This window comes from Paraburkholderia elongata, assembly GCF_013177735.1.
Taxonomy (GTDB): Bacteria; Pseudomonadota; Gammaproteobacteria; order Burkholderiales; family Burkholderiaceae; genus Paraburkholderia; species Paraburkholderia elongata.
Genome location: NZ_WOEZ01000044.1, coordinates 1 through 200,390, shown reverse-complemented (window position 1 = coordinate 200,390; position 200,390 = coordinate 1). Strand labels below are relative to the sequence as shown.

The window sequence follows — 200,390 nt, the reverse complement described above, 5'->3', positions numbered from 1 at the left end:
AGCCGACCGCGTGCTACCCATGCATTTCATTCGCCATTCGAGGTGTTCGAACGTATGCTCGCAACCGCTTCGATAACATCAGCTTCCGTTCATTAACCCGCTGTTGCGCTTCACTCTTGAAACCGCCCCTCAAAAATATAATCCGTTTCGTCGAGTAATTTCATTTGTGGAGTCAATCGTGTTAACGCGCCTGCCTCGGAAGGTCGTTTTGCCAGCGTTGCTTGCAGGTCTTGTGATAATCGCCGGATGTGCGAGCACTGGGAAAATCGCGCCTCAGGACAAGATCAGCGACCCCGCCTCGCTGGACATCGGCTCGGCTATCCGTGACGCGAACAACGACGCACACTGGCCCGACGCCAGGTGGTGGCAGGCATATAACGACCCGAAGCTGAACCAGTGGATCGACACGGCCAACCAGGGCAGCCCGAGTCTCGCGATCGCTCAGGCGCGCGTGCGCGAAGCTCTATCGAGTGCGGGTGTCGCACGTTCTGCACTTTCGCCGCAAATCAACGGCACCATGTCGATTCAGCACAAGCATCGGCCGGACAACGAGTTCTACGGCCCCGGCCCGCTGAATAACCAGAACACCTGGAACAACACCGGTGCGATCGCCCTCGACTACCATCTCGATCTCTGGGGAAAGGACAAGAATTCCGCGGAACGCGCGCTTGATGTAGCGCATGCAACCGCCGCAGACGCTCGCGCTGCACAGATTGAACTCGACACAAACATCGTGCGGACCTACATCGGGATGTCCCGTGACTATGCCTTACTCGATATCGCCCAATCCACCTTTAGCCAGCAACAGCAAATCCTTGCACTCGCACAACGGCGTTTAGCCGGTGGGATTGGAACTCAACTTGATGTGAGTCAGGCGGAAACGCCTTTGCCTGAGTATGAACGCCAGATTGAAAGCATCCAGGAATCGATCGCACTTGAAAAGAATCAGCTCGCCGCGCTGGCGGGCAAGGGTCCAGGCTCGGGAGAATCCATCGCGCGCCCAGCGCTTGCGCTCGATGGGCCAGACGGCTTGCCTACCGCACTGCGTTTTGAACTCGTCGGCCATCGGCCAGACATAGTCGCGGCGCGCTGGACGGTTGCCGCACAGGCTCGCGGAATCGATGTCGCCAAGGCCAACTTCTATCCGGACACTGATTTGATGGCTTCGCTCGGGGGATATGCGGCGGCGGGCCCACTATTTCAGTTTCTCAAGTCCGCGAGCGGAAGCTGGACCGGCGGACCCGCGATGTCCTTGCCGATCTTTGACGGCGGGCGGCTAAGGTCAGAACTCGGTGCGCAATCTGCCTCATTCGATGTAGCTGTCAGCCAATACAATGAGACGATTGTGGAAGCGTTGAAGGATATTTCGGATAGCGTAATTACGCTACGATCGCTCCAGTCGCAGGATGCCGACACACAGCGCTCGGTTGCGTCCGCCACAAGGAGCTACAACCTGGCCAAGGAAGGCTTTCGTCGGGGCTTGACCGATTACGTGAACGTTCTGGTGGCGCAAACCCAGTTGCTGCAGGCGAGGCAAGGACTGGCGAAGATTCAGGCGGCGCGGCTCGAAGCGCACGCATCCCTGACCGAGGCATTGGGAGGTGGCCTTGACGACCCCACCAACGGGCCCAACGACAGTACGCTTGCACCTTCAAGACACATCAGCCCGCTCAGCAATCTGCCCTTGCCGGGCAAGTCGAAGACCGACTGAAGGAAGGTGATCATGTCTACCACCACATCAAATGTGCAACCGCTTCGTTCACAGTTTTCGGCTGCTCTGAAGGATTGGCTGCTCACCGACGGCAATGCGTGGGTACATATCTTCAAGACCGTACTTGCGGCATTCCTCGCGCTTCTCATCGCCATGCGGCTCGATCTTCCTGCGCCCCCAACGGCGATGACAACGGTCTTTGTGCTGATGCAGCCACAGAGCGGCATGGTACTCGCCAAGAGCTTTTACCGCTTTATCGCGACGATGATCGGCCTGTCGGTCATGTTGGCGATCACCGCTCTCTTCGCCCAGCAGCCCGTCCTGTTTCTTACGGCAACTTCCGTCTGGGTCGGCATCTGCACAACGGGTGCGGCACGCAACCGCAACTTCCGTTCGTACGGTTTCGTCCTTGCCGGCTTTACGGCAGCACTCGTTGGCATTCCGGCGGGACAGCATCCTGATGGAGCGTTTCTTTCAGCGCTCACTCGTGCGGCCGAAGTCACGGTCGGCATAGTCTGTTCAGGCGCAGTCAGCGCGTTGATCCTGCCGGCCTATGCCGGCGAGCAGATTCGAAACACCGCGCGCCGTAGGTACAGTTCATTCGTCGATTACGTTGCAAAGGCATTGCATGGAAAGGCCGACCGCAACCAGACCGAGATGACACATGCGGCCTTCATTCGCGATATCGTCGGACTTGAGGCCGCACGCAGTGTCGCGGTATTCGAGCAACCAGAAATGCGGATGCGAAACGGTCGCCTCTCACGCCTGAATAGCGAATTCATGCGTGCGTCGACCCGCTTCCACGCGCTTCATCAACTGATGAACCGTCTAAGACATAACGGAAACTCACTCACGGTCGAGGTCCTGAATCCCTACTTCAAGGAAGTGGTGACGCTACTGGCCGAATCAGGTCAACCCGTTCTGACGGCCGCAGACGCCTCCATGGCAGCGGAAAGACTCGCGGCATACAAAGCGACGCTTGCCAAACGGATACATGCCACGCGTATTCGACTGCAGACGGATTCTGAAGAAGCGATTCTTGAATTCGATACCGCCGCTGAGCTGCTATATCGGTTTGTCGATGATCTTTACGCATACACGCAAACCTACGCCTCCCTCGCATTACCCCGAGATGAGCGCGAACGTTGGGTAGAAGGCTATGTGCCGAAGACGAACCTTTTCGCCGCAATCATCAGCGGAGCCAGAGCCGCACTCGTCACGCTGGTGTTGAGCGCATTCTGGATTCGCACCGCGTGGCCAAGCGGCGGAACGCCGGTGCTGGTGGCTGCGGCCGTTTGCGCGCTGGCCGCTTCGTCGCCTAACCCCAGACACATGGCATCGCAGATGGCGATCGGTGCAACGCTGGCGGGTTTGGCTGGCGGCGTTGTGACGTTCTATCTGTATCCGAAACTCGACGGTTTCGTTCTTCTGGCTGCTGGACTCGCCCCGTTCCTGATGCTGTTTACGTACCTGAGTACGCGCAAGTCCACGGTGGGCATCGGGGTCGGATACTGCATTTTCTTTTGTTTCCTGGCAGGCCCAAATAACGTGATCCTGTACGACCCGTCGGGCTATATCAACAACGCCATTGCACTGTCGATTGCCGTGTTTGCGGTGTTTGTCGCATTTGCCGTCATCTTTCCGTCTGACTCTGCGTGGATGCACAGATTGCTGATCGCCGAATTGCGCCGGCAGGTTGTGAGTGCATGTTTCGCTCGACTAGCGAGCTTGACCTATCGCTTCGAAAGCGGCGCGCGCGACCTCCTTTCACAAATCAGCGCGATTGCCGGAACACGCGAAGCACGACGCCATGAAGCGATGACGTGGCTATTCGCCGTACTTGAAGTCGGACGCGCCGTTGTCGACATGCGAAGCGAGCTGGAATTGCTTGCATCGAACCCGCTCAATGCACGAACCACCGAGTGGAGGCGAAACGTCTCAAGCGCTTTGCATTCGGTCGCGGCTTTATTCGAACGGCCTCAGGTCGCTCGCTCTACGACGGCGTTGGCCAGGACGGAACGAGCGATTGCCGGTTTGAGGGAAATTTTGAGTCAGTACCGTCCGCCGCGTGCGGAGCGACATCGGCTGCGTCGGATCCTCAGTCATCTTCACTCCATCCGGACCGCCCTTCTCGACCCTGAGTCACCCGTCAGTGCGCGCCAGCTTGACGCATCCATTCATCATAAAGGGGAAAGTCATGCCACGTGATCTCGCCGTTCCCGATGCCTACATACCCACGATTCTGTTGCTCTTCGTGATCGGTGCGCTCATTTCATGGGTCTTTGACCGCGTACTCGCCGCGATCGGACATTATCGTTTCGTGTGGCACCCATCCCTTTTCCGCGCAAGCATGCTGGTATGTATTTGCGGCACGCTGGGCCTATTCGTATATAGATGAATCAAACGATTTAACAGAGAGGCAAACATGTTTCTTCGCAAAACCTTCGGACTGTTGGCTACAGTCGCGATATTCGCGGCGGCGATAATTGTTGGGCGCGTACTCTGGGTTCACTACATGGATGAACCATGGACGAGAGACGGGCGCGTTCGCGCGGATATCGTGACCGTCGCACCAGACGTGTCCGGGGCATTAGTAACGATGCCCGTCAGGGACAACCAGTTCGTCCATAAGGGTGATCTCATCATGGAAATTGACCCGTCACACTACAGGATTGCCGTGCAGCAGGCTCAGGCTACCGTTGACGAACGTAAGACCGAATTGCAAATGCGCAAGGACGATGCAGCCCGCCGGGCCGACATGGATAGCGAAGTGGTTTCCAGGGAAAATCGTGACAATGCCAACCACATCGCGGCCGGCGCTGCCGCGCAACTTGAACAGGCGGAAGCGGAACTCGCGGCGGCCGAACTCAACCTTGATCGCACACGGGTCGTTGCACCCGTCGATGGCTACATTACGAACCTGAATACCCATCGTGGTGACTACGCTGTGGCGGGATCAGCCAAGCTTGCCATCGTCGATAGCAACTCGTTTTGGGTCTATGGATATTTTGAAGAAACGAAGCTGCCCCACGTGCAGCTTGGCGACAAGGCCAGCGTCGTCCTGATGAGTGGCGGGAAAATTCAGGGGCATGTTGAGAGCATCTCGCGCGGCATCTATGACCGCGACAATCCGGAAAGCCGAGAGTTGCTGGCAGACGTCAATCCCACCTTCAACTGGGTACGTCTGGCCCAACGCGTGCCGGTTCGCATCCGTATCGACAAGGTGCCAAGCAATGTCATGCTGTCTGCTGGCACGACCTGCGCGGTCACGTTGACGCTTTCGCCGTAATGCATGCGCACAAAATGAACAAGCGTGCCAGCCAGGCTTGACAAGCCTATCTGTCGGCACGCGAAGCATCGTCACAATCCTGGTGGACATTGGTGCCCGCCGGGACCACTGACATAGGCAAAGTCCTCGCACCCGGTGCCACTGCGGTATCGCGACGCGAGAGCGATTTATCTTTGCGAGATCTCGAATCCGCTGTTCTTCGTACAGGGCGTCTGCGGATAGTAGTCGCGCTTGCAATAATCCGTGTACATCTGCTACTCAGCGCGCGACAATCGATTTTATAATTTTGCAGACGGATATTCGGCTCCCGGTAGCCGCCTCGCATTCTTTCTTCATATTCTTTGCGCAGCAAGCAGCACAGATAGCACGCTAACGAATGGTGAATCCATGGATCCGATCCAGAGTATGCGCGTCTTTTCCCGGGTAGTTGAAGCGGGGAGTTTTACCATCGCCGCCCAAAAGATGAATATCACGACAGCTCAGACATCGAGGTCTGTAGCAGAGCTCGAGGCGCACCTGAGGACGCGTCTTTTGCATAGAACAACGAGAAAAATCGCCCTCACGGAGGCCGGTCAGCGTTATCTTGAGCGATGCCAGCAGATTCTTCAGGATATTGACCAGGCCGAAGGGGAGGCGCGCGACGCGCAGGCCAACCCGATAGGGAGACTGCGCATTCACTCGATGACAAGTTTCGGCATGCGCTATCTGGTACCTTTGATCGCCCGATATGGTGAGAGATATCCGGCGGTGAACATTGACCTTACGCTGCTACAACGCGTTCCGGATCTGCTCGAGGACGGGATCGATGTCTCACTTGTCCTGGCAAAGGACTTGGCAGATTCGAACCATGTCTCGCAGCGGATTGGCGGTTCGTTCAGCGTCGCGTGAGCGTCACCATCCTACCTCAAGCGACGAGGGGTTCCGGTTCACCCAGCAGACCTAAATGAACATACATGCCTCCAATTCGTTACGCCCTTATTTGTATCGGATACGTGGGTGTTCAACGGAGATCATGGTGCGGAAAAGCACCATTTGACGGGCAATACCTTCAGGGTCAATATTCCCGAGGCGTTGGCAGCCGGCGTTGCAGAAGGAATGGGCGTGGGTGTCCTACCAGTCTTCGCCTGTAAGTCGAACGCGCACACGTTCATCGCCGGGCTGATAAACGACGACTCCATCGATCGGGATCCAACGCACGTCGAAGCAAATTCGGTCAACGCATTTCGACCGGCACAGGGCAGCGACCTGACGGCATTCGGCTATCCCGTCCACGACGTCTTCGGTTATGAACACAACGATGCCATGTTCAAACGAGGAGGCGGCGAGGCCTTGGCAGGCTCACTTTATGGCGCGGTCGTATCCGCTCCCACCGAGGAGGTCGAAGCGCGTGCGCAAGGCCGGCAGCGGCGCTGTCGTTCAAGAGGTAGTGCCGCTCGTGCTCACCGCCATTGTCTGCAACGAGCACTGACCCGTTTCGTGCCCTGAGCAACTTCAGGCGCCTGCGCGTTCGATTCGAACGTCTCGCTTTCATCCACGAAGCGTTCATGAAAATCGCCTGCTGCATCGTCTGCTGGCGACAACTTCAACCTTCATTGTGTTAGCGCTTCTTATTACCGCTCCGGTAACAGTAATTTGACGCGTTCGTCGATGACGTCAAAAGGGCGGCCCGATAGACTTTAAGCGCTGGCTGCCGGCAAAGGTGTTTGCGGCGAGCAAATCAACCTTTGGAGGTCGTCGTGAAATCGCTTTTGAACGCCATGGACCACTACACGAAGGAGAGTTTCATGCTTACGCAAAGTGTCGGCTTCACACTGACCCAAGCGCGCAACATGATTACGGCGGAGATGGACGCGGCCCTCAAGGACCTCGACATCACCAGCCAGCAGATGGGCATTGTGCTTTCACTCAATCGCGGCGTCGCGGCGACGGCGTTCGAACTGTCGAAGTTGCTCAGTATCGATACGGGCCTGATGACGAGAATGCTGGACAAGCTGGAAACGAAGGGATTGCTAGAACGTTCGCGCAGCGTCTACGATCGCCGCGTGGTCAATCTGACGCTGACGGAGAAGGGCGAGGCACTCGCGGCCCGGATTCCGGAAATCGCGCCGCAAGTGCTGAACGCCCGGTTGAAGAAATTCACCAAGGCGGAGTTCGCGGAACTACGTCGTCTGCTTCACAAGTTCATCGGCGAATGAGCCGGATCAAGCAGGGCCGTATTTTTTGTCCAATTATCTGATAGGTCACCGCTGAGGTTGAGACGCTGATGTTGACTCCAACATCGACATGCGCACGGGCGGCGGACGATGCGCCTATGCCGAGGCCGGCAAGCAGTGTCATCGCTAACCACCTCTGTCGGCGGAGCCGTTGAGCAGATGAACGGCCAGAGCTGTCCTCTCAACAGACCAGAAGACGAACATGTACAGGCCACATGCCGCGACAAGAAATACGAGCAGCCCGCGTGAGCCGCCTTGTTCCTCGAGACGGAGACCATCTCAAGCCGTTGAGTAGCCATACTACTGCTTCTCTGCCGACTTGCAAGCAACTGCGCAGTATCTGCAATCCGGCTATCCATCGAACCCAAGGAAAGTTGCAAATTGTTCCACCGTCGCGCGTGGCAAGCCAAGCTTGTTTACCACCGAGTTCTCGTCCGCATAGCCCAACGACATTCCACACACGACATCGAAGCCGGGTTCCAGCTTCAGCTTTTGCGCGATGACTGTCTGGTATCGCGCGAACGAAACCTGAGCGCAGGTATCGAGCCCTCGGGCGCGCGCCGCCAACATCAGCGTCTGGAGGAAAATTCCGCAGTCGAGCCAACTGTATTTCTTGAGCCGCGCGTCGATCGTGAAAATGAATCCTACCGGTGCGCCGAAAAAGTCGAAATTGCGTCCTGTTGCGCGAGCTCGAGATGCAACGTCCGCTTTGTCAATTCCGAGCGCCCCGTAGTAACGGGCGCCGAAATCCTCTTGCCATGACCTGCAAACCTCAGGCAAAGGGTTCGGCAGGTGCTGTAACGGCGGGCAGTCATCCGCGACGTGCGCCTGCCCCAAAGCTTCACTGAGTTCCAGTTTCGCCCGACCGTGGAGCACGTGCACGTTCCATGGCTGAGTGTTGGAATTGCTCGGTGCGGTGCGCGCGACATCAAGTATCTCAACGATGTCGTCCTTGGAGACTGCATCAGGTCGGAAAGCACGAATTGCCCGCCGCGAACGAATCACGGTATCGACAATACAAGCATCCAGATGCGATTGGGAGCCGGTCTCCACGGCTTCAAGGATATCTGTGTACATAGTGCCTCGATAGTGGCACAACAAAGCCCCACGCTGCGGTGAAAAGTATGCAACGTCCTTATGAACGACAAGCAACGTCTACGTTTGAGCGTCAGCCGCAATCTCCGGAATCTTACGTCGAGCGGTCAGGCAAAGCGGGCATAGGGAGCCGTCTCAACTGGAGGCTCGCTACGCCCGATACAGGGTGTCGACGGGGGCGCCGGGTCAGAATGAGTGCCGGATACCCACAATCGCCCCGAGCTGTCCCACGCCGGGTGCTGGCGTTGTCCCGCCACCGCCCGCGCTGACCGAGTAGTGCGCCCGGTCGCTATTCCAGAGATACGCGACGTTGCCGTAGACGGCCGTGCGCTTGGAGAGGAAGTACGTAGCGCGCAGGCTAGCCATGGTTGCGCGCGCATCCTGCTGCTGGACGACGACGTGGTACGCCTCGCCGTCGATGGCGAAGGCGGGCGTCACGTAGTACTGCGCGCCGAGGTAGAACAGATTGGAGCGAACGCTGCCGCCGGGTCCGTTCGACTCAACGCGGCGGCCAATCCAGCCACCGCCAACCTTGACGCCGGCGACGTTGATGTAGCCGTTTGCCTGCATGCGTGCGTCCTTGTCGGCACTGGACGTAATCGGGAACGGCGCGATGCCGTTAAAGAAGTTGGCTGCCGCGTTGGTGCCGCCTCGCTGCTCATCATAGGCCGTGGCGACCCCGAAGTACGTGCTGTCGTACTTCAGCATCGCGCTCCATTCACGACACTGGCTTGCATCGCCGGGAACCTGGCCTGCACAGGTGCCCTGCCCCGGCGAGTTGCCGGTGCCCGTGCTATCCCGCCCAAACGAGTACGTCGCACCCACGGTGAAGCCGTAGAACTTGCCCTTGTAGACCACGGAGTTGTCACTACGCGCGTTCGGCAAAAAGGAATCCAGTGACCCGATGCCATAGATGTCCGGCCCGAGAATGTCGGAATCGGACATGGCCCAGTACGTCATCGTGTACTGACGGCCGAAGGTCAGTGAACCCCATGGCCCTTCAAGACCGACCAGCGCCTGGCGCCCAAACAGCCGGCCGCCCTGCCCGGAATCCCCGCCGCGCACATTGAACCCGCTTTCCAGAATAAACGTCGCCTTAAGGCCGCCACCAAGGTCCTCGGAGCCGCGCATCCCCCAGCGGGAAGGCACTTCACCCGTGATGCCTGGCATGCGAATGACGTGGTCCCCGGCTGCGTTCGCATGGGCCACATACTCGACGCCCGTGTCCATGACGCCATAAAGCGTGACGCTACTCTGCGCGAATGCCGCGGTGCTGAACAGCTCTGCAACCACAGCCGCAATCCTGCCGTATTTCATGAAGTCTCCTTACTTACAATTTATTATTTCGGATTACGAACATAACGAACAATTGTGAATCTGTAGCGGCGAGCTTAAGGATGGTCAAAAAAGCCAACAACAGGGAAAACCTCAAGGCGACAGAGCGGCTTGAGGTCGCGAAAGAACGGAGAGGGAATCGGTAAACCCGGATTTTCGCCGGAACGGGTACAAAATTTCGAAACGGCGCTATTGAAAAGAAAAATCTACTGGAACTGGACAGCACTGGCCTTCAACGCGGCGGCTCAAGCCGACAATGAAATGTATTCAATCCGATCTTGAATGACATTAACCGAGGTAGCGATGTCCTCACAGCCAGCGACGTACGCGCGAGCAATATTCGACGTAACTATGCGCATGCAACCTGACCATGTGCTCTTCTTCGAATCGCACCTGAATCTGGACAAGCAGTTCTGATAGTGCCCATATCGCGAGCACTGGCCACGGCCCAACTACCAGCAGTTGGCCCAGCATCGTCCCTCGGATACCAAGATAGACAGGATTGCGTGACACCGAAAAGGGACCCGATGTAACGAGCGCAGTCCGCGTGCTGACATCCACGCCCATCCGCCAGGCCGCGCCCATCGATGCCTGGGACGCCACGACCCACATCAGGGAAATAGCGAGACATGCGACGCCCATCCATCGAATCCACTCGAGTCCGTCAAGGTTGACGATCAACTGCCCGGGCTTTCCCGTGATGCCGTAGACCGCGAGGAAAAGACCATCTATGACGGGTAGCCACAGATAGAAGCACCGCGCGACGAAATCCTGCGCAGAATCACCGCGTGAAAAGGACACGGCGTTGTGTTGCCTGTTTCTTGCAACCAGGATGCGGCCGACGACGGCCGTTGCGCCGAATATGACCGCATGAAAAAGGGGGGAGAAACCGCCAGAGATTGAGGTCAGTAAGTTGCATGGGATCTAATTAGACAAAAGAACTCGCAAGGCTGCGATGCGGAGAATTCCGACTACGTAGAAAAGCGCGGCATATTCTCACAGCTGCTGAAATCGTGCAGTGTCGGCGGCCTCAAATGCTCCCTCATCTCTTACTCAGCCCCGTTTCACCGTGTTCAACGGGAGCGCCACGATTGTGCACGCCATGCATTATTGTGTTGCAACAGATTCCCTTCTATAGCTCGCACGGTTGTGGCATCGTCATATTGCGCAATAACGCATCCGGCATCATCGAACCATCTCCTAATACGTGAGCGCTACGCTCCACATGCCGGATGTGCAGAAACGTTAATCCAAGGAGGAACTGGAATGTCTCAGACCCAATTCACAAGTACCAAAGACGAACTTGTCGCCCGTTGCACCCCCTTTCTGCAAGAGGTCAAAGACATGACCACGAGCGCCGAAGTCGAGCAATGGCTGAATACGAAGTATGGCGTTGAAAGCGAGTTGTACAAGGACCTGTCGCGACTGATTACGCTCGGCGTGAAGGAGGGCTGGGCGGCCGACGTCGAAATCGCCGGCCCGCGTTACCGTCGCGCACGGCTCGTTGTGCCCTGCGTGGAGACGTTCTTCTTCAGCATCACGGCGGTGCTGATGGACAGCACGGACAACACGCAGAACAACCCCGAAGGCAGCTTCCGTGGCGACTACCACTCGCACCCGTATGGCGAGTTCAATATGGTGGTGCCGCTCAATGAAGGCGCTGCGCTCGCAGGTCCGAACGGCTGGTGTTATGGCGGCTGGACGGCACCGGCGCCAGGAAGCCACCACTTTCCGGAAGCCAAGGGCGGCGCTGTCATCGCGCTTTTTTTCCTGCCCGCAGGACGGATTGCATACGACGTCAAACCGCCGCAGCATTGAGGCGCTCAGGCGTACCCGGATGATGACCTCCTCACTGATTCACCGGTGAGGAGGATGCAGCTTCGCGGGCACGCTCTATAAACGAGCCCGTCTGGATTCTGCCCACCTAGTGTGCGAGAGATTCCCCGTCCGCCTCGTCAGCAGCGACCGCGTGCGAGCTGGTCGCCTGCTTGAGCAGCAGCGCCGCGCACGACACCCCGCCTGCGATTGCCACGACCATGAAGATGCCAGGCAGGCTGACCTGTTGTCGGGAAAGCTCAGCGACGAGGAACGAACCCGCAATCCCACCAAAGCGGCCTACGCCCAGCATCCACGCGACGCCCGTGCCCCGCCCTGCTGTCGGATAGTACGCTGCGGCCAGTGAGGGCATCGAGGCCTGCGCCGTATTGACCAGCACGCCGGCGACAAAGACTGCACACACCAGCAGGCCGATGTTGCCGATCGCCTGCCCGATTGCGAAGACGCTGACTGCGCCCAGTGCGTAAGCTGCGGCGACCACGCGGTTCGGATTGAAGCGATCCATCAGCATGCCGCACAGCACCGTACCTGCACCACCAAGCGGGAACACCGCGGAAATCAGCGCGGCGCGTTGCGGGCTCATTCCGGCGTCCTTGAGCAGTACGGGCATCCAGTTTACGAGGCCGTAGAAGATGACGAGGCCCATAAAGTAGCACACCCACAGCAGCACTGACCCGAGGATGTACGAGCGTGACAACACGATTCGAATGCCACCGCTAGCGGGCGCGTGCTTCACGGTTTCCAGCATGACAAACGCCTGTGCAGAGCGGGCGCGATCGCTGATACGAACCAGAACCTTGCGAATTTTTTCAACCGGCTGCTGTTTGGCAACCATGTAGCGAACCGACTCCGGCAACTTGAATGCGAGCATGACGGTCAGCAACAGAGGGACCGCGCCGCCGAAATGCAGAACGCTACGCCAGCCGAACTGCGGAATCATCCATGCAGCAAGGAAGCCACCGAATGCGGCGCCTAGCGGAAAGCCGCAGAACATCAGGTTGACGATGGTCGCGCGGCGTTTGTCCGGGCAGAATTCGCTCATAAGCGTCACTGCATTCGGCATCGCTGCGCCCAGACCCACTCCGGTAACAAAGCGCAGCACGGTCAGTTCCATCAGATTCGACGCATAGCCCGAACCGAGACACGCCAGACCGAACAGCAACACCGAGCCGATCAGAACGAGGCGCCGCCCCCAACGGTCCGATATCGGTCCGGAGAGAAGCGCACCACACGCGAGGCCAAAAAGTGCGGCACTCAGCACCGGTGCCAGCGCGGCTTTGCTCAGGTGCCATTCCGACAGCAGCGAGGGTGCGATGAAGCCAATAGCGGCCGTATCGAATCCGTCCATCAGTACGATGATGAAACACATCGCGAACACCAGCCACTGGTAGCGCGAGAAGGGGTGCTCGTTGATGAGCGTGTGTACGTCGACAGTCCTGGTCTCTTCCATTGCATCCTCACTTATTGGATTGAAACAAATCCGATAGAGCCTGAATCGCAGATTTCATCGGCGGCCAAGCTTAAGAGCACCAATTTCGAGCAACAACCCGGCAAAGTATGGACACCTGACTGGCGACGGAACTCAATGCGACCGACCCATTCGCGCGGAATGCCCGTTTGCATCGAGAAGCCCTATGTTTGCCGACTATTTGACGACGTTGATGCGATCGCGCACGGAGACAGAGGCAAAGTGAATTCTTTGCATAACAATCTTGAAACGCGTGAATCAGCAGGTGCGAACCTGCCGCGCCACATCACCAAGCTGATGCCTGAGCCATTGCAACGCGGGGTCTGCGTCGTTGCGCTCATGCCAGACCACACGGACCGCTGCGTTCGGACAGTCATAGGGCGTCGGGCGCATCTTCAATTCGCCGTACCTCTCCAGTTCGCGCCCAAGCGATGAGGGAACCAGCGCGAGCATGTTGCTGTGCCGAAGGAGCGCGGGCATCGCGAGGGAATGTGCAACGGACATGCGCACGCGTGGCGCCTCACCTTTGTCCGTAAATGCGGCGTTGAGCGCGTCGCGATTGAACATCTCCGATTGCCTCGCGAGACCGCGCTCTACGATAAAGCCACTCACCGCCCCCTCCTCCTCTCCACCCTGTGAGATAGCGACAAGCGGATAAGACAGCAGGTCCTCACGGGTCACCGGTCTCTCGGCGATGGGATGCTCACGATGCAGGAGCAGCACATCCGTCTGCTCCCAGACTGTCATCGACCTGAAGCGTGACGGGATGTCTGCAAATATACCCACCGCGATATCGATGCGGCCGACGTCGATTTGCCCCGCAAGGTCGAGCCGTGTGGAGGGCCGGATGACCAGGTCCACGAGCGGTGCTTCCGTGCTCAATCGCTGGCTGAGTCGTCCGAGTAGCAGGGAAGTGATGTAGTCGTTCGCGGCAACAACGAATTTGCGTTGTGCGCCGCCGGGGTCGAATGCGTCCACGCCCAGGGCGGCCTTGATTTGTTGAAGCGCACCGCGCACCTGCATCGCCATGCCATGCGCACGCACGGTCGGCTCCATCCCTTTTCCCGTGCGCACAAAGAGGTCGTCGCCGAGCACCTGTCGAAGACGCGTCAGTGCGTGACTGATCGCCGACTGACTAAGATGCAGGCGCTTGCCCGCCAATGCAAGGTTGCGGTCTTCGAACACTGCGTCGAACACGCGCAGCAGGTTGAGGTCAATGCGATCTGCAGACATGGGTCTAATCCTTCATTTGGACATCGGCCTGTTGCACGGCGTACCGACGGCAACTGGCTCCGAACGCCTCGAAAAGCAAGCGCGACATTCCATCACTTTCCACCGTTACTTCCGGATGCCACTGCACTCCGAGCGCGAAGTCGTTGCCATCAAGTCGATACGCCTCAATCAGCCCGTCTGGCGCGCGAGCTTCTACAGCCAGTGGCGGCGCAAGTTTGGCCACGCCTTGCCTGTGAAGCGAATTCACACGCACGCGCTGCTCTCCCGTGAGGGCGGCGAGCCTGCCGCCGGCGCACAGGTCTATGTCGTGCTTGTACCGGTAGCGGGTGGGCAAATCCTCGTTGGGGTCTTCAAGGTGGTCCGCAGCGTGCCCCGCCGCATGGATGTCGGTATGGAGCGTGCCGCCAAAGGCCACGTTCATCTCCTGGAAACCACGGCAGATGGCCAGAAACGGCATGCCGCGGGCACCAGCGCCCCGCATCAGTTCCAGCGCAACATGGTCGCGGTCCGGGTCCACCATCATGTCGATATTCAAGGTTCCACCGTAACGCCGGGCCTCGACATTCGAAGCACCGCCTGGAAACAGCAAACCGCTCACGCCGTCGAGATAGCCTTCGAGGCTGTCGATGTCCTGCGTAGCCGGAATCAGAACGGGACTCACAAGCGAGCAGGACATCAGTGCCCGGATGTAGCTGTGCTTTGCGCTGTGCAGGTCGTGCTCGCCCACGATAAAGCGGTCACAGACCAGCCCGACGAGTGGCCGGTGGATTTCACCCGCACTCATCATGCGACTCCCTGTGCGACGGAAACCGGCTGGTTCGCGAGTGCTTTTAGGTCGAAGTCTGGGTCGCTGATCTGCTGCGGCATCGGCTGTGCGCCCCTTGTCAGCAGCTTGCGCGCGAGCATGTGGTCCTGCGGCCGGTTGATGCTGTCGACCGCGATGAGCTTCTCGCCGCGGAAGTAAAAGAGGGAGAATTTGCGGTCATCGACCGAGCCGCGCAGCACGAAGTCGGTGAACCCCGTGTTCACCCCTGCCATCTGCAGTTTCAGGTCGTATTGGTCCGACCAGAACCAGGGCAGCGCGCGGTACGGCTCGGACCGTCCGACGATGGAAGCAGCAGCGGTTTTCGCCATATCGTTTGCGTTTTGCACCGACTCGATACGGCAGCCAGGCGTGCCGGCAGGAGCCCAGTGCGGGACGAACGAAACGCAGTCACCCGCGGCGACAATCGAGGGATCGCTGGTGCGCGCGAACGAGTCGACAGCGACGCCTCCTGCCACTTTCAGCCCGCCGTCCACAGCCAGCTCCACGTTTGGAACAACGCCGATACCGACCACGATGAGGTCGCACGTCAGGTGTGTGCCATCCTCGAGTTCGACGGAGACGACATCGACCGTGCTATGCAGGGCCACTACCTTGCGCCCGAACTCGAACGTGACACCGCGGTCCGTATGCGCGCGCAGCATGAACTCAGACAGCCACGGCGAGGCGACCCGCGCCAGCAGACGTGACTCCGTCTCGACGACGGTCACTTTGAGCCCCTGCTGGCGGAGTGAAGCCGCAGCTTCGAGGCCGATATAGCCGCCACCGATTACGACTGCACTGCGTGCGGTCCGTACTGTTCCAGCCAGCCGCCTCGCGTCGCGCAGGTCGCGCAGATAATGCACCGCATCGTGCGTCGCGCCCGGACAGTCGAGCTTGCGCACGCGTGCACCCATTGTCAGTGCAAGGTGGTCGTACGTGATTCGCGTACCGTCATGCAGTTCGACCTCTTTCCGTTCGCGGTCGATGTAGGTTGCGCGCGTGGATGGCATCCACTGAATCTTTTCCTCGTCGAGGAACGCCTGCGAACGCAGGGGCAGACGGTCCTCCGCATAACTGCCCGTCAGAAACCCTTTGGACAGCGGCGGCCGGTGATATGGCGCGTCGGGCTCATCGCCAAGCAGCACGATGTGTCCGTCGAAACCGAATTCCCTCGCGGACGCGGCAAGCTGAATGCCCGCGTAGGATGCCCCAACAATCACAAGCGTTTGTTTCATGATGTCAGCCCTGCTTCTGCGGAATCTGCACGACCAGCCCACTCGTGGCGGGCGTCATGACGAGCTGGCAGCTCAGCCGGCTCTCGGGACGGCGTTCGGCGGCCACACCATCGAGCAGTTCCAGTTCGGACTCGTCGGGCGAAAGCAACTCCGCTGCCGACGACGCGTCCACGTAGACGTGACAGGTTGCGCACGAAAGGCAACCACCGCACTCGGCATCGATGCCGCGCACGTTGTTGTGAATCGCGGCTTCCATCACACTGGTGCCAGCGGGCACCTCGATTTCCCGGCGCTCACCGTCGCGCAGAATGTAAGTGACGATAGGCATGACATCTCTCCTTTGTCGACCAGAGTTGGCGCTTTAGCGCTTACTCTGGTCCCATGCAATTTATTGCAGCCGATGGGAACACCATCAGAACGTTTCGAAATACTCCCGGTGTTCCCACTCGGTGACTTCCAGGTTGAAGCGGTTGAGCTCTGCTTCCTTGAGCTTGCAGAAATAATCGACGAAGGCACTGCCGAAACCTTCGCGCAAGCAGTCGTCAGCACGCAGCGCATCGATGGCACGCCCAAGCGTGCGCGGCAACGATTCGGCCTGTGTTTCGTAGGGCATATCCGCCGACGGCGGCAGCTCAAGGTTGCGTCGCAGACCGTCCATGCCTGAGAGCACCTGCGAACCGAAGTACAGATACGGGTTCGCTGTCGGCTCGCCGACACGGTTTTCGATACGGCTGGCCGGGTCATTCTGGCCACCGAGCACGCGCAACATCACGCCACGGTTGTCGCGTCCCCAGATGGCGCGGTCCGGTGCATTCGAATACGGCCGGTAGCGCCGGTAACCGTTGATGGTCGGCGTCGACAAGGCCGTCGCGCCCTGGGCATGCGCGAGAAGCCCCGCCAGATACTTCTGACCGGTTGACGAAAGCGGTTCATCGGCACGGGTCGGCATGAACGCGTTCTTCCCATCCGCGGCATGCACAAGCGACTGATGCAGATGCCATCCGCTCGACACCACATTCGGAATCCGCGGCCGGCACATGAAGGTCGCGTGATAGCCGTTGCGCTGGCAAATCTGCTTGACCGCGCTCCGAAACAGAATCATGTCGTCGGCGCTGCGAATGCCCTTCGTGGGGGCAAACGTGAACTCGAACTGGCTCGGACCATACTCGACCTCGAGCGAGCGTACTGGCAGCTCGAGCCCATCGATGTTGCGGCGGAGCAGTTCCATCACATCGTCGACGGCGTCGTAGCGCAACTCCGTCAGATACTGATAACCGTGCGAGAGCAGTTCGACATCGGGTGGCGTACCGGGCTGCCCTGAGTGCTCGGGCTTCATGTTCGGGTTGGTCACTTTGAAGACGTGAAACTCGACTTCAAGGCCGGACACGAACTCGTACCCATGACTGGACAGCTGGTCGAGCGCGCGCTTGAAGAGATGCCGTGTGCCAAACGGCACCGGCCTGCCATTGGCGAAGTAGACGTCGCACAGCACCCAGCCGGTATGCGGCGCCCAGGGCAGGATGCGGAACGTCTCAGGGTCGGCGACCATCAGGATGTCGCACGCGCCCTGCATTTCAGGCATGTCGAAACCGCCGCCGGCAGTGAACACCGGGAACACCGTACGGTGCGATGTGTCTTTGGCGAAGAGCGTGGTCGTGAGCGTCACGCCGCTCCTGAATGCCTTGATAGCCTCGTCGACGACGAGGGTCTTGCCGCGCAGAAGTCCATGCTGGTCGGGAAACGAAAAACGCACCACCCGGACATCACTCTTTTGCAGGCGCTCCAGCAACGCTTTGTACGCAGCGTGCTGGGCGTCTGTCCACAAGCCGTGGGATTCTACGAAAGACATTTTTGATTCGCTCGGCAACAGGACGGCCGCGCGCTCCATTCAGGTTGCGGGGCTGGTCCTCAGGCTTTCGGTGCCGGCCACGGGGCAGCCGTGCGGCGATTGACGTCCGACTCCTTCCAGTACTCATCCCAGCGGTCCGCCGGGCCGATGCCGTCGATAGATGCGGGGCCCATGAGGTGGGCGGCCTGCTGCTCGTCAATCATCATCAGCGTCTTCTCGCCCGCCTTCGTCTTCTCAATTGCGTCGACCAGCAGACGGCGGTACGCGATGATGCCCTTGTCGGTGGTGCCCAGGTGCTCTCGCGTGCGGTCCTGAATAACGCCCTGCGATTCGACGGCCCACTGGTCGTGAACGTTGATGTCAAAGCCCATACCCGTGTACGTCTCGGTCAACTGCTCCTTCAGGTTGAAGCCGTAGTTGTTGCGCTTGTTCTTGCGCGACGTGTAGTCGGGCAGTTCATACAGTTCGAGCCGCTGCTCGCGCATCTGCTGCTTGTTCGTCGGCGCGCTAAAGCTCGTGAAGATGGCGTACCAGTAGCAGTTCTCGTCGTCGACGGGCACGTGCCATTGCGTGATGGTCATCTCCGAGCTCATCGGGATCACAAATGCCTGCGGGAATACGACGTTGGTCACGCGGACATGGGTCTGCTCGTCGTTAAGCGGGCGCTTGGCAATAAGGCGCAGGCCATAATCGGCGGGGCTGACGAGAATCTCAGGCGACTCATATTCGCGCAGTACCTTCGTAATCGGCATATCCGAGTCAGCCGAGGCGCCACGGAACTGCTTGCCGTAGCTCTCGCTTACGTCTTCGTCTTCGAAGAAGCGGTGCAGGAACGATGCGTGAGCCGGGTCAATGCCAACTTCGAGCGCCTGCAGCCAGTTGCATTCAAAGAGCCCCTTGAAAGCGAACGTGTATTCGCCCGGCGCGGCGAAGCAGTCGAAATTCGGGAAAGCAGGCGGCTCGCCCTTTCCGATGTAGGCGAACAGGATGCCGCTGCGCTCCACGATGGGATACGCGCTCTGGCGGACCTTCTTGCACAGCGTGCTGCCGACGGGTTCGCCCGGCGTCGACAGGCAGCTGCCGTTGACGTCGAAGAGCCAGCCGTGAAACGCGCAGCGCAGACCGCCTGCCTCGAGGCGGCCCGCCGCCAGGTCGGCGCCGCGGTGCGGACAGTCACGGTCCAGCATGCCGTAGCGGCCCGCTTCGTCCTTGAATACAACGAAATCCTGCCGCATCAGACGCACGGCGCGCACAGGACGCTCCGCGGGCAGCTCGTCGACCAGCGTCACGGGCTGCCAGTAGTTGCGCAACAGCTCGCCGGCGGGAGTGCCCTTGCCTACGCGGGTTATCAGGTCGTTTTGCTGGGAACTCATCATGGCTTTTCTCCGGTGGGGATGGATGCAGTGCACGAATTTCTGCATGCAATGTGCAACCTGATGAGAACGAAGCATATGTTGAAGAATTCAAATATTCAATTACTGCATACACAAAACACCTTCCACCAATCTTTTTCGACTGTCGCTACCGGCCGTAATTTACGTTTAACAGATTGATTTTCAATACACTTTTCTGCTGAACCAGGATTTTCCCTGAGACCGGCGCTTACGCGACAAGAAGCTTTTCTGCATACATCGTTGAACTTAAAGTTTGTCGCCAACAAACATTGTCCGGAAATCGTAGCAGTCATGGTCTACAATGCGGTACATGCGGAATGCAGTGCGTCTGCGATGATTGTCTGGCCCTGATTTGTGGGCCATTGGAGAGAAAAATGGAGTCCCAGCAAGAGCGTGTACTGGTCTATTTGCGCGACCTGATTCTGAAGGGTGAATTCGCGCCCGGAGAGCGCCTCGCCGAGGTGGCCCTTGCCGAGCGGCTGCAGGCGTCGCGCACGCCGGTTCGGCTCGCGCTCACCACCCTTGAGCAGGAGGGGCTGGTGGAACCCTCTCCGGCGGGCGGATATGTCATGCGCCGCATTACGGCCGCAGAGATTTCGGACGCCATCGCCGTGCGCGGACACCTCGAGGGCATGGCGGCCCGGCTGGTTGCCGAACATGGCGTGCCGCGCCAGCTGTCCAACGCGCTGAACGAATGCCTGCGCACCGGTGACAAACTGCTCGCCAAGTCCGAGCTGACGCTCGACGACTACGCGGTGTACACCGACATGAACAACCGGCTCCACCACCTTATCGTTGAAGGCTCCGGCAACGCAGCGCTCATCCGCGCTATCGAAATGAACAACCGGCTGCCGTTCGCCGCAGCCAGCGCGATGCTGCCGATGCAGTCTGCTATCGAAGAGGGCCGCCAGTGGCTCTTCATGGCGCACCAGCAGCATCACAGTCTCGTTCAGGCGATGGAGCGCGGCGAAGGCGCCCGGGCTCAGGCACTCGCCGCGGAACATGTGCAGATTGCCCAGATGAACCTTACCTATGCGCTGGAAAGCCCGGAGCTTTGCAAGAAGCTTGCGCCGGCGCTGCAGCTGGTTGCGGAAGCGGTCCTGTAAGCACAGGTCCGCCGGCTTCAGTGGCGGGCAAGAAACGCCTGCAGCCATTCCTGCGGGTCAGTGTTATCGGGTGTCGGCAGGCCAGCCAACGTGACGCGGATGAAGTGGAGATAGCCTGACATGCGCTCGAACTTGGCGCGCGCGCCCCGCGACGCCCGCTTGGTCCGCGATGCATCGCGAACGACGCTCACGGCCCGGTCGACCGCTTCGCGCGCAGCCGCTAGATGGGCCGCCGTCGGTGAATCAAACAGGAGCGCAATACCGTCCACCACGCATCGGCACACCCCTTCTGCGTCGTTCCAGCCCTTGGGAAGTGCTGCCAGTCCATTGCGCAGTTCAATCACTGCGTGACCTACATCGAGCACGGTGAACATCCAGCTGGCCGCTGTAGCCTGAAATTCAGGGTCATCCGGAGAAAGCCCTGTGAGCTGATGGGCCAGGTCCCGGGTATGACTCTCCAGCTGGAGTCGCGCGCGCGGCAGGCGGCGGGAACAGGCGACCACCACCTGGTCCAGCAAATCACGCAGAAGCCGCTTGCGCAGCCACGGGCGCGCGGGCGGAAAGATGACCGCACTCGCCACCGTCACGATAGTCATCGATATGACCAGGCCAAGCGCGTCGTTCAGCGCACCCACGACGTTGTAGTTCATCATATTGTCGGGCCCTGCCAGCACGCAGAATGAAATGCAGTAGCCGAGGCCAAAGCCCATCCCACCGGGTCGCGTGGTCATGTAGACGCCGAAAATCAGTGCCGGCGCGAGAACTAAACACAGCAGCACGTAGCCGTCAATGCGCGGGTAGACACCAAAGAGCATCACGATTGCGACGATGGCGGCCACGAGCGTTCCCCGGGCCATCTGCCTGGCCGCGACCGACGGTTGCGGCATGGTGCCCACAAGCGCGCTGTTGACCGCCGTATTAAGCACCGCGCCCGGCCCACTCGTCCAGGCGGTTTCGTACCAGAGCGCAGCACTCAGAAGTAGCGCCGCGGCCGCGCGAAATCCGGACACGGTGGCCGCCTCGAGGTTCGTCTTCGAGACGAAGCGCCCTGTCATCAGCTCCCTTTTGTCTGAATCCGCAGAGAGGGATGAATAGGTTTCCGTGTAGGCGTGCATCTCGACGACAAAACGCTCAAGCAGCTCAGCCGCGATGTCGAATTCAAGGCGTGATGCGTCTGGGAGGTCCACAAACTGCGCGCGCGCAAGACCCAGCCGCGCGTGCAGTACCTCCCTGAATGCCCGCAATTGAGCTTCGGCATGGGCAGCATCAGCCGCGCTGCGAACGGGCTCGTTGTCTGGCTTGACGAGGAGTGGCGGAACGTCTCGCAGACAGCTTTCAATCGCTGCGACAGCCGCAGTGCCTCCCTCCGTGCGGAGTCGGCCAAGCCAGTGATGCAATGCGCGAAAGCGCGTCGATACATTCATGAACTCGGTATTCAGCTGCGCCACCCGGCCGGCGCGCCTGCGTGAGCCCCAGTCTTCGAAGACAGCCACGCTACTGAGCGCCTCGAGGGCTACCACATCGGCGGCAAAGCGCGTGTGAAGATCCCTTGCGTTTTCGGGCTGACTTGCCCCCGCAAAGGTATCCGTAACGAGTTGGGTGAATCGCGTGTAGCGGCCGCGCACGACGTCACGCAGCGTGTCTGCGACGCGTCGGGGAAACACCAGGGAGCTGACCAGGGCCGAGCAGAGAATGCCCATCGACAGCTCTGAGAGTCGTGTCGTGGCGGCGAGAAACACGCCATCCGGGTGCGCCAGCGCCGGAATGCCGATGAGCGCAGTCGTGTAGCCCGAAAGCACGAATCCGTAAGAGCGGAAGTTACGATTCAATGCAGCCCCGAATGTGCAAAACCCAATCCAGATTGCAATTGAAAGCAGGAAAAGTTCGGGCACCTGACCGAATACGGCCGTGATTGCCAAGGTGACGACGGCGCCGACCACTGTGCCCGCGAAGCGATAGAAACTCTTGGCGAGCACCATGCCCGTTTGCGGCTGCATGACAATGAAAACCGTCACCATTGCCGTGCGCGGAGACGGCAGGTCGAGACGCATGGACAGGCCCATGACCAGTAGTGCAGCGGCCACTGTCTTGAATATGTGAAGCCAGCTCAGGCCATCGCCGCGAGCCCAGCCCAGCAGCGCCTCGCGAGCGGCCGCGGCAAGGCCCTCTCCGGAAGGAGGAAGACGGCGCGCATTCATCGGGCAACCCCCACGGCCACCCAGGAAAGACCTATCGTAAGAGGCTTCATTTCGACTGTCTCCGAATCGCTCGAATGCGCTATCGGGCATCCCGGCACCGGGAGCACCTCGTTGAATTTGAAAGCGACGCAGACCCTTCGGCGGCTTTTTTTTATGCAGGCGTGGAAGCCTCAACGTTTCTCGCGGACACCGCGGAGCGCAGTTCTAGACTGACCGGAGATAACGCTCGCTCCATGCTGCAATGACGTTGGCTATGTAAAGTGCGTCTTCTTTTCGTGTAACCAGATGATCGGCGTTGCCCAGGGAGACGAAGCTCTTCGGATGCTTTGCAGCTTTAAAAATGGCGTTGGCGTTCTCGATTCCAACGGTCGTATCACCGGGTGCGTGCATGACCAGAAGAGCTCGCCTCAGCTGCGCGATACTGTCCGTTAGACAGTGTTCTTGTGCGTCGGCGATGAACTGCCGCTTAATTTTGAAGACTCGACCAGCAACATCCACCAGCGCCTCGCCAAGCGCATCGATTTGCGAGAGATGAGCGCCAAACTGGCCCGTGACATGCGCCGGATCGCTGGGCGCCGCAATCGTTACGACCGCACGAATTTCGGGGATGCTTGACGCCGAAGCGAGAACGGCCGCGCCTCCCAGGCTATGGCCGATCATAAGCGTTGGGGCGCGGTACTTGCAGCGCAAAAAATCTGCTGCGGCGATGAGGTCAAGGCTGTTGGAGGAAAAGTTAGTCTCAGAGAAGTCACCTTCGCTTGCTCCGATTCCTGTGAAGTCGAAACGGAGGACTGCTATTCCGTGCGCCGCCAGCCCCTGTGCAATCCGGTTTGCGGCCACGATGTCTTTTCCGCATGTGAAGCAATGCGCGAACAGGGCGTACGCGCGCGGCGGCTGGTCCGGTCTGTCAAGGCGACCGGATAGTTTTTGGCCGGAAGGTCCCGGAAATTCCAGTTTCTCGGTTGACATTCTCGTAACTCCATTTCCTTCTCCGCCAGGCGCCCATCGCGACGGCCGGCGGCCCTCTGGAGCCAAGCCCTCGTTCCGACACCTAAGGTGATTCAAGGGTGTCGCTCGACGCTCACGCGGCTGACACGATGCGGTCAAATCGATCGTTGCGCGAATCCGGAAAGTCAACGAGCGATGCGTTGGCGTCCTGCCGGCCATGGTGGTCGTCTACGGGAGGGGTTTTCACGCTTTGCGGCGATCGACATCAGCCTTTGAGCTTACGGACCGTCTCTGCAAGGGCCGCCCCCACCGCGCGGACCATGGCATCTGCTCGCGCATCACGCAATCGGTGCGTCTTATCGAACGCCTCGTGAGCGAGACCGAGGGAGAACGACTGAGGGATAACCAGCATGCCCAATTTGTCGAGCACTCCACGAATTGCGAGCTGACCACGCGAGCCGCCGAGCGGTCCGGGAGACGCCGATACCACAGCCGCCGCTTTGTTCGCAAAGTGGGCCAGACCAGAGTGACCATCTCCGTTGGGGCGGCCTGTCCAGTCAAGGGCGTTTTTGAGGACTGCACTGTATCCGCCGTTGTAGTCCGGAGACGCTATCAGCAGGGCGTCACTTTCCGCGACCAGATCTTGCAGGGCGGCTGCTTTTTCAGGCAGTCCGGATTTGCCTTCGAGATCGCCGTCGTAGAAAGGCAGCGGATAGTCGCCCAGATGGATATGCGTCACTTGTGCGCCTGACTCGATGGCACCTAGCGCAGCGATATCGAGGAGCTTCTGGTTAAGTGAGTTGCTTCGAGTACTACCAGCGAACGCGAGAATTTTCATGGTCATAAGTCAGTCAAAAATGGTAGTAAAGTATGTTGAATAGACGTCCACATATCCCGGCATGAGTTGGACTATCGCGCTTAGCAACCGCCGCAGAGCGCCGTACCAAACTGCAAGTCCATGAAAATGCGTGGGCTGACGTCTCAGTTGAGTGGAGTTAGTTTGAACAAAAAAATCCAAAAGAAAAATAGTGTCCGGCGGCACGGAGTGTTCGTGGCGGAGCAACAGAGCTTGAGACGATCGTTGTCGATCTTTTCGTCAGCCGCGGCGAACAATAGAGACGAGCAATCAAGCAGAGCAAAGAGACCGCAATCCTCCAACCTTCGAACCGGTTTGAGTTGAGGTCATTAGCGCACTCGCTCAACGCGCTCGCGCAATACCTCCGAGATGAGAGATCCATCATTGCCGGCCTTGAACAGGACACCGGCTGAGTATGTTGAACGGCGGCACAATTGTGAAGCGAAGAGCGTGCAAGGCCACATTGAACTTGCTGCATGAGCGCACTAAGGACACGATTTCCCTCTTGACCTCTTGTTCAATAGACGACGTGCGCGGCAAAGGCTTTGGCTCGGTCCGCACGTGATCCTGAGGACTATTGGCGCGTCTCCGCCCGCATGTGGCTGTACAGGTAGGACCATGGAGCCACACTCCAGTCGACCGCCTCGCTGCTTTAACTGCAGTTCTAAACGATCGGCGTACCGCGTTGGCTACCTATTTGGTTATCGCAATCCGTATGGATCTGAAGGTCACGCCGCATGTGGTGCAGAACCGCTCAGGGCGCCGCTCGGCAGTACCGGATGCCTTGATTGCGAACTGTCGGCCAGTGCCAACTGGTGCGCGGCTTTGGCCAAGACATCAACTAGTGCGTATTTGAGCTGGAACCCGCAGGTCGTGCGCCGACGCAGGGCTGCCAAAGTGAATGAAGATCTGCCCCTATGCTTGCCCTGTTTCGTGCCAATCATCGATGGAGGCCCGGGATTTGTGCTCAAGTGCGCTGATCGCCATCAAAGGATCAATCTTAGCCCTGGGAATAGTTAGTTCGATGCTTGCGGGCGCGCCCTTCTTCGCATCACCGTCGGTACGTTCGATAATGGCATGACATACCCACTGAACGCCAAGCTCATCCGCCACAGCATCGGCAGTCACCCAAAAACCACGATGTTCGAAAGCCACAAACTATCCTGAGACGTTATGAAATATCGGTCCCTCGACGGTCTATCCGGCAGGGACCATGAAAAACCTAACACGGATGCTCAACACCCTGAAGTGAAGCTGCCCGTTGGCATTCTTCGGCCAGATCTGCGTCATCGTTCTGACCGGCACGCTCGGGCGTAATGCGAAACGCCAAAGTCAACATGATGCGACGCACGTCAGTTGAGAAAGCAAAGTCGCAGAGGGTGATGGCCGCGAGAGGGCGTTGACACCGCAAATTAGGCGCCAGTCCTGCTCGGAAGCACGCGTCACACTGACTGGGTTAGCTGTCTGGCGGCTTTGCAGCAGTCGATCCGTGCGCGACTCCATTTGCGCAGGTCTCAAGGCACTTTCGCCCCGCTGTTAGCGCGAATGTAGGAGTACGGCGGGAAGACCGGATGAGGAGTCCAGTGTCGCACCAGCCAGCGCTACGACCCGTCGTGATACGTATTGTCGGGAATGCTGCGCGTGCCGTCACGCGCCATTCAAGCAAATAGTCTTCTCATGAATGGCAATAGTCAGATGCTTTCCGCACGGCATGAGAGCGCTCGGTGAGAGCGTTCTATTTGATGGGGTCAGGCGCTGAGTTGGAGGGTCGCGTGGTTGGCGGTAAGGCCGGGGTACCACCGTTCGAAGTCTTGGCGAAGACGGCCGTCGATGACGCGGATTCGTATCTGAAACAGAAGGTGTGCACTCTCCGTTGACCACCCTACCCGATCGGCGCGCTTTCGCGCAATCACCGCCGGGAGGCAGACCGGTTCCGCGGCAATCTCTCAGCGCTCGCGGTCCCAATAGAAATGACTTGCGCCCCCACCTTGAGCAAGTCCAGATAATCGGCCCACTTCTGCATCATCGCGCGCCGCTCCTTGATGAATTTCGTCCGGTTATAAGCCGCGCCAAGGTTGTCGGGTACCTGTGCCGTCCAGACTGTATTGGGCGTTCCTGACTTGCTTGTCGGTAAGCGGCATTGTGGTATCTCCCGATCGAGATGGCAGAGATTCGGATAGATACCACCAAAAACACCACCAATTACCGCCGGCTGCACATCGATAACCCCAGAACATATCGGAACAAAAAAACCCGCAAAGCCTTTAGCTATCGCGGGTTTCAGGACTTTCTTGGAATCGGGCGGAATACTTCCTGGTGCCGGGGACCGGACTCGAACCGGCAAGCTGTGAAGCGGCGGATTTTAAGTCCGCTATGTTTACCAATTTCATCACCCCGGCAGGGGTAGAACCGCATGTGGACGCGAATTCTACCATTGCCCGGCGAGCGCACCAAACCGGCGCAATCCAGTCGCAGTCCGCCCCCACCCTCGCCCGCCAAGGACAAAAATTGGAGTCATCCGCAAGTCACAAACGTTCCTGATAATCCGCTGACGAAAACGTTTACATGACGAGCGGAAACCATGATCCCAACGATCAAAGATGTCGCCGCCCACGCGGGCTTCTCCATTGCCACTGTCTCACGCGCGATCAACGCGCCGCACACCGTGAACCCGGTCACGCTCGACAAGGTGCGTCAATCCATCGACGCCCTTAACTTCCGCCCCAGCCCGCTAGGTCGGCAGTTGCGCGGCGAGCGCACGCGTCTCATCGGCGTGATCCTGCCGACAATCGCCAACCCCGTGTTCGCCGAATGCCTGCAAGGCATCGACGAGCTCGCCGCGGCGCAAGGCTACCGGCTCATGCTGATGACCACCCAGTACGATGCCGACCGCGAACGTCACGCCATTGAAACGCTGCGTGAACATCGTGTGGAAGGTTTGATCCTGACCGTCGCCGATGCCGACACGCATCCGTTGCTCGACGAGCTCGACCGCGCCGGCCTGCTCTACGTGCTGATGCATAACGACACCGTGCGGCGTCCGTCGGTCTCGGTCGACAACCGCCTCGCCGCGTTCGATGGCGTACGCATGCTGATCGCGCACGGCCATCGCCGCATCCTGATGCTCGCAGGCACGCTCGCCGCCTCGGACCGCGCCCGCCAGCGGCATCTTGGCTACGCACAGGCGATGCGGCAGGCCGGCCTCACCCCTGCGCCCGCGCTCGAAGTCGATTTCAACGCCGATGAACTGTCGCCGTCCGTGCTCGCTCATCTGACCAGCGGTCCGAACCGCCCGACCGCCCTCTTCTGCAGCAACGATCTGCTCGCCATGGTCGTGATGCGCGGCCTGCGCCGTGCGCGTCTGCAGATTCCGCACGACATGTCGATTCTCGGCTTCGACGGACTCGCAATGGGTGAACTGCTGTCGCCGCCGCTGGCAAGCGTCTGCGCGCCGAATCGCGAGATCGGCTGCGCTGCCTGGCGCCGTTTGCTGGCCCGCGTAACCGGCACTTACGAAACATTAGGGGTACCGTCGCTCACGCTGACGTTGCCGCACAGCTTGCGCGAAGGCGCCACCATCGCGGCGATTTCGAACCGCGACGAAACTTCGGCGGCTACCGAGAGGCCGTTTGCATAGCCGCTTGCGTGAGACGTATGCGTGCTCCTGGTCTGTTTGCCCATGCGGTTTTTTTATGAACGGTTTGCACTGATCGTTTGGAAACACCGCTCGGCAACATCCTATTTGTGTCATCTAGTTCGAACCCCGAACCACCCGCTCTCTTCCTCTCCAGGAGACTCGCAGTGATCCGCTCTTCAACACGCTTTGCTTCTTCGATCAAGCCGCTCTGGCGCCGCCTCGCCCGCACCGCGGCCACCGCGCTGTCGGCCGGCATGATCGTCAGCGCCGCGCTCGCAGCCCTCGCGCCGCAAGCGGCCCATGCCGACGAAACCGCGATCTGCTACAACTGCCCGCCCGAATGGGCCGACTGGGCGAGCCAGATCAAAGCGATCCAGCAAAAGACCGGCATCCGCGTGCCGTTCGACAACAAGAACTCCGGCCAATCGATTGCGCAACTGATGGCCGAGCAGAAGAGCCCGGTTGCGGACGTGGTCTATCTCGGCGTGTCGTCGGCGTTCCAGGCGAAGGACAAAGGCGTCATCCAGCCGTACAAGCCCGCGCACTGGGACGACATTCCGGCGAACATGAAGGACCCGCAAGGCTACTGGTTCTCGATCCACTCGGGCACACTGGGCTTTTTCGTCAACAAGGACGCGCTTGAAGGCAAACCGGTCCCGCGTTCGTGGGCCGATCTCCTGAAGCCCGAGTACAAAGGCATGATCGGCTACCTCGATCCGTCGAGCGCGTTTGTCGGCTATGCGGGTGCGGTCGCGGTGAATCAGGCGCTCGGCGGCACACTCGATAACTTCGAGCCGGGTCTCGACTGGTTCCGCAAACTGAAGGCCAACGCGCCGATCGTGCCGAAGCAGACCGCCTATGCACGCGTGATGTCGGGCGAGATCCCGATCTTGCTCGACTACGACTTCGACGCCTACCGCGCGAAGTACAAGGATCACGCCAACGTCGAATTCGTGATCCCGAAGGAAGGCACGATTTCGGTGCCGTACGTGATGAGTCTCGTGAAGGGTGCGCCGCATGAAGCGAACGGCAAGAAGGTGCTCGATTTCGTACTGTCGGACGAAGGCCAGAAACTGTGGGCTGAAGCCTATCTGCGTCCGGTGCGCGCGAATGCAATGAGCCCGGAAACCGCCGCCAAATTCCTGCCCGCAAGCGACTATGCGCGCGCCAAGCCAGTCGACTTCGGCAAAATGGCCGAGAAGCAGTCGAGCTTCGGTGAGCGCTATTTACAGGTGATGCATTGAACGACGTCACGTTCCCGCTGCGCTGGCGCATCGCGTTGATCGCGCCGGCGCTGGCGGTTTTCATCGCGTTCTGGCTGCTGCCGATGGGTGCGCTCGCGCAAATCAGCGGCGACGGCCACGCGTTCGCGACCTATCGCGCGATGCTGACGAATCCACGCTACATGTCGAGCCTCGGCGCGACCGTCGTGTTGTCCGCAGCGGTCACGGCGGCGACGCTGGTGCTCTCGGTGATCGCCGGCTTGCTGCTGGCGCGCCGTGAGTTTCCACTCAAGCGAACGCTGCTCGCGCTGCTGACGTTTCCGTTGGCATTCCCAGGCGTCGTGGTCGGCTTCATGGTGATCATGCTGGCAGGACGCCAGGGTTTGATCGGCGCGTTGTCGTTAAAACTCACTGGCGACCGCTGGGTGTTCGCTTACTCGATGAGCGGCCTCTTTCTCGGCTACCTGTACTTCTCGATTCCCCGCGTGATCGTCACCGTCATGGCGTCGGCGACCAAGCTCGATGCCTCGCTCGAAGAAGCCGCGCGTTCGCTCGGCGCATCGCCGTGGCGTATTACGCGCGACATCGTGTTGCCCGCGTTGTCGCCCGGATTGATCGCGGCAGGCGCGGTATGTTTCGCGACCTCGATGGGCGCCTTCGGCACCGCCTTCACACTGGCCACCGACATCGACGTGTTGCCGATGACCATCTACACCGAGTTCACGCTGAACGCGAACATGGTGACGGCCGCGGGTCTCTCGATCGTGCTCGGCATCGTCACATGGGCCGTGCTGGCGTTCGCTCGCAGCGTGAGCGGCTCAGCTGTCGCGGCAAGCGCATGAGCGGTGTGTCCAAACCCGATGACAAGACGTCGATGAATTCCATCAGTGCTCCCCTTCAGCCGGCTGCCAAGCCGCGCGTGCGGCGGCTCAGGCTACCCACGTCGCGCACGTGGTTGGCAGCCGGTCAGTGGGTCGTTACGCTGCTGCTGTGCGCGTTTCTGATCGTGCCGGTCGTGATGTCGATCATGGCCGGGCTCACCGTCAACTACTTCAAAGGCGTATCGAGCGGACTCACGCTGCGCTGGCTCAGCGAAGTGTGGACGCAGTATCACGGTTCGGTATTTCTCTCGCTCGAAGTGGCCGCGGCGACCTTGCTGATCACGCTGCTGACCGGCGTGCCCGCAGGCTACGTGCTTGCGCGCAGCAAGACGCGGCTTTCGCGCATCATCGAAGAGTTTCTGGTGCTGCCGATCGCCCTGCCCGGCCTCGCTTCCGCGCTTGCGCTGCTGGTGGTCTACGGCGGCTTCACAATGTTTCGCATGAGCGTCGCGTTTATCGTCGTCGGGCACGTGGTGTTTACGTTGCCGTTCATGGTGCGCGCGGTTGCTGCCGTGTGCGCGAGCAGCGATCTGCGCGCGCTCGAAGAAGGCGCGGCGAGCCTCGGCGCGAGCTTCTTTCAACGCTTCGTTACGATCGTGCTGCCGAATGCGCGGCCAGGGATCGTCGCCGGTGCGCTGGCGGTGCTGACGCTTTCGATCGGCGAATTCAACCTGACGTGGATGCTGCACACGCCCGACACCAAGACGCTGCCGGTCGGTCTCGCCGACACCTACGCGTCATTACGCATCGAAATCGGCAGCGCCTACACGATTCTGTTTTTCATCATGACGATGCCGCTGCTCGTCGCGATGCAATGGCTCGGCGTCGATGCGACCGGCCAGCGCAGCGCGGGGAAAAAGCGCATCGCTGCCTCCCGTTCGAAGCCTACCCCGACGTCCACGCCATGAAACTCGACTCCGTCCCCATCACGCTCACGCAATGCGCGAAAACGTTTCGCGGCACGCGTGTGCTCGAACCGCTCGATCTGCACATCGGCGCCGGTGAGACGCTGGTCCTGCTCGGCCCGTCCGGTTGCGGCAAGACCACCACGTTGCGCATGATCGCGGGCCTCGAAACACCTGATGCCGGCGGCCGCATCGCGTTCGGCGATGAAGACGTCACCGCGCTGCCGATCGAAAAACGCCAGGTCGGCATGGTGTTCCAGAGCTACGCGCTATTTCCGAACCTGACCGTGCGCGGCAACATCGGCTACGGACTGAAGATCAAACGGGTGCCGGTTGAAACCGCACGGCAACGCGTCGACGAATTGCTCGCGATGATGCGTCTCACCGCCCACGCGGACAAACCGATCGATCAGCTCTCGGGCGGTCAGCGCCAGCGCGTTGCATTGGCGCGCGCACTCGCCGTGCAACCCCGCGTGCTGCTGCTCGACGAACCGCTCACCGCACTCGACGCGCGTTTGCGCGACACCTTGCGCAGCGAGATGAATACGCTGCTGCGCGAGTTGGGCATCACAACCGTCTACGTGACCCACGATCAGGCCGAAGCAATGGAGCTCGGCGACCGCATCGTCGTGATGAGCGCCGGGCGCATCGAGCAGATCGGTTCGCCGCGCGACATCTACTATCGTCCGGCGAATCGCACGGTCGCGCAATTCATCGGCACGATCAACCGGCTGGCGGGCGTACTGCGCGACGGCCTGCTGACGACGACCGGCGGCGCTGTACCCCTGCCCTCAGGCCCCGCGCACGCAAGCGCGGCACACGAATTTTTCTTTCGCCCTGAAGACGCTTATCTCGCCGATCCGGCCAACGCCCAATTGCGCGGCAACATCGAAAACACGGCGTTTCTCGGCGAGCGCACCCGGCTGACGATCGGCGGCGCCGCACCGGACGCTTTGCTGATCGACGTCGCGGGCCGGGTAGAACTCGCGCGCGGCACGCCGGTTGGGATTTCGATCGCGCAGGACGCGCTGATTGCGCTATCGTAATAAGACAGCGCTGTGTTTTTAGCGCGCCATAAAAGAGGACATTGCCATGCTGCTGGCTCAAATTAGCGACCTGCATATCAAACGGCCCGGCGCGCTGGCTTACCGCCGCGTCGACACCGGCGCCTACCTCGCGCGTACTGTCGCCGCGCTCAATGCGCTGGAGCCGCGCCCCGACGCTGTGATCATGACTGGCGACCTCGTCGATCAGGGCGATCCGGAGCAGTACGAGCACCTCAAAACCCTGCTCGCGCCGCTTGAGATTCCCTACTTCCTGATGGTCGGCAATCACGACGAACGTGTTGCGTTGCGCGCGGCGTTTCCCGATCGCGCCGAATTGCACAGTGGTGGCGAATTCGTGCAATACACGGTCGATGTCGGACCGCTGCGGCTGATCGCGCTCGATTCGATGGTGCCGGGCCAAGGCGCCGGCAATCTGTGCGACTCAAGGCTCGCGTGGCTCGAGGCGCAACTCGATGCGGCACAAGGCAAACCGACGGTGGTCGCGTTGCATCATCCGCCGTTCGTTTGCGGCATCGGGCACATGGATGAATTGCGACTCGACCCCGCTGCCGCCGACAAGCTCGCCGCGTTGATTGCGCGTTATCCGAACGTCGAACGGGTGATCTGCGGCCATGTACATCGGCCGATGTTCGTGCGTTTTGGCGGCACGATTGCGTCGACGGTACCGGCGCCCGCGCACCAGGTCGGGCTCGATCTGAGCGAAGATGGGCCCTCCGCATTTGTGATGGAGCCGCCCGCGTATGCGCTGCATCGCTACGATCCGGCGACGGGCATCGTCACGCACCATGCGTATGTTGATAAAGCCGATGGACCGTATCCGTTTTACGAATCCGAAGGCGAGTTGATCGATTGACGGTGCCGCCTCGCCCATTCAGGCGGCGACGAAAGTTTGCTGTACGCGCCGGGACAGCCTGAAATACGGTATCCCGAGCGCGGCGGCGACGACGGCCTGAACGAAGCCATCGAATGGAATAGTGATGGCGATGCCAATGGTGTGGGTCATGTGGTCGCCGAGCAGGTAGGCGATGGTTCGCATGACGACGATGGCCAACAGCCACGCCTGCGCCTGCACTGGAAAGCTTGCCGATTTGCGCCGCACGAGCAGCGCCAACCAGCCTGCGCCGGCAACGATGAACGACCCGATGATCACGTCACAGCCGACCATCGCGATCACGGTGCGATACCAGCCGTGCGTTTCCGGGCGCACGAATATTGCCAGGAGTTCCCATTCGAGCATGAGCTTGAGCGGATCGCGCAATGCGACTGCGGTAGAAAGGGCCCATGCGGCGAGGCAGGTGAGGACGATGAGCAGCCAGCCGCTGATTCGTCGGGGTTCGGGTTTCGAGCTTGTGTTCATGAAATCGGTCACGTAATGGATCTTATTGCGCGCGCCGATTCTACGAACGAAAACCGAACGACCATCTCATTTTGTCTGCGAGGCGTGCGAGGGCCGCTACGCCACGCTCGTTAGCGCATATTTCGGACCTGTCCCAAGTTCGTGCCACACCTGAGCCACAGCTTGTTCGCTGTCGTTTCGCGTTGACGTCGCCGAGGCGCCGGACGAAGCCTGGGCGACCGTCAGCACGATCTTTCCTGCTCCGGTATGATCGGCACGCTTGAGGACCGTGCATGGGCCGGTCCGTCGATGGTCCCCTCTCATGTCCACATCCGAAGCTTCTACTCCCGCTTCCGCCGACCGGTCTTTGCGCGGCTTGCTGCTTCTGCTCGCGACGATTGCCGGTGTGGCAGTCGCAAACATCTATTACAACCAGCCGCTGCTCGACGATTTCCGGCAGTCGTTTCCGAACGGCGCGTCGTGGGTCGGCGCGGTGCCGGCCGTGACGCAGCTCGGCTACGCGGCCGGGATGCTGTTGTTGGCGCCGCTCGGCGACCGCTTCGATCGACGCCGCCTGATCCTGTTGCAGATCGCCGGCATGTGCATTGCGCTGGTACTGGCGTCCGCGGCGCCGACGCTGTCGGTGCTGATTGTCGCGAGCCTGGCTATCGGCGTGCTCGCCACCATCGCGCAGCAGGCCGTGCCGTTCGCGGCCGAACTCGCGCCTGCATCTGAGCGCGGCCATGCCGTTGGCACGGTGATGAGTGGACTGTTGCTGGGGATCTTGCTGGCACGGACTGCCGCGGGCATTGTCGGCGAGTATTTCGGCTGGCGCGCGGTATTTGGCGCTTCGGTCGTCGCGCTGCTGGTGCTGGCGGTGGTGATCATCATGCGTCTGCCGAAGAGCAAGCCGACGTCGACGTTGCCGTACGGCAAGCTGATGGTCTCGATGTGGCACCTGGTGGTCGAGCATCGCGCGCTGCGTGAAGCCTCGTTGACCGGGGCGGCGATGTTTGCGGCGTTCAGCATTTTCTGGTCGGTGCTGGCGTTATTGCTGGCGGGCGCACCGTTTCATCTTGGGCCGCAGGCCGCCGGCCTGTTCGGGATCGTCGGCGCGGCGGGGGCGATGGCCGCGCCGCTCGCCGGCAAGTTTTCCGACCGACGCGGACCGCAGGCGATTATCACGGTGTCGATTGTGCTGGTGGCGATTTCGTTTGTTGTTTTTGCCTTGTCGGCGAAGAGTATTGCTGGATTGGTGATTGGTGTGGTCATTCTCGATATCGGTGTGCAGGCCGCGCAGATTTCCAATCAATCGCGGATTTACGCGTTGAAGCCTGAAGCGCGGAGTCGCGTGAATACGGTTTATATGGTGGCTTATTTTATTGGCGGTGCCGTTGGGTCTGGGGTCGGCGCTTTGGTTTGGCCGACCTTTGGGTGGGTTGGGGTTAGTGTTGCTGGGGTTGGGTTTGCCGGGCTGGCGGCTTGGAATCATTTGAGGCTTTCTGTTAGGGTTAAAAGTTAGGGGTTTTGCCTTCGCGGCGCTTGTTCGTCTGTATGCCTGCGGCGTTGGCCTTTCCTTGATCTGGATTTTTGGCCTTTCCTTGATTCGTTTGCCTGCTTGGCGCTTGCTGTCTGTTTGCCTGCGGCGTTGGCCTTTCCTTGTTTTCTTATTGGTCTATTAGCGTCGCCCCTGTGCGGGGCGGGCACTTACTTCTCTTTGCCGCCGCAAAGAGAAGTAAGCAAGAGAAAGCGGCTCCAACCGCCAACTCTTAAGCGGGTCCCCCGCACAGTTGCGGTAGTGGTGCATCTGGAATCCGTGCCCTCGCACATTCGGCGTGAGTGACAAAGCGCTCATCAGCTCCCACTCCGCACTGCGTGCGTCGCGGATGGGTTTGCATGGGAAACCAAGGGTTTCGGTCGAGGTCCGTGGGGGCCATCGGCTTCGTCCTGGCGAGGTGCCGAAAAATCTGTTTCGGGAAGCGCCGCTTGGCGCCCCGAGCGGCCGACGAGTCGCGTCAGCGCATGCAGGTGAGAATTCGCACTTCGAATGAAGCGCTGGCCGAATGAAGCGCGACCCATTGCGGAAACGTTGAGGATGCAACAGCGAGCCGCGGCGTCGAGTGAAGTCGGCGCCCAAAACCGAGCCGCTGGTTTTATGAAATACGCTTCGGCGCGCGCAGCGCCGCCGGAAGTATGACTGCCTTGTCACTCGCGCCGAATGTGCGAGGGCACAGATTCCAGATGCACCACTACCCCCTCCAAGCCAGGAGACCCGCTTAAGAATTAGCGGTTGGAGCCGCTTTCTCTTGCTTACTTCTCTTTGCACGGCCGGCAAAGAGAAGTAAGTGCCTGCCCCGCACAGGGGCGACGCTAATAAACCAATAAGAAAACAAGGAAAGGCCAACGCCGTAGGCCAACAGACAAAGCGCAGCGAAGGCAAAAAAATCAAGCAAAGGCCAGCGCCATAGGCAAACAGCTCCGACATGGCTTCAAGCACCAAAATAACCTCTTACAGAGCATTGCGTTTCGCGAATTAGAATTGTCCCTCGGAGAGTTAGACCACTGAGCAGTGTATTGTTCGCGCACAACCAATATTTGCGCGCCCCCCTGCATGCCATACCAACACTTACTCGCCGAACTCGACCTCGGCTTCACTCGCCTGCGCAACCGCGTCGTAATGGGTTCAATGCACACCGGCATGGAAGACCGTTTCTGGAACTACCCGAAACTGGCCGCGTATTTCCGCGAGCGCGCAAGAGGCGGCGTCGGCCTGATCGTCACTGGCGGAATCTCGCCGAACCGGCAAGGCTGGCTGCTCCCCTTCGGCGGCACGCTGAATTCAGTGTTCGATCTGCGCAATCACCGCTTGCTGACCGAAGCCGTGCATGCCGAAGGCGGCAAGATCGCGCTGCAGATCCTGCATGCGGGCCGCTATGGGTACCAACCGTTCGTCGTGTCCGCGTCAGCGCTCAAATCACCAATCTCGAAGTTCAAACCTCGTGCGCTCACCGAAGCCGGCATTGCGCGGACCGTGCGCGACTATGCACGCTGCGCGCGCCTCGCTCAGCGCGCCGGTTACGACGGCATCGAGATCATGGGCAGCGAAGGCTATCTGCTCAACCAGTTCCTGTGCCCGCGCACGAACCAGCGTACCGACCGCTACGGCGGCAGCATCGAGAACCGCATGCGGCTCGCGCGTGAGATTGTCGAGCGCGTGCGCGCAGCATGCGGCGAACGCTTTATCGTGGTGTACCGGCTCTCGCTGATCGATCTGGTCGAAGGCGGCAACACCTGGGAAGAAACCGTGCAGATCGCCCAGGCGCTCGAAGCCGCCGGCGTAACGATGTTCAACACGGGAATCGGCTGGCACGAAGCACGGGTGCCGACCATCGTAACCTCGGTGCCGCGTGCTGCATTCGCCGCGCTGAGCGCGCGGCTGAAGGCTGCGGTCAAGGTGCCGGTGATCGTGTCGAACCGCATCAATACGCCCGAGGTCGCCGAAGAACTGCTCGCTCAGGGCGCGGGTGATCTGGTGTCGATGGCAAGGCCGCTTCTCGCCGACCCCGAGTTCGTGCTGAAGACCGCCGAAGGGCGCGCGCACGAAATCAACACCTGTATCGCCTGTAATCAGGCCTGCCTCGATCACACGTTCAAGAACCAGCGCGCGACTTGCCTCGTGAATCCCCGTGCGGGACGCGAGACCGAGTTGATTTACAAGCCGGTCCCAACCCCGCAGGCAGCGCGTTCGGTTGCGGTAGTCGGCGCGGGTCCGGCGGGACTTTCCGCGGCGACGGTTGCGGCGTCGCGCGGGCATCGCGTGACGCTGTTCGATGCGAGCGCAACCATAGGCGGTCAGTTCAATCTGGCGATGCGCGTGCCGGGCAAGGAAGAATTCAGCGAAACGATCCGCTATTTTCAGAGCCAGTTGCAGCGGCATCGCGTCGACGTGCGGCTCGATACGCGCGTCGATCCGGCGCTGCTCGCGGCAGGCGGTTACGACGACGTGATCGTCGCCACGGGCATCGTGCCGCGCAGCCCGGCGATTGCCGGCATCGACGGGTCTAACGTGCTGTCTTATGTGGACGTATTGCGCGGTGCGCCGGTGGGACGCCGCGTCGCGGTGATCGGCGCGGGCGGGATCGGCTTCGATGTCAGCGAGTTTTTGCTGCATCGTTCCGGCGATCCTCTGCCGATGCCGCGCGATACATGGCTCGACGAATGGGGTGTCGATCTCACGGTGCGAGAACGCGGCGGTTTGAAAGCGCCGTCGCCAGTGCAGCCGTTCCGCGAGATCTGGTTGCTGCAGCGCAAGCCGGGCAAGCTTGGCATGGGGCTCGGCAAGACGTCCGGCTGGGTACATCGCGCGACGCTGGCGAGAAACGGGGTGAAGATGCTCGGCGGCGTGTCGTATCTGGAAATCAGCGAGCGCGGTTTGAAGATTGCGCGCGAAGGTGCCGAAGAATGGCTCGACGTGGACACGATCGTCGTGTGCGCGGGACAGGAATCCTTGCGCAACCTGGTTCCGGAGACGGCGGCACGAACTGCCGGTAGGTCAAACGGCGCGAATGAGGCCAACAGCGCGAACAACGTTAAAGGCTCGAATGGTGCGAACGGTCCGCGCTATCACGTGATCGGCGGCGCAAAGGTGGCAACCGAACTGGATGCGAAACGCGCGATTCGCGAGGGCGCGGAGGTGGCGGCGGCGCTCTGAAGCAGCGAAACGCGGAGACCAAAGACCGTAGAGCGTGCGATGGGCAGCAGACAACAGCCCGCCGCCCCTCCTCAGGCGATACCCTTCTTCCGGTAATCGAACCAGAAAGACAGGCCCACGCTGGCCAAAATCACGATCGTCGCGATCACCGTCGAATGCGTAACCGGCTCGCCGAGCAATACCGCACCAAGCGCCACCGCAACCACCGGATTCACGTACATGCAGCTGCTGGCGATGATCGGGCTCGTATGCCGGATCAGAAAGCCGTACGCGACATAAGCGGTCATCGTCCCGATCAGCATCAGGTAGACGAAGGCCAGCACCGGCAGAAAATGCACTTCCATCATCCGCTCGCCGGACACCAAGGCGACCATCGTCGACATCGCGCCGCCAAGGCCAATCTGCAACGACGTCGATAGAAACAGGTCCGACGGCAGCTTCAGCCGTCCGGCCAGATGCGCGCCGCCTGCCCAGAAAAGCGCACCGCACAGGATCGCCAGGCTCCCGCCCGCCGAGCCCGGCGCGCTGTCGCCGTGGCTCAGAATCGCGATGCCCACCAACCCGAGGCCGACCGCGAACCATTCGCCTCTGCCGATCTTGCGCCCCGCCACCGCCGCGATCACCGTCGCGAACAGCGGCACGGTCGCGACCATCACAGCAGCAGTGCCGGTGCCGACGGTGCGCATGCCGTAGGCCAGCATGCCGCTCGACAAGCCAACCAGCATCGTGCCGACCATACCGGCATTGCGGATTTCACTCGCACTCGGCCAGACCGGATTGCGGCGAGCCGCGAAGATGAAAAGCCCTACCCCGGCAAACAGGTTGCGCAGCCCCGAGAGCAGCAAGGGCGGAAACGAACCGAGCGCGACGTGCACGGCGAGATAGGTCGAGCCCCACACGAGATACACGACGGCGAGCGCGAGCGCGATCTGTCCATTGCGGGACTGCGGCAAACGGATCGGAAAACCACTCGAAAAACGGCTTGGGAGTTGCGGCGACATGCGTTCAGCCCGCCCATGCCGCTCGAGGTGCTGCGCCCCCGCTGAAAACCCGGTGGCGGGATGGCGGACACCGCATCGGCGATGCGGTCTGACGGGCGAGGCTGGCGGACATGTCGGTGGAACGGAAAGACGATAGATGGCCAATGGGGCCACAACGCCGCGGCGGTCGATGCAAATCGATCCACGGCTGACACGCGCCAAACATCTGACGCGACGCCGCATTATGCAGTAAGCGCCCACCGCGTCGCTTGAAAGAATCGTAACTTTTTGGCGTACTTGCAACAAAAAAGCCGGGGACGTCTCCCCGGCTTTTGAGCCGCCCGTGAAACCGGCGCTCTAGCTATGCGATCGGCATAGCCGGCAACGCTTAGTTGCCCATCGCGCCCGACGCTTCGTGCTTCATACCCATCGCGTCGCTGCCCTTTTTCATCGTGTCCTTCTTCATCGTGTCCTTCTTCATGCTGTCCTTCGACATGGTGTCCTTGGACATCGAATCCTTCGACATCGTGTCCTTCGGCATCGATTCGTTGGACATCGCGCCGCTTGCCTGAGCGAACGCGGCGCCGCCGCTGGTCAGGAGAGCGACGGCCATTGCTGCGATTGCGAACTTTTTCATGGGATGACTCCGTTTCGTTATGGATGAATCTGAACCGGCTTCTAACTGATGCCGGGGTACTTCCGAAGCTTCTGCCGCCTGGGGTCGCGCGTACGGCCTGGCACGCGCCGACCCGCGCGCGTCAGGAGCCTCCGAACCAGTTGTAGCCCTGGTCGACCCAATAGCCGCCGGGGAACGTGTTGGTGACGAACATCTCGACGATGTGCTTCGGGTTCTTGTAGCCAAGCTTGGTCGGCATGCGCAGCTTCATCGGGAAGCCGTATTTCGCGGGCAGACGTTCGCCGTCGTATTCAAACGTGAGCAGCGTTTGTGGATGCAGCGCGGTCGGCATGTCGATGCTTTCGTAGTAGTCGTCGGCGCATTTGAAGCCGACGTACTTCGCGCTCGTGTCGGCGCCGATGCGCCGCAGAAAATCGGCAAACGGCGTGCCGCCCCAGCGGCCGATCGCGCTCCACCCTTCCACGCAGATATGCCGCGTGATCTGCTCGGCATGCGGCAGCGCGTACAACTCGGGCAAGGTCCAGACACGCTGACCGGTGACGAGGCCGCTGATTTTCAGCTTGTAGTCGGAGGCGTCGACATCGGGCACGTCCTCGATACCGTAGAACGCGTTGAACGGGAATGGCCGCGTGATCTGCGCTTCGGTGTAAGTCGGCGCGAGTTGCTTCGGGTCGAACAGCGCGGCCTGCGCGCGGTCGTTCAGGCGTGACACTGCTGTCAGGAATGCGTTGACCGAATCGTTGTCGGTCAGCGAGCAGCCCGTCAGCATCGACAGGCCGCCGAGCGTCAGAAGCCGCTTGCCGAACAGGCGCCGCGACGGCATCGCGAGTTCGCGCCGCGCGTCGATCAGGATTGATTCGCGGTCGAGCTTATTGCCAGGCATAGGGGCGAGCTTTCGATCGGATTGTGTATCGGGTCTGGTCATGATTCGATGTCCTTAAGCTTTGCGTATCCGTGAATCAGCCGCTTAGCGTCCACGCAACATCGCCAGCAGCGAGCGTGGCACGAGGGCCACCATCACCAGGTGCACGGCGATGAACGCAGCCATGAGCGACATCGCGCAGAAGTGGACGATGCGTGCGTTGTCGTAGCCGCCCATCAACTCGCGCAACAGCGGAAACTGCACCGATTTCCAGATCGCGAGGCCCGAGAGCACCAGCACGATCAGATCGCAGACGACAAACAGATAAGCGAATTTCTGCACCGCGTTGTAGACGCGCAGATCGGCGTGCGAGAGCTTGCCTGTCAGCGCGGCGATGAAGTCGTGCAGCACGGCGCGCGGCGAGACCGGCAGGAACTTGCGCACGAAGCGCCCGCTGGCCAAGTTCAGCGCGAGATACAGCAGGCCGTTGAAGACGAGCAGCCACATCGCCGCGAAGTGCCATTGCAGCGCGCCGCCGAGCCAGCCGCCGAGCGTGATCGCCGTGGGAAACATAAAACCTTTGAAGATCGGCGACGCGTCATAAATGCGCCAGCCGGACAGCATCATCACGATGGCCGCGAGTGCGTTGAGCCAATGCGTGACGCGCACCCACACCGGGTGAATCGTGCCGCTCTTCGGCGTGACGGGTGGAGCCGTTTTACTGAGAGCATGAGGCGTTGCCATGAGAATCTCCGATGAAATGGGACGCGCTGAGGGGTCGTCGCGCGATCAATTGCAGGCGGCCAGCTCGCCTACTTGCAACACGTCGCCGGTCGCGGCGTTTTCGACAAAAGCGACGACGCCGAAGCGGTCAGCCGGGGCGTTGGCATCGGCATCGTCGATGCGGATATCGCGGCGGATTTGCGCGTTACCGGCTACGAGCGGCACGGGGCCGATCCATTGCCGCACGACGCGTTCGTGATGCAGCGTTGCGCCGCTGTTTTCCCCGGCTCCGACTTGCGAGTTCAACGCGTTCTGGTAGACCGCGACGTAGGCATTCAATGGGCCAGTTGTGTCTGCCGCCTTGCTGGTGAATTGCGCATCGACATTGAAGGCGCCCTTCGTCTGAGGTTTCAGTTCAAGCGCCACGTTCGCCTGCGCCGGTTCGGCGACGACCTTGCCGATGCGGCTCTGGAAGCTGTCGCGTTGCGACCAGCTGCGCAGTTCGCGGCCTGATACGAAGACCTCGGGCGTGTAGATAGTGTGGCCGCCGGCGAGGTCAGTGAGCGTTTGCTGACGTTCGGTAAAGCGATGCTGCGAGAAGCGGTCGGTCCAGCCGAGGCTATTCCAGTAGTCCACGTGCAGGGCCAACGGCACGATGCTTTGGGTTGTGCCGCTGTTTTTCCACTGGCTCAGCCAGTTGTCGGCTGGCGGGCAGCTGCTGCAGCCTTCGCTGCTGTAGAGCTCCACTAGCGCTACGCGGTGGGATGGGCTGTGCGACGCGCATACGACGCCGGCTGCGGTTGCAAGGCCGCTGGCTGAGAGGGTGGTCAGCGCTACGGCCAGCGCGATTGCGCGGGTGACATAGCCGTCGACATACCGATTGGCTTGGCGGGTTCGTGCGGTTTGCATGGCGTGCTCCATCAGGATCTGCACGTTTGTCGAACCTCGAGACCACTTATGACAGCCGGTTCTGATTTTTATTTTTGGTTTGGGATGTCCGCCTACGGTCCCGACCGTTCCATCCTGTTGATGCCCGCGGGGCGCGGTGTGCCTGTACGCTTGCGGGCGAACTGCCCCAAAGCGCCTCGCGGAGGGTGCCTCAGTCGTAACTCACGACAACCGTCACCCGGGTATTCAGCGCGGCATGCTTCGGTGCAAGCGACAACACCCCGCCATCGCGGCCAACCCGGTAGTGCCCATCGCTTGCGGCGCGAAACACACGCCCACTGCTATCGACAAAACGCTCAGCCAACGCATCACCATCACGCGCCGTTGCGCCGTTGTTCACCTGAAGTGCAACATCGGCACCCGTAGCCACGCCTGGCGCAGCGCTAAAGATCAGCGCGACCGCCGAACCCGTCTGCGCGAGCCGCCCGCCGGTAGCATCGACACGTGCGCCGGCCCGGGTCCGAACTGGAGCCGTCGAAATCGTCAGTTGCGGCGCCACGATCGCCCCCGAAAAACTGATCGTTCCACCGCTTGCGGCCATCGCCGGCATCGGCGCCGCAACCAGCGCTGCCATCGCCGCTACCGCGCTGAGTGCCCCAAGCCGCCCTATTCCCGTTTTCATCAGCACATCTCCTCAAGCCGTCTCAAATCGCACCGCGCTCTTGACGCGCCGCCCACCGCTGGTCGCTCGACCGGACAACGGCCGCCCCCCTACAGGCGGAATAACGGCAGCGCCGCGGCGGCCTTGAACGACCCTGTGCGGTATAAACCCGTTGAGACCCGCCGCACCGCGTGTGGACGGCATCTCCCGGTGGCGATTAAAGAGACGCGCCGACCGTGCTAACATTCACCTTTCGTTTGCGTCGATTAAGCTTTCTTTGCGGCGCTCACCCCAACACCTTTCGTTATCTGCCGGCTACCCCGATGCGCTTTCCGTTCTCCAGTGCCCTCACCCGTTTGCGCCCCCGTCGCGCAACCGGTTGCGCGCGCGCGGACATCGCGACGCCTCACGCCGGCCAGCCGTCCCGAACGCTCCCGCTTCTCGCCGCCCGGCGCCCGATCTAACGCAGGTCCCTTCCATTGCCGGGGCCGCGTCGTCGGGCTCCGGGCCGATCTCATCCGCACGCTGTCCCCTTAAATGCAGATCGAATTGGAGAACCCGTCATGAAAAAGACGAAACCCTGTTACCTCACCGAACTCGACGTCGCCCGTCTTGAAAAGCACGCGGCCGCGCCCGGCGCCGACGCCAAATTGCAAGACATGCTCGACGACGTCCTCGAACGCGCCGTGATCGTCGAATCGCGCGACATTCCCGCGAACGTCGTCACAATGAATTCGCAAGCCACGCTGGTCGACGAAGCCAGCGGCGAGCAAATGACCTGGACGGTGGTCTATCCGCCCAACGCGGACTTCACGCAGGGCCGCCTGAACGTGTTTTCGCCGGTCGGCCTTGCGCTGCTCGGCGCCAAACGCGGCGAACGCATCCGCTTCACGCCGCCGAGCGGCACGGAGAAAGTGCTGAAGCTCGAAAAAATCCTGTTCCAGCCCGAAGCTGCCGACGATTTCACGCTGTAAGCGAAGCGTATTCGCGACGCAGCACTGCTGCGCCGCAGCATCCCCGGCAGCCCTATCACAATAAGAATAGTGCGTGGCTGACCGGCGTTATCTCCGATATCTGACTTTTTCAAGACGGGTTGCCAAGCACCGCCCGGGCGGTGTATCGTGTGCGCTGCTAACGCGGGGGTCCTGCGTCGCACGGAGGTAGGAGGTCCGTGTTGCGTGGGTGAGAAATACCCTTTGAACCTGATCTGGATAATGCCAGCGCAGGGAAGCGTACGGATTTCGCACCTGGTCTACCGTTTCATCTCTCGCGAATCCGACAACTTCCATCTGGTCTCCTGCTTAGCGGCCCCACATTGCGACACAGGAGATATGCATGAACGCCAATCCGAAGTTCCTTTCCGCCGACGCCCACGTCGATGCCGCCGCTGTCGCGCCGCTGCCGAATTCCCGCAAGGTCTACGTGACCGGCTCGCGCCCCGATATTCGCGTGCCGATGCGCGAAATTTCTCAGGCCGATACGCCGGATAGCTTCGGTGGCGAGAAGAATCCGCCGGTCTTCGTCTACGATACGTCGGGCCCCTACTCCGATCCGGAAGCCAAAATCGACATCCGCGCCGGTCTGCCCGCGCTGCGTCAAGCCTGGATCGAAGATCGCGGCGACACCGAAGCGCTGACGGGCCTGTCGAGCGACTTCAGCCGCGAACGCGCCGCCGATACCGCGACCGCCGATCTGCGCTTCCAAGGCCTGCACCGCACGCCGCGCCGCGCCGTCGCCGGCAAGAACGTCTCGCAGATGCACTACGCGCGTCGCGGCATCATCACGCCGGAAATGGAATACATCGCGATTCGCGAGAACCAGCAGCGCGCCGCGTATCTGGAAAGCCTGAAGACGAGCGGCCCGAACGGCGAAAAACTCGCCGCGATGATGGGCCGCCAGCACCCGGGCCAGGCGTTCGGTGCGAGCGCATTCGGTCCCGACGGCCTGAAGGAAATCACTGCGGAATTCGTGCGCGAAGAAATCGCCCGCGGCCGCGCGATCATCCCGAACAACATCAACCACCCGGAAAGCGAGCCGATGATCATCGGCCGTAACTTCCTCGTGAAGGTGAATGCGAACATCGGCAACTCGGCGGTGACCTCCTCCATCGGCGAAGAAGTCGACAAGATGACGTGGGCGATCCGCTGGGGCGGCGACACGGTGATGGATCTGTCCACCGGCAAGCACATTCACGAAACGCGCGAGTGGATCATCCGCAACAGCCCGGTGCCGATCGGCACGGTGCCGATCTATCAGGCGCTCGAAAAGGTCAACGGCAAGGCTGAAGACCTGACGTGGGAAATCTTCCGCGACACGCTGATCGAACAGGCCGAACAAGGCGTCGACTACTTCACGATTCACGCGGGCGTGCGTCTGCAATACGTGCCGCTGACGGCCAAGCGCATGACGGGTATCGTCTCGCGCGGCGGCTCGATCATGGCGAAGTGGTGTCTGGCTCACCACAAGGAAAGCTTCCTGTACGAGCACTTCGAAGACATCTGCGAAATCATGAAGGCGTATGACGTGGCCTTCTCGCTCGGCGACGGCCTGCGTCCCGGCTCGATCTACGATGCGAACGACGAAGCGCAACTCGGCGAATTGAAGACGCTCGGCGAACTCACGCAGATCGCGTGGAAGCACGATGTGCAGACGATGATCGAAGGCCCGGGCCACGTGCCGATGCAGCTGATCAAGGAAAACATGGACCTGCAACTGGAATGGTGTGACGAAGCACCGTTCTACACGCTGGGACCGTTGACGACCGATATCGCTCCGGGCTACGACCACATCACGTCGGGCATCGGCGCTGCGATGATCGGCTGGTTCGGCACGGCGATGCTCTGCTACGTCACGCCGAAGGAACACCTTGGGCTGCCGAACAAGGACGACGTCAAGACCGGCATCATCACGTACAAGCTCGCCGCGCACGCCGCCGATCTGGCGAAGGGTCACCCGGGCGCGCAGGTGCGTGACAATGCGTTGTCGAAGGCGCGTTTCGAATTCCGTTGGGAAGACCAGTTCAATCTCGGTCTCGACCCGGACAAGGCACGCGAATTCCACGACGAAACGCTGCCGAAGGATTCGGCTAAGGTCGCGCACTTCTGTTCGATGTGCGGCCCGCACTTCTGCTCGATGAAGATCACCCAGGACGTGCGCGAATTCGCCGCCCAACAAGGCGTCTCCGACGACGAAGCGCTGAAGAAAGGCATGGAAGTGAAGTCGATCGAATTCATGAAGAAGGGCGCTGAGATTTATCAGCGGCAATAAGGGTCGCAAACGCGGGCGCATGAATAAGCGCCCGCTGTTCGAGCCTTCTGCATCACGGTATTGCAGCATCGAAGCCCGCCACTGGCGGGCTTTTGCGTTTCTGCGCGGGCGGGCACGCCACATGCTGACTCATGCTGGCTGAAGGGAAACATTTGATTACGAAACCGACAGTTTGCTGACAAGCGCACACATCTGGATACGGGCTGCGGCGATAAGATCAAATGTAAGGACGGGGGTGACCTGTCCATTTCCACACAACCATTTCCAGACACAATGAACGGAGTCAGCATCATGAAATCGATTCGTCAACTAGGTGCGCTCGCGGCGATCGTCGCGGTTGTCGCCAGTCTTTCCGCGTGTGACGGCATGACCACGCGGCAACGCGATACGGCAATCGGCGCGGGTGTGGGCGGCGCCGCAGGCGCACTGCTCGGCGGCAATGCACTGTCGACGCTCGGTGGTGCGGCGGCAGGCGGCATCGTCGGCAATCAGGTCGGCAAGTAAGTGCTAGCGACCACAAAATGCTTTGCAATGACGTGAAATAAGCCGTTACGGTTTTGCAATCCTGCCGGCGCGACGGGGGCGTAAGCTCAAGCCATTACGCCCCAATGGCGGCGTCCGATTCAAACAGGAGCGCGTCATGAAGTCCCGCGTCATCAACACGGCTAGCACGATCAGCCAGCGGCTGCCGCACCGCTTCCCACGCATTTCACACACGGGGCTTGCGCTCGCCGGCGCAGTCTGCGTGTTGACGTTGTCCGGTTGCTATTACCCCTACGGTTACTATCCTGGCGGCTACTATCCGTATTACGCCACGGTCCCCGCGGGCGCGACGCAACAGGACATGCAGGTCGGACCGCCCGATTCGCAGGCAGCGCAGCAGGCACAACAGCAATCTTCAGCGCAGCGGGCCCAGAACACCCAGCCGTACCCGCCCACTTATGCAGTTGCGGCTCCCCCGCCCGTCTACGTTGCTCCCGCCTATCCCGTCTACTATCCGCCGCCTGTGTATCCGGCTTATTACGGGTATCCCGGCTGGTACGGCCCGTCGGTCTCGATCGGCTTCGGTTTTGGCGGCTATTGGGGCGGCGGCCATGGCGGCCATGGCGGCTGGGGAGGCCACGGTCACTGGCACTGAGTCTCACAACTGAATCTCGCTGACCTGCTTTGACGATCCAGTGCCCGCAGATGCCGGGCACTGGGCCGACTTATGCCGCACAACGTGCGCACCCCGCGTGTTGCCCGAGAATCGGCATGCCCGCCAGCACCCACCATGCCGCGCCGGACTGCCCTCACGCTCGTCATGCCGCGACGATTTCGGCACTCAAGACGCGGCGTGCCCTTGTCTCCTTCGCCCGTACTTTCCCTTCTTGACGCGCCCCAATCTGGCCCTATGCTTGGGAAAGCCACACGCAGTACTTGTTTAAATAAGCGGCCCGGCACGTCTTCGACGCGCCGCCGACGCCCATCCGTCCTGCCAGAACGACGCGCCCCGTAGTGCGTGGTCCCGCGTCGAATCAAACAACAACGAAGGAGACGTGATGTTTCACCAACTGCTAACTCCCGTCGGCAACTCGCTATTGCTGTCGTTTTTCGTCGCCGCCTTACCGATCATTGTCGTGTTGCTGTTACTCGGCTGGGCGCGCCGGCCTGCCTGGCAAGCGTCGCTCGCGGGGCTGATCGTCGGGCTGATCGTGGCGATCTTCGTCTGGCAGTTCCCGGTCGGACTCGCGGCCGCTTCGGTCGCCAACGGCGCGGTGTTCGCCTGCTGGCCGGTGATGTGGATCGTGTTCACCGCGCTCCTGCTCTACAACATCTCGCAGCGCTCGGGTCGCTTCGCGGCCTTCCGCATGTGGATGATCGATAACCTGCCGAACGACCGCCGCGTCGTGCTGGTCGTGATCGGTTTTTCTTTTGGCGCGCTATTCGAAGGGATTTCCGGCTTCGGCACGCCAGTCGCGATCACCAGTTCGCTGTTAATCCTGCTCGGTTTCCCCACGCTCGAAGCGCTCACCTTTACGCTGATCTTCAATACCGCGCCGGTCGCGTTCGGCGCGCTGGGCGTGCCGATCACGGTACTCGGCGCGGTCACGCACCTGCCGGCCGACTCGCTCGCCAAGATGGTCGGACGGCAGTTGCCGTTTTTCGCCTTGCTGCTGCCGTTCTATGTAATCGGCGTGTATGCGGGCTTTCGCAACATGCTGCGCGTGTGGCCGGTACTGCTGGTGTCGGGCGCAAGCTTCTCGCTGACTCAGTTCGTGACGGCGAATTACGTCAATTACAGCTTGACCGACGTGTTGTCGTCGCTGGTCTCGCTGATTCTGACGATCGCGTTCCTGCGTGTATGGAAGCCCGCCGCCGATCCAAAGTTCGCGATCAACATCGATCGCGTGGGCGAGGTGCGCGGCAAGATCAGCGGCGGCCAGGGCTGGTATCCATGGATCATCGTCTCGGCGGTGGTGATCATCTGGACCGTCGCCAAAATCTTCGTGATCGGCGACGTCAAGCTGCCGTGGCCGGGCCTCGACAAGGCTGTGTTCATCACTCTGTACAACACGCCGTACGGCGCAGTGTGGGACTTCCAACCGCTTGCCACCGGCACGGCGATTCTGGTGGCCGCCATCATCACGTCGCTCGTGACGGGTCTGGGGATCAGCGAATTTGGCAAGGCCATCGTCGACACGTGGGTCCAGACGCGCATCGCCATTCTGACGGTGGCCACCATCGTCGCGCTCGCCTATCTGATGAACTACTCGGGGCTCACCTACACGCTCGGGCTCGGCGTCGCGTCGGTCGGACCGTTCTTTCCGCTGGTGTCGGCGTTCCTCGGCTGGGTCGCGGTGTTCCTGTCCGGCAGCGACACCTCGGGCAACGCGCTGTTTGGCAACCTGCAGGTGGTGGCGGCCCATCAGCTGAACCTGAACCCGATCCTGATGGCGGCGACCAATTCGTCGGGCGGCGTGATGGGCAAGATGATCTCGCCGCAAAACATCTCAACCGGCGTGGCGACGACCGACCTCAAAGGCAAGGAAGGCGTGGTGTTCGCCAAGACCTTCAAGCATTCGATTCTGTTGACGGTGATCCTCGGCGTGCTGGTGTGGGTGCAACAGAACTTCCTGCAAGGGATGATTCCGCACTGAGGTGTTGCTGTCAAAGGCGCCACGGCTGGTGCGCTGCCGCAAAATAATTCACACTCTATGGGCGCGTACCCCGCCGGGCCAGCAACCGTTTTGTCGACACGCAAGTCTCATCGCAATTTCTCTCACATCAGCGTGAGAATTGCTCGTTTTGCAGCCAGCTCGACTGCGCTTACGATGACGACAGTCGGACGCCCTTCATCTCCCGAATCTTGCCGTTTCACTCCAAACTGAAACGTTTCGCGCGATCACGCTGCTAGGATGGGCATGCGTCTCGACTCAACCGCGCGCGGCGCCACGACAATGAATGCCAAAAACCTGTTGCAGTTGCTGATCTTGGCCGCCCTATGGGGCGCCTCGTTTCTATTTATCCGCGTCGGCGTGGCCGACTTCGGCGTTGCGCCGCTGATGGCGTTGCGTGTCGGCATCGGCGCGCTCTTCCTTGCGGTCGTGCTAGTCGCGCGGCGGCCGCTGCGCCAGTCCGCGACGATCCTGCGCACGCGCGCCTTTCCGCTACTGGTGGTCGGCATTCTGAATTCGGCGGCGCCGTTCTGCCTGTTCGCGTATGCCGAGCTGACGCTGTCGGCGGGCGTGACGTCTGTGATCAACGCGACCACGCCGCTGTGGGGCGCACTCGTCGGCTTTCTATGGCTGCGCGACCGCCTGAGCGCCCTGCGCACAGTCGGTCTCGTAATCGGCTTCCTCGGAGTCCTGATGCTGGTGTGGGATCAGATCGCCGCCCCGAACGGCGCGGCCGCCACGCCGTTGAGCACCGCGCTCGCGGCGGCCGCCGCGCTCGGCGCCACGCTGCTTTACGGCATCGCAGCCAATTACGCGAAGCGCCACCTGACCGGCGTCGACGCCTTGACCGTCGCGACCGGCACAATGACCGGCGCCACCATCGTGCTGCTGCCGCTCGCCGCAATCTACTGGCCGGCTGCGCCGATCTCGCTGCACGCGTGGGGCGCGGTCATCGCGCTGGGTGTTGCGTGTACCGGCGTCGCCTATATGCTGTTCTTCCATCTGATCGCGGTGGTCGGGCCGGCACGCGCAATTACGGTGACCTTCGTGATTCCGATCTTCGGCATTCTGTGGGGTGCGTTGTTTCTCGGCGAAACCGTGTCGCCCGGCATGCTGGAAGGCTGCGGCGTGATTCTCGTCGGCACCGCACTTGCCACCGGCGTGGTCAAACGCCTGCCGTGGGTCGGACCGCGCCGCGCCGACACCTGAAAACCGCCTCGCGCGATACGTTCCGAGCACCCAAAAAAATAGCCCGCACTCCTTTGGAGTGCGGGCGAAACCGTCGCCCTACGAGGATAGGCGACGGGGCCACCGAGGCCGCGCGCCACGCGCGCAGGCCATCATCGGGCTAAGCACCGGTTCGTTCGCCGGTGCTGAAATGGTCTGGGAATCGCCGATCGGAAACTCGCCGCAAACTCACGTCGGATGTTACGAATCCGGCCCCATGAGCCTTTAAAAGCAGCTTGCGTGCCAGCTATAGAAATTCACAAGAAATTGATCGCAAGCTATTGATTTTTATTGTCATTTTTTGCGACGAAGGGATGTTGACAGGGTTCGCGGAAGGGGTGTTGCGAGTTACGTCACCGGGGTAACGTCACGTTACATGCGGCCGCACAGGGGCGGCCGCGCGTTCCGCTTCATGCGTTTGAAGCGAGTCGAACATCACGGCACCGGCCATTTCGTGCGTTGCGAAGCCGTATGCCTGACTCGCAGACCCGTTGGCCACCGCGTCTCGCGCGGCGCGAGAGCCGCGCCGCATACGAGCGCCAGGACGAGCAAGCTCGCGGCCCACATCCAGTAAGGAATCACGTCGAACATAGCCATCTCCCGTTGAGCGCCGGTTCATACCGGTGTTTCAGACGGAAAGCAAGACGCGTGCGCGCCATGACGGCGGTCTAACCGCTTGCGGTGCGGGGGATAAAACGTGGACATAAAAAAACCCGCCCGGGCTGCGCTCCGGGCGGGTTTTCAGACAGCGTTCGCTGCTTGCTACACCTTCGTTCAGTGCAACTGGTCGACCATCAGACCCATGATCTGCTTGGCCTGCGGGCTCTGATCGATAGCGCCCTTGTCGTCGACCACGGCAACACGGGTCTGGTCAGGCGTGACCGCGCGGACGTTCACGAGATACTGTTTGGCGACCTTTTCCTTCTTGCCGTGGAACACCTGGCTCCAGAAGCCCTGCTCCGCCGACGTCATATCCTTCGGATCGACATAGCGCACGAAGTACAAACCGCGGCTCGCATCCCGATCGTCGACGGTGAAGTTGCTGCGGTCGAGCGCGAGGCCCACGCGCAGCCACGCACGGTCATACGGCTCGCCGAGCGTCAGTTCGGTGGAGGAGGCCTGTGCCGACGTGCTGTTCGCCGAGTCATCCGGCATCGGCGCTTGCGCCGACAGCGCGACATTTTGCGCCGCCGTGGCCGCAGCCGCCGACTTCGCACCCGCCGTAGCCGCGTTCGGCGCCGTTTGCGCACCCGCCGGCGAGAGCTCGGCGCTGGCCGTATCGCCCGACTTCGTGCGCGAATCGGCCAGCGCCAGCGCTGCCATCAACCGCTTCAGGTATTCCTGTTCGAGACCCGGATCGTTCGGCTTGGGTTCCCACTTGGTCGATTCGTTGTTCGTGCCGGTGATCGCCTCACGCATGCCCTTCTGGCTGATGAACACATAGGTGCCGCCGCTCGGTGCCGTTTCGAGACGCGTACGGTACTTGTTGCGCTCGGAACTCACATAGCTGTTGCCCATTGCCTTGGACAGCGTGTCGCGGATCAGGCCGTCGTTGATCTGGGCGTGCGTTTCGTTCCAGTCCGTTTCCATCACGCCCTTGTCGCGCTGGTCGACCACCAGCAGGAAGCCCTGCTCCTGCCAGAAGCGGCGGATTTGCGCCCATGCCTGGTCGGGCGCCTTGTTGTCGATCACGAGCCAGCTTTCCGTACCGTCGCGCTGGATGTGCATGCCGGTCACCTGCGGCACCACCGTCAGGGTGTTGGCGGCCGGTGCTTGCGCCTGGACCTGCTTGAGCGTGGACAGCGAGGTTTCGCCGCCTTGCGGGGGCAACGAACGCTGATCGGCCGTCTCGTCGATCATGTTCGGCGGTACGGCAAGTGACACTTGCTTGGATTTCGAGTCGCTTTTGTAGTTGATTTGGGTCGGCGACGAGGTGCCGCAGCCGGCGACCAGACCGCCTGCCATCAGCATTACTGCAAACCGCTTGGTAAGACGAAGATCAGTCATGTTCGGGGAATCCTTCCGCTACGCCACGGCAAGTTTCCGTGGATCAACCCAACATTTTACCGATCCCGGCGAGACATGTGCAAAAACCGGGGTTTGCCCATGAATTGAGCAGCGCGTGGCGGGCAAAACACGAGCCGCGGCGAAGGGCCTGGATCCCGATAAATCGCTGCACGGCGCGAGCTTCCCTTGGCAGAAAAGCGCCTCGCTTCACGTCAGCAATCATCTCCCTCAGCGGCAAATTTAACACTTCACAACATTTCCTAAGCGTCCGTCAGGCCTGCCCCACCTCATTGTCAGATCCTTGTTTTAAAAGACACTTTCCACCCTCGTCACACGCTATTTTCGAGATTGCCTGAAGCGCCGCGCGCCGCTCCTGACAACGATTAGGAAACCCGAGTGTTATCTTGAATTGGACATCTCAATAAAGCTCTAGAGTTCCAACAGCGAGACAGGTTGCCATGCCAAATCCTTGTTTTTCACCGGCCATTGCCGTCGCAGCTATCATGGCTGCCGTGCTGTGTGCCAGCCCCGACGCACATGCCGAATTGGGCGGCACGATGCCCAGCCAGGCGGATTCGACGCTCGCGGCGCCCCAAACCCTGCTGAACGGCGCCTTACGCCTGCGCACGCTGACCGATGCGGGCAATACCACCATCAACGAATACGCGACCAATACCGGCCAGATCATCGCGTACACGTGGCAGGGCCCGACCATGCCGGATCTGCGCGCGCTGCTGGGGAAGTACGCCGACTCCTACCGGACAGGCGCCGCCGCGTCGGCGCCGGACGGCAATCTGCACGCCTCGCGGGTGGTTCGTCCGGACGTGATCGTGGAATCCGGCGGCCCGATGCGCGGCTATGTGGGCCGCGCGTGGCTACCCGCGGCCCTGCCGCCCGGCGTCACGGCTAGCGATTTCCGCTGAATTTCCGCTGACATCGCGCGCACGCTATCAAGAAAACGCATCGACGATCGATCGCCGACAACACCATGACTATCTCTTCTCATCTCCGTGTCCTGCTTCTCGTCTGCGTGGCGCTCGCCGGTTGCGGTGGCGGCGGCAGTGGCGGCTCCACCGGCTCTTCACAGGCAGGCTCACCCAGCCCGGCCAGCAGTCCAACTGCCGCCACTCCGTCAGGCGCCAGCGCGCCGTCCGGGGGCACCGCGTCCAACGTGGCCACCTCCGTGCCGCAATCGACCACCCCGAACGTTCAGCCGATCGCCGTGACTACCGCACCGGGTCTGACGCGCAACATGCTGACGACCAGCGTCACCGTCTGCCAGCCCGGCACCAGCAACTGCGCGACGATCAACAATATTCAGGTCGACACCGGCTCGCATGGCCTGCGGATTCTCGCGTCCGCGCTGCCGGCCAGCCTCTCGCTCGCGGCGGTGAGTTCAGGCAGCGGCGTGACCGGCGAGTGCGCGGTATTCGGCGACGGGTATGCGTGGGGTGCGGTGCGTAACGCGGACGTGCGGATGGCCGGCCAACTGGCCGCCTCGATTCCCATCCAGCTGATCGCCGACCCCACGCTGCCCAATGTGCCCACCGACTGCGCCGGCTCCGGCCCATCGATGCTGACCGTCGCGACCCTGCGCGCCAACGGCATTCTCGGCGTCGGCCTGTTCGCAGCGGACTGCGGCAGCGGTTGTGTCAATGCCGCTCTGCCCCGTTGGTATTACAGCTGCGACGCCAGCGGCGCCTGCCTCGCGAGTACGCAAGCGCTTGCGCAACAGGTCACCAATCCAGTCAGCCAATTCGCGCTCGACAACAACGGCGTGGTGATCGACCTGCCGGCAATCGCCGACGCGGGCGCGGCCAGCGTCTCAGGCTCGCTGATCTTCGGCATCGGCACTCAGGCGAACAACACGCTTGGCGGCGCAAGTGTGGTCAAGGCGAATCCGCAGACGGGGTATGTGGTCACCAGCAGCGCCGGCCAGACTTATGCAACGAGCTACGTGGACAGCGGCTCGAACGGTCTGTTCTTCAACAGCAGCCAATTCCCGCAATGCGGTTACTGGTACTGTCCGAGCTCGACGCAAACGGCGAGCGCCTCGATCGTGGGTACCAATGGCGCGTCGAACTCGGTGTCGTTTGCGATCGGCAATTCGCGCACGCTGTTCGCGTCGTCGAATAATGCCTTCGACAATCTGGCCGGCATTGCCAGCAACAGCTTCGGCTGGGGCCTGCCGTTCTTTTTCGGACGGCGGGTCTATACGGCGATCGCGTCGCGCGCCACCTCGGCCGGGCCGGGTCCGTATTACGCGTTCTGAGTGCTCAATGTCGGGGATCCGCCTTGGGGCAAGACAGCAGCGTTGGGCGGGTTCGATGGAGCGCCTGAGCAGACTTCCCCCTATCAAGTATCAAACTCCCGCGCCGAAACAGAAGAAAACCTACAGGTCTATCTGATTTTCCCACACGGAAATTTCCCAAATTCCCATCCCAGACTAATTTGATATGCCCTGATTGATATGCCCTGACTGCAATAATCGTCGTTTCCGGCTAACGTCATCTCGATATCGTTAGTCCTGCATACCTAACAAAAGTCAAACGATGGAAGTCACCTTTTCGCTCGACCATTTCGAGCAACTCGTCTACACGCGGCAGCATACACAAGCCACCCTCCAGCTTATCGCCGCGCTAGCACTCCTTCAGCAGAAACGCGGCGAGCTGGACGCAAGTTTCCAGGCTTCGGGCATGACCGGCCTGTCTGCCGAAGAGCAACGCCAGCGTTTCTGCACGCGCCTGGCAAGTGCGGTGTCTACGTTGTTCGCCGACCCGGATTTCCGACCGCCCACCGAGTGCTTCAGATTGTTTCTCACGCTGCACGAATGGATCGGCGAGTTGTTCTCGGCCACGGCGTTAGGCAATGCGGACCACGTCATCCGCTACCTGAATCCCCGCGGCCCGGCGGATACACAATTTTTGCCCGGCGACAGCTTCATCGAGAAGCTATGCGTGCTCTATTCGACCGAGTCCGAACTTGAAGTCGACCTCGCCGCGCTCTGGGCGTACGACAAAACCATCGCGGCCTGTCTCGCCCTCGTTTTGCTGGCACCGGTCTTCAAGGGCTCGCCAAGCGCGCATCTCAAGCGTGAGGCGCTGCTGGAGTGGCTGCCCGGCAAGCTGCAGAAAATCGACGACCTCGACGATCTGCCCACGGCCGTGCTGCACAACGCCTATATGTTCTGCAGCTATGCCGATACGCCGCGGCGGCATGCGATCAAGCAGGACATCAATGTGCTGGTGCGCCGCAAGCTCGCGCAATTCGGCCTGACCGACCTGCCCGCGCCAAAGCGCGCGCCTGCCAAAGGCAAACCGCGGCGCGGCAAAAAGCCCTTGATGATGGTCGTGCTCGAGTGGTTCAGCGGCGCCCATTCGATCTACCGCACGCATTCGCGTACGCTCGAAGCCGCGCGCGAACATTTCGAAGTGGTGGGCTTCGGCTTCGGTTACGCGCTCGACGAAATGGGGCGGAACGTCTTCGACCGCTTCATCGAACTCGAGCAGCCGGACTATATCGGCGAGTGCCTGAAGACAATTCGCGATTTTGCTGAGGCCGAACAGCCGGACGTGCTGTACATGCCGAGCGTCGGCATGTTCGTGCTGACGGTGTTCATGTCCAACCTGCGCGTCGCGCCGCTGCAGATCGCAGCGCTCGGCCATCCCGCCACCACGCACTCCGACAAGATCGACTACATCAGCGTCGAAGAAGATTATGTCGGCGACCCAGCCTGCTTCAGCGAACGACTGATGAAGCTGCCGAAAGACGGCCAGCCCTATCGCCCGTCCGTCGCGCTGCCTGACATCGTCGCGCAGATTCCGCCGCCGCGTGAGACGCTGCAGATCGTCGTCACCGCCAGCGCGATGAAACTCAATCCTGGTTTTCTCGATGCATGCCGCGCAATCGGCGAGCGTGCCGCGACATCCGTTGAGTTTCACTTCATGAGCGGTGTGCCGTCAGGTCTGCCGTTCGACCGTCTGCGCGACGTCATCGCGCGAGCGGTGCCGGGCGCCGTTGTTCACGACTTCCATGGCTACCCCGCGTATCTGGCGCGCGTCAATCAATCCGACCTGTTCCTCAGCCCGTTTCCGTTTGGCAACACCAACGGTATCGTCGACGCATTGACGCTCGGCTTGCCCGGCGTATGCAAACGCGGACCGGAAGTGTTCGAGCGGATCGACGGCGCGTTGTTCGAGCGCGTGGGCATGCAGTCGTGGACCACGACGGACAGTGTCGAGGCTTATATCACCGCGGCCGTGCGCATGATCGACCAGCACGACGAGCGCAGGGCGCTGCGGCAGCGCCTGATCGATACGGAGGCGGTGCAGCGCTGCTTCGAAGGGCGGCCGCAGGCGTTCGGCGAAAGCGTGCTTGAACTGATGTGATGCACGAAAACAAAAGCCGCCTCGCGAACGAGGCGGCTTGAGGTTTGTCTTGCGTTAGCCGGATCATGCCGTGTTCGTTGGGCACGGCATGAGGTACCCGGGGGCGCTAGCCGGCGGCAACAGGCGCAACGGAAATTGCTACTCGGTGGCTTCGCCGGCTTCATCGACCGGTTTGGCGAGCTTTGCCGGCGCCAACCAGCTGAATACGCTCAGCGCCGAGCCGTGGAACGTGCACTCGGCGGCAGCCGCTGTGGTGGTCTTCTTCGGCTTGGCCGATTTGAGCGAAGTTGCGTCGACGCCCGACCCAGCGAGGCTCGCCGAAGCGGCCATAGCACCCGAAGCCCCTTCGGCCGTCACACCTGACGCAGCCGCAGCGTCCGAAGCCGAGGAAGCCACCGACACCGCGGATGCCGCGCGCACGCCCGAAGCCGAGCGCGGCGCCTTCGCCACCTGCGCGGCGGAAGCTGCCGCAGATGCCGCCGATGCAGCTGCAACCTCCGACGCTGTCACCACGTGCTCGATCGAGCCTTCGACGACCACCCGCGAACCGTCAATACCGGCGCCCGTATGAGCGATCTTCAGCGTATCCGGCGACGACGTTTCAGCCAGCTTGCTTCGCATCAACTGCTCGCATGCATCCGAGTTCTTGTAGACGGCCGTGCAGGCCGCCAGCAGCGTGGCGGCGGTCGTGACGCAGGCGATAGAGAGAATCCGAATCTTCATTGATGTTCCGTTTTTCAAGCCGTCGGCAATTGTAGCTTACGGGCTGACGGATCGGCATCGTGCGCTGACCGACGCCACCGGGACGCAGCAAATACCGCAGGCGCATATCGTTATGCGGATTGGCGATTTCTTTCCAGGCGGATCGCGCCCGATAATGGGTGCCATGAACACCCACCCCACTCCCCAAGCCCGCGCGCTGCGTTCCACGCTCGCGGCGCTGAGCGCGGCGCTGCTGCTGGCCGCCTGCGCCGCCCCGACGGCGTCGACCTCTCCCACGGCGGCCGATTCTGCCGCGCTCGATGCCGCAATTTCCGGGCCCCAGCGCAGCGACAAGGCCCGCGCACGCGATGTCTACCGCCATCCGAAAGAAACGCTGCAATTCTTTGGCGTGGCGTCGTCGCAAACCGTGCTGGAGATCGCGCCGGGTGGTGGCTGGTACACGGAAATACTCGCGCTCTATCTGCATGACCACGGGACGCTGTACGAGGCGCAATACGAGAGTCCGGACGCCGCGTCGGCGGCGGAGGAGCAGGCTGGCCGGGCGTCATTCGCGCGCAAACTGGTGGCCACGCCGGCTGTCTATGGCAATGTGGTGGTCGGCACGCTGCGAGCGGGCCGCTTCAGTGGCTTTCCGGCCGATGGCAGCGTCGACCAGGTGCTGACCTTCCGCAACATCCACAACTGGATCAAGGACGGCGAGATCGACGCGAACCTGCGCGCCTTCTACGCGGCGCTTAAACCGGGCGGCATCCTCGGTGTCGAGGAACATCGCGCGGCGCCGGGCACGTCCCTGCAGCAGACCATCGACACCGGCTATGTGACCGAAGCCTATGTCATCGAACACGCGCGCGCGGCAGGTTTCGAATTGGCGGGCCAAAGCGAGGTGAACAGCAATCCGCGCGACACGAAAAATTATCCGAACGGCGTGTGGTCGCTGCCGCCCACGTATGAAGGCCACGAAGTCGATCGGGCGAAATACGCAGCGATCGGCGAATCGGACCGCATGACGTTGCGTTTCGTGAAACCTAGATGACGGCCATGACCAGCTCGGGTTCCAGCGCGCCCCGGCAGCGCTAAGCCCCGCCAGTCGGCGCGTTCTTCACCGCACCGCGCTTGACGCGGTCCCAATAATATGTTCCTATTACGCACTATGTACCGCGCCCAGACCATCCTATCGCTACTACTAGCCCGCTCTACCGGGCTAGGTCTGCTGCTGCGCGCTTCCGTCTGAAACACCCGAAGCACCGCTCAATTCCCCAGTAACCGACCCAGCCCCGGTTTTCGACCGGCGGCCATGCTTTGTCTTTTCGTCGTCCGGTCGACACCAGGTTGATCGATCCCAAGGATGATGAAAATGTTGAAGAACCCTGCTACCAAGTATCGCTCGTTCAAGCCCATCAATTTGACGGACCGCCAGTGGCCGTCACGTGTCATCACGCGCGCGCCGATCTGGATGAGTACCGACCTGCGCGACGGCAATCAAGCGTTGTTCGAGCCGATGAACGCGCAACGCAAGATGCGCATGTTCAAGACGCTGGTGCAGATCGGCTTCAAGGAAATTGAAGTCGCATTTCCTTCTGCCTCGCAAACCGATTTCAATTTCGTACGCGAGTTGATCGAAGGCGGCCATATCCCCGACGACGTCACGATCGAAGTGTTGACGCAAGCCCGCGACGACCTGATCGAACGCACCTTCGAATCCTTGCGTGGCGTGCCGCGCGCCATCGTCCACCTGTACAACGCCACCGCGCCGGAATTCCGTCGCATCGTGTTCGGCCTCGAAAAAAGTGGCGTGAAAGAACTCGCGCAAAACGCCGCGCGTACGATGAAGCGTCTCGCCGATGCCGCGCCGGAAACGCATTTCACCCTGCAATACAGCCCGGAAGTGTTCAGCGGCACCGAACTCGAATTCGCCAAGGAAGTGTGCGACGCCGTGTTCGATATCTGGCAACCGACGCCCGACCATAAAGCGATCGTGAACCTGCCCGCTACTGTGGAAATGGCTACGCCGAATGTTTACGCGGACCAGATCGAATGGATGCATCGCAATCTCGCGCGTCGCGATTCGTTGATCGTTTCAGTGCATCCGCATAACGATCGGGGCACTGCGGTGGCCGCGGCGGAACTGGCGGTGATGGCGGGAGCGGATCGTGTCGAAGGGTGTTTGTTCGGCAATGGCGAACGCACCGGCAACGTCGATCTCGTGACGCTTGCGTTGAATTTGTACACGCAGGGTGTCGATCCTGAACTCGACTTTTCGAATATCAATGAAGTCGCGCGTACCGCAGAGGAATGCACGCAGTTGCCGGTGCATCCGCGTCATCCGTATGTCGGTGATCTCGTGTTCACCGCGTTCTCCGGTTCGCATCAGGATGCGATCAAGAAGGGTTTTGCTGTGCAGAAGCCGGATGCTATCTGGGAAGTGCCGTATATGCCGATCGATCCGAGCGATCTCGGGCGGACTTATGATTCAGTTATTCGTGTGAATAGTCAGTCTGGTAAGGGCGGGATTGCTTATTTGCTCGAGCAGGGTTATGGGGTGGTCTTGCCGCGGCGCTTGCAAGTTGATTTTAGTTCTGCTGTGCAGCGGTTTACTGACTCTAGTGGTCAGGAAGTTACGCCCTCGCAGATCTGGGAATTGTTCCAGCAGGAGTATGTGCACAGTGCTGCGCCGATTCACTATGTTGGACATAGTCTGTCTGAGCGCGATGGGCGTGAACATATCAAGCTCACTGTCGAGATTGATGGCTCGCGGCGCGTGCTGAACGGTGAAGGGAATGGGCCGCTTGATGCGTTGATGCATGCGATCGGGGTGCCGGTGCGGATTCAGCATTATGAAGAGCGGGCTTTGACTCAAGGGGCTGATGCTCGCGCTGTGGCTGTTGCCGAGATGGCTGGGGCTGATGTCGCCGGGAGTGCGTTTGGGGTTGGGATTGATGCCAATCTGGTGACGGCTTCTATTCGGGCTGTGATCAGCGGCGTTAATCGCGCTTATGCGCGGGTTAATGTTGACGCGCAGGGGCGGTTTTTTGAAGTTGCGTTGAGCGATGACGCGGAGAGTGTGGCTGTATGAGGTCTTTGGCCTCTTCCTGATTTGTTAGCGGTTTATTAGCGTCGCCCCTGTGCGGGGCGGCACTCACTTTCTTTGCCGCCGCAAAGAAAGATAAGCAAAGAAAGCGGCTTCACACCGCTAATTCTTAAGCGGGTCCCCTGGCTTGGAGCAGGTAGTGGTGCATCTGGAATCTGTGTTCTCGCACATTCGGCGTGAGTGACAAAGGTGTCATACCTCCCGACTCGCACTGCGTGCTCGTCGGAAGAGTCTGCTAGCAAACCAGTGGTCTATTTTTTGTCTGTCGTTTATTTTTTTGCGGGGCGCTTCCGCGCCCCTCTTCTTTTTCGCTGCGCCGCTGGCTGTCGACAGACCGGTTTTTGTTCCCGTCTTATCTTCTCTCAGGTCAGCCCTGCTCTGTCCATGCATCCGGCAAGCTGTGTGTCAGCGTCGATACGAAGCGCTCTGTTTCCGGTTCGCGTGGTTGCATGAAAATGTCGCGCGATGGGCCCGCCTCGACCACCACGCCGTTGTTCAGAAACACCACGTCTCGCGCAATCGTCGCGGCAAGACGCAAATCATGTGTCGCCATCAACATCGTCATGCCCTCCGTAGCAAGCTGCTTGAGGACGTCCACCACCTCCGCAGCCAGTCCGGGATCCAGTGCCGAAGTGGGCTCGTCGCATAACAACACTTCCGGCGACGGCGCCAGCGCCCGCGCAATCGCTACGCGTTGCTGCTGGCCGCCGGAAAGCGTCGCGGGCCATGCGTCGGCTTTGTGTGCGATGCCGACTTTCTCAAGTAATTCGTCTGCACGTACGCGCGCTCTTTCCTTGTCCCACTTCAGTACGGTCAGCAAGCCTTCCATGACGTTCTGCCGCACCGTCAAATGCGGAAACAACTGGAAATTCTGGAACACCATGCCGGTGCGGCGGCGAATCGTCAGCACCTCCTCGCGCGGTGGCTTGTGATCGCGGCTGAATTCGAGGCGCTGGTCGCCAACTTCAAGTGATCCGGCCTCCGGGATTTCCAGCAGATTCACGCAACGCAAAAGCGTACTCTTGCCGCTGCCGGACGGGCCAATCAGCGCAGTGACGTTGCCCGGCGCGAGTTGCAGGTCCACCGAACTCAACACCCGATTCTCGCCGAAGTACTTGTCGATTTTTTCCAGTCGAATCATCAGTTGCTCGCATGGAAAAGTGCGTGACGGCCGAACTTGCGCTCGAGCCGGACTTGCGCCGACGACAATACCGAACTGAACACGAGATAAACCAGTGCCGCCTCGGTGTACAGAATCAAAGGTTCATACGTCACCGACGCGATCCGCTGTGCCGCCTGGAACACCTCGGGCACCGTCAGTACCGCGGCGAGCGATGTGTCCTTCACCAACGCAATGAACGAGTTCGAGAGCGGCGGCAGCGCAACACGCGCCGCTTGCGGCAGGATCGCGCGGCGCAGCGCCTGTTCACGCGTCATGCCCATCGAGTACGCCGCTTCCCATTGCCCCTTCGGAATCGACTCGATCACGCCGCGTATCACCTCCGAGTTATACGCGCCGACATTCAGCGAAAACCCAATGATCGCCGCCGTCAGCGGGTCGAGCACGATGCCCACGTTCGGTAGTCCGTAGAAAATCACAAACAGTTGCACCAGCAACGGCGAGCCGCGAAACAGCCACACGTAGAAGCGCACGCACGCTACCGCCCACCGCGGGCCGAATAGCCTGACCAGCGCAACAATAAACGCCACGACAATCCCAATGGCGAACGATGCCAATGTGAGCGGAACGGTAAATACAAGCCCCGCATACAGGAGGGGCCACAGCGACTGCGCCATCAGATGCAACCATGCTGGCATGATTCAGACTCGCACGTGACGCTTATTGGGAAACGTCTTTACCAAAGTACTTCTGCGAGATCTTCAAGTACGTGCCGTCTTTCCTCATGTCGGCGAGCGCCTTGTTGATCGCCGCCTGCAACTCGGGACTGCCCTTGCGGATCAGCACCGCGGACTTGTCGCTGCTGTCCGCCGACGTATCGAGCGCGGCGATCTTCACCTTCGCGTCCGGCTTGTGCTTCTTGAAGTCGAGGAACGACAGCGAATCGTTGACGGTCGCATCGACGCGGCCCGCAGTCAACAGGTCGACCGATTCGTTGAAGCCCTGCACGGGAATCACCTCCGCACCATGCGCGGCCGCGATCTTGCCGAAGTTGCTGGTCAGCGTATTCGCAGACTTCTTGCCCTTCAGGTCGTCGAACGTCTTGATCGAATTGTCGTCCGAACGCACGATCAGCGCCGCATGCGAAGTGATGTACGGGTCCGAGAAATCGTATTTCGCCTTGCGCGCGTCGGTGACGGCGACTTCATTGATCACCGCGTCGTAGCGGTTCACATCGAGACCGGCAATCAGGCCGTCCCATTTACCTTCGACGAATTGCGGCTTGACGCCCAGCCGTTGCGCGATGGCTGTGCCGATGTCGACGTCGAAGCCGGTCAGCTTGCCGGATTCATCGTGGTACGTGAACGGTGCGTAGGTGCCTTCGGTGCCGATCTTGAACACGCCCGCGGACTTGATCTGCGCGAGCTCGTCAGCAGCGAAGGCCGGGCTCAGGGTCACCGCTTGCAGCAGCGCGATCAGCAGAATGGAACGAATCGACTTCATCAGGTGGCTCCGTAAAGTTTGCTACGTCAGTTGCATGGTTTGTGTGCGGCATTCCGCCAGCGGTCGGGCCCGGCAGAGTGGGCGGACTGTAGCAAACGGTCTGCGTTTTTACAAAGGATCAGGTTTCCGATCAATATGCGCTTGCGTGCTAAGCGGACAGCCAAGGTGGTTCATACAACGTTGAATTCGCCCCTACAGCAGATAGGGCAGACGCGGCATGCATCGCACCACGGAACACGTGCCGGGCGCCATCAGGGAAAACGCGGGAGGGGTATCGCCACGGCGAATGCGCGGCGTTGAAAAATAGTCGGCGCGGGCGGCACTGCAAGGCCGCCCGTCAGATTGCAAACAGCTTACCGCTCTACCGGATGCGGCTCCTTGCGCTTGTTGGCCACCCGGATCGCATCGAAGTAAGCGGGATTCGGCGGACGCTTCAGATAACGCCCTGCGCCACGCACCGCCCGCAGTTCGCCATCGGTCCATGCCAGCGCGCCGCGCGTGAGAGTATGCATCGCCACGCCCTGCACCGTCATCCCTTCGAACACGTTGAAGTCGACCTTCTGATGATGCGTCTTCACCGAAATCATTTTACTTGCCTGCGGATCCCACACGACCAGGTCGGCATCCGCGCCCACCTGTACTGCACCTTTACGCGGATACAGGTTGAAAATCTGCGCGGCGTTGGTCGAGGTAATGCGTACGAATTCGTTCGGCGTGAGACGCCCGGAATTCACACCGTGATGCCAAAGCACGGCCATACGATCTTCGACGCCGCCGCAGCCGTTCGGGATCTTCGTAAAGTCCTCGCGACCCATGGCCTTCTGCGATGCGCAGAACACGCAGTGGTCGGTCGCGGTTGTGTGCAATTGGCCCGCTTGCAGGCCCCGCCACAATGCCTCGCGATGCTCCGCGGAACGGAACGGCGGGCTCATCACATGCGCTGCGGCGCGGGTCCAGTCGGGATCGCGATACACCGCTTCGTCGATCACCAGATGGCCCGGCAGTACTTCGCCGAACACGCGAAGGCCCTCGCTGCGGGCACGCGCAATCGCGTCCACCGCATCTTTCGCTGACACGTGGACGATATACACCGGCACGCCCAGCACCTGTGCAATGCGGATCGCGCGATTGGCAGCCTCGCCCTCCACTTCCGGCGGCCGCGACAGCGGATGCGCCTCCGGACCCGTAAAGCCTTTTGCAAGCAACTGACGCTGCAACTGAAACACCAGTTCACCGTTTTCCGCATGCACGGTAGGCAGCGCGCCGAGTTCGAGCGAACGCGAGAAGCTGTTCACCAGCACTTCGTCATCGGCCATGATCGCGTTCTTGTAGGCCATGAAGTGCTTGAAACTCGACACGCCGTGTTCGTGCACCAGCGTGCCCATGTCGCGATAGACGGAATCGTCCCACCACGTCACCGCAACGTGAAAGCCATAGTCTGCCGAAGCCTTTTCAGCCCAACCGCGCCACGCCTGGAACGCCTCCATCAACGATTGCTTCGGACTCGGAATCACGAAGTCGATGATGCTGGTCGTACCTCCGGATAAACCCGCGGCCGTACCGGTATAGAAATCGTCGCTGGCTGTTGTGCCCATGAACGGCAATTCCATGTGCGTATGCGGATCGATGCCGCCGGGCATCACATACTGCCCGCCCGCATCCACGATCGTGGCGCCCGCCGGCGCTGCCAGGTCCGCGCCGATCTGCAGGATCGTGCCGCCGTCCTGCGGGTCCGCACACAACACGTCCGCACGATACGTGTTCTCCGCGTCGATAATCGTGCCGCCGCGAATCAGGGTCGTCATGGTGCCGCCTCCTTATGAACTGCTGGTTTCGGTGCTACGTACTTCGTTCGCTTCGTGCGTGGCTCATGCACACTCAGGCACTCGCCACACGCGCACTCGGTCCCTTGCTCAGCTTCATCCACGCGCTATATACGATCGACGCCAACGCGAGTCCGACAAACCAGGCATAGGTATAGAGTGTGTTGAAAATCGCCGGCACATTCGGGAACGATGCCGGAAACGCGGTATGCAAAAAGCCGGGCAGATTCGGTAGCACGCCGATCACGAGCGCCACCACCGCGCCGATATTCCAGCCGCCGGTGTAGCTGTACTCGCCATGCTCGTCGAACAGTTCACGCGGGTCGAGCCGTGTGCCGCGAATCAGGAAGTAGTCGACCATCAGAATGCCCGCCACCGGACCGAGCAAAGCCGAGTAGCCGACCAGCCACGTGAAAATATAGCCCTGCGTGGTGGCGAGAATCTTCCACGGCATCATCACAATGGCGATGGTCGCGGTAATCATGCCGCCGACTCGATACGAAATACCCTTCGGCCAAAGGCTCGAAAAGTCATAAGCCGGGCCGACGAGATTCGCCGCCAGATTGCAGCACATCGTATCCAGCGTCAGGATGATCAACGCAAGGCCGACGCCGATGCCGGTCATGCGGCTCGTCAGGTCGATCGGGTCCCAGATCGCCTTGCCGTAGATCACCACGGTCGCCGACGTCACCACCACCGAGATGACCGAGAGCAGCGCCATCGGAATCGGCAAGCCCACTGACTGGCCGATGATCTGATCGCGCTGCGTTTTCGCAAAGCGGGTGAAGTCGGGAATATTCAGCGCGAGCGTCGCCCAGAAACCCACCATGGCCGTGAGGCCGGGCCAGAAGGTCGCCCAGAACATGCCCTCCTTCTTGCCGCCAGTCACGAATTGCGACGGTGCCGACAGCATCGAGCCGAGTCCGCCCGCCTTCGAGGTGGCCCACCACACCAGCGCGATACACATCACGATCTTGATCGGCGCGGACCAGCTTTCGAGCCAGCGAATCGAATCGGTGCCGTGCACAATGAAGTAAATCTGCAGCGCCCAGAACACGAGGAAACACGCGAGCTGCGCGAGCGAGATGTCCAGGAACGGCAAGGCCGCGCCGTGCAGCGCGTTACCGGTCAGAATGTTCAGCAGCGTGTAGATCGCGCTGCCGCCAAGCCATGTCTGAATACCGTACCAGCCGCACGCGACGATTGCCCGCAGCATCGCCGGCAGTTTCGCACCTTGCGTGCCGAAGGAGGAACGCACCAGCACCGCATACGGAATACCGTGCTTCGCGCCCGCATGCCCGATCAGCAGCATCGGCACCAGCACGATCAGATTGCCGAGCAGCACGGTCGCCACCGCCTGCCACGGCGACATGCCCTCCTCCGTCAAACCGGCCGCGAGCATGTATGACGCGATGTTCATCACCATCCCGACCCAGAGCGCGGCAAAGTGATACCACCTCCACGTGCGCTGGGCGACGCCGGTCGGCGCAAGGTCATCGTTGTAAAGACTGCTGCCCTGCGCGCCGGCCGCAAACTGCGGATCGACGGGTTGCGCTGTTTGCTTCATCGAAAGATCTCCACTGATCGTTGAGGCCCGCGCGGCTTCTGGCGGCGCGTCAGGGCCCTGGGGAAAACTATAGGTTCAGTACAAGCGCTTCGTTTCCTTTCCTACAGGTAGCTCATGTTTCAGGCTGCTTTTGCTGCATGTGCGTGCGCGTGTGCATGCTCGGCGGTTTCAACTGCGTCCGACGTGCCGTTCTCACCGGCATCCACCCGCGCGGGGTTGTTCGGATGCGTGGTCCAGTTCGCGTACTCGCCACTGTCCACACGCTCCATCGTGATGCACTGCTCGACCGGGCACACATGCATGCACAGATTACAGCCGACACATTCGGAGTCCATCACTTCAAAATGCCGGACGCCATCTTTTTCTTTCATAATCGCCTGGTGAGCGGTGTCTTCGCACGCGATATGGCAGAGGCCGCACTGGATGCACTTGTCCTGATCGATGCGTGCCTTGATGTCGTATTTGAGGTTCAGGTACTTCCAGTCGGTGACGTTCGGCACGGCGCGACCTCGAAAATCGTCTAGCGTCGCGTAGCCTTTTTCGTCCATCCAGTTCGAAAGGCCATCGGCAAGATCGGAGACGATACGGAATCCGTAGTGCATCGCCGCCGTGCAGACCTGCACGCTGCCCGCACCAAGCACCATGAATTCGGCCGCATCGCGCCACGTCGAAATGCCGCCGATGCCGGAAATCGGCAGATTCGGTGTTTCCACGTCGCGCGCAATTTCAGCCACCATGTTCAGCGCGATCGGCTTGACCGCCGGACCGCAATAGCCGCCGTGCGTGCCTTTGCCGTCGACCATCGGCAATGGCGACATCGCGTCGAGATCCACCGCGACGATCGAGTTGATGGTATTGATCAGCGACACGCCGTCCGCGCCGCCCTTATAGGCAGCACGCGAACCGAGGCGGATGTCGCTGATATTCGGCGTAAGTTTGACGAGGCACGGCAGCTTCGTGCCTTCCTTGACCCAGCGCGTGACCATTTCGATGTACTCGGGCACCTGGCCCACCGCCGCGCCCATGCCACGCTCGCTCATGCCATGCGGGCAGCCGAAATTCAGTTCGACCGCATCTGCGCCGGTGTCTTCGACGAGCGGCAAAATCCATTTCCAGTCGCGCTCGTTGCACGGCACCATCAGCGAAACGATCATCGCGCGGTCCGGCCAGTCGCGTTTGACTTGCGTGATTTCTTTAAGGTTGATGTCGAGCGGACGGTCGGTGATCAGTTCGATGTTGTTCAGGCCAGCGATGCGCTGGCCGTTCCATTGCACTGCGCCATAACGCGAGCTGACGTTCACTACATGCGGGTCGAGGCCCAATGTCTTCCACACGACCCCGCCCCAGCCCGCTTCGAACGCGCGGTTCACGTTATAGGCTTTGTCGGTCGGCGGCGCAGAGGCGAGCCAGAAGGGATTCGGCGACGTAATGCCGGCAATCGTACAGCGCAGATCGGCCATGTTCGGCTCCTTGGGGACTGCTGTTTTATCTTGGTTTGATGCGTGGCTTAAGCGGCTTTATGCGGTCTTACGCGGCTTTAACCGCTGTGCGGGCGAACTGCGCGTCAATCGCGGCAGCGGCGATCTTGCCGTCCTGCACCGCTTGTACCGTCAGTTCGATCCCATCCGTCGCCGCGCAATCGCCACCTGCCCACACGCCTGGCAGCGAGGTTTGTCCGTTTGCATCGACCGCGATACGGCTGCCATCCAGCGTCAACAGTTCGCGCTCGATTCCGACCGGCACCAGCGTCTGCCCGATTGCCTTGAGCACCATGTCGGCCTCGACCACGAAGCGCTCCTGAGTGCCATCGCTTGATGTGCGTTCGAATTCGACACCTGTGACCACGCCGCCTTCTCCAATCAAACGCACCGGCGTTGCGTGCGTGACGAGCGTGACGCCGTTGGTCTGCGCGAAATCGCGCTCAGCCCACGTTGCGCTCATCGACTCGACGCCGCGTCGATACACCATCGTCACCGACGTCGCGCCAAGTTTGTGGCTTTGCACAGCGGCGTCCACTGCCGTATTGCCGCCACCGATCACGACGACCCGGCGGCCCACCGGCACCGTGCCGAAGTCGCTCGCGGTGCGCACCTGTTCGATGAAATCCACTGCGTTCATCACGCCGCTCAGGTCCTCGCCTTCCATCGCCAATGCGCGCACGCCCGTGAGACCGATCGCGAGGAAGACCGCATCGTATTGCTTCCGCAGCGCGTCGAGATCCACGTCACGTCCAAGCGCGATGCCGTGCCGGATCTCGATGCCGCCGATCGAGCACAGCCACGCCACTTCGCGCTGCGCAAAATCGTCGACGGTTTTATAGGCAGCGATGCCGTATTCGTTCAGACCGCCCGCTTTTTCGTGGGCGTCATAAATGGTCACGTTGTGGCCGGCCAATGCAAGCCGATGCGCACACGCAAGTCCGGCCGGTCCGGCACCGACCACAGCGACATGCCGCCCCGTTTCAGCAGCTCGCTTGAACAGCGCTTCGCCGCGCGTCATCGCCCAATCGGTCGCATGACGTTGCAACGCGCCGATCGCCACCGGCTTCGCATCCTGATGGTTGCGCACGCAAGCACCTTCGCAAAGAATCTCGGTCGGGCAAACGCGCGCGCACATGCCGCCCATCGGATTCGCCGACAGAATGTCGACGGCCGCGCCCTTCAGATTGCCGTTGCTGATCTTGCGAATGAAACTGGGAATGTCGATCTGCGTCGGACACGCGTTCACGCACGGCGCGTCGTAACAGTAATGACAACGGCTCGCTGCCGCGGCCGCGGCACTCGCGTCGAGCAACGGCGCGATATCGGAGAACTCGCACGAGAGTTGATCGGCCGATAGGCGCTGAGCCGCAATATCGCCGGTTTGCTTGATGGCCATACACGTTCCTTCTTCAATGTGAGGACGTAGCCGGTCCCGCCGGCTACGCTGAAGCGGAGCCGGGGCGGCATGTTTTATGGGCACTACGGTGAGGCTGGTGAATCAACCGCAACCACAACCACAACCACAACCACAACCGCTACCGCTAAAGCGTTATGAAACCGGCTCGCACGCTCGTCCGAGCATGGCGTGCAACAAGACGTTAGCGCCCGCTTCGATCCATTCGAAGGTGGCGTCCTCGATCTCGTTGTGACTGATTCCGTCGACGCACGGCACGAACACCATTGAAGTCGGCGCGACCTGCGACAGATAGCAGGCGTCGTGTCCCGCACCGGACACCATGTTGCGATGCGAATAGCCGAAGCGTTCGGCCGCGGCGCGCACGGACTTCACGCAGGCTTCGTCGAAAGCGACTGGCGCGTAGTAAAAGATCTGCTCAAGTTCGGTTTCCAGACCGATACCGCTCGTGATTTTCGCCACGCCCTCGCGCAACGCGGCATCCATCTTCGCAAGCACGGCGTCATCCGGATGACGGAAGTCGACGGTAAAGAACACGCGACCCGGAATCACATTGCGCGAGTTCGGATAGACCTGCATCATGCCGACCGTCGCGCAGCCGAACGGCGCGTGATCCAGCCCGATGCGATTGACCAGATCGACTACGCGCGCGGCCCCGAGCAAAGCATCGCGACGGCGCGGCATCGGCGTCGGACCCGCATGCGCCTCTTGCCCCGTCAGTGTGATTTCGTACCAGCGCTGACCTTGCGCATCGGTCACCACGCCAATGGTTTTTTGCTCGGCTTCGAGAATCGGCCCTTGTTCGATGTGCAATTCGAACGCGGCATGCAAGGGGCGGCCACCGCACGGAAGATCGCCCGCATAGCCGATGCGTTTGAGTTCCTCGCCGATAGTCTTGCCGTCCACGTCCTTGCGCGAGAGGCCGTAGTCCAGCGTGAAAACGCCGGCGAACACACCCGATGCAACCATTGCCGGTGCGAAGCGCGAGCCTTCCTCGTTGGTCCAGATCACCACTTCAACCGGATGCTCGGTCTCGATGCCGTGATCGTTCAGACTACGGATCACTTCGAGTCCGCCGAGCACGCCGTAGATGCCGTCGAAACGACCGCCGGTCGGCTGCGAATCCGCGTGCGAGCCAGTCATGACCGGCAACGCATCGGGGTTGCGCCCGGCGCGGCGCATGAACACATTGCCCATCTGATCGACACTGACCGTGCAACCCGCTTCCTTCGCCCAACTGACGATCAGGTCGCGCCCCTGTTTATCGAGGTCGGTCAGCGCCAGCCGGCAGACGCCGCCTTTGGGCGTCGCGCCGATCTTCGCCATCGTCATCAGGCTGTCCCACAGCCGCTTACCGTCGACCCTGATCGACGTTGCGGGTTCTGCGTGCTTCAGCGCTTCGGATACCGCGTTCATTCGTCTCGCTCCTTTCGGTGAATCGACATGAAACTGGTGCAGGGGCGGCGGGTTTTGGGGCATAGCCGCACGGCGGCGGTGCACACTCGATGCCTTCGATTGCCTCTTCATCAGAGGGCAAACCCTGGGGCATCGCCCGCTATCTCAATCCTGTCCAGTTGGACAGGTTGTAGACGATTAAGCCCGCCAAATCAATCCCTTTCGTACGGTGGGAAACATAGCGAGAAGCGTGCCATTGCACTGCAGCACGCATTTTTCGACGGCCTCGAATGCGCGTGTCCATCCGCGCTCAAACGACTAGAATGAAGCGCGACGCGGCACACATGCCGATGAAGGCCAACATGAGAGACAACAACGTGGCTGCCGACATCACGGAAAACGACGAGACACAGGACGAAACTCGCGCACCTTTGCGGCGGCGCAAGGCGCACATTCGCGAGTCGAATGAAGCGCATTTATTGGCGTGCGCCGAAGCGGTTTTCGCAGAACGTGGCCTCGACGGAACCAGTACGGCGATGATCGCGGAACGCGCAGGCTTACCGAAAGCTAACCTGCATTACTACTTCCCGACAAAACTCGCGTTGTACCGGCGTGTGCTGGAAGACCTGTTCGAAGACTGGCACCGCGCGGCGGATACGTTCGAATGCAGCGACGATCCGGTCGAGGCGATAGGCGGATACGTACGCGCGAAAATGGAGTTGTCACGCCGCAGGCCATTAGGCTCGAAGGTGTGGGCGAGCGAGATCATCCACGGCGCGGAGCATATGGAGGACATTCTCACGGGGCGCGTGAAGCCATGGCTGGACAGCCGGGTGAAGGTCATCGACGATTGGATCGCGCGCGGGCTGCTGGCGCCGGTGAATGCACAAACGCTGATGTACATGATCTGGGCGACTACGCAGCATTACGCCGACTTTGACGCGCAGATTCGCGCGCTTAAAGGCAAGCGCGCGCTGACGCAGAAAGCGTTTGAAGCGACGACGGAGGAAGTCGTGCAGTTGGTGATTCGGGCGTGTGGGGCGGTGTCGCCGGCGCAGGGGAAAGCGAAAGGATCAGCAGACCAATGACTGCATCTAAGTGGTCATTTTGGAGTACAATAATGACTATAGGCAACTGACTATAGGAGCTATTGTGCAAGGCAATCTGGTATCGAAGTCCGAATTCAAGGCCAAGGCGCTCGAATTGTTCCGGCAAGTGGAGGCGTCCGGCGAAAGCTTGATCGTCACTGACCATGGCAAGCCGGCGCTTGAAGTGCGGCCCTATCGCGGTGTAGAACGCAGTCCGCTCGACGTGCTACGCGGCTCGGTCGTGCGTTACGACAATCCCACCGCTCCCATCGGAGAAGACGACTGGGAGGCGACGCAGTGATCGTCCTGGACACCCATACTCTGGTCTGGTGGGTCACCGGCGATCCGACGTTAAGCAAGAAAGCAAAGACTGCCATCGCGCACGAAATGGCCGGCGGGGAAATCATCGTGTCGGCTATTTCCGCATGGGAAATAGCCATGCTGGTGGAGCGAGAAAGGCTCCTACTCTCGATGGATGTCAGCAGTTGGCTCGCTACTGTCTCGGCCATCGAAGCGGTACGCTTTGTACCTGTCGATGTAGAAATCGCAACGAAGTCCGTCGATCTTCCAGGTGAGTTCCATAAGGACCCCGCCGACAGGATGATCGTCGCGACCGCACGCAAGTTTGCCGTACCGCTAGTGACAAAGGACGAAAAGATTCGCGCGTATCCGCACGTTAAAACGGTCTGGTAAGAGCCGCACGGCCCGCAAACATGCGGGCCCACTCCCGGCCGGAAGCTAATCGATCAATACGTCTCCAGATGCAGCCGCCCTTCCCGCTTCAACTTCATCCATAACGCTTCCCAATCGAGCTGGTGCTGTTCGCCGATTTCCTTGAGCGCCTGCAGCACGCCGTCTTCCATACCCTTCAAGCCGCACACGTAGATATGCGTGTTGTCGTCCTTGAGCATGTGCGCGACGTCGCCCGCGCGCTCGCGCATCGCGTCCTGCACGTAGCGCTTGGCCTGCCCCGGCGTGCGCGAAAACGCCAGATTCGTGTCGATGAAATCCTTGGGCAGATTCGTCAGCGGCCCGAAGTACGGCAACTCTTCTTTCGTACGCGCGCCGAAGAACAACATCAGCTTGCCGGTCGCGCCTTTCAGACGACGCCGCCTGCGATACTCGGTCATCGCGCGCATCGGCGCTGAGCCGGTGCCCGTGCAAATCATCAGCAGATGCGAGTTCGGATGATTCGGCATCAGAAAGGTGCCGCCGAACGGGCCGATCACGCTCACTACGTCGCCCTTCTTCAGATCGCACAGATAATTCGAGCAGATCCCATCGAGCGCGTCGCCGTGCTGCTGGGAAACGCGCTTCACGGTGAGAGAGACGTTGTTATATCCGGGCCGTTCGCCGTCGCGCGGGCTCGCGATCGAATACTGCCGTGCGTGATGCGTGCGGCCGTCCGCGGTCGCTCCCGGCGGCAGGATGCCGATCGACTGGCCCTCCAGCACAGGAAAAGGCATCGAACCGAAATCGAGCACGATGTGATGGATGTCGCTATCGGTCGAGCCGTCGGTGAGCCGGTAGTTGCCGACCACCGTCGCGGTAGTTGGCGCCTTGTGCGTGTAGAGATTCACGTACGGTTTCGCAGCTGACCACGGTGGCACGACCGACCCGCGCACGATATCGACTTCAATACCGCTCGCGTCTGCCGGCGCATCGCCTGACGATCCTGCCGCGGCATCTTCCGGCGCCGGCACGGCCATCGTGTTCTGCTCGGGCAGCACGTCCCATTTGAACTGTTCGTCGATGGAATACGCATCGGCTTTCAGCACGGTGCGCCAGTTATCGATCGCGCCGGTCGGACACGGCGGCACGCATGCCATGCAGCCGTTGCAGACATCCGCCTTGACCACATAATTGTTCTCGTCGTGCGTGATCGCATCGACCGGGCAAGTCTCTTCGCAGGTATTGCAGCGAATGCAGATTTCCGGATCGATCAGATGCTGCCTGAGAACTTCGATCGATACTGGGCCGTTCATGACTTCCTCCACCCTATATTCGTGCGAATACGACGCCGCACGCCACACGTTTTTAATCGCCGTACTCAGTTAAAGCGCACGTATTCGAAATCGACCGGTTGACGGTTCACGCCCATTGCCGGCGGCGCAATCCAGTTCGCGAACTTGCCGGGCTCGGTGACGCGGCCCATCAACGAAGAGACATACGCGCGATCTTCCGGCGTGGCGAGCCACTTCGCTTCATTGGCGGCCCATTCGGTCTCGCTGATCACGCGGCCATCCGGCGACACACGGGTACCGGCAAACGTGCCGATCTGCCGGTTGAACGCTTTATGCGGTACCGTCATGCGGAAATCGATGCCGGCCTTTTCGAGCACCTTGTTCCAGCGGCCGACGCCTGCCACCGAATCTTTAATGTAGTCGTCGCGCAGCACTTCATTCATGGCGTTGAGCATCGGCACTTCGCGCTCGACCAGTTTGCCGTCCTGCACGTCGAGCAGCTTGTAGCTTTGTCCGTTCAATTGATGATCGTCGTCGCGCTTGTTCTCTTCATAGCGACCCTTCAGGCCCGAGCTATAGAACGTAGCCGCATTCGATGAATGATCGGCGCCGAACAGATCGATCGTCACCGAGTAATGGAAGTTCAGATAACGCTGGATGGTCGGCAGATCGATCACGCCGGCCGCGCGAATCTTCGCGACGTCGTCCGTGCCCAGTTCATTCATCACTTGCGCAGTGCGCTGAATCACACGCGACACGCCCGATTCGCCGACGAACATGTGATGCGCTTCTTCGGTCAGCATGAATTTCGTGGTGCGCGCAAGCGGATCGAAACCCGACTCGGCAAGTGCCGACAACTGGAACTTGCCGTCGCGGTCGGTAAAGTACGTGAACATGTAGAACGCGAGCCAGTCCGGCGTTTTCTCATTGAAGGCGCCGAGAATGCGCGGATTGTCTTCGTCGCCCGAACGGCGGCCGAGCAATGCTTCGGCTTCCTCGCGACCGTCGCGGCCAAAGTAGCGATGTAGCAGATACACCATCGCCCACAGGTGACGGCCTTCTTCCACGTTCACCTGAAACAGGTTGCGCATGTCGTACATCGACGGTGCGGTCAAACCCAGATGCCGTTGCTGCTCGACCGAAGCCGGTTCTGTATCGCCTTGCGTGACGATGATGCGGCGCAGATTCGCACGATGCTCGCCGGGCACGTCCTGCCACGCAGCCTCTCCCTTGTGCTCGCCGAAATGAATCTTGCGATCCTGCTCGCCGGGCGTGAGAAAAATGCCCCAGCGATAGTCCGGCATCTTCACGTGATCGAAATGCGCCCAACCGCCCGCGTCGACGCTCACCGCCGTGCGCAGATACACGTCATAGCCATGCGAGCCTTCCGGGCCCATATCGCCCCACCACGACAGAAAATTCGGCTGCCACTGTTCGAGTGCGCGTTGCAATGCGCGGTCGTCGGCGAGATTGACGTTGTTCGGAATCTTTTCGCTGTAGTTGATCGTTGACATGGTCGGTTCCTTGGTCGGAATACAGAGCTTGCGGATGAGAGGCGCGTATCAGGCAGGTGGCGCTGCGTTCAGTTACATTGCGTCGCGTCGAAAAGAATCAAACGCGCGAGACGTCGAATTGCGCCTTGCTGCCCTTGCCGTACACCTTGAGCGCGCCCTTCTCGCCCACTGCGTTCGGCCGGTTGAAGATCCAGTTCTGCCATACGGTGAGACGCCCGAAAATACGCGTCTCCATCGTTTCCGGGCCGTTGAAGCGCAGATTCGCTTCCAGACCGGTCAATGCATCCGGCGACATCGCCGCGCGTTCTTCGAGCGCGATGCGGATTTCGTCGGCCCAATCGATATCGTCGGGCGACGCAGTCACGAGGCCAAGACGCTCGGCTTCAACAGGCTTGATCGCCTGGCCGATCTTCGAACGCACCGCGTCGAGCGGTTCGACTTCTTCATAGAAGCGGCGAGCGAGGCGCGATTGATGCGTGACCATCGGATAGAGACCGAAGTTGACTTCCGACAGCGTAATCGCCGGTTCTTCGTCTTCGTTGCTCGGCAGTGCCGCCATATAGCTGCGGTCGGCCGCGAACGCGAGTTCCGCGAAAGTGCCTGCAAAGCACGAGCCCGGTTCGATCAGCGCGAACAGCGAACGCGACGACACGTCGATACGCGCCAGCGTGCGGCGCAACATGCCGATGGTCTCGCGCACGAACCAGTGGTCCTTGTGCTGCAACAGCGTAGCGTCGATGGCGAGCAGGTTACGGGCATCGCCTTCGGTCTTGAAGACCCAGGTGCCGATCTCGAGCTCGTTGGTGCGCATCGACAGGATCGCGTCGTCGAGTTCGCGGGCGAACTGCAGCGGCCACCAGCTCGTGCCGGCGGCAACGATCGCGTCGATATCGGTGGGTTCTCCGGCTTGTGGAGCTTTCGCGGTGAAGGTTGCGATGCGCTTCGCACGATCGATCGTAATGTCGAGCGTTTTATAAGTCAGGCCGTCTTCGCGGTCGGTGCGTCCGATCCGCGTGAGCACCACGCCTTGCGCGTCCGACGGACGATCGCTTTGTTCGGCGAGTTCGAGCGCGCGTGCCTGGATCGTTTGGTCGAACTGATTCGGCTTCACGACTTCATCCACGAGACGCCATGCTTTCGCCCGTTCACCGCGAATGCCTTCAACCACCGTACAGAAGATGTCCGCGCGATCGTGACGCACCTTGCGTTTATCGGTGACGCGCGTCAGGCCGCCCGTGCCCGGCAGCACGCCCAGCAGTGGCACCTCCGGCAGCGACACCGACGACGAGCGGTCATCCACCAGATAGATTTCGTCGCAAGCAAGCGCGAGTTCATAACCGCCACCGGCACACGCACCGTTCACGGCAGCGAGAAACTTCAGACCTGAATGACGCGACGAGTCTTCGAGACCGTTGCGCGTTTCGTTGGTGAACTTGCAGAAGTTGACCTTCCACGCATGCGTGGACAGACCCAGCATGAAGATGTTCGCGCCCGAGCAGAACACGCGGTCCTTCAGGCTCGTCAGCACCACCGTTTTGACTTCGGGATGCTCGAAGCGGATGCGCTGTATCGCGTCGTGCAGTTCGATATCGACGCCGAGGTCGTATGAATTCAGCTTCAGCTTGTAGCCGTCACGGATGCCGCCGTCCTCGGCGATGTCGATGCCGAGGGTCGCGACGGGACCGTTGAAACTCAGCTTCCAATGCTTGTACTGCGAGGGATCGGTGCGGTAGTCGACTGGCGCGATTGCGGTTTCTGCTGCGGACATGGGGCGTCTCCTGACTGGACGATGCAAAACTTGTTTTTTGAACAATAGTGCATCGTCAACCCCATGTAAAGCACTTTAATGCATGTTTTCTAGTAAACCCTGGAACCGCACTACATGTCAGCTCACCCGTGCGTCGTCCGGCGATTCGGCCGCGAGCCTTGCAGCAAGCCGGTCACGCAGCTGCAAGTAGGCGTCGGCCAAGGTTTTTTCGCTGGTATCGAAGATCATGTCGGCACGGCCGTACAGTTCGCCACGCCCCGCCAGGATGCGCTTGAGGTCATCCATCGCTTCTTTATTGCCGGACATCGGCCGCAGGTCGCCTTGCGCGACGACGCGGCGCATATGCTCTTCCGGCGTGGCTTGCAGCCATACGGTGAAGCAGTGCGACAGCAGCGCGTTAAAGGTGCCCGACTCCGACACCAGCCCGCCCGGCGACGCGATCACCGCACGCTCGTGTTCCTGAATCACCGCCTCGAGCGCCCGGTGTTCATAACGCCGGTACGCGCTTGCACCATAGAGGGAATGAATCTCCGACGGCGGGCAGCCGGCGAGTTGCTCGATCACGCGCGTGAGTTCGACGAACGGCACCTTGCGCTCCTGCGCCAGCATCCGCCCAAAGGTCGACTTGCCGGCCCCGCGCAAGCCGATCAGCGCGATCCGGTCCTTGCGATGCGGGTCGCGCGGCGCTTGCGCGAACATCTCGGCAAGCGCCACGCGGGCGCGCTGCAACGCCGCCTGGTCGCGCCCTTGCAGCAGTTCGCGGATCAGCAGCCATTCGGCGGAAGCGGTGGTTTCGTCACCGATCACTTCGGCCAGCGGGCAGTTCAGCGTCGCCGCGATCTGCCGCAGCACGAGCACCGACGCATTACCCACGCCGGATTCCAGATTCGCCAGATGACGCTCCGACAAGCCGGTTTCGGTCGCCAGCGTCTTGCGCGTCATGCCGCGGCGTGCGCGCAGCAGGCGCACGCGCTCACCCATTGCCGTCAGAAAAGGATCGCGCTCTTCGCGCTCGCCGCCGCGGTCCGTTCCGCGGTCAGCCCCGCTGTCGGCCCCGCGGTTGGCCCGACCCGCGCGGCTTGCCTCCTCATCGGCAGGATCGTCCAGCGGCGCTGAAGAGTAATTTGAATTCATGTTTAACTACCTCTTGACTGCGTTACATGTACTATAGTGCTTGACATGGTCATAGTGAACGGTTAATTTTCGCCAAATATTGATCCAATAACAAACGCTGTCGAGGTTTTTCGGCAGCGTCACGGAGACGGCGCAACAACACGCATGAATTAAGGTGCACGCGCTGATCTGGAGGCTTGCATGTCCCCACATGACTTCCAACGCCTGATTGCGGGCGTGACAGAGCAACTCGCCGGCCGGCCGCTCGACGGCACGCTGGCCGCGTGGCTCAACGACACTTATCCCGCGGATGGTGCGACCTTTCGCGATCTGGCGGATGCCTGCCGCATCGGCGTGACCGAAGGCTGGCTGTGCAACCGCGAAGGCGGCGGCATTCGCTATGGTCGGATCTTCAAGGCATTGCCGGATACCCACGGCTTTTCCGTCGACGTAGTCGATATGAAGGATATTGCCGGTCCGCATCACGTTCACCCGAACGGCGAAATCGATCTGATCATGCCGCTCACCGACGGCGCCACCTTCGACGGTCATCCGGCCGGCTGGTGTGTGTACGGCCCCGGCAGCGCGCATCGTCCGACCGTCGCGAATGGGCAGGCGCTGGTGCTGTATCTGCTGCCGCAAGGCGCGATCGAATTCACCCCTACCCCACCTTCCGCCTGAGACTCGCCATGACCGAACTATTGAAAAACTACGTTGCAGGCCAGTGGGTCGCGGGCGGCGGTGAAGGCGTGACGCTGACCGATCCGGTCACCGGTGAAGCGCTCGTGCGCGTGTCGAGCCAGGGCCTGGATCTCACCCAGACATTTGGCTTCGCTCGAGAAGAAGGCGGCACCGCTTTGCGTGCGCTGACCTATGCGCAACGCGCCGTCCGTCTTGCCGAGATCGTCAAACTGCTACAAGCGAGGCGCGACGACTACTATGCGATCGCGACCGCGAACTCGGGCACCACGCGCAATGATTCGGCGGTCGACATCGACGGTGGAATCTTCACGCTGTCGTACTACGCGAAACTCGGCGCGACGCTCGGCGACGTGCATGCGCTGCGCGACGGCAACGTCGCATCGTTGAGTAAAGACCAATCGTTCAGCGTGCAGCACGTACTCACACCGACACGCGGTGTCGCGCTCTTCATCAACGCGTTCAATTTCCCGTCGTGGGGCTTGTGGGAGAAAGCAGCGCCCGCCTTGCTATCCGGCGTGCCCGTCATCATCAAGCCCGCCACGGCGACGGCATGGCTCACGCAACGCATGGTTGCCGATGTGGTCGACTCAGGCATTCTGCCGCCCGGCGCGTTATCCGTCATCTGCGGCAGTTCTGCGGGTCTGCTCGATCAGATTCAGGCATTTGACGTGGTGTCGTTCACCGGCTCCGCGCAAACCGCCGCAACATTGCGCGCGCATCCGGCTTTCGTCGAACGCGGCGCGCGTCTGAATGTCGAAGCCGACAGTCTCAACAGCGCAATTCTCTGTGCCGATGCGACACCCGATACGCCCGCTTTTGAACTGTTCATCAAGGAGGTGGTGCGGGAAATGACCGTGAAGTCCGGTCAGAAATGCACGGCGATCCGGCGCGCATTCGTGCCGGAAGCATCGCTCGAAGCGGTGCTGGATGCACTCAAAGCCAAGCTCGCGAAAATAACCGTCGGCAATCCGCGCAACGAGGCCGTGCGGATGGGTTCGCTCGTGAACCGCGAGCAGTACGAGAACGTGCTGGCCGGCATCGCCGCGTTGCGCGAGGAAGCCGTGCTCGCGTACGACGGCTCGGCCGTACCGCTTATCGATGCGGACACAACGATTGCGGCTTGCGTTGCGCCGCATCTGTTCGTGAACAACGATCCCGATAGCGCAACGCTGCTGCACGACGTCGAAGTGTTTGGACCGGTGGCAACCGTGGCGCCGTATCGCGTCGCCGCTCCAGCAAACGGCACCCTTCCCGAAGCGCACGCAATCGCACTCGCGCGATGCGGCCAAGGCTCGCTCGTCGCGTCGATCTATTCGAACGACGACGCGCATCTCGGCAAGCTCGCACTGGAACTCGCCGATTCGCATGGACGTGTTCACGCGATCTCGCCTTCAGTCCAGCAGAGCCAAACCGGCCACGGCAACGTGATGCCGATGTCGCTGCATGGTGGACCAGGCCGCGCAGGTGGCGGAGAAGAACTCGGCGGCCTGCGTGCCCTGGGTTTCTATCACAGGCGCTCGGCCGTTCAGGCATCGAGCGCTGCAATCGACGCGTTGACGCAAACCACGCATTTGCCCGCAGCGTAGCGGCACGAGACAAGCATCGAGCGGATCATGAGCACATAACCGCCGGACCGCCCCCACCCGATGGAGGAGACATATGGAAGCCCTGCTGGAACCGGCTGCGAGTCAGCCCGCAGCGAAGGTCGAACCGCCGCCCGCGGTATTTAATTTCGCGGCCTACCTGTTTCGACTGAATGAATCGCGCGCGGCCAAGACCGCTTATATCGACGACACCGGCACCACCACTTACGGCGAACTCGAAGATCGGGCCCGGCGCTTCGCGAGCGCATTGCGCACACTCGGCGTTCATCCGGAAGAACGCGTGCTGCTGGTGATGCACGACACTGTGGAACTGCCGATTGCCTTTCTCGGTGCGCTCTATGCGGGCGTCGTGCCGGTCGTCGCGAACACGCTGCTCACCGCTGCCGACTACGTGTACATGCTGACGCACAGCCACGCGCGCGCGGTGATCGCCTCGGGCGCATTGCTACCGAATGTCACTCAGGCGATGGATACTGCCGAACACGACGGATGCCAGTTGATCGTCTCGCAGCCACTCGAAAGCGACGAAAGCGAGCCTTTAACCGCGCCGCGACTCAACGATCTGATCAACGTGGCCACACCGGCTATCAAAGCATGCACGACCGGTTGCGACGATATCGCGTTCTGGCTGTATTCGTCGGGTTCGACCGGCAAACCGAAAGGCACGGTCCACACACACGCGAATCTGTACTGGACTGCCGAGTTGTACGCGAAGCCGATTCTCGGCATCGTCGAAAGCGATGTGGTTTTCTCGGCGGCCAAATTGTTCTTTGCGTATGGTCTGGGTAATGGTCTGACGTTCCCACTTTCGGTGGGCGCCACGGCCGTATTGATGGCCGAGCGTCCCACCGCCGACGCCATTTTCACGCGCCTCGTGCGGCATCGCCCAACCATTTTCTACGGCGTGCCGACGCTCTACGCGGGCATGCTCGTCTCGCCCAACCTGCCACCACGCGCCGACGTCGCAATGCGCATATGCACGTCGGCGGGCGAAGCGCTGCCGCGCGAAATTGGCGAGCGCTTTACAGCGCACTTCGGCTGCGAGATTCTTGACGGTATCGGCTCGACCGAGATGCTGCATATCTTCCTGTCGAATCGCGCGGGCGAGGTCGAATACGGCACCACGGGGCGCCCCGTACGCGGCTATGAAGTCGAGCTGCGTGACGAAGCCGGTCATGCGGTGCCCGACGACGAAGTCGGTGATCTGTATATCAAAGGACCGAGCGCGGCGCTCATGTACTGGAGCAATCGCGAGAAATCGCGCGCGACGTTCCTCGGCGAGTGGATCCGCAGCGGAGACAAATATCGCCGTCTCACGAACGGCTGCTACGTGTATGCGGGCCGCAGCGACGACATGCTGAAAGTGAGCGGTCAGTACGTCTCGCCCGTCGAAGTGGAAATGGTCCTGGTGCAGCACGAAGCGGTGCTGGAAGCCGCGGTGGTTGGCATCGATCACGGCGGCCTCGTCAAGACCCGCGCGTTCGTGGTGTTGAAGCGTGAATTCGCGCCGTCTGAGATACTCGCGGATGAGCTGAAGGCTTTCGTCAAGGATCGGCTCGCGCCGCATAAGTATCCGCGCGACATCCTGTTCGTCGACGATTTGCCGAAAACCGCTACCGGCAAGATTCAACGCTTCAAACTGCGCGAACAGTCATAAGGTGAGCCATGCAGAACCCCGTAAACACGGCCTTTGTTAGCGACTTCGCGGAACTGCCCGCCACGACATCGCATGGGCAGTTGCGCATCGAATATCGTTGGCTGAATGAAGTGGCGGGCAATGCACCGATCGCCGTATTCCTGCATGAAGGACTCGGATCGATTGCGATGTGGCGCGATTGGCCACAAGCCTTGTGCGAACGTCTCGGCATGCGTGGCCTCGTCTATTCGCGGCCCGGTTATGGACTGTCCACACCGCGTGCGCACGACGTCAAATGGCCGGTCGATTTCATGACAGCACAAGCGCGCGATATCCTTCCCGCTCTGTTCGACGCACTCGATATCGGCATGCAGGAGCGCAAGCGCATGTGGGTTATCGGCCATAGCGACGGCGGCTCGATCACGCTGCTCTACGCAGCAATGCATCCAGATGAATTGGCCGGCGCGGTCGCAATCGCACCACATGTATTCGTCGAAGATATCTCGGTGGAAAGCATCGCGCAGACCAAGCAGCTCTATGAGACCACGGATCTGCGCAGCAAACTCAGCCGCTATCATGCCGACGTCGATTCCGCGTTCTATGGCTGGAACGATATCTGGTTAAATCCGGCGTTCAGGGAATGGCGCATCGTCGATGAACTGGCCACCATCAAGCAACCTCTGCTTGCACTGCAAGGCCACGACGACAACTACGGCACCATGGCTCAGATCGATGCTATCGGCGAGCACGTGCCGCATGCGCAATTGGTCAAACTCGACGCGTGTGGGCACTCGCCGCATCGCGATGCGCCGGATGCGTTGAACGAGGCGATTGCTGCGTTCATCTCTCGGCAGCGTTGAACGTCGTCAAGGCCACCCTCTCCCACTTACGCGCCCAGGTTATCGCGCCTTCCATAGCCGGCAGATCGCAGCAATAGTCGCGCGAATGGACGCGCAATGCAAAATCGCGGCGCGTCCTCAAGACACGCCGCGACAAAGCCTCCCCGCTCAAATCACGATCGAAAGCCCCAACGTCAACACCAGCGCCGTCACCGAAATAATCGTTTCGCAGACGGTCCACGTTTTGAAGGTTTGCGGCACGGTCATGCCGAAGTACTCCTTCACCAGCCAGAAGCCTCCGTCGTTCACGTGCGACAGGATCAGCGAACCCGCACCGGTGGCCAGCACCAGCAACTCGGGCCGCACACCACCCACCGTGCCCGCCGCCGCTGCAGCGATCGGCGCGATGATGCCGGCCGCCGTCGCCATCGCTACCGTCGCCGAACCGGTTGCCACGCGAATCAACGCCGCCACCAGCCACGCGAGAATCAACAGAGGCACATGCGCGCCCGTCGCGACATCGACGATCGCCTTCGACGCGCCGCTATCGATCAGAATGCGCCCGAAGCCCGCGCCCGCTCCCACCACCAGCGTGATACTCGCAGTCGGTGCAAGACACTCGTTGGTGAACTTGAGGATCTGCTCGCGGTTAAAGCCACGCGACTTGCCGAACGTGCAGAAGCTCAACAGCACGGCCAGCAACAAAGCCATGTCCGGATGGCCAATCAGGCGCAGCGCGTTATTCAGCGACGTTTTGGCCGGCACGATCACATCGGCCCAACTGCCGACCAGCATCAACAGCACCGGCAAGAGCACCGTCAGCAACGTGATGCCGAAGCCCGGCAATTCCTGATGCGAGCGCTGCGCATCCTGTTCAATGAATTGCTGCGCCATCGGATTGAAACCGTCGAGCACGACAAAGCGCGCGATCAGCTTGGAGAACAGCGGACCAGCAACGGCCGCAGTAGGAATGCCGACAATCAACGCGTAGAAAATCGTATGACCGATATCCGCGTTATACGCAGTGACTGCGAGCAACGCAGCCGGGTGTGGCGGAATCAGACCGTGCACGACAGACAAACCCGCCACCATCGGAATGCCGACACGAATCATCGACGTACCGGTCCGCTGAGCGACGTTGAACGCGATCGGAATCAGCAGCACGAAACCGACTTCAAAAAACACCGGCAAGCCGACGAGGAACGCGATGCACATCATCGCCCAATGCACGTTCTTCGGCCCGAACAGGTCGATCAGCGTACGCGCGATACGTTCCGCACCGCCCGACTCGGCCATCATCTTGCCGAGCATCGTACCGAGGCCGACCACGATGGCAATGTGGCCGAGCGTGCCGCCCACGCCGGTTTCGAACGACTTGAGAATCGACGTCGCCGGCATGCCGACGGCGAGCGCCAACGCCACCGACACCATCATCAACGTGATAAACGGATTCATCTTGAAGCGCGCGATCAACACGACCAGCGCGATGATGGCGATCAATGCATAGACGAGTAACAGACTTCCTTGAACGGTCGCCATAGGTGCTCCTGAAGGGAAAGATCCGCGCCGCGGTTTCCGTTGAGCGGAATGTTGTATGAGCAGCGGCGCGGGCGGCGTACTTAGAACTTGTGGCGGATGCCGGCGACGGTCACGAACTGGCCGTTGTTGCTCGACGGATTCGAAATGCCTTCGACCCATGCGTGCGAACCGGATGCATGCTGGTAGATACCGTTCAGGTAGAGGTCGGTGGTCTTCGACAGGAAGTACTCGCCGCCCAGGCTCAACTGGTTGTAGTGAGCACTGGTGGCCGTGGTGCCGCTGGTGTTCTGCGTCGTGTAGATGTAGCCGAGCGCGAGCAGCGTAGCCGGCGTAAGTTGATACTTCACGCTGGCTTCATAGTTGGCAAAGCGCAGGCTGCCGCCGCTGAACAACTGGAATTGCGAGTTCGTGTACAGCAGCAGGACGGTTGCCGGGCCGAACACGTACGAACCGCCTGCGCCCCACACCTGGTTGCGCTTCACGCCGCTGATGATCGACGAGCTGGTGCTGTAGTAGTTGTCAGACGGCGCCGCGCCAGTGGTGTTGGTAGCCGGCTGATTGACCAGCGAATAGGCCGCGTCAAGGTGCAGCGGACCGTTCACGTAATCCGCGCCGACGCTCCATGCGCGATTGTTGGCGAACGCGCCCGCGGTGTTCGAGAACGCGTACATCGCATTTGCGGTGAGCCCTGCATACGTCGGCGTGGTGTACTTGACCGCGTTGTCGGTGCGGTACGTGTTGTTGATATCGTCGTTGTCGTAGATCGCGTTGCCGTACTGGCTCATTGCGCCGACGCCATTGATCTGCATGTTCGACAGATAGTCCTGCACGCTGTTGTACTGACGGCCGAGCGTGATCGTGCCCGCCTTGTTGTTTGAAAGCGCAACCCATGCGCTGCGGCCGAACATGCGGCCGCCCTGACCGGATGCACCACTCTCCAGGCTGAAGCCGTTTTCGAGCTTGAACAGGACCTTGTTGCCGCCGCCCAGATCTTCGCTGCCGAGCAGGCCCCAGCGCGAACCCTGCACATTGCCTTGCGTCGCCTGATACGCCTTCTCACCCTTCTGGTTATTGGTGAAGGTAAAGCCGGCATCGGCGATGCCGTATAGCGTCACGCTGCTTTGCGCGTGGGCGGCCTGCGCGGCGAGTCCGGCGGCCGCGAACGCGATGGCCGTACGAAGAATCTGCTTGTGCTTCATGGTTTCCTCAAGTCGAAAGAGAGACAAACGCCGGTTACACGGTTATGTTCCGGCGATATAAGTAGTACTAAGCGGGCAAGTCAAAGCGGCACCGGAACGGAGTCCGGTGCTAGGGTCAAACAACGGTCATCGATGAATCGATATGAACCGGGAGAGAATCAATCAGGCCAATTCCGGCGCGCGGCAATGCGGCGCGCGTCGCGCTGGTAGAACGGCGTTACGACGGGTTCGGGCGACTGTCGCGCGCGCTCGAGTTCGGCCGTGAGCCGTGCCAGTACGATCTGTTCTTCGCCCGGATGCAGATTGCACGGGTCGAGGAAAAAGAAATGCAGTTCCGCTTCATGATCGCGCACGATCACCGGCGCTTCGCCTTCGGGCGGCCGCGCGAGCGCATCGGCGAGATCCCACGCAGTGATGCGAGCCTGCCTGGGATCGATATGCAGTTTCAGACGGTCAAGCGGATTGCCGGTCGGGTCGGCGTCGATCTCCGCCCATACGCCGTCGCAACGATTCAAGGTTTCGCGCCACAGCGTGAGGTGGCCGCGTTCACGGGCGCGAACCGCGACATGGTCGCGCTGCTGCCATTGTTCGAACGCGGCGATCGCGCCAACAATGCCTTCCTTGCCGACTTTCATGCCGCGGCCAATGCCGCCATTCTGGAAATACGCGGCACGTACCAGCGCTTTCTTACCCGCGACAATGCCGGCGGTCAGCCCGCCGAGAAATTTGTGCGCCGAGTAGAGCACGAGATCGGCGCCGGCTGCGATAAAGCGTTTGAGGTCATATTCGGAAGCCGCATCGACGATCACCGGCACGCCCTTCGCATGCGCGACCGCAATGAATTCTTCGAGCGGGATCATGCCGAATTGCACCGTATGATGCGAAACCACGTAAAGCGCCGCGGCGGTGCGTTCGGTGATGGCAGTATTCAGTTGGTAGCCGTGCGCTTCGGTCGCCGCGCCCACGGGCACGACGCGCGCACCGGACAACCGGATCGCCTGGTCCACCGGGGCGCCATAATTGACGAGGTGGCCGGTTTGAATCACGACTTCGTTGCGCTGCATGGCGCTCGTGTCGGGTAGCCGTTCGATCAGGCCGTGGTCGTCGCCCGTCATGGTGGCGGCGATGGAAAGCGTGATCGCCGCCGAGCACGACGCGGTGATATACCCGGTTTCGCTGCCGCACGCTTGGGCAATCGCCGCCGAAGCGCGGCGTTGCAGATCGTCGATCTCGACGAATTGCGGCAGCACTTGCGCCACCGCGTCGATCACCGGTGCGCTAACACTGGACGCGCCCAGACTCGTCATCGTGCCCGAAGCATTGATGACAGGGCGTAAGCCAAAGCGAGAGCGAATGTCCATGAAGCGCCTCCAACCTCGTATTTCTTAATTATGGAATATATGTTGTAATTGCGGATCAGTCTAGCATACAATCACCCTGCGTCAACTGGACAAAAACATCCCACGTCAGAGGAGCACGATGGCTCGCACGTCCCGACCTTCCGCGTCCGAAGCAGTACCCGCCGCGGCATCTGCCGGCGCCGAAACCCAGGCAAAAAGTCGGGAGGAAGGCGCCGCGCCACGCACACGCACCAGCGCGATCGATCGCGCTGTGCAGATTCTCGACGCGCTCCAGCAAGCGAACCGTCCCGCCACCGCGTATGAAGTCGCGCGCATGGTCGGCGCGCCGCTGTCCACCGTGTATTCGATCATCAACGATCTGGTCGAAAAGAACCTGTTGGCGCGGCGTATGGATGGCACGATCTGGCTCGGCTCGCGTCTGTATGGATACGGTTTGACGTACGCGAGCTCGCTCGACTACCTCGCGGTCGCTCATGAAGAAATGCAGCGGCTCTCGGCGGAAGTCGAAGAGACCGTGCAGGTCTGCGGACTCGAAGACGGCATGATGGTCGTGCAGCAAATGGCTGAAGGCCCCGGGCACTTTCGTGTGACCTCGCGAGTCGGCAGCCGCGTGCCGCTCAACTGGACCGCGTCCGGCCGTTTGCTCGTCGGGCACCTGCCGGATGCCGAACGGGTCGCGTTCTTCGCGCAGCACGCGCAAAGCTCGCCGACCGGTCGCGCGGAAACTCGGCCGCAAGTGCTCGCGCAGATCGCCCGCGAAGCGTTGGAGGCGCGGCTGTCGATTCAGATCGGCGAATCGGATGCGTCCGTGGCGTGCCTCGCGGCGCCCGTGCTCGATAACACCGGCGCGTGCGTCTTCACGATTTCGATCGTGATGCCCGAGGCGAAAGCCGTGCTCGGCACCGAGCGTTTCGCCCAAGCCGTACAGGCGGTGGCCGCCCGTATCGAAGCGCGCCTCGGCTGGCGGCATCGCGACCAGGAGCCGGCGGCGTGACGCCGCCTTAAGTCCAAAGCCCAGAGCACATTGTCCGAAGCACGAAACCTGAAGTCCCCCCGGCGCGCGCAACGCTGACTCCTTAAAGACCGCTCACCATCACTTCCCCATCGATGAACTGCTACGACCGGCTGCACACGCGCGGCCTCAAGCTCCCGAAAGTGCCGACGCCGATCGGCAATTTCATGCACTGCACACGCGAGGGGAATCTGCTGTTTCTGTCCGGCCAGGGTCCGCTCGACGAAACCGGCTCGCTGATGACCGGCAAGGTCGGCGCCACCGTCAGCGCGGACGAAGCGTACTGGCACGCGCAAATGGTCGGCCTGAATCTGCTCGCCGTACTGCATAACGAACTGGGCGATTTGCGGCGCGTGAAGCGCGTCGTCAAGCTGCTGGGTATGGTCAACGCGGCGCCGGATTTTACTGAGCACCCGCGCGTGATCAACGGCTGCTCGGATCTGTTGGTCGATGTATTCGGCGATGCCGGTCGGCATTCGCGCTCGGCGGTCGGTGTGGGTTCCCTGCCGGGCAATATTACCGTCGAGATCGAGGCCATCGTCGCGATCCAGGATTGACGGCCGCCCAATTCTCAACAAATACCCAAATTTCCACATCTTCACAAAAGTTACACAGGTAAGCGACTATTCTTGCGCATCGCTCACCTGGGCACATGGATGCCCTGGCGCATCTTCCCCGTGCCGGAGACATTGCCATGTCTGTTGTGTCGAAGCCGTCCATTGCCTTCTATCGCAAACGTTTGGCGAGCGCACTGGCCGCCGTGTCGCTCTGCATGCTGCTCGGCGCTTGCGGCAACGACGATGACAAAACCCCCGACACGCGCGCGGTTAGTTCTACCGCAAGTGCCGCCGGCGACAGCAACACCGCCGCGGTTCTGTCGGCGAATCCGTCCTCCGTTGCACCCGCGCCCGCCGCAGTCACGATTCAAACCCCTGCACTACCTGCATCAAGCGCCGACCCGGCATTGTCTGCCGCCGCGTCGACGCCGCTCGCCACACCTGTCATTCACACCGTCGACTGAGTTTCGCGCGTCACGCTTCGCGCGGGCGAGGCTCGCGTGTTGCGTGCATCGTTCCTTCACCGAAGATCGAAAGCCAATACCATGACCTCAAAAAATCGCCGTGATTTTCTACGCTCCGCCGCGCATGCAGCCGGTTCCGCCACCGCGTTGAGCATGCTGCCGCTGGGCATTCGCAACGCACTCGCCATTCCCGCCAACAACAAGACCGGCACGATCCGCGACGTCGAACACATCGTCGTGCTGATGCAGGAAAACCGCTCGTTCGACCACTACTTCGGCACGCTCAAGGGCGTACGCGGTTTCGGCGACACGCGCGCGATCAACCTGCCCAACGGCAAGCCGGTCTGGTACCAGCCGCTCGCCGCGGATGTCGGCTATGTGTTGCCGTTCCGCCCCACCGCGCCGAACCTCGGCCTGCAATTCCTGCAAGACCTCGCGCATGACTGGACCAGCACGCACGCGGCATGGAACGGCGGCCGCTACGATCAATGGGTGCCGTCCAAGGGCACCACGACGATGGCCTACCTCACGCGCGACGACATTCCGTTTCACTATCAACTCGCCGACGCCTTCACGATCTGCGACGCGTACCACTGCTCGCTGATGGGCCCGACCGACCCGAACCGTTACTACATGTGGAGCGGCTGGGTCGGCAACGACGGCAACGGCGGCGGCCCGGTGATCGACAACTCGGAGCTCGGCTACGGCTGGTCCACCTATCCGGAAGTGCTGCAGAACGCCGGCATCACCTGGAAGATCTATCAGGACATCGGTACAGGACTCAACGCAAGCGGCTCGTGGGGCTGGACGCAGAACGCGTACATCGGCAACTACGGCGACAACTCGCTGCTCTACTTCAACCAGTACCGCAACGCGCAGCCGGGCAACCCGCTGTACGACAACGCCCGCACGGGCACGAACGCGGCCAACGGCGACGGCTACTTCGACATCCTCAAGCGCGACGTGCAGAACAATGCCCTGCCGCAGGTCTCGTGGATCGTCGCGCCGGAAGCGTATTCCGAGCACCCGAACTGGCCGTCGAACTACGGTGCGTGGTACATCGATCAGGTCTTGCAGATTCTCACGTCCAATCCCGAGGTGTGGAGCAAGACCGTGCTGCTGATCAATTACGACGAGAACGATGGCTTCTTCGATCACATGGCGCCGCCGTTCGCGCCGGCGTCGAGCGCAAACGGTTTGTCGACCGTCGACACCAGCAATGAAAACTATCCGGGCAATGGCAAAACGCCGGCGGGTCCGTACGGACTCGGCCCGCGGGTGCCGATGCTGGTGGTTTCGCCGTGGTCGAAAGGCGGCTATGTGTGCTCGGAACTGTTCGACCATACGTCAGTGATCCGCTTTATCGAAAAGCGCTTCGGCCAGCAGCACAATCTCGGCGAATCGAACATTACGCCGTGGCGCCGCGCGGTGTGCGGCGATCTGATGTCGGCGTTCAACTTCAGCACCCCGAACGACGCATTCCCGACGCTGCCAAGCACGAGCGGCTACGTGCCGCCCGATCAGAATCGGCATCCGGACTATGTGCCGCTGCCGCCGCTCCTGCAGGCCGTACCGAAGCAGGAACCCGGCGCACGCCCGGCTCGCGCGCTGCCGTACGAACTGTTCGTGCGCGTCCACGGTGAAGGCTCGGCGAACAAGCTGACGATGCGTTTCGTCAATTCGGGCCGCACGGGCGCCGTGTTTCTCGTCTATGCCGCGAATGGTCTCGCTGCGCCGCTTACGTATACGGTTGAAGCCGGCAAGCGGCTGCAGGATCAGTTGCCGTTGAATGTCGACGGCACCTACGATTACACGGTCTACGGCCCGAACGGTTTCCTGCGCCGCTTCGCGGGCAAGCCGGTCGCGAGAAGCTGGTGGAACGGCTCCGACATCGCGCGGCCGGAAGTCGCCGAAGGCTATGACGTCGCCAACGGCAACCTGCAATTGCGGCTGGAAAACGTGGGCAGCGCGCACTGCCAGTTCACTATCGTCAATGCCTATGACGCGAACAACGTGGTCAAGCATTCGGTGCGCGGCGGGGATACCGAACAGCTGTATCTCGATCTGCGCAACGCCTATGGCTGGTACGACCTGGCGATTACCGTCGACACGGACCCGTCGTTCGCGCGACGCTTCGCCGGACACGTGGAAACCGGCAAGAGCAGCATGAGCGATCCGGCACTGGGGAGCTGAGTTTCAATTCAGTCCGTACCAAAAGAAGCGGCCGCTGCGATAAAAAAGCAGCGGCCGTTTTTTCATGCATTCGCGTCAAGGCGCATAAGCCATAGGCTCAAGCTGCCACAGCCGCCCTCACCGACGCACGCTCGTGCACCTTCTCACGAATCGCCTGCACGACAAACTCCGCATCTCGCGCGACGCCTGAGAAGCGTCCCGAACCCCATGTATGCAGCCACGGCAGGCCGACAAAATACAAACCGTCGATGGGTGTGATGCCGCGGGTATGTGCCGGATAACCACGCCCATTGAAAACCGGCGCGTCGAGCCAGCTAAAGTCCGGCGTGAAGCCGATGCACCAGACAATTGCAGAAATGCCGCTAGTGTGAAGATCGAGCGTCGTACGTTCATCGGCCGGCCGCCAGACGGGTTCGTAGACCTCACCCGCTGGCGCGTCGATGCCATGCTTGTCAATGAAGCGGTCGATGCTCGCGTTGATCCGGTTATACGTATCGTCCGCGGCGTCGAGATTGGCGGCAAGTGTCGGCTCAAAATGGAATTGTCCGTCGCGCAGATCGTCGAGCCTACCGTACAGCTCCATGCCTTCGGCGGCGAACTTGCGCAGGTCGATGTCGCGGCCGCCATCGCGCCCGGTCACATAGTGATTGGTGTTGTCGCGCACGCCTTCGCGCAACGGATGCTTTTCGACCGGCATGTCGTAGTACTGCATGTCGGCGAGCCAATCGACCACGTCGCGCCCCCGGTAGAAACGCGCACAGCGTGGCGCCTCGCCGACCGCGAGGACCACCCTGCGCCCGGCCAGATGCAAGTCCTCCGCGATCTGAGCGCCTGATTGCCCCGTGCCGACCACCATGATCGCGCCTTCGGGCAAGGCCTGGGGATTCCGATACGCCGACGATTGCAATTGCACGATGCTTGCGGGCAAACGCTCGGCAAGACGCGGCACGATCGGCGTGTGATACCCCCCAGAGGCGACCACCACCTGATCCGCGGTCAAATCGCCTTGCGTGGTCGCAATCGTATAGACGCCATCGTCGCGCTGCTTCACGCGTTTGACTTCCGTATGCTCGATCACCGGCGCATCGACATGCGCGATGAAACCGTCGAGATAATCGATGATCTCGCCCTTCCTCATGAACCCGTGCGGGTCGTCGCCAAGGTACGGGTAGCCGGGCAATGCGCACTGCCAGTTCGGCGTCACGAGGCAGAACGCGTCCCAGCGTTGCTGGCGCCACGTATGCGTCACCGTGTTCTTTTCCACAACCAGATGGTCGATGCCCGCCTGCTTTAGGTAATAGCTGACCGACAGACCCGCCTGCCCGCCGCCGACGACGAGCACACTGTAATGCCCGTCAGCACGTGCGTGATGTGCTGGATTCGACATGATGCTTCCTCTGCAAAATAAGCGCCTAGCTGAATTCGATAACCTTGACGGTCGCCTCTGGGTGATCGCGAAAGCGCTCGGCGTCGCGTTCGATCTGCGCGAGCTGATCCATGGCCGCGGAGCAGGCAAAGCCGTACTTCTTGCGCACGCGCTCCGACGCAATATCTAGCGCCTGCCGCGAACGTTCCACGAAATCGTCCAGCGCATACGCCTCGCCAGGTTTGAAAAAATCGCCAATGACGAGCGACGGCGAATAACAGTTCGCTTCATCGCCATCAGGCCATTGAATCCGAAAGTGCATGACAGGCATCGCAAATCCTCAATCGATCAATGAATGGCCAACGCGCGGGTTGCAAGCAATTGGCTGTATACGTCGACGTGACGCCGCGCGGGTTGACCGAATGCGTCAGCAACGCGATACGCAGCGTGTTCATCGCGGACCGTCCTTCGCCACCATGAACGGTTCGCGATCGAAATCCCACAACACCGCAGCCTCATCGTGCTGACGCAATACCACTTCGGACGTCGCATCGACCGAACCGATCACGGCGCATGCGAGCGAACGCGAATCGAACTGGGCCTGCACTGCGTCCACCTGCTCTTCCCGAACCGATAGCAGATAACCGAAGCTCGGAAATGCGGTGACCCAACGCTCCAACGAAACGCCAGCAGGCTTCGGAATACGATCGAGATCGATCCGTGCCCCCACCCGCGAGCACTCGAGCAACATCAGCGCCGTGCCGAGTGTGCCGGCCATGCTGATGTCTTTCGCCGCGTCGCACAGGCCAGTTTCCGCTAACTGCGCAAGCAGTTCGAGATCTGCTCTCAAACGGTCAGGCGGCGCATCCACCGAGGCATTCCAGAACGGATACGGTTCCTCGAAGCGGCCGCGCAAATCGACGGCCATCATCAACCGGTCACCGGGTTTCGCATTGAAACTCGACAGCAGCGCTTTCGCGCGCCCCACAATCGACACTGCCAGTTGCGCCGCATCACTGCGCGTATTCGTATGACCGCCTACGATCGGCACGCCATAAGCGACGGAAGCCGCCGCCATGCCTGCGAGCACGTCCTCTGCCGCGCCGATTCCTCGACTCCATAACGCATCGACCACCGCCAGCGGCCGTCCACCCATCGCGCAGATATCGCTGACGTTGACCATCACGCTGCTGTAGCCGGCGAACCATGGCATCGCGCTCACGAAATCGCTGACCATGCCTTCGATTGCGAACAGCAGGTAGCCATCGCCATCGGCAATGGCCGCGCAGTCGTCGCCAAGCGCGACGGCCTGCGCGAGATCGCGCGTGCCGCCAGGCAGACGCCGTGCGAGCGAGCCGACCACATCGACGATATCCGTCTTGTGCCGAAATCCGCGACTCTCGCGCAAGCTCGCAACGAGATCGGCCACGCTCATGCCGCGCTCCGTGCAGAAGCCAGGCCGTGCGGTTGCGTGTGAGTTACGAAGCCGCCATACGGCGTCACACACGGCGGATACCAGTCCAGTTGGGACTGCATCAGATGATGCGGTCGCCCCAACAACATTTCTTCGGCGAGCACATCCCAATGCATCGCGCGGAAAAGCGGCACGTTCTGGCTCTGCACATGCGCGAGGAAAGTCTCGCAGCCGAGCGCATGGGCGCTGCTCACCGCGAGACGAATTAGCGTCGCGCCGATCTTGCCGTGGCGGCGAAATGCGGCATGCACGGCCAGGCGCGAACCGAACCACACGTTGCCCTCGTCGCGATGAATCCGCACCGTACCGACCACCTGCTCCGGCATGCCGGCCACACAGCTCACTGCAACGAGTTGCTGCGCGTGGCTGTCGATATCGTCTCGATCGTCTCCGACGAAAATGCCCTGCTCGATGCAAAACACCGCGCGCCGCAGCCTGTACGCTCCGTCGGCCTCCCAATCGAGCGTCGTCCACTTGATGCGGAATTCGCTCGGCGCATAGGGCGCAAACCCCACTTCGCCATCCAGCGCTTCGCCTGCAATCGCTTCGCCGAACATGATCACTCCTCGTACGATGACAGCGACGAACACGCGCCGCATTTGCCACAACCCGCCTTGATATCGATGGAGCGCATCGCGGCAGCATTCAGCATTGCACCGAGCGGTTGCAGAACCGACTTCATGAATTCAGGCGTGGGCGCCGGATGATCTTCGAGCGGCGTACCGCTGATGGGCACGAAGGGCACGACGAACGGATAGACGCCGAGTTCGATCAATTCGCGCGACGTCGCCAGAATCGCCTCCGCACTATCGCCGAGACCGGCGAGTATGTACGTACTCACCTGGCCGCGCCCAAACACGGCAACCGCCGCTTTGAAGGCCGCCATGTAGCGCGCCAGCGGCACACTCGCTTTGCCCGGCATGATGCGTTCCCGCAATGCAGGCGTCACCACTTCGAGATGCATGCCGAGCGTATCGATGCCGCTCGCTTTCATGCGCGCGAACCAGTGGTCGTCGTCGGGCGGCTCGCATTGCGCCTGGATCGGCAGATCGACCGCCGCTTTGATGGCGAATGCGCTTTCGCACAGAATCTGCGCGCCGCGATCGGATGTGGGCGGCGTGCCGGTGGTCAGCACCATATGCTTGACGCCGTCGAGCAACACGGCTGCGCGCGCCACTTCGGCCAATTGCTCCGGCGTTTTGCGCGCAATCGTGCGGCCTGCCGCGAGCGACTGCCCAATCGCGCAGAACTTGCAACTCTTGCGACGGCTCTCGTAGCGGATGCAGGTTTGCAGCACCGTCGTGGCCAGCACGTCCGCACTGTGCAACGCGGCAATGTGCGAGTAAGGCACACCGTCGAGCGTCTGCATGCCGTAAAAGCGCGGTGCTTTGGGAAAGCTGATATTGGCAATCGGAATCGTGCCGCGCAGCAACGCGCTCGATCCATTTGCATTCGGCGTCTGCGCGACGAACGGCGAGTGCCATGCGGTGCTCGTATGCACCGGCACCATGATCGTCACGCCGTCGACCGTGACCGCCTTGTGGTCCGAGGGCCCCGCGCCGCCACGCCGGCTCGCGGCGCCCGCATCCGGAGACACGAGCCGCAAGCCGGCCGACTGCAATTCAGTCATCAATTGCCGGCTCGCTGCCGACAGTGTCTCGCTGGAGTTCATCGCACCATCCCTCGTTTGAATTAAAGCCGGTGCTCGAAGCACTGGACCAGGCCGGCATCGGCGCGACGGTTTCCGCCGGCCGCCGGTTGATCGCAAGACTGAGCAATTCAGGCCGCGCGTAGTGGCCGACCGAATCCATCATGCGTTTGCGCTTGGTGATCAGGCTCATGTCGAGACCGGCAATCACCATGCCCTCGCCCTCACGCAGCGGTTGGGCCAGATGCTGTCCTTCAGGCGACACGATTGCGGTATTGCAGCCGCCGCGCAGCGCCTTCTGCAAATTCGTATCGGACGTAACGGACGCAATCTGCGCTTCGCTCAGCCAGCCCGTTGCATTGACCACGAAACAGCCCGACTCCAGCGCGTGATGCCGGATCGTCACCTCGATCTGCTCGGCGAAGACCGGCCCCACCAGCGAGCCGGGAAACTGGCTGCAATGAATCTCTTCGTGCTGCGTCATCAATGCATAGCGCGCGAGCGGGTTGTAATGCTCCCAGCAGGCGAGCGCACCGACGCGCGCCACCGCCGTTTGCGCGACTTTCAAACCGGCCGCGTCGCCCTGCCCCCAGATCATCCGTTCATGAAACGTCGGCGTGATCTTGCGGCGCTTGAGCAGCAGTTGGCCGTCCACGTCGAAGATCAACTGCGTGTTGTAGAGGCTGCCGTGATCGCGCTCGTTGACGCCGAGCACCACCACCATCCGATGCAAACGCGCCCGTTCGGCCACCGCTTGCGTCACCGGGCCCGGCACGATCACGGCTTCCTCATAGAGCTTCATGTGATCGGCGCCGGAAGCAACCGGCGGACGCACGAAAGAAAAGTATGGGTAGTACGGCACGAAGGTCTCTGGGAACACGATCAGCTGCACGCCTTCACGCGCCGCTTTCTCAATGGCCTCGCATACCTTCTCGAGGGTGCCGCCGCTGCGTTCGAAGTCCGGTGAGATCTGGACTGCGGCCGCACGCACGATGCGTTTGTCGGACATAGTGGTCACCCGCCTCTCGTCAAACCGTCCACGTGTGGATGATCAGCGCGTTGTCCTTGCGATGAAGCAGCTGGATATCAAGCACGTCGAGCGGACTGATCGGGCGAATGCCTTCGATCAGCGATGCCTCGCCGTGCCCGTACAAGGCTTGCAAGGCGAAGCGGCAGGCGTACACCTTGCCGCCCTCTTCCATGAACTTCATCAGTTGCTTGTTGAAATTCAGATGGCCGGGGAACGCTTCGTCGCCGAGCGTTGGAAAGCCGCGTTGCAGACCGAGCGTGACACCTGGTCCATAAAGCAGTACCGACGTTTCGAAGCCTTTGCGTTGCAAACGCGTGGCCTGCAACATATTGACGAAGCCGATCGAACCTTCGAACGCGACCGTGTGAAAAGTGACGAGCGCCTTCTCGCCAGGTTCGGCCTTCACGTCTTCAAAGACTTTCTCTTCGTAGTCGACAAGGTAGTCACCTTTCTGATGCAACGGTTTGTTGACGGCTGGCATGACACTCTCCGATCAGGTTTGCTAATTAAAAGATGGCGCGTTCAATGTGTGCGCGCTTCTCTTAACGCAACGGCCGTGCCATTGATCGGCTACGCAAATGCGATCAATCAGCAATCAATTCGGCCTCGATTCGACATGCGACGCGAAAATTTCTTTGGCGCGAAGGTTGCATACAGCCGAGGCGTCGCGAGCAACCGCCCTCAACCCCGCGATATCGCACCAGCCGGGTGCGGTTTGCCGATAAGGACGTGTCGGCGTGGTGCACTCATTCACCACGGACGATCAATCCGATCATTGATCGCATTCAAATCCGATCAATGCTCACCACCTCCATCCGAAGCCCAACGCAATGAGCAGCCCGACACATCACTGGATCAAACGCCTCGCCGACATCCGCAAGCCGGCCTACCTCGCGATTCCCGATCTGATCGAAGAAGATCTCGCCACCGGCCGCCTGCGTCCGCGCGACCGCTTGCCGGGACTGCGCGATCTGGCCGAAGCACTCGCGCTGAACTACACGACGGTGGCACGCGCGTATGCGGAAGCGCGCAAACGCGGCCTGCTCGATTCGCGCGCCGGCAGCGGCACCTTCGTGCGCGGCCGCACAGCGACCTTGCCGCTGACCGGCGGCAGCAGCATCGAGATGTCGATGAACACGCCACCCGAGCCGCCCGACTACGCTGCTCGTCTGCGCGATTCGGCGGCCCGCCTGATGAGCGACAGCGATCCCTATCAGTTGCTGCGTTATCAAGACTTCGGCGGCTCCGCCGCCGACAAGGACGCGGGCGCCGAATGGCTGAAGCGGCGCGTACCGAATTGCGCCGCGCAGAACGTGCTGGTGTGCCCCGGCATCCATAGCGCGCTGGTGGCGCTCGTCTCGCAGTTGGCGCGGCCCGGCGGCACGATCTGTCTCGACGCGCTGGCTTACCCCGGCATCAAGGCGATTGCCGCGCAACTCGGCGTGCGTCTGCAAGCCCTGCCGCGCGACGACGAAGGCCCGCTCGCCCACGCATTCGAAGCGCTCTGCAAGACCGACAAGCCGAGCGCGTTCTATTGCAATCCGACGCTGCAAAACCCGAGCACGCTGACGCTCACGCACAAACGGCGCGAGGCGCTCGCCGACGTCGCGTTGCGCTACAGCGTCCCGATCATCGAAGACGATGCGTACGCGATGTTGCCGCAAAGTGCGCCCGATGCGCTCGCGAGCCTCGCGCCCGAACTGACTTACTACGTGACGGGTTTATCGAAGAGCCTCGGTGCGGGTCTGCGGGTCGCGCATCTGCACGCGCCGACTGCCAGACAAACACAACGTCTCGCCGGCGCATTGCGCGCGACGACGGTGATGGCGAGTCCGTTCACGGTCACGCTTGCGACACAATGGATCGTCGACGGCACCGCGCTCGATATGCTCAACGCAATCCGCAATGAATCACGCGCACGCCAGGCGATTGCATCGCGCATGCTCGAAGCGTGGCCTTACGAAGCGCATCCGGACGGCTTTCATCTGTGGTTGCCGGTGCCGGTGGAAAGCGGCTGGAGTACTTCCGAACTCGCATTGCAACTGCGCAACCAGGGCATCGCCGCGGTTGCGGGGGCGGCGTTTTCCACCGACGGCAATCCGCCGAACGCAATGCGCGTGTGCCTCGGTGGCTCAAAGACGCGCGACGAATGCGAAGAGGCGCTGCGCATCGTGGGCGAGACGCTCGATCACCCACATCATCTGCATTCTCCGGTGATGTGAAATCATCCGCCTGCATCGGTACATAGCGTCACATAGCGTCATACCCACCATTATCGTCATACGAATACGGCGCCCCGCAACCATTGCCAAGGCGCTGTTTCGGCATCCATTGAAAACCCCGCATCGCGCGAGAAAGTGTGTAGCATCGCGGCGCGCCGCCACAAGCGGCGTTGCCGGCCGCCGTCAGAAACTGAAAGCATTACCCGCTCAAGTCCCCACTGCCCAGGCCGTATACCGCGTATGAGGCCCCCGCCTCACCGACAACGGTTCACTGCTTACTCCGAAAGACTCCCGACATGTTCTCCTCCATTCGCGCGCGCATCGTCGCCCTGTGCGTCGCCATCGTTGTGGTCGCGCTCGCTGCTAACGCTGTTCTCAACTATGTCGTCGCCAACTCGTATAACGCCGATGCAATCGAAAGCAGTTTGAACGCTGTCGAAAGCGGTCGTGCAGACGGTATCGAAGACTGGATCGCCTCCAATAGTCAGATGATCAACTCGCTGCAGGACGCCGTGCTACAACCCGATCCGTCCGCCGCGTTGAAGCAGATCGCCGCGGCCGGCAAGTTCACCAACGTGTACGTCGGCTACGCGGACAAGACGGCGAAGTTCTCCGATCCGACCGGCATCCCGCCTGACTACGATCCGACCGGCCGCCCCTGGTACAAGCAGGCCGCCGCAGCCGGCAAACCGGTGGTGACGCCGCCGTATGTGGACGTGGGCACGGGCAAGCTGGTGGTCGCATTCGCCGCGCCCGTGGTGCGCGATGGCGCGGTGAAAGGCGTGGTGTCCGGCGACGTCGCGATGGACAGTGTGATTGCCAACGTCAAGGCGATTCATCCGACACCCGCGAGCTTCGGCATGTTGATCGACGCGAGCGGCCATATCGTCGCGCACCCGGACGCCAAGCTAACCTTGAAGCCGGCGTCGGACCTCGCACCTGCTCTCATCGGCGACAAGCTCGCCGCGCTCTTCAGCACCGAGCACCCTGTCGAAGTCGACGTAAACGGCAGCACGAAGCTGCTGCGCGCCGAGGCCATTCCCGGCACCGACTGGTACGCGGTCGTCGCGCTCGACAAATCGGAAGCGACCGCGGGCATGCGATCGCTGTTGACCGCCTCGGTCATCGCCTTGATCGTGATTGCCGCTATTGCCGCCGCAATCGTGGCCGCGGTCACCGCCGTGTCGTTCCAGCGTCTCTCGAAAGTACGCGACGCGATGGACGCGATCGGCTCGGGCGAAGGCGATCTGACACAACGTCTGCCGGCCGCCGGCAACGACGAAGTCGCGCAGATCGCGCGCTCGTTCAATACCTTCATCGACAAACTCAGCCACGTGATGCGCCAGATTCGCGACGCCAGCGAATCGGTGCGCGTGGCCGCGAATGAAATCGCCGCGGGTAACGTCGATCTGTCGGGCCGCACCGAATCCGCTGCGGCCAGCCTGCAACAGACCGCTGCGTCGATGGAAGAAATCACCTCGACGGTCACGCAGTCGGCCAGCGCCGCGAAGCAGGCCGACGATACCGCCGTGTCCGCATCGCAGGTCGCTTCGCGTGGCGGCGTGGTGATCTCCGACGTGATTACGACGATGGGCGAGATCGAACAGGCGTCGGTGAAGATCTCCGACATCATCGGCGTGATCGACGGCATTGCGTTCCAGACCAACATCCTCGCGTTGAACGCGGCGGTTGAAGCGGCGCGTGCCGGCGAACAGGGCCGCGGTTTCGCGGTGGTGGCCGGCGAGGTGCGCAGCCTCGCGCAACGCAGCGCGCAGGCCGCGAAGGAAATCAAGGCGCTGATCGAAGCGACCGTGGCGAGCGTGACCTCCGGCTCGGGCCAGGTCCGCCAGGCCGGTGAGACGATGACGGAGATCGTCAACAACGTCGCCAACGTGACAACCATCATTTCCGAAATCACCCAGGCAGCCAACGAGCAAACGCGCGGGATTCAGGAAGTCAACCGCGCGGTCAGCCAACTGGATGAAATGGTTCAGCAGAACGCCGCACTGGTCGAGGAATCCACGGCGGCGGCCGCCGCGTTGCAAAGCCAGGCCGTGAGTCTTGCCACTGCCGTCACGCAATTCAAGCTGGACTAAGGTACGCCAAAGGAAATCGCAGTGACGTTCTATAGAAATCTGAAGATCGCTGTTAAGTTGGCGCTGCTCGGCGCGGTGCTGCTTGCCGCGACGATGGTGGTGGGTCTGGAAGGCTGGCACGCACTGTCGAATACCCATGCGTTGCAAATCCAGTCCGCGCAAACGCTCAGCCAGTATGCGCAAGCTGCCGACACGGCACGCGTCGCGCAGGTCGAATTCAAGAAGCAGGTTCAGGAATGGAAAGACCTGCTGCTGCGCGGGGCTGATCCGGCTGCGTTCGCCAAGTACCGTGACGCCTTCAGCAAAGAAAGCGGCACGACGCACTCTGCCTTGCTGCGACTGAAGGATCAACTGAGTGCATTGGGCGCTAACGTCGACGGTGTCGACAAGGCGCTCGCCACGCACGCCTCGCTGCAGGACAGCTACCTCGGCGCGCTCAGCCACTATGACGCGGCCGATCCGAATACGGCACACGTTGTCGACGGTTTGGTCAAAGGTATCGACCGCGCGCCGACCGCCGCTATCGACGGTATTGTCGCCGCGGTGATGCAGCAGGCGCAAGACTCCAACGTGCGCACGGGCGATGCCGCAGAACGCGCGTACACGCTCGCCTGCGTGCTGCTTCTATCGGTCGTGATCTGCTCGCTGGGCGTGGGCACGTTCGCAATCTGGTTCCTGAGCCATAGCATCACAGTGCCGGTCAGGCAATCGGTCGGTGTCGCGCAAGCGGTTGCGGCAGGCGATCTGCGCGCCGACGTCGCCGTGGTGAGCCGCGACGAAACCGGCCAGTTGCTGGTCGCGCTCAACGAAATGAATCAGCGCTTGCGGCATATCGTCAGCGAGATTCGTGAAGGCGCGAACACGATTTCGTCAGCGACGCAGGAGATCGCCGCGGGCAACCTCGATCTGTCGGCACGCACCGAACAACAGGCCGCGTCGCTCGAAGAAACCGCCGCCTCGATGCAGCATTTCACCGACTCGGTTCAGCGCAACGCCAGCAACGCACGCGAGGCCACCACGCTCGCGCAAACCGCGGCGCAAGCGGCACGCGACGGCGGCGTCGTGATGACCGATGCGGTGCGCACAATGGGCCAGATCGACGCGGCGTCCAAGCGTATCGTCGATATCATCGCGGTGGTCGAAGCGATTGCCGCGCAGACCAATATTCTGGCGCTCAACGCGGCTGTTGAAGCGGCGCGTGCCGGCACGCAAGGGCGCGGCTTCGCGGTGGTCGCGAGCGAAGTGCGCAGTCTGGCTCAACGCTCGGCCGATGCCGCGCATGAGATCAAGGCGCTGATTCACGAGTCGGTCGCCACGATCGACGCCGGCACGCAGTTGATCAACCATGCAAGCAATACGATGGACGGCGTGGTGCAAAGCGCGGGCAGCGTGACGCGCATCGTCGAGGCGATCGCGACGGCCAGCGTCGATCAGGCAGCGGGCATTGCGGAAGTGAACGATGCGGTCACGCAGATGGATCAGGTGACGCAGAGCAACGCGGCTTTGGTCGAGCAGGCGGCTGCGGCTGCCGATGCGGTGCAGAGCAAGGCATCGGGTTTGGTGCAAAGTGTGAGTTTCTTTCGGATCGGTGCGGCGGCGTCTTAAGAGCCGAAATCGAGGCCGCCGATCAATACCACCGGCTCGGCCTGGGTGTGCGAGAGAAAATCCAGTTCGCGTACGTGGCGCCAGGCTTGGAGCTTGCGCGGCAATGCAGCCAGATAGCTGGTGAAGCGCGCTGGGCCTTCTGTGCCCATTAGACGTTCGATTTCGTCGCTGTCCCAGGTGAGGAACAGATTCAAGGGGTATGGGTAGTGGCCCAGGCCTTCGAGCGGTGCTGCGTGGATCCGTACGCGGGTGGGGTGGCCGTGGCCGCCGTAAGGCAGTACTTCGGTGTGGACAGTGGTGGCGAAGCATGCGGCGATTGCCTCGGCGATGCGGGGCGCAAACTGGTCATCGAAACGGGCGGCACTCTCTGGGCTCATCTATGTCTCCGACGTTTTTCGCAACGAGCGAAGCATCGTAGCATGCGGGACTGGCCGCGTTCGCTGATGAGGCGGGGTGTGTGTATACCGTTCGGCAGGATTCTGTGCATCTTGCGCGAGTTGCGAATCCTTGATCTGGATTTCTTGGCCTTTCCTTGAATTCTTATTGGTTTATTAGCGTCGCCCCTGTGCGGGGCAGGCACTTACTTTCTTTGCCGCCGCAAAGAAAGTAAGCAAAGAAAGCGGCTTCCCACCGCTAATTCTTAAGCGGGTCCCCCGCGCAGTTGCGGTAGTGGTACATCTGGAATCCGTGCCCTCGCACATTCGACGTTAGTGACAAAGGATTCATCAGCTCCCACTCCGCACTGCGTGCGTCGCGGATGGGTTTGCCACGGAAACCAGCGGGGTGGGTCAGCACGGTGGGCACGGGCGGTCGCCGTCACCGGCATAGTCGGCACGAGCGAATGCAAGGCGTGCGTGCTCACCCCGCGCGTTTGTTTCGTTGCGCGCGATTTGCGCGCCAGCGAATCAAGAAGCTGATCAGTACGGCGAAGCCCGCGGTGGCCGCGTAGCCGGCGAGGCGAATGGCTTCCTCGCCCGGAAGACGCGAGACCAACACAATGACAATGGCGATTGCAAGCAGAGCGAGAAATGCGATTGTCCATTTCATTTCCGTCTCCCCTGAAGTTTGATGTGCTACCAGGCGCACGGCTATCTCGCCGTTTTGTTAAGCATACCCGTGAGTGAGGCAACGGTGCTGGTGCTGCTTTCTTCTGCACGCCAACGCGGTGAGTCCATCCTTGCTCCGTTCCCCTGCCGCGCACAGACCATCAGCGCGCCGAAGAAAAATTGCTTCATTGCAGCTCAAGCTGCGACCCCTCTTCCACTTCCGCGCGCCTGTTCCAGAATGAACTCGATAAAACTCGCCGCCGCCCGCGTGTGATGGCGATTCGGCATATAGAGCATGTACATATTCGTACCGAAGATGCTTAAGCGCCATTCATCGAGCGCCGTCACCACATCCCCACGACGTAGGTCGTCCTGCACCACGTAATCGGGCACCAGACCGACGCCCAGGCCGGCCAGCACCGCCTGGCGCAAGAACAGAAAGTTCTCGGAAATAATCGTCGGCTCCAGCAGCACTTCGTGGCGCTCGTCGCGCAGATAAGCCGCCAAGCGCAACTGCCTGCCGACCACCGCCGACGTAATCAACGGTGCCGTGCGCAGATCATCGAGCCGCACTGGCATACCACGGTTTTCGGCAAACTCCGGCGAAGCGCAGGCAACGTATCGCACCGGCCCCATGTCGCGCGCGACGAGATTCTGCGGCGGTTCGGACATCACCCGCACCGCAATGTCGACCTCGTCGCGCATCAGATCCTCAACGCGATTCTCGAACATCACATCCAGCACGATGCCCGGGTAAAGACGCTTGAACGCGATCAGCCAATCTGACATCACCAGCTGCCCGTAGCCGCTCGGCACACTCAATCTCACCCGCCCCTGCAAGCTCTGCCCAAGCGTGGTGACCGACTCGCGCGCGGCCAGCAGCGCGTTCTGGATCGTGCGGCCATGCTCGTATAACTGCAGACCGATTTCGGTCGGCTCGACCCGGCGCGTGGTGCGCCTCACCAGTTGCAGCCCGATCGAGCGCTCCAGCTGGTTCAAGTGGTAACTCACGTTCGCACGGCTCATTTTCAGCCGGCGCGCGGCTTCGCTCAGGTTGCCCGCATCAAGGATATCAACCAGCAGGGTCAGCGAATTGACGTCCATAACATGGCCTTTGTCAAAATAATTTTGACAGTCTGTCAATGGACTATGCAATTGTCAATAAACCTTGACCAACCGACAATCGGAGAATTCGCCAGACCCGATGTGCCTTGATCTGCCCCGATTTGGCCCGGTAACAAACAGTCAGGAGACGACACGATGACCCTCACCCCTTCCGCCGACGTTGTCATGCGCGAATTGCGCGGCAAAGTCCTGCTAGTCACGATCGACCACGCGCCAGTCAACGCCTTGTCCGCCGACGTGCGGCGCGGCCTGCTCGCCGCCATTGAAGCCGCGGATGCCGACAAGGCCGTCGAAGCGGTGCTGATCGTAGGCGCGGGGCGAAACTTCATCGCGGGTGCGGACATTCGCGAGTTCGGCAAGCCGCCGGTGCCGCCGTCGCTGCCGGACGTGTGTGACCGCATCGAGGCGTGTGCGAAGCCGGTGGTGGCGGCCATTCACGGCGCCGCGCTCGGTGGCGGTCTGGAAGTGGCCCTCGCGGCGCACTACCGGCTCGCGGTGGATGGCGCGAAGCTCGGTTTGCCCGAAGTGCAACTCGGCCTGCTGCCGGGCGCAGGCGGCACGCAGCGTACGCCGCGCCTGATCGGCGCGCAGGCCGCCCTCGACCTGATCCTGAGCGGCCGCCACGCCGGCGCGAAAGAAGCGCTCGCGCTCGGCCTCATCGACCGGCTCGGCAGCAGCGACGATATCCTCGCTGAAGGACTCGCCTATGTGCACGAACTGCTGGCCGCTCACGCGCCCGTGCGGCGCGCTCGCGATGCCGCAGCGCTGAGCGACCGCGCCGCGAGCCTCGCCGCCGTCGCCGCGGCTCGCGCGGAAACGGCGAAGAAATCGCGCGGTCTGTTCTCCCCGCTCAAAATCGTCGATGCCGTAGAAGCCGCCGTAGAACAGCCTTTTGAAGACGGCCTGCGGCTCGAACGCAAACTGTTCCTGGAATGCATCGACAGCCCGCAGCGTGCCGGGTTGATTCACGCGTTCTTTGCCGAACGCGAAGTGCTCAAAGCGCCCGAAACACGCAGTGCAAAACCACGCGCGCTGAACAAGATCGGCGTGGTGGGCGGCGGCACGATGGGCGCGGGTATCGCCGTCGCGGTGCTCGATGCAGGCTTGCCGGTGACGATGATCGAACGCGACGACGCGTCGCTCGCACGCGGCCGCGCGCACATCGAAAAAGTCTACGACGGCCTGATCGCCAAAGGCCGCATGAGTGCGCAGAAGAAAGCCGACGTGATGACGCGCTGGCATGGCAGCACCTCGTACGACGCACTCGCCGACGCCGATCTGGTGATCGAAGCCGTATTTGAAGACCTGTCGGTGAAAAAGGCCGTGTTCGCCGAACTCGATCGTGTCTGCAAAGCCGGCGCGGTGCTGGCCACCAACACGTCGTATCTCGACATCGACGCGATTGCGGCCAGCATTTCACGCCCCGCGGACGTGATCGGCCTGCACTTCTTCTCCCCCGCCAACATCATGAAGCTGCTGGAAGTGGTGGTGCCGAAGCAGGTCAGCGCGGACGTGGTCGCCACTGCGTTCGAACTCGCGAAGAAGCTGCGCAAAACGCCGGTGCGTGCCGGCGTGTGCGACGGTTTCATCGGCAATCGCGTGCTGGCGGTGTATCGCAGCGCGGCGGACGCGATGATGGAAGACGGCGCGTCGCCCTATCAGATCGATGCGGCAGTGCGTGCGTTCGGCTTCCCGATGGGTCCATTCCAGGTGGTCGATCTGGCGGGCGGCGACATTGGCTGGGCGACGCGCAAGCGGCGCGCCGCCACGCGAAACCCCGAAGCACGCTACGTGCAGATCGCCGACCGTCTTTGCGAACGCGGCTGGTTCGGCCAGAAGACCGGCTGTGGTTTTTATCTGTACCCCGAAGGTTCGCGCACCGGCACGCCGGACCCCAAGGTCGAGGCCATCATCGAAGCCGAGCGTGAACGCGCCGGTGTCACGCCACGCACTTTCACCGACGAAGAAATCATGCGCCGCTACATGGCCGCGATGATCAACGAAGGCGCCAACGTCGTGCATGAAGGCATCGCACTTCGGCCGCTCGATGTCGACGTGACCTTCCTCTATGGCTACGGCTTTCCGCGTTATCGCGGCGGTCCGATGAAATACGCCGATACGGTGGGCCTCGCCACGGTTCTCGCGGACATCCGCGAGTTCGCCAAAGAAGACCCGCTGTTCTGGCAAGCGTCGCCGCTGCTGGTCGAACTGGTTGAGCGCGGTGCCGATTTCGCGAGCCTCAATCAGTCAGCTTGAGACGGCACGTCATTTGGAGCATTCTCGGCCGATGGCGGCCTGATCGCCCGTCGGTCCACCGGTTCGCTGACCCATTGAATATCGAGGAAAGAACCCGCTATGGATCTGAACTTCACACCTGAAGAAGAGGCTTTTCGCACCGAGGTGCAGCGTTTTTTGCGCGACAAGCTCCCGCAGCGTCTCGCCGACAAAGTACACGGCGGCCGCCGCCTCACGCGCGACGACATGGCCGAGTGGCACGCGATTCTCAACGCGCAAGGCTGGCTCGCCAATCATTGGCCGACTGAGTACGGCGGCCCGGGCTGGAACGCTGTGCAGAAATTTATCTTCGAGAATGAATGCGCATTGGCGGGCGCACCGCGTGTCGTGCCGTTCGGCGTCAACATGCTCGGCCCGGTGCTAATCAAATACGGCAACGAGGCGCAAAAACACCACTGGTTACCGCGCATTCTCGATGGCTCGGACTGGTGGTGCCAAGGCTACTCGGAACCGGGCGCGGGCTCGGACCTCGCCTCGGTCAAGACCACCGCGGTACGCGGCAGCGACGCGCAAGGCGAGCACTACATCGTCAACGGCCAGAAGACGTGGACCACGCTCGGCCACTACGCGAACATGATCTTCTGCCTCGTGCGCAGCGCCACCGACGTGCGCAAGCAGGAAGGCATCAGCTTCCTGCTGATCGACATGAATACGCCAGGCGTCGAAGTGCGCCCGATCATCACGCTCGATGGCGAGCACGAAGTCAACGAAGTGTTTTTCACGGACGTACGCGTGCCCGTCGAGAACATCGTGGGCGAAGAGAACAAGGGCTGGACCTACGCCAAATACCTGCTCACGTATGAACGCACCAATATCGCGGGCGTCGGCTTCTCGGTGGCCGCGTTTAATCGGCTGCGCAAGATCGCCGCGAAACAGCAGCGCAACGGCCGGCCACTGGCGGATGATCCTTCGTTTGCCGCACGCATGGCGCGCGTCGAGATCGATCTGGAGAACATGAAGACCACCAACCTGCGCGTGATCGCGGCGGTGGCCGGCGGCGGCGTGCCGGGCGCAGAGAGTTCGATGCTGAAGATTCGCGGCACTGAGATCCGCCAGGAAATCTCCTCGCTCACACGCCGCGCGATGGGGCCGTATGCGCAGCCGTTCGTCGAGGAAGCCTTGTACGATGGTTTCGAAGGCACACCAGTCGGCCCCGACGAAGCGGCGAGCGCCGCCTCGCTTTACTTCAACAACCGCAAGCTGTCGATCTTCGGCGGCTCCAACGAAATCCAGAAGAACATCATTTCCAAAATGATCCTGGGACTGTAAGGGGCACACGCCATGAATTTTCAGCATACCGAAGACCGCCGCATGCTGGCGGATACGCTCAACCGTTTTGTCACTGAGCAATACGGCTTCGAAACGCGCGACCGGATTGCACGCTCGGCGGAAGGCTTCAGCGCCGACCTTTGGAATCGATTCGCAGAACTCGGCATTATCGGCGCGTTGTTCGACGAAACGGAGGGTGGCTTTGGCGGCGGCGGCTTCGATATCGCGGTCGTCTTCGAGAGTCTGGGTCGCGGGCTCGTGGTCGAGCCGTTTCTCGATACGCTAGTCGTCGGCCAGGCGATCACGCGTGGCGGCAATGAAACGCAAAAGGCTGCGCTTGCCGATTTGATCGACGGATCCCGGATCGTTGCGCTCGCGCACGGCGAGCCGGAAGGCCACTACGAACTATCACGCGTGACGACTCGCGCAGAACGCAACGGCGGCGAGTGGAAGCTGAATGGCGCGAAAGCGGTCGTTCAGCAAGGCGAGAACGCTTCGCTCTTTCTCGTCTCCGCGCGCACGGACGGTGCCGACGATGAAGAAGCCGGCATCACGCTCTTTCTCGTGCCTCGCGACGCCGCGGGTGTCAGCGTGCGCGGCTATCGCAAGATCGACGGCGGCCGCGCGGCCGAGGTCTCATTCGACAACGTCACACTGGCCGACGACGCATTGCTCGGCACGGCCGGCGAAGGTTTTGCGACGCTCGAATACGCGATCAGTTGCGGCGTGCTTGCCTTGTGCTCCGAAGCGGTCGGCGCGATGGACGTCGCGAAAGACTACACGCTTGAATACTTGCGCACACGCAAGCAGTTCGGCGTGCCGATCGGCAGCTTCCAGGCATTGCAACATCGGATGGCAGACCTGCTGCTTGAGATCGAGCAGGCGCGATCGGCGGTGATCAACGCGGCTGCCGCGCTTGGGGCTGAGCGCACCGTGCGGGAACGGGCGGTTTCGGCGGCGAAATACAGTATTGGCAGGATTGGGGCACTAGTCGCCGAGGAATGTATTCAGTTGCATGGCGGTATCGGCATGACGTGGGAGTTGCCGCTGGCTCACTATGCGAAGCGGCTCGTGATGATCGACCATCAACTGGGGGATGAGGATCATCACCTCGAGCGGTATATCGCGCTCGGCAGAGGTTGAAACCTGGTTTCCAGCCTTTCTCCGAATCAGCGCCGCTATGGCGGTTTGCCAGCGGCGCTGCCCTCGCCCGTTTCAACATCCGGTTCGGCGGCTCTGGGCGAAGAAGACGATCACCTCGGCGTGTTCAAGACAGTCTTCCGTCCTTCTTCCTTGACGTCACATCTCGTGGGTGCGCAGCCAGTCGGCGTACTCCGCAATCGCGCGCTCCATGGAATATCTCGGCGCATAGCCAAGTTCGTGGCCGATGCGCGAAATGTCCATGTAGAAGTTGCCCATGCTCACCTCGCGGCCCGGACCGACCTCCGACGGCTGCGCCGCGGGTCGCAGCCGGATCTCGAAGCCGGGAATCGCCTTCTCCACGGCGCGCGCAATCTCCCCATAGCTCGTTGCACGTCCGCTCCCGAGGTTGTAGATATGGTGCTGCAATGTCGGCGCTCGAACAATGAGGCCCATGCCGTATGCGATATCTTTCACGTACGTCTGGTCGTAACCGTCGCTCTCCACAGGCACCCCGCCGCCCTTTGAAAAATCAGGCGTGGCTCCAGAAAGGCCCGCCTTGATGAGGCGACTGGGCAGGTTGAGGAACGTGCGATAGGCGGGTCCGAACATGCCGCTGCATCGCACGGTCACGATGTTCAGACCTTCCTGGCGCCGGTACAAATTGGCGACGACCTCGAGCGTCTTTTTGGCCCACGACTGCACGATGAAGTTGTCGTCGTCTTCCTGCAGGGGCACCGGCATGTCCTCCTTCAAAGGCATGCATTCGGGGCCAAGCCCCCAATAGGCATCCGACGAACTGGTGAGCACGACCCGCTCGACGCCGTTCAGCTTCGCTGCCTCGAGCAGGTTCAGCTCCGCAGTGACACGCGCTCGTACTTCAGCCGAAGGCGCCAGCAGCTTTGGCGCATATCCCGAAGTGTCGACGACGACCTTGGGTTTGTACTTCGCCACCACGCCCATCACCGCGTAGGGGTCCGTAAGATCGAGATACTCGACGAACGCCTGCTTGCGCTCAACGGCGTCCGCCATGAGCAGCGGTGCGTGTCGCCGCATGCCTGTGACGACCACACGCTCGCCGTTCTCGATAAGATCGAGGGCCGTGTGCTGTCCGAGCATACCGGTGCCGCCGAATACGATGATCATAGCTACCACTCTTCCTATAGATTGGGTTACCGCCGCGAGTCGAACGGCGACATGTCGACGAAAGGACGCGCTTCGAACTCCTGCGGGCGACGGTTCGAGCGCAGAAGACGCGACTTCATCGATAGAATCAACATGCGGGTCAAGCGGAGACGCCAAGAAGGCGGTCCATCAGCCGCGGGTTGCCGAGTAGTTCGCTACTCAACCCGCTGTGCACGACGCTGCCGTGATCGATCACGGCGCAGCGCTCCGAGTGGGCAAGTGCGAGGTCGAACTTCTGCTCGACCAGCACGATCGTCATATCGCTTTGGAGCTGCATACGATCGATGGCAGTGAGCATCTCCTGCACGATCAGAGGGGCGAGCCCTTCAACAGGCTCGTCGAGCAGGAGCAGTGACGGGTTGGTCATCAGGGCCCGTCCGAGCGCGAGCATTTGCTGTTCGCCGCCGGAAAGCTGGTTGCCGTAGTTGCGTCGACGCTCCTCGAGCCGGGGAAACAGGCTGTAGACGCGCTCAGTGTCCCACGTACCCTCGCGGTGCACGACGGTCAGGTTTTCCTCGACGGTCAGCGATGAAAAAATCTCTCGCTGCTGCGGCACCCAAGCGATGCCGTGGCGATTGCGCAGATGCGCAGGCAGGCCGTCGATGCGCTTGCCATCGAACCAGATCTCGCCCGCATGGTGTGTCGTGAGGCCGATAATCGATTCGATCAGCGTGGTCTTGCCGACGCCGTTGCGGCCGATCACGACCAGCGTTTCCCCACGGTGCACCGAGAGGTCCAGGTCGTGCAGCACGCGGGCGGGCCCATAACCTGCGCACAGCCCGCGCAACTCAAGTAGCGCCCGCTTCGATGCCGCGGGCTCGTACCTCTCCATGCCGGGCGCGCTCGCATTCGCACTCGCGCTGGCGCCTGTCGCGGCATCGGGCGAGACGGTCATATCCTTAGCTTCCAAGGTAAGCTTTCCTCACGCGTTCATCCGCACGCACTTCGTCGGGCGTTCCCTGAGCGATCATGTCGCCACCTGCGAACACCGAAACGCGATCGGCATAACGAAACACAAGGTGCATGTCGTGCTCGATGAAGAGGACCGTCGTCTCGCCCGCCAGGTTCGACAACTGGTCGAAGAGTGCCACGCCCTGAGCAGTGGACAAACCGGCGGCCGGTTCGTCGAGCAACAGCACGCGCGGCCGCATGGCGAAGGCGAGCACAACCTCGAGCACGCGCTGCTCACCGTACGACAGCGTCTGAGTAGGGGTGAGCGCGGCGTCAAGCAGGCCGAAGCGATTGAGTAGCGCAGACGCTTCATCGATCTGGCTCGTCATGCGGCTGACAGGACGCCACGATGGGCGCGCGAGTCCTTGGCGTTGACACAGCGCCAGCACCACGGACTCCAAAGGGTTCAGTGCGGGGAACAGTGTATTGATCTGAAACGTACGCACGAGACCGTACCGCACGCGCTGATGCGGCGTGGTATCCGTTACGTCGCGGCCGTCGAGCAGTAGATGCCCCGCCGTTGGCTTGAGCAAGCCTGTCACCAGGTTCACGAAAGTGCTCTTACCCGCGCCGTTCGGCCCGATGATCGCGTGGCGCTCGCCGCGCCGCATCGAAAAATTCAGCCGGTCGAAGATTTTCAGCCCGCCGAACGCCATCTTCAGGTCTCTCGTCTGCAGCACAATATCGGCGCTCATGCCCGCCTCCCTCGCAATTGCTCCACACGGCCGACAAGCGTGGGAAGCACGCCCTTGCGGAACGTCGCTACGATCAGCACCAGCAACAGCCCGATCCAGAAGTACCAGTAGATCGGGTTGAACGCCGATAGCAGGTCGCGCAGCAAGATGAACACCGTCGCACCGATGAAGCCGCCGTACAGGATGCCGGTACCGCCTATCACAAGCATCACCAGCACGTCGGCCGAACGCGTAAACGCCAACGCTTCGGGCGACACGAACTGGCCGGCCTGGGTTAGCAGCGCACCCGCAATCCCAGCTAGCATGGCCGACAGGCCGAATACGACGGTGACGTCGTGCTCGATCGGCGTGCCCAACATGATCATCCGGCGCGGGTTCTCTCGCGCGCCGAGCAGGGACAGTCCGAAGGATGATTTCACGAGGGCGCGTACCCCCAGGAAGCACAGCAGCACAACGAAGAATATGTACAGGTAGGCGGTGCGGCCGATCATGTCGAAGCGGAACAGGCCGAGTACGGGGGCGATCTCGATGCCTTGCAACCCGTCATCCCCGCCGGTGAGGCCCGTGGAGCGATCCACGAAGTCGAACAGGATCATGTTGAGGCCGAGCGTGACCATCAGCAGGCCGACGCCATGCAACTTGCGCACGATGCGACCGGTCACGAGCCCCGTAAGCCCCGCTGTCAAGCCCGCTATCAACAAGCCACTGATCGGCTCGGTCCAGCCGTGCTGGCCGAGAAGGCCGGCCGTATACGCGCCGATCCCGAAGAAGGCCGCGTGACCGAGCGACGGGATGCCCCGGTAGCCGAGCAGCAGATCCAGCGAGAGCGCAAATAGGCCCCAGGCCAGGATCTGCGACAGCAGCACCAGGTTGCAGCCCGGAATAAAGAAAAGGCCGAGCCAGGCGGCCCAGAATACGAGTTCCCAACGGCTCACGCGGGAGCGCGACCGGAAGTAGCCAGCGATGTCAGGACGAGTCATGTTAGACCTTCTTGCCGAGCAGGCCCTGCGGTCGCCACAACATGACGAGCACCGTCAGGACATAGATGGACAGGCCGGCGGCCTCGGGCAGGTAGTACTTGCCCACGACGTCGGCCACGCCGATAAGCACCGCTGCGAGCAGCGTGCCGAAGATGTTGCCCGTGCCGCCAACCGAGACGACGATCAGCACGTAGACCAGATAGCGCAGCGGGAAGTTGGGATCCAGGCTCAGCAGGTTCGCCGATAACGCGCCGCCGAGGCCAGCCAACCCGCCACCCAACGCAAAGGTCAACGAGAAGACCGCCCCAGTGTTCATTCCGCAACCGGATGCGGCGCGGCGGTTGTCGACGCATGCCCGCACCTTGGCGCCGAACCGTGTGCTCTCGATCCCCAGCACCATTGCCATCGCGATGAGCACGCCCGCGACAATCAGGAAGATGCGGTAGCGCTCGAGGTCGAGCCCGAACACGTGCGCTTGCCCACTGAGCCAGGCCGGCACCGAGACCGGCCGGAATGATGGCCCCCAGATGAAGGCCACCGACGAGATCGACATAAAGACCAGGCCGAGCGTCAGTAGTACCTGGGTTAGATCGTCGGCCTCGTAGAAGTGGCGCAACACCAGCCACTCCAGAACCGCGGAAAACGCTCCGACGGCAACGAATGCGAGTGGCAGGCTCGCCAGGAATGGAATGCCCAGCACATTCATCGCGCTGACCATCACGTAGCCGCCGAGCATCGAGAAGCTGACCTGAGCCAGATTCATGAACTGCATCATCCCCATCGTGACGGACAGGCCGACGGCCATGACGAACAGCAGTGCACCGTAAGATAGCCCGTTGAACAGCAGGGTCACAATAGTCGTCATAGCTGCTCTCGAGTTTGGAGTGGTCGTTGTCTCATCGCTACCGATCACTTCGCCGATACGTCCTTGAAGGTCTCGATTTCGACGTTCTGCAACGCCCCGTCGCGCTTATCGACACGGCGGATATACACGTTCTGCGTGACGTCGCCGGAGACCCTGTCGATGGCGAGAGGTCCGCGCGGACTCTCGATCGAGCGGCCCTTCACGAAGGCCATGAATTTGTCGGCGTCGAACGGGGCATTCTTCTGCGCGGCCATGCCGTCGTAAATCAGCCTCATGGCGTCCCACACGGCGACGCTTCCAGTTGTGACGCGCGGCGTCTTGCCAAACTCGGCTACGTAATCGGTCACGAACTGCTTGTTGGGTGCGGAGTCGTGCGCCGTGGAATAGACCCCTGCGGTCACGAGGCCGACGCTTGCATCACCCGCCGCATCGATGACGCTCTCGTCGCTCATGTCTCCCGTCCCGAGCAACTTGATGTTGCGGCTCTTGAGGCCGGAGTCGGCGTAGGCCTTGAGGAACTGCGGCACCAATTCGCCGATCGGGAAGAAAGCGAACACAGCGTCGGGTTGCGCATCCTTGATGCGCTGCATGTAGCTGGAGAATTCCGGGCTGCGCAGCGGCACGCGCGCCGTGCCGGCAACCCGTCCGCCGAGATCGGTGAACGTCCTGGTGAAGGTAGTCTCCGTGTCGTGGCCCGGTGCAAAGTCCGCGACCACGATAAACGGGTTCTTCACGCCGTTCTCATGTGCCCACTGCGCTATCGGCCGCACGGACTGCGGGATAGAGAAGAAGGTCCGCACGTAGTACGGCGAGCGCGCGACGATACCCTGCGTCGCGGCGCCGGTAATGAACGTCGGAACCTTACCTTCCGTGACAAGCGGCGCGACCGCCAGCACGTTCGGGGTGAAGTCCGGCCCAATGAGGACGTTGATCTTGTCGCGCACGATGAGTTCCTGCACAAGGCGCTTGACCACTTCCGGGTTCGGGCCGGTCGTGTCGCGCTTGACGAACTCGATCTTCTTTCCGCCGGCCGTCGTGCCGTTCTTCTGCTGGAACAGCTTGATGACGTTGTCCGCGACCTGCCCCGTCATCCCGGATGCGCCCGAGTAGGTGAAAAGCAGGCCAATCTTGACGGTCTCTTGCGCTCGGGCCGGGCTCATGAAGGCGAGGCCCGAGGCGGCCGCACAGGCGAGCATGGCGAGCGCGAAACGAAAGCTGCGACGCATGGATGTCTCCGTTGGAGCAAGAAAGAGAGGCAATCTGATTAGAGGTCGAGCTTCGGCTGACCATTTAGAACTGGTGGCGAATACCCACCATCGCACCCGATTGATTCACCCCGGGCAATGGCGAGGAGGCGGGTGGGATCACGCCGCCGTCAATCGTGAACGCTGCATTGCGCTGGTTGAACACACGCCCTGCGGTGACGTATACAGAAGTGCGCTTGGACAATAAGTACGTCGCGCGCGCTGCGAACAGGGAGGCTCCCGCGGAACTCCCGCCGTTCACCGATATATGTCCGAACTGGGCGTCAAGGGCGATTTGTGGCAGGACGAAATAGGTCCCGCCAAGCCACCAGTAGTTGCTGACCGCGTCGAAAAGGGTCGGCGTCTGCGCCCCGTGATTGATTCGGTGGAGAAATCCCGCACCGATAGTCGAGGTACCAAACTTCACGTAGCCGTCGATGACGGCACGTGTATCAGTTTGCGAGCTACGCGGCAGGGGCGAGCCGACGCCGCCACCACCGTAGTTGCGGTCGAAGGCCGTCGCGATGCCCCATGTCGCCGCTTCATATTTCACCATGGCAGATATCGACTTGCAGGCCCGCCAGTCCGTCGGCGACTGCCCGGCACATCCTCCGGCCTCCGCGGGATCCACCCCGTCACGCCCCAACGAATACGTTGCACCCACGGTCAGCCCCGACGACGTGAAGGAGTAGGCGACGGCGTTGTCGAGTCGCGGTTGAGCCAGGTACGGGTCCAGATCACCGGCGGCATAGACATTCGGCCCCATCGTGTCACCCGGCAAGGCCCAATAGATCTGAGAGTATTGCCGGCCCAGGGATAACGTCCCCCACCGCCCTGCAAGCCCGACATAGGCCTGCCTGCCGAATAAACGACCACCCTGATTCAGCGCGCCCGTTGACGGGGCGAAGCCCGACTCCAATACAAAAATCGCGCTAAGACCACCACCCAGATCCTCCTTGCCACGGATACCCCACCTTGAGGGTATCGATCCCGTGAGCGACGGCACACGCACCACGCTGGACTTTTGACGACCGACGTTTGTCACGTACTCAACGCCGGTATCGATAATCCCATACAAGGTGACAGAGCTCTGTGCCTGGGATACTCCCGGCGCACATACCGCAAGAAACGCGAGTCCTCCCCCAATCATCCGACGCCACGAAAAGCCACCCCCCGTCCGACTCAACTGTGAACCCATCATCTGTCTCCGTTTGGTTATGTGCTTCCGTGGAAGATAATTTTTGATCATCTTCCATGTCAAACTATTTGCTGTCGGGAGTTACCCGAACCCGGCGCTTCACAGGTTCGTGATCGTCATATCCGGCAAACCTTTCGGCCGAAAATTCGCCGCCTTTTTTTGAAATTTTCATATGTATAGGCGTTTGCCCTATCTCGACATTCACCACGCAATTAAATATCTTCCTAGGAAGATCAGATAGACCAGCGTGATCAACTGAGCAGGAGTGCGTTGACAAATGAAAGATTTGGAAGAGCAACAGACAATTGACGGCCGCGGTACCGCGCCATCGCCGAGCCCAGCAGTAGCGTCATCAATGGTCGAGTCAACGCAACATGCGAGGGGGAAGGATCGTGTAATCCCTGGCTTCGCCTGGCACGACGACTATGCACTTGGCCATCAGACGATGGACGAAACCCACCATGAGTTTGTCGCATGTGTACACGCGCTTCTGACTACGGACGACAACAATCTTGAGAACGCGCTCGAAGCGTTTGCCGAACATGCGCACCGCCATTTTGACGACGAAGACGCCTCGATGCGCGAGACAGCCTATGGTTCAGCGGGTTGCCATATCGACGAGCATGCGGCCGTGCTCCGGTCGCTCGACGAAGTACGCGTCATGCTGGCTGATGGACGAACCGAGGTTGTCCGCTCTTTTGCCAGAGCGCTGATGGACTGGTTTCCGGAGCATGTGCGCGTGATGGACCAAGGTTTGGCGCGCTGGCTAGTGCAACGCCAGTTGGGCGCCTCGCCAGTAGTCATCCGGCGTCGACTTCACATCGCCGCGTGACACGCAATCCTCTTTATGCCTACATCCCCATGGAAGATAAATCGATCCCAATGAACACCTTGCTGCAAGTCAAAGTCTCCGCCAAGATTTGGCTGGCGGACGACATTGCCGGCTACGAGCTCTCGCCGTTGTCGGATGGTGAACTGCCCGCCTTCGAAGCAGGTTCGCACATCGACCTGCACGTGCCTCAGGGTCCCGTGCGTCAGTACTCCTTGTATGACTTGCCGGGCGAATACCCGTGCTACCGGATCGGCGTGCTGCGTGACCCTCAATCACGCGGCGGCTCGGTGAAACTTCTCGAGGACGTGCATGCGGGAGACACGCTCACGATCAGCGCCCCGCGCAACCACTTTACCCTGCACAACGGTCAAAAAGACCGTTCGATTCTGTTCGCGGGCGGCATCGGCATCACGCCAATCCTCTGCATGGCACAGCAACTGGCGCGCGAGCACCGCACATTCGAGATGCACTATTGCGGGCGCACGTTGTCGCGCATGGCTTTCGTCGACCGCCTGCAACAAGCGCAATTTGACGACGAGTCGCGCGTGCACGTGCACGTCGACGACGGCGCCCCTGGCCAGCAACTCGATGCCCGCTCCGCGATCGGTTCGCCATCACCCGACAAGCATCTGTACGTGTGTGGACCCACCGGCTTCATGGACCACATCCTGCAGACTGCGCGCGAACTCGGTTGGGACGAGGGGCACCTGCACCGCGAATATTTCGCGGCAGCGTCAGTCGATTCTTCGGATGACGAACGGTTCGAAATCGAGATCGGCAGCAGTGGCCGGGTCATCGAGGTTCACGCGGATCAAAGTGCCGCGCACGCTTTGCTCGACGCCGGGTTCAACCTGCCGCTGTCCTGCGAGCAGGGTGTCTGTGGCACCTGCATGACGAAGGTGCTGGCCGGCGTACCCGACCATCGAGACCTTTATCTGACGGACGAAGAGCGGGCACGTAACGACAGCTTCATGCCGTGCTGCTCGCGCGCGAAAACTTCCCGGCTGGTGCTCGATCTCTGAGCCGGCCGGTCACCCACTGCCAAACATCGTAGCGAGGGATCAACATGTTGACCAAGCAAGATAACGAACTAATGTGCCGTACTGGCACAGGTACGGCCATGGGCGATGCAATGCGCCGTTTCTGGTTGCCCGTGATCCAGTCGTCGGACATGCCGCAGGCGAATGGCGAACCGCAGACAATTGACCTGCTGGGTGAGCGGTTTGTCGTGTGGCGCGACCAGCAGGGTCGGCCCGGTCTCTATGCAGAGGGTTGCCTGCACCGGGGTGCTTCAATGCAATTGGCCCGCGCGGAGGGCGATGGGCTGCGCTGCATCTATCACGGCTGGAAGTTTGCGGTGGATGGGACTGTCCTCGAGACCCCAAACGTCGAGGACCCGAAATTCAAGGAGCGCATCAAGGGTCGAACCTACCCAGTGCAGGAGGTGGGTGGCATCGTCTGGGGTTATCTGGGTCCAAAGGGTAAAGAGCCGCCCTTCCCGCACTGGGCCTTTATGGACCAGCCAGACTCGAACCGTATCAATGCCTGCGCAGTTGTCAACGCCAATTTTGTTCAGGTGATCGAAGGTCTTGTCGATTCATCGCATTTGACCGTCCTTCATAGTTCCGCACTGGCCAGGACTAACGACTCCAATCTCGACTATGCGAAGAAGACTTCGCACATGCAGTTCGACGCGGCCCCCAAGATCGAAGCAGACGAGACGGACTTCGGCTTCCACTATGTGGCCATCCGCCAAACCGGCGACAAGCGTATCGCTCGAGTAACGTCGTTCATCGCTCCCTGCTTCATCGCTAACGCGAACGGGGATGTCTGGCTTGCGATCGTGCCGGTGAGCGACGAGCGCTGCAACCTGTATCACGTGTGGTGGGATGCCGAAAAGCTCGTTGGCGAAGAGCCGTTGCGCAGTGAGCAACTCACGTTCGTGGGCCTGGATGAGCCGACGCTGCGCAAGTACGGGATGACGGCCGACACCTGTGACTCTTCGGCGGCAATGTCCGTTGCCAATGGCTACCGCCAGGACCGCGGGCAGCAGCGGAACGGTCATTTCACCGGTTTTGACGGCATCACGCAGGAAGACGCCGCATGCAGCGTGTCGAGCGGCGCGATTCGCGACCGATCGCAGGAGATGCTATCCACTGCCGACCTCGCGATCAGTCGTCTTCAGCGCTGCTTGCTGGCATATGCCCGGGCGGCTCGTGACCAGCAGGAGATAGCCGCGCTGCGAGCGGACGCCGGCAGCGCCATTGGCGTGTCGGGTGAGATCGGCATCGACGAGGACTGGCGCACCCTGGTTCCGCACCATCGGATCGTGTCGACCCATGCTGCACGTGCAGAGCGCAGCCAATAACGAAAGTCAGGAAAGGAGCTTTATATGTTGAGCCACGAAGACAACGAGATTCTCTGCCGTGTGGGTCCGGGTACGCCGGGGGGCACCTTGATGCGACGTTTCTGGCACCCAGTGTGCACCTCAGCCCAGTTGCCGCATCCGGACTGCCCGCCACTCCGTGTCCGTCTGCTCGGCGAGAACTATGTCGCATTCCGGGACACCGAGGGCAAGGTAGGCTTTCTGGAAGAGCTGTGCATGCATCGCGGCGCGTCGCTCGCACTTGGACGGGTCGAAGAAGGCGGCATCCGGTGCCTCTATCACGGCTGGAAATTCAGCGTTTCCGGTGCCGTATTGGAAACGCCGAACCACGCCGATCCGAAGTACGCGACACGAATGAAGGCACCGGCCTTTCCAGCGCGCGAGGAAGGCGGCATCGTCTGGGCTTACGTCGGCCCGCTCGAGTTGCTTCCGGCGTTTTCGCGCTACGCCTTCATGGACTCTGCACCGAACAATCGCGTCGTGCTGCGCATCAACGTCGCCTGCAACTATCTGCAGTTGGTCGAAGGCGGAGAGGATAGTTCTCATGTCGGCGTACTGCACACCAACATGGCGCGCCCCGGCTGGAAAGACGACGAATTCACACCCAACCCTGACGTAGTCAATCCCGCTGCGCTTGCATCCAATGACCTGGAACCGGCTCTGAAAATCGAAGATACGGCCTTCGGTTTCCACTATGTCGCTCTGCGCAAGACCGAGGACCCGAGAGTCCGCAACGCACGCGTGGTCCCATTTATCGTCCCGTACGGCCGCATCATCCCTGCCCCGGCGTTTCAGTTCACCGTCCTCGAGGTCCCCGAAGATGACACGCACACAAGCACCTACATCGTCGTCCACGGCGACGCCCCGGTGACTGAAGATAAGATCATCGAGTTGCTCGGGTTGAACGACCCCAAGTACTATGACCGCAAGAATTGCACGTTCACGGCCAGCTGGATGGACACGTTCGGCCAGAACCGCGAGCTGATGAAGGAAAACTGGACCGGATTGCGCGGCGTCGAGGTGGAGGACGCAACGATCGGGCTGTCTCAGGGCCCCCTTTACGATCGATCGCGCGAGCACCTGGTGCCCGCCGACCAGGCTGTCGTGCGCGTGCGCCGTGTGCTCCTGGATTCGATCAAGCGCGTGATGGAGAACCGGCAACCGCCAGCGCTCGGCCTTGACCTCCGGGGCGTGAGCGCCTGCGACCGGCAACTCGAAGACGGTACAGCCTGGCAAGACCTGCTGCCAGCACATCGCCAGGCAGTGACAGCCTGAGGAGGCTACTCCCGTGACCCACAACACCCATAACGATGTTCCGGACTACTTGTCCTTGTTACGACTCGACGGCCGCGGTTTTGTGGTGCTTGGCGCTGGCCAGGGCATCGGCGAGCAAACCGTTCACGCACTCGCGCAGGCGGGTGCTCGCGTGCTCTGCGTCGACCGCGACGAGGCGCTCGCCCGGAACATTGCAGACGCCGTGGCCGGGATACCGTGCGTGGCGGACGCAACATCTCGCGACGACATGCAGCGCGTGTTCGACACCGCGCGCCAGCACTTCGGCCGCATCCATGGCGTCGTCGACATCATCGGTGTTGCGGGAGTCAAGCCGCTAGCTGCCGTCGACGATGCGTCGTGGGACCAGCAATTCGATATTGTCGTGCGCCATGCTTACCTCGCGATTCAGATTGGCGGCGAAATGATGAAGGCCGATGGTGGCGGCACCTTTGCGTTTGTCGGCTCGCTCGCCGGCGATCGCGCTGTGCCGAACGAGGTTGCCTACGCGGCCTCGAAGGCGGCATTGCATCACCTCGTGCGCTGCGCGGGTGCCGAGTATGCCCCCCACAAAGTGCGCATCAATGCGGTATCTCCGGGGTTCGTCCGCACGCCGCGACTGAATCAGCGCCTGGACGAAGCGACGTGGACGAAAGTCGGTCACGCGATTCCGATTGGACGGGCCGCCACGCCGGCAGAAATCGCCGGCCACCTGTTATTCCTTGCCTCCGACCTGAGCGCCCATATGGCGGGTGAAATCATCACTGTCGATGGCGGCCTCAGCGTCCTTGCCGCCATTCCCCCCATTACGTTCGCTCCCTCAACGACCCCGACTCCCTGAAATCGACGATGTCTTCTTCCGCTCAAGACCACATCCACCCGTCGCTTCGAGCTATCGCTGCAAATGCCGCAACGAAACCGAGCATGGCAGAGGTGAGCCCCGAGGAGGCGCGCGCAGGCATCTCCGCACGCACTGCCGCACGGGCGCCGGCCCCCCGTATCGACAAGGTTTTCGATCTCGTCATTCCGGGTCTCGACGCCGGAATCCCCGTACGCATCTGCCGTCCGAAAGGCGCCATAGGGGTCACGATGGCCTTTCACGGCGGGGGATGGCTGATGGGTAGTCGCGACAGCTTCGACGCGGTATGCCGACAATTTCGCACGTATGCACTGGATCACGGTGTGACGCCCACAACCTGGAAGCTCTCGCCGTTCCTCGCCGGCCAGATAGCCGACACCTTGCGCAACGCGGTGCAAGCGGTATAGCGACGCTCCTGATCTTTGACGCGTCGTCGGAAATTCTACGTACAATTGTGCACGGCCGTATTGAGCCGGTCCCACTACAATTGGCCGGGAGTGAACATACTTCCAGGGAAGTCATCGAGATGAGCATCGCCGCCGCAAAGCGACCCGCGTCTACCCGAACCCGCAAGAATGCGGTAGTGGAGCAGTCAGTGCCCGCCAGGAAATCGAATCTTCCTGGTAGCAGCCTCATTGAGTTCATCACGCTGCAGTGGCAACGTGAACACAGCGAACTCGATCTCTCCAACTTCCTTCTCGCGATCTATTTCATGCGACTCGGCACGCTCGTAGAACAGGCGTTCGACAAAATGTGCCAGAGCCTATGGGGTATTAGCGGGTCGGACATGCGTGTGCTGCTGGCACTACGCCGCAGCGGTCACCCATACGCAAAGCGCCCGACAGACTTGTATCGAGCGCTACTCGTTACCTCGGGCGCAATTACCAAAAAGATCGACCGTCTCGCGAGCCTCGGCATGGTGGAACGTCAGCCTGACCCAAGTCACGGCGGCGGATTCATCGTCCATCTGACCAAGAAAGGCCTGGACATCGTTGATAAGGCGATAGTCAAGCTTGCGAAAGAGTCGTCGATCGCGCCTGCGATTGCACACTTTTCAGACGCGGAACGAGCTGCTGGCAATGAGTTTTGTCTGCGGACACTGGCATTGATGGAGGAATTGGTACTACCGAGCCTTGAAGGGCCTGACGATACTTCGTCGAAGTCTCGAGCCAAAGGCAGCCAGCGCTCACGAGCCAACCACGGATAATCGCACTCGTCTCTGCACACTGACAATCACCTGTACACGGTGTGCCAGCGGGGCAAAATCCGCCCCAAAACGAAAAAGGCCTTACAAGCATTGCTTGTAAGGCCTTGATTTCTTTGGTCGGGGCGAGAGGATTTGAACCTCCGACCACCTGCACCCCATAAAGGTATTCCATCGTCCCATCGCATCTCGAAGCATCCTGCTCATTGCCCCAAAAACCCCTCCACGTAAGGCTATAATGGTATTGCGCATCCGGTCTCATACCTAATTCATCCTGTTGTAACTCCGATTTTTGTCGGGGTCAACGTCGGGGTCAAAGAACATGGCGAAGCTTACCGTCAAGCAGTTGCAGGCGCTCAAACCAGCGGACATCGGCAAGGTGCTTCGTGACGGAGACGGGCTATGGGGCAAGGTGCGCAAAGCCGGTGACGGCGTGAGCGCGAGTTTTTGGTATCAATACCGCGTGGGCACCAAACGGCGCGAAATTGCATGCGGTACGTGGCCCGCCACGCCGCTAACGGAAATTCGAGAAGCGCGCAACAAGGCCCGCGACCTTGTTCGCCAGGGTCTCGACCCAATCGAGCAGCGCGAAGCTGACAAGCGCGAACGTGAAGCCGCAGAAGCCACGCGCAAGGCTGAGCAAGCAAAACAAGACGCTCGACTGACGGTACGCGCGCTATTCGCACAGTGGGCAGTGTCCGACCTCGGGGGGCGCAAGGACGGCGGCAAGGAAACCATACGCGGACTCGAAAAGGACGTGCTGCCCGCCATCGGCGAGCGCTATGCCGACGACATCAGGCGCGCTGACTTGATGAAAATCCTCGACGCCGTGAAAGCGCGTGGTGCGCCGAGACTGGCGAATCGACTGCTGGCCGAACTACGGCAAATGCTCGGTTACGCGCTCGTGCGCGAGATCGTCGCCGTTGACCCCACGAGCGGCATCGAGAAAAAGCATGTCGGGGGTCCAAATGAAGAACGGGAACGTACACTGTCCGATAAGGAACTGCGTGCCCTCCCCGCTGCGCTCAAAGCCGCCGATCTACTCGATAGCACGCAGCACGCCGTCATGGCGCTACTGGCAACCAATGCGCGAGTCGGCGAACTCATCAAAGCCCGTAAAGCCGATATCGACCTGAGCGCCGCGACGTGGCGCATCCCGGCCTCGAACGCGAAGAACGACGACACACACGTGATCCACCTGTCGCCTTTCGCGCTGATGAATATGCGGGCATTGATGGAACTATCAAGCAACAAGGTATGGCTCATGCCTTCATCGAAGGGAGACAACCATATCGACGTGAAGTCCATCACGAAACAGATCAGCGACCGACAACTGCGGTTTTATGACCGCGCCGCGCATTCGAAACGTACGACCCAGCACGCGAACGCACTCGTGCTCGGCGATGAGAAGTGGACCCCGCACGACCTACGGCGTACGGCGGCAACCCTTATGCAAGCAGTTGGCGTGCAGCCCGCCGTAATCGAAGCCTGCCTGAACCACCGCGAGCAGAACCGGATGGCGCGGGTGTATCAGCGGCATGACTACGGCCCGGAAAAGCGCGAGGCATGGGCGCGGCTTGGCGAGAGGTTGAGCGCATTGACGACCGACAACGTCATTGTGCTGCCGATGTCCGCATCTGCTAGTTGACCCTGCGGTTGCATCCTGCGCGAAGATATTTTATAGTGATCTCACATGTTGGCTCGCTGACATGTCTCACCGATAGTTTGGTCACGACGCCCGTGTTTCTCTTGGTCATCCTCGCCGGATGCAAGAAGGCGGTTCGGTCCGGACCGTTAGCGCATACGGAACCTTCGGCCCTCGCTAGATGTGCGTTTGGCAAACGCGAAGGTTCCGGCGCTGCTCACCCTATTGCGAGTTATCGCCGGTTGAATTAACCGACCGGCGCGGCCTTTGCGCGCGCCTCATGTAGAGGATGCGTGATGACTGTCACCTTCTCCAAATCCACCGCCACCTCGGCATCTGTCGCAGTTGCGACTACTTCCAAGTTGAAGAAGCGCGTCAACGGCCACCAGAAACCGAAAACGCCACCTTCGCTCGACATTCCTGATGCACGAATTCGCGTCGCGCATTTCCTTATGCTGTTGGGTGAACTGAGCGCGAGTGCGTTCTACGCTCGACTACGTATTGGCCGCGTGCCCAAGCCTTGTGGGTACGATCCACGCCCGTATTGGCGTGCCGAAATCGTACGCGAGTTCTTGCAAATCAAGTAGTCCGCTGCAACCGAATTGCAACGTTCAATTGGATGCAGTCCCTTGCTCAAGACTTAGTCAAGAAGGAACCCGGCCCGCGTCCCTGCTCTGGCTCGCACGACGGCCTCAGTCGTCCGGCGCGGCTCCGAGGTTTAATGAACCAAGGTGGGTTAAAGAAATCATGCTATATCAAGAGCTTATCAAGGAATTCCAAGTATCAGAAGACGTATTCGTCGGCATTGATAAGGTCGTGCTTTCACCGAAATGTGCTGACTGCAAACAAGGCTTCGCTATGATGCTCGGTGTCCGGGACAGCCTGAAAGCCATAGAGGGCCCAGATCTGCGCATAAAGCATCATCAGAAAAGCAGCGGCGCGATCTGGGTGGCTCGTTTGCGCAACGCAGACAAGAAGCGCATTCTGACTCTGGTGGTTGGCGTATATGGCGGCCACCCCTATGTTCATCTGGTGTTTAACCCGAGCAAACTGAACGCGGATGACTGGTTTTGGGTTGAACTATGCGTGTTCTCTTGTTTTGATCAATCACTCAATTGGCTCTTTCAAAACGCTATCGTTAAAAAGATTGAACTGTATATTGACCTCATCGGCGTCGACATCCACGGCGTCATACCGGTCACGTCGCGAAAGATCTTCCGTAAAAACTACGCGGGCAAGACTTCTGTGACGATCTATCTCGGAACGCGGACCAACAGGTTTTCGCTCGCCGTGTACGACAAGCGGCAACACCTCCTCGATACAACTAAGACAACGATCCCTCACGCCCTGACGCGCGTGGAGGCACGCTTGATCCTCGAGTCGATGACTCTGCGAGATTTAGCGGAGGGCAAGTTGAAAGACCCGCTGACCGGATCCGTGTTCATTCTCTCGCCTAAGGCGCTGGAGGATTTCTGCCTCGTCTACAAGGGAAAAGGACTGTACGAGCAAATCGAGCAAGAAGGCACGCTGGCCGGGTTCAACCTTCCCGCCCGAAAGCATATGGTTGAGGCTTTGCCATCGCGTTGCATCTCGCAATGGAAGTCACACGATGCCTGGCCGATTTTGCTGAAAATGTTCAGGCATTTTTTTCCGGACTTGGGCGGACTGCCGTATAACTTCTAACCCGGCATCCCGTGAGCGACACTGAACGCGCGCTTATGCGCGGTCTCCTACCGAACGCACCTCGACTGTCCCGGCAGCGTTGCACTTGATTGCAAAAGCGCGGTTACGCGACACTGCAGAGTTGCAAGCGTCATTACCGTCACCTGGCTTGTTCAGAGGCTTTTCATCCGGTAGGGTGAAGTGACCCGCAATCAACAAATGGCCAGCCGTGTTAGTAAGCGAACCGATCAGTACGCAACGGTCGGAAGGCAACGATGAGGAACCGGCGAAGCTTTGCAATCAAGTGCACAACTCCGAAATGGTGATACCAGATGACGACGGCGAAGCAGGCGGCAGCCAACCAGCAAAACGCTCAGAAGAGCACTGGACCGTTGACACCCCAAGGCAAAACTAATGCGAGTAGCAATGCCCTGAAGCATGGAGTTCTGAGCGCGCGGCTGTTTCTCGATGACGAAAACCCGGAAGAGTTCCAGCTTCTGCTCGATGGATTGCAGGCGTCGTTGCGACCGAGCGGTAGCCTTGAACTCGTGCTCGTCGAGCGCATCGCTGTAACGATGTGGCGACAGCAACGTCTGATCCGCGCGGAAACGGCCGGTATTGAACTCGCCCGTCGTCTAGATGCGAAAAGCAATCGCCGTCAAATCGAGAACGCCATGGGCATTGTGTATCCCAAGCAGATCGAAGACGGCGATCTTGAGCCACCGCCTGACGACGACGGGCTCGACGCTGAATATCTCGAATACTGCGAAATGATAGTCCGCGAATACCACCACCTCGACCGGAAGGTACTTGAGGCCAATGACATCACGCATTTCGAGCAAGTGGCCCCTACAATGTATGCGGCGTTGCGCGAGGAAGCCGACGAGGCCAACGTCAGCGTGACAGAGTATGTGCAGACCCTCAAACGGGACCTGCTGGGCTGGGTCAACAAGACAGTCGATTCCTGCTGCTTCGAGATGGAGCACGTGCGTCGACGCACTGCTATCGCCGAGGTGGCAGACTTCGTGCGCTCCCGCCAGTCGGCGCCGATCAATCATGAGCTACTCTGCAAGTACCAGACTGCGTTGGACGGTGAACTGTACCGAGCAATTCGGGCGCTGCGGGATGCACAGGAATGGCGCCTCAAGACGCTCGACGACAGCGGCGCGATCGCGACATAGAGTGACGTGTCGGATGGAAATGGGTTCGTTTTGGAAGGCTGGCGATCGGCAACGAGGGCACGCGACGCCCTGCGGTCTTTGCAATCAAAGTGCACGACTACAAGGCTGGCGCAAGGCCGCCCGTACCGCACCAGATTTCAAGTCAATTTCTCGTGATCACTTAAGACTGGCGATCGGCCTTTTCGCCTGAGAAGGCTCCTTCGCGTACCATATGAGTATTCGCGCGCATGTTGCCTCGACGTTTTCCGGCCGACGTGTGGCTGGGTTTGCGGGTATGTTTTGCCCTTGGGCGCAAGGACAATACATCCAGCACGGCTAACAGTGACAGCGCCACAATGCCCAGAAAAATCACCGTGCCGACGACGTTTAGCAAGTTCATCTGCCGTTCCCTCAAATGGCAACACGACCTGTGTCTGCCTGATTCGCATCCGGCCGATGGCCCATCAGCACGGCGAAGCCCAGGCATCTGGCCACCAGATAGAGCACTATCTTGGCACCGCGGTTAGCTTCCACGCGCTGGGACGCAATTGGGTCATAGCTCATGTCATTCCCCAGTGTGTGCAATTGATTGCCAAGTCGTGCTCAGTAATAGCGGCACCACTCGCGACCCCAGCGGTCGTACCAGCAGTACTGGCGCGACTCCTGTGCTGCAGCGGCGGCGCCCAGTACAGCGAGGCCGGTGCCCAGCACGGCTGCGCCGAACGCATTCGCTTTCTGTGCGTTATTGGCCGACTCAGCTTGGGCGGCGTTCGCCGACGTGTAATAAACGTTCAATTCCGCGTTGCAGTTGTCGCCCCACGTGTCCGGGTGCGCCCGTCTGCACTGCTCGAAGGTTTCCCTGTCCTGCTGCGCTTGTTGTTGCATTTGCGTACTACACCCCGCGAGCAGTCCAGCCAGTAATCCAACGGCTACAGATCGTTTCATCACGTCCCCCAATTTTGTTTTCATGGCGGCGTTTTGTTGTCTGTGCACCAACCGCCTACGGATCATGGTTCGCGCGGCACGAGCGGGTTCGTTGCGCTTATGGTCGAACGCGACGATAGAAACGGATTGCTGAGCCGCCTGGACGGCGGTCGGAGTGTGTGTCTGGACAAGTCTTCCCCGGTTCGCGTATCGTTTCTCTGCTACCCGTGCTGCTGTTTTGAATTTGCTCGGAGCGGCAACTTAACGGTCTGCGCGGTGCCTGCGCAAATGGCGCGCCTCGCAATCAGATGCACGTCCTCACAGGATCCGGCTCTCATCTGGCGATTCTGCTGCTCCGCGCAGCGCTGCTCCGTCCGGCGCCGTGAACCGTGTCTCCGGGGCGTCGTCCTTGCAAGCTCGAAGCATTGCTGCGACCAGCACACCGAGACACGCGCCAAAGGATCCCCCAACTACAAAGCCAAGTAAGAATTCCATCGTTTCCCCCGTTGCAATTGATTGCAGGATAGAAACCAACCGTTCATTCGCTGCCGGCGAGGCGCGCGCGCTCGAAATAACGCACCCTGCACAGCACTATCCTGATACCCCGAGCGCACCACATCATCCTCGCCAATGTCGACCGCGATCACGCCGCGCTGATAGCGCTCGCGGTTGCAGCCTTTCAATCGTCACGCGTGACGCGAAGGACTAAGTGGCAAGGATCATGTTGAGGACGCGGCACGTATGTTCGTTTCCCGTCCTGCCGGAAATGCGAATGACGCGTTGCCGACCTGGTGACGCGCTCATCCAGAGCGTCATCGAACGGGTTTGTTGCGTCTGTGGTCGAACGCGGCGATAAGAAACGGATTGCTGAGTCGCCATGACGGCGGTCGGCGTGTATGGACATGGTTTCCCCCGGTTCGCGTATTGCCTGTTTACTGCTTGTGCTGCTGGATTGGATTTGCTCGATGCAGTGTCTTGATGGTCTGTAACATGCCGACGCAAATAACAGGCCACCCCTGACTTCCCAAGGCGAGCATTTGAGGCAGGGGCGGGGGCGGTTTTTCCAAAGCGCCATGTCGGCACAAACGGTTTCAATCCTGTAACGCTCCTGAGCGAAAGCGGCGTACCAAACCGGTCGACTTCGACGCTCTGGCAGTCCCGGCTTTTGTTGCTGCGGGCGGGTGAGAGCGGTGTTCATCCGCATCAAGGACGCGAGCGCCGAAAACGTCGCAAAAATGAGAACAAGGTGCGCTGCCGCGAGCGCTGATTTCCCGATGTGGCTCTGGCGATTGCAATCAATTGCAAGGGCGCGGGTATTCGCGAGATGGACGCCGCGTTGCGGATTTGCTATATGTGAATGGGTCGATGTGGCCGCAACAGAAAGAACACGCACGGGGAAACGATGAACTACGACATCATCGGCGACATTCACGGGCAGGCTGAAAAGCTGCGCGCGCTGTTGCAGCGACTCGGCTACCGGGAGCAGTCCGGCCAAAGCGGGGCGATGTCGACTCGCAGTTTGCGGTGGCGGAGGCGTATCGCACCGGCAAAGGCGTCGACGAAGACTTGGACCAAGCGCTGTACTGGTATCACGCTGCGGCTAAGCAGGGATCATTCCCCTCTGCCCTCCCGACGTTCCTGCAATCAGGTGCAACGCTGCATGCTCGAACACCCATTCGCCAGCCCCGCCGACACCGCTCGCATAGACGAGCTGGCCCGTGTCGTTCGCAAGTGCGGTGATCGCGTCGAGTTGATCTCCCGGCAGGGCAATTCGTTTGCCGCGTCCTTCCCCGACATTATCGCGCCCATCGAACGGGTGCCCGGTGACTTCGTCTGATGCTCGCCAAACGACTCGATGCACCATATCAAAGAGGTCGGTCGCGCGATTGGTTGAAGATTAAGTATTCTGGATACGGCAGAAAGGCAGCGTTGGGGATTGGGGTTCGTTGGGGGCGGCAATAATGCAAAAATTTGGTGCTTCTACCAATCCGCAGACTCAGGTGGCTCATCTTTATGTGCTTCGCCGAACATAAAGAAGTTTTTACTTGAGCGACGATAGACTGCCGTTTGACCCATCGGCAGCGCACATTCGGGGCTGGCGCACACTCTGCGGGGCGCTTCTAGAGTCGCACGGGATCGTTCCGCACAATAAACCCAAATCTCGGTCGTGCACGAAGTGAATACCAACTTGAACGAGGTGACCAAATGAAGATTCAATCTGTCCTAGTGCTCGCGATTGGCGTCTTACTGTCGGGCTGCGCGACTAAGCATTACGGAAGAGAGGGTGAATTGACTCAATATGAGAAATCCACAATGAACTGCAGGGAAATCGCTCTTGAGTCAGCGAAAGTGGACGGATTTGTCCGGCATGTCGACGATGAGAGTCAGTTCAACGGACGCTCAATTCTCTCTTTCCTGGGTGATTTCGGTATCGGTAACGTCCTCGAAAAAGATGCCGCACTGGATAGCGCTCAGACGCGGCAAACAGAACTTTGGGCTATAAGTACACAACGTGGATGTGGCATCAGGACGACCACTAGTTCAACTGAATAAAAAAAGACCCCGCCTGAGCGCTAGCCGTTCCGTTAAGGAGTTGCTAAGGCCAAGTCGGTGGCTCATTGATAGCCCCTCCGGCTTCCGGCTGCAAGGGGGGCTTTGTTCATGGTCCGCCGTGTTCCCCGCGGCCGGTCGGAGGCGCGGCGGGGGCGCCCGATACGAAGTACAGGATATCTTTTTCCGCGACCGGACCACAGGCAGGGGGCGCCAGAAGATCAACATCGAACTGTTCTACGCGATCGTGGACGCCTTGGTGGACTATGACTGTCAGGTCAGGCTAGTGCCGAAACCTCTCACCATTATCTTGAAGTGCGCCGACATCTGGCATATGCACAGATCTGCACGGGGCGCCCAGCCTTCAACGGCGTTTGCATCAGAACTCTGCACTTGAGTGCAACGGGGCTAGCAGGACGGTTTGCAATGACGCAAACGAGCGGAGGCGGAGCGAGAGCGCATCCCAAGTAACCTACGAAGCCGGTGTTCGTCCTAATAGGTAAGCACGCGTGCTCCTGTTATCTTATAAGTGAAGCCATAAAGCAAAGTTTAATACTCACCGGCTATGGGCTACGCCATCATCGGCGATGTACACGGTCAATCGAATAAGTTACAACGCCCGTCCTGTTTGTGGAGCGGCGAGTCGGTGTTGCCGCCAGCAAATTTAAGTCGTCGCAGTAACGGAGGTCTCATGTCGGCCAAATTTAACGACAAGATCAGGAAGGCGAAGCACGGTGATGCGCAAGCGCAATTTCAGGTTGCTGAAGCATATCGCGCAGGCAATGGCGTCGCTGAAGATTTCACCCAAGCGTTGTACTGGTATCGCGCTGCGGCTGAGCAGGGCAACATTAGCGCACAGAACAACCTCGGGACGATGCTTCAGAGGGGCATCGGTACCGAGAAAAATCCCAAGATGGCCACTTACTGGTATCGGCAAGCCGCCGAGCAGGGGGAAATGGTTGCCCAGTTCAACCTGGCCATGCGCTACGCGCGTGGGGACGGCGTTGAGCAGAACGATACCGACGCGGCGCATTGGTTTGCCAGATCAGCGGAGCAAGGCTACGTCGAAGCAATCGGCGAACTAGGGACGATGTATCGCTTTGGTCGAGGGGTACCGAAGGACATCGTTGCAGCGGCTCGCTATCACACGGAAGCGGCCATGGCCGGCGATGTTACGTCGATCGGCAACTTGTTGGGCTATCAGTCTGAAATTGAAGACGCTGCCGTTAAAGGGAGCGCCGTTGCTGCGCTGTGCCTCGCCAAGATGTATGCGAAAGGCGTTCCCGTCGAGAAAGACTTGACGAAGGCCCGGATCTGGCTCAGAACAGCTAGAAGAAGCCTTCGATCCGATGACCTCATTGATAACTGGGATCAAGTGGCACTGATGGAACGCGCGATGACGACTTTATGTCCCACCGACGAGCCGCTAAACAGCGACACTCAGGCCAATGCGTCAAGCCCACGCGATGTCGTCCTCGACCCACGCAAATTCGAAGACGACATTCTCGTCGAGAGCGAAGAGTGGACCGATGACGATGTCTTTGAAAACATTTATGACTTCGGGCTCGCGCTCGAATCTGACCACCCCGACTATCAGAAATGGTGTGATTGGCTCGCGAAAAACCACCCTGACGGCAAGGGGTGATCGACCGACGGGCCTGCGGCGAGGCGTGCAATCAATTGCAGATTCCGGCGGCTCAACGGAACGCGATTACCAGAAACGTTATCCGCAGTACTCGACGCTACGAAAGTGGGCTCAAGATCAGACCGGCCAAAGCCGAGGCACAGCAACGTGAGCGAGGGCCAGCAACAAAGAGCCGCCGGTTTTGCACACGATTGCAAACGTAGTCTAACGAAGGGCGTCAATACTGGTGAAGCAACTTTAACGCAGCTAGCCTGTTGTGAGCCGGAGGCTCTCGCACTCGGAGCAGTTCAGAACACAAAAGGCGGCAAATGACCCCTAAGGCGGCATTGCTACATTGACTTGTAGCAGCAGCAACCCTCCTTTTTGCGGACGCCGAATGGACAAGATATTGGCAACTGAGGAATTAGAAAGGCCGGCAGAAACGACTGAGACCACGCCACCAAGCCGACCCGCCCGGAACCGTGGAAAGGCCCGCATCCTGCCCCCTTCCGTCAAAGAGCCCGACTATGTGCCGCCCGACTTCAGCGGCAGTCGGCGAACCCGGATCGGCTCGAGCTTCATCGAGCAGTTCGTCGCGGGGCACGATGCGAGCGACGTACTGCGCGAGCTCGTTCAGAACGAATATGATGGCGGCGGCGAGACGCTGACGCTCACCTTTGGGAGCCGCTCGCTTGAGGTAGCCGGCACGGGCCGAAACATCGACCGCAACGGATGGGAACGGCTCTCGGTGATCGTCGGCACCGGCAATGTGATGGGCAGCCGGCAAGCAGAGATGGTGGCGCCGAAAGAAAACGGCATTGGTTCGAAGAATTTTGGCCTGCGTTCGCTCTTTCGCTTTGGCGATGAAATCCACGTGCGTTCTGGCGGGCAGGTCGCGCTGCTCGATCTTCAGACCCAGGAAACGGGACGCGAGCGGGACCCGGCCTGGCTGGGTGAAAAGGGTGTTCGCGTCCACGTGCCTTATCGGCAGGAATCGACTGAGAGGCTAGAGGCCTTCACCCTCGAACGCGAGGAGCATGCCATCGAATTGATGGCGGCGAGAATGCCGGACACACTGGTCAAGCTGGCGCTCAGCGGCAAGAAGCGCGGCCTGCGCGAGGTCAACATTCGCTCGATCCGTACTGGCCGGATGCTGCGCTGGAGGCAGGACGCGAAGCCCAAACGCTGCCGTGCCGCCGGCGTCAGTATGGTGGTGCGGATCGGGAGGCTCATCGACGGTAATGGCAGGGGCGTGCCGTTCCAAGAGGAGGAATTCTCGCGATCGATCGAGATCCCGGCCGAGCATGCAGGACGTCCTTTTCCGGCGTATTACAAGCTCCCTGGCGGCAGGTTGAAGATAGCGGTCTCCGTCCCGATCGCGCGCCAGCGGATCGATCTCGGCCAGCATGGTCACTTCTACTATCCACTGAAGGCGCGGTCGTCGCTCACCGGTTGCGCCGTTGGCGTCAGTGCGCCGTTCGAACTCAATACCGATCGCAGCGGGATCACCGACCTCGTCTGGAACGACTGGCTCATTGATCAGGCCGTCGAGCTGACGATCGATCTGCTCAAGGCCGACTGGTTCGGCCGGTATGGTGCGGACGCCTTCAAGGCCCTGGTTGGCAACGGCACCGCCAGTCCGGATCGTTTTTTCAGCAAAATCGCCGAACGGCTTGCAAAGGACACTTGCTGGCCTACGAGAGAAAAGGCCAAGCTCGCCCGTGCGAGCGAGATCGTGCTCCCCGTGGAAGCGGAGTATTCGGGGTTCCTCGGCGCTGAGCGCTATCTCGATCCAGCGCTTGCCGGCGACAAAGCGTTGTGCGATCTGGTCGCGCGTTGCGGCGCCAAGCGATTCACTATTTCGTCGTTGGTCCGGCTGCGATGCGCGGGCAAGGACGCGGATAATCTCGAGACCAAGGTCGGCGACGACGCCAATTTCTACTTCACGAACTACAGCGGCACCCTCGCCGGGATCGACATCCAGAAGCGCCAAGCCGCAGCGTTGTCGGCCTATCCGCGGCAATTGACTAAGCAGCATAGGGCTGATCTCGGAAATACGACGTCGACTCTGAGCGCATCCGGCGAGCTCATGCCCGCGGTCCAGCTCATGGTCGTTGGTCCCGATCTCTGGGTCGACTGCCCCGAGCCGGAGGCTAACAGGCTCCATCCGGAGCTCGTTCCCTACAGATCGATTTCAAGCCATTGCCGGACATTCAACGAGGAACAGTGGCTGATCGATGCTGCTCAGCGCGCCGCCACGGCCGCTCCCGATGATCGGGAACGCGAAACCCTCTACCGAAAGCTCCTGACTCGCGAGGCGCCGATCAGCCGGCCCGCTCTATCAGCGCTACGCAACAATCCAGTGGTCAGGAACCAGCGTGGCCAGTGGGTCGCCCCGGCCGCCATGGTGCATCTCAAGAAACCCCTCGCCCGCCTGCTTGACCATGCGATCGACGCTCCGTCGAAGGAGATGCTGAACGCGCCCGGTTTGATGGCACGCTTGCGGATCCGCGACTCGCTGAACGGCTCGGATCTCGTCCGCTACGCCCGCGCCCTGGCCGAGCGACCAGAGATGGCGGAGCGGTTTGCAAAACTGCTCACTGAGAATCCCAAGTTGCTGCACCCCGCGATCGTCGAGGAACTACGGGCGATCCCCTGCCTTAAAGCGCGGTCGGGCCAGCTTGTTGCCCCGGCCACGCTGCATCTCGATACAGCAACCAATCGGTTGTGCATTGGGGACAATGACCGGATTGTCGGCGGGACCAACGATCTCCTCTACCGTAAGCTGAAACTCAAGGTCGCGCCCGATTCCGAGACCCTCCTCGATCTCATCAAGTGCCGTCGGGCAGAGGGCCGCGCGCCTAATCGGCCAGATCTGCTCTATCCCACGCTCGTGGAGGCGATCAGGAGCGAGCGTCGCGCCAAGTCCGAGATTGCCAAGATGCCGATCTGCTGGGTGGAAGACGGCTACTATGCGCCCTCGGAGATCCTCGTCGGACCTCGGACGGCGGCACCGTTAGCCGAGGTGATCCCGCTTTACCTTTATTCCGATGAAGTCGGCCGCGCCTATCAGGACCTTGGCGCGCCGGCTCAATCGAACGATGGCCATTGGGCGCTCTTCTTCCGGCACGTGGGGACTGATTGGGCCAAGGACACGCCACTCGACACCCGTCGCCGGCACATTCTCCTCGAGGCCTACAGCGCGCGCGCAAGGTTTGGGCTGCCGCAGAAGCTCGAGGATGTTCGCTGCTTACTCGACGATCGATCGCGGCTCTTCACGCTTGGCGAATTGCGTGCCGGAAAGCTCGTCGAGCCCGACTTTCAGGCGCTCGAAAAGGCGCTTCGCAACGCCAATAGTGAGATTGGGGTTATCGAACGGTCGGAGCAGGCTCGCACATTTTTCGTAGGTCTCCGCATCCGCCCACTGTCTGCGATCGCAGGCACGAGTGAGCCGGTGCTCGGTCTCTTGGATCGACCGCCATTCTGGTACAAGCCCAAGCATAGCGAGCGGGTGCTCGCCATGCTGCGCCGGTCACTTTTTGCGCGTGCGCTGTATGAGGTCGCCTACCGGAACCGGCATGGCCATCCCGGCTTCGAGCCTTCGGAGCCGGCAAGGATCGAAGCGCGCCTTGCCGCCGTCCGCGAAATTGCCTTCTTCCAAAGTATGGAGCGGCGATACAGCGTGGGTGGCGCGGTCGTTCTCGTGCCCGCAGAGGTCGCCGTCAGCGGAGAACGGATCGGCGTCATTCCGCCGAAGACCAAGAACAGCTTCCTACTGCTGCTTGCTGAAGCGCTTGCTGAGATCGCGGGAGCGACCAGCGTTGCGACGATGCGCAGCATCGCCAACGCCTTCCTTCCGCTTCTCCTCTGCGGCACCCATGAAGAGCTCACGGAATATCTCGATCGGATGGGCATTCCTCATGGTCGCCGATGTGCGGCCGACGAAGAAGACGGCATCGATCTCGACAACGATGACGATAGTGACGATGACCCTGAGGAACTTGCGTTGCGCCAAGTCTTCGACAATCTCGACACGGACGGCTCGACGAACGCGGAGGCGGTCGGCCCCGTCGCTCCGGCGGCGCCGCTCTCAATCAATCCACCGCCACAGCCGCCGCCTGCGCCAGCGACTCGGCCTTTCGAACTGCCAAATCTCGATGATGTCTCGCTGACCGTTGCATCGAACAAGGGCACAGAGATCGAGCCACGCGGCCCGTCGGGCCGCGGCGGGGGCGGATCGTCCAGTGCCTGGCTTCCACCGACCCCCGCCGAAATCGAGCGCGCTAGCCTCTTGGGTCGGCGCGGCGAAGAGCTAGTCTATCGTATGGAGCTACAGAAGGTGCGCGATATGGGCCATGTCGAGCCCGAACGCTACGTCATTTGGACATCACGTGACGAACTAGGTGCCGACCACGACATCCGCTCGATCGACGCGCATGGGCGACCGCGTTGGATCGAAGTAAAGTCGACTACGGGCGTCGATGGCCGGTTTGACTGGCCGCGCAAGGAGTTCGAGAAGGCGTTACGCGAGCGCGATCGCTACGAATTGTGGCGCGTCTATCGCGTCGCCGACACCGCACCAGTCGCAAAGTGCTTCCCCAATCCGGCGCGCATGCTTGGCACGCGCCAGATTACCCTCGAGCTCGGCATGTTACGCGCCAACATCGAGAAGCTAGACTGAGGCTCTCAAGATGAGATACGAATAGGCGTTTCGGTAGCCTCCGGGTTCCGACTGGAATCGGGTAGCTGGCTCCCTAAAATACACATCACGGGCTAAGCCTAGTCCGACTTCTGCTCGCTTTCTCTACCGTGGTGCCAGTCCCACCAATCTTAGCCAACGACTGCTACGAGGTTCACTCCCGCCGCTCACGCAGCTTCTATTGTGTTGCATCGACCGGTTGAATCCGCAGCCGAATTCGGCCGAAGATCGATGCAGAGGCGCGGCGCCTCAGTTCGCGAGACGCCTGCGGAATTTCAGGTGGTCCATGACAGATCCCCCTGCTCCATTGAGTTAAGCACGACTGCGGGGCGAGGGGTTTTTAGTACAGGGGTACTGAAAATGAAAGGCTAATTTTAGTACTCTTTGATGGACCCATCGGTCCGATGGGTGCGTAATCGGTCGTTTTGGGACACACGCCCGACGCCGAGCCTTATCGGCACGAACTAACGGGTGCGTCATGACGAAAAAGAGGAACAAAAACGACGCCCAGTGCCTGCAAGAAGCCGCGGAGCACCTATTCCATTAATTTGTCGGCTATGTCCTTATGCGCATCCTGCCTGAGGACGCCGGGGACGCGGCGCGCAGGCTGTACGAAAAGGCATGGAGTGACCCAACGGCCAACGCCGACCTATGCGCGGAAGAATTCGAAGAGCGTTTGCGTGCCTTGTTGCGCGCTCATCTGAGCGGCAAAACCATCAAGGCGTAACTCGTGCAATCAATTGCAAGTGCCAACCATGAGCCGAGTCTTTGCGTACTGCCGCGTCAGCACGACCGGCCAACACCCAGAAAACCAGATCCGCGAGATCAAAGCCGCAGGCTTCGAACTGACAGTCAAGCGCACGATCACCGCGCACATTAGCGGCAGCGTGCCCGCCAAAGAGCGGCCAGGCTTTCAAAAGCTATTGGACCGCATTGAAGACGGTGACGTACCCTCGAATGCTTGGCACGGGAAACTCCGCTGTTAGCAATTCATTGAGCCGCACGGGCCGAAGCGTGAATTTTGGGTAGGAAGCTGCTGTATCGAGAACACCGGCCGAGGGCCGGTTTGTGCAATTGATTGCAAGGCTTTCGCCCCGCCGGCTCCGGCGCGCGAAGATCGGTGGCGTTTGCAATCAAGTGCACGGAATCCGCCTTTGTAACGTCGGCCGCTGTTGCCGGTCGGACACGGACACGCGACGTCTCCGACGAGACCTTTGCCTTGCCAATTGTTGAGCAGCCCGGACCGTCGTGAATGGGGGAGCGCCAAACGGCCAGGGTCATGAAGGGCCGATTTCGGAATTTCGCCGAGACCGTTCTTCGACCCAAAGCGGAAGTTGCATGCTTAGGACAGCAGACGTTCAGCAACGTTTGGATTCATCGACCTGTGCTGCTTTCCGCACAGGTCCAGTGGAATGACGAGTAAGCAATCACAGTACAACGAAGTGCTGAACCTTGTCTTTTGACCCCGCGAAATGGTCGACCTTTCCGATTTTTAGCTTCGTGGATGCGCCATTTGTTATGGTATCGACAAGTGACTTCTCATGGGCCGCGAAGTAACCGTGAAATCGCCTCATATCCCTCCCAAAAATCTTCGCGAGAGGAACCTCGTCGCCAGAGGTAAAGCTAGAGAGGCTTTTCTCCAAAAGCGTTGTGAACTGTTCGAAGGTTCGGACAATTGTTTCAAGTCGCCTATCAGCCTCTCCATCAAGAATGTAGATATTCACAAGGAGATGGTCGATTATTCGGAGGGCTATCAGCAGATTTCTGGCGTCTGCCTTTTTAATTTCGTGAGCTGAGTCATTGCCAAGGAAGCGGATAGCATGCAAACGCTCGGAGTCTTTCTGGGAAATCAATCCGCCCCTGGCGAGGGCATCAATTCGTTTGTCCAACGTCCTGCCGGTGATGCCGCGGTCATTGCAGATCGCTTCAATTGTGGCGCGCAGGCCAATGCCAGCAAGAATATTTGAATTGTCCTTGATCGCTTTAATCGACTGGGTGTAAATCTCGCGAACAGTATCGGGCAAGTCCCAAACATCTTCTAGTTCACGATGCCCCTTGAGAATACTTGGAAAGCAAGTAATATCTTCCGGGACATCCCACTCGTTGTCGTCGATGGGATATGCGCTCTCGTAATCACGAACAACCCTCCGAAAGCTGACGGCATGGCAACCGCAGCATTGGACAATCTGATAAATCGTATCCATTCGGTATTCGTATTCTGATTCAACATGGTATTGAACAACCGAGTGCCACGTGTCCCTATCGCATGAGGCGCATGAATGATAGACCTGCTTCTTCTTTTCCTCGGTGACAGTCATAAAGAGATACCCTTTCGATTACTAGCAATTATTTAACCGACCCCACCGGTCAGCATATTGATAATCTGAAAACACGCCGATTTGCAGTAACCATCTGACTCATCGTGGAGTGGTCACGGAGGCAGGTTGCCCGCATACGCAATGATAGTACGGGCCGAGGAGTATAAAGCAGCTGACAGCAAGAACGCTTTGACGAATGGCTGCTATGGAGGCGAAACCTAAAAGTCCGGTTCTGGCCGGCTTTTGCCTGACGTAGGCTTCAGTAGTCGGCCTGCGCGACGTTTGCAATTGATTGCACAGGCTCCAGGGTCCCCGGCCTGGCGCCCTCGACGGATCGAGGGCTTTGCAATCAAGTGCACGGGAACGATGCCTCCTCGCCTCCCCGGATTGCGGCGGAGCGTTGGCTCATGGAGGAACAAGCCAGTGAAGCCGCTTCCGAAGTTCTGAAGAATACTGCCCGCTGTGTTTCAGTTCTGAGACGATCGCTAAATGTTGTGCAATCAATTGCAAACGCGCGGCCATACGGTGGATTCTCGTGAGACCTGCAACGTCTGTGTGTTCGACGGAACGAATAGACCAGTACGCTTCTGTTATCTTTAACTGGGTAGCCACGCAGTAAGAATTTTAAAAACGGGCGGGCCATGGACTACGACATCATCGGGGGCGTGCACGGTCATGCGGACAAGCTGACTGCACTGCTGACGGAGCTTGGCTACTGTAGGCGGATGGGCACGTGGCGTCACCCACGTCGGACGGCGGTCTGCGTCGGCGACTTCATCGACCGCGGCCCGCACCAACTCGACACGATCGATATCGTCCGCCCCATGGTTGATGCTGGCAGCGCGCTGGCGGTGATGGGGAACCACGAATTCAATGCAATCGCGTGGTACCTACGAGATCCCGACCAGGACGACGAATACCTGCGTCCCAGACAGGGCAAGGTGGGCGAAGAAAACCGCAACCAGCATGCGGCGTTCCTCGCCGAGAGTCGAGCACAAGCCCGCCCTTCATGGCGAGATTATCGACTGGCTTCTCTCACTACCGCTGTGGCTCGAATTGCCCGAACTGCAGTTGATTCACGCCTGCTGGCATCCGAGCTATGTCGCGGCGCTTGAAGCCTGCTTGAGGCCAAGGCACTTGCTGGACGACGCAATGATGGTCAAAGTCAGTCGCAAGAGTACGATTGAATACCGCGTGATCGAGACGCTCTTGAAGGGCGTGGAGGTCCGGCTTCCCTCGGGCTGTTCGTTCGTCGACAAGTCGGGCATTACGCGTCACGAGGCGCGCACGCGCTGGTGGGACGGCGCGGCAACAACCTATCGGCAGGCAGCGCTCGTACCCCCTGAGACGAAAGCCCAACTCCCCAATACCGAGATACCGGAGGATGCGAGGATCGGCTATACCGAAGACAAACCGGTATTCGTTGGTCACTACTGGATGACCGGTAGCCCCGACATACAGTCCCCTACGGTCGCGTGCGTCGACTACAGCGCCGGTAAGGATGGTCCGCTTGTGGCCTATCGTTGGAGCGGCGAGTCGGTGTTGTCCTCACACAATTTTGTTTTGTCCCAGTAGTCGAGGTGTCTATGTCGCCGAAACTTGAAGTGGAGATCAGCAAGGCAAAAAAGGGGGATCCCAAGGCACAGTTCGCTGTCGCTGAAGCGTATCGCACCGGCAAAGGCGTCGATGAAGACTTTGCCGAAGCTCTGTACTGGTATCGCGCTGCGGCTGAGCAGGGCAACATTAGCGCCCAAAACAACCTCGGCACGATGTTTCAGAGAGGAATCGGCACCGAGAAAAATTCCAAAATGGCGGCCTACTGGTATCGGCAATCCGCCTCGGAAGGGCCGAAGCGAAATACCGCGACCGCGTGCATTCGTAGACAATGCTAAAGCGTCGAAACGGCGATCCAAATGCAAGCAAAACTTGACCCTCATGTCATCGGCAATGTCGGACTGTATTACTGCTGCTACCGACTATCGTTGCTTGGCTGGAACGTGATGCCAACAACGCGCAACGCACGTGGCGTTGACATCATTGCGTACAACGCTTCCGGATCGACGTTCATCAGGGTTCAGCTTAAGGCCCTGAGTAAGCGAAGCGCCGTTCCGCTCGGATCATCGCTCAACAAAATAGCAGGGGATTTCTGGGTCATCGTTAATAACGTCGTCACGGAGCCAAGCGCATTTGTCCTTTTGCCATCGGAAGTAAAGCAGCGTGCTGGTTGCAACGAGAAAGACGGACAGGTTTCGTACTGGCTGGACCCGCCCCGCTACGATCAGGAGGCGTTTCGAGACGCATGGCACCGCATTGGCTCGGGGCAAGCCTGAGGACGAAGCGGTACGCCACCCCGATGTTTGCCGAACAAGCAGCCAAGCAATTGCGTCGCGGATTCTGCAATTGATTGCAAGAGGTATGAGACGGGCGCGCGTTAGGTTACTGCTTGGCTACCGCGGGCCGCTCATCTCGCGGATAATTCTGGCAATTCTCGCTCTGGCTCACCGTTGGCGATGCTCTGCATAGAAGGATGGAAGCACGTGGGGACGGCAATGAGCTGCGAGCGCAACAAACCTGGATTGGTTGAGGCTTCATGTGTTGAATTGGGCGTATTTTCCTCGGGCCGACAAGCCGGCGGCGTTAGCCATCGCGGTCGTGCAGGCATTTGAGGCCAAGTATTCCTTGATATCGTCGGCGATGCATACGCTGTCAAGTAATGCAGTACTTGCACAGGTAGGGCCCTCGCTTGCGGAGCTTGGATTTGCCGTCGAAGTAGGAAAGAGGCGCGCCGAAAAAATCCGAGTCCCTGTTCTCTATGGGAACAACGGTAAGGTTGCGAAGGCTTTTGAAGCTGACGCGCACCATATCGACGGTCGATTCGTGGTGGAGGTGGAAGCAGGACGAGCAGTCATAAACAACCAATTTCTCAAGGACTTGTTTCAGGCATGCATGATGGACGAGGTCGACTACTTGGCAATCGCGGTGCGAAACATCTACGAGTCGGCCGGCAGCAAGAATCCCGACTTCGATCGCGTAGTTACTTTTTTTGAAACGCTCTATGCGAGCAACAGAATGAGGCTTCCACTTAAGGGAATATTGGTCATCGGCTACTGAGCTATCGTGTAGCAGCGCACGGGCGTAAAATGAGCGCCTAGAGCGCGTAGCAGAGCAGCGCGCAGGGGAGCGCACCATGACCGGCAGAACATTCAGCCACGTGTACCACCGACCGTCCACGCCAGACCCCGCGTCCGACCCCGAGAAGGTGGCGATCACCGTGGCTGTTCAGCAGGCGTTGCAGGCCATCCACGCGGCCCACCGCACGATCCAGCAGATCAGGCCATCAGATGAGCACGTGCGGGCACTACAGGCGCTGCGGGAGGCCCAAAAGCCGTTGGAGCACATCCTGGGCAGCCTGCAGCAGCACCACCCGCACCCTGGCAGCTAGTTGTGCGCACCGAGGCCATCGGGGAACTCGGAACGATGTACCGGTTTGGGCGAGGGGTACCGCAGGACATCGCGGCGGCTGCCTGCTATCACACAACAGCAGCCCGGAATGGAGACGTCATGTCGATTGGTAACTTGCTCGGTTATCACGGAGAGATTGAAAGCGCAGCCTTGAATGGTAACGCCGTTGCGGCGCTGTGCCTAGCCGAGATGTACGGAACGGGGTGCCCGTCGAGAAGGATTTGGCGAAGGCCCGCGTATGGTTAGAGAGAGCGCAAGCTAGTTCTGAATTCGATGACGACTATATGCGGTACCAGTTGACATTGGTGGAACGGGAGTTGGGGCTAACTTCTGAAGTGAGCAAGAAATTCGACAAGTATGGACTGGACCCGGACAAGTTCGACAACGACTTTCCGCACCGCCCTGAACCGGACGATCCGTCCGAAGACTTCGAGGACATTTACGAATCGGGGGTGGCGGTGCCACCGCACTCCGCGTACTACGACCAGTGGGTCGAGTGGCTAAAAAAGAATCATCCCGCTGGCGGCGGGGTATGAGGGTAGTCCAAGCGGGTTCGCTTGCTGCACTCGCCGTGTCAATGATTCTGGGGATCGCGAGTTGTACCGAGAACATCGATACGCCGCCGATCGTATCGGCAACCGGGTATCGAAATGGGCGGCCTGTCCCGCTGGAGCAGAAGCAGATTCTCGCTCTGTCGCGCTGGATCGACGCGCATCGTACGGGTTGGAAAGCGTTGATGGAAACGCCTCCTCTACCATCCGTCGGCGTCGAGGTGAATTATGCGGATGGCCGGGACGGTTCATTCGAGGTTTGGCTAAACCCGCGAGGCGGCGACGGGGTTGTCTATCACTACATTTATGATCACGCTCCGGGGGCGAAGGTTGTGGCTCCCGTAAAGCAACACTTGTCTGCACAGGACGTACGAGCGTTTCGCGCGATTGCGAACGAGGAGGCGCCAGCCACGCGTTAATTTCCGAAGCGATTTAGCGCGAACGCCATGCGATGTCCGTGCCACATTTGCACGAAGCACATCGCCGTTCGCCTTTGGCAATTGATTGCACGGACTGCACGGACCTCTTTCGCTATTGGCGTACCCACTGTCAAAGTTGAGACAGTCAAAGTTGAGACGGAAATTGCAGGGCCGTGTACCGAAACGAGAGCAACCATGACAACCGAAGATCGCGCAGGAAGTGAAGCCGGGCAAAAACCGGCCCCCTCGGACGGAGACCACTCGCCGGTGGATCCCGCAGTGGAGGCTTTTGCAATACTTTGGCGTGCCGCATCAAGACGCGTTAGAAAGTCGGGTAAGCCGGCAGCTTCGCCTTCAGCGTCGGATGGCGCGAATAACGTCCTAAGGTTGCCCACGGCAAGCGTAAATACGGTAGCGGACTCGCGCTCGAACCAGACGCCCGCGACTATCAGCGATGGTGTGCCTGGCTCTTGAGGAGCCCTCCTGGTGACATGGTGACGTGATCGCCCACGGAGCGCGGCGGGAACGGCCATTCTGCAATCAATTGCAGAAAAAAGTCGGATGAAAGGCAAAGGCGGACGACCAGGAGATCAGAACGAGACAAGCTCGTCTCGCCAGGAAAAACGACCTAACGGCACCCGCTGATCAGGAGCCTCGACATGCAAGATTCCTTCCACAGAACACCTTCGGACGCGATCAAGCGCAGCCGGTTTCGTGGTTGCCTGCTCGGTGGCGCAGTCGGTGATGCGCTCGGCGCTCCAGTCGAATTTATGAACCTCGCTGACATCCGGCGGAGTTTCGGCCCCGGTGGCATTTGCGACTATGCGGTGGCTCACGGGCGGGTTGGCGCCATCACCGACGACACACAGATGACGCTATTTACGGCCGAAGGGCTGCTGCGCGCCCATGTACGTGCTGCCCTGCATGGTGACGGCCCCATGTTCGGGAAGGCCACCGCACAGGCCTACTTGCGATGGCTTCGCACTCAGGGCGTCAAACCGAAAATCGCTGAACCTTCCGGCGAGTCAGGCTGGCTTCTCGAGCAGCGTGAGCTGTTCAGCCGCCGCGCTCCCGGCAACACCTGCCTCGCTGCGCTTCGAGCACTGACCAGTTACGCCGATCGGGCGTGCAACGCCAGCAAAGGCTGCGGCGGCGTGATGCGCGTGGCGCCCGTCGGCATGTTCGTCGCAAACTGGATCAATGATGCAGAAGACCAGGATGACCGGATCGGTCAGGCGTTCGCCGTCGCCACGGATATCGCGGCGATCACGCACGGCCACCCCACGGGGCAGCTCACCGCGGGGGCTTTCGCAGTGGTCATCGCGTTGTTGCTTGTGGGCTTGCCGCTGCCCGATGCGATCGACCGCGCTAAGACCGAACTTCGAAAGCATGACCGGTACGAGGAAACGCTCGCTGCCATCGAAAACGCGGAGCAGCGCGCCGCCGACCGCCCTGGCCAAACCCATGTTCTGCAGGAACTCGGCGAAGGGTGGGTGGCTGAGGAGGCGCTCGCCATCAGCCTGTACTGCGCCCTGTCGGCACCTGACTTCGAGTCAGGCGTTGTGTTGGCGGTCAATCACGGTGGCGACAGCGACTCAACGGGGGCGATCACGGGGAATATGCTTGGAGCCATGATGGGGGTCGATGTGATCCCGGAACGGTGGCGCGTGACGCTCGAGCTCGCCGATGCGATCGGTGCGATGGCCGACGACCTCGCTACGGTTCGAGAATGGCGCATCAATCATTCCCGCGGCTCGGCGGAACGCGATTTCTACCATGAACGCTATCCGCCGTGCTCGACAACGAGGGAGCCAAATGCAACTACAGATAAAACTTGACCCCCAGGTCACGGGAAACGTTGGGCTGTACTACTGCTGCTACCGGCTGTCGTTGCTTGGCTGGAACGTGATGCCAACGGCGCGCAACGCCCGCGGCGTCGATATCATCGCGTATAACGCCTCCGGATCGAAGTTTATCGGGGTTCAGGTTAAGGCCCTGAGTAAACGGAACGCAGTCCCGCTCGGAACAACGCTCGACAAAATAGCAGGGGATTTCTGGATCATCGTTAATAACGTCGTTACCGATCCCAATGCATTTGTCCTTTTGCCCTCCGAGGTAAAGAAGCATGCCGGATGTAACAAGAAAGACGGCAAAGTTTCATACTGGTTGGACCCGCCCCGCTATGATCAGGAGCCTTTTCGAGACGCATGGCATCGGATTGGCTCGGGGCATGCCTAATGAGGAAACGGTGCGCCACGCTGAAGTTTGCCGAACAAGCAGCCAAGCAATTGCGCCTCGGATTCTGCAATTGATTGCAAGAGACATCAGACGGACTTACCCGCCAATGGGTTTTCGGATGCTTGGTGTGGCGGGGATGCTGCTGGACAACGTGGCAAGCTTTGCTTCTGCTATGTCGACCACTGGACGGCATTGCCGCAGTACTCCGCTCATTCAGGCGCACATTTCATGATGTCCGGCGCACAGAAGTTCGGCGTGCCAGTGGCATCATTATCGTTAAGCAGTGACGTTTTGCGGGGCGGCGGAGGGAACCGCACACGCACTTGCTGGATTGATGCAGCGTACCGGAACCGCGAATATCACGGAAGTAACAGAGTGGGCATGGGCAGCCCTTTTGACAGCAGCTAATCGCCCCAGCAGCCAAGGCCGCCTAGCAAGGCCTTCCCGGGTTTCGGCCCCGCTGCTCGATATAATTGCACTCATGACCTACAGGTGCGCAATGAAAGCAGAGCAGACCTTTGTCCCCAAGAGCGACCTCAATTACCGCGCATGGCTTGCAGCTAATCCGGGCGGCTTCGTTCTTAACCGTTACAGCAGTGAAAATTCTTCGTCGTACCTGGTCCTGCATCGGGCGTCGTGCGATTACGTTACCAAGCTGAAGGGCACCGCCACCGAAGGCGGTCATACCGAGCATAACTACCTGAAGGTCTGCTCACCTGAGATTGCGCCGCTCGCGGCCTACGCGAGCGAGCATTCGACGAAACACGGCAAGCCGGGCCAGTCGTTCACGAAGCTCTGCACGCGCTGCAATCCGGCTGGCGACGACCAATAGAGCGCCCATTGGCGGCAACGTTTTGACGAGCCGCTCGAACTCGATCTCCGCACCAGCGCCCGAGTTCGGGCCTAGCCATCCCCTCCGCTTGGCCAGCCTCCCACACCCGTTTTGCTTCTTCGGCAACCGCATTCACTTCGTATTCGGTTAGGTCCGAAAAGCGTGCAGTTCGGAACCCGCGCGCACCAGCCAGCAAGTCGACCGCAATCAGCAACAGCATCCCGACAACAGCCGGGTCGGCGGGACGGCAGTATTCGAGTTCCGTCATGCGCTCATGCCCGCCGTGACGCGCGATCATGCTTGTGATGCCCGTATGAGCGTTTCGAAGCTTCCAAGGATCGTCGTCGCGGCGGCGCGCGCCGGTTCGGACTTTGTCATCACGGACCTCTTTTGTCGGAAGGTATCCACACAGGCCGTTAACCGACACCAAACGGGGCGAATGGCCGAAACGCATTGAGTTTCAGCTATGTGTCCCTGTCGAGCAAGCGACGCTTCCTGGTCGCGTACTGCCCAAGGCCTCGGACGCATGTCGACCCAGAGTGTGTGGAAACTCCATTTTTGCTGCTAAGCGGGCGATTGCCGGTCAGGTCGATCGAGTTTGATAAGGCGGGTTTGCACTAACCGAACATCGCGAGCACAACAAAGCCCCTCAGGGCTTTAGCTTCTAACCATCTTCATGGCCTTCATCGTACCTGCAACGCCAAGTATGTTCATGACCCGCTTCAGGTTGTAGGCCAACACCTGAAGGCTCATCTCTGTACTCACTCGCCCGAGCGTCCTGGTCAGGAAGTGTGCAGGACCCATCCAGTGCTTGAGCGTACCGAAGACATGCTCGACAGTACTTCGGCGGATGGTCATTGCATCGGGCTTCCGGTCGAGACGGCGCTGCATCGCTTCCAGTGTGTTCTCGTGCTCCCATCGTCGGATGCGACGATAGTCGCTGGGTGAACATCGTTCCTTGAGATGGCAACGCGGGCAGGCGCTGGGCCAGTAAACCCGCAGGTTCATGTCATGCTCGACGGTCGTGAATCGAAGGATGGCTCGCTCGCCAGCAGGGCATCGATACACATCGCTTTTTGCCACGTAGACAAAGTCGGCCTTGGTGAACAGACCTTTCTTCCGCGATGCGGAGGTGAGCGGCTTGGGAACGTACGCGCTGATGTCGTTCAGATCGCATGCCCGTATCTCCGGGCCGCTGAAGTAACCCCGATCAGCAACAACCTTCAGCTTCGGCTTGCCCATCGCGTCCTTCGCAGCCAGCGCCATTCTGCTGAGTTGGCCGTGATCGTTTCCAACGTTAGTTACCTCGTGCTCAACGATCAGGTGATGCTTCGTGTCTACGGCGGCCTGAACGTTGTAGCCCACTATGCCGGAGCCTCTTCCGCTTGTTGCCATGGAGCGTGCGTCGGGATCCGTCATCGACAGCTGTTTGTCCGGTTGTTTTTCTAACTGCTTCCTGATCTGTGCGAGCTCACGCATCTGCTGGCGCAAGCGGGCGATCTTCTCGTACAGGCGAACGGTCTTCACATCGAAACCTGTTGGACTGGTCCGGTCTGCGGTCTCAATCAGGTCAAGATAGCGCTGCACGCTTTCCTCGATCTGCTGCTGACGCTTGTCGATCTTGCTCGCCGTGTAGTTCCTGTCGCGGCTGTTTGACGCCTTGAACTTGCTACCGTCGATGGCCACCATGTCACTGGATAGCAGCTTCAGCCCGCGACACAGTTCGACGAAACGCCGGCATACGTTGCGAATGGCTGCGCCGCTGTCACGGCGAAAGTCGGCGATCGTCTTGAAGTCCGGAGCGAGACGTCCCGTTAGCCACATCAGCTCGACGTTGCGCTGACATTCACGCTCGAGACGCCGGCTCGAAGGAATCCGGTTCAGGTAGCCGTAGATATAGATCTTGAGCATCACGCCTGGGTGATAGGACGGGCGGCCCGTGATCGCTGGCGTGGTACCGTTGAAACCAAGATCCGCAAGGTCCAACTCGTCGACGAAGGCGTCTATGACCCTGACCGGGTTGTCCTGTCCGATGTAGTCATCGATACATTCGGGAAGTAGTGCGACCTGCTTGCGGTCATCGCCTTCAACGAATCGCTTCATGAGTCACCCAGGCTCAGTGCGTTGATTCAGTTTAGGCGATCAATGCGTTTTCACACACTCTGGACCCTTTACGGACGGCCGACGCGCTTTTGCTGTAGCGGCCGGTTCCGTGGCATTTAAGCCGTTGGCTGGCCTGTGGTCGCTTATGGAACGCTTTTCGGCTGCGCTCAAAAGACGGAGAGCTTAACCAACATCGCGATTGATTCGGCCGACGAATTGCCGTTCAGATATTCGTCCTTCACGCGGTTGTAGAGCTGCATCTTGCGCGCATAAGGCAGCTTCTCCACATCGACACCCACCTCGCGGATCAAGATCATCCGAACGTCGTGCCAGAGCGAGTTCACCTTCATCATGTTGCCCGCAACGTGCGCCAAGTCTCTGAACAGTCCCATCCCGTTTCTCCTCGTCGGTGAATGGCTACTTAGTCGGCGGCTTCCGCCTTACGGCTGAATAGCTAGATACCCTTCTGTATAAAAACACGTCATCGTTCACCGACCTTTTTCGAAGCGACAAGCCATCGCTATCAAGGCCAATAAAGTTCGTTGCATGCTATTGCGATTTGCTGTGCTCCAAAGTTGCTACGCACATCTTTGGCATAGCGCATTAGGCAGTCCGGAGCATGGGGAACGGAGAAGAGCCCCCCAACCTTGTCTTTTGGGGCTATAGGAGGGGCGTTGGGAAATTCGCGCCAGCACGCCTGCGCGACTGAGGCTGCGATGGGATCGTTCTGAGCACCGGGCATCTTGTCCAAGATACATTCAAAATAGTTTGATGGTCCGAGCAAACCGGCGATGGCCTGAGAGAACTGGGCACCAAGTATTAGCGCAAGAAGCACGGACAAGGTAGCATGCCCCGTTCGTTTCATAGTTACCCTCATGTTCGTATCCTGATCCTCAAGCCTAGGCGGCAGCATCGGCGCTGGTATTCCGGTCAGCGGTCGACGATTTTGCGCACGAGCCGACCCTCCTTAACCCATTGCCCCAGGCTCATCGGCTCTGCCAGGATGGTCACGGTGAGCCCATGCTTGCGCTTGAAGTGCCCCGCATTAACCTCCACATCCCGCGCGTCCATCGAGTGGAACATGGGATTGCGGATGGGCATCCACGGTTCGTCTTTCCAGAAAATGCCTATCTCCTTAATCGCGATGGAGAGCATGTTGAGTTGCGCCACCCTGTCGAGCGCATCAAACTCGTCCGCCAGTTGATCATCGTCCATTCTCTGGAACGACATACCTCGGCGCATCACCTTCTGCAGGGACTGAAGCACTTGCTGGCGCTTGTCAGCGCTGCCCAAGGTCTTCAGGACAAGTTCCGCCAAATGGGCGTTTTGGGCGACCGAGTGACCCTCGCCGCCTGTCATCATGTTCTTTAGAAAAGACATTGCAACCCCCGATTGTTCCGTTGAGATAGTTTGATTCTTTTGATTACTTCCCAATCGTGACGCGAAGGCAGGATATCAAGCCTCGCGCCGATTCTATGTGGCCTGTGCCGCAGACGGGGCAATCGCGTAAGTGACCTGCCAGTGACTGGTGGACGCACGAGTGTTCATCGTCTGTTCAGAGCCGACGTTCGAATGTCTGCGATCCGAGTCCGGTCATCGACAGCAATTGGCCGTGTGCTGCCCCAACTCGGCAACGAATGAGGGCGACTCTGAGCACTCGATAGCTCGCTTTTCCGTCGCGCGCTGTTTCGCGCGCGCGTACAGAGCAAATGCAGTTCCTGATAATTCAGGAAACCATCATCCAGTAAAACGCTTATGGCCGATATTGCCTCAACTATCTGCACCGCGCTGCAGTCGCGGCTGGTACGGCAAGCGCGTCATCCTAGCTTTGCCCCCAGATTACGAAGATGTTCGAAATGTGCGGTCTCGAACGGAGCATTGGCCAGCTTGAGTATGTAGTTAGCGCGACGTGACTGCAGTAATGCGATGCGGTGGCGCTTCTGCACGTTGACCCACGTTTGCGGCTTAGGAGGCAGCTTGGCGACCGCGCAATGCATTCTGCCTTTGGGGAAGTATTCTGCATGATGGCAGAGGCGGAAAAATGAAGCGTGTTGCCATCGTCTACGCGCTCGCGGGCTAATTTGCATAAGCGGTAACTTAGCACTTCGCAGTAGGGCGAACGTTAGTGTCGAATGTTAAATCCGGTTCTACGGAGTGCCGCGGATTGTAGTCAATCGAAAAAGTGTACGGGGTGTCAGATGCTCGACGGCGCTGTGAGCGCTGGCGACGAAAAAAAAATAGAGACGAAGGGAACAACATCATGGCCGAGAAATTCGTCGCCATAGACTTTGAAACCGCAAACGCCAGTCTTGCCAGCATTTGTCAGGTAGGGGCGGTTACGTTTGAGGATGGGAGAGTCGTTGACAGGTGGGGATCGTTAATCAATCCGCAGGACGACTTCGACTGGGTTAATGTCGATATTCACGGGATCGACGCAACTACGGTCAAAGACGCGCCCACATTCCAACAAATCTACGCTGCGATGGTGGATCGCCTGCGAGATCAGGTCGTGGTTAGTCATACTTCATTTGACCGAACTGCGCTGTTCCAGGCCATCGCAAAGCACAACCTCACTGGTGTTTCCTGCCGATGGCTTGATTCGGCTCGCGTTGTCCGCCGCGCATGGTCGCAATGGTCGCGCTCGGGGTATGGGCTAACTAATGTGTGCGGTGCCTTGGGGATACGCTTCACGGCCCACGATGCCGTCGAGGACGCGCGAGCCGCAGGGGAAGTTCTTCTCCAAGCAATTAACACAACAGGCATTGGACTTGACGCCTGGATGACTCTTGTTCAGAAACCAATCAATTTCAATTCCCGAAAACCAATCGGTTCCACCTTCTCAAATCAAATTGCGATTGAGGGTAATCCCGACGGTGCGCTTGTTGGGGAAGAAATTGTATTCACAGGTACGCTAGCATTGGCGCGGTGCGAGGCCGCAGTGCTTGCCGCCAAGGCTGGGTGCCAAGTTGCTACGAGCGTAAGAAGGACAACAACACTTCTCGTCGTTGGTGACCTTGATATTCGGCAACTAGCCGGACACGAGAAAAGTATCAAACAGAGAAAAGCAGAAGAACTAATAGCAAAAGGGCATCCGATTCGAATCCTGACGGAAACTGACTTCCTTCGTATCGTCGATCTCGCGCATTAATCAACATACCCTTCGATCGGAGTTCTCATCATCATGCTGGCTGACCCTCCTGACGTACCTACTGTTCGATGCTTGTTGGAGAACAGAGACCTGAAAATCGTCCTGGATTCTCCGAATAATGACTATCGCATCGAATACTCCACGAAATCCTTCAAAGATCACCTTACCGGTCAGTCACGACAAACCCGGACTTATCGACTCCTCGATCTCGTAAAGGGCGGAATCATCTCTGAGCCGTGGGATGCGTACGATCTCGACAAGCAAGCGATGCTGGTAGCAGATCTGATCAGGTTCAGCCGGTACCGCCTGACGAACGTATTCTGCGGTTGGGAGATCACATGTCCAGTATGTGGGCACATCATGCACGGCAAGATCTGGAAATCTCCCCCCAGAAAGTGTACGGCTCAAAGTCCGCGAAGGTGCCGTGCTCCAATCGATGAAAAAAGCATTACCGAAGTTAAGTTCAGAGTAGTTGCGCAGGAGTTCCTGGGCATCGGTGAACTGGACGACACCCCAAAACAGATGCAACTCGTTGACGTGAGTTCACATCGCGTGGACCGACAAGGTTAGATGCGGCATGGCGCAACTTGGTGAATAGGACGGAGCCTTCCTCGCGGAACTGCCGACCTCCTAGGCTGGTGAGGGCAAAGCGTATCCGATACCGTCCTCGACGCATACGAGGAGGAAGCGGAGTAGTCTCCTAGGTCGCCGCCGCTGCCGCAACGTTGCCGACCGGCACTCCGTCGGCGAGTAACTTTGGCGCTGATGTGGTCCCACAGAGGCACGCTTCCGAAGTGCCGCGGCGAACGCCTTGCGCGCCAATCAGCGTCCCGTTCCCGTCCTTTGCGATTGCAGTAATGAACGGCGGCGAACCGACGAACTCCTGTCCGCCGACGTGGGGCGAATGCCCGATGTCGGAAGTCAAACAGTCGATTGACCGTCCCCTCGGTCGTGAACACGGACGTCGGCAATTGGCCGATCGATGTCTCATGCAAACGGCATGGGCTTCACGAATCTCACACGGTCGCGGTCGGCGGCACACGACCCCGAGCCGCCGTTCGACCCAGCGCGCCTCCGATGGCTGCGTCCGAGATACAACGGCCATTCAGTCGGTCAAATTGACTATCGTGGTCGGCGGAAGCAGCCGTTCGGCATACTTAGTCCGCTTACGGGATATTCAATGGAACCCAAGGCGATTTCGTTTCTTCAAGTTTTCGCGAGCCGGATCTCAATTGGCAAGCGTTCGAACTCGAAACCGCCGGATTGAATCGAAACGGTCCAGACCCCTTCGCGGTCAATTGGAAAATTGATGAGAAGGCCAAACGTGGGGCGTGAAACTGCACGCGAGTTACCGCTAAAGACGGTGAACGTTTGCTCCGAAACCACCCTACCATCAGAACCAAATATTGTCGCCGCGAACTTGAACATCGTATTTGCTGCAGCGTTGCCTATCGATAGCGTCCCGAATAGCGGAAAGGTCCACTCGTTAGGTAGAAAGCGTTTTCACTGTTCGGCGCAGTGACGAGGGGTACACGCTCTTCGATACTCAATCCGAACTCGGAAATGCCTTGATACTTGAGCGGGTTGTTCGTCATCAGCTTCATCTTTGTCACCCCCAGATCTAGAAGGATCTGAGCACCGACGGCGTAGTCCCGCGTATCTACTTGCAGACCAAGTTTCAGATTCGCCTGAACGGTATCGAGGCCCTCGTCTTGCAAGGCATAGGCTCGCAGTTTCTCGGTCAACCCGATGCCGCGCCCTTCGTGTCCCTTGAGGTAGACGACGACACCGCGGCCCTCCGCTGCGATTTGCTCCGTCGCCAGGTCAAGTTGTGCCCGACAATCGCATCGGATCGACCCGAAGACTTCTCCGGTCAGACATTCCGAATGAACACGCACGAGAGGAGCCTCGCGGCCCGCCAAGTCGCCCATGACAAGTGCTGCATGTTCTTCCCCCGAAATGGTTTCTCTGTACCCGTATACCGTAAACACGCCATATCGGGTGGGCAAACGCGCCGTCGACATGCGCTCGACGATGCGCTCCCGTCTGCGACGATACGCAATGAGATCCTTGATCGTGATAATGGGCAGCGAGTGCATGTGCGCGAACTCCATCAATTGCGGCAACCGCGCCATGGTTCCATCGTCGTTGACGATCTCGGCCAGCAAGCCGCCCGGTGCTATCCCCGCGAGTCGCGTGAGGTCAACCCCCGCTTCTGTATGTCCCGCACGTCGCAATACGCCTCCCCGAGCTGCCCGCAACGGAAAAATGTGCCCCGGCCGACTAAAATCGCCGGCGATGGCCTTTTCGTCGACGAGCGCCCTGACAGTGATGGCCCGGTCGGCCGCTGAAATTCCGGTCGTTGTGCCAATGCGGTAGTCCGTGCTCACCGTGAATGCGGTACTCATTGAATCGCTATTGCTCGCCACCATCAACGGAAGCGAAAGCGCGTCCAAACGTTCTCCCGGCAGCGACACGCAAAGCACTCCGCTCGTGTAACGCACCATGAAGGCAAGGTCCGCCTCTGTGGCAGCCTGCGCGGCCATAATCAGATCGCCTTCGTTCTCACGGTTTTCGTCATCCACGACAACGACCATCCGGCCCGCCGCGATTGCGGCAATTGCAGTTTCGATTGAATCCGTCTTCACTTCCTTTTCTCCTCCATACCCGAACTTGTACGCGCACCGCGCTCTCGATGAGGTGGCGCGCCGATTGCCGTCCCGATGCCGATAAAGAACGCTGGCGACTGCGCCTTTGCGGCCTTGTTGTTCCGACGCACGTCTATACGCTGTTCTCATGCAACTCGCGGCGCAGCATGGCTACCACGATCGTCAACCCACCGATAGGCATGAGCACCAATCCGAGCGATATGTGCTGAAGCACGGGAGACCTGCTGCACGGGATGCGATAGCTAATGACGCCGGCAATCATCGTTGGGCCTCACATCCTGGGCTGTTCGACGAACCGGTTCTGCCCTCCGCTTCGGTCAGTTCCGGGCGCGTGGCAACGATTGGGGCCGTGATCAGTACCGCCTCAGCAAAGCGACGCAACGCCTGCAACGAGCCGTACACGCTCCGGTATTCCTGCGTGCCAATACGGCCATCAAGCGTGACCTGCATCCCCGACGCAATGGCTATTTTCAGAATGTCCATCGGGCACCTCCTCCTAAATGTGGGCAGCCTCGGCAAATCGCGTCGAGCTCTCAAGCTGCGCCCCGCGGTGGCGTGGCATCGATTCCGGTCGCCAGGCCACAATGCCTGCTGTTGTCCTTTAAAGCCCGCTTAATCCAAAGTGAGCGTCGGTCTCTTGGGCGCGGGAGGAAAGACGCTCCACGAGCCATCTTCGTGGCGGAAAAAGAAGATTTTTAACGCGCCGCCCGTCCGCGTTGCCTCGAAGCAGACATAGCGGCATGAAGACGACTCTGCGCACGGGGATCGCGTAAGCCGATAGGCGCTTCCCGCCGCGAGAACAAACCATTTGTCGATGAGCCAACGCAACGACTGTCCGCCCGCACTCATTTCTGCCTCCTGATGCCCATTCTCGGGATCGCTCGCTGGCCTGTCCTCGTCGTCGACCGAGCCCTGTACCTACGACACATACGTCAATGTGTCGCTTGACTAAATATTAGTGGTTGCTCGACTAATACGCAATCAAAGATTGCCGGGGGGAAACCCGCCGTCAAGTGTGCTAATTCGGCATCTCATGTAGGCATCTGGTTACATAGCGGGTTTGGGTGACTACTATTTGTGAGTCATCTGACTTATACTTTCGGCAGTGCGGCCGTAGGCCGAAATCCACCAGAAGCGATCCCGCATCAATGAGCTGCGATGAAAGATCTGAAATTAACATCTGACGAAATCCGAGGGGCTCATCCCGCTCCTGAGCCCAAACGTCGCGGCAATCGCACCACTCGCGTCCCCGAAATTCTGGAGGTGGCGATCAGCGTATTTGCCACAGAAGGCTACGTCGGCTTCACGCAACGCCGCATTGCGAACGACGCAGGGATTCGACTGAGAACGCTTCAGCATTACTTCGGCACGCGTGAGGAGCTATTGAGAAGCGCCATCCAGGAACTGGCTCGCCGCTACATCGCTGAGTACCGGGAGTTGGCAAAAGACAATGCTCGATCGCCTGACGAGCGCCTCGAGCGCCTCGTCGATCAGGTATTCGATCTGCTAACAGGCCCCGAGCGATACGCGGGTGCCTTCGCGCTTCATTGCTGGAGCCTGGCCGAGCATGAGCCTTTCGTGAACGAGTTGATGGCCAAGAACCAAAGCGAACTCATCGACATGTTTTCGGGCCTTATTGCAAAGCTCAACCCGTCGCTTCCATCCGGTGAATGTACGTTGCGCGCAGAGCTCATCGTCTCGCACCTGCATGGCCTTGTCGTCTTCATCCGCCGGCGCGGCGACAATGAGACCGATTGGGATGCCTTAAGAGTCGCTACAAAGGCAGTTTGGAAAGCGTTGAGCAGAGCCCCTCAGTAAGAGCGGATACATGCGCGGTGTTGCGGCGGACTGGCGGGACCGCCCAAAGGATTGCCGCCAACGCGATGTGGTGACACGAGCGGCCCTGGAAACGAACTGTTTACAGCGGGCCGATCATGCCGGGAAACGATTGTGCATCGGGCAGTTTGCGCGCGCCGCCTCTTCTGCTTGTTGTCTTATACAACTCGGCAGCCGCCATATTGAACCCCTGCTCTGAAAATATCGCAGCCAGTTTCTCGGCAACCTTTTGCATCGTGAGCAGATACTTGTGAATCCCGGCCTTACGGGTAAAAAGGTCGCCCGGGATGATCAGACCAAGAGACGCATAGACGTTGTTGCTGTCTTTAACAGGAACGCCCAGAGCCCACAGGTTGTGCTGCATGCGCTCTCCATATCCTCGATCGTTGACCGCGTATCCTTGAGCGCGGATCTTTGCCAGGAGAGCCTTCAGCTTGGACGGCTCACGAGCGAGTTCAGTGTCCGTGCCAGGTATTTCCGCAAGCGACGCGATGATTCGATCCTGTTCGGCATCGTTGCAATACGCCAGATATGCCCGGCCAAGACACGTCATTAGCATCGGCGCACGGAACCCGCTGGGACGATTGAGCTGCAGGACACCATCCTCGTTACTGGAATGGATCGTGATCATTGAGTCGCCATCATGAATTGTCAGGACCGAAGGCCAGCCGACGGCACGATGGAACTGAGAGTGGACGGGACCCGCGGACTCGGCTATTCGTTGGGGAAGATTGAAGCCGCAGCTCAACTGCATGGTTCGAGCGCTGGGAAAGTAGACCGACTCCTTCGAGTCCTTGACAACGTAGCCAGCGTGAATCAGCGTTTCGAGCATCCGTATGACCGTTGCTTTGTCCAGGCCCGTTTGAGCGCGAACCTCTGCAACCTTGGCTCGTTGCAGTCTGTTCACAACTGTCAGGACCGCCAACCCCCGTTCGAGAGCGATCACTGGATTGAAAGAAGTCACTATTTACTCCGAGTCGGATCAGATCAGCACACCGGGTAACTCAAGTCCACCCGATTTTACATCCTACGTTCGCTGGGCTTTGATCCGGTCTTGCCGTACCGAACCGGTGAAGCAAACTCGAGCGACGAACGACGACGATTGTCGTTATAAAACGCTTTGACGTATCCGAACAAGTGGTGTTGACCCGGTTTAGCGGACACCGACATCAAAGCTCGGCGACGAGCTCCGGTACCAACGTGAACAGATCCCCGACAAGTCCATAGTCGGCCACGCTGAAAATCGGTGCTTCAGGATCCTTATTGATCGCGACGATTACCTTCGAGTCCTTCATCCCCGCGAGGTGCTGAATCGCCCCCGAGATCCCGACTGCCACATACAGCTGCGGTGCCACGATCTTGCCCGTCTGGCCCACCTGATAGTCGTTCGGCACAAAGCCCGCATCCACCGCTGCGCGCGAGGCACCGAGCGCCGCGCCGAGCTTGTCCGCCAAGGGCTCGAGCACGAGCGCGAAGTTCTCGCCGCTGCCGAGGCCCCGACCGCCCGACACGATCGTTTGCGCGCCCCTGAGCTCGGGACGATCAAGCTTCGTTACTTCCCGGCTCACGAACTGCGAGACGCCACGGTCGGCCGCCACTTCGATCTTCTCGATCGCTGCACTGTCGCCCTCTGCCAACACCGCATCGAAGGCCGTCGCCCGGACCGTCATCACTCTGATCGCATCGCTCGACTGCACCGTCGCGATCGCATTGCCTGCGTAGATCGGGCGCTCGAACGTGTCCGCGGAAACCACCGCGGTGATGTCACTGATCTGCGCCACGTCGAGCTTCGCCGCGATGCGCGGCGCGATGTTTTTGCCGTAGGCAGTAGCAGGCACGAGAATGTGCGAATAGTTCTTCGACATGTTCAGCACTGTCGCCTCGACGTTTTCCGCAAGACCGGCCTCGAGCTGTGGTGCGTCCGCGAGTAGGACCTTCACGACGCCTGCAATTTTCGCCGCGGCTTGCGCCGCGCTCTCAGCGTGGTGACCTGCCACCAGCACGTGAATATCCTGCGTCACAAAACTCACGATAAGCGCTGCTGCCGCCACCGTGTTGCGCGTCGCGTCCTTGATCGACGTGTTGTCGTGTTCGGCAATTACCAGAATTGTCATGTCCGTTGTCTCCTTACAGCACTTTGGCTTCGGTGTTCAGTTTCTCGACGAGTGCTTTTACGTCCTGCACCATCACGCCGGCGGAGCGCTTGCGCGGCTCCGTGATCTTCAGCGTCTTCAGCCGCGGCGTGACCTCCACGCCAAGGTCCTCAGGCTTCACCGTTTCCAACGGCTTCTTCTTCGCCTTCATCATATTGGGCAGCGTCACATAACGCGGCTCGTTCAAGCGCAGGTCGGTGGTCACCACGGCCGGCAGCGTCACCGTGAGCGTCTCGGCACCGCCGTCCACTTCGCGCGACACGGTCGCCTTGCTATCGGCAATCACAAGCTTCGACGCGAACGTCGCCTGCGGCAGATTCGCGAGCGCGGCAAGCATCTGGCCGGTCTGGTTCGAATCGTCGTCGATGGCCTGCTTGCCGAGGATGATCAGCTGCGGCTGTTCCTTGTCGACCAGCGCCTTCAGCAGCTTGGCCACCGCCAGCGGCTGCAGCTCTTCGCCCGACTCGATCAGGATCGCGCGGTCCGCGCCGATCGCAAGCGCCATACGCAGCGTCTCTTGCGCTTGCGCAACGCCTGCCGACACTGCGATTACCTCCGTCACCAAGCCCGCTTCCTTCAGACGCACCGCTTCTTCCACCGCGATCTCGTCAAAAGGATTCATGGACATCTTTACATTCGCAACGTCGACACCCGTGCCGTCCGACTTCACTCGAACTTTCACGTTGTAGTCGACCACTCTCTTGACTGAAACGATGACTTTTGCCATGGATATATGTGATGGTGGTTGCTATCCTCGCCAGCTGACGCGAACTCCGCTCAGGTGGCCCCGTTCGCCGTTGAGCTCGTCAGGTCGACGATACTCGGCACGGCCGATGACCAATGCTCTAGCGCGTACGTGCCGACTATCTCGTCCCAGTAAGACTCGGACCCAAACTGCAAGCGCTGAGAATGCAGAGCGCGCGTATAGAGCTGCAGATCGTATTCAGCCGTAATTCCCATTGCACCTGTCAGCGCGTGGGCGGTATTCGCGACAAGCGGCGCGGCGCGACTCGCTCGCGCTTTCGCAATCGCACGACGTAAGAAAGTCTCCGATGCACAGCCGCTCTGCACGGCGATCTGCGCGGCCGCTACGTGCTCGGCCATCACGCTCAGGTTATGCTGAACCACCTGAAATTTTCCGATCGACCGCCCGAACTGCTGACGATCGTTCACGTAACCAATCATCATCTCGAGTACGCGGGTCATGGCGCCGACCATGAACGCTGCAGTGACCAGCGCACCGAGTTCGAGCAGGACGCCCGTGTTCGGCTCCTTGCCCGCGCATGCAGCGCCCAAATGTTTCCCGACTCCCGCAGGGAATACAACTGTCGCGTCAAGTCCGCCCCACTCAGTGCGCGGATGGACCGTCGCGTCACCGATGTCGATAAGCCTAAGTCCGTCGCTCATCTCGACAAGAACCGATTCGCAAGCGAGACCAAACGGGACAAATGCGGCATTAGAGGCTGAACCATCTAGTACGGCAAATGCAATCGGACCGCGGGGGCGCGCCATCGAAGCATCGGCGAGCAGCCGGCGAGCGATCATCGTGTGCGCAGCGGGCACTGGCATCGCATGACAGCCGAACGCAAATAGCACGCCTGCACACTCATCGAGTGAGAGGCCCGATCCACCGGCCGACTCCGGCACCAGCGCATCGAGAAAGCCCAGCTCGTCCAACGCCCGCCATAAGTCGCGTCGAGCGTTATCCGCGCCAGCGCCTAGCATTTCGCGCACCAATGCCGGCGTGCACCGCTCTTCGAGTACCGGCTCAATAGAGGCGGTCAGCATGTCATCCATCCGTCTCTCCTTTCAGCGCAGTCCAAGGCCGCGCGCAATCATGCCGCGTAGAATTTCACGGGTGCCCCCGCGCAGCGAATACGAAGGGGCGATCTTCGTCACGTAAGCTAGCGTGTCGGCGAGGCTGCAGTCAGCGATACCCCGCAGCGGGCGCGTGCCGAGCAGATCGCCAATGACTGTCGGTACCGATTGTTCAAAGCTCGTGCCGAGGTCCTTCACAAGAGCGGCTTCGGTTGCCGGACTCTCGCCTTTCGCGAGCCGACCGGTGATCGACAGCGACAGCTCACGCAATGTGGCAAGTTCCGCGATCAGCGCACCGAGCGCACTACGCTCACTCCGTGAGACGTCTTGGCCCGCACGCTTTGCGGCCTGTAATGCAAGCAGCCATTCCTCGAGCAAGACGACGCTCGAATAGATTCGCTCCGGACCGCTTCGCTCGAATGCCAGCTCGGCGGCGACCTGCTCCCAGCCGGCGCCTTCCATGCCAATCAGCGCCTCGTGACCCAGATCGACGTCATCGAACGTGACTTCGGAAAAGTGCCGGTCTCCCGCAATGTCCTCGATAGGAGCGATACTGACTCCCGGTAACGAAAGGTCCACGATGACTTGCGACAGGCCGCGCTGCCGATCCTCCGGAATGCCCGAAGTGCGAGCCAACGCGATCATGTAATGCGACTTGTCTGCATTGGTCGTCCAGATCTTTCGCCCGGTGAGGCGCCATCCATTCGCAGTTTGCACAGCGCGCGTGCGAATGCTCGCAAGGTCCGAGCCCGCATTGGGCTCGCTCATGCCAATGCAAAAAAAGGCTTGCGCAGCGCAGATTTTCGGCAAATAAAACGCTTTCTGCTCGAGAGTGCCGTATCGCGCAATCAGAGGCCCACTCTGGCGGTCCGCTATCCAATGCGCCGAAACTGGCGCACCGACTGCCAGCAATTCCTCGACGAGCACGAAACGTGCAAATGGACTTCGTCCACCGCCGCCATAAGCTTTGGGCAAGGTCAACCCAATCCAGCCCTGCTCCGCCATTGCCCGGCTGAAACCGGCATCGAATCCCAGCCACGACCGCGCGCGCGTCGCAGGCGCAAGCGCTCCGAGTGTGTCATGTAGGAAGCTTCGCACTGGCGCGCGCAGCGCTTCATCCTCGGCGGGAATGTGGGTGAGAGAAAATCGATCGATCATCTTGCAACGCCCGTGTGCATGAATGTCAAAGCCATCGAATCGCCATGCGTTCGTACTGTCATTGCGGCTGACCCGCCTGCAAGCGCTTCACGCTGTAGCTCAGAACCAATTCGTCGCGCTGGTTGAACACTTCGACGCGGCTCGTCACAACAGCCCGATTGTTCTTTGACGTGGGGTTCACCTCTTCAACTTCCACGACGCCGAAAATCGTATCGTTGACCTCCACCGGCCCATGCGTCTTCAGCGAAAACTCGAGCAACGCAAGGCCGGTTCCCTGCACCATCGTCTGAAACAGCAGGCCTTCGATCAATCCGCTAGTCAATGCGGCAGGCACGGGTCTTCCACGCATCGCGCCGTGCTCGTACTGGGCATCGATGAAGATCGCCTCAAGCATGCCCGTTGCCGAGATGAAGTTCACGAGGTCGCTCTCGGTCACCGTTCGCCGATAAGTGCGAAAGCGATCTCCCGCCTGAATCTCCTGCCAATAAAAACCACGGCCAAGCTGCTGTGCATCTCGCGCATGGGCCATATCGTCTCCAAAGTTGTCAAATAGTTTGCGACGCCGACAGGCAGTCGCAACCATCGTCGTAGCCGTACGGAAAGGAGCACAAGAGAAAAGCTCCGCAAACCAAGGGCCGCAAGTCTCGAGTGGTAATCCTGTGACGCGACCAGGCGGCCCTTCCTCCGTCACTAACCGGAGTCACAGTTCAAGGACGAGCTGCTTCTTGTCGCGTCGACGAAGATTCACCAGCTCGATATATTCTCTGCGGTACGCGAGCTTCTCGTCATCGACCTCCACCACATTGGTCGTCCCCTCGCCGGGGTCCTTGCGTGTCACATTCACGAACGTGCAGCCACCGCTCAAGACATAAGCGCCATGCCACACGCCTCGGTCGATGTGTGCAACATCGCCCTCTGTCAACACAAAGGCGCCAACGCGGCTGTAATCGAATTCCATCTTCTCGACATCGCCAGTCAAATCGGAGGGGGCTGGCGCATACACCATGATCATCGAGCCCTTGAGCACGATGAAACTCTGCGTGTAAGTGCCGTGGATCGCCATCTGATCCAGTGTCTGCCTGACACTGCTGTTGTGCTCCAGCGTGTTGATTTCCATTGCCACCGCGCCATGTCCGGCATCGACCTGTGGAAATATCGGATGGTCACGATCCAGCACGTCCCCGTAAGGCTTCATTCCTTCCCGCGTCAGGGGCTGAACTTTTACTCGCACGATCTCTACGTTGTCTTCCATCTCGTCACCCCAAGTCAGTTTATTTTGTATAACTGAGCGGCATTGGACCACAGCACCCTGGCCCTGTCCGACTCCGAAATCTCGGCGAATGACGATTCAACCTGCTTCTGAACGTCAGGCCACGAAGAGGTTCCGAGCGGGAACTTCGTTGTCCATAGCAACGAGTCAGGGCCAAGGTGTTCCGCCACATGCTTCAGGTTCACGCGGTCGTACCAACCCACGACAAAGCAGTTGCTACGGAAGAGATCCGACGGCTTGGCCTTATAGCTGTAGCGCTCATCGAGGCGCCACATGCCGAAGCCATAGTCGCCGCCTTCAATGGTGAACGACGTCAGTCCCATTGCACTTTCGGCGAACACCACCTTCAGCCCGGGGAAGCGCTCGAAAACCTTCGAAATGACAAAGTTGGACAGCATCGCCGCACCTGTCACCGGGCGGGCGATTGCACGGAACGCAGCCGCCACCGCCGGAGCGTAGCCACTGTACGGCGTCAGCTCCATCGAGGGCACAATGCCGGAGTGGAAGCACACGGGAACGCCGAGTTCCTCACATGCCTTCCAGACAGCGTCGTAACCCGCGTCGTTGATATGAGGCGCGCCTTTGCGGACCTGGTCCGGAATTCCGGGAAGAATCACGCCCCTGTGGCCTTTCTCGACCGAACGGATGAGCTCGCTGCGCATGGCCTCGAATGAGGACAACGGCAGGATGCATTGCGGGATGAACTTCGGGTTGGCCCCCCACTCGTCGATGAGCCAGTCGTTGTAGGCTTGAACGCAGGCCAGTTCGAGCTCCGGGTCCTCGATTCTTCCGAACGTCTCGCCGCCGATGCCAGCGACGGAGGGATAGAGCACGGCATATCCAACACCCTGCGCCTCCATCGACGCTGCGCGTTCCGTGACGTTGGTGACAACGGACGGCACGTCGCGCCATTTTGTCGGTTCGTCCGAGCGATCGGGCATGCACGCGGCTGCCGAACCCGATCCGACAAGCGGGACCTCCACGCCGTCAATCATCCACACCTCAGTCCCGTCGTCCTTGGTGCGAATATGCGGTATCCGATCGCCCCACTGAGCCTTGGACATCCGCGCCGTCCATACGTCCGGCGCTTCGATCACGTGTTCGTTTATACTGATGATTTGAAAAGACATTATCCCCACCTCCTCCACAAGCATTCAATGTCGAATACGCAGAAACCCGTCTACCGGGTCTCTTCTTCCTTATAGAGATCCAATACATTCTTGTAGAGAACGCGGTCACGGATCTCTTTCGGAATGTCCCTAAACGATCGGTCGATAACCTGCTGGGAAATCGGAAACGTCGACGGGTTGTGCGGGAAGTCCGACTGCCACATGAGATGCGACTTGTCGATCTGTACCGCCTTCACGCCTTCAGCCTCGAACCAGGACGAAAGGTGAACCTGCTCTTTTAGTCGTTCGCTAGGCCGATTCTTGATACCGTGCTTCCAGAGCGAACGGCGCTCCCATTCGTGATCCAACGATTCGAGGGTGTAGTTGAACCAACCAATGCCAGATTCCGCGAGGACCCACTTGAGCTTTGGGAAACGATCGAGCACGCCGCTGAAAACGAGATTCGGCATGAACTGCGAAAGGGCCGACCACGAAGAAGGCGCCGTTGCCACCCAGGCTTGTGGGCGCGCATAACCTTTCCACATCGACGTGCCAAATGAAAGGGCGGCATTCGCGTGCCAGTGAACCGGCATGTCCAATTCCTGGCACGTCTCCCAGAATGGCCACCAATGCGGATCGGCGAACGCCGGCAACTTGTAGTTCAAGTTGTCATTGTCGATTCCCCAGCTGGAGCTCGCGCTCCACCCACGCGTCTTGCCGACCACCTCGCCCGGTTCGGCTACGATGAGAATGCCTTTGTAGCCCATCTTCGCCACGCGGCGGACCTCAGCGATGGTCACGTCGAGACCGCCCAGATAAGGTGTGAGCGCCAGGGGGATGAAGTTCTTGCTGACCTGGTACCAGTCTTCGTACATGGCATCGTTGTAGGCCTGGACACAAGCCAACTCGAACTCCGCGTCACCCTGAAAGAACGTAGCGTTCTGGATCGGTGGATTCGGGTAGAGAACCTCGCCGTCGATTCCATCGGTGGCCAGTACCTTGAGACGCTCAATCGGATCATAGATGGCCTTCGGTACCTCTTCCCAGCGCTGCGGGAACGTCGCGCGCATGGGATCGTTCATATAAGCCGCGCAGTTCGACACGCCGCGCTTCTCAACGATCATCCCGTTGACACGCCAGCGCTCGACCACCCGATCGACCGGGTCTGACATGTGTGCCTTATCGCTCGTCTCGACGAGTTGCGGAATCCGGTCGCCGAACTTGACCTTCGACATACGCTGAGTGAAGGCATCTTTATGTATCTGCCCGTGAGAGTCGGAACTAATCACACCATACTTGATTTTCATCTCACTCCACCTCCAAAACACTTTTTGATTAAAGACATCGCTATTCGAATGACGTCAATCAGACATCTCTTAACGCAAAACAGCTATTGCTTTCAACATTCTTTCTCTCCTCTGATAAAAATAAGCGTAATTAGTATTCCTTTTTTATTAAGTCATTCTCGTACAGCAACGAGCAGATCGCGACGCTTCTAGGAGCGTCGTTGAATGTCGGCCCGCACTATCTGCCCTTGAATACCGGCGCCCGGCGTTGCCGAAAAGCCGCCACGCCTTCCTGATAATCCTCAGTCGCACCCACCGCCCTTTGCGCCTGACGCTCTGCGGCGAGTTGCTCCTCGAAGCAACGCTCTGCCCCGTCCCAGTACAGCCGACGCGTGATTGCGAATGAGCGTGTGGGTCCGGTCGCAATCGAAACGGCAACACGCCGCACTTGAGCGATCAGCTCATCGTCTTCGTATACGCGGTTGACGATGCCCCACTCGAACGCCTGAGCGGCAGACAAACGCTCGCCGAGCAGCGACATCTCCATGGCCCGAGCCCGGCCGATTACCCGCGGCAGCATCCAGGTGGCACCACCATCCGGAATCAAGCCAACGTTGCGGAACCCGTGAAGAAAGAAAGAGCTGCTTGCGGCCAATACCAAGTCACCCATCAAGGCGAGACTGGCTCCGAAGCCGACCGCGGCTCCGTTGACAGCCGTAATGAACGGCACTGTCAAGCCGCGCAGGCGCAGGATCAACGGATTGTGCGTTGCCTCGAGCGTATAACCTGCGTCGGCCGGCCCGGTGTTTTCGCTATCACCGGGACGAAGGCTCCCACCCGAACAGAATGCGTTGCCCGATCCGCTCATGACGATGCAGCGAACGCCGGAGTCCGGCGCCTCGAAAGCATCGAGCGCGGCCATGATTTCGCGCACCATTGCAGGCGTTGCCGCGTTTTTGAGAACGGGATTGTTGAGCGTGATCGTTCCCACGCCATCGTGCCCAGCAACGATGATCTGTTCGAATTTCGCCGTGATCGCGTTCATACGTAAATAGACCTATCGGCCAGTGGGAATCTTGTTGAACGGAATGCCTTTATCGGCCCTCACATCGGGAGGCAGACCCAGAACTCGTTCAGCAATAATGCCGCGCAGGATTTCGTCCGTTCCCCCCTCGATGCGGGTGCCAGCCGAACGCAGCAGCATGGCTTGAAAGCGTCCGTCAGCCGGTGCCTGCTCGCCCTGCTGCACACCTAGTTCACTCTGAAGATCGATCGCGAACATCGCAATCTCCTGCATCGTCGTGCCGGCGACCAGCTTGCCGATGGACCCCTCCGGACCGGGAGCCTGTCCCTTGCAGAGTGCGGAAATGCTGCGCGACGCGGTGTGCCTCAGACCGCTCGTGCGAACCGCCCAGTTCGCGAGCTTCGAGCGTACCCATGGATCGTCAATTGCCCTCCCCCCACCACTGCATTCCGCCATGCAGCAGTATGAGAACAGCTCCTTGAAACCCGTGGGCATGCCCCCGTTGCCCACGGTGAGACGTTCGTTCATGAGCGTGGTCAACGCCACCCTCCAGCCATGTCCGACAGGCCCCAGCCGCTGACTGTCCGGAATGAAGACGTCGGTCAGGAACACCTCGTTGAATCCGGATTGCCCCGTGATCTGTTTGATGGGCTGGTAGGAAAGCCCCGGCGTATCGGCCCCCAGGAAGAACATCGTCAACCCTTCGTGCTTGGGCACCGAAGAATCGGTTCTGGCGAGCAGAATGGCGTGGTCGGCATAGTGCAGATGGCTGGTCCAGACCTTCTGCCCGTTGATCAGCCAACCGCCCTCGCGCCGCTCGGCCCGCGTGATCAACCCCGCGAGGTCCGAACCGGCCGCCGGTTCCGAAAACAGCTGGCACCAGATTTCCTCACCGGAGGCGAGCTTGGGCAGGAATCGCCGCTTCTGCTCTTCGGTGGCCCAGGAGATGAGCGTAGGCGCACAGATACCCTGCCCGGTCATGACTATCTTGTTCAGCAAGCCGTAGACGCCCTCCTCCTCCTGCCAGATCACTTGCTCGATCGGGGTCGCGTCGCGTCCGCCGTATTCGCGAGGCCAATGAATGCACGCCCAGCCGGCAGCCTGTTTTTTTCTCTGCCACGCTTTCGACGCCGCAATCATTTCGGGCGACTCGAGGATGGCATCACCGTAGCTCGCCGATTTCAGGACTTCATACAGTTCTCGCGGCGCGTGCTCGGCAAGCCATGCACGTGCTTGGGCCCGAAATTCTGCCTGCTCGGGGGAATCTACAAAATCCATGGCGACTCCTTTGGATACGGTGGCGTTGTCATCCTGCGAACCGGGCGGCGCTCGCAAAGGAAGGCTTCTCTCCCTTTAGGAACGCTTCGACGGCTGCCTTGTGATCGGCCGTCTGATTGGACAGCGCCTCATACGAAAGCGCGGCATCCAGCGAGGCCGACAAGGCTTGTCGCAGGCCGATATTGATGACCGCCTTGCTCCATGCCACAGCGCGCGTGGGACCGGTGGCCAATTTTTTGACCAAAGAGGCAACGCACACATCGAGTTCGTCCGCTGGAACCGCGGCAGTGATAAGACCAATCGCTTCCGCTTTCCCGGCTTCGATGAAGTCGCCGGTCAACAGATACTTCTTTGCCCGCATATGGCCAACGAAGTAAGACCAAAGGGTCGCCCCGCCATCTCCCGTCACCAGACCGACACGCACATGGGGATCAGCGAGCCGAGCGCGATCATCGGCGATGACGAAGTCGCAAGCCAAAGCGAGCGTACAGCCCATTCCAACCGCGTCGCCGTTCAGACGGCAGACGATGGGCTTTTCGCAATCGATGATGCTGTAGAGCATCCGCTTCGCATTGACCAATCCTTCGTGGAACTGTTGCGGATCGCGAATCTGTTCCAGCATCCAGTTCCAGTCGCCTCCCGCGGAGAACGCCCGGCCCGCACCAGTCAAGACGACTACGTCCACCTCGGCGTCCATCGATGCTTTGATGAACACCGTCGATAGCTCCGTCAAGGCCTGACGATTGATTGCATTCAGAGCGTCCGGGCGATTCAACGTGACATGCAAAACGTTGCCACGGCGCACGACTTCCAGCGCTTCGTATTTCGTGTAGTTCATGCAAGACCTGCGCTATGTACAGATACGATCATCATGGTTCGCAAGAAGACGGTCCTAGCCGACATACTTCATTTCGGCGCACCGCTTCAAAAACTTCCAGCTTGAATCAACCTTGACATACTCGTCGGTGTAGACGACAGCACTTATCCAGGAATAATCCTTCGAGTTGCGCAATTCGACGTAAGACCGGCCGCTGGCGCGCCCCTCGTCGAGCAATTCCACGAGGTGGTTATGGCCAAAGGGGCGTGGGCTCATCTTTGAGATGCCAGCCTTATAGAAGGCGCGCAGCTGCTCGTGACCACAGACGTCCTGCCTAGCCAGGGGGCCATTGAGGACATCGATACTGCCGTGCTCTATAAAAAGACCGACAATCGTTTCGATGTCGTCCCTCCACACCGCGTCGTAATAACAGACGACGAGATCTCGAATCGCTTCGCGATCAAGCATTTCCCGCGTCGCTTGATATGTATCAGTCATTGCTTGTCTCCTAACTTCTTATCTGCCAGTCGAGTACGCTTTCCTCAATTCGCGCTTCAGCACCTTTCCTGAGGCGTTGCGCGGGAGCGAAGCGACAAATTCGATGGATCGAGGGGCCTTGTAGCGAGCGAGGCGTGCACGTACGAACTCGATGAGGCCCTCGGGCGACGCGGTTGCATCCGTGTTGAGCACCACAACGGCCTTGGGAGATTCGCCCCAGCGCTGATCGGGCACGCCGAATACTGCAACCTCCCGCACGGCCGGATGGGCGCTCAATACGGCTTCGACCTCTGCCGGATAGATGTTCTCGCCCCCGGAAACGATCATGTCCTTCAGGCGATCGCAGATATACAGATAGCCGTCAGAGTCGATACGACCCAGGTCGCCGGTATGAAACCAGCCGTCGCGCAAACACTGCGCGGTGGCGTCCGGCAGGCTCCAATAACCGGGCGTAACCTGCGCGGACCGGCAAACCACTTCCCCGATCGAACCTTCAGGTAGTGTGGCGCCCTGCGGATCGACGATCCTGATCTCGACGCCTTCCACGGGGCGCCCCGCCGACTTCAACCGTTCGCCGATTTCCTCTTCGTGGTCGCGCGGCGCAAGATACGTCAAGGACCCGGCGACTTCTGTCATGCCGTAACCTTGCGCGATGCCGCAACCGAACTCTTGGCGCGCGCGCCGGATCAGTTCCAGTGGTGCGGGCGACGCACCATAGATGATCAGCTCGAGAGACGACAGATCGACTTCGGTCATCGCAGGATCGTCGAGCATCATGCGCATCATCACGGCAGCCAGCTGCGCCTTCGTGGCGCGGTGTATCTGGATGAGCCGCAGGGCCTCGTCAGGGACGAATTCGCGCATCAGGACCCCGGGCACACCGAGCCACAGACCCATCATTCCCCAGATGCTCGCCCCGATGTGGTACTGCGGCATGGTGACCAACAGGACGTCGCGAGTGTGCCAAGGGCCCCAGGCGGCGGCCGCGCTCCCTAGCGCAGCGACGATATTGGCGTGGGTCAACAACACGCCCTTCGGTGTACCAGTGGTTCCGGATGTGTACATTTGAACCGACACAGCATCGCCGGCGACGGGCCGATGCGGATCCCGGTCATTCTGAGGACGCCGCCACACCTCGTACCCTTGAGCTGCATCGATGACGATGCATTTCTTGACCGTCTTGGCGGACGCCGCGATCTGACGGAAAACGGGCTCCAATTCAGACGAGACGAATAGAACTTCCACCCCCGCGTCATCGAGAACGAACAGGATCTCTCTCGCGCTGAGCCGGTAATTAATCGGCACCAGAACAGCCTCGGCACGCTCGGCACCAACGAGCAGCTCATAGAAAACCGGCGTGTTCTTGGAAAGAATCGCAATCCTTCCCTCGCGAGCCACGCCTTCTTTCCGCAACCCATTGGCCACCTGGTTGGCACGACTATCCAGCTGTCGGCTTGTTACAGAGACGTCACCCGCCCAGACCAGAACGAGGTCCGGCCGAGTCGCCGCCCACTTCCTCACTTTATCGCTCAGCGTTTCCACGTTTAACTCGTGATCCGTTTGCGCGCCGCCGTCTACGATGTCGGCTCGGTTTCGCCGATCATGTTGGTGGCGCATAGATGGTCGTGGTCGTTGTCAGGGAGACGATCTTGAATCGATCGCTCGGCAGAGGACCAAACACGCAGTGCCGCTATTGCCAGCTGTGCAGTTCCGGCAATACGGACTTGGCAAAGAGCTCCATGTTCTTACGCGCTACGCCCTTGGGCATGCCGCCATAACTCACCTCGATCGTCAGGGCGAAGTCACCGATCTCCTTTTTGCGCTGCTCGAGCTTTTCGAGGATCTGGGTCGGTGTCCCCCAAGTGTTGACGTCCACGAAAGCTTTTGCGGCAGCGTCATATCCAACCTGCCGGAGGACTTCGGCGTCCTTCGCGTACTTGCCATAAACTTTCTTGTCGAAATGTTCGCCGGCGAATTCGTAGTGGACCAGGATGGTCTTGTAGTAGTTCGCGATGTACTCACGGGCCAATTCTTCGGCTCGCTCGGCGCTTTCATCACAAAACACAAAGTCGACGCAAATCGGTGCGGGCGCTGGACGGTCCCACTTCTCGGCATACCCCTTTCGATAGAAATCGAAGTGTGGCGCCATCTCGGCCCAAGGCTTCTGCGCAAACGACAACATGGTCGAGCCGGTGTCGATGGCCAGCGGAATCGACTCCGGGGACATCGCTACGCAATATCGGCGATCCTTGAAACTATTCAACGGCCCCGGGCGCACCTCTGTACGCATCTGCTTGTAGTAAGGACCCTCGCCTTCGACGATTCCCGTCTCCAACCCTTCGAGGATCATGTGTGCGGCCTCTTCAAAGCGGTCGCGAGCCTCCGACATCGGAATACCGAAAGTCTCATATTCGCGGCGCGCCAGCCCTCGCCCCATGCCGAACCGGGCGCGCCCCCCGCTCAAATGATCCAGAAGAATCATTTTCTCGACGACCCGCAGTGGGTTGTTCCAAGGAAGAATCACTGCGCCGGTCATCAACTTGATGGTCGACGTCTTGGCTGCCACGTAACTCAAAATCTGCATGTTGTCCGGAGCCATCCCGTAGTTCGAAAAATGATGTTCGACTACCGCGACCGAATCGAACCCGAGCTTCTCAGCACTGACGAGGATGTCCATATCCGTCTCATAGAGCTCGGTGTCCGTCATCCGATTCTCGAAGTTCTGAAGAACGCAAAGAATTCCGACTTCCATAATTTCTACACCTCATGATTTTTGACTTTGCCGCAGCGCTGGTATCGGCGCCTTCACCTGTTTGTTTCTTTGGATAGTTCGAGCGCGATTACAACCGCGTTATGAACCGCTCCAATTCCAATGGCCTGACAGGCGCTTTTGCCACAGCCGTGCCGATGTAGAGAAACGCCACAACGTGGTCATCCTCGGACAAGCCGATCGCCTTTTTCACGGATGGGTCGTACGCGACGTCGCCGGTTTTCCACATGCCCGCATAGCCGAGAGCATGAGCCGCCAGCCAAATGTTTTGGGCACAAGCGCCTGCCGCAAGTATTTGTTCAATTTCGGGAACTTTGCTTTGCCGGTCGACGCGAGCCGCCACAACGATAATCATGGGCGCGCGTCGAGCTTTCGCACGTTCTGATTCCAGGCTTTCGTCGGTTGCATCAGCGAAGTTGCGTTTGCGCAGCTCCGCCATGGCGTTGCCAAGCGTCTCGCGAGCGGCACCTTCGATAATGACGAAACGCCATGGAGTCAGGCGCCCATGGTCCGGTGCACGAATCCCCGACCGCAGAATGAGCGACAAATCATCCTCGCTTGGGCCAGGCGAATCCAACCTCGCCGCCGAAACGCGTGTTTGAATGGCATCGATAGCCTCCATCGATCTCCTCCAGTTCATAGTCGAAACGTTTTTAGAATCCATCGCTGAAAACACGCAATCGAACTGCCGTGCAGATCGTCACACCTGAGCCAACAATGCGCGATGCCGGTATCGACAATGAAAGCTGGCGGCGCGCAACGCCTTGGAAATAAACCAGTCACTGTAGTCGGTTGCGTTAGGCCCAAACGTACTATGGTCACACGCGCATATCAAGCGCTTTGAACCACCGGTTCATTGTATGAACCCGTTAAATTTGGTTCACCAGATGAAATTAATCTGGACATAAATTTGTCCGACATATCGGGCAATAGATTTATAGGTCCGAGATAATAGGCCAACGCGCCTACGTACCCGACTGACCGCTCAACCGCAGCATCACCTCTGACAGAGGCAGGGCAACGCTATGTGGCAGGTGCATGCAACGACGGGCTTTGGCCCCCTACCAGGTACCGGCCATCATGCGCTATCAGGCGACTTCAACATGAACCGCTAAGCCGCTTCGAGCGTCCGAGCAAAGAGGGCTTGAATTCGATGCCATACGATGTCGGCCGCAGCCGCATCATAAACATCGGATCGACTGGGCATCATGAATCCGTGAAATGCTCCGGGATGCCATTCGAGTTGATATTTGATGCGGCGCGCATCCAGCCCTCGCTCGAGTGCCGCCATATCTTCTCGCGTGGCCATCTGATCGTTGTCCGCAATGCCGAAGTAAAGCTCAGCCTGCACGTGGTCGAGTGCGAGGTGCGGTTTGGGCTGATCCTTGACCCATCCGGGGTGAACGGAAGCGCCGGCGGCAACGTGCGGACCAAGAGCCTCGGCGAGGACGAGTGCGAACCTGCCGCCCATGCAGTAGCCGTATATGCCGATCTTTTTGAGCGATGCAGCATTGTCCCGCTGCGCAAGCTCGAGCACTGCCGTGGCGTCGCTCACTGCACGTTCGTCAGTCAATGCTTTGACCGCACCCATGATCACCTTCATGCCCTCTTCATCGGTGGAAAGCGGAGTCTTGAGGCCGAATCGATAGAAGAGATCCGGCGACAGGACGTAATAGCCCCACGAAGCCACGCGGCGCGCATGCTCGCGCAACTCTTCGCGCATGCCTAATGCGTCCATGATTTGAACCACTACCGGAAATGGCCCATCACCGTCCGGGCGGACTATGAACACGTCCATAATTCCTTCTTCGGTATCCAGCTTTTCCTCTCGTTCGATCATTCGGTTTGCCTCGAGTGAAAAAAGAGAATCGTCCGTCCCGGTGGTGGCTGGATGCCGACCAATCCGAGGCATTTTCCGCGATGCCGCGCGAGGGAGCATTGGCAGTGCGCCTTCCGACCGAGCTGTGGACAGTGGACAGTTCGATCGCACAGGCCAACAATGTGACGTGGGTACGCTGTCAGCACCGACATATAAAAAAGTCGCCGCATAACGTCTTCAGAGACCTGTTCCTATAGTCCCTCGCGTTAAACTCCAACGTACTATCGCGAATGGCAAACGGCAAGTTCGATGAATCGATGTTTCATTGGATGAATCGGTTTACTAAATGAACCAAAAAAGGGATGAGCCTGCACAGAAGACGGCACGTACCGCCGGAGACCGCTTTCGCCATTAGGGCATTCCGCCGTTTGCACGCAAAGGGGATTAGCCTATAGAGGGGCAGGCCTCATGCGTCGAGTACACTGATCAATAGGACTCGGACGATTCGTCCAGGATCCGTGATGACAGGGCACGGGTCGTGCGGATTTTTACTCGGGGGATCTGACGTTGGACACGCTGCAAACGATGCGAATATTCGTCCGTGTCGCCGAAGAGGGTAGCTTTACCGGCGCCGCGCAACGCATGGAAATCACGCTTCCCCAGGCATCGCGCGCAGTTGCCTACCTGGAAACGCATCTACGTACCCGGCTGCTCAACCGCAGCACCCGAAGCATCGCCCTGACAGAGGCAGGGCACCGCTATTTGCAGCGTTGCCAAGAAATTCTCGCCTATATCGACCAGGCGGAGGCCGAAGCAGCCGACGCACGAGTGCGACCAACTGGTCGTTTGCGCGTGCATGCAACGACGGGCTTTGGCCAGACTTACCTGGTACCGGCCGCTATGCGTTATCAGGAACGGTATCCTTCTGTATCGGTCGATCTTACGTTGTCACAGCATGTGCCCGACGTCATCGACGAGGGGTATGATGTCACCCTGCAAATCAGCACCGCCGAGTTACCCGACTCGGGACTCGTTTCGCATCGGCTTGGGAGCGTGCACAGTGTGTTGTGTGCATCGCCAGCCTATCTACGCGAACAGGGACAACCGGACAGTGTCGCCGGACTTGCGGGCCACTCGTGCCTACAGCTTGTCACCTCTCTTTTTCCGCGCGATCGCTGGCATTTGGACGGACCCGATGGCCGGGAAACGTTCGAGCTTCCGCCAACGACCTTTCAGGTTAACATTGCCGACGCGCTCGGTGCGGTGCTGCGGGAGGGCAAAGGGATCGGCGCGCTGCCCATGACATCGGCGGTACCCGCGCTGCGTAGCGGCTCGTTGGTGCGTGTACTACCGGGATATCAACTTCAGAAGCTGACGGTCTACGTCCTGTATCCCTCGCGGCAATACCTCGATGCCAAGATCTGGACATTTGTCGAGTTCTTGCGAGAAGTCGTGCCGCAGGCGCTGGTTGCCGACCAGGCAGCGTTAAATTATTAGGCTGTCTTGGTCAACTCCGCGTCGACGGCAGCAAGCAGACGCGAATCTTCCGCCGTTACGTCTGGCGAGAAGCGACCGACTACTTCGCCGTTGCGCCCGATAAGAAATTTCTCGAAGTTCCACAGCACATCCGCCTGATTCGTGGGATGCACGCCATACCCTTTGAGCCTCTCCCGGAATGACCCCTCTCCGGTCGCCCACGGCTGCGCCTGGACCAACTGCGCATACAGCGGATGCTGGTCTTCGCCAAGCACGGAAATTTTTGAAAAGAGCGAAAAGTGCACGTCGTAGCTTGTGGCACAAAAAGATGCGATCTCGTCATCAGTGCCCGGCTCCTGGCCTTTGAAGTTGTTGGCAGGGAATCCGAGTACTTCAAGACCGTGTGCGCGTTTGTCCTGATACAGTTTCTCCAGGCCGCTGTATTGCGGGGTAAGGCCGCACTTGGAGGCGACGTTGACCACCAGCAATACCTTGCCTCGGTAGGCGGCAAGACTCGTCGCCTGACCATCGATTGATTTCAGCGCAATATCGTATAGCGCTTGTGCCATCGAGCTTCTCCTTGAACAACGGCGGGTCGGCTGCGTAAAACGCTGGCCCGCCGGTAGATTGAAGGATTCCTGAACTGCTCACATCCCCGCATGCCGAAGCCGACTGTGCGCCGTCTCCGTGCATTCCACCCAGTATCAGCAAGTGCGCCTCAGATGTTCGAGGCTTCAGGTTGTCAGGCTCTGCCGCTCGCCTCGTTCTGCAGCCCGCCTTACAGCCTCGATGAGACGGGCGTTGCGAACCGCGTGTTCAAAACCGGGAGTGTTGTAGGTGCCCTCACGAATATCGCGGACGAGATGAGCGTAGACCGTTCGCACATTGATCGCGGCACCCATGAACCCACCGGAGACCGCGGCCTGCTCGGGCGCCTCGAATGCGACGTTCGACCTGAGCTCGAGATCTCCAGCCTGGAAGCCGTAGGGGTGGTTGCTAGTCAGGCTGAGCCATCCCTCCGATCCCTTGATCTCGAAGCTGAAGCGGGCATCCTCCGGCGCTGCGCCACCGTGAATGTGCGCCGTAATGACGGCGCCAGAACGCGTCTTTCCTAGAACGTCGACGTGATCGGCAGTTTCACGCATACGCTCCTCGCCGGTGTCTGTCAGTTTGACAGCGGGCCACACGATTCCCGTCCGGGCGTCTACCTCGATGATCTGCCCAAGGAGCGCTTCCACCGCATCGAGTGTATGCCCCCCGGTGATGGTAAGCAGATTGGCCCCAGACGATGCTCTGTTGAAAAGATCGTGCGTGGAAGGCATTTCCGGTCCGAAACCCACGGTAGTCGAGACAACTCTCGCGTTGAGCGGCCGACCAATTTTTCCCGAGGAAAGTAACTGAGCCGCGCGCCGCACTGATGGATTTAACTGGCCCTGCAACCCGATCGCCGTATGCTGCGAACGTACCGCACGCGCCATCTCTTCAGCCTCCGAGACGGTGCGTCCAAGCGGTGCCTCGCAGTAGACCGCTTTGCCCGCGTCCAACGCCGCCAGAACGAGGTCGCGATGTGCGGGCACATTCACGGCGACCGTCACGACATCGATCCGGTCATCGCGGATCATTGCGTAGGGATCGGAAAACCAGCGGTCGGCACCAAAAGCTTCAGCCGCTTGCCGCGCGCTTTGCTCATTGCGCGTCGCCACAGCCGCAAGCCTTGCGCCAGGCAGCCCTTTAATCGCCGGAACGTGCGACACTTTCGCCCAACTTACGTCGGCGTTGGCTCCGACGATTCCGACGCGAATTTCTTTTTGAGTCATGGCTACAACCTATGTATAAGAGAATGGGTTCGTTCTTTTCCGTGCCCGTTGTGACAGAAAGAAGTAGACGTGTGCCGGGGGAGATTCGCTCGCAGGCTAGACCGCATTCAGCTGGGAGAAAGACGAATCACCTGTCGTCCCGTTGAACTTGGGAGCATGGAACCCGACATGAGGCGCTGATCGCTAGTCGAATCCGATCACGATCTTGCCCATATGTTGACCGCTTTGCAGGCGGCGCAGCGCGTCGGGCAGCTGCTGAAACCTGTAACGGTTGTCGATCACCGGCCGGAGCTTGTGGAATGCGACGGCACGGTTCATCGCCTCCAAATCCTGGCGACTGCCAGCCCTGACCTGAGTGACGTCCACTTGATGCGTTAAAGCCAGCAAAGAACCGCTGTTGATCCGACCGCTCAGCAGGCCAACCAGCGCGAGCAGGCCCCCTGCCCGCGTCGATGCCAGCGATTGGTCCACGGTCTTTTCGCCGCCAACCTCGACCGTAAGGTCCACGCCCACGCCGTCGGTGAGCTTTCTTACGGCGGCGCTCCATTCAGGGACCTCGCGGTAGTCGACCGTCTCATCGGCACCCATGGTCTTTAGGCGAGCACAACGTTCCGGGCTGGACGACGTGATGATGACTCGTGCGCCGAACAGCTTGGCAAACTGAAGAGCAAACACCGAGACGCCACCGCCACCCTGCAGCAGAACAGTCATGCCCGGCAGCAGCGGCGCAGCACCGCACAGCGCGCGCCACGCAGTCACACCCGCCAATGGCAGCGTCGCACCTTCCTCAAAGCTCAGATGCTGCGGCAGAGGCACCGCCTCGTGCTGATCGACGATCAATTGCTCGCGCATTACGCCGTGGACCGCACCGCCTCGCCCCGCACTTGCAGGAGAAGCTTGCCATGGGCCACCGATCCAGTCCGGGTTAAAGGTAAGTGCCACACGATCGCCGGGCTTCACGCGCCAAACGTCAGGCCCGATTTCGATTACCTCGCCGGCTCCATCAGAGCAGGGGATCAGGTCCCGCTTTGACGGAAGTGCGCCGGACAACAGGAGAAGATCGCGGTAGTTGAGCGATGCGGCGCGGATGCTCACTCGAATCTGTCCAGGCCCAAGTGCGCCGGGTGCGGGCACATCATCGATCGACAGTGAATCCGGACCATTCAAACCATGTGCGACGAACGCTTTCATTGATGATTAAGCCTCCCAGGACATCCCGACAGCGGCGTAAGCAACGTTGGGGTGCACCGTTCGATGTGATTTGTAGGCCGTACCTCTTCGAGCGGCTATCAGGGAGACTCGGCAACTCTTGCAGCGCAGCTGCAGGTGTGGGCAATCTGGGCTGTCTTTGGACTTCGCCGAGCGTCTCGAAATCGTCTCAGAATCAGGAGGCATGCCTCGCGTTTCAGGATGTCTTTGAACAAGCCGTCAATGTAGCCGCGAGCAAACCGGATTAAAATAGCTAGAACTTGCATTTGGTATTAAGCGACACTTAACAATGCTTCCGAAAGAAGTTGCCGCGTTGACGGCGTTCGTACAGGTCGCAGAACTGCACAGCTTCCGCGCTGCGGCTGCGCGGCTGGGCGTCACACCTTCTGCGCTCAGCCAAACCATGCGCCAACTGGAAGAGCGATTGGGTGTGCGCCTCCTCAACCGCACAACGCGCAGCGTATCGCTGACGGATGCAGGAATTCGACTGTTCGGTCAGCTCCAATCGGCATTTGACCAGATCGGCGGTGCACTGGAAGACTTGAACCGGCAGCGCGAGCGGCCCGTCGGCACGCTCAGGATCCATGCCACTCAGGCGGCGGCCGCACTCGTTGTCGCACCAGTTTGGGAGCGCTTCCTCTCCACCTATCCCGACGTACACCTCGAGCTGCGCGTGGATCAAGCGCCAGCAGATATTGTGGCGATGGGGTTTGATGCGATGATTGGCTGCAAGGAACACCTTGCTACAGACATGGTGGCCGTGCGCGCGACGGGGCCGATGAAGATTGCGGTCGTGGCCGCGCCAGCCTATCTCGCGGACCACGGGCACCCACGTACTCCTGCAGACCTCGCGAATCACAGGTGTATTCGTTACCGGCTTGCGCCAGACCAGCCCCTGTACGAGTGGTCGTTCATTCGGGACGGACAGCTTCAACGCGTGCCGGTTGGAAGCCACGTGATTCTCAATGGCTCGGAGTTGGCAGTTCGCGCTGCCATCGACGGGCTCGGAATAACTTATACCGTCGAGGCGAAAGTGCAGGCGTTCCTGCGCTCACGGCAATTAGTGAGGGTACTGGAGGAATTTTCACCTTCATCCGAGGGATTTTTGATCGGGTATCCGAGTCGCCGGCAAATGTCCGCAGCGCTGCGCAAATTCATCGATATGGTCCTGGACACCCACCGCTCGCCCGGAACGGCAGTCACCAACCCGCTTCAGGAGGCATCAGGTCGATAAGCGCATTGCAGGCTTATCGATCTCTCACTGCACCGCTCCGCCCTCACCGCGGCCCGAAAGCCGCGAAGCAATAAACTCGAGCACCGCGCGACGGGCCGCGGCGTCGGCCTCGAGCACGTCGTCAATGCTTTCCGCGCTGCGGTTCGGCATCGCCTCGAGAACCGCGCCGACTGTCAGCGCGATGTCGGTGAAGCGAATGCGCCGCGCAAGGAACGCATCGACGGCCACTTCGTTTGCCGCGTTCAATGCAGCGCTCGCAATACCACCCATGGCGAGCGCCTGCATCGCAAGAGCAAGACAGGGAAAGCGCTCGTAATCCGGCTTTTCAAACGAGAGCGACGCGACCTGCGCGAGGTCGAGTTGCGTGGCACCCGACTCGACGCGCTCGGGAAAAGCGAGGGCATGCGCGATCGGCGTGCGCATGTCGGGATTGCCGAGTTGCGCAAGCACTGAGCCGTCCGCATAGGACACAAGCGAATGGATCACGCTTTGCGGATGGATGAGGACGGCGATGCGCTCGCTCGGCAAGCCGAACAACCAATGCGCCTCGATGACCTCGAGCCCTTTGTTCATCATCGTTGCCGAATCGACGGAAATCTTGCGGCCCATGACCCAAGTCGGGTGCTTGCATGCCTCTTCGGGTGTCACATCCACGAGGGTCGCCGGATCACGCGTGCGGAACGGCCCTCCCGAAGCGGTGAGGATGATTTTCGACACGCCACCGTGCAGCGATGCCTCGCCCGGCGGAGCGTCGCCCGGCGAAACTTCACGCGGCAAGCACTGGAAAATCGCGTTGTGCTCGCTGTCGACAGGAAGAAGCGTCGCGCCGCTATCGCGCACCGCATTCATGAAGATGGCGCCCGACATGACGAGCGCCTCCTTGTTCGCGAGCAGAATGCGCTTGCCCGCGCGCGCCGCCGCGAGCGTCGGTGCGAGACCTGCCGCACCAACGATCGCCGCAACTACGGTGTCACATCCAGCGCCCTTCGACACGTCCACCAGCGCCTCTGGACCGTAGGCGACTTGCGTCGCCGAACCGGCTGCGCGCAATTGCGTCTCGACGCTTGCCGCCGTATCGCCATCGCCGACTACCGCCACGTCAGGCCGAAACTTCAAGCATTGCGCAACGAGCTTCTCAGAGTTTCGATGGGCCGCGAGCGCATACACCGCGAAGCGATCTGGATGGCGGGCGACGACGTCAAGCGTGCTATCGCCTATCGATCCCGTCGAACCGAGGAGCGTCAACCGTTTTTTTGTTTTCATTCCGAGGACCCACCATGACAGCAACAAGGTCGCCCACTACGCCTTCTGAGGTCTCTGGGCGCTGATTCATGGGCGCGAGCTTATCTTTTCCGAATATGCTGCCCCATACACGTTGCGCCCATGTCGGCTCCTCACGCGTCTGCCAGTGGCACCGCAGGATCGGCTAATCTGCCGACGCCAGGTACGCGCCCCTCGGTAATCAGTCTCTTGCCAACTACAAAATCCTTCGCAGAGTTCACCGAGTTGACCGCAACGATCCTGCCTTCGCGCAAGTAGAAAGCGGCAAAGCGATTGTTCCCCGGGTCACCGCGGACGACGACCTGGTCGTCCGGCTGCGACAGGCCAGCGATCTGTAGCTTGATGTCGTACTGATCGGACCAAAACCACGGCAATTCGTGAAAGGGTTTGGGCCGGCCCAGGATTGCACTGGCCGCCGCGCGCGCCTGACCCACCGCCGCCGGCACCGATTCGAGCCGCAGCCGCTTTCCGATCACATCGTTGGGGTGGTTCGTTGCGTCGCCGATGGCAAAGATCGCAGGGTCGCTGGTTCGGCCGCAATCGTCGACGACGATGCCGTTCTCGACTGCCAGTCCTGCCGCGGCCGCGAGCTCCGCATTGGGGATGGAGCCAATCCCGACCACCACCACGTCCGCCAGAATTTCTGTCCCGTCAGTGAGGCGTACGGACTTCACCGAGCCTTCGCCAGTGAAGCCTTCCAGCACGGTGTCGAGGAGCACGTCGACACCGGCGGCCCGATGCACCTGGCAATAGAACTCGGCGATCTCGGCTCCGGCGACGCGAGCGAGCAGTCGCTTTTGCGTTTCGATGACCGTCACTCTGCAGCCGAGCTCGGTGGCGCTGGCCGCGACTTCAAGCCCCACGTAGCCGCCCCCGATGATCGCCAATCGCTTACCGGGACCCAGCCGCCCGGCGATTGCCTGCGAATCTGCAAGACTGCGCAGGTAAAAGACACCGTCCAGGTCGGCACCTGGCGCAGTCAGCCGCCGCGCTCGAGCACCAGTAGCCATCACCAGTTTGTCGTACGTGAGACGCTCTCCGGTCGACAGCCTTACGGTACGAGCCTTGCGATCGACCTCACTAACGCTCGTGCCGAGCCTAAGGTCAATTTTATTGTCGACATAGAACTGTTCGCGCTTGAGGAAGGTTCGCTCGAGCTCCACGCTACCGCTCAGAAGACCCTTGGATGTCGAAGGGCGATCATAAGGTCGATGGATTTCGTCGCCGATCATGATCAGATTGCCACCGAACTCGCCCGCGCGCAGGGAGTCCACCAATTGTGCACCGCCATGCCCGGCGCCGATCACGATGATTGTTTCAGGCATCCCTGGAGTTCCACACTGTTCTCTCAACCCGATCCCCCGGCGATCAGGCCGGAATGGATCGGAACGATTGGATGGGTTCCTCCGTCAGGCCACCGCACGTTGGCCTGGACGGAAAAACAGAACGAACACTGGCCCGACAAAGGCGAGCGCAATACCGACCACAACGAGTGCTTTGGGAAGTTCGAAAGAACGCCGCAACAGTGAAACGACCAGTGGATTGCCGATTGTCGCCAACATGATCGCGCCGTTCATCAGCCCGACTGCGCGGTTACGCATGTCGGGCGGCGTAGCATCGAGAACGATTGCCGAAATGACGGGAATGTAGAGGCCATAACCGATTCCGCCGATGATGTAACCGACTACTATCAAGCCGATGTCACCAGCACGTATCCCGGTTAAAGCGATCCCGATTCCCATGGTCAGACTCGAGACCAGGATCAATGTCGAATGATGGAGGCGTTTGCGCAGCGCCGCATAGGCGGCCGATGCCAATGCGCCCGTAACGATCGTCACAACAAGGATCAGCCCTCGAGCGAAGGAACTGGCTACGCCAGCGCCACTTAGAAGAAATGGCCCTTGCAGCGCCGGCACTGCCGCGCCAAACGCGAGAAGAAAGCTCAGCAGGTATAACGGCCAGAGCCGGACCTGATTCGAGCCCACGCTCGCGTGACTTTGACGAACCGAACGGGTTCCACTCTGGTCCCGGGTTGCAAGATAAGCCGCGGCAAGAGTCAGTGCGCCGATAAAATAAAAAACTGACGGCGCTCGCCAGTTGATATGGTCCACGAGCCAGCCGCCCGACACCAGCATCAGTATGTTGTAGATCAGAACGACGGCGTGGGCGTATCCCAGGATGCGGTTACGCTCGGTGCCCAGATACCACTCGGCGGTAAGCGCGGTGCACATGGTCGCGGCAGCGGCCCCACAGAGTCCCAGCAATAGTCGCGCGACAATCAGAACAGGAAGGTTGGGGGCCACGAGGCAAATCGCGCCCGCCGCTACGTAAGCAAGCAATGCTGTCAGCAGACACCGACGGATGCCGATGATGTCCGCGATCCATCCGCCAAGTGGCGCTCCGATCAACATGGCAAGCACCGGCAGTGCCAACACCATCTGGGCGACAAACGCTCCGTTACCGACTTCTTTGAACTGGCGCGCCATTTCGGGGAGAGCCGAAACCATCGCAAAAGGGACGGTGATGACGAGAGCCAATCCTGAAAGCGCGACGATGCTCCTTGCCGCCCGGATCGTCGACGATTCCGCGCCAGCAGCCGCTTCATATGACGTACCCATTGCTATGCTCCTCCATGCGATTTTCATCAGTTGTATCGTTCGCCACTTTCCGGAAGAACCTGGAAGTCTGGCAGTGTCTCTTAGACTTATCGTGACGATGAACGGCGACCACGGTGCTTACGCGTCGCAACATCGAGTTTGATGCCGCTAGCGCGGGCTGCAGCACCGTGTACTACCGAGGAGCCAGGTCGACGCGTCGCCATATCGGCTGACCAGCCAGGGATCAATATTGCGTCTCGGGAATGAAGATCCGAATTCCGTCGAGCGCCTCGTTCATGGAGATCTGGCAGCTAAGCCGGCTCCCCGATCGACGCGGCGACGCCGTTGCGTCCAGGAGCTCATTTTCGATATCTCCAACCGGCGGGAGTTTGCCGAACCACTCTTCGTCGACGTAGACGTGACATGTCGCGCATGAGAGATTGCCGCCACATTCCCCGTCAATCCCGTCCACTCCTATACCCCGGGCGCCCTCCATAAGGGTCGAACCTGCATCGACCTCGACGTTTTGCGCTTTGCCGTTGTAGTGTATGAATTTAACTGTCGGCATTCAATTGGTCCTCTTTTGGAGTCGTCAAACTGGAAACCTGGCGATAGTCGCCACCGGAGCCCGATCATCGACAATCTTCACTGTTGATGCGCATTGCACCCCCACACACCGAGAAGTTCGTCTCGCGTATTGCAGGCGGGTTTGGGCTCGGGATTGGGTGTACGGCTGAAGCGCGGTGCCGGGGCCGGATGCACTACGCCGTCGATCAAACGCAGCGTGTCCCGATCCTGCACTTGAGGGTGGGACGGCGCCTCATCCATCGACAGAATGCTTGCGACGCAGGCGTCGGTTCCCTCGAATATGGCCGACCATTCGGCACGCGTGCGCGATGCGAAGATCGTAGCAAGGCGAGCTCGCGGCGCCGGATCACCGGCCGAGGCATGCACCAGCGTATCCACCTCATCGCCAAGGCCAAGTCTTTCCAACAGAATGCGGCGGAACTCGGGCTCCAGCGGGCCGACGGAGACCCAGCCATCCTGGCAGCGGTACACGGTGTAATACCAGCAGCTGCCGTCGAGCAAATTGCCAGCCCGCTCCGCTGCCCAGCCACCCACTGATTTCACGCCATAGAGAGGCGCCATCAACATGGCAGCGCCGTCGACCATCGCCGCGTCGACGACCTGCCCTTGTCCCGACCGGCTTGATTCCAGTAGCGCGCTCACGATGCCGAGGGCGAGCAAAAGACCGCCGCCGCCATAGTCACCGACGAGATTGAGCGGCGGCACGGGCCCCGACTCCGCGGTTCCCATCGAATGCAGCGCACCGCTGATGGCGATGTAGTTGATGTCGTGGCCAGCCGTTTGGGCGAGTGGTCCGGAGCGCCCCCAACCCGTAACGCGCCCATAAACTAAGCGCGAGTTGCGAGCGAAGCAGGCATCGGGCCCTAGTCCGAGCCGCTCCATGACGCCGGGACGAAAACCTTCGATGAGGGCATCCGCCTGTGCAACAAGTGCGAGCACCTGGTCGCGCCCAGCCTCCGACTTCAGATCGGCGGTAATGGACCCCGCCCGCCCCCTGTCGAGCACGGGATTCAAGCGACGCTGCGCGGCCGCTGGACGTCTGATCCGGAGCACATTGGCGCCCATGTCCGCGAGGACCATCGCCGTGAAAGGCCCTGGGCCAATGCTCTCGATCTCCAGCACACGGATCCCCGACAGCGGCCCGTTTGCGCCTTGCATCTGCTGCCCCTCTTGCGCCATGCCACTCGCTCCCTGTGTCGACGCACGCTTGTCGTCGGATTGAAGGACTTCGCTGTGCGTTGCACGCCGTCTACGACTCAAACGTCGAATGACCGGATCAGTGCAGAGCGGCTTGCTTTTGCGCCGCGGCATTAGCGAACAACTGCCTGGGGTTGGAGACCAGAATGGTCTCGACGTCCTCGTCAGTGAGCCCCATTTCCTTCAGCCGCGGAATGATCGACTTGAAAATGTGGGTGATTCCCCAATTCGGCGCGATCTGCTCGAGATTCACCCCGAAACGTCCCAACAGGCAAACCGGATAGTCCTGCGAGATGACAACGTGTTCGCGCAACCCAGCCGCGACGAGCTGCATCAGGTTCTTCATGCGAGCATCGTCGGGAAGCAGAAAGTCCAGGCCGAAACGATCGAGACCGACAAACGCACCGCGCCGGGCAAGCGACGCCTGGTACCCGTGATCGTCCCGATCGCCGGAATGGCCAACGACCATGCAGTTGGCGTGTCCATGACAGGATTCGACGATGTCGATCTGATCATGTCCGTGGCTCGCCAACTGCGTGTGAGAAATGATTGGCGCACCCGTGAGCAGCGACGCCTGCGTGGCGACGGAAATCATCTTGCGCTCGTACTCGGTCGGCTCACCATGGGTGGCAATCTTGATGACGCCGGCCTTGATGCCCGTGTCCCCGATACCCTCTGTGATTTCCTTGACGTACAGCTCGAGGATGTCCTCAGCCGGCATCGTTCGGAACGTATAGGGCATCCCTTCGAACTCGTTGTAGACACCCGTTGCGCAGACGATGTTGATTCCGCTGCGCTGTGCGACTTCGGCAATGAACTCCGCGTCGCGACCGATATCCATCGGACAAGGGTCGATCATGGAATTGCAGCCGTATCCATGAAGCTCCTGAATGCGATCCACAGCCCGGGACATCGCCTCGCCGCGGATAAATTTCGGTGCCTTGAGATCCATACTCCATCCCGGCATGCCGACGAGCACATGCTCATGGATCAATGTCTTTCCCAGGGCCGACACCTCAACGGTGCCATCCGTCAACTGCACTTTCGTGTCCATGCGGGTCCTCCTTCAATGGCTCAATTTGGGGCTAAAGGCGTTCCACAATCGTGACGTTTGCCATGCCTCCACCCTCGCACATGGTTTGCAGACCGTACCGTCCGTTTCTCGCCTGCAAGGCGTGGATGAGGGTTGTCATCAGCTTGCAACCGGATGCTCCCAAGGGGTGTCCTAAGGCGAGCGCCCCTCCGTTCACGTTCATCTTCGAAAGATCGGCGCCGACCTTCCTGGCCCAAGCGAGCGGAATCGGCGCGAACGCTTCGTTGACTTCGTACAGGTCGATGTCTTCGATCGACATCCGGGCCTTGCGCAAGGCCGCTTGGGTCGCCGCGATAGGAACGTCGAGCATGACCACCGGATCGCCGCCCAACACCGACATGTGATGCACGCGAGCCAGAGGTGTCAGGCCTGTTTTCTTCAGCCCCGCCTCATTGACGATAAGCAACGCCGCGGCGCCATCGCAAAGCTGACTGGCATGCGCCGCACTCAGGATCCCACCCTCCGAGATCGGCTTCACACTCGCAATCGCCTCCAGTGAGGCGTCATAGCGAATTCCCTCGTCCCGGTCATGCAGGAACTCCTTTCCAGATTCCGGATCTCGCACCGGTACGGCTACGATCTCCTTTGCGAACTGCCCGCTTGTGGTCGCGTAAGCGGCCCGGCGATGGCTCAGAAGCGCAAATTCGTCGAACTCTGGCTTGCTCAGTTCATACATGGGAATCATGCGTGCGGCCCCATCGAACTGGCTGAATTTGATGCCCGGATATCTGGCTTGGCATCGTGGCCCCTGGTAATGGCCGAAGCCATGCTCGGATGGGAAGTGCGCAGCCAATCCCATCGGCGAGCGCGTCATGCTCTCGACCCCGCCCGCCAACACCACATCCATCACACCACTTTTCACGGCCTGGGCAGCAAAATGCAGCGCCTGCTGCGACGACCCGCAGGCACGATCCACCGTAGTGCCAGGAATGGTGTGGGGAAGAGACGAAGCCAGAACCGACTGCCGACCGATATTCGAAGCCTGTTCGCCCGCCTGAGTCACACATCCGAAAACGACATCCTCGATCACAGCAGGATCAATGCCGCTGCGCTCGAGAAGCGCATCGATGACGAATCCGCCGAGATCGGCGGGATGCCAGTGCTTGAGACGGCCCCCTTTCTTGCCGCCAGCCGTCCTCACTGCGGCCACGATGTACGCTTCGTTCATTTCGTTTCACTCCTGAATAGAAGACAGTTCGCCATTCGCTCAAGCAAGCGCGCCACCGTGAAGACGATGTCCGGCGAACTCGACGACTTGGCGCCCCACAGTGGCGAGTTGGTCCGCGACAGAATCGTCAAGACAGACTCCGTCCTTGAAAGGGCTTTTGCTCGTGTTGACCGTGCAGCCAAAAGGCGTAGGCCAGCCGCGCAGTGCATGCACGATCGATCGCAGCGCCACCAAAGTAGTGCCCGTCGCTTGCCACCCATATGCCGTGACGATCAACCCTACTGGCAGTCCGTGCAGATAGGGGCGCGCGTCCTTCGATGTCAATTCCAGATAGTCGATCGCGTTTTTGACGAGTCCCGAAATGGAGCCGTGGTAGCCCGGGCTCGCGAGAATGATCCCGTCGGCTTCGCGCACAGCCGCGATCAGACGCTGCGCCTGGGTGCAACTGTTTTCCGCCACGGTCAAGAAGTGCGGCAACGCCACCAACTCCCGGTGACCGAATCGCTCGATACGCGCGCCTGCGGCAGCGGCAGCGGCAGCATCCAAAGCGACGTCGAGAGCCTGCTCGGTAGAGGAGACTGCTTGTGCGGTGCCGCCGATCCCGACGATCAAAGGCCCACCAGAGGAAGAATCACGCATGATCGTCACGCTTACCGGAAGAAATATTGTTGAAGGGGATGCCCTTGTCGGCACGGAATTCCTGCGGCAGGCCCAAGACGCGCTCCGCTATCACGTTTCTCAAGATCTCGTCCGTGCCGCCTTCAATACGCGTCCCCGCCGAGCGCAGGAGCATGGCCTGAAAGCGGCCGGTATCAAGGGCCTCGGAACCGTCGAGCAAGCCGTGCTGCGCCTGCAGATCGATGGCAAAGGTGGCGATGTCCTGCATCGTTGCGCCAGCAACCAGCTTGCCGATCGAGTTTTCGGGTCCCGGCGCAATACCTTTTGAAAGGGCCGACATGCTGCGCGCGGCGGTGTGACGCAGTCCGCTTTCGCGAACGGCCCAGGTGGCGAGTTTCGAGCGAACCGACCGGTCATCTGTCGCCATGCCCGATCCGATCCGGTATGACATGCAGAACTGAATCAACTCAGGCAAGCCGGTCGACATGCCTGCGCCGATCGACAGACGCTCGTTCATCAGCGTGGTAAGCGAAACTGTCCAGCCTTGTCCGGGTGCGCCTAATCTTTGCTCATCCGGGACGCGAACCTCGTCGAAAAAAACTTCGCTGAAGCCGGATCCACCGTTGATCTGCTTGATGGGGCGGAACTCGACGCCTGGTGAGCGCATGTCGATAAAGAACATGGTCAAGCCGGCGTGCTTGGGTACGCTCGGGTCGGTCCGAGTCAACAATATTGCGAAATCGGCCACGTGTGCGCGACTGGTCCAGACTTTCTGACCATTGACAACCCAATGATCGCCCTGTCTTTCCGCACGGGTCCGCAGACCGGCGAGATCCGATCCGGCAGCGGGCTCGGAGAACAGTTGGCACCAGACTTCATCGCCACTGGCCATGGGCGGGAGATAGCGCCGTTTCTGTTGCTCGGTGGCCCATGCCATCAACGTAGGGCCGCACATCCCCAAACCAATTCCGAACAGTCGCGAGAGTCGCGAGTAAACGCCCTCTTCCTGTTGCCAGATGATGCGCTCGATCGGGCTCGCCGAACGGCCCCCGTATTCCTTTGACCAATGCAGGCACGACCATCCCGCATCGCGCTTGCGTCGCTGCCACGCCTTGGACGCAGCCACGACGTCCGCGCTCTTAAGCTTGAGGTCGCCAAACGGCGCCCCCTTCAGTTCCTCTTCCAGATGATGCGGCGCATTGTCGTCGAGCCACTGCCGCGCTTCGGCGCGAAAGCGCGCCTCTTCAGGACTGTCCTGGAAATTCATTGCACCGCTCCTAAACCACGCCCGACGTTTTGATGCACTCGATCAAGCGATCCTCCCAGTACATCGGGCCGCGCAGATTGACCGCCAGCAGGTTGGAACGGCGGTAGTACAGATGGCAGTCACTCTCCCACGTGAAGCCCATACCGCCATGTACCTGGATGTTGTTCTTCGCGCAGTGCCGGAACGCCTGCGTCGCGCTTACACGCGCGGATGCAGCCGCCTGGGGTAACTCAGCCGAATCGACCGACAGCGCCCAGGCGGCGTAGTACGCGTTGGAGCGCGCCAACGTCGCAGAGACATACATGTCGGCCATCATGTGCTTGAGCGCCTGAAACGAACCGATCTGGCGGCCGAAAGCGCGGCGTTCGAGCGAGTAGTCGCGCGCCATTTCAAGAGCGCGGTCGGCACCTCCGACCTGCTCGAAGGCAAACAACACCGCCGCCCGGTCGAAAACGCTTTCGATCTTTGATGAATCTCCCGTCCCCAGAGGCTCGACCGGCGTCTCGTCAAAGCTCAAGCGCCCCTGCCCCCGGGTCGGGTCAATCGTGGAAACCGCCTCGCGACTGGCTCCCGCAGCGGCCAGGTCTGCGATAAAAAGCTGCGGGTGGTCGTCGTCACCTCGTGCGGAGACGATCGCAAAATCGGCAATCATCCCGTCCGGCACCGGAATCTTCACACCTGAGAGCTTTCCTTTGGATACCTTCGCGTGAACCTTCTGGTCACCAGCGTCGCTGACTTCGGTCAGCGCCACCGTTCCCACCGCTTCGCCACTTGCTATCAGGGGTAGCCACCGCTCCTTCTGAGCTTCGCTGCCGGACGCCAACAAAAACTCGGCAGCCAGGTAAACCGACGAGGAGAACGGCACCGGCGCCAGTGAGCGGCCCAATTCCTCTGCGACGACGCAGAGCTCCAGGTAACCCAGTCCCAAGCCACCGTACTCCTCCGGAATCGCCGTCGCGGTGAAACCCAGTTCGATCAATCCCGCCCAGAGTGCCGGGTCATGGGTATGTCCTGCATCCAATACCGCTCGAACGACGTCACGTGAACTGGTCTTCTCGAGAAAACGCCGGACGTGATCTTTCAATTGCTTCTGGTCGTCTGAGAAATCGAAATCCATCTTGTCTCCCGCAGCCAACTTTCGGTTTGGCCCCCGTCGAGTGACGTGGGGTTCGTATGCAGCCAAGACTATCCCAATTATTTTGGTTCGGCAAGCCAAATTGTATGGCACCGAATAGTATTGACAACCGAACTATCACGTGTGACCATGAAGACTCGAAACCGGACAACAGAAAGAGGACTAGCGTCATGTCGAAACTTTGCGAAGGTCGTGTCGTTATCGTCACAGGAGCAGGCCGTGGTATCGGCCGCGAATACGCGTTGATGCTCGCCGCCCACGGTGCAAAGGTCGTCGTGAATGATCTCGGCGGCGCTCTCGACGGCGTCGGGGCGGACGCGACTCCCGCCCAACAGGTTGTGAACGGGATTCGAGCGGCGGGCGGCGAAGCAGTGGTGGACGGCAACGACGTCAGCGACTGGAACGGCGCAAAAGCCCTCATTGGCAAAGCTGTCGAAAGCTTCGGCAGATTGGATGTTCTCGTCAACAACGCCGGCATTCTGCGTGACCGTATGATCACGAATATGGAAGAGGCTGAGTGGGATGCAGTGATGAAGGTCCATCTGAAAGGGACGTTTGCACCAACCCGTCACGCTGCTGCCTATTGGCGCGAGGAGAGCAAGCGGCTAGGCGCTCCGCTCGACGCTCGTGTCATCAACACCAGTTCCGTGTCAGGCATCTACGGCAACATTGGCCAGGCGAACTATGGCTCCGCCAAGGCCGGGATCGCCACGTTCACGATCATCGCATCGCGCGAACTTCGCCGTTACGGCGTCACCGTCAATGCGATCGCACCCGTCGCCAATACGCGCCTCACCGAAAACCTTCGCGAATACACAGAGGAAGAGAAGCGGCGCCGCGACCCACGCTGGATTGCGCCTGTCGTGACGTGGCTCGCGAGCGCTGAATCCTCCGGCGTCAGCGGACGCGTCATCGAATCCGGCAATGGAATCATGGCAGTCGCCGAGGGGTGGCACCGCGGCCCGACGGTCGACCAGATGGAAGATCCCGCTGCCATCGGGCCCGTGTTGATCGACCTGATTGAGCGCGCCAGAAAGAATGCCGGCATCAACGGCGCCGATCTGGACTGAGTCCCCCGTAGGGCAGCATGCCGACCATCGATAACTGACCGTCGAGACCTCCATGGCCGTGACCATTGAACAGTTGCAGGCGATTCGCGCAGAAGCGGCGCGCTTCTCGTACTCCGACCGCGAAAGCTTCCTGTACGCCTTATCGGTAGGGTTTGGGCGAGACCCGCTGAACCCCGGCGAACTGCCGTACGTTTGCGAAAACGAAGACGCCATACGCACCGTTCCGACCATGGCGACAGTACTGACGCAGTTTTCGGCGCTACGCGAAAGTGGCATCGATTACTCGAAGGTCCTGCACGCGGAACAGAGGCTTAAGGTATTTCGGCCCCTGCCTGCGGCGGCCACTATCGTGGCCGATTATGGGGTTACGGCGGTCGTCGATAAAGGACCGGAGAAGGGAGCGCTGATCTTCGTCGAGACCCGCGTACGAAACGCCGATGACGGTCAGCCGCTCTATACGGCCGGCGCCACGATAATGGCCCGCGGCGATGGCGGGATCGGCAGCGTAGGGGATGCACCGGATGTGCTCCCTTCCCCTCCGGCTCGCGCACCCGACCAGGTGGTTTCGTTCCAGACGCTGCCCGGTCAGGCACTGCTCTATCGTCTCAACGGTGACCGGAACCCGTTGCACTCCAATCCCGCGATGGCCTTGCGTGGCGGATTCAGTCAGCCGATTCTCCATGGCCTGTGTACTTACGGCGTCGCCTGCAAGACGATCATCGCGTCGATTTGCGGCTACGATCACGCTCGCATCGAGCAGTTCGACGTGCGCTTCACGTCGCCCGTCTACCCTGGCGAGCAGCTCGACATCGATATCTGGAATGAAGGCACGAGTGTCATGTTCCGCTGCCGCGCGCCGGCACGGAACGTGATCGCGCTGAACAACGGCGTTTGCACATTTCGCGCGTTCGCGTGACGACGGCTTCCTTTTAAGCTCTTACGGATACCCGATGAGTAAAAGTACCCCAAAGCCGTCTTTATCAGACGCGCAGTTTGCGCCGGTTCGCGCAATCACGGCAATCGTGCGCGAATTCGACAAGATTGCGCGAGACACTCCGGTCAGCATCACGCAGTATCGCTTGATGCTGTATCTGAAAGATGGTCCCCGCAGCGCCGGAGAGGTCGCAGCCACCAGCCTGGTGAGCAAGGCCACGATTTCCGGTCACATTGCCTCGCTTCGCGAGAATGAATGGATCAGCGCGGAGATCGAAGCCCATGATCGACGGGTGACGAGATTATTGCTGACCGAAACAGGCCGCGAGGCGCTGGCGGATTTCGAACGGCTGCTGCTCAACTGCCTGAAATCTTTCATATCGGAAGACGACCGCGCGCGCGTGCTCTCAGACCTGACCCACCTTTATACGTCGCTTTCCGCAATACGTGAAACCTGATACGCCGATTTTGAATCGCCCTCGTATCGCTTCGTCCCACCCTCCGACCTCGACAAGTGAGTTCGCCATGCTCAAGACGCCTGCCCCTCCGGACGCCACAAAGCAAACCAAACCGATTGTGCCGTACCTGAAGCTCGGTGAAACAGATGCCCCCTACCTCGAGGGCTTGCGCTGTTCCTCCTGCAATGCCGTTTTTATCGGCGCGCGCGACAGGTGCAGCCAATGCTTCTGCGACGACCTGACTCCGTTTCAACTGTCCGACACCGGGCGGCTGTACAACTGGACCATCGTATATCGCAACTTTCCTGGCATACGGGTTCCGTTCATATCCGCTGTTGTCGATCTCGACGGCGGCGGGACCGTAAAGGGCAATCTGGTGGACATCGAGCCCGATCCGGGCATGGTCAAGTTCGATATGCCGGTGAAGCTGGTGTATCGACCTGTGGATGAGACCGACGCCGAGGGCAACCTGTATGTCAGTTACTTCTTCGTTCCCGCTCAATCAACTGGGAGTTAAAGCTCATGACGGACGTCTGCATCGTTGGTTCTGACATGACCCGCTTCGGCCGCTACCCGGAGCAGAATGTTCCAAGCATAGGTGCTCAGGGCGCGCTACTCGCACTCAAAGACGCGGGGCTGTCCATCAAGGACATTCAGGCCTTGTACTGCGGCAATCAGCTCGAAGCCAAGGCGATGTCAGGGCAACGCATTTTGCACCTGATCGGCCAGACCGGAATTCCGGTTGTCAACTGCGCGAATGCCTGCGCAACCGGGGCCACCGCGCTGCGTGAAGGTTGGATCGCAATCAAGGCTGGGCTCTATGACCTGGTGCTTTGCGTAGGCGTCGAGCAAATGGGGCGAGGACTGCTGGGAGGCACAGCCGCGCCGAACGGAATCCCCGTGGAGGGATTGTTGGGATCCGGCACCATGCCGGCCGTATTTGCAAAGGTGGGCATGGAGCACGCGAGAAAGTACGGCACCACCTTCGAGCAGTTTGCGAAGGTGTCGGTGAAGAACCACTTCCACTCGCAGTTCAATCCCAAGGCTATGTATCAGAAGCCCGCCGCGCTCGAAGAAGTCATGGGTGCCGAAATGATTTCGTATCCAAACACGAAGCTGATGTGCTCCGTCAACGTCGATGGCGCCGCAGCCGTGGTACTCGCTTCGGCGAAGAAGGCGCGGGAACTGGGCCTGCGCTCGCGAGCCATCACGATCCGTGCCTCTACCTTGACGAGCGATCCTTATTCGGAACGCGATCTGGTCATGCACGACTTCAATGCCTGCACGAGGCTCGCCGCGCGCCACGCCTATGAAGAGGCTGCGCTGGGACCGGAAGACATCGATATGGTGGAACTGCACGACTGCTTCGCGACCGCCGAGATTGTCCACTACGAAAATCTGGGACTCGCAAAAGAAGGAGAAGGTGCGACGCTCATCGAGACCAAGGCTACCTATAACGGCGGCAGAATTCCGGTCAATGTCTCCGGTGGGCTTCTTTCGAAGGGCCACCCTCTCGGCGCCACAGGCATTGCGAACATCTGTGAGGTAGTCAGTCACCTCCGCGGAGAGGCCGGCAGCCGACAAGTGCAAGGGGCCCGTATTGGCCTCACGCATGTCGTCGGTATTGGAAGCGCGGCCTCGGTGCATATCCTCGAACGCGCCTATCCTTGAGCGCGTCCTGGCATGGCGAAACCATTTCTACCGGAGATTGCCTTGGAAACTGGGCTGCCTGTTGAAACGAGAGACCTTCGGAAAGCACTGGACGAAGCCGACATCGTTCCGCTCCTCATGGTTCTGGTGCAGTTCACCGGCGACATTGACCTGATGGAGCGGTGTGCGCCGTACATCCATGGACCCTTCGACGCGCAACAGAAGATTCCGCAGCCGTTGCGGCAGGAAATCGTCGACAAGCTGATTCGCCTGTTCGATCGGCGCCCGCACATCTCCGAAGGGGCAATGCACGAACCAGACGATGCCTTGCTTCTACGCATGATGAGCGTCGCGGTTGGACAGTCCGTGCCAGCCATCTACACGCAGATGATGCGTGAGGACTTGCGCTTCGATGGTCGCGATCCGGCCGCGATTCAATGGTCGACTCGAGCCTCTGACGATCAACGACAGCGATTTCGCGTCGCCATCATCGGAGCTGGAGTATCAGGTGTGCTGGCCGCGATCCGGCTGCATCAGGCCGGCATCCCGTTCGCGCTGTTCGAGAAGAACGAGGACGTTGGTGGCACCTGGTTGGAAAACCGCTATCCCGGCTGCGGCTGTGACACACCCAACCACTTCTACTCCTACTCGTTCGATCTGCACGCGGGATGGTCCGAGTACTACTCGAAACGCGACGAATTGTGGGCCTACGTACGTCGCTGCGTCGACAAATATGGCATCGCGTCGGACATTCGCTTCGCGACTCGCGTGATTTCCGCCCACTATGATGAGCCGAGCCACGTCTGGCAAGTCCGCTCGCAGAAAGGAAATCAGTTCGGCACTGAAACGTTCAGCGCCATCATCTCGGCAGTCGGGCAGTTGAATCTCCCCAGCATTCCGAAGATCCCCGGTGCGGAGTCATTCGCGGGACCTTCGTTTCATACCGCGCGGTGGCCGGAGGGTCTTTCCGTTGCGGGCAAGCGCGTGGCCATCATCGGTACCGGGGCGAGCGCCATGCAGGTCGGGCCGGCAATCGCGTCTCAGGTCGAGCGCCTTTCGATCTTTCAGCGCTCCCCGCAATGGATGATTCCGAACCGGAACTACCACCGCACGGTGACACCGAACGTCCAGTGGTTGCTCGAAAAACTCCCTTTCTATAGCCGCTGGTATCGCTTCCTGCTGATGTGGGGGTTTGGCGACAACCTGCATCAGCATCTTCAGGTTGATCCGGAGTGGCCAAATCCGACTGTGTCGACGAATGCCAAGAATCATGAGTTCCGCGCATTCGCTATGCGTCACATCGAGAAGGAGGTAGGGGACGATCCGGAGTTGCTCAAAAAGGTAATGCCAAAATACCCGATCTTCGGAAAGCGCCTGTTGATGGACAATCACTGGTACAAGATGCTGAGGCGGGAAAATGTCGACCTCATCGACACGCCCATCAAGGAAATTGAAGCCGATGGAGTCGTTACATCCGACGGCGTTCGGCACTCGGCCGATGTGATTGTCTACGCGACCGGGTTCCAGGCTCAACGCATGCTTGCCGGAATCGACATCGTGGGACTGGGCGGAGAACATCTGCGAGACCGCTGGGGCGACGACGATCCGCGCGCCTATCTGGGAATGACCGTGCCGGGTTTTCCGAATTTGTTCGTCCTCTACGGTCCAAACACCAATCTGGCTCACGGCGGGAGTGCCATCTTCAACTCAGAGTGCCAGGTTCGATACGTGATGCGATCGATCCAGTACCTGATCGAGAACGGCTTGTCGGCCATGGACGTTCGCCGCGACGTCCACGACGAATACAACCAACGCGTCGATGAGGCCACATCTCGCACCGTATGGGCGCTTCCCGGAATCAGCAACTGGTACAAGAATCGATCGGGACGTATCACGCAGAACTCCCCTTGGACCATGTGCGAGTATTGGCACATGACAAAGGAGATGAATCCTGTGGATTACGCATTCGCGCTGGCAGATTTGTGCCAGCAGACGTAAGCGCGGCACATCGGTAGCTTTTAAAAGGACACGCTTACGATGGGTCGGCTTTGCACCGCTCTCCAAGTGGTCGGGACTCTGAGACCGAATACCACCGTGTACGTACCCGGCATGACGGGTGAGAGCCTGAGCTTTCTGCGCGCATTGCAGGCCTCTCCCGAGCGGGCCGAAGACGTTCGCTTCGTCGGCGTTCATTTCCCGAGCGTCAACCGCAGCGACTATCTCGGGATTCATCCGCGAGCCCGGCAGCGAGCTTACTTCATGAGTCCACTGTCAAGGGACGGAATAGCGCAAGGCCGTGTAGAGATCGTGCCGCTAGACTACCCGGGCGCGTTCCGTGACCTTCAGGCAACCGATATTGATCTGGCTGTATTGCAAGTCTCGCCGCCCGACGAGCGGGGAATGTGCAGCACCGGAATCTGCTGCGATTTTCATCCCGCCGTCTGGGCAAGTGCACGGCGGCGCATATTGCATATCAACCCCGCCCTGCCCCGCACCCGCTCCAGCTTTTCCGTCCCATTCGCCGAATGCGACGGCGCGTTCGAGGAGCAATCGGAACTGGTGACTTTCGATTCAGGGATTGTCGATGACACGATGATGCAGCATGCGCGCCTGGTGGCGTCGCAGATCCGTGACGGCGACGTTCTTGAGTTTGGCATAGGCAAACTGCAAGCTGCTGTGCTAGCCGCGCTTCGCAACCATCGGAGACTACGCGTCTGGTCAGGCATGGCGTCGGAACCTATCGTGCAACTGCTTGATAGCGGCACCATTTCGGGTCGCGACAGCATCGAGATCGGTGTAGCACTTGGAAGTTCGTCGTTCTACGATCGCGTTGGCAGGGACGAGGCTTTCTATTTCCGGCCGGTCAGCGAAACGCACGATGTTCGCCGGATGATGGACATCGAGAATTTCTGTGCGATCAACTCGGCTGTAGAGGTCGACCTGTTTGGCCAGATCAACGCTGATATGGCTGGCGGGCGGCTCATTGCCGGCGTTGGTGGATTGCCCGCGTTTGCCTCCGCCGGCATTCTGGCGCCTCGGGGTCGCTCCATCATTGCGCTGCCCGCTACGACAGCAGATGGCAAGGCCAGCCGGATCGTCGCTCATTTGGGTAACGAGAGCCTCTGCGCGATTCCCCGACATGGCGCCGATCGGGTCATCACTGAATACGGTATAGCCTCACTCAAAGGGCTGTCCGTGCACGCTCGTGCCGAGGCCCTGATCTCGATTTCGGCCCCGCGTTTTCGCAATGAACTTGCGCAGGCGTGGGCTGGAATCGCGGCACGCCTGATCACATCCGGGCAAGTTTAAAGCCGGGATATCCGCTCTGCGCTATCTCGTCGCAGATCTTCCGGTAAGTCGGTCCGCCACCGATATAGGTCAGCGCTCGGCGCGTTACCCTGCCATCCGGATGACGCTTGACTTTGACCCACCAGGCATCATCGCTTGCCGTGAGCAGCGTCTTTTCGAAGTCGGCGTAAATCTCCGCAGTCCACTTTTCCTGCGCATCCTCATTGGCCTCCACGAAGTTCAGTTTGCGTTTGCGCAGGTAATCCAGCATCTCGCAAAGCCACTCGACTTGCAGATTTCCGCAAACGCCAACGTTGCAGAAGGTGGCTCCGTTATGTGGCCCAGCGAGGGTAAACAGATTCGGGAATCCAGAGACTTGCAGTCCCAAATAGGTGACTGGGCCGACATCCCAAACATCGGCCAGTCTGACGCCCTGTTTCCCCTTGAAATCAATGCGCTCGATTGCGCCGGTAACTCCTACGAAGCCGGTCGCATAAATAATCATGTCGAGATCGTAGTGGGCGGACCCGGTCTTCAGTCCGGTTGGCGTAACCCTCTCAATCGCGTCTTCCTTGACGTCTACCAAATGTACGTTTTTTCTGTTGTATGCCTCGTAGTAGTTGGTCTCCATCGGAATGCGCTTACTTCCAAATGGATGCTTCGGAATAAGCTTCTCGGCAACCGTGGGGTCTTTCACACGCTGCCGTATCTTCCTCGCCACGAATTTGGAAACGAAATCATTTGTCTCGCGGCAGGTGATGATGTCGCGATAGTTGCCAAGCCAAATACCATACCCGGGAGTCGAATAGAGCTTTTCGAGGAAAGCTTCACGGTCTTCGGGTGCATCCTGCACGCCATCACGGTCGACAGGCGAGTAGATGAAACCGAACGGCGTGGTCTTTACGTGCGCCAGCAACGCCTTCCGCGTCCCACGAATCTCCTCCATCTCTTCCTTCGAGAGCGGTGAGTTTCGCAAAGGGGTACACCAGTTGGGCGATCTCTGGAAGACGAACAATTCTTGTGCCGTTTTGGCAATCTCGGGGATCAACTGCACACCGGTAGCGCCCGTCCCGATCACACCAACGCGCTTTCCTTCGTAGCTGAAACGCGCTCCTCCTACCCCGCCATCGGGATCGGCAGGCCAACGAGAGGTATGGAACGAGACCCCATTGAAAGCGCCCATTCCTTCGAATTCAGGCAATCTCGTCGCCGATAGCAAGCCGACGGCGGTTACGAGGTATGTGCAGGTCGCAGCACTCCCGTCATCCAGTTGCACCGTCCATACATTGCGAGCATCGTCGTAAGTCGCGCCGACAACGCCAGTGCTGAACTGGATGTTCTTGCGGACGTCCATCTTGTCGGCGGCAGCGCGAACGTATCGCAGCAGCTCTTCCTGCCCGGCAAATCGCTCGCTCCACGACCAGTCCGGGACTATGTCATTCAAAAAGAAATAGGCATAGGTGAAGCTCTCCGTATCGAGCCGGCACCCTGGATAACGGTTCCAATACCATGTGCCTCCGACATCACTGCCCTTTTCGTATCCTCTTACCGAAAATCCCATGGCGGTTTCAAGAGTGAAGCGCAACAGCGGGTTAATGAACGGAAGCTGATGTTATCGAAGCGGTTGCGAGCATACGTTCGAACACCTCGAATGGCGAATGAAATGCATGGGTAGCACGCGGTCGGCT

General features: G+C 60.2%; 177 protein-coding genes, 1 tRNA gene, 2 pseudogenes and 1 riboswitch. Of the genes and pseudogenes, 84 read left to right on the top strand and 96 right to left on the bottom strand.

From position 1 onward, the window contains the following. The first annotated feature begins 178 nt into the window (after positions 1–178). The 7 genes and pseudogenes from GNZ13_RS10425 to GNZ13_RS10395 all read left to right on the top strand — a co-directional run bounded on the left by GNZ13_RS10425 (position 179) and on the right by GNZ13_RS10395 (position 7,195). On the top strand, positions 179–1,711 hold the full coding sequence (locus tag GNZ13_RS10425) for an efflux transporter outer membrane subunit (protein ID WP_172163183.1): 1,533 nt from the start codon (positions 179–181) through the stop codon (positions 1,709–1,711). A gap of 12 nt (positions 1,712–1,723) precedes the next feature. Continuing rightward, entirely contained in the window at positions 1,724–3,919 is a 2,196-nt protein-coding gene (locus tag GNZ13_RS10420) for an FUSC family protein (protein WP_172163180.1), read from the top strand. Beyond that, complete coding sequence (locus GNZ13_RS10415; protein WP_172163177.1) at positions 3,909–4,109, top strand: DUF1656 domain-containing protein; 201 nt, start codon at positions 3,909–3,911, stop codon at positions 4,107–4,109. The genes GNZ13_RS10420 and GNZ13_RS10415 overlap by 11 nt, the downstream gene beginning before the upstream one ends. Positions 4,110–4,136: 27 nt before the next feature. Further along, the gene (locus GNZ13_RS10410; RefSeq protein ID WP_172163174.1) at positions 4,137–5,000 is read left to right on the top strand and encodes an efflux RND transporter periplasmic adaptor subunit; all 864 of its coding nucleotides are present in this window, start codon (positions 4,137–4,139) and stop codon (positions 4,998–5,000) included. Positions 5,001–5,387: 387 nt separating this feature from the next. Beyond that, positions 5,388–6,134: pseudogene (locus tag GNZ13_RS10405) on the top strand (LysR family transcriptional regulator); the annotation flags it as partial. A gap of 347 nt (positions 6,135–6,481) precedes the next feature. Further along, positions 6,482–6,601 (top strand): annotated as a pseudogene (locus tag GNZ13_RS10400) (IS5/IS1182 family transposase); the annotation flags it as partial. A 156-nt stretch (positions 6,602–6,757) separates the two neighbouring features. Next, on the top strand, positions 6,758–7,195 hold the full coding sequence (locus GNZ13_RS10395; RefSeq protein WP_172163210.1) for a MarR family winged helix-turn-helix transcriptional regulator: 438 nt from the start codon (positions 6,758–6,760) through the stop codon (positions 7,193–7,195). 369 nt (positions 7,196–7,564) lie between these two features. Here GNZ13_RS10395 and GNZ13_RS10390 read toward each other — a convergent pair whose 3' ends face one another. The 3 genes from GNZ13_RS10390 to GNZ13_RS53800 all read right to left on the bottom strand — a co-directional run bounded on the left by GNZ13_RS10390 (position 7,565) and on the right by GNZ13_RS53800 (position 10,444). Next, positions 7,565–8,290, bottom strand: a complete 726-nt coding sequence (locus GNZ13_RS10390) for a nitroreductase (protein WP_172163171.1) — start codon at positions 8,288–8,290, stop codon at positions 7,565–7,567. A gap of 204 nt (positions 8,291–8,494) precedes the next feature. Then, positions 8,495–9,625 (bottom strand): porin, encoded by a 1,131-nt coding sequence (locus GNZ13_RS10385; RefSeq protein ID WP_172163168.1) that lies wholly within the window; start codon positions 9,623–9,625, stop codon positions 8,495–8,497. Positions 9,626–9,952: 327 nt separating this feature from the next. Next, positions 9,953–10,444: a methyltransferase family protein gene (locus GNZ13_RS53800; RefSeq protein WP_328807207.1), complete on the bottom strand. Its 492-nt coding sequence runs from the start codon at positions 10,442–10,444 to the stop codon at positions 9,953–9,955. Between the two features lie 465 nt (positions 10,445–10,909). On the opposite strand from GNZ13_RS53800, the gene GNZ13_RS10375 reads away from it, so the two are divergent. Further along, positions 10,910–11,461: a 4-hydroxylaminobenzoate lyase gene (locus GNZ13_RS10375; protein WP_172163165.1), complete on the top strand. Its 552-nt coding sequence runs from the start codon at positions 10,910–10,912 to the stop codon at positions 11,459–11,461. Between the two features lie 106 nt (positions 11,462–11,567). Here the strand turns inward: GNZ13_RS10375 and GNZ13_RS10370 are convergent, their stop codons facing one another. From GNZ13_RS10370 to GNZ13_RS10340, 7 genes are all read right to left on the bottom strand, one after another. Next, on the bottom strand, positions 11,568–12,929 hold the full coding sequence (locus tag GNZ13_RS10370) for an MFS transporter (protein ID WP_172163162.1): 1,362 nt from the start codon (positions 12,927–12,929) through the stop codon (positions 11,568–11,570). 276 nt (positions 12,930–13,205) lie between these two features. Continuing rightward, positions 13,206–14,180: a LysR substrate-binding domain-containing protein gene (locus GNZ13_RS10365; protein ID WP_172163159.1), complete on the bottom strand. Its 975-nt coding sequence runs from the start codon at positions 14,178–14,180 to the stop codon at positions 13,206–13,208. 4 nt (positions 14,181–14,184) lie between these two features. Next, positions 14,185–14,964 carry a gamma-glutamyl-gamma-aminobutyrate hydrolase family protein gene (locus tag GNZ13_RS10360; RefSeq protein ID WP_172163156.1) on the bottom strand — a complete coding sequence of 260 codons (780 nt, stop codon included), beginning with the start codon at positions 14,962–14,964 and terminating at the stop codon, positions 14,185–14,187. Next, on the bottom strand, positions 14,964–16,220 hold the full coding sequence (locus tag GNZ13_RS10355) for an NAD(P)/FAD-dependent oxidoreductase (protein WP_172163153.1): 1,257 nt from the start codon (positions 16,218–16,220) through the stop codon (positions 14,964–14,966). The genes GNZ13_RS10360 and GNZ13_RS10355 overlap by 1 nt, the downstream gene beginning before the upstream one ends. 4 nt (positions 16,221–16,224) lie before the next feature. Then, positions 16,225–16,548: a 2Fe-2S iron-sulfur cluster-binding protein gene (locus GNZ13_RS10350; RefSeq protein ID WP_172163150.1), complete on the bottom strand. Its 324-nt coding sequence runs from the start codon at positions 16,546–16,548 to the stop codon at positions 16,225–16,227. Positions 16,549–16,632: 84 nt separating this feature from the next. Continuing rightward, entirely contained in the window at positions 16,633–18,069 is a 1,437-nt protein-coding gene (locus GNZ13_RS10345) for a glutamine synthetase family protein (protein ID WP_172163147.1), read from the bottom strand. 59 nt (positions 18,070–18,128) lie between these two features. Further along, on the bottom strand, positions 18,129–19,445 hold the full coding sequence (locus tag GNZ13_RS10340) for an aromatic ring-hydroxylating dioxygenase subunit alpha (protein ID WP_172163144.1): 1,317 nt from the start codon (positions 19,443–19,445) through the stop codon (positions 18,129–18,131). Positions 19,446–19,837: 392 nt separating this feature from the next. On the opposite strand from GNZ13_RS10340, the gene GNZ13_RS10335 reads away from it, so the two are divergent. Further along, on the top strand, positions 19,838–20,569 hold the full coding sequence (locus tag GNZ13_RS10335; protein ID WP_172163141.1) for a GntR family transcriptional regulator: 732 nt from the start codon (positions 19,838–19,840) through the stop codon (positions 20,567–20,569). A 17-nt stretch (positions 20,570–20,586) separates the two neighbouring features. Here GNZ13_RS10335 and GNZ13_RS10330 read toward each other — a convergent pair whose 3' ends face one another. The 5 genes from GNZ13_RS10330 to GNZ13_RS10310 form a co-directional block, all read right to left on the bottom strand. Beyond that, complete coding sequence (locus GNZ13_RS10330; protein WP_172163139.1) at positions 20,587–22,767, bottom strand: FUSC family protein; 2,181 nt, start codon at positions 22,765–22,767, stop codon at positions 20,587–20,589. Between the two features lie 204 nt (positions 22,768–22,971). Next, positions 22,972–23,736 (bottom strand): alpha/beta hydrolase family protein, encoded by a 765-nt coding sequence (locus GNZ13_RS10325; RefSeq protein ID WP_172163136.1) that lies wholly within the window; start codon positions 23,734–23,736, stop codon positions 22,972–22,974. A gap of 244 nt (positions 23,737–23,980) precedes the next feature. Next, positions 23,981–24,553, bottom strand: coding sequence for an NADPH-dependent FMN reductase (locus GNZ13_RS10320; protein ID WP_236001923.1), 573 nt, complete (start codon positions 24,551–24,553; stop codon positions 23,981–23,983). 933 nt (positions 24,554–25,486) lie between these two features. Then, a complete protein-coding gene (locus tag GNZ13_RS10315; RefSeq protein WP_172163130.1) occupies positions 25,487–25,726 on the bottom strand; it encodes a hypothetical protein in 240 nt (79 codons plus the stop codon). A 1,159-nt stretch (positions 25,727–26,885) separates the two neighbouring features. Then, positions 26,886–26,970 (bottom strand) — tRNA-Leu (locus GNZ13_RS10310). Positions 26,971–27,152: 182 nt separating this feature from the next. Here GNZ13_RS10310 and GNZ13_RS10305 point away from each other — a divergent pair. The 6 genes from GNZ13_RS10305 to GNZ13_RS10280 all read left to right on the top strand — a co-directional run bounded on the left by GNZ13_RS10305 (position 27,153) and on the right by GNZ13_RS10280 (position 33,137). Further along, complete coding sequence (locus GNZ13_RS10305; RefSeq protein ID WP_172163127.1) at positions 27,153–28,208, top strand: LacI family DNA-binding transcriptional regulator; 1,056 nt, start codon at positions 27,153–27,155, stop codon at positions 28,206–28,208. 164 nt (positions 28,209–28,372) lie between these two features. Continuing rightward, on the top strand, positions 28,373–29,452 hold the full coding sequence (locus tag GNZ13_RS10300) for an ABC transporter substrate-binding protein (RefSeq protein WP_172163124.1): 1,080 nt from the start codon (positions 28,373–28,375) through the stop codon (positions 29,450–29,452). Then, positions 29,449–30,273, top strand: a complete 825-nt coding sequence (locus tag GNZ13_RS10295; protein WP_074282840.1) for an ABC transporter permease — start codon at positions 29,449–29,451, stop codon at positions 30,271–30,273. The genes GNZ13_RS10300 and GNZ13_RS10295 overlap by 4 nt, the downstream gene beginning before the upstream one ends. A gap of 32 nt (positions 30,274–30,305) precedes the next feature. Continuing rightward, on the top strand, positions 30,306–31,220 hold the full coding sequence (locus tag GNZ13_RS10290) for an ABC transporter permease (RefSeq protein ID WP_172163207.1): 915 nt from the start codon (positions 30,306–30,308) through the stop codon (positions 31,218–31,220). Continuing rightward, the gene (locus tag GNZ13_RS10285) at positions 31,217–32,263 is read left to right on the top strand and encodes an ABC transporter ATP-binding protein (RefSeq protein ID WP_172163121.1); all 1,047 of its coding nucleotides are present in this window, start codon (positions 31,217–31,219) and stop codon (positions 32,261–32,263) included. The genes GNZ13_RS10290 and GNZ13_RS10285 overlap by 4 nt, the downstream gene beginning before the upstream one ends. A 46-nt stretch (positions 32,264–32,309) precedes the next feature. Continuing rightward, entirely contained in the window at positions 32,310–33,137 is an 828-nt protein-coding gene (locus tag GNZ13_RS10280) for a phosphodiesterase (RefSeq protein ID WP_172163118.1), read from the top strand. 18 nt (positions 33,138–33,155) lie between these two features. On the opposite strand, the gene GNZ13_RS10275 is transcribed toward GNZ13_RS10280, so the two are convergent. Continuing rightward, a complete protein-coding gene (locus tag GNZ13_RS10275; RefSeq protein WP_172163115.1) occupies positions 33,156–33,641 on the bottom strand; it encodes a DUF2569 domain-containing protein in 486 nt (161 codons plus the stop codon). A 301-nt stretch (positions 33,642–33,942) separates the two neighbouring features. On the opposite strand from GNZ13_RS10275, the gene GNZ13_RS10270 reads away from it, so the two are divergent. Together GNZ13_RS10270 and GNZ13_RS10265 are read left to right on the top strand one after the other, a co-directional pair. Further along, positions 33,943–35,142 (top strand): MFS transporter, encoded by a 1,200-nt coding sequence (locus tag GNZ13_RS10270; RefSeq protein ID WP_172163113.1) that lies wholly within the window; start codon positions 33,943–33,945, stop codon positions 35,140–35,142. 1,089 nt (positions 35,143–36,231) lie between these two features. Next, positions 36,232–38,331 carry an NADPH-dependent 2,4-dienoyl-CoA reductase gene (locus GNZ13_RS10265; protein ID WP_172163111.1) on the top strand — a complete coding sequence of 700 codons (2,100 nt, stop codon included), beginning with the start codon at positions 36,232–36,234 and terminating at the stop codon, positions 38,329–38,331. Positions 38,332–38,402: 71 nt separating this feature from the next. Here GNZ13_RS10265 and GNZ13_RS10260 read toward each other — a convergent pair whose 3' ends face one another. The 6 genes from GNZ13_RS10260 to GNZ13_RS10235 all read right to left on the bottom strand — a co-directional run bounded on the left by GNZ13_RS10260 (position 38,403) and on the right by GNZ13_RS10235 (position 43,103). Continuing rightward, positions 38,403–39,332: an EamA family transporter gene (locus GNZ13_RS10260; protein ID WP_172163109.1), complete on the bottom strand. Its 930-nt coding sequence runs from the start codon at positions 39,330–39,332 to the stop codon at positions 38,403–38,405. A 367-nt stretch (positions 39,333–39,699) separates the two neighbouring features. Continuing rightward, positions 39,700–39,948, bottom strand: a complete 249-nt coding sequence (locus GNZ13_RS10255; protein WP_172163107.1) for a pentapeptide MXKDX repeat protein — start codon at positions 39,946–39,948, stop codon at positions 39,700–39,702. A 121-nt stretch (positions 39,949–40,069) separates the two neighbouring features. After that, a complete protein-coding gene (locus GNZ13_RS10250) occupies positions 40,070–40,873 on the bottom strand; it encodes a molybdopterin-dependent oxidoreductase (RefSeq protein ID WP_236001922.1) in 804 nt (267 codons plus the stop codon). Positions 40,874–40,915: 42 nt separating this feature from the next. Continuing rightward, a complete protein-coding gene (locus GNZ13_RS10245; RefSeq protein ID WP_172163105.1) occupies positions 40,916–41,554 on the bottom strand; it encodes a cytochrome b/b6 domain-containing protein in 639 nt (212 codons plus the stop codon). 45 nt (positions 41,555–41,599) lie between these two features. Then, positions 41,600–42,442, bottom strand: coding sequence for a DUF1223 domain-containing protein (locus GNZ13_RS10240; RefSeq protein ID WP_172163103.1), 843 nt, complete (start codon positions 42,440–42,442; stop codon positions 41,600–41,602). Between the two features lie 190 nt (positions 42,443–42,632). Continuing rightward, complete coding sequence (locus GNZ13_RS10235) at positions 42,633–43,103, bottom strand: hypothetical protein (protein ID WP_172163101.1); 471 nt, start codon at positions 43,101–43,103, stop codon at positions 42,633–42,635. Between the two features lie 542 nt (positions 43,104–43,645). On the opposite strand from GNZ13_RS10235, the gene GNZ13_RS10230 reads away from it, so the two are divergent. The 6 genes from GNZ13_RS10230 to GNZ13_RS10205 all read left to right on the top strand — a co-directional run bounded on the left by GNZ13_RS10230 (position 43,646) and on the right by GNZ13_RS10205 (position 50,716). After that, on the top strand, positions 43,646–44,056 hold the full coding sequence (locus GNZ13_RS10230) for a GreA/GreB family elongation factor (protein WP_172163098.1): 411 nt from the start codon (positions 43,646–43,648) through the stop codon (positions 44,054–44,056). Positions 44,057–44,210: 154 nt separating this feature from the next. Further along, positions 44,211–44,329, top strand: a riboswitch (TPP riboswitch). A gap of 88 nt (positions 44,330–44,417) precedes the next feature. Next, positions 44,418–46,349, top strand: coding sequence for a phosphomethylpyrimidine synthase ThiC (thiC, locus tag GNZ13_RS10225; protein ID WP_172163094.1), 1,932 nt, complete (start codon positions 44,418–44,420; stop codon positions 46,347–46,349). A 291-nt stretch (positions 46,350–46,640) separates the two neighbouring features. Next, positions 46,641–46,853, top strand: coding sequence for a glycine zipper 2TM domain-containing protein (locus GNZ13_RS10220; protein WP_172163091.1), 213 nt, complete (start codon positions 46,641–46,643; stop codon positions 46,851–46,853). Positions 46,854–46,989: 136 nt separating this feature from the next. Then, a complete protein-coding gene (locus tag GNZ13_RS10215; protein ID WP_172163088.1) occupies positions 46,990–47,487 on the top strand; it encodes a hypothetical protein in 498 nt (165 codons plus the stop codon). A 403-nt stretch (positions 47,488–47,890) separates the two neighbouring features. Then, on the top strand, positions 47,891–49,489 hold the full coding sequence (locus tag GNZ13_RS10210) for an L-lactate permease (protein WP_172163085.1): 1,599 nt from the start codon (positions 47,891–47,893) through the stop codon (positions 49,487–49,489). Between the two features lie 300 nt (positions 49,490–49,789). Beyond that, entirely contained in the window at positions 49,790–50,716 is a 927-nt protein-coding gene (locus tag GNZ13_RS10205) for a DMT family transporter (RefSeq protein WP_236001921.1), read from the top strand. Between the two features lie 453 nt (positions 50,717–51,169). On the opposite strand, the gene GNZ13_RS10200 is transcribed toward GNZ13_RS10205, so the two are convergent. Both GNZ13_RS10200 and bamC read right to left on the bottom strand, forming a co-directional pair. Next, positions 51,170–51,325 (bottom strand): hypothetical protein, encoded by a 156-nt coding sequence (locus tag GNZ13_RS10200; protein WP_172163079.1) that lies wholly within the window; start codon positions 51,323–51,325, stop codon positions 51,170–51,172. A gap of 183 nt (positions 51,326–51,508) precedes the next feature. After that, positions 51,509–52,741, bottom strand: coding sequence for an outer membrane protein assembly factor BamC (gene bamC / locus GNZ13_RS10195; protein ID WP_172163076.1), 1,233 nt, complete (start codon positions 52,739–52,741; stop codon positions 51,509–51,511). 458 nt (positions 52,742–53,199) lie between these two features. On the opposite strand from bamC, the gene GNZ13_RS10190 reads away from it, so the two are divergent. From GNZ13_RS10190 to GNZ13_RS10180, 3 genes are all read left to right on the top strand, one after another. Then, the gene (locus GNZ13_RS10190) at positions 53,200–53,664 is read left to right on the top strand and encodes a DUF2844 domain-containing protein (protein ID WP_172163073.1); all 465 of its coding nucleotides are present in this window, start codon (positions 53,200–53,202) and stop codon (positions 53,662–53,664) included. Positions 53,665–53,729: 65 nt separating this feature from the next. Beyond that, positions 53,730–55,013, top strand: a complete 1,284-nt coding sequence (locus tag GNZ13_RS10185; protein WP_172163070.1) for a DUF3443 domain-containing protein — start codon at positions 53,730–53,732, stop codon at positions 55,011–55,013. A gap of 280 nt (positions 55,014–55,293) precedes the next feature. Further along, positions 55,294–57,129, top strand: coding sequence for a glycosyl transferase family 1 (locus GNZ13_RS10180; RefSeq protein WP_172163067.1), 1,836 nt, complete (start codon positions 55,294–55,296; stop codon positions 57,127–57,129). Between the two features lie 138 nt (positions 57,130–57,267). Here the strand turns inward: GNZ13_RS10180 and GNZ13_RS10175 are convergent, their stop codons facing one another. Next, positions 57,268–57,852, bottom strand: a complete 585-nt coding sequence (locus GNZ13_RS10175; protein ID WP_172163064.1) for a hypothetical protein — start codon at positions 57,850–57,852, stop codon at positions 57,268–57,270. A gap of 154 nt (positions 57,853–58,006) precedes the next feature. Here GNZ13_RS10175 and GNZ13_RS10170 point away from each other — a divergent pair, with 154 nt between their 5' ends. Continuing rightward, a complete protein-coding gene (locus tag GNZ13_RS10170) occupies positions 58,007–58,885 on the top strand; it encodes a class I SAM-dependent methyltransferase (RefSeq protein ID WP_172163061.1) in 879 nt (292 codons plus the stop codon). A 321-nt stretch (positions 58,886–59,206) separates the two neighbouring features. Then, positions 59,207–60,925 carry a 2-isopropylmalate synthase gene (gene leuA, locus GNZ13_RS10165; protein WP_172163058.1) on the top strand — a complete coding sequence of 573 codons (1,719 nt, stop codon included), beginning with the start codon at positions 59,207–59,209 and terminating at the stop codon, positions 60,923–60,925. A gap of 382 nt (positions 60,926–61,307) precedes the next feature. Here the strand turns inward: leuA and GNZ13_RS10160 are convergent, their stop codons facing one another. The 8 genes from GNZ13_RS10160 to GNZ13_RS10125 form a co-directional block, all read right to left on the bottom strand. Continuing rightward, positions 61,308–62,081 (bottom strand): amino acid ABC transporter ATP-binding protein, encoded by a 774-nt coding sequence (locus GNZ13_RS10160; RefSeq protein WP_172163055.1) that lies wholly within the window; start codon positions 62,079–62,081, stop codon positions 61,308–61,310. After that, positions 62,081–62,758, bottom strand: a complete 678-nt coding sequence (locus GNZ13_RS10155; RefSeq protein ID WP_172163052.1) for an amino acid ABC transporter permease — start codon at positions 62,756–62,758, stop codon at positions 62,081–62,083. The genes GNZ13_RS10160 and GNZ13_RS10155 overlap by 1 nt, the downstream gene beginning before the upstream one ends. A 22-nt stretch (positions 62,759–62,780) precedes the next feature. Then, the gene (locus tag GNZ13_RS10150; protein WP_172163049.1) at positions 62,781–63,563 is read right to left on the bottom strand and encodes an amino acid ABC transporter substrate-binding protein; all 783 of its coding nucleotides are present in this window, start codon (positions 63,561–63,563) and stop codon (positions 62,781–62,783) included. 353 nt (positions 63,564–63,916) lie between these two features. Continuing rightward, positions 63,917–65,368, bottom strand: a complete 1,452-nt coding sequence (gene hydA / locus GNZ13_RS10145; protein WP_172163046.1) for a dihydropyrimidinase — start codon at positions 65,366–65,368, stop codon at positions 63,917–63,919. Positions 65,369–65,441: 73 nt separating this feature from the next. Beyond that, complete coding sequence (locus GNZ13_RS10140) at positions 65,442–66,953, bottom strand: NCS1 family nucleobase:cation symporter-1 (RefSeq protein WP_172163043.1); 1,512 nt, start codon at positions 66,951–66,953, stop codon at positions 65,442–65,444. Between the two features lie 119 nt (positions 66,954–67,072). Further along, a complete protein-coding gene (preA, locus tag GNZ13_RS10135) occupies positions 67,073–68,413 on the bottom strand; it encodes an NAD-dependent dihydropyrimidine dehydrogenase subunit PreA (protein WP_172163040.1) in 1,341 nt (446 codons plus the stop codon). A 67-nt stretch (positions 68,414–68,480) separates the two neighbouring features. Next, positions 68,481–69,830, bottom strand: a complete 1,350-nt coding sequence (locus GNZ13_RS10130) for an NAD(P)-dependent oxidoreductase (protein ID WP_172163037.1) — start codon at positions 69,828–69,830, stop codon at positions 68,481–68,483. 153 nt (positions 69,831–69,983) lie between these two features. Next, positions 69,984–71,264, bottom strand: coding sequence for a Zn-dependent hydrolase (locus GNZ13_RS10125; protein WP_172163034.1), 1,281 nt, complete (start codon positions 71,262–71,264; stop codon positions 69,984–69,986). Positions 71,265–71,566: 302 nt separating this feature from the next. Here GNZ13_RS10125 and GNZ13_RS10120 point away from each other — a divergent pair, with 302 nt between their 5' ends. The 3 genes from GNZ13_RS10120 to GNZ13_RS10110 all read left to right on the top strand — a co-directional run bounded on the left by GNZ13_RS10120 (position 71,567) and on the right by GNZ13_RS10110 (position 73,024). Continuing rightward, on the top strand, positions 71,567–72,331 hold the full coding sequence (locus GNZ13_RS10120; protein ID WP_172163031.1) for a TetR/AcrR family transcriptional regulator: 765 nt from the start codon (positions 71,567–71,569) through the stop codon (positions 72,329–72,331). 64 nt (positions 72,332–72,395) lie between these two features. Continuing rightward, a complete protein-coding gene (locus tag GNZ13_RS10115) occupies positions 72,396–72,632 on the top strand; it encodes a type II toxin-antitoxin system Phd/YefM family antitoxin (RefSeq protein WP_172163028.1) in 237 nt (78 codons plus the stop codon). After that, positions 72,629–73,024 carry a type II toxin-antitoxin system VapC family toxin gene (locus GNZ13_RS10110; protein WP_172163025.1) on the top strand — a complete coding sequence of 132 codons (396 nt, stop codon included), beginning with the start codon at positions 72,629–72,631 and terminating at the stop codon, positions 73,022–73,024. The genes GNZ13_RS10115 and GNZ13_RS10110 overlap by 4 nt, the downstream gene beginning before the upstream one ends. Positions 73,025–73,077: 53 nt before the next feature. Here GNZ13_RS10110 and boxA read toward each other — a convergent pair whose 3' ends face one another. From boxA to GNZ13_RS10090, 4 genes are all read right to left on the bottom strand, one after another. After that, on the bottom strand, positions 73,078–74,316 hold the full coding sequence (gene boxA, locus GNZ13_RS10105) for a benzoyl-CoA 2,3-epoxidase subunit BoxA (RefSeq protein WP_172163022.1): 1,239 nt from the start codon (positions 74,314–74,316) through the stop codon (positions 73,078–73,080). A gap of 65 nt (positions 74,317–74,381) precedes the next feature. Next, positions 74,382–75,809 carry a benzoyl-CoA 2,3-epoxidase subunit BoxB gene (gene boxB, locus GNZ13_RS10100; protein WP_172163019.1) on the bottom strand — a complete coding sequence of 476 codons (1,428 nt, stop codon included), beginning with the start codon at positions 75,807–75,809 and terminating at the stop codon, positions 74,382–74,384. 97 nt (positions 75,810–75,906) lie between these two features. Next, complete coding sequence (gene boxC / locus GNZ13_RS10095) at positions 75,907–77,577, bottom strand: 2,3-epoxybenzoyl-CoA dihydrolase (protein ID WP_172163016.1); 1,671 nt, start codon at positions 77,575–77,577, stop codon at positions 75,907–75,909. A 117-nt stretch (positions 77,578–77,694) separates the two neighbouring features. Continuing rightward, on the bottom strand, positions 77,695–78,711 hold the full coding sequence (locus GNZ13_RS10090; protein WP_172163013.1) for a helix-turn-helix transcriptional regulator: 1,017 nt from the start codon (positions 78,709–78,711) through the stop codon (positions 77,695–77,697). Between the two features lie 180 nt (positions 78,712–78,891). Between GNZ13_RS10090 and GNZ13_RS10085 the strand changes: the two genes are divergently transcribed. The 4 genes from GNZ13_RS10085 (at position 78,892) to GNZ13_RS10070 (ending at position 83,492) form a co-directional block, all read left to right on the top strand. Then, complete coding sequence (locus GNZ13_RS10085) at positions 78,892–79,371, top strand: DUF4863 family protein (protein ID WP_172163010.1); 480 nt, start codon at positions 78,892–78,894, stop codon at positions 79,369–79,371. Between the two features lie 8 nt (positions 79,372–79,379). Beyond that, entirely contained in the window at positions 79,380–80,978 is a 1,599-nt protein-coding gene (locus tag GNZ13_RS10080; RefSeq protein ID WP_172163007.1) for a 3,4-dehydroadipyl-CoA semialdehyde dehydrogenase, read from the top strand. Between the two features lie 73 nt (positions 80,979–81,051). Next, on the top strand, positions 81,052–82,653 hold the full coding sequence (locus tag GNZ13_RS10075) for a benzoate-CoA ligase family protein (protein ID WP_172163004.1): 1,602 nt from the start codon (positions 81,052–81,054) through the stop codon (positions 82,651–82,653). An 8-nt stretch (positions 82,654–82,661) separates the two neighbouring features. Further along, positions 82,662–83,492, top strand: a complete 831-nt coding sequence (locus GNZ13_RS10070; RefSeq protein WP_172163001.1) for an alpha/beta fold hydrolase — start codon at positions 82,662–82,664, stop codon at positions 83,490–83,492. Between the two features lie 147 nt (positions 83,493–83,639). Here the strand turns inward: GNZ13_RS10070 and GNZ13_RS10065 are convergent, their stop codons facing one another. The 3 genes from GNZ13_RS10065 to GNZ13_RS10055 form a co-directional block, all read right to left on the bottom strand. Further along, complete coding sequence (locus GNZ13_RS10065) at positions 83,640–85,010, bottom strand: GntT/GntP/DsdX family permease (RefSeq protein ID WP_172162998.1); 1,371 nt, start codon at positions 85,008–85,010, stop codon at positions 83,640–83,642. An 80-nt stretch (positions 85,011–85,090) separates the two neighbouring features. Continuing rightward, on the bottom strand, positions 85,091–86,209 hold the full coding sequence (locus tag GNZ13_RS10060) for a porin (RefSeq protein ID WP_172162995.1): 1,119 nt from the start codon (positions 86,207–86,209) through the stop codon (positions 85,091–85,093). Between the two features lie 158 nt (positions 86,210–86,367). Then, positions 86,368–87,570 carry an aminotransferase class V-fold PLP-dependent enzyme gene (locus GNZ13_RS10055; RefSeq protein WP_172162992.1) on the bottom strand — a complete coding sequence of 401 codons (1,203 nt, stop codon included), beginning with the start codon at positions 87,568–87,570 and terminating at the stop codon, positions 86,368–86,370. Positions 87,571–87,688: 118 nt separating this feature from the next. Here GNZ13_RS10055 and GNZ13_RS10050 point away from each other — a divergent pair, with 118 nt between their 5' ends. The 4 genes from GNZ13_RS10050 to GNZ13_RS10035 all read left to right on the top strand — a co-directional run bounded on the left by GNZ13_RS10050 (position 87,689) and on the right by GNZ13_RS10035 (position 91,796). Then, positions 87,689–88,564 carry an IclR family transcriptional regulator gene (locus GNZ13_RS10050; RefSeq protein WP_172162989.1) on the top strand — a complete coding sequence of 292 codons (876 nt, stop codon included), beginning with the start codon at positions 87,689–87,691 and terminating at the stop codon, positions 88,562–88,564. Positions 88,565–88,677: 113 nt separating this feature from the next. After that, entirely contained in the window at positions 88,678–89,139 is a 462-nt protein-coding gene (locus GNZ13_RS10045; RefSeq protein ID WP_172162986.1) for a RidA family protein, read from the top strand. Between the two features lie 137 nt (positions 89,140–89,276). Beyond that, a complete protein-coding gene (locus tag GNZ13_RS10040; protein WP_172162983.1) occupies positions 89,277–89,603 on the top strand; it encodes a hypothetical protein in 327 nt (108 codons plus the stop codon). Between the two features lie 81 nt (positions 89,604–89,684). Beyond that, positions 89,685–91,796, top strand: coding sequence for a phosphocholine-specific phospholipase C (locus tag GNZ13_RS10035; RefSeq protein WP_172162980.1), 2,112 nt, complete (start codon positions 89,685–89,687; stop codon positions 91,794–91,796). Positions 91,797–91,893: 97 nt separating this feature from the next. On the opposite strand, the gene GNZ13_RS10030 is transcribed toward GNZ13_RS10035, so the two are convergent. The 7 genes from GNZ13_RS10030 to GNZ13_RS10000 all read right to left on the bottom strand — a co-directional run bounded on the left by GNZ13_RS10030 (position 91,894) and on the right by GNZ13_RS10000 (position 97,795). Further along, positions 91,894–93,183: an MSMEG_0569 family flavin-dependent oxidoreductase gene (locus GNZ13_RS10030; RefSeq protein WP_172162977.1), complete on the bottom strand. Its 1,290-nt coding sequence runs from the start codon at positions 93,181–93,183 to the stop codon at positions 91,894–91,896. 25 nt (positions 93,184–93,208) lie between these two features. Further along, positions 93,209–93,493, bottom strand: a complete 285-nt coding sequence (locus GNZ13_RS10025) for an MSMEG_0570 family nitrogen starvation response protein (RefSeq protein WP_172162974.1) — start codon at positions 93,491–93,493, stop codon at positions 93,209–93,211. Positions 93,494–93,613: 120 nt separating this feature from the next. Beyond that, positions 93,614–94,597, bottom strand: a complete 984-nt coding sequence (locus GNZ13_RS10020; RefSeq protein WP_172162971.1) for a sll0787 family AIR synthase-like protein — start codon at positions 94,595–94,597, stop codon at positions 93,614–93,616. After that, positions 94,594–95,193 (bottom strand): MSMEG_0567/Sll0786 family nitrogen starvation N-acetyltransferase, encoded by a 600-nt coding sequence (locus GNZ13_RS10015; protein WP_172162968.1) that lies wholly within the window; start codon positions 95,191–95,193, stop codon positions 94,594–94,596. Before GNZ13_RS10015 ends, GNZ13_RS10020 begins: the two co-directional genes overlap by 4 nt. 2 nt (positions 95,194–95,195) lie before the next feature. Next, positions 95,196–96,266: an MSMEG_0568 family radical SAM protein gene (locus GNZ13_RS10010; RefSeq protein WP_172163201.1), complete on the bottom strand. Its 1,071-nt coding sequence runs from the start codon at positions 96,264–96,266 to the stop codon at positions 95,196–95,198. Further along, entirely contained in the window at positions 96,259–97,293 is a 1,035-nt protein-coding gene (locus tag GNZ13_RS10005; protein ID WP_172162965.1) for a Nit6803 family nitrilase, read from the bottom strand. Before GNZ13_RS10005 ends, GNZ13_RS10010 begins: the two co-directional genes overlap by 8 nt. A gap of 19 nt (positions 97,294–97,312) precedes the next feature. Further along, entirely contained in the window at positions 97,313–97,795 is a 483-nt protein-coding gene (locus GNZ13_RS10000; protein ID WP_172162962.1) for an MSMEG_0572/Sll0783 family nitrogen starvation response protein, read from the bottom strand. Between the two features lie 349 nt (positions 97,796–98,144). Between GNZ13_RS10000 and GNZ13_RS09995 the strand changes: the two genes are divergently transcribed. The 3 genes from GNZ13_RS09995 (at position 98,145) to GNZ13_RS09985 (ending at position 103,237) form a co-directional block, all read left to right on the top strand. After that, a complete protein-coding gene (locus GNZ13_RS09995; protein ID WP_172162959.1) occupies positions 98,145–99,536 on the top strand; it encodes an aminotransferase-like domain-containing protein in 1,392 nt (463 codons plus the stop codon). 296 nt (positions 99,537–99,832) lie between these two features. Beyond that, the gene (locus GNZ13_RS09990) at positions 99,833–101,632 is read left to right on the top strand and encodes a methyl-accepting chemotaxis protein (RefSeq protein WP_172162956.1); all 1,800 of its coding nucleotides are present in this window, start codon (positions 99,833–99,835) and stop codon (positions 101,630–101,632) included. 21 nt (positions 101,633–101,653) lie between these two features. After that, positions 101,654–103,237 (top strand): methyl-accepting chemotaxis protein, encoded by a 1,584-nt coding sequence (locus GNZ13_RS09985; RefSeq protein ID WP_172162953.1) that lies wholly within the window; start codon positions 101,654–101,656, stop codon positions 103,235–103,237. On the opposite strand, the gene GNZ13_RS09980 is transcribed toward GNZ13_RS09985, so the two are convergent. From GNZ13_RS09980 to GNZ13_RS09970, 3 genes are all read right to left on the bottom strand, one after another. Continuing rightward, positions 103,234–103,614, bottom strand: a complete 381-nt coding sequence (locus GNZ13_RS09980; RefSeq protein WP_172162950.1) for a DUF5594 family protein — start codon at positions 103,612–103,614, stop codon at positions 103,234–103,236. The genes GNZ13_RS09985 and GNZ13_RS09980 overlap by 4 nt on opposite strands. Positions 103,615–104,095: 481 nt before the next feature. Continuing rightward, a complete protein-coding gene (locus tag GNZ13_RS09975) occupies positions 104,096–104,284 on the bottom strand; it encodes a hypothetical protein (RefSeq protein ID WP_172162947.1) in 189 nt (62 codons plus the stop codon). A gap of 194 nt (positions 104,285–104,478) precedes the next feature. Continuing rightward, the gene (locus tag GNZ13_RS09970) at positions 104,479–105,387 is read right to left on the bottom strand and encodes a LysR family transcriptional regulator (protein WP_172162944.1); all 909 of its coding nucleotides are present in this window, start codon (positions 105,385–105,387) and stop codon (positions 104,479–104,481) included. A gap of 156 nt (positions 105,388–105,543) precedes the next feature. Here GNZ13_RS09970 and GNZ13_RS09965 point away from each other — a divergent pair, with 156 nt between their 5' ends. The 3 genes from GNZ13_RS09965 (at position 105,544) to GNZ13_RS09955 (ending at position 110,115) form a co-directional block, all read left to right on the top strand. Further along, on the top strand, positions 105,544–107,664 hold the full coding sequence (locus GNZ13_RS09965; RefSeq protein WP_172162941.1) for a 3-hydroxyacyl-CoA dehydrogenase NAD-binding domain-containing protein: 2,121 nt from the start codon (positions 105,544–105,546) through the stop codon (positions 107,662–107,664). Positions 107,665–107,763: 99 nt separating this feature from the next. Further along, positions 107,764–108,972 (top strand): acyl-CoA dehydrogenase family protein, encoded by a 1,209-nt coding sequence (locus GNZ13_RS09960; protein WP_172162938.1) that lies wholly within the window; start codon positions 107,764–107,766, stop codon positions 108,970–108,972. A 12-nt stretch (positions 108,973–108,984) separates the two neighbouring features. Beyond that, positions 108,985–110,115, top strand: a complete 1,131-nt coding sequence (locus GNZ13_RS09955) for an acyl-CoA dehydrogenase family protein (protein ID WP_172162935.1) — start codon at positions 108,985–108,987, stop codon at positions 110,113–110,115. A 156-nt stretch (positions 110,116–110,271) separates the two neighbouring features. Here GNZ13_RS09955 and GNZ13_RS09950 read toward each other — a convergent pair whose 3' ends face one another. From GNZ13_RS09950 to GNZ13_RS09920, 7 genes are all read right to left on the bottom strand, one after another. Beyond that, positions 110,272–111,258 (bottom strand): NAD-dependent epimerase/dehydratase family protein, encoded by a 987-nt coding sequence (locus tag GNZ13_RS09950; protein ID WP_172162932.1) that lies wholly within the window; start codon positions 111,256–111,258, stop codon positions 110,272–110,274. 139 nt (positions 111,259–111,397) lie between these two features. Further along, positions 111,398–112,129, bottom strand: a complete 732-nt coding sequence (locus GNZ13_RS09945) for an ABC transporter ATP-binding protein (RefSeq protein WP_172163198.1) — start codon at positions 112,127–112,129, stop codon at positions 111,398–111,400. A 67-nt stretch (positions 112,130–112,196) separates the two neighbouring features. Then, complete coding sequence (locus GNZ13_RS09940) at positions 112,197–112,943, bottom strand: ABC transporter ATP-binding protein (protein ID WP_172162929.1); 747 nt, start codon at positions 112,941–112,943, stop codon at positions 112,197–112,199. After that, positions 112,940–113,923 carry a branched-chain amino acid ABC transporter permease gene (locus GNZ13_RS09935; protein ID WP_172162926.1) on the bottom strand — a complete coding sequence of 328 codons (984 nt, stop codon included), beginning with the start codon at positions 113,921–113,923 and terminating at the stop codon, positions 112,940–112,942. Before GNZ13_RS09935 ends, GNZ13_RS09940 begins: the two co-directional genes overlap by 4 nt. A 1-nt stretch (position 113,924) precedes the next feature. Next, complete coding sequence (locus tag GNZ13_RS09930; RefSeq protein WP_172162923.1) at positions 113,925–114,788, bottom strand: branched-chain amino acid ABC transporter permease; 864 nt, start codon at positions 114,786–114,788, stop codon at positions 113,925–113,927. A gap of 44 nt (positions 114,789–114,832) precedes the next feature. Beyond that, complete coding sequence (locus GNZ13_RS09925) at positions 114,833–116,014, bottom strand: ABC transporter substrate-binding protein (protein WP_172162920.1); 1,182 nt, start codon at positions 116,012–116,014, stop codon at positions 114,833–114,835. A gap of 64 nt (positions 116,015–116,078) precedes the next feature. Continuing rightward, positions 116,079–117,182 (bottom strand): porin, encoded by a 1,104-nt coding sequence (locus GNZ13_RS09920; protein WP_236001929.1) that lies wholly within the window; start codon positions 117,180–117,182, stop codon positions 116,079–116,081. A gap of 325 nt (positions 117,183–117,507) precedes the next feature. On the opposite strand from GNZ13_RS09920, the gene GNZ13_RS09915 reads away from it, so the two are divergent. The 11 genes from GNZ13_RS09915 to GNZ13_RS09865 all read left to right on the top strand — a co-directional run bounded on the left by GNZ13_RS09915 (position 117,508) and on the right by GNZ13_RS09865 (position 128,271). Beyond that, complete coding sequence (locus tag GNZ13_RS09915) at positions 117,508–118,062, top strand: bacteriohemerythrin (protein WP_236001920.1); 555 nt, start codon at positions 117,508–117,510, stop codon at positions 118,060–118,062. A gap of 50 nt (positions 118,063–118,112) precedes the next feature. Further along, complete coding sequence (locus GNZ13_RS09910) at positions 118,113–119,084, top strand: PDR/VanB family oxidoreductase (protein ID WP_216674781.1); 972 nt, start codon at positions 118,113–118,115, stop codon at positions 119,082–119,084. Positions 119,085–119,128: 44 nt separating this feature from the next. Continuing rightward, the gene (locus GNZ13_RS09905; RefSeq protein ID WP_172162914.1) at positions 119,129–120,430 is read left to right on the top strand and encodes a Rieske 2Fe-2S domain-containing protein; all 1,302 of its coding nucleotides are present in this window, start codon (positions 119,129–119,131) and stop codon (positions 120,428–120,430) included. Positions 120,431–120,454: 24 nt separating this feature from the next. Further along, complete coding sequence (locus GNZ13_RS09900) at positions 120,455–121,723, top strand: Rieske 2Fe-2S domain-containing protein (RefSeq protein WP_172162911.1); 1,269 nt, start codon at positions 120,455–120,457, stop codon at positions 121,721–121,723. Positions 121,724–121,736: 13 nt separating this feature from the next. After that, the gene (locus GNZ13_RS09895; protein ID WP_172162908.1) at positions 121,737–122,561 is read left to right on the top strand and encodes an SDR family NAD(P)-dependent oxidoreductase; all 825 of its coding nucleotides are present in this window, start codon (positions 121,737–121,739) and stop codon (positions 122,559–122,561) included. 83 nt (positions 122,562–122,644) lie between these two features. Next, on the top strand, positions 122,645–122,986 hold the full coding sequence (locus tag GNZ13_RS09890; RefSeq protein WP_216674780.1) for an alpha/beta hydrolase family protein: 342 nt from the start codon (positions 122,645–122,647) through the stop codon (positions 122,984–122,986). Positions 122,987–123,105: 119 nt separating this feature from the next. After that, positions 123,106–123,786: a MarR family winged helix-turn-helix transcriptional regulator gene (locus GNZ13_RS09885; protein WP_172162905.1), complete on the top strand. Its 681-nt coding sequence runs from the start codon at positions 123,106–123,108 to the stop codon at positions 123,784–123,786. Between the two features lie 319 nt (positions 123,787–124,105). Then, positions 124,106–125,431 carry a tyrosine-type recombinase/integrase gene (locus GNZ13_RS09880; protein ID WP_172162902.1) on the top strand — a complete coding sequence of 442 codons (1,326 nt, stop codon included), beginning with the start codon at positions 124,106–124,108 and terminating at the stop codon, positions 125,429–125,431. Between the two features lie 293 nt (positions 125,432–125,724). Continuing rightward, positions 125,725–126,015 carry a hypothetical protein gene (locus tag GNZ13_RS09875; RefSeq protein WP_172162899.1) on the top strand — a complete coding sequence of 97 codons (291 nt, stop codon included), beginning with the start codon at positions 125,725–125,727 and terminating at the stop codon, positions 126,013–126,015. Positions 126,016–126,175: 160 nt separating this feature from the next. Continuing rightward, positions 126,176–127,111, top strand: coding sequence for a hypothetical protein (locus tag GNZ13_RS09870; protein WP_172162896.1), 936 nt, complete (start codon positions 126,176–126,178; stop codon positions 127,109–127,111). A gap of 311 nt (positions 127,112–127,422) precedes the next feature. Further along, a complete protein-coding gene (locus GNZ13_RS09865) occupies positions 127,423–128,271 on the top strand; it encodes a hypothetical protein (RefSeq protein ID WP_172162894.1) in 849 nt (282 codons plus the stop codon). A 160-nt stretch (positions 128,272–128,431) separates the two neighbouring features. On the opposite strand, the gene GNZ13_RS09860 is transcribed toward GNZ13_RS09865, so the two are convergent. Together GNZ13_RS09860 and GNZ13_RS09855 are read right to left on the bottom strand one after the other, a co-directional pair. After that, positions 128,432–128,650 (bottom strand): hypothetical protein, encoded by a 219-nt coding sequence (locus tag GNZ13_RS09860; RefSeq protein WP_172162891.1) that lies wholly within the window; start codon positions 128,648–128,650, stop codon positions 128,432–128,434. Positions 128,651–128,853: 203 nt separating this feature from the next. Then, a complete protein-coding gene (locus tag GNZ13_RS09855) occupies positions 128,854–129,195 on the bottom strand; it encodes a hypothetical protein (protein ID WP_172162888.1) in 342 nt (113 codons plus the stop codon). A gap of 1,381 nt (positions 129,196–130,576) precedes the next feature. Here GNZ13_RS09855 and GNZ13_RS54620 point away from each other — a divergent pair. The 6 genes from GNZ13_RS54620 to GNZ13_RS09825 all read left to right on the top strand — a co-directional run bounded on the left by GNZ13_RS54620 (position 130,577) and on the right by GNZ13_RS09825 (position 139,033). Beyond that, positions 130,577–131,011, top strand: a complete 435-nt coding sequence (locus tag GNZ13_RS54620; protein WP_328807205.1) for a hypothetical protein — start codon at positions 130,577–130,579, stop codon at positions 131,009–131,011. A gap of 368 nt (positions 131,012–131,379) precedes the next feature. Further along, positions 131,380–131,727 carry a hypothetical protein gene (locus GNZ13_RS09845; RefSeq protein WP_172162882.1) on the top strand — a complete coding sequence of 116 codons (348 nt, stop codon included), beginning with the start codon at positions 131,380–131,382 and terminating at the stop codon, positions 131,725–131,727. Positions 131,728–132,415: 688 nt separating this feature from the next. Further along, positions 132,416–133,369 carry a tetratricopeptide repeat protein gene (locus GNZ13_RS09840; RefSeq protein ID WP_172162879.1) on the top strand — a complete coding sequence of 318 codons (954 nt, stop codon included), beginning with the start codon at positions 132,416–132,418 and terminating at the stop codon, positions 133,367–133,369. A gap of 376 nt (positions 133,370–133,745) precedes the next feature. Further along, on the top strand, positions 133,746–138,029 hold the full coding sequence (locus tag GNZ13_RS09835) for a DUF3883 domain-containing protein (protein ID WP_172162876.1): 4,284 nt from the start codon (positions 133,746–133,748) through the stop codon (positions 138,027–138,029). A 583-nt stretch (positions 138,030–138,612) separates the two neighbouring features. Then, positions 138,613–138,774 (top strand): hypothetical protein, encoded by a 162-nt coding sequence (locus GNZ13_RS09830; protein ID WP_172162873.1) that lies wholly within the window; start codon positions 138,613–138,615, stop codon positions 138,772–138,774. Between the two features lie 28 nt (positions 138,775–138,802). Beyond that, on the top strand, positions 138,803–139,033 hold the full coding sequence (locus tag GNZ13_RS09825) for a recombinase family protein (protein ID WP_172162870.1): 231 nt from the start codon (positions 138,803–138,805) through the stop codon (positions 139,031–139,033). A 441-nt stretch (positions 139,034–139,474) separates the two neighbouring features. On the opposite strand, the gene GNZ13_RS09820 is transcribed toward GNZ13_RS09825, so the two are convergent. Beyond that, a complete protein-coding gene (locus GNZ13_RS09820; RefSeq protein ID WP_172162867.1) occupies positions 139,475–140,251 on the bottom strand; it encodes a DUF4145 domain-containing protein in 777 nt (258 codons plus the stop codon). Between the two features lie 755 nt (positions 140,252–141,006). Between GNZ13_RS09820 and GNZ13_RS52155 the strand changes: the two genes are divergently transcribed. The 11 genes from GNZ13_RS52155 (at position 141,007) to GNZ13_RS09770 (ending at position 147,867) form a co-directional block, all read left to right on the top strand. Further along, positions 141,007–141,480: a metallophosphoesterase gene (locus GNZ13_RS52155; protein WP_236001915.1), complete on the top strand. Its 474-nt coding sequence runs from the start codon at positions 141,007–141,009 to the stop codon at positions 141,478–141,480. A gap of 37 nt (positions 141,481–141,517) precedes the next feature. After that, on the top strand, positions 141,518–141,940 hold the full coding sequence (locus GNZ13_RS52150; RefSeq protein WP_236001913.1) for a metallophosphoesterase family protein: 423 nt from the start codon (positions 141,518–141,520) through the stop codon (positions 141,938–141,940). An 11-nt stretch (positions 141,941–141,951) separates the two neighbouring features. Continuing rightward, entirely contained in the window at positions 141,952–142,257 is a 306-nt protein-coding gene (locus GNZ13_RS09810; protein WP_172162864.1) for a tetratricopeptide repeat protein, read from the top strand. 21 nt (positions 142,258–142,278) lie between these two features. Then, positions 142,279–142,695 (top strand): hypothetical protein, encoded by a 417-nt coding sequence (locus GNZ13_RS09805; protein WP_172162861.1) that lies wholly within the window; start codon positions 142,279–142,281, stop codon positions 142,693–142,695. A 262-nt stretch (positions 142,696–142,957) separates the two neighbouring features. After that, positions 142,958–143,476, top strand: a complete 519-nt coding sequence (locus tag GNZ13_RS09800; RefSeq protein WP_172162858.1) for a hypothetical protein — start codon at positions 142,958–142,960, stop codon at positions 143,474–143,476. A gap of 76 nt (positions 143,477–143,552) precedes the next feature. Then, complete coding sequence (locus tag GNZ13_RS09795) at positions 143,553–143,807, top strand: hypothetical protein (protein WP_172162855.1); 255 nt, start codon at positions 143,553–143,555, stop codon at positions 143,805–143,807. A gap of 337 nt (positions 143,808–144,144) precedes the next feature. Next, positions 144,145–144,363, top strand: a complete 219-nt coding sequence (locus GNZ13_RS09790) for a hypothetical protein (RefSeq protein ID WP_172162852.1) — start codon at positions 144,145–144,147, stop codon at positions 144,361–144,363. Then, a complete protein-coding gene (locus GNZ13_RS09785) occupies positions 144,360–144,797 on the top strand; it encodes a hypothetical protein (protein ID WP_172162849.1) in 438 nt (145 codons plus the stop codon). The genes GNZ13_RS09790 and GNZ13_RS09785 overlap by 4 nt, the downstream gene beginning before the upstream one ends. 659 nt (positions 144,798–145,456) lie before the next feature. Next, positions 145,457–146,635 carry an ADP-ribosylglycohydrolase family protein gene (locus GNZ13_RS09780; protein WP_172162846.1) on the top strand — a complete coding sequence of 393 codons (1,179 nt, stop codon included), beginning with the start codon at positions 145,457–145,459 and terminating at the stop codon, positions 146,633–146,635. Next, a complete protein-coding gene (locus GNZ13_RS09775) occupies positions 146,613–147,035 on the top strand; it encodes a hypothetical protein (RefSeq protein WP_216674779.1) in 423 nt (140 codons plus the stop codon). Before GNZ13_RS09780 ends, GNZ13_RS09775 begins: the two co-directional genes overlap by 23 nt. Positions 147,036–147,534: 499 nt before the next feature. Further along, positions 147,535–147,867 (top strand): hypothetical protein, encoded by a 333-nt coding sequence (locus GNZ13_RS09770; RefSeq protein WP_172162843.1) that lies wholly within the window; start codon positions 147,535–147,537, stop codon positions 147,865–147,867. Between the two features lie 657 nt (positions 147,868–148,524). Here GNZ13_RS09770 and GNZ13_RS09765 read toward each other — a convergent pair. From GNZ13_RS09765 to GNZ13_RS09755, 3 genes are all read right to left on the bottom strand, one after another. Beyond that, positions 148,525–149,970 carry an IS1182 family transposase gene (locus GNZ13_RS09765; protein ID WP_172162840.1) on the bottom strand — a complete coding sequence of 482 codons (1,446 nt, stop codon included), beginning with the start codon at positions 149,968–149,970 and terminating at the stop codon, positions 148,525–148,527. Positions 149,971–150,137: 167 nt separating this feature from the next. Beyond that, positions 150,138–150,362: a hypothetical protein gene (locus GNZ13_RS09760; protein ID WP_172162837.1), complete on the bottom strand. Its 225-nt coding sequence runs from the start codon at positions 150,360–150,362 to the stop codon at positions 150,138–150,140. 538 nt (positions 150,363–150,900) lie between these two features. After that, the gene (locus tag GNZ13_RS09755) at positions 150,901–151,350 is read right to left on the bottom strand and encodes a hypothetical protein (RefSeq protein ID WP_172162834.1); all 450 of its coding nucleotides are present in this window, start codon (positions 151,348–151,350) and stop codon (positions 150,901–150,903) included. A gap of 880 nt (positions 151,351–152,230) precedes the next feature. Between GNZ13_RS09755 and GNZ13_RS09750 the strand changes: the two genes are divergently transcribed. Beyond that, complete coding sequence (locus GNZ13_RS09750) at positions 152,231–153,118, top strand: exonuclease domain-containing protein (protein ID WP_172162831.1); 888 nt, start codon at positions 152,231–152,233, stop codon at positions 153,116–153,118. A 1,448-nt stretch (positions 153,119–154,566) separates the two neighbouring features. Here the strand turns inward: GNZ13_RS09750 and GNZ13_RS09745 are convergent. After that, a complete protein-coding gene (locus GNZ13_RS09745; protein WP_407945618.1) occupies positions 154,567–155,766 on the bottom strand; it encodes a bifunctional 3,4-dihydroxy-2-butanone-4-phosphate synthase/GTP cyclohydrolase II in 1,200 nt (399 codons plus the stop codon). 279 nt (positions 155,767–156,045) lie between these two features. Further along, entirely contained in the window at positions 156,046–156,270 is a 225-nt protein-coding gene (locus tag GNZ13_RS09740; RefSeq protein ID WP_172162713.1) for a hypothetical protein, read from the bottom strand. Positions 156,271–156,945: 675 nt separating this feature from the next. Here GNZ13_RS09740 and GNZ13_RS09735 point away from each other — a divergent pair. Continuing rightward, positions 156,946–157,605 (top strand): TetR/AcrR family transcriptional regulator, encoded by a 660-nt coding sequence (locus GNZ13_RS09735; RefSeq protein ID WP_172162825.1) that lies wholly within the window; start codon positions 156,946–156,948, stop codon positions 157,603–157,605. Positions 157,606–157,705: 100 nt separating this feature from the next. Here GNZ13_RS09735 and GNZ13_RS53790 read toward each other — a convergent pair whose 3' ends face one another. From GNZ13_RS53790 to GNZ13_RS09650, 17 genes are all read right to left on the bottom strand, one after another. Next, positions 157,706–158,587, bottom strand: coding sequence for an IclR family transcriptional regulator domain-containing protein (locus tag GNZ13_RS53790; protein ID WP_172162822.1), 882 nt, complete (start codon positions 158,585–158,587; stop codon positions 157,706–157,708). A 205-nt stretch (positions 158,588–158,792) separates the two neighbouring features. Further along, the gene (locus GNZ13_RS09725; protein WP_172162819.1) at positions 158,793–159,737 is read right to left on the bottom strand and encodes an electron transfer flavoprotein subunit alpha/FixB family protein; all 945 of its coding nucleotides are present in this window, start codon (positions 159,735–159,737) and stop codon (positions 158,793–158,795) included. Positions 159,738–159,750: 13 nt separating this feature from the next. Then, positions 159,751–160,503 carry an electron transfer flavoprotein subunit beta/FixA family protein gene (locus GNZ13_RS09720; protein ID WP_172162816.1) on the bottom strand — a complete coding sequence of 251 codons (753 nt, stop codon included), beginning with the start codon at positions 160,501–160,503 and terminating at the stop codon, positions 159,751–159,753. Positions 160,504–160,553: 50 nt separating this feature from the next. Further along, the gene (locus GNZ13_RS09715; RefSeq protein WP_172162813.1) at positions 160,554–161,573 is read right to left on the bottom strand and encodes an acyl-CoA dehydrogenase family protein; all 1,020 of its coding nucleotides are present in this window, start codon (positions 161,571–161,573) and stop codon (positions 160,554–160,556) included. 12 nt (positions 161,574–161,585) lie between these two features. After that, entirely contained in the window at positions 161,586–162,752 is a 1,167-nt protein-coding gene (locus GNZ13_RS09710; RefSeq protein ID WP_172162810.1) for an acyl-CoA dehydrogenase family protein, read from the bottom strand. 58 nt (positions 162,753–162,810) lie between these two features. Beyond that, positions 162,811–163,281, bottom strand: a complete 471-nt coding sequence (locus GNZ13_RS09705; RefSeq protein WP_172162807.1) for a MaoC family dehydratase — start codon at positions 163,279–163,281, stop codon at positions 162,811–162,813. A gap of 171 nt (positions 163,282–163,452) precedes the next feature. Next, complete coding sequence (locus tag GNZ13_RS09700) at positions 163,453–164,004, bottom strand: ureidoglycolate lyase (RefSeq protein ID WP_172162804.1); 552 nt, start codon at positions 164,002–164,004, stop codon at positions 163,453–163,455. Positions 164,005–164,018: 14 nt separating this feature from the next. Beyond that, a complete protein-coding gene (locus GNZ13_RS09695) occupies positions 164,019–165,176 on the bottom strand; it encodes an amidohydrolase family protein (protein ID WP_172162801.1) in 1,158 nt (385 codons plus the stop codon). A gap of 26 nt (positions 165,177–165,202) precedes the next feature. After that, entirely contained in the window at positions 165,203–166,438 is a 1,236-nt protein-coding gene (locus GNZ13_RS09690; protein ID WP_172162798.1) for an amidohydrolase family protein, read from the bottom strand. Positions 166,439–166,655: 217 nt separating this feature from the next. After that, entirely contained in the window at positions 166,656–167,462 is an 807-nt protein-coding gene (locus tag GNZ13_RS09685; protein ID WP_172162795.1) for an enoyl-CoA hydratase-related protein, read from the bottom strand. 12 nt (positions 167,463–167,474) lie between these two features. Next, the gene (locus tag GNZ13_RS09680) at positions 167,475–168,719 is read right to left on the bottom strand and encodes an acyl-CoA dehydrogenase family protein (RefSeq protein WP_172162792.1); all 1,245 of its coding nucleotides are present in this window, start codon (positions 168,717–168,719) and stop codon (positions 167,475–167,477) included. 28 nt (positions 168,720–168,747) lie between these two features. After that, on the bottom strand, positions 168,748–169,557 hold the full coding sequence (locus GNZ13_RS09675) for an enoyl-CoA hydratase/isomerase family protein (protein ID WP_172162789.1): 810 nt from the start codon (positions 169,555–169,557) through the stop codon (positions 168,748–168,750). 54 nt (positions 169,558–169,611) lie between these two features. Next, the gene (locus GNZ13_RS09670; RefSeq protein WP_172162786.1) at positions 169,612–170,034 is read right to left on the bottom strand and encodes a nuclear transport factor 2 family protein; all 423 of its coding nucleotides are present in this window, start codon (positions 170,032–170,034) and stop codon (positions 169,612–169,614) included. Between the two features lie 18 nt (positions 170,035–170,052). Continuing rightward, on the bottom strand, positions 170,053–171,576 hold the full coding sequence (locus GNZ13_RS09665; protein ID WP_172162784.1) for a long-chain-fatty-acid--CoA ligase: 1,524 nt from the start codon (positions 171,574–171,576) through the stop codon (positions 170,053–170,055). A 148-nt stretch (positions 171,577–171,724) separates the two neighbouring features. Continuing rightward, on the bottom strand, positions 171,725–172,786 hold the full coding sequence (locus tag GNZ13_RS09660; RefSeq protein ID WP_172162782.1) for an LLM class flavin-dependent oxidoreductase: 1,062 nt from the start codon (positions 172,784–172,786) through the stop codon (positions 171,725–171,727). 88 nt (positions 172,787–172,874) lie between these two features. After that, positions 172,875–173,426 (bottom strand): nitroreductase family protein, encoded by a 552-nt coding sequence (locus tag GNZ13_RS09655; protein WP_172162780.1) that lies wholly within the window; start codon positions 173,424–173,426, stop codon positions 172,875–172,877. A 489-nt stretch (positions 173,427–173,915) separates the two neighbouring features. After that, entirely contained in the window at positions 173,916–174,743 is an 828-nt protein-coding gene (locus GNZ13_RS09650; RefSeq protein ID WP_172162778.1) for a dienelactone hydrolase family protein, read from the bottom strand. Between the two features lie 447 nt (positions 174,744–175,190). Here GNZ13_RS09650 and GNZ13_RS09645 point away from each other — a divergent pair, with 447 nt between their 5' ends. Next, entirely contained in the window at positions 175,191–176,120 is a 930-nt protein-coding gene (locus tag GNZ13_RS09645) for a LysR family transcriptional regulator (protein ID WP_172162776.1), read from the top strand. On the opposite strand, the gene GNZ13_RS09640 is transcribed toward GNZ13_RS09645, so the two are convergent. From GNZ13_RS09640 to GNZ13_RS09630, 3 genes are all read right to left on the bottom strand, one after another. Next, positions 176,117–176,668, bottom strand: a complete 552-nt coding sequence (locus GNZ13_RS09640) for a glutathione peroxidase (protein ID WP_172162774.1) — start codon at positions 176,666–176,668, stop codon at positions 176,117–176,119. The two genes, GNZ13_RS09645 and GNZ13_RS09640, sit on opposite strands and share 4 nt — an antisense overlap. Positions 176,669–176,833: 165 nt before the next feature. After that, positions 176,834–177,916: a Gfo/Idh/MocA family protein gene (locus GNZ13_RS09635; protein WP_172162772.1), complete on the bottom strand. Its 1,083-nt coding sequence runs from the start codon at positions 177,914–177,916 to the stop codon at positions 176,834–176,836. A gap of 183 nt (positions 177,917–178,099) precedes the next feature. After that, the gene (locus GNZ13_RS09630) at positions 178,100–179,107 is read right to left on the bottom strand and encodes a zinc-dependent alcohol dehydrogenase family protein (RefSeq protein ID WP_172162770.1); all 1,008 of its coding nucleotides are present in this window, start codon (positions 179,105–179,107) and stop codon (positions 178,100–178,102) included. Positions 179,108–179,414: 307 nt separating this feature from the next. On the opposite strand from GNZ13_RS09630, the gene GNZ13_RS09625 reads away from it, so the two are divergent. Then, a complete protein-coding gene (locus GNZ13_RS09625) occupies positions 179,415–180,359 on the top strand; it encodes a LysR family transcriptional regulator (protein ID WP_172162767.1) in 945 nt (314 codons plus the stop codon). 24 nt (positions 180,360–180,383) lie between these two features. On the opposite strand, the gene GNZ13_RS09620 is transcribed toward GNZ13_RS09625, so the two are convergent. The 10 genes from GNZ13_RS09620 to GNZ13_RS09575 all read right to left on the bottom strand — a co-directional run bounded on the left by GNZ13_RS09620 (position 180,384) and on the right by GNZ13_RS09575 (position 191,285). Beyond that, positions 180,384–181,622, bottom strand: coding sequence for a 1-deoxy-D-xylulose-5-phosphate reductoisomerase (locus GNZ13_RS09620; protein ID WP_172162764.1), 1,239 nt, complete (start codon positions 181,620–181,622; stop codon positions 180,384–180,386). A 131-nt stretch (positions 181,623–181,753) separates the two neighbouring features. Beyond that, complete coding sequence (locus tag GNZ13_RS09615; protein ID WP_172162761.1) at positions 181,754–182,965, bottom strand: NAD(P)/FAD-dependent oxidoreductase; 1,212 nt, start codon at positions 182,963–182,965, stop codon at positions 181,754–181,756. Positions 182,966–183,049: 84 nt separating this feature from the next. Beyond that, the gene (locus tag GNZ13_RS09610; protein WP_172162758.1) at positions 183,050–184,258 is read right to left on the bottom strand and encodes an MFS transporter; all 1,209 of its coding nucleotides are present in this window, start codon (positions 184,256–184,258) and stop codon (positions 183,050–183,052) included. 223 nt (positions 184,259–184,481) lie between these two features. Continuing rightward, on the bottom strand, positions 184,482–184,805 hold the full coding sequence (locus GNZ13_RS09605) for a 2Fe-2S iron-sulfur cluster-binding protein (RefSeq protein WP_172162755.1): 324 nt from the start codon (positions 184,803–184,805) through the stop codon (positions 184,482–184,484). Between the two features lie 77 nt (positions 184,806–184,882). Continuing rightward, positions 184,883–186,004, bottom strand: coding sequence for a CaiB/BaiF CoA transferase family protein (locus GNZ13_RS09600; RefSeq protein ID WP_236001908.1), 1,122 nt, complete (start codon positions 186,002–186,004; stop codon positions 184,883–184,885). Positions 186,005–186,101: 97 nt separating this feature from the next. Further along, positions 186,102–187,076 (bottom strand): phosphotriesterase family protein, encoded by a 975-nt coding sequence (locus GNZ13_RS09595; RefSeq protein WP_172162752.1) that lies wholly within the window; start codon positions 187,074–187,076, stop codon positions 186,102–186,104. A 31-nt stretch (positions 187,077–187,107) separates the two neighbouring features. Beyond that, positions 187,108–188,283: an acetyl-CoA C-acetyltransferase gene (locus GNZ13_RS09590; RefSeq protein WP_172162749.1), complete on the bottom strand. Its 1,176-nt coding sequence runs from the start codon at positions 188,281–188,283 to the stop codon at positions 187,108–187,110. A 39-nt stretch (positions 188,284–188,322) separates the two neighbouring features. After that, positions 188,323–188,922, bottom strand: coding sequence for an NADPH-dependent FMN reductase (locus tag GNZ13_RS09585; RefSeq protein ID WP_172162746.1), 600 nt, complete (start codon positions 188,920–188,922; stop codon positions 188,323–188,325). After that, positions 188,915–190,168, bottom strand: a complete 1,254-nt coding sequence (locus tag GNZ13_RS09580) for an acyl-CoA dehydrogenase family protein (RefSeq protein WP_172162743.1) — start codon at positions 190,166–190,168, stop codon at positions 188,915–188,917. Before GNZ13_RS09580 ends, GNZ13_RS09585 begins: the two co-directional genes overlap by 8 nt. Positions 190,169–190,178: 10 nt before the next feature. Then, positions 190,179–191,285, bottom strand: coding sequence for an acyl-CoA dehydrogenase family protein (locus tag GNZ13_RS09575; protein WP_172162740.1), 1,107 nt, complete (start codon positions 191,283–191,285; stop codon positions 190,179–190,181). Between the two features lie 188 nt (positions 191,286–191,473). Here GNZ13_RS09575 and GNZ13_RS09570 point away from each other — a divergent pair, with 188 nt between their 5' ends. From GNZ13_RS09570 to GNZ13_RS09540, 7 genes are all read left to right on the top strand, one after another. Continuing rightward, complete coding sequence (locus tag GNZ13_RS09570; RefSeq protein WP_172162737.1) at positions 191,474–192,373, top strand: SDR family oxidoreductase; 900 nt, start codon at positions 191,474–191,476, stop codon at positions 192,371–192,373. 52 nt (positions 192,374–192,425) lie between these two features. Then, on the top strand, positions 192,426–193,289 hold the full coding sequence (locus GNZ13_RS09565) for a MaoC/PaaZ C-terminal domain-containing protein (RefSeq protein ID WP_172162734.1): 864 nt from the start codon (positions 192,426–192,428) through the stop codon (positions 193,287–193,289). Positions 193,290–193,395: 106 nt separating this feature from the next. Further along, complete coding sequence (locus GNZ13_RS09560) at positions 193,396–193,764, top strand: MarR family winged helix-turn-helix transcriptional regulator (RefSeq protein WP_172162731.1); 369 nt, start codon at positions 193,396–193,398, stop codon at positions 193,762–193,764. Positions 193,765–193,831: 67 nt separating this feature from the next. Continuing rightward, positions 193,832–194,281, top strand: a complete 450-nt coding sequence (locus GNZ13_RS09555) for a Zn-ribbon domain-containing OB-fold protein (protein WP_172162728.1) — start codon at positions 193,832–193,834, stop codon at positions 194,279–194,281. A gap of 5 nt (positions 194,282–194,286) precedes the next feature. Then, positions 194,287–195,435 (top strand): thiolase family protein, encoded by a 1,149-nt coding sequence (locus tag GNZ13_RS09550; RefSeq protein ID WP_172162725.1) that lies wholly within the window; start codon positions 194,287–194,289, stop codon positions 195,433–195,435. Positions 195,436–195,477: 42 nt separating this feature from the next. Next, positions 195,478–197,412, top strand: a complete 1,935-nt coding sequence (locus GNZ13_RS09545; protein WP_172162722.1) for a flavin-containing monooxygenase — start codon at positions 195,478–195,480, stop codon at positions 197,410–197,412. Positions 197,413–197,508: 96 nt separating this feature from the next. Continuing rightward, positions 197,509–198,723, top strand: a complete 1,215-nt coding sequence (locus GNZ13_RS09540; protein WP_216674778.1) for an acetyl-CoA hydrolase/transferase family protein — start codon at positions 197,509–197,511, stop codon at positions 198,721–198,723. Here the strand turns inward: GNZ13_RS09540 and GNZ13_RS09535 are convergent. Next, positions 198,704–200,263 (bottom strand): flavin-containing monooxygenase, encoded by a 1,560-nt coding sequence (locus GNZ13_RS09535; RefSeq protein ID WP_172162715.1) that lies wholly within the window; start codon positions 200,261–200,263, stop codon positions 198,704–198,706. The two genes, GNZ13_RS09540 and GNZ13_RS09535, sit on opposite strands and share 20 nt — an antisense overlap. Positions 200,264–200,390: the final 127 nt, after the last annotated feature.

Coding starts and splice junctions, on each gene's coding strand:
- GNZ13_RS10410 (WP_172163174.1), top strand. CDS start 4,137: ATGTTTCTTCGCAAAACCTTCGGACTGTTGGCTACAGTCGCGATATTC.
- GNZ13_RS10075 (WP_172163004.1), top strand. CDS start 81,052: ATGGAAGCCCTGCTGGAACCGGCTGCGAGTCAGCCCGCAGCGAAGGTC.
- GNZ13_RS09750 (WP_172162831.1), top strand. CDS start 152,231: ATGGCCGAGAAATTCGTCGCCATAGACTTTGAAACCGCAAACGCCAGT.
- GNZ13_RS09940 (WP_172162929.1), bottom strand. CDS start 112,943: ATGAGCGCCGATATTGTGCTGCAGACGAGAGACCTGAAGATGGCGTTC.
- GNZ13_RS09990 (WP_172162956.1), top strand. CDS start 99,833: ATGTTCTCCTCCATTCGCGCGCGCATCGTCGCCCTGTGCGTCGCCATC.
- GNZ13_RS10010 (WP_172163201.1), bottom strand. CDS start 96,266: ATGACTGAATTGCAGTCGGCCGGCTTGCGGCTCGTGTCTCCGGATGCG.
- GNZ13_RS10130 (WP_172163037.1), bottom strand. CDS start 69,830: ATGGCCATCAAGCAAACCGGCGATATTGCGGCTCAGCGCCTATCGGCC.
- GNZ13_RS09715 (WP_172162813.1), bottom strand. CDS start 161,573: ATGGATGACATGCTGACCGCCTCTATTGAGCCGGTACTCGAAGAGCGG.
- GNZ13_RS10210 (WP_172163085.1), top strand. CDS start 47,891: ATGTTTCACCAACTGCTAACTCCCGTCGGCAACTCGCTATTGCTGTCG.
- GNZ13_RS09780 (WP_172162846.1), top strand. CDS start 145,457: ATGCAAGATTCCTTCCACAGAACACCTTCGGACGCGATCAAGCGCAGC.
- GNZ13_RS09775 (WP_216674779.1), top strand. CDS start 146,613: ATGCAACTACAGATAAAACTTGACCCCCAGGTCACGGGAAACGTTGGG.
- GNZ13_RS10280 (WP_172163118.1), top strand. CDS start 32,310: ATGCTGCTGGCTCAAATTAGCGACCTGCATATCAAACGGCCCGGCGCG.
- GNZ13_RS10160 (WP_172163055.1), bottom strand. CDS start 62,081: ATGATTCGACTGGAAAAAATCGACAAGTACTTCGGCGAGAATCGGGTG.
- GNZ13_RS10370 (WP_172163162.1), bottom strand. CDS start 12,929: ATGGAAGAGACCAGGACTGTCGACGTACACACGCTCATCAACGAGCAC.
- GNZ13_RS09870 (WP_172162896.1), top strand. CDS start 126,176: ATGCTATATCAAGAGCTTATCAAGGAATTCCAAGTATCAGAAGACGTA.
- GNZ13_RS10015 (WP_172162968.1), bottom strand. CDS start 95,193: ATGTTCGGCGAAGCGATTGCAGGCGAAGCGCTGGATGGCGAAGTGGGG.
- GNZ13_RS10245 (WP_172163105.1), bottom strand. CDS start 41,554: ATGGCAACGCCTCATGCTCTCAGTAAAACGGCTCCACCCGTCACGCCG.
- GNZ13_RS10365 (WP_172163159.1), bottom strand. CDS start 14,180: ATGTCTGCAGATCGCATTGACCTCAACCTGCTGCGCGTGTTCGACGCA.
- GNZ13_RS10170 (WP_172163061.1), top strand. CDS start 58,007: ATGGGTGCCATGAACACCCACCCCACTCCCCAAGCCCGCGCGCTGCGT.
- GNZ13_RS09830 (WP_172162873.1), top strand. CDS start 138,613: ATGCGCATCCTGCCTGAGGACGCCGGGGACGCGGCGCGCAGGCTGTAC.
- GNZ13_RS09955 (WP_172162935.1), top strand. CDS start 108,985: ATGAATTTTCAGCATACCGAAGACCGCCGCATGCTGGCGGATACGCTC.
- GNZ13_RS10090 (WP_172163013.1), bottom strand. CDS start 78,711: ATGAATTCAAATTACTCTTCAGCGCCGCTGGACGATCCTGCCGATGAG.
- GNZ13_RS09595 (WP_172162752.1), bottom strand. CDS start 187,076: ATGGACACGAAAGTGCAGTTGACGGATGGCACCGTTGAGGTGTCGGCC.
- GNZ13_RS10330 (WP_172163139.1), bottom strand. CDS start 22,767: ATGAATGCGCGCCGTCTTCCTCCTTCCGGAGAGGGCCTTGCCGCGGCC.
- GNZ13_RS10080 (WP_172163007.1), top strand. CDS start 79,380: ATGACCGAACTATTGAAAAACTACGTTGCAGGCCAGTGGGTCGCGGGC.
- GNZ13_RS10200 (WP_172163079.1), bottom strand. CDS start 51,325: ATGTTCGACGTGATTCCTTACTGGATGTGGGCCGCGAGCTTGCTCGTC.
- GNZ13_RS09765 (WP_172162840.1), bottom strand. CDS start 149,970: ATGAAGCGATTCGTTGAAGGCGATGACCGCAAGCAGGTCGCACTACTT.
- GNZ13_RS10305 (WP_172163127.1), top strand. CDS start 27,153: ATGATCCCAACGATCAAAGATGTCGCCGCCCACGCGGGCTTCTCCATT.
- GNZ13_RS10355 (WP_172163153.1), bottom strand. CDS start 16,220: ATGAAACAAACGCTTGTGATTGTTGGGGCATCCTACGCGGGCATTCAG.
- GNZ13_RS10335 (WP_172163141.1), top strand. CDS start 19,838: ATGGAGTCCCAGCAAGAGCGTGTACTGGTCTATTTGCGCGACCTGATT.
- GNZ13_RS09760 (WP_172162837.1), bottom strand. CDS start 150,362: ATGGGACTGTTCAGAGACTTGGCGCACGTTGCGGGCAACATGATGAAG.
- GNZ13_RS10000 (WP_172162962.1), bottom strand. CDS start 97,795: ATGCCAGCCGTCAACAAACCGTTGCATCAGAAAGGTGACTACCTTGTC.
- GNZ13_RS09975 (WP_172162947.1), bottom strand. CDS start 104,284: ATGAAATGGACAATCGCATTTCTCGCTCTGCTTGCAATCGCCATTGTC.
- GNZ13_RS09840 (WP_172162879.1), top strand. CDS start 132,416: ATGTCGGCCAAATTTAACGACAAGATCAGGAAGGCGAAGCACGGTGAT.
- GNZ13_RS09885 (WP_172162905.1), top strand. CDS start 123,106: ATGAGCATCGCCGCCGCAAAGCGACCCGCGTCTACCCGAACCCGCAAG.
- GNZ13_RS09755 (WP_172162834.1), bottom strand. CDS start 151,350: ATGTCTTTTCTAAAGAACATGATGACAGGCGGCGAGGGTCACTCGGTC.
- GNZ13_RS10270 (WP_172163113.1), top strand. CDS start 33,943: ATGTCCACATCCGAAGCTTCTACTCCCGCTTCCGCCGACCGGTCTTTG.
- hydA (WP_172163046.1), bottom strand. CDS start 65,368: ATGACGACCCTGATTCGCGGCGGCACGATTATCGACGCGGAGAACACG.
- GNZ13_RS10395 (WP_172163210.1), top strand. CDS start 6,758: ATGGACCACTACACGAAGGAGAGTTTCATGCTTACGCAAAGTGTCGGC.
- GNZ13_RS09825 (WP_172162870.1), top strand. CDS start 138,803: ATGAGCCGAGTCTTTGCGTACTGCCGCGTCAGCACGACCGGCCAACAC.
- GNZ13_RS10265 (WP_172163111.1), top strand. CDS start 36,232: ATGCCATACCAACACTTACTCGCCGAACTCGACCTCGGCTTCACTCGC.
- GNZ13_RS09915 (WP_236001920.1), top strand. CDS start 117,508: ATGAAAGATTTGGAAGAGCAACAGACAATTGACGGCCGCGGTACCGCG.
- GNZ13_RS09690 (WP_172162798.1), bottom strand. CDS start 166,438: ATGAAAATCAAGTATGGTGTGATTAGTTCCGACTCTCACGGGCAGATA.
- GNZ13_RS09835 (WP_172162876.1), top strand. CDS start 133,746: ATGGACAAGATATTGGCAACTGAGGAATTAGAAAGGCCGGCAGAAACG.
- GNZ13_RS10055 (WP_172162992.1), bottom strand. CDS start 87,570: ATGGACATTCGCTCTCGCTTTGGCTTACGCCCTGTCATCAATGCTTCG.
- GNZ13_RS09770 (WP_172162843.1), top strand. CDS start 147,535: ATGAAAGCAGAGCAGACCTTTGTCCCCAAGAGCGACCTCAATTACCGC.
- GNZ13_RS09605 (WP_172162755.1), bottom strand. CDS start 184,805: ATGCCGACAGTTAAATTCATACACTACAACGGCAAAGCGCAAAACGTC.
- GNZ13_RS10250 (WP_236001922.1), bottom strand. CDS start 40,873: ATGACCAGACCCGATACACAATCCGATCGAAAGCTCGCCCCTATGCCT.
- GNZ13_RS09910 (WP_216674781.1), top strand. CDS start 118,113: ATGAACACCTTGCTGCAAGTCAAAGTCTCCGCCAAGATTTGGCTGGCG.
- GNZ13_RS10140 (WP_172163043.1), bottom strand. CDS start 66,953: ATGAAGCAAACAGCGCAACCCGTCGATCCGCAGTTTGCGGCCGGCGCG.
- GNZ13_RS10060 (WP_172162995.1), bottom strand. CDS start 86,209: ATGAAGCACAAGCAGATTCTTCGTACGGCCATCGCGTTCGCGGCCGCC.
- GNZ13_RS09600 (WP_236001908.1), bottom strand. CDS start 186,004: ATGGCGCAAGAGGGGCAGCAGATGCAAGGCGCAAACGGGCCGCTGTCG.
- GNZ13_RS10290 (WP_172163207.1), top strand. CDS start 30,306: ATGAATTCCATCAGTGCTCCCCTTCAGCCGGCTGCCAAGCCGCGCGTG.
- GNZ13_RS10155 (WP_172163052.1), bottom strand. CDS start 62,758: ATGCCAGCATGGTTGCATCTGATGGCGCAGTCGCTGTGGCCCCTCCTG.
- GNZ13_RS09950 (WP_172162932.1), bottom strand. CDS start 111,258: ATGATCATCGTATTCGGCGGCACCGGTATGCTCGGACAGCACACGGCC.
- GNZ13_RS09735 (WP_172162825.1), top strand. CDS start 156,946: ATGAAAGATCTGAAATTAACATCTGACGAAATCCGAGGGGCTCATCCC.
- GNZ13_RS09880 (WP_172162902.1), top strand. CDS start 124,106: ATGGCGAAGCTTACCGTCAAGCAGTTGCAGGCGCTCAAACCAGCGGAC.
- GNZ13_RS09980 (WP_172162950.1), bottom strand. CDS start 103,614: ATGAGCCCAGAGAGTGCCGCCCGTTTCGATGACCAGTTTGCGCCCCGC.
- GNZ13_RS09740 (WP_172162713.1), bottom strand. CDS start 156,270: ATGGACATTCTGAAAATAGCCATTGCGTCGGGGATGCAGGTCACGCTT.
- GNZ13_RS09625 (WP_172162767.1), top strand. CDS start 179,415: ATGCTTCCGAAAGAAGTTGCCGCGTTGACGGCGTTCGTACAGGTCGCA.
- GNZ13_RS10180 (WP_172163067.1), top strand. CDS start 55,294: ATGGAAGTCACCTTTTCGCTCGACCATTTCGAGCAACTCGTCTACACG.
- GNZ13_RS10215 (WP_172163088.1), top strand. CDS start 46,990: ATGAAGTCCCGCGTCATCAACACGGCTAGCACGATCAGCCAGCGGCTG.
- GNZ13_RS09565 (WP_172162734.1), top strand. CDS start 192,426: ATGGCCGTGACCATTGAACAGTTGCAGGCGATTCGCGCAGAAGCGGCG.
- GNZ13_RS10375 (WP_172163165.1), top strand. CDS start 10,910: ATGTCTCAGACCCAATTCACAAGTACCAAAGACGAACTTGTCGCCCGT.
- GNZ13_RS10190 (WP_172163073.1), top strand. CDS start 53,200: ATGCCAAATCCTTGTTTTTCACCGGCCATTGCCGTCGCAGCTATCATG.
- GNZ13_RS52150 (WP_236001913.1), top strand. CDS start 141,518: ATGATGGTCAAAGTCAGTCGCAAGAGTACGATTGAATACCGCGTGATC.
- GNZ13_RS09925 (WP_172162920.1), bottom strand. CDS start 116,014: ATGCGTCGCAGCTTTCGTTTCGCGCTCGCCATGCTCGCCTGTGCGGCC.
- GNZ13_RS09710 (WP_172162810.1), bottom strand. CDS start 162,752: ATGATCGATCGATTTTCTCTCACCCACATTCCCGCCGAGGATGAAGCG.
- GNZ13_RS10390 (WP_172163171.1), bottom strand. CDS start 8,290: ATGTACACAGATATCCTTGAAGCCGTGGAGACCGGCTCCCAATCGCAT.
- GNZ13_RS10240 (WP_172163103.1), bottom strand. CDS start 42,442: ATGCAAACCGCACGAACCCGCCAAGCCAATCGGTATGTCGACGGCTAT.
- GNZ13_RS10350 (WP_172163150.1), bottom strand. CDS start 16,548: ATGCCTATCGTCACTTACATTCTGCGCGACGGTGAGCGCCGGGAAATC.
- GNZ13_RS09785 (WP_172162849.1), top strand. CDS start 144,360: ATGAGGGTAGTCCAAGCGGGTTCGCTTGCTGCACTCGCCGTGTCAATG.
- GNZ13_RS10050 (WP_172162989.1), top strand. CDS start 87,689: ATGGCTCGCACGTCCCGACCTTCCGCGTCCGAAGCAGTACCCGCCGCG.
- GNZ13_RS09805 (WP_172162861.1), top strand. CDS start 142,279: ATGCAAGCAAAACTTGACCCTCATGTCATCGGCAATGTCGGACTGTAT.
- GNZ13_RS09580 (WP_172162743.1), bottom strand. CDS start 190,168: ATGAATTTCCAGGACAGTCCTGAAGAGGCGCGCTTTCGCGCCGAAGCG.
- GNZ13_RS09795 (WP_172162855.1), top strand. CDS start 143,553: ATGACCGGCAGAACATTCAGCCACGTGTACCACCGACCGTCCACGCCA.
- GNZ13_RS10285 (WP_172163121.1), top strand. CDS start 31,217: ATGAAACTCGACTCCGTCCCCATCACGCTCACGCAATGCGCGAAAACG.
- GNZ13_RS09695 (WP_172162801.1), bottom strand. CDS start 165,176: ATGCTTGTGGAGGAGGTGGGGATAATGTCTTTTCAAATCATCAGTATA.
- GNZ13_RS09680 (WP_172162792.1), bottom strand. CDS start 168,719: ATGGATTTTGTAGATTCCCCCGAGCAGGCAGAATTTCGGGCCCAAGCA.
- GNZ13_RS09630 (WP_172162770.1), bottom strand. CDS start 179,107: ATGAAAGCGTTCGTCGCACATGGTTTGAATGGTCCGGATTCACTGTCG.
- GNZ13_RS09670 (WP_172162786.1), bottom strand. CDS start 170,034: ATGACTGATACATATCAAGCGACGCGGGAAATGCTTGATCGCGAAGCG.
- GNZ13_RS10040 (WP_172162983.1), top strand. CDS start 89,277: ATGTCTGTTGTGTCGAAGCCGTCCATTGCCTTCTATCGCAAACGTTTG.
- GNZ13_RS09725 (WP_172162819.1), bottom strand. CDS start 159,737: ATGACAATTCTGGTAATTGCCGAACACGACAACACGTCGATCAAGGAC.
- GNZ13_RS09810 (WP_172162864.1), top strand. CDS start 141,952: ATGTCGCCGAAACTTGAAGTGGAGATCAGCAAGGCAAAAAAGGGGGAT.
- GNZ13_RS10235 (WP_172163101.1), bottom strand. CDS start 43,103: ATGAAAACGGGAATAGGGCGGCTTGGGGCACTCAGCGCGGTAGCGGCG.
- GNZ13_RS09855 (WP_172162888.1), bottom strand. CDS start 129,195: ATGAAACGATCTGTAGCCGTTGGATTACTGGCTGGACTGCTCGCGGGG.
- GNZ13_RS10005 (WP_172162965.1), bottom strand. CDS start 97,293: ATGTCCGACAAACGCATCGTGCGTGCGGCCGCAGTCCAGATCTCACCG.
- GNZ13_RS10045 (WP_172162986.1), top strand. CDS start 88,678: ATGAACTGCTACGACCGGCTGCACACGCGCGGCCTCAAGCTCCCGAAA.
- GNZ13_RS10320 (WP_236001923.1), bottom strand. CDS start 24,553: ATGAAAATTCTCGCGTTCGCTGGTAGTACTCGAAGCAACTCACTTAAC.
- bamC (WP_172163076.1), bottom strand. CDS start 52,741: ATGACTGATCTTCGTCTTACCAAGCGGTTTGCAGTAATGCTGATGGCA.
- GNZ13_RS10230 (WP_172163098.1), top strand. CDS start 43,646: ATGAAAAAGACGAAACCCTGTTACCTCACCGAACTCGACGTCGCCCGT.
- GNZ13_RS10385 (WP_172163168.1), bottom strand. CDS start 9,625: ATGAAATACGGCAGGATTGCGGCTGTGGTTGCAGAGCTGTTCAGCACC.
- GNZ13_RS09900 (WP_172162911.1), top strand. CDS start 120,455: ATGTTGAGCCACGAAGACAACGAGATTCTCTGCCGTGTGGGTCCGGGT.
- GNZ13_RS10120 (WP_172163031.1), top strand. CDS start 71,567: ATGAAGCGCGACGCGGCACACATGCCGATGAAGGCCAACATGAGAGAC.
- GNZ13_RS09650 (WP_172162778.1), bottom strand. CDS start 174,743: ATGCTCCCTCGCGCGGCATCGCGGAAAATGCCTCGGATTGGTCGGCAT.
- GNZ13_RS10150 (WP_172163049.1), bottom strand. CDS start 63,563: ATGAAGTCGATTCGTTCCATTCTGCTGATCGCGCTGCTGCAAGCGGTG.
- GNZ13_RS10415 (WP_172163177.1), top strand. CDS start 3,909: ATGCCACGTGATCTCGCCGTTCCCGATGCCTACATACCCACGATTCTG.
- GNZ13_RS09575 (WP_172162740.1), bottom strand. CDS start 191,285: ATGGATTTCGATTTCTCAGACGACCAGAAGCAATTGAAAGATCACGTC.
- boxA (WP_172163022.1), bottom strand. CDS start 74,316: ATGAACGGCCCAGTATCGATCGAAGTTCTCAGGCAGCATCTGATCGAT.
- GNZ13_RS09935 (WP_172162926.1), bottom strand. CDS start 113,923: ATGACTCGTCCTGACATCGCTGGCTACTTCCGGTCGCGCTCCCGCGTG.
- boxB (WP_172163019.1), bottom strand. CDS start 75,809: ATGTCAACGATCAACTACAGCGAAAAGATTCCGAACAACGTCAATCTC.
- GNZ13_RS10175 (WP_172163064.1), bottom strand. CDS start 57,852: ATGAAGATTCGGATTCTCTCTATCGCCTGCGTCACGACCGCCGCCACG.
- GNZ13_RS54620 (WP_328807205.1), top strand. CDS start 130,577: ATGAACTACGACATCATCGGCGACATTCACGGGCAGGCTGAAAAGCTG.
- GNZ13_RS09640 (WP_172162774.1), bottom strand. CDS start 176,668: ATGGCACAAGCGCTATACGATATTGCGCTGAAATCAATCGATGGTCAG.
- GNZ13_RS09865 (WP_172162894.1), top strand. CDS start 127,423: ATGACGACGGCGAAGCAGGCGGCAGCCAACCAGCAAAACGCTCAGAAG.
- GNZ13_RS09970 (WP_172162944.1), bottom strand. CDS start 105,387: ATGGACGTCAATTCGCTGACCCTGCTGGTTGATATCCTTGATGCGGGC.
- GNZ13_RS09930 (WP_172162923.1), bottom strand. CDS start 114,788: ATGACGACTATTGTGACCCTGCTGTTCAACGGGCTATCTTACGGTGCA.
- GNZ13_RS09570 (WP_172162737.1), top strand. CDS start 191,474: ATGTCGAAACTTTGCGAAGGTCGTGTCGTTATCGTCACAGGAGCAGGC.
- GNZ13_RS09555 (WP_172162728.1), top strand. CDS start 193,832: ATGCTCAAGACGCCTGCCCCTCCGGACGCCACAAAGCAAACCAAACCG.
- GNZ13_RS10360 (WP_172163156.1), bottom strand. CDS start 14,964: ATGAGTGCGGGTGAAATCCACCGGCCACTCGTCGGGCTGGTCTGTGAC.
- GNZ13_RS09590 (WP_172162749.1), bottom strand. CDS start 188,283: ATGAACGAAGCGTACATCGTGGCCGCAGTGAGGACGGCTGGCGGCAAG.
- GNZ13_RS10125 (WP_172163034.1), bottom strand. CDS start 71,264: ATGAACGCGGTATCCGAAGCGCTGAAGCACGCAGAACCCGCAACGTCG.
- GNZ13_RS10420 (WP_172163180.1), top strand. CDS start 1,724: ATGTCTACCACCACATCAAATGTGCAACCGCTTCGTTCACAGTTTTCG.
- GNZ13_RS10325 (WP_172163136.1), bottom strand. CDS start 23,736: ATGTCAACCGAGAAACTGGAATTTCCGGGACCTTCCGGCCAAAAACTA.
- GNZ13_RS10260 (WP_172163109.1), bottom strand. CDS start 39,332: ATGTCGCCGCAACTCCCAAGCCGTTTTTCGAGTGGTTTTCCGATCCGT.
- GNZ13_RS09685 (WP_172162795.1), bottom strand. CDS start 167,462: ATGAACGCGATCACGGCGAAATTCGAACAGATCATCGTTGCTGGGCAC.
- GNZ13_RS10020 (WP_172162971.1), bottom strand. CDS start 94,597: ATGAGCGTGGCCGATCTCGTTGCGAGCTTGCGCGAGAGTCGCGGATTT.
- GNZ13_RS10185 (WP_172163070.1), top strand. CDS start 53,730: ATGACTATCTCTTCTCATCTCCGTGTCCTGCTTCTCGTCTGCGTGGCG.
- GNZ13_RS09550 (WP_172162725.1), top strand. CDS start 194,287: ATGACGGACGTCTGCATCGTTGGTTCTGACATGACCCGCTTCGGCCGC.
- GNZ13_RS10220 (WP_172163091.1), top strand. CDS start 46,641: ATGAAATCGATTCGTCAACTAGGTGCGCTCGCGGCGATCGTCGCGGTT.
- preA (WP_172163040.1), bottom strand. CDS start 68,413: ATGGCCGATCTGCGCTGTACGATTGCCGGCATTACGTCGCCGAATCCC.
- GNZ13_RS09905 (WP_172162914.1), top strand. CDS start 119,129: ATGTTGACCAAGCAAGATAACGAACTAATGTGCCGTACTGGCACAGGT.
- GNZ13_RS09960 (WP_172162938.1), top strand. CDS start 107,764: ATGGATCTGAACTTCACACCTGAAGAAGAGGCTTTTCGCACCGAGGTG.
- GNZ13_RS09585 (WP_172162746.1), bottom strand. CDS start 188,922: ATGCGTGATTCTTCCTCTGGTGGGCCTTTGATCGTCGGGATCGGCGGC.
- GNZ13_RS09620 (WP_172162764.1), bottom strand. CDS start 181,622: ATGAAAACAAAAAAACGGTTGACGCTCCTCGGTTCGACGGGATCGATA.
- GNZ13_RS09890 (WP_216674780.1), top strand. CDS start 122,645: ATGGCAGAGGTGAGCCCCGAGGAGGCGCGCGCAGGCATCTCCGCACGC.
- GNZ13_RS09945 (WP_172163198.1), bottom strand. CDS start 112,129: ATGGAGAGGTACGAGCCCGCGGCATCGAAGCGGGCGCTACTTGAGTTG.
- GNZ13_RS09995 (WP_172162959.1), top strand. CDS start 98,145: ATGAGCAGCCCGACACATCACTGGATCAAACGCCTCGCCGACATCCGC.
- GNZ13_RS10085 (WP_172163010.1), top strand. CDS start 78,892: ATGTCCCCACATGACTTCCAACGCCTGATTGCGGGCGTGACAGAGCAA.
- GNZ13_RS10345 (WP_172163147.1), bottom strand. CDS start 18,069: ATGTCTTTCGTAGAATCCCACGGCTTGTGGACAGACGCCCAGCACGCT.
- GNZ13_RS09845 (WP_172162882.1), top strand. CDS start 131,380: ATGAAGATTCAATCTGTCCTAGTGCTCGCGATTGGCGTCTTACTGTCG.
- GNZ13_RS10070 (WP_172163001.1), top strand. CDS start 82,662: ATGCAGAACCCCGTAAACACGGCCTTTGTTAGCGACTTCGCGGAACTG.
- GNZ13_RS10205 (WP_236001921.1), top strand. CDS start 49,790: ATGAATGCCAAAAACCTGTTGCAGTTGCTGATCTTGGCCGCCCTATGG.
- GNZ13_RS10065 (WP_172162998.1), bottom strand. CDS start 85,010: ATGGCGACCGTTCAAGGAAGTCTGTTACTCGTCTATGCATTGATCGCC.
- GNZ13_RS09860 (WP_172162891.1), bottom strand. CDS start 128,650: ATGAACTTGCTAAACGTCGTCGGCACGGTGATTTTTCTGGGCATTGTG.
- GNZ13_RS09655 (WP_172162780.1), bottom strand. CDS start 173,426: ATGGAGGCTATCGATGCCATTCAAACACGCGTTTCGGCGGCGAGGTTG.
- GNZ13_RS09965 (WP_172162941.1), top strand. CDS start 105,544: ATGACCCTCACCCCTTCCGCCGACGTTGTCATGCGCGAATTGCGCGGC.
- GNZ13_RS09875 (WP_172162899.1), top strand. CDS start 125,725: ATGACTGTCACCTTCTCCAAATCCACCGCCACCTCGGCATCTGTCGCA.
- GNZ13_RS10255 (WP_172163107.1), bottom strand. CDS start 39,948: ATGAAAAAGTTCGCAATCGCAGCAATGGCCGTCGCTCTCCTGACCAGC.
- GNZ13_RS09635 (WP_172162772.1), bottom strand. CDS start 177,916: ATGACTCAAAAAGAAATTCGCGTCGGAATCGTCGGAGCCAACGCCGAC.
- GNZ13_RS09700 (WP_172162804.1), bottom strand. CDS start 164,004: ATGGAAGACAACGTAGAGATCGTGCGAGTAAAAGTTCAGCCCCTGACG.
- GNZ13_RS09720 (WP_172162816.1), bottom strand. CDS start 160,503: ATGGCAAAAGTCATCGTTTCAGTCAAGAGAGTGGTCGACTACAACGTG.
- GNZ13_RS09610 (WP_172162758.1), bottom strand. CDS start 184,258: ATGGGTACGTCATATGAAGCGGCTGCTGGCGCGGAATCGTCGACGATC.
- thiC (WP_172163094.1), top strand. CDS start 44,418: ATGAACGCCAATCCGAAGTTCCTTTCCGCCGACGCCCACGTCGATGCC.
- GNZ13_RS09660 (WP_172162782.1), bottom strand. CDS start 172,786: ATGGAAGTCGGAATTCTTTGCGTTCTTCAGAACTTCGAGAATCGGATG.
- boxC (WP_172163016.1), bottom strand. CDS start 77,577: ATGTCCGCAGCAGAAACCGCAATCGCGCCAGTCGACTACCGCACCGAT.
- GNZ13_RS09705 (WP_172162807.1), bottom strand. CDS start 163,281: ATGGCCCATGCGCGAGATGCACAGCAGCTTGGCCGTGGTTTTTATTGG.
- GNZ13_RS09920 (WP_236001929.1), bottom strand. CDS start 117,182: ATGATTGGGGGAGGACTCGCGTTTCTTGCGGTATGTGCGCCGGGAGTA.
- GNZ13_RS09615 (WP_172162761.1), bottom strand. CDS start 182,965: ATGCCTGAAACAATCATCGTGATCGGCGCCGGGCATGGCGGTGCACAA.
- GNZ13_RS09675 (WP_172162789.1), bottom strand. CDS start 169,557: ATGAACTACACGAAATACGAAGCGCTGGAAGTCGTGCGCCGTGGCAAC.
- GNZ13_RS52155 (WP_236001915.1), top strand. CDS start 141,007: ATGGACTACGACATCATCGGGGGCGTGCACGGTCATGCGGACAAGCTG.
- GNZ13_RS10030 (WP_172162977.1), bottom strand. CDS start 93,183: ATGTCGAATCCAGCACATCACGCACGTGCTGACGGGCATTACAGTGTG.
- GNZ13_RS10275 (WP_172163115.1), bottom strand. CDS start 33,641: ATGAACACAAGCTCGAAACCCGAACCCCGACGAATCAGCGGCTGGCTG.
- GNZ13_RS09535 (WP_172162715.1), bottom strand. CDS start 200,263: ATGGGATTTTCGGTAAGAGGATACGAAAAGGGCAGTGATGTCGGAGGC.
- GNZ13_RS10035 (WP_172162980.1), top strand. CDS start 89,685: ATGACCTCAAAAAATCGCCGTGATTTTCTACGCTCCGCCGCGCATGCA.
- GNZ13_RS10025 (WP_172162974.1), bottom strand. CDS start 93,493: ATGCCTGTCATGCACTTTCGGATTCAATGGCCTGATGGCGATGAAGCG.
- GNZ13_RS09820 (WP_172162867.1), bottom strand. CDS start 140,251: ATGGATACGATTTATCAGATTGTCCAATGCTGCGGTTGCCATGCCGTC.
- GNZ13_RS10340 (WP_172163144.1), bottom strand. CDS start 19,445: ATGATGAGTTCCCAGCAAAACGACCTGATAACCCGCGTAGGCAAGGGC.
- leuA (WP_172163058.1), top strand. CDS start 59,207: ATGTTGAAGAACCCTGCTACCAAGTATCGCTCGTTCAAGCCCATCAAT.